At 42.7% G+C, this 230,686-nt stretch carries 214 protein-coding genes, 13 tRNA genes, 1 other RNA gene and 1 pseudogene (1 of these 229 cut by a window edge); 25 read left to right on the top strand and 204 right to left on the bottom strand.

The window, feature by feature from the left end; all coding sequences use genetic code 11:
- The 22 genes from NMM13_RS07855 to NMM13_RS07750 form a co-directional block, all read right to left on the bottom strand.
- A tRNA-Leu gene (locus NMM13_RS07855) sits at positions 1–17 on the bottom strand (it extends 69 nt beyond the left edge of the window).
- Positions 18–141: 124 nt separating this feature from the next.
- The gene (locus tag NMM13_RS07850) at positions 142–1,755 is read right to left on the bottom strand and encodes a CTP synthase (protein ID WP_254728406.1); all 1,614 of its coding nucleotides are present in this window, start codon (positions 1,753–1,755) and stop codon (positions 142–144) included.
- A gap of 173 nt (positions 1,756–1,928) precedes the next feature.
- Positions 1,929–2,624 carry a B3/4 domain-containing protein gene (locus NMM13_RS07845; RefSeq protein WP_254728405.1) on the bottom strand — a complete coding sequence of 232 codons (696 nt, stop codon included), beginning with the start codon at positions 2,622–2,624 and terminating at the stop codon, positions 1,929–1,931.
- A gap of 109 nt (positions 2,625–2,733) precedes the next feature.
- Positions 2,734–3,318, bottom strand: coding sequence for a DNA-directed RNA polymerase subunit delta (rpoE, locus tag NMM13_RS07840; RefSeq protein ID WP_003010182.1), 585 nt, complete (start codon positions 3,316–3,318; stop codon positions 2,734–2,736).
- Between the two features lie 371 nt (positions 3,319–3,689).
- Positions 3,690–4,973, bottom strand: coding sequence for a trigger factor (gene tig / locus NMM13_RS07835; protein WP_021154454.1), 1,284 nt, complete (start codon positions 4,971–4,973; stop codon positions 3,690–3,692).
- Positions 4,974–5,101: 128 nt separating this feature from the next.
- Positions 5,102–5,665: a TIGR01440 family protein gene (locus NMM13_RS07830; protein ID WP_254728404.1), complete on the bottom strand. Its 564-nt coding sequence runs from the start codon at positions 5,663–5,665 to the stop codon at positions 5,102–5,104.
- 3 nt (positions 5,666–5,668) lie between these two features.
- Positions 5,669–6,139: an ECF transporter S component gene (locus NMM13_RS07825; protein WP_070674882.1), complete on the bottom strand. Its 471-nt coding sequence runs from the start codon at positions 6,137–6,139 to the stop codon at positions 5,669–5,671.
- Positions 6,129–6,890 (bottom strand): bifunctional hydroxymethylpyrimidine kinase/phosphomethylpyrimidine kinase, encoded by a 762-nt coding sequence (locus tag NMM13_RS07820; RefSeq protein WP_254728403.1) that lies wholly within the window; start codon positions 6,888–6,890, stop codon positions 6,129–6,131. The genes NMM13_RS07825 and NMM13_RS07820 overlap by 11 nt, the downstream gene beginning before the upstream one ends.
- Positions 6,883–7,629, bottom strand: a complete 747-nt coding sequence (truA, locus tag NMM13_RS07815; RefSeq protein WP_254728402.1) for a tRNA pseudouridine(38-40) synthase TruA — start codon at positions 7,627–7,629, stop codon at positions 6,883–6,885. Before truA ends, NMM13_RS07820 begins: the two co-directional genes overlap by 8 nt.
- Positions 7,630–7,918: 289 nt before the next feature.
- Positions 7,919–11,449: a family 20 glycosylhydrolase gene (locus NMM13_RS07810; RefSeq protein WP_254728401.1), complete on the bottom strand. Its 3,531-nt coding sequence runs from the start codon at positions 11,447–11,449 to the stop codon at positions 7,919–7,921.
- A 161-nt stretch (positions 11,450–11,610) separates the two neighbouring features.
- A complete protein-coding gene (dnaJ, locus tag NMM13_RS07805) occupies positions 11,611–12,744 on the bottom strand; it encodes a molecular chaperone DnaJ (RefSeq protein ID WP_003004734.1) in 1,134 nt (377 codons plus the stop codon).
- 270 nt (positions 12,745–13,014) lie between these two features.
- On the bottom strand, positions 13,015–13,233 hold the full coding sequence (locus NMM13_RS07800; RefSeq protein ID WP_049518522.1) for a hypothetical protein: 219 nt from the start codon (positions 13,231–13,233) through the stop codon (positions 13,015–13,017).
- A 23-nt stretch (positions 13,234–13,256) separates the two neighbouring features.
- Positions 13,257–15,080: a molecular chaperone DnaK gene (dnaK, locus tag NMM13_RS07795; RefSeq protein ID WP_013904674.1), complete on the bottom strand. Its 1,824-nt coding sequence runs from the start codon at positions 15,078–15,080 to the stop codon at positions 13,257–13,259.
- 239 nt (positions 15,081–15,319) lie between these two features.
- On the bottom strand, positions 15,320–15,844 hold the full coding sequence (gene grpE, locus NMM13_RS07790) for a nucleotide exchange factor GrpE (RefSeq protein WP_301355021.1): 525 nt from the start codon (positions 15,842–15,844) through the stop codon (positions 15,320–15,322).
- Between the two features lie 24 nt (positions 15,845–15,868).
- On the bottom strand, positions 15,869–16,903 hold the full coding sequence (gene hrcA / locus NMM13_RS07785) for a heat-inducible transcriptional repressor HrcA (protein WP_003013962.1): 1,035 nt from the start codon (positions 16,901–16,903) through the stop codon (positions 15,869–15,871).
- A 167-nt stretch (positions 16,904–17,070) separates the two neighbouring features.
- Positions 17,071–17,850 carry a M15 family metallopeptidase gene (locus NMM13_RS07780; protein WP_302849559.1) on the bottom strand — a complete coding sequence of 260 codons (780 nt, stop codon included), beginning with the start codon at positions 17,848–17,850 and terminating at the stop codon, positions 17,071–17,073.
- A complete protein-coding gene (locus tag NMM13_RS07775; RefSeq protein WP_254728399.1) occupies positions 17,834–18,535 on the bottom strand; it encodes a histidine phosphatase family protein in 702 nt (233 codons plus the stop codon). Before NMM13_RS07775 ends, NMM13_RS07780 begins: the two co-directional genes overlap by 17 nt.
- Before the next feature lie 123 nt (positions 18,536–18,658).
- Complete coding sequence (locus tag NMM13_RS07770; protein ID WP_254728398.1) at positions 18,659–19,348, bottom strand: histidine phosphatase family protein; 690 nt, start codon at positions 19,346–19,348, stop codon at positions 18,659–18,661.
- An 81-nt stretch (positions 19,349–19,429) separates the two neighbouring features.
- Positions 19,430–20,767, bottom strand: a complete 1,338-nt coding sequence (locus tag NMM13_RS07765) for a PFL family protein (protein WP_254728396.1) — start codon at positions 20,765–20,767, stop codon at positions 19,430–19,432.
- An 18-nt stretch (positions 20,768–20,785) separates the two neighbouring features.
- Entirely contained in the window at positions 20,786–21,052 is a 267-nt protein-coding gene (locus NMM13_RS07760) for an ACT domain-containing protein (protein ID WP_003004214.1), read from the bottom strand.
- A 235-nt stretch (positions 21,053–21,287) separates the two neighbouring features.
- Positions 21,288–22,409, bottom strand: a complete 1,122-nt coding sequence (locus NMM13_RS07755; RefSeq protein WP_254728394.1) for a VanZ family protein — start codon at positions 22,407–22,409, stop codon at positions 21,288–21,290.
- 143 nt (positions 22,410–22,552) lie between these two features.
- Positions 22,553–23,143, bottom strand: a complete 591-nt coding sequence (locus tag NMM13_RS07750) for a rhomboid family intramembrane serine protease (RefSeq protein ID WP_254728391.1) — start codon at positions 23,141–23,143, stop codon at positions 22,553–22,555.
- A gap of 317 nt (positions 23,144–23,460) precedes the next feature.
- Here NMM13_RS07750 and NMM13_RS07745 point away from each other — a divergent pair, with 317 nt between their 5' ends.
- Complete coding sequence (locus NMM13_RS07745) at positions 23,461–23,664, top strand: CsbD family protein (RefSeq protein WP_049471982.1); 204 nt, start codon at positions 23,461–23,463, stop codon at positions 23,662–23,664.
- Between the two features lie 798 nt (positions 23,665–24,462).
- On the opposite strand, the gene NMM13_RS07740 is transcribed toward NMM13_RS07745, so the two are convergent.
- From NMM13_RS07740 to rlmB, 20 genes are all read right to left on the bottom strand, one after another.
- Positions 24,463–25,248 (bottom strand): ABC transporter permease, encoded by a 786-nt coding sequence (locus NMM13_RS07740; protein ID WP_003013947.1) that lies wholly within the window; start codon positions 25,246–25,248, stop codon positions 24,463–24,465.
- 1 nt (position 25,249) lies between these two features.
- Entirely contained in the window at positions 25,250–26,044 is a 795-nt protein-coding gene (locus tag NMM13_RS07735) for an ABC-2 family transporter protein (protein ID WP_003013825.1), read from the bottom strand.
- Positions 26,041–27,027, bottom strand: coding sequence for an ATP-binding cassette domain-containing protein (locus NMM13_RS07730; protein WP_003010129.1), 987 nt, complete (start codon positions 27,025–27,027; stop codon positions 26,041–26,043). The genes NMM13_RS07735 and NMM13_RS07730 overlap by 4 nt, the downstream gene beginning before the upstream one ends.
- On the bottom strand, positions 27,020–27,223 hold the full coding sequence (locus tag NMM13_RS07725; RefSeq protein WP_003010127.1) for a hypothetical protein: 204 nt from the start codon (positions 27,221–27,223) through the stop codon (positions 27,020–27,022). The genes NMM13_RS07730 and NMM13_RS07725 overlap by 8 nt, the downstream gene beginning before the upstream one ends.
- A 670-nt stretch (positions 27,224–27,893) precedes the next feature.
- Positions 27,894–28,214, bottom strand: a complete 321-nt coding sequence (locus NMM13_RS07720; protein WP_050783834.1) for a hypothetical protein — start codon at positions 28,212–28,214, stop codon at positions 27,894–27,896.
- A gap of 33 nt (positions 28,215–28,247) precedes the next feature.
- Positions 28,248–28,382, bottom strand: a complete 135-nt coding sequence (locus NMM13_RS10110; RefSeq protein WP_003004655.1) for a hypothetical protein — start codon at positions 28,380–28,382, stop codon at positions 28,248–28,250.
- A 45-nt stretch (positions 28,383–28,427) separates the two neighbouring features.
- On the bottom strand, positions 28,428–28,766 hold the full coding sequence (gene cadX / locus NMM13_RS07715; protein ID WP_003004755.1) for a Cd(II)/Zn(II)-sensing metalloregulatory transcriptional regulator CadX: 339 nt from the start codon (positions 28,764–28,766) through the stop codon (positions 28,428–28,430).
- Positions 28,767–28,777: 11 nt separating this feature from the next.
- Positions 28,778–29,392 carry a CadD family cadmium resistance transporter gene (locus NMM13_RS07710; protein WP_302849557.1) on the bottom strand — a complete coding sequence of 205 codons (615 nt, stop codon included), beginning with the start codon at positions 29,390–29,392 and terminating at the stop codon, positions 28,778–28,780.
- Between the two features lie 299 nt (positions 29,393–29,691).
- Positions 29,692–31,755 carry a heavy metal translocating P-type ATPase gene (locus NMM13_RS07705; protein ID WP_002893754.1) on the bottom strand — a complete coding sequence of 688 codons (2,064 nt, stop codon included), beginning with the start codon at positions 31,753–31,755 and terminating at the stop codon, positions 29,692–29,694.
- A 1-nt stretch (position 31,756) separates the two neighbouring features.
- Positions 31,757–32,035: a DUF6110 family protein gene (locus NMM13_RS07700; protein ID WP_002893755.1), complete on the bottom strand. Its 279-nt coding sequence runs from the start codon at positions 32,033–32,035 to the stop codon at positions 31,757–31,759.
- Positions 32,036–32,215: 180 nt separating this feature from the next.
- Entirely contained in the window at positions 32,216–32,818 is a 603-nt protein-coding gene (locus NMM13_RS07695) for a transposase (RefSeq protein WP_255260894.1), read from the bottom strand.
- Between the two features lie 477 nt (positions 32,819–33,295).
- Complete coding sequence (locus NMM13_RS07690; protein WP_000126416.1) at positions 33,296–34,345, bottom strand: DUF389 domain-containing protein; 1,050 nt, start codon at positions 34,343–34,345, stop codon at positions 33,296–33,298.
- A complete protein-coding gene (locus tag NMM13_RS07685) occupies positions 34,342–34,665 on the bottom strand; it encodes a potassium channel family protein (protein ID WP_000825751.1) in 324 nt (107 codons plus the stop codon). The genes NMM13_RS07690 and NMM13_RS07685 overlap by 4 nt, the downstream gene beginning before the upstream one ends.
- Positions 34,662–35,021 (bottom strand): hypothetical protein, encoded by a 360-nt coding sequence (locus NMM13_RS07680; protein WP_000397555.1) that lies wholly within the window; start codon positions 35,019–35,021, stop codon positions 34,662–34,664. The genes NMM13_RS07685 and NMM13_RS07680 overlap by 4 nt, the downstream gene beginning before the upstream one ends.
- On the bottom strand, positions 34,946–35,248 hold the full coding sequence (locus tag NMM13_RS07675) for a TMEM175 family protein (protein WP_006151097.1): 303 nt from the start codon (positions 35,246–35,248) through the stop codon (positions 34,946–34,948). The genes NMM13_RS07680 and NMM13_RS07675 overlap by 76 nt, the downstream gene beginning before the upstream one ends.
- Before the next feature lie 353 nt (positions 35,249–35,601).
- Positions 35,602–35,994 carry a 30S ribosomal protein S9 gene (rpsI, locus tag NMM13_RS07670; RefSeq protein WP_002893764.1) on the bottom strand — a complete coding sequence of 131 codons (393 nt, stop codon included), beginning with the start codon at positions 35,992–35,994 and terminating at the stop codon, positions 35,602–35,604.
- A gap of 18 nt (positions 35,995–36,012) precedes the next feature.
- Entirely contained in the window at positions 36,013–36,459 is a 447-nt protein-coding gene (rplM, locus tag NMM13_RS07665; protein WP_002876943.1) for a 50S ribosomal protein L13, read from the bottom strand.
- A 152-nt stretch (positions 36,460–36,611) separates the two neighbouring features.
- The gene (locus NMM13_RS07660; RefSeq protein WP_254728389.1) at positions 36,612–37,475 is read right to left on the bottom strand and encodes a DegV family protein; all 864 of its coding nucleotides are present in this window, start codon (positions 37,473–37,475) and stop codon (positions 36,612–36,614) included.
- Positions 37,475–37,987 carry an NYN domain-containing protein gene (locus NMM13_RS07655; protein WP_003004212.1) on the bottom strand — a complete coding sequence of 171 codons (513 nt, stop codon included), beginning with the start codon at positions 37,985–37,987 and terminating at the stop codon, positions 37,475–37,477. The genes NMM13_RS07660 and NMM13_RS07655 overlap by 1 nt, the downstream gene beginning before the upstream one ends.
- Positions 37,988–38,005: 18 nt before the next feature.
- Positions 38,006–38,734 (bottom strand): 23S rRNA (guanosine(2251)-2'-O)-methyltransferase RlmB, encoded by a 729-nt coding sequence (gene rlmB / locus NMM13_RS07650; protein WP_003010074.1) that lies wholly within the window; start codon positions 38,732–38,734, stop codon positions 38,006–38,008.
- Positions 38,735–38,830: 96 nt separating this feature from the next.
- Here rlmB and NMM13_RS07645 point away from each other — a divergent pair, with 96 nt between their 5' ends.
- Both NMM13_RS07645 and NMM13_RS07640 read left to right on the top strand, forming a co-directional pair.
- Complete coding sequence (locus NMM13_RS07645; protein ID WP_254728387.1) at positions 38,831–39,793, top strand: aromatic acid exporter family protein; 963 nt, start codon at positions 38,831–38,833, stop codon at positions 39,791–39,793.
- A 114-nt stretch (positions 39,794–39,907) separates the two neighbouring features.
- Positions 39,908–43,129: an LPXTG-anchored zinc carboxypeptidase gene (locus NMM13_RS07640; protein ID WP_254728384.1), complete on the top strand. Its 3,222-nt coding sequence runs from the start codon at positions 39,908–39,910 to the stop codon at positions 43,127–43,129.
- A 615-nt stretch (positions 43,130–43,744) separates the two neighbouring features.
- Here NMM13_RS07640 and NMM13_RS07635 read toward each other — a convergent pair.
- The 11 genes from NMM13_RS07635 to NMM13_RS07585 form a co-directional block, all read right to left on the bottom strand.
- Positions 43,745–45,412 (bottom strand): alpha-glucosidase, encoded by a 1,668-nt coding sequence (locus tag NMM13_RS07635; protein WP_254728382.1) that lies wholly within the window; start codon positions 45,410–45,412, stop codon positions 43,745–43,747.
- 66 nt (positions 45,413–45,478) lie between these two features.
- Entirely contained in the window at positions 45,479–46,609 is a 1,131-nt protein-coding gene (locus tag NMM13_RS07630) for an ABC transporter ATP-binding protein (RefSeq protein ID WP_023919456.1), read from the bottom strand.
- A gap of 124 nt (positions 46,610–46,733) precedes the next feature.
- On the bottom strand, positions 46,734–47,594 hold the full coding sequence (locus NMM13_RS07625) for a helix-turn-helix domain-containing protein (protein WP_254728380.1): 861 nt from the start codon (positions 47,592–47,594) through the stop codon (positions 46,734–46,736).
- Positions 47,591–47,989, bottom strand: coding sequence for a Mini-ribonuclease 3 (locus NMM13_RS07620; RefSeq protein WP_049503453.1), 399 nt, complete (start codon positions 47,987–47,989; stop codon positions 47,591–47,593). Before NMM13_RS07620 ends, NMM13_RS07625 begins: the two co-directional genes overlap by 4 nt.
- A complete protein-coding gene (cysS, locus tag NMM13_RS07615; protein WP_070449746.1) occupies positions 47,982–49,325 on the bottom strand; it encodes a cysteine--tRNA ligase in 1,344 nt (447 codons plus the stop codon). The genes NMM13_RS07620 and cysS overlap by 8 nt, the downstream gene beginning before the upstream one ends.
- 41 nt (positions 49,326–49,366) lie before the next feature.
- Complete coding sequence (locus NMM13_RS07610) at positions 49,367–50,131, bottom strand: nucleoside phosphorylase (RefSeq protein WP_070449743.1); 765 nt, start codon at positions 50,129–50,131, stop codon at positions 49,367–49,369.
- Between the two features lie 4 nt (positions 50,132–50,135).
- Positions 50,136–51,002, bottom strand: a complete 867-nt coding sequence (locus NMM13_RS07605; protein ID WP_254728378.1) for a GNAT family N-acetyltransferase — start codon at positions 51,000–51,002, stop codon at positions 50,136–50,138.
- Positions 51,003–51,014: 12 nt separating this feature from the next.
- A complete protein-coding gene (cysE, locus tag NMM13_RS07600) occupies positions 51,015–51,632 on the bottom strand; it encodes a serine O-acetyltransferase (RefSeq protein ID WP_254728376.1) in 618 nt (205 codons plus the stop codon).
- 24 nt (positions 51,633–51,656) lie between these two features.
- Positions 51,657–53,879, bottom strand: coding sequence for a polyribonucleotide nucleotidyltransferase (gene pnp / locus NMM13_RS07595; protein ID WP_254728374.1), 2,223 nt, complete (start codon positions 53,877–53,879; stop codon positions 51,657–51,659).
- 346 nt (positions 53,880–54,225) lie between these two features.
- Positions 54,226–54,963, bottom strand: a complete 738-nt coding sequence (locus NMM13_RS07590) for a hypothetical protein (protein WP_254728372.1) — start codon at positions 54,961–54,963, stop codon at positions 54,226–54,228.
- A gap of 17 nt (positions 54,964–54,980) precedes the next feature.
- Positions 54,981–56,249: a DUF6287 domain-containing protein gene (locus NMM13_RS07585; RefSeq protein WP_254728370.1), complete on the bottom strand. Its 1,269-nt coding sequence runs from the start codon at positions 56,247–56,249 to the stop codon at positions 54,981–54,983.
- Between the two features lie 154 nt (positions 56,250–56,403).
- On the opposite strand from NMM13_RS07585, the gene pepF reads away from it, so the two are divergent.
- Positions 56,404–58,200, top strand: a complete 1,797-nt coding sequence (gene pepF, locus NMM13_RS07580; protein ID WP_214255251.1) for an oligoendopeptidase F — start codon at positions 56,404–56,406, stop codon at positions 58,198–58,200.
- A gap of 51 nt (positions 58,201–58,251) precedes the next feature.
- Here the strand turns inward: pepF and trxA are convergent, their stop codons facing one another.
- The 7 genes from trxA to NMM13_RS07545 all read right to left on the bottom strand — a co-directional run bounded on the left by trxA (position 58,252) and on the right by NMM13_RS07545 (position 66,091).
- The gene (trxA, locus tag NMM13_RS07575) at positions 58,252–58,566 is read right to left on the bottom strand and encodes a thioredoxin (RefSeq protein ID WP_003013593.1); all 315 of its coding nucleotides are present in this window, start codon (positions 58,564–58,566) and stop codon (positions 58,252–58,254) included.
- Positions 58,567–58,578: 12 nt separating this feature from the next.
- Positions 58,579–58,803 carry a DUF4649 family protein gene (locus NMM13_RS07570; protein WP_254728368.1) on the bottom strand — a complete coding sequence of 75 codons (225 nt, stop codon included), beginning with the start codon at positions 58,801–58,803 and terminating at the stop codon, positions 58,579–58,581.
- Positions 58,804–59,211: 408 nt separating this feature from the next.
- Positions 59,212–59,481 (bottom strand): 30S ribosomal protein S15, encoded by a 270-nt coding sequence (rpsO, locus tag NMM13_RS07565; RefSeq protein WP_003004251.1) that lies wholly within the window; start codon positions 59,479–59,481, stop codon positions 59,212–59,214.
- 410 nt (positions 59,482–59,891) lie between these two features.
- The gene (locus tag NMM13_RS07560; protein WP_254728366.1) at positions 59,892–62,567 is read right to left on the bottom strand and encodes a Cna B-type domain-containing protein; all 2,676 of its coding nucleotides are present in this window, start codon (positions 62,565–62,567) and stop codon (positions 59,892–59,894) included.
- A 372-nt stretch (positions 62,568–62,939) separates the two neighbouring features.
- The gene (locus NMM13_RS07555; protein WP_049483512.1) at positions 62,940–63,668 is read right to left on the bottom strand and encodes a pseudouridine synthase; all 729 of its coding nucleotides are present in this window, start codon (positions 63,666–63,668) and stop codon (positions 62,940–62,942) included.
- A 2-nt stretch (positions 63,669–63,670) separates the two neighbouring features.
- Positions 63,671–64,822: an MFS transporter gene (locus tag NMM13_RS07550; RefSeq protein ID WP_254728364.1), complete on the bottom strand. Its 1,152-nt coding sequence runs from the start codon at positions 64,820–64,822 to the stop codon at positions 63,671–63,673.
- A gap of 105 nt (positions 64,823–64,927) precedes the next feature.
- Positions 64,928–66,091 (bottom strand): MFS transporter, encoded by a 1,164-nt coding sequence (locus NMM13_RS07545; protein WP_254728362.1) that lies wholly within the window; start codon positions 66,089–66,091, stop codon positions 64,928–64,930.
- Positions 66,092–66,235: 144 nt separating this feature from the next.
- Here NMM13_RS07545 and NMM13_RS07540 point away from each other — a divergent pair, with 144 nt between their 5' ends.
- Entirely contained in the window at positions 66,236–66,922 is a 687-nt protein-coding gene (locus tag NMM13_RS07540; protein ID WP_254728360.1) for a cyclic nucleotide-binding domain-containing protein, read from the top strand.
- Between the two features lie 60 nt (positions 66,923–66,982).
- Complete coding sequence (gene def, locus NMM13_RS07535) at positions 66,983–67,597, top strand: peptide deformylase (RefSeq protein ID WP_003004253.1); 615 nt, start codon at positions 66,983–66,985, stop codon at positions 67,595–67,597.
- Between the two features lie 53 nt (positions 67,598–67,650).
- On the opposite strand, the gene NMM13_RS07530 is transcribed toward def, so the two are convergent.
- The 27 genes from NMM13_RS07530 to NMM13_RS07400 all read right to left on the bottom strand — a co-directional run bounded on the left by NMM13_RS07530 (position 67,651) and on the right by NMM13_RS07400 (position 99,419).
- A complete protein-coding gene (locus NMM13_RS07530) occupies positions 67,651–68,655 on the bottom strand; it encodes a hypothetical protein (RefSeq protein ID WP_254728358.1) in 1,005 nt (334 codons plus the stop codon).
- Between the two features lie 83 nt (positions 68,656–68,738).
- Positions 68,739–69,401: a DUF443 family protein gene (locus NMM13_RS07525; protein WP_254728356.1), complete on the bottom strand. Its 663-nt coding sequence runs from the start codon at positions 69,399–69,401 to the stop codon at positions 68,739–68,741.
- Between the two features lie 61 nt (positions 69,402–69,462).
- Positions 69,463–70,131 (bottom strand): DUF443 family protein, encoded by a 669-nt coding sequence (locus NMM13_RS07520; protein ID WP_254728354.1) that lies wholly within the window; start codon positions 70,129–70,131, stop codon positions 69,463–69,465.
- 206 nt (positions 70,132–70,337) lie between these two features.
- Positions 70,338–70,568 (bottom strand): GlsB/YeaQ/YmgE family stress response membrane protein, encoded by a 231-nt coding sequence (locus tag NMM13_RS07515; RefSeq protein WP_003010011.1) that lies wholly within the window; start codon positions 70,566–70,568, stop codon positions 70,338–70,340.
- 9 nt (positions 70,569–70,577) lie between these two features.
- Positions 70,578–71,819, bottom strand: coding sequence for an aminopeptidase (locus NMM13_RS07510; protein WP_254728352.1), 1,242 nt, complete (start codon positions 71,817–71,819; stop codon positions 70,578–70,580).
- 254 nt (positions 71,820–72,073) lie between these two features.
- On the bottom strand, positions 72,074–74,926 hold the full coding sequence (locus NMM13_RS07505; RefSeq protein ID WP_254728350.1) for an AAA family ATPase: 2,853 nt from the start codon (positions 74,924–74,926) through the stop codon (positions 72,074–72,076).
- Between the two features lie 172 nt (positions 74,927–75,098).
- Positions 75,099–75,248, bottom strand: a complete 150-nt coding sequence (locus tag NMM13_RS07500; protein ID WP_254728348.1) for a hypothetical protein — start codon at positions 75,246–75,248, stop codon at positions 75,099–75,101.
- A gap of 14 nt (positions 75,249–75,262) precedes the next feature.
- Positions 75,263–75,940, bottom strand: coding sequence for a hypothetical protein (locus NMM13_RS07495; protein WP_254728346.1), 678 nt, complete (start codon positions 75,938–75,940; stop codon positions 75,263–75,265).
- Positions 75,941–75,977: 37 nt separating this feature from the next.
- Positions 75,978–76,256 carry a type II toxin-antitoxin system YafQ family toxin gene (locus NMM13_RS07490; RefSeq protein WP_254728345.1) on the bottom strand — a complete coding sequence of 93 codons (279 nt, stop codon included), beginning with the start codon at positions 76,254–76,256 and terminating at the stop codon, positions 75,978–75,980.
- Positions 76,249–76,512 carry a type II toxin-antitoxin system RelB/DinJ family antitoxin gene (locus tag NMM13_RS07485; protein WP_009732165.1) on the bottom strand — a complete coding sequence of 88 codons (264 nt, stop codon included), beginning with the start codon at positions 76,510–76,512 and terminating at the stop codon, positions 76,249–76,251. The genes NMM13_RS07490 and NMM13_RS07485 overlap by 8 nt, the downstream gene beginning before the upstream one ends.
- Before the next feature lie 101 nt (positions 76,513–76,613).
- Entirely contained in the window at positions 76,614–78,491 is a 1,878-nt protein-coding gene (locus NMM13_RS07480) for a DUF262 domain-containing protein (RefSeq protein ID WP_254728344.1), read from the bottom strand.
- Complete coding sequence (locus NMM13_RS07475) at positions 78,485–79,795, bottom strand: DUF262 domain-containing protein (RefSeq protein ID WP_254728343.1); 1,311 nt, start codon at positions 79,793–79,795, stop codon at positions 78,485–78,487. The genes NMM13_RS07480 and NMM13_RS07475 overlap by 7 nt, the downstream gene beginning before the upstream one ends.
- A gap of 96 nt (positions 79,796–79,891) precedes the next feature.
- Positions 79,892–84,286 carry a PolC-type DNA polymerase III gene (locus NMM13_RS07470; protein WP_254728341.1) on the bottom strand — a complete coding sequence of 1,465 codons (4,395 nt, stop codon included), beginning with the start codon at positions 84,284–84,286 and terminating at the stop codon, positions 79,892–79,894.
- 264 nt (positions 84,287–84,550) lie between these two features.
- Entirely contained in the window at positions 84,551–84,739 is a 189-nt protein-coding gene (locus NMM13_RS07465; protein ID WP_254728339.1) for a hypothetical protein, read from the bottom strand.
- 76 nt (positions 84,740–84,815) lie between these two features.
- Positions 84,816–85,316, bottom strand: coding sequence for a DUF3592 domain-containing protein (locus tag NMM13_RS07460; protein ID WP_254728337.1), 501 nt, complete (start codon positions 85,314–85,316; stop codon positions 84,816–84,818).
- A 23-nt stretch (positions 85,317–85,339) separates the two neighbouring features.
- Positions 85,340–85,747: a DUF5082 family protein gene (locus tag NMM13_RS07455; RefSeq protein WP_118095921.1), complete on the bottom strand. Its 408-nt coding sequence runs from the start codon at positions 85,745–85,747 to the stop codon at positions 85,340–85,342.
- Positions 85,748–85,793: 46 nt separating this feature from the next.
- A complete protein-coding gene (locus NMM13_RS07450; protein ID WP_118095922.1) occupies positions 85,794–86,216 on the bottom strand; it encodes a hypothetical protein in 423 nt (140 codons plus the stop codon).
- Positions 86,217–86,229: 13 nt separating this feature from the next.
- Complete coding sequence (locus tag NMM13_RS07445; RefSeq protein WP_118095923.1) at positions 86,230–86,754, bottom strand: hypothetical protein; 525 nt, start codon at positions 86,752–86,754, stop codon at positions 86,230–86,232.
- A 30-nt stretch (positions 86,755–86,784) separates the two neighbouring features.
- The gene (locus NMM13_RS07440) at positions 86,785–88,164 is read right to left on the bottom strand and encodes a T7SS effector LXG polymorphic toxin (RefSeq protein ID WP_254728335.1); all 1,380 of its coding nucleotides are present in this window, start codon (positions 88,162–88,164) and stop codon (positions 86,785–86,787) included.
- A 22-nt stretch (positions 88,165–88,186) separates the two neighbouring features.
- Entirely contained in the window at positions 88,187–88,483 is a 297-nt protein-coding gene (locus tag NMM13_RS07435) for a DUF5344 family protein (protein WP_254728333.1), read from the bottom strand.
- A gap of 4 nt (positions 88,484–88,487) precedes the next feature.
- On the bottom strand, positions 88,488–89,573 hold the full coding sequence (locus NMM13_RS07430) for a hypothetical protein (protein WP_254728331.1): 1,086 nt from the start codon (positions 89,571–89,573) through the stop codon (positions 88,488–88,490).
- Complete coding sequence (essC, locus tag NMM13_RS07425) at positions 89,566–93,987, bottom strand: type VII secretion protein EssC (RefSeq protein WP_254728329.1); 4,422 nt, start codon at positions 93,985–93,987, stop codon at positions 89,566–89,568. Before essC ends, NMM13_RS07430 begins: the two co-directional genes overlap by 8 nt.
- Before the next feature lie 3 nt (positions 93,988–93,990).
- Positions 93,991–95,280: a type VII secretion protein EssB gene (gene essB / locus NMM13_RS07420; RefSeq protein WP_254728327.1), complete on the bottom strand. Its 1,290-nt coding sequence runs from the start codon at positions 95,278–95,280 to the stop codon at positions 93,991–93,993.
- A gap of 1 nt (position 95,281) precedes the next feature.
- Complete coding sequence (locus tag NMM13_RS07415; RefSeq protein WP_003013697.1) at positions 95,282–95,524, bottom strand: EsaB/YukD family protein; 243 nt, start codon at positions 95,522–95,524, stop codon at positions 95,282–95,284.
- Complete coding sequence (gene essA, locus NMM13_RS07410; RefSeq protein WP_118095929.1) at positions 95,525–95,980, bottom strand: type VII secretion protein EssA; 456 nt, start codon at positions 95,978–95,980, stop codon at positions 95,525–95,527.
- Positions 95,977–99,000, bottom strand: coding sequence for a type VII secretion protein EsaA (esaA, locus tag NMM13_RS07405; protein ID WP_247923564.1), 3,024 nt, complete (start codon positions 98,998–99,000; stop codon positions 95,977–95,979). The genes essA and esaA overlap by 4 nt, the downstream gene beginning before the upstream one ends.
- 131 nt (positions 99,001–99,131) lie before the next feature.
- Complete coding sequence (locus NMM13_RS07400; RefSeq protein ID WP_003009979.1) at positions 99,132–99,419, bottom strand: WXG100 family type VII secretion target; 288 nt, start codon at positions 99,417–99,419, stop codon at positions 99,132–99,134.
- A gap of 476 nt (positions 99,420–99,895) precedes the next feature.
- Here NMM13_RS07400 and NMM13_RS07395 point away from each other — a divergent pair, with 476 nt between their 5' ends.
- Positions 99,896–100,447: a hypothetical protein gene (locus tag NMM13_RS07395; protein WP_118095931.1), complete on the top strand. Its 552-nt coding sequence runs from the start codon at positions 99,896–99,898 to the stop codon at positions 100,445–100,447.
- 54 nt (positions 100,448–100,501) lie between these two features.
- Here the strand turns inward: NMM13_RS07395 and NMM13_RS07390 are convergent, their stop codons facing one another.
- From NMM13_RS07390 to NMM13_RS07300, 19 genes are all read right to left on the bottom strand, one after another.
- The gene (locus NMM13_RS07390; protein ID WP_003009975.1) at positions 100,502–102,352 is read right to left on the bottom strand and encodes a proline--tRNA ligase; all 1,851 of its coding nucleotides are present in this window, start codon (positions 102,350–102,352) and stop codon (positions 100,502–100,504) included.
- A 15-nt stretch (positions 102,353–102,367) separates the two neighbouring features.
- Positions 102,368–103,627 (bottom strand): RIP metalloprotease RseP, encoded by a 1,260-nt coding sequence (gene rseP / locus NMM13_RS07385; protein ID WP_254728325.1) that lies wholly within the window; start codon positions 103,625–103,627, stop codon positions 102,368–102,370.
- Between the two features lie 36 nt (positions 103,628–103,663).
- Positions 103,664–104,467 carry a phosphatidate cytidylyltransferase gene (locus tag NMM13_RS07380; protein ID WP_023919527.1) on the bottom strand — a complete coding sequence of 268 codons (804 nt, stop codon included), beginning with the start codon at positions 104,465–104,467 and terminating at the stop codon, positions 103,664–103,666.
- 9 nt (positions 104,468–104,476) lie between these two features.
- Entirely contained in the window at positions 104,477–105,226 is a 750-nt protein-coding gene (locus NMM13_RS07375) for an isoprenyl transferase (RefSeq protein ID WP_254728323.1), read from the bottom strand.
- A gap of 154 nt (positions 105,227–105,380) precedes the next feature.
- Complete coding sequence (gene yajC / locus NMM13_RS07370; protein ID WP_003004444.1) at positions 105,381–105,707, bottom strand: preprotein translocase subunit YajC; 327 nt, start codon at positions 105,705–105,707, stop codon at positions 105,381–105,383.
- 156 nt (positions 105,708–105,863) lie between these two features.
- Positions 105,864–106,109 carry a hypothetical protein gene (locus NMM13_RS07365; RefSeq protein WP_003009969.1) on the bottom strand — a complete coding sequence of 82 codons (246 nt, stop codon included), beginning with the start codon at positions 106,107–106,109 and terminating at the stop codon, positions 105,864–105,866.
- A gap of 225 nt (positions 106,110–106,334) precedes the next feature.
- On the bottom strand, positions 106,335–108,464 hold the full coding sequence (locus NMM13_RS07360; protein ID WP_254728321.1) for an AAA family ATPase: 2,130 nt from the start codon (positions 108,462–108,464) through the stop codon (positions 106,335–106,337).
- Between the two features lie 355 nt (positions 108,465–108,819).
- On the bottom strand, positions 108,820–109,119 hold the full coding sequence (locus NMM13_RS07355) for a hypothetical protein (RefSeq protein ID WP_049523162.1): 300 nt from the start codon (positions 109,117–109,119) through the stop codon (positions 108,820–108,822).
- 18 nt (positions 109,120–109,137) lie between these two features.
- Positions 109,138–109,518, bottom strand: a complete 381-nt coding sequence (locus NMM13_RS07350; protein ID WP_254728319.1) for a type III secretion protein — start codon at positions 109,516–109,518, stop codon at positions 109,138–109,140.
- Positions 109,497–111,104 carry a lipase family protein gene (locus NMM13_RS07345; protein WP_254728317.1) on the bottom strand — a complete coding sequence of 536 codons (1,608 nt, stop codon included), beginning with the start codon at positions 111,102–111,104 and terminating at the stop codon, positions 109,497–109,499. The genes NMM13_RS07350 and NMM13_RS07345 overlap by 22 nt, the downstream gene beginning before the upstream one ends.
- A complete protein-coding gene (locus tag NMM13_RS07340) occupies positions 111,104–111,487 on the bottom strand; it encodes a DUF1310 family protein (protein WP_254728315.1) in 384 nt (127 codons plus the stop codon). The genes NMM13_RS07345 and NMM13_RS07340 overlap by 1 nt, the downstream gene beginning before the upstream one ends.
- A gap of 185 nt (positions 111,488–111,672) precedes the next feature.
- The gene (locus tag NMM13_RS07335) at positions 111,673–112,071 is read right to left on the bottom strand and encodes a DUF1310 family protein (protein ID WP_254728313.1); all 399 of its coding nucleotides are present in this window, start codon (positions 112,069–112,071) and stop codon (positions 111,673–111,675) included.
- A gap of 108 nt (positions 112,072–112,179) precedes the next feature.
- Positions 112,180–112,944 carry an amino acid ABC transporter ATP-binding protein gene (locus NMM13_RS07330; RefSeq protein WP_003016067.1) on the bottom strand — a complete coding sequence of 255 codons (765 nt, stop codon included), beginning with the start codon at positions 112,942–112,944 and terminating at the stop codon, positions 112,180–112,182.
- Positions 112,945–112,963: 19 nt separating this feature from the next.
- Positions 112,964–113,650 carry an amino acid ABC transporter permease gene (locus NMM13_RS07325; RefSeq protein WP_254728311.1) on the bottom strand — a complete coding sequence of 229 codons (687 nt, stop codon included), beginning with the start codon at positions 113,648–113,650 and terminating at the stop codon, positions 112,964–112,966.
- A 3-nt stretch (positions 113,651–113,653) separates the two neighbouring features.
- Positions 113,654–114,346, bottom strand: a complete 693-nt coding sequence (locus NMM13_RS07320; protein ID WP_254728309.1) for an amino acid ABC transporter permease — start codon at positions 114,344–114,346, stop codon at positions 113,654–113,656.
- A 66-nt stretch (positions 114,347–114,412) separates the two neighbouring features.
- Positions 114,413–115,291 carry a transporter substrate-binding domain-containing protein gene (locus NMM13_RS07315; RefSeq protein WP_254728307.1) on the bottom strand — a complete coding sequence of 293 codons (879 nt, stop codon included), beginning with the start codon at positions 115,289–115,291 and terminating at the stop codon, positions 114,413–114,415.
- 27 nt (positions 115,292–115,318) lie between these two features.
- Positions 115,319–116,320, bottom strand: coding sequence for a uroporphyrinogen decarboxylase family protein (locus NMM13_RS07310; RefSeq protein ID WP_254728305.1), 1,002 nt, complete (start codon positions 116,318–116,320; stop codon positions 115,319–115,321).
- Between the two features lie 99 nt (positions 116,321–116,419).
- Positions 116,420–116,620, bottom strand: a complete 201-nt coding sequence (locus NMM13_RS07305; RefSeq protein WP_254728303.1) for a hypothetical protein — start codon at positions 116,618–116,620, stop codon at positions 116,420–116,422.
- An 18-nt stretch (positions 116,621–116,638) separates the two neighbouring features.
- Positions 116,639–117,709, bottom strand: a complete 1,071-nt coding sequence (locus NMM13_RS07300; protein WP_254728301.1) for a uroporphyrinogen decarboxylase family protein — start codon at positions 117,707–117,709, stop codon at positions 116,639–116,641.
- Positions 117,710–118,076: 367 nt separating this feature from the next.
- Between NMM13_RS07300 and NMM13_RS07295 the strand changes: the two genes are divergently transcribed.
- A complete protein-coding gene (locus tag NMM13_RS07295) occupies positions 118,077–118,934 on the top strand; it encodes a 5'-nucleotidase, lipoprotein e(P4) family (RefSeq protein ID WP_003004374.1) in 858 nt (285 codons plus the stop codon).
- 58 nt (positions 118,935–118,992) lie between these two features.
- Here NMM13_RS07295 and glmS read toward each other — a convergent pair whose 3' ends face one another.
- From glmS to NMM13_RS07235, 12 genes are all read right to left on the bottom strand, one after another.
- Entirely contained in the window at positions 118,993–120,801 is a 1,809-nt protein-coding gene (gene glmS / locus NMM13_RS07290) for a glutamine--fructose-6-phosphate transaminase (isomerizing) (protein ID WP_049482357.1), read from the bottom strand.
- Between the two features lie 373 nt (positions 120,802–121,174).
- Entirely contained in the window at positions 121,175–122,560 is a 1,386-nt protein-coding gene (locus tag NMM13_RS07285) for a glycoside hydrolase family 1 protein (protein ID WP_254728299.1), read from the bottom strand.
- A gap of 134 nt (positions 122,561–122,694) precedes the next feature.
- Positions 122,695–123,390, bottom strand: coding sequence for a gamma-glutamyl-gamma-aminobutyrate hydrolase family protein (locus NMM13_RS07280; protein WP_254728297.1), 696 nt, complete (start codon positions 123,388–123,390; stop codon positions 122,695–122,697).
- Between the two features lie 177 nt (positions 123,391–123,567).
- Positions 123,568–125,088, bottom strand: a complete 1,521-nt coding sequence (locus tag NMM13_RS07275; RefSeq protein ID WP_254728295.1) for an ABC transporter permease/substrate-binding protein — start codon at positions 125,086–125,088, stop codon at positions 123,568–123,570.
- The gene (locus tag NMM13_RS07270) at positions 125,081–125,809 is read right to left on the bottom strand and encodes an ABC transporter ATP-binding protein (protein ID WP_254728293.1); all 729 of its coding nucleotides are present in this window, start codon (positions 125,807–125,809) and stop codon (positions 125,081–125,083) included. Before NMM13_RS07270 ends, NMM13_RS07275 begins: the two co-directional genes overlap by 8 nt.
- Positions 125,802–126,656, bottom strand: coding sequence for an SDR family oxidoreductase (locus NMM13_RS07265; RefSeq protein WP_254728291.1), 855 nt, complete (start codon positions 126,654–126,656; stop codon positions 125,802–125,804). Before NMM13_RS07265 ends, NMM13_RS07270 begins: the two co-directional genes overlap by 8 nt.
- An 18-nt stretch (positions 126,657–126,674) precedes the next feature.
- Positions 126,675–127,124, bottom strand: coding sequence for a MarR family winged helix-turn-helix transcriptional regulator (locus NMM13_RS07260; RefSeq protein ID WP_254728289.1), 450 nt, complete (start codon positions 127,122–127,124; stop codon positions 126,675–126,677).
- Positions 127,125–127,432: 308 nt separating this feature from the next.
- Positions 127,433–127,846 carry a YjdF family protein gene (locus tag NMM13_RS07255; protein WP_073949360.1) on the bottom strand — a complete coding sequence of 138 codons (414 nt, stop codon included), beginning with the start codon at positions 127,844–127,846 and terminating at the stop codon, positions 127,433–127,435.
- A 141-nt stretch (positions 127,847–127,987) separates the two neighbouring features.
- Positions 127,988–129,220, bottom strand: a complete 1,233-nt coding sequence (locus tag NMM13_RS07250) for an acyl-CoA thioesterase/BAAT N-terminal domain-containing protein (RefSeq protein ID WP_254728287.1) — start codon at positions 129,218–129,220, stop codon at positions 127,988–127,990.
- A 56-nt stretch (positions 129,221–129,276) separates the two neighbouring features.
- Entirely contained in the window at positions 129,277–129,732 is a 456-nt protein-coding gene (locus NMM13_RS07245) for a MarR family winged helix-turn-helix transcriptional regulator (RefSeq protein ID WP_060933554.1), read from the bottom strand.
- Between the two features lie 182 nt (positions 129,733–129,914).
- Positions 129,915–132,416 carry a leucine--tRNA ligase gene (gene leuS / locus NMM13_RS07240; RefSeq protein ID WP_254728285.1) on the bottom strand — a complete coding sequence of 834 codons (2,502 nt, stop codon included), beginning with the start codon at positions 132,414–132,416 and terminating at the stop codon, positions 129,915–129,917.
- Positions 132,417–132,539: 123 nt separating this feature from the next.
- Positions 132,540–134,516 (bottom strand): peptide ABC transporter substrate-binding protein, encoded by a 1,977-nt coding sequence (locus NMM13_RS07235; RefSeq protein WP_254728283.1) that lies wholly within the window; start codon positions 134,514–134,516, stop codon positions 132,540–132,542.
- 165 nt (positions 134,517–134,681) lie between these two features.
- Here NMM13_RS07235 and NMM13_RS07230 point away from each other — a divergent pair, with 165 nt between their 5' ends.
- Entirely contained in the window at positions 134,682–136,004 is a 1,323-nt protein-coding gene (locus tag NMM13_RS07230; RefSeq protein ID WP_254728281.1) for a DUF1958 domain-containing protein, read from the top strand.
- 267 nt (positions 136,005–136,271) lie between these two features.
- Here the strand turns inward: NMM13_RS07230 and NMM13_RS07225 are convergent, their stop codons facing one another.
- Positions 136,272–138,167 (bottom strand): M13 family metallopeptidase, encoded by a 1,896-nt coding sequence (locus NMM13_RS07225; protein WP_254728279.1) that lies wholly within the window; start codon positions 138,165–138,167, stop codon positions 136,272–136,274.
- Between the two features lie 148 nt (positions 138,168–138,315).
- Here NMM13_RS07225 and NMM13_RS07220 point away from each other — a divergent pair, with 148 nt between their 5' ends.
- The 4 genes from NMM13_RS07220 to tpx all read left to right on the top strand — a co-directional run bounded on the left by NMM13_RS07220 (position 138,316) and on the right by tpx (position 141,403).
- Positions 138,316–139,038: a metal ABC transporter ATP-binding protein gene (locus NMM13_RS07220; RefSeq protein ID WP_254728277.1), complete on the top strand. Its 723-nt coding sequence runs from the start codon at positions 138,316–138,318 to the stop codon at positions 139,036–139,038.
- Positions 139,035–139,877 (top strand): metal ABC transporter permease, encoded by an 843-nt coding sequence (locus NMM13_RS07215; RefSeq protein WP_254728275.1) that lies wholly within the window; start codon positions 139,035–139,037, stop codon positions 139,875–139,877. Before NMM13_RS07220 ends, NMM13_RS07215 begins: the two co-directional genes overlap by 4 nt.
- 11 nt (positions 139,878–139,888) lie before the next feature.
- A complete protein-coding gene (gene fimA / locus NMM13_RS07210; RefSeq protein WP_254728273.1) occupies positions 139,889–140,821 on the top strand; it encodes a metal ABC transporter substrate-binding lipoprotein/fibrin-binding adhesin FimA in 933 nt (310 codons plus the stop codon).
- An 87-nt stretch (positions 140,822–140,908) separates the two neighbouring features.
- Entirely contained in the window at positions 140,909–141,403 is a 495-nt protein-coding gene (tpx, locus tag NMM13_RS07205) for a thiol peroxidase (protein ID WP_254728271.1), read from the top strand.
- Between the two features lie 33 nt (positions 141,404–141,436).
- Here tpx and NMM13_RS07200 read toward each other — a convergent pair whose 3' ends face one another.
- Complete coding sequence (locus tag NMM13_RS07200) at positions 141,437–142,462, bottom strand: DUF3114 domain-containing protein (protein ID WP_254734706.1); 1,026 nt, start codon at positions 142,460–142,462, stop codon at positions 141,437–141,439.
- A 124-nt stretch (positions 142,463–142,586) separates the two neighbouring features.
- Here NMM13_RS07200 and NMM13_RS07195 point away from each other — a divergent pair, with 124 nt between their 5' ends.
- Positions 142,587–143,240 (top strand): metal-dependent transcriptional regulator, encoded by a 654-nt coding sequence (locus NMM13_RS07195; RefSeq protein WP_254728537.1) that lies wholly within the window; start codon positions 142,587–142,589, stop codon positions 143,238–143,240.
- A gap of 22 nt (positions 143,241–143,262) precedes the next feature.
- Here the strand turns inward: NMM13_RS07195 and dtd are convergent, their stop codons facing one another.
- The 8 genes from dtd to NMM13_RS07155 form a co-directional block, all read right to left on the bottom strand.
- Positions 143,263–143,706: a D-aminoacyl-tRNA deacylase gene (gene dtd, locus NMM13_RS07190; RefSeq protein WP_254728539.1), complete on the bottom strand. Its 444-nt coding sequence runs from the start codon at positions 143,704–143,706 to the stop codon at positions 143,263–143,265.
- A 193-nt stretch (positions 143,707–143,899) separates the two neighbouring features.
- Positions 143,900–146,119 (bottom strand): bifunctional (p)ppGpp synthetase/guanosine-3',5'-bis(diphosphate) 3'-pyrophosphohydrolase, encoded by a 2,220-nt coding sequence (locus NMM13_RS07185; RefSeq protein WP_049486460.1) that lies wholly within the window; start codon positions 146,117–146,119, stop codon positions 143,900–143,902.
- A 162-nt stretch (positions 146,120–146,281) separates the two neighbouring features.
- A complete protein-coding gene (locus NMM13_RS07180; protein WP_195189934.1) occupies positions 146,282–147,025 on the bottom strand; it encodes a 16S rRNA (uracil(1498)-N(3))-methyltransferase in 744 nt (247 codons plus the stop codon).
- Between the two features lies 1 nt (position 147,026).
- A complete protein-coding gene (gene prmA / locus NMM13_RS07175) occupies positions 147,027–147,977 on the bottom strand; it encodes a 50S ribosomal protein L11 methyltransferase (protein ID WP_254728587.1) in 951 nt (316 codons plus the stop codon).
- Between the two features lie 137 nt (positions 147,978–148,114).
- Complete coding sequence (locus NMM13_RS07170) at positions 148,115–148,588, bottom strand: GNAT family N-acetyltransferase (protein WP_254728541.1); 474 nt, start codon at positions 148,586–148,588, stop codon at positions 148,115–148,117.
- Complete coding sequence (locus NMM13_RS07165; protein WP_254728543.1) at positions 148,585–149,019, bottom strand: NUDIX hydrolase; 435 nt, start codon at positions 149,017–149,019, stop codon at positions 148,585–148,587. Before NMM13_RS07165 ends, NMM13_RS07170 begins: the two co-directional genes overlap by 4 nt.
- Positions 149,020–149,068: 49 nt before the next feature.
- Positions 149,069–149,611, bottom strand: coding sequence for a hypothetical protein (locus NMM13_RS07160; RefSeq protein WP_254728545.1), 543 nt, complete (start codon positions 149,609–149,611; stop codon positions 149,069–149,071).
- 53 nt (positions 149,612–149,664) lie between these two features.
- Positions 149,665–150,135, bottom strand: a complete 471-nt coding sequence (locus NMM13_RS07155) for a DUF3013 family protein (RefSeq protein WP_254728547.1) — start codon at positions 150,133–150,135, stop codon at positions 149,665–149,667.
- 114 nt (positions 150,136–150,249) lie between these two features.
- Between NMM13_RS07155 and NMM13_RS07150 the strand changes: the two genes are divergently transcribed.
- The 5 genes from NMM13_RS07150 (at position 150,250) to NMM13_RS07130 (ending at position 153,690) form a co-directional block, all read left to right on the top strand.
- Positions 150,250–151,521: a replication-associated recombination protein A gene (locus NMM13_RS07150; protein WP_061604396.1), complete on the top strand. Its 1,272-nt coding sequence runs from the start codon at positions 150,250–150,252 to the stop codon at positions 151,519–151,521.
- Between the two features lie 66 nt (positions 151,522–151,587).
- Positions 151,588–151,780, top strand: a non-coding RNA gene (gene ssrS, locus NMM13_RS07145) — 6S RNA.
- Positions 151,781–151,783: 3 nt separating this feature from the next.
- Positions 151,784–151,856 (top strand) — tRNA-Lys (locus NMM13_RS07140).
- A gap of 95 nt (positions 151,857–151,951) precedes the next feature.
- Positions 151,952–152,365 carry a helix-turn-helix transcriptional regulator gene (locus tag NMM13_RS07135; RefSeq protein WP_254728589.1) on the top strand — a complete coding sequence of 138 codons (414 nt, stop codon included), beginning with the start codon at positions 151,952–151,954 and terminating at the stop codon, positions 152,363–152,365.
- Positions 152,366–152,679: 314 nt separating this feature from the next.
- The gene (locus NMM13_RS07130; RefSeq protein WP_195324324.1) at positions 152,680–153,690 is read left to right on the top strand and encodes a YeiH family protein; all 1,011 of its coding nucleotides are present in this window, start codon (positions 152,680–152,682) and stop codon (positions 153,688–153,690) included.
- A gap of 618 nt (positions 153,691–154,308) precedes the next feature.
- Here NMM13_RS07130 and NMM13_RS07125 read toward each other — a convergent pair.
- The 3 genes from NMM13_RS07125 to NMM13_RS07115 all read right to left on the bottom strand — a co-directional run bounded on the left by NMM13_RS07125 (position 154,309) and on the right by NMM13_RS07115 (position 156,450).
- Positions 154,309–155,130 (bottom strand): nucleotidyl transferase AbiEii/AbiGii toxin family protein, encoded by an 822-nt coding sequence (locus tag NMM13_RS07125; protein WP_003004480.1) that lies wholly within the window; start codon positions 155,128–155,130, stop codon positions 154,309–154,311.
- Positions 155,123–155,710, bottom strand: coding sequence for a type IV toxin-antitoxin system AbiEi family antitoxin domain-containing protein (locus NMM13_RS07120; RefSeq protein WP_003004721.1), 588 nt, complete (start codon positions 155,708–155,710; stop codon positions 155,123–155,125). Before NMM13_RS07120 ends, NMM13_RS07125 begins: the two co-directional genes overlap by 8 nt.
- Positions 155,711–155,919: 209 nt before the next feature.
- Positions 155,920–156,450: a hypothetical protein gene (locus NMM13_RS07115; protein WP_024056220.1), complete on the bottom strand. Its 531-nt coding sequence runs from the start codon at positions 156,448–156,450 to the stop codon at positions 155,920–155,922.
- A gap of 215 nt (positions 156,451–156,665) precedes the next feature.
- On the opposite strand from NMM13_RS07115, the gene NMM13_RS07110 reads away from it, so the two are divergent.
- Positions 156,666–157,199 carry a hypothetical protein gene (locus tag NMM13_RS07110; protein WP_003004327.1) on the top strand — a complete coding sequence of 178 codons (534 nt, stop codon included), beginning with the start codon at positions 156,666–156,668 and terminating at the stop codon, positions 157,197–157,199.
- A 132-nt stretch (positions 157,200–157,331) separates the two neighbouring features.
- Here the strand turns inward: NMM13_RS07110 and NMM13_RS07105 are convergent, their stop codons facing one another.
- From NMM13_RS07105 to NMM13_RS07015, 19 genes are all read right to left on the bottom strand, one after another.
- Entirely contained in the window at positions 157,332–158,039 is a 708-nt protein-coding gene (locus tag NMM13_RS07105; protein WP_155169378.1) for an ABC transporter, read from the bottom strand.
- Positions 158,036–158,716, bottom strand: a complete 681-nt coding sequence (locus NMM13_RS07100) for an ABC transporter ATP-binding protein (protein WP_254728549.1) — start codon at positions 158,714–158,716, stop codon at positions 158,036–158,038. The genes NMM13_RS07105 and NMM13_RS07100 overlap by 4 nt, the downstream gene beginning before the upstream one ends.
- Before the next feature lie 347 nt (positions 158,717–159,063).
- Positions 159,064–160,350 (bottom strand): sensor histidine kinase, encoded by a 1,287-nt coding sequence (locus tag NMM13_RS07095; protein WP_254728551.1) that lies wholly within the window; start codon positions 160,348–160,350, stop codon positions 159,064–159,066.
- Positions 160,351–160,381: 31 nt separating this feature from the next.
- Positions 160,382–161,116, bottom strand: a complete 735-nt coding sequence (locus tag NMM13_RS07090) for a response regulator transcription factor (RefSeq protein WP_049496893.1) — start codon at positions 161,114–161,116, stop codon at positions 160,382–160,384.
- A gap of 1,097 nt (positions 161,117–162,213) precedes the next feature.
- Entirely contained in the window at positions 162,214–163,839 is a 1,626-nt protein-coding gene (groL, locus tag NMM13_RS07085; RefSeq protein WP_003004647.1) for a chaperonin GroEL, read from the bottom strand.
- 21 nt (positions 163,840–163,860) lie between these two features.
- Positions 163,861–164,142: a co-chaperone GroES gene (gene groES, locus NMM13_RS07080; protein ID WP_024055367.1), complete on the bottom strand. Its 282-nt coding sequence runs from the start codon at positions 164,140–164,142 to the stop codon at positions 163,861–163,863.
- A gap of 129 nt (positions 164,143–164,271) precedes the next feature.
- Complete coding sequence (locus tag NMM13_RS07075; RefSeq protein WP_003004348.1) at positions 164,272–164,565, bottom strand: hypothetical protein; 294 nt, start codon at positions 164,563–164,565, stop codon at positions 164,272–164,274.
- Positions 164,566–164,666: 101 nt separating this feature from the next.
- Entirely contained in the window at positions 164,667–165,521 is an 855-nt protein-coding gene (locus tag NMM13_RS07070) for a PTS system mannose/fructose/sorbose family transporter subunit IID (protein ID WP_049472902.1), read from the bottom strand.
- Positions 165,505–166,347, bottom strand: coding sequence for a PTS sugar transporter subunit IIC (locus NMM13_RS07065; RefSeq protein ID WP_003004789.1), 843 nt, complete (start codon positions 166,345–166,347; stop codon positions 165,505–165,507). The genes NMM13_RS07070 and NMM13_RS07065 overlap by 17 nt, the downstream gene beginning before the upstream one ends.
- A gap of 56 nt (positions 166,348–166,403) precedes the next feature.
- Entirely contained in the window at positions 166,404–166,898 is a 495-nt protein-coding gene (locus NMM13_RS07060) for a PTS sugar transporter subunit IIB (RefSeq protein WP_000261775.1), read from the bottom strand.
- Between the two features lie 14 nt (positions 166,899–166,912).
- Complete coding sequence (locus NMM13_RS07055) at positions 166,913–167,350, bottom strand: PTS sugar transporter subunit IIA (RefSeq protein WP_223345706.1); 438 nt, start codon at positions 167,348–167,350, stop codon at positions 166,913–166,915.
- 140 nt (positions 167,351–167,490) lie between these two features.
- Complete coding sequence (locus tag NMM13_RS07050; protein WP_254728553.1) at positions 167,491–168,789, bottom strand: ABC transporter substrate-binding protein; 1,299 nt, start codon at positions 168,787–168,789, stop codon at positions 167,491–167,493.
- Complete coding sequence (locus NMM13_RS07045) at positions 168,786–169,469, bottom strand: response regulator transcription factor (protein WP_070664840.1); 684 nt, start codon at positions 169,467–169,469, stop codon at positions 168,786–168,788. The genes NMM13_RS07050 and NMM13_RS07045 overlap by 4 nt, the downstream gene beginning before the upstream one ends.
- Positions 169,470–169,474: 5 nt before the next feature.
- The gene (locus tag NMM13_RS07040) at positions 169,475–170,791 is read right to left on the bottom strand and encodes a sensor histidine kinase (RefSeq protein WP_061455739.1); all 1,317 of its coding nucleotides are present in this window, start codon (positions 170,789–170,791) and stop codon (positions 169,475–169,477) included.
- Positions 170,791–171,774, bottom strand: coding sequence for a substrate-binding domain-containing protein (locus NMM13_RS07035; RefSeq protein WP_070664755.1), 984 nt, complete (start codon positions 171,772–171,774; stop codon positions 170,791–170,793). Before NMM13_RS07035 ends, NMM13_RS07040 begins: the two co-directional genes overlap by 1 nt.
- Positions 171,775–171,958: 184 nt before the next feature.
- Positions 171,959–172,354 (bottom strand): single-stranded DNA-binding protein, encoded by a 396-nt coding sequence (locus NMM13_RS07030; RefSeq protein WP_003004675.1) that lies wholly within the window; start codon positions 172,352–172,354, stop codon positions 171,959–171,961.
- 101 nt (positions 172,355–172,455) lie between these two features.
- Positions 172,456–173,082 (bottom strand): YtpR family tRNA-binding protein, encoded by a 627-nt coding sequence (ytpR, locus tag NMM13_RS07025; protein WP_254728555.1) that lies wholly within the window; start codon positions 173,080–173,082, stop codon positions 172,456–172,458.
- 9 nt (positions 173,083–173,091) lie between these two features.
- A complete protein-coding gene (locus NMM13_RS07020) occupies positions 173,092–173,409 on the bottom strand; it encodes a thioredoxin family protein (protein WP_021154296.1) in 318 nt (105 codons plus the stop codon).
- On the bottom strand, positions 173,406–173,696 hold the full coding sequence (locus tag NMM13_RS07015; protein ID WP_049472862.1) for a DUF4651 domain-containing protein: 291 nt from the start codon (positions 173,694–173,696) through the stop codon (positions 173,406–173,408). The genes NMM13_RS07020 and NMM13_RS07015 overlap by 4 nt, the downstream gene beginning before the upstream one ends.
- A gap of 142 nt (positions 173,697–173,838) precedes the next feature.
- Here NMM13_RS07015 and pepA point away from each other — a divergent pair, with 142 nt between their 5' ends.
- Positions 173,839–174,903 (top strand): glutamyl aminopeptidase, encoded by a 1,065-nt coding sequence (pepA, locus tag NMM13_RS07010; protein WP_014712788.1) that lies wholly within the window; start codon positions 173,839–173,841, stop codon positions 174,901–174,903.
- Positions 174,904–175,350: 447 nt separating this feature from the next.
- Complete coding sequence (locus NMM13_RS07005; protein WP_003009791.1) at positions 175,351–176,835, top strand: DUF1846 domain-containing protein; 1,485 nt, start codon at positions 175,351–175,353, stop codon at positions 176,833–176,835.
- A 337-nt stretch (positions 176,836–177,172) separates the two neighbouring features.
- Here NMM13_RS07005 and folK read toward each other — a convergent pair whose 3' ends face one another.
- The 23 genes from folK to pbp1b form a co-directional block, all read right to left on the bottom strand.
- Complete coding sequence (folK, locus tag NMM13_RS07000) at positions 177,173–177,982, bottom strand: 2-amino-4-hydroxy-6-hydroxymethyldihydropteridine diphosphokinase (RefSeq protein WP_070586319.1); 810 nt, start codon at positions 177,980–177,982, stop codon at positions 177,173–177,175.
- Between the two features lie 25 nt (positions 177,983–178,007).
- Positions 178,008–178,562 carry a GTP cyclohydrolase I FolE gene (folE, locus tag NMM13_RS06995; protein ID WP_003019101.1) on the bottom strand — a complete coding sequence of 185 codons (555 nt, stop codon included), beginning with the start codon at positions 178,560–178,562 and terminating at the stop codon, positions 178,008–178,010.
- A gap of 8 nt (positions 178,563–178,570) precedes the next feature.
- On the bottom strand, positions 178,571–179,881 hold the full coding sequence (locus NMM13_RS06990; RefSeq protein WP_195529150.1) for a folylpolyglutamate synthase/dihydrofolate synthase family protein: 1,311 nt from the start codon (positions 179,879–179,881) through the stop codon (positions 178,571–178,573).
- The gene (folP, locus tag NMM13_RS06985) at positions 179,882–180,832 is read right to left on the bottom strand and encodes a dihydropteroate synthase (RefSeq protein WP_070586317.1); all 951 of its coding nucleotides are present in this window, start codon (positions 180,830–180,832) and stop codon (positions 179,882–179,884) included.
- Positions 180,833–180,994: 162 nt separating this feature from the next.
- Positions 180,995–181,726, bottom strand: a complete 732-nt coding sequence (locus tag NMM13_RS06980; protein ID WP_195529149.1) for a CPBP family intramembrane glutamic endopeptidase — start codon at positions 181,724–181,726, stop codon at positions 180,995–180,997.
- Between the two features lie 72 nt (positions 181,727–181,798).
- Positions 181,799–182,992 (bottom strand): acetate kinase, encoded by a 1,194-nt coding sequence (locus NMM13_RS06975; protein ID WP_023919646.1) that lies wholly within the window; start codon positions 182,990–182,992, stop codon positions 181,799–181,801.
- Positions 182,993–183,043: 51 nt separating this feature from the next.
- Positions 183,044–183,997, bottom strand: coding sequence for a class I SAM-dependent methyltransferase (locus tag NMM13_RS06970; RefSeq protein ID WP_155168055.1), 954 nt, complete (start codon positions 183,995–183,997; stop codon positions 183,044–183,046).
- A 30-nt stretch (positions 183,998–184,027) separates the two neighbouring features.
- Positions 184,028–184,495, bottom strand: a complete 468-nt coding sequence (comGG, locus tag NMM13_RS06965) for a competence type IV pilus minor pilin ComGG (protein ID WP_229100841.1) — start codon at positions 184,493–184,495, stop codon at positions 184,028–184,030.
- The gene (comGF, locus tag NMM13_RS06960) at positions 184,452–184,904 is read right to left on the bottom strand and encodes a competence type IV pilus minor pilin ComGF (RefSeq protein ID WP_003004681.1); all 453 of its coding nucleotides are present in this window, start codon (positions 184,902–184,904) and stop codon (positions 184,452–184,454) included. The genes comGG and comGF overlap by 44 nt, the downstream gene beginning before the upstream one ends.
- Positions 184,894–185,181 (bottom strand): competence type IV pilus minor pilin ComGE, encoded by a 288-nt coding sequence (gene comGE / locus NMM13_RS06955; protein ID WP_368077075.1) that lies wholly within the window; start codon positions 185,179–185,181, stop codon positions 184,894–184,896. The genes comGF and comGE overlap by 11 nt, the downstream gene beginning before the upstream one ends.
- Positions 185,147–185,581 (bottom strand): competence type IV pilus minor pilin ComGD, encoded by a 435-nt coding sequence (comGD, locus tag NMM13_RS06950; protein ID WP_173018791.1) that lies wholly within the window; start codon positions 185,579–185,581, stop codon positions 185,147–185,149. The genes comGE and comGD overlap by 35 nt, the downstream gene beginning before the upstream one ends.
- Positions 185,541–185,858, bottom strand: coding sequence for a competence type IV pilus major pilin ComGC (gene comGC, locus NMM13_RS06945; RefSeq protein WP_101770912.1), 318 nt, complete (start codon positions 185,856–185,858; stop codon positions 185,541–185,543). The genes comGD and comGC overlap by 41 nt, the downstream gene beginning before the upstream one ends.
- A complete protein-coding gene (gene comGB / locus NMM13_RS06940) occupies positions 185,855–186,886 on the bottom strand; it encodes a competence type IV pilus assembly protein ComGB (RefSeq protein WP_254728591.1) in 1,032 nt (343 codons plus the stop codon). The genes comGC and comGB overlap by 4 nt, the downstream gene beginning before the upstream one ends.
- The gene (comGA, locus tag NMM13_RS06935; protein ID WP_254728559.1) at positions 186,819–187,760 is read right to left on the bottom strand and encodes a competence type IV pilus ATPase ComGA; all 942 of its coding nucleotides are present in this window, start codon (positions 187,758–187,760) and stop codon (positions 186,819–186,821) included. The genes comGB and comGA overlap by 68 nt, the downstream gene beginning before the upstream one ends.
- 87 nt (positions 187,761–187,847) lie before the next feature.
- Positions 187,848–188,237 (bottom strand): DUF1033 family protein, encoded by a 390-nt coding sequence (locus tag NMM13_RS06930; RefSeq protein WP_254728593.1) that lies wholly within the window; start codon positions 188,235–188,237, stop codon positions 187,848–187,850.
- 222 nt (positions 188,238–188,459) lie between these two features.
- Positions 188,460–189,563 (bottom strand): glycosyl hydrolase family 8, encoded by a 1,104-nt coding sequence (locus NMM13_RS06925; RefSeq protein ID WP_254728561.1) that lies wholly within the window; start codon positions 189,561–189,563, stop codon positions 188,460–188,462.
- An 8-nt stretch (positions 189,564–189,571) separates the two neighbouring features.
- Entirely contained in the window at positions 189,572–190,882 is a 1,311-nt protein-coding gene (locus tag NMM13_RS06920; protein WP_049472878.1) for a glycosyltransferase, read from the bottom strand.
- Entirely contained in the window at positions 190,875–191,015 is a 141-nt protein-coding gene (locus NMM13_RS06915; protein WP_003004308.1) for a hypothetical protein, read from the bottom strand. The genes NMM13_RS06920 and NMM13_RS06915 overlap by 8 nt, the downstream gene beginning before the upstream one ends.
- Before the next feature lie 9 nt (positions 191,016–191,024).
- The gene (locus NMM13_RS06910) at positions 191,025–191,813 is read right to left on the bottom strand and encodes a hypothetical protein (protein WP_023919656.1); all 789 of its coding nucleotides are present in this window, start codon (positions 191,811–191,813) and stop codon (positions 191,025–191,027) included.
- Positions 191,814–192,968: a non-hydrolyzing UDP-N-acetylglucosamine 2-epimerase gene (wecB, locus tag NMM13_RS06905; protein ID WP_195529148.1), complete on the bottom strand. Its 1,155-nt coding sequence runs from the start codon at positions 192,966–192,968 to the stop codon at positions 191,814–191,816.
- Between the two features lie 321 nt (positions 192,969–193,289).
- A complete protein-coding gene (gene rpoC / locus NMM13_RS06900; protein ID WP_254728563.1) occupies positions 193,290–196,943 on the bottom strand; it encodes a DNA-directed RNA polymerase subunit beta' in 3,654 nt (1,217 codons plus the stop codon).
- A gap of 158 nt (positions 196,944–197,101) precedes the next feature.
- Positions 197,102–200,671 (bottom strand): DNA-directed RNA polymerase subunit beta, encoded by a 3,570-nt coding sequence (gene rpoB / locus NMM13_RS06895; protein WP_254728565.1) that lies wholly within the window; start codon positions 200,669–200,671, stop codon positions 197,102–197,104.
- Between the two features lie 351 nt (positions 200,672–201,022).
- Positions 201,023–203,479, bottom strand: coding sequence for a penicillin-binding protein PBP1B (gene pbp1b / locus NMM13_RS06890; RefSeq protein WP_254728567.1), 2,457 nt, complete (start codon positions 203,477–203,479; stop codon positions 201,023–201,025).
- 182 nt (positions 203,480–203,661) lie between these two features.
- On the opposite strand from pbp1b, the gene tyrS reads away from it, so the two are divergent.
- Complete coding sequence (gene tyrS / locus NMM13_RS06885; protein WP_003004779.1) at positions 203,662–204,918, top strand: tyrosine--tRNA ligase; 1,257 nt, start codon at positions 203,662–203,664, stop codon at positions 204,916–204,918.
- 61 nt (positions 204,919–204,979) lie between these two features.
- Here the strand turns inward: tyrS and NMM13_RS06880 are convergent, their stop codons facing one another.
- The 5 genes and pseudogenes from NMM13_RS06880 to NMM13_RS06860 form a co-directional block, all read right to left on the bottom strand.
- Complete coding sequence (locus tag NMM13_RS06880) at positions 204,980–205,393, bottom strand: DUF3021 domain-containing protein (protein WP_003004151.1); 414 nt, start codon at positions 205,391–205,393, stop codon at positions 204,980–204,982.
- A 9-nt stretch (positions 205,394–205,402) separates the two neighbouring features.
- Positions 205,403–205,858: a LytTR family DNA-binding domain-containing protein gene (locus tag NMM13_RS06875; protein WP_214259666.1), complete on the bottom strand. Its 456-nt coding sequence runs from the start codon at positions 205,856–205,858 to the stop codon at positions 205,403–205,405.
- 18 nt (positions 205,859–205,876) lie between these two features.
- Positions 205,877–206,719 carry an ABC transporter permease gene (locus NMM13_RS06870; RefSeq protein ID WP_254728569.1) on the bottom strand — a complete coding sequence of 281 codons (843 nt, stop codon included), beginning with the start codon at positions 206,717–206,719 and terminating at the stop codon, positions 205,877–205,879.
- Positions 206,719–207,585, bottom strand: coding sequence for an ABC transporter ATP-binding protein (locus NMM13_RS06865; protein ID WP_214259668.1), 867 nt, complete (start codon positions 207,583–207,585; stop codon positions 206,719–206,721). Before NMM13_RS06865 ends, NMM13_RS06870 begins: the two co-directional genes overlap by 1 nt.
- Positions 207,586–207,709: 124 nt before the next feature.
- Positions 207,710–207,796: pseudogene (locus NMM13_RS06860) on the bottom strand (winged helix-turn-helix transcriptional regulator); the annotation flags it as partial.
- A 58-nt stretch (positions 207,797–207,854) separates the two neighbouring features.
- Here NMM13_RS06860 and NMM13_RS06855 point away from each other — a divergent pair.
- Positions 207,855–208,709: a putative RNA methyltransferase gene (locus NMM13_RS06855; RefSeq protein ID WP_101770920.1), complete on the top strand. Its 855-nt coding sequence runs from the start codon at positions 207,855–207,857 to the stop codon at positions 208,707–208,709.
- Positions 208,710–208,749: 40 nt separating this feature from the next.
- On the opposite strand, the gene NMM13_RS06850 is transcribed toward NMM13_RS06855, so the two are convergent.
- From NMM13_RS06850 to NMM13_RS06805, 10 genes are all read right to left on the bottom strand, one after another.
- A complete protein-coding gene (locus NMM13_RS06850) occupies positions 208,750–210,054 on the bottom strand; it encodes a response regulator transcription factor (RefSeq protein ID WP_254728571.1) in 1,305 nt (434 codons plus the stop codon).
- Between the two features lie 10 nt (positions 210,055–210,064).
- The gene (locus NMM13_RS06845) at positions 210,065–211,711 is read right to left on the bottom strand and encodes a sensor histidine kinase (protein WP_254728574.1); all 1,647 of its coding nucleotides are present in this window, start codon (positions 211,709–211,711) and stop codon (positions 210,065–210,067) included.
- A 2-nt stretch (positions 211,712–211,713) separates the two neighbouring features.
- Entirely contained in the window at positions 211,714–212,325 is a 612-nt protein-coding gene (locus NMM13_RS06840) for a YesL family protein (RefSeq protein ID WP_254728595.1), read from the bottom strand.
- 170 nt (positions 212,326–212,495) lie between these two features.
- Positions 212,496–213,977 (bottom strand): ABC transporter substrate-binding protein, encoded by a 1,482-nt coding sequence (locus NMM13_RS06835; protein WP_254728576.1) that lies wholly within the window; start codon positions 213,975–213,977, stop codon positions 212,496–212,498.
- A 79-nt stretch (positions 213,978–214,056) separates the two neighbouring features.
- Positions 214,057–214,989 carry a carbohydrate ABC transporter permease gene (locus NMM13_RS06830; RefSeq protein ID WP_003004100.1) on the bottom strand — a complete coding sequence of 311 codons (933 nt, stop codon included), beginning with the start codon at positions 214,987–214,989 and terminating at the stop codon, positions 214,057–214,059.
- Between the two features lie 13 nt (positions 214,990–215,002).
- Entirely contained in the window at positions 215,003–215,932 is a 930-nt protein-coding gene (locus NMM13_RS06825; protein ID WP_118228506.1) for a sugar ABC transporter permease, read from the bottom strand.
- A 229-nt stretch (positions 215,933–216,161) separates the two neighbouring features.
- Positions 216,162–218,042, bottom strand: a complete 1,881-nt coding sequence (locus NMM13_RS06820) for a beta-N-acetylhexosaminidase (protein WP_254728578.1) — start codon at positions 218,040–218,042, stop codon at positions 216,162–216,164.
- Positions 218,036–218,905: an ROK family protein gene (locus NMM13_RS06815; RefSeq protein ID WP_254728580.1), complete on the bottom strand. Its 870-nt coding sequence runs from the start codon at positions 218,903–218,905 to the stop codon at positions 218,036–218,038. The genes NMM13_RS06820 and NMM13_RS06815 overlap by 7 nt, the downstream gene beginning before the upstream one ends.
- An 85-nt stretch (positions 218,906–218,990) precedes the next feature.
- Positions 218,991–221,636, bottom strand: coding sequence for an alpha-mannosidase (locus NMM13_RS06810; RefSeq protein WP_254728582.1), 2,646 nt, complete (start codon positions 221,634–221,636; stop codon positions 218,991–218,993).
- 76 nt (positions 221,637–221,712) lie between these two features.
- Positions 221,713–222,993, bottom strand: a complete 1,281-nt coding sequence (locus NMM13_RS06805; RefSeq protein ID WP_254728584.1) for a glycoside hydrolase family 125 protein — start codon at positions 222,991–222,993, stop codon at positions 221,713–221,715.
- A 215-nt stretch (positions 222,994–223,208) separates the two neighbouring features.
- On the opposite strand from NMM13_RS06805, the gene NMM13_RS06800 reads away from it, so the two are divergent.
- On the top strand, positions 223,209–225,284 hold the full coding sequence (locus NMM13_RS06800) for a GH92 family glycosyl hydrolase (protein WP_254728585.1): 2,076 nt from the start codon (positions 223,209–223,211) through the stop codon (positions 225,282–225,284).
- A gap of 190 nt (positions 225,285–225,474) precedes the next feature.
- Here the strand turns inward: NMM13_RS06800 and NMM13_RS06795 are convergent, their stop codons facing one another.
- From NMM13_RS06795 to NMM13_RS06720, 16 genes are all read right to left on the bottom strand, one after another.
- Entirely contained in the window at positions 225,475–226,032 is a 558-nt protein-coding gene (locus NMM13_RS06795; RefSeq protein WP_049472597.1) for a DUF6287 domain-containing protein, read from the bottom strand.
- 138 nt (positions 226,033–226,170) lie between these two features.
- A complete protein-coding gene (locus tag NMM13_RS06790; protein ID WP_049483548.1) occupies positions 226,171–227,676 on the bottom strand; it encodes a zinc ABC transporter substrate-binding protein AdcA in 1,506 nt (501 codons plus the stop codon).
- Positions 227,677–227,678: 2 nt separating this feature from the next.
- Complete coding sequence (locus NMM13_RS06785) at positions 227,679–228,482, bottom strand: metal ABC transporter permease (RefSeq protein WP_049506201.1); 804 nt, start codon at positions 228,480–228,482, stop codon at positions 227,679–227,681.
- Complete coding sequence (locus tag NMM13_RS06780; protein WP_003013743.1) at positions 228,475–229,179, bottom strand: metal ABC transporter ATP-binding protein; 705 nt, start codon at positions 229,177–229,179, stop codon at positions 228,475–228,477. Before NMM13_RS06780 ends, NMM13_RS06785 begins: the two co-directional genes overlap by 8 nt.
- 1 nt (position 229,180) lies before the next feature.
- Entirely contained in the window at positions 229,181–229,618 is a 438-nt protein-coding gene (locus tag NMM13_RS06775; RefSeq protein WP_003004547.1) for a zinc-dependent MarR family transcriptional regulator, read from the bottom strand.
- Positions 229,619–229,721: 103 nt separating this feature from the next.
- Positions 229,722–229,805: transfer RNA gene (locus NMM13_RS06770), tRNA-Leu, on the bottom strand.
- Positions 229,806–229,815: 10 nt separating this feature from the next.
- Positions 229,816–229,887: transfer RNA gene (locus NMM13_RS06765), tRNA-Gln, on the bottom strand.
- A 19-nt stretch (positions 229,888–229,906) separates the two neighbouring features.
- Positions 229,907–229,979, bottom strand: a tRNA-His gene (locus NMM13_RS06760).
- A gap of 12 nt (positions 229,980–229,991) precedes the next feature.
- Positions 229,992–230,062: transfer RNA gene (locus tag NMM13_RS06755), tRNA-Trp, on the bottom strand.
- A gap of 6 nt (positions 230,063–230,068) precedes the next feature.
- A tRNA-Tyr gene (locus NMM13_RS06750) sits at positions 230,069–230,149 on the bottom strand.
- A gap of 15 nt (positions 230,150–230,164) precedes the next feature.
- Positions 230,165–230,237: transfer RNA gene (locus tag NMM13_RS06745), tRNA-Phe, on the bottom strand.
- A gap of 3 nt (positions 230,238–230,240) precedes the next feature.
- A tRNA-Met gene (locus NMM13_RS06740) sits at positions 230,241–230,314 on the bottom strand.
- A gap of 9 nt (positions 230,315–230,323) precedes the next feature.
- A tRNA-Ser gene (locus NMM13_RS06735) sits at positions 230,324–230,413 on the bottom strand.
- A 7-nt stretch (positions 230,414–230,420) separates the two neighbouring features.
- Positions 230,421–230,492: transfer RNA gene (locus NMM13_RS06730), tRNA-Glu, on the bottom strand.
- A 10-nt stretch (positions 230,493–230,502) separates the two neighbouring features.
- Positions 230,503–230,576, bottom strand: a tRNA-Ile gene (locus NMM13_RS06725).
- Positions 230,577–230,612: 36 nt separating this feature from the next.
- Positions 230,613–230,683: transfer RNA gene (locus NMM13_RS06720), tRNA-Gly, on the bottom strand.
- Positions 230,684–230,686: the final 3 nt, after the last annotated feature.

Genomic DNA, 230,686 nt, shown 5'->3' with positions numbered 1-230,686 from the left:
AATTCCGCCATCCCCGCGATTGAGTACTTTACTAGTATATCAATCAACAACTTTTTTGTCAAGATTTTTTTCAAACTTTTTTCAGGGTTTGTCATTTTTTCACAAAAAGGGATCAGGTTTCTCGACCTGATCCCTTGATTTTTATTTGCTATCGTGGTTTTCAACTGCTGCTGTGATAAAGGCTGTGTAAAGTCCTTCTGGGCGGTTTGGACGGCTTGACAATTCTGGGTGGTATTGGCAAGCGACAAAGAATTTGTTTTCTGGGATTTCAACGATTTCGACCAAACGGTTGTCTGGTGAAACGCCTGAGAAGACAAAACCTGCTTCTTCGAACTGTTCACGGAAAGCATTGTTAAACTCATAACGGTGACGGTGGCGACGTTGTACCACTTCTTGATTGTCATAGGCTGCAGCTGCTTTTGATCCTCGTTTGAGTTTAGAAGGGTAAAGACCGAGACGGAGCGTTCCTCCCATATCTTCCACATCGATCTGGTCTCGCATGATATCGATAATCGGATATTTGGTTTCTGGATCCAATTCGGATGAATTAGCCCCTTCCAAGCCTAAAACGTGACGGGCAAATTCGATACAGGTTAACTGCATCCCCAAGCAGACACCCAACATTGGGACGTCCTGTTCACGCGCATACTTGATGGCTTGAATTTTTCCTTCTGTTCCCCGTTGACCAAAACCACCTGGGACGATGATCCCATCAGCATCTCCAAGGAGTTCTGCCACATTTTCGGATGTCACATCATTGGCATTGACCCAATTAATCTTGACTTCAGCATCATTCGCATAACCTGAGTGCTTCAAGGCTTCAACGACAGAAATATAGGCATCTTGCAATTCCACGTATTTTCCAACTAAGGAAATCTTGACCTGCTTCTTGAGGTTCATGACCTTATCGACCATCGCAGACCATTCTGTCATATCTGCTGCAGGAACATTCAATTTCAAATGGTCACAAACGATTTGGTCCATATTTTGTGCTTGCAAGTTCAATGGGATTTGGTACAAATGTTCCACATCAAGTGATTCAATGACAGCTTCTGGTGCGACATCACAGAATTGAGCCAACTTGTTCTTAATTCCTTGACCAGCTGGTTTTTCTGTACGGATGACCAACATATTTGGTTGAATCCCAAGACCACGCAATTCTTTCACAGAGTGTTGGGTCGGCTTGGTTTTCATTTCTCCTGCAGCCTTCAAGTAAGGAAGAAGGGTGGTGTGGATGTACATAACATTTTCAGCACCGACATCTGCCTTCATTTGACGAAGAGCTTCAAGGAATGGAAGGGACTCAATGTCTCCAACTGTTCCCCCGACTTCTGTGATGATGACATCTGAATCCGTCGTCGTCGCTGCCCGTTTGATTTTCTCTTTCAAGGCATCTGTGATATGAGGAATGACCTGTACAGTTGCTCCCAAGTATTCTCCACGACGTTCCTTACGAAGGACCTCGCTATAAATTTTCCCTGTCGTCACATTTGAGTACTTATTCAGATTGATATCAATAAAGCGTTCATAGTGACCAAGGTCCAAGTCTGTCTCTGCACCATCGTCTGTGACAAATACTTCCCCGTGTTGGTAAGGACTCATCGTCCCTGGGTCGATATTGATATAAGGGTCAAATTTTTGGATCGTCACTTTCAATCCACGATTTTTAAGCAAGCGACCAAGACTTGCTGCGACAATCCCTTTCCCGATGGATGATACAACACCACCCGTTACAAAAATATATTTTGTTGACATGTGCTTTCCTCTTCTTCTAATGTTGTAGAGGCCATTCCTCTTTGCAGAAAAAACAAAAATAGCCCCCTAATCGCTAGGGAGCTCCGACCTCAAAATGAGGTGCCCGAACAATATCTTACCGCAAATGGTCTACTTTGTCAAATTGAAAATTTCATGAAAATGATTTTCGCTGTTTACGAGACTTTTTCCACTCCATTTTGTGTGACGAGAAATTTTTCAAATTGAAGCTGGGGCATGCAAAGTGCAAGGTCCTTATAGATTCGCTCCAATGCTTCTAAACGCATCTCGACTGATGTCTCAGTATTTCCTTGAATGACAAAGAGGGCGTTTTGCGTAGTCTCCTCAAATTTGTAATGGTCACTATCGCGTACATCCAACCAAGCCAGAACTCCTTTTTGATCTCTATAGACGGGATCTGTCGGTGCTACATGCTTTTCGCTAGAAAGGATGGGGAAGAAGAGATCTTCTCTTTGACTCACTGTAAATTCAATCGGACCTTCAATCTTATCCAGATCGTGTCCTCCAATAGCGAGATAAGACTTCAGAGATTCGACATTATAGATATCGATGATGCTATTGATCTGAGGAAGAGCACCTCGATGCTGGATGTTTCGGATAAGAGCTAGGACTGTTGGGGGATTTTTCTTGATGCTACGCCCTACTTTTTGCAAGAGGTCTGTGTAGCCTTTGATGACAGGGGATGCCGCTACTTCTTCTGTCTGACACTGGAGCGCCCATTGTTCAACTGCTTGATTCTTTTCAAGAAAAGAAGGGGGCAGGACTGCTTGGGGATCCACATTTCTAGCAATTCCGACCACAACCGTATCAATACCAAGAGCTACTAAACTTTGATCTAAATGAAAGTCCATCTGAATACCTCCTATTTGGGAATCCTTACACGTTTATCATACTCCATTTCGCCACTTTTTTCAATGCAAACAAAAAGAAACAAGGAACAATTTCCCTGTTTCATATGATTTATTCTTCTTCCTCGTCTTCAGAATCCTCTTCTTCGTCGTCTTCTTCGCTCAATTCAACTTCTTCACCCAAATCATCTGGTACGATTTCATTGATTTCAGCATCGTAAGCTTCGACTTCACTCTTTTCATCATCTGGATTTTCTTCATCATATGAAAGAGCTGGATCTGCTTCGTAAACTTCTTCGTCTTCTGGATCGTCATCGTTGTAATCGATCGCATCTTCGTCTCCATCCATGAAGGCATTGACACGTTTTTTCTTCCGTTTCTTAGGAGTTTCATCTTCGTCTGTTTCTTCAAGAGCGATGATTTCCTCGTCAACTTCATCGATGGCATACCATGAACGAAGACCCCATTTGTTATCTCCAAGTGGGATAAAGCTTCCATCGACATTCAATTCTGTGTAGAACAATGGAAGAGCTTCACGGATCTCGCTGTTTGATTTTTCAAGGTAATTTTGAATTTCATTTACAAGATCACTAAAGTACATTTCATGGTCACGTCCGCGTAATTCCAAAATCGCACGCGCCACTTCAATCATAGAAAGTTCACTTTTTTCTTGTCCAGCAAATACTTCTAATTCCAAGGGTAAATCTCCTTATGTTTCATTTCCTAAATGGAGAAGGATCCGGTCTTAAACCTCATCCTATCCTCGATGATAGATTGAAAACTTCTCGTCACTAAATCTATCACGCATTTTATCGTTACACTCTATTGTACGATAAATTTCCCCTTTCGTCAAAGGAAAATTCCAGGATTCTCCATGAAATCAGAAAAGGGAGTGGGAAAGAACTCCGACTAGTTAAAAAGAGTTCGTTTTCCCACCCCCGCACAGTTGATTAGGTCATCTTTGGAGCTTAAAGGCGAACAAAGATGCCAATCAACCACTGCGTCATACAGTTATTTCTATCCAACATCAAAGGCTGAACAGTTGTTGTCCAGCCTTTTTAATCTCAATTATTTTACTTTTGCTGTGCTTGTGATCACGTTCACGGCTTTCTTCACTGTGATGTCATGTTTCAACATTTCTGGTGAAAGAAGGTTGCGAACTTGTTCAACTGGCATGTTGTAATCTGCTGCCAATTGTTCGATTTCAGCGTTAATTTCTTCTTCAGTTGCTTCGAAACCTTCTGCTTTGGCTACTGCTTCAACCACGAGGTTTGTCTTAGTGCGGCTTTCAGCTTCTGCTTCATATTGTTTGTGAAGATCATCTTGAGTTGTTCCAGTAATTTGGAAATACATTTCAGGTGAGATTCCTTGACGTTGCATGTTTCCAAGGAATTCGTTGATTGAACGGTGTACTTCTTCGTGGATCATTTCTTCTGGAAGTTCAACGATTTCAGCATTTTCAACTGCAAGATCGATCGCTGCTGCTTCTACTGCATCGTTGTATGCTTCTTCTTTTGCTTCTGCCAATTCTTTGCGGTATTTTTCTTTCAATTCAGCAAGAGTTTCAACTTCTTCATCGATGTCTTTTGCCAATTCATCGTCAAGAGCTGGTACTTCTTTTGCTTTCACTTCGTGGATAGTTGTCACGAATTTCGCTTCTTTACCTGCAAGGTCAGCTGCTTGGTAGTCTTCTGGGAATGTTACGATCACGTCAACTGTTTCACCAGCAGAGTGTCCAACCAATTGGTCTTCGAAACCTGGGATGAATTGACCTGAACCAAGTCCAAGTGAGAAGTTGTCACCTTTACCACCGTCGAATTCAACACCGTCGATAGATCCAACGAAGTCGATTACAACTGTGTCGCCTTCTGCTGCAGCACCTTCTTTAACAACCAATTCAGCCAAGTTGTTGCGTTCGCGTTCGATACGAGCATCCACATCAGCATCTGTTACTTCTTTAGAAACTTCTACTGATACTTCAAGGTCTTTGTAAGCACCCAATTTTACTTCAGGTTTTGTGACAACAGCTGCTGTCAATGTCCAGTCTTGACCTTTTTCCATAGATACAACATCAAAAGTAGGTTGTGCTACAACTTCGATTCCAGCTTCTTTAACAGCTGCTTCGTATGCTGCTGGAAGAAGATCGTTCAAAGCATCTTGGTAAAGAGCTTCTTCACCAAAACGTTGGTTGAAGATTGGACGTGGAATATGACCTTTACGGAATCCAGGTACGTTCAAGGTTTTCTTAACAGATTCAAACACACGGTCCAAAGCAGGTTTGATTTGCTCTTGGCTGATGGTGAAAGTCAATACACCGTGGTTAGTTTCTTTGTTTTCAAATGATACAGACATTCTGTCTCTCCTTAAAATAATATAGTCATTCCTTATAATTTTACCACAAAACTTTGAAATTGCAAGTTTTAAAACGTTTTTGCCTCTCTTTTCATCCAAAAAAACTAGCCCCTAAAAGCTAGTTCTATTTATGATTTTCGGATGGGATCATCTAGGTAGAGAGCACGGGCACCACCGATCAATTTTGGCCGACTAGCGAGGGCTGTGACATGGGCTTCCCCTAGTTCACGTAAGACAGGGCGAATCGGAACTTGCACGTGTTTGACGTGCATCCCCACTGAGGTATCTCCGATGTCTAAACCCGCTTGGGCTGTGATAAATTCCACTTCGACCGGATCTTTAAAGTACTTGAAAGCAGCGAGTTGTCCAGCACCTCCTGCATGGAGACTAGGAAGGACATTGACGATTTCTAACTCCTTCTTGTCTGCCAATTCCCGCTCGACCACCAAGGCGCGATTGAGGTGCTCACATCCTTGTACCGCCAGATAAATGCCTCTTGGATTCAACTCATCTAGTAAGGTCTGGACAATAGCTTCTGCAATGTCGATGTTGGAGGCTTTTCCAATTGGCCCTCCTGCAACTTCACTTGAAGACATCCCGAGCACTAAAATCTGTCCTTGGCGGAGACGGCTTTTTTCCAAGACATCTACCAGGATTTCTTTTGTATCCTTCTTCAGTTGCTCCAGATCCATGAATTAGCTTCCTTTCTTTTGAAATGCATAATAGACCACATAGCCTAAAGCCATTCCAACAAAATTCTGAGCGAGGTTATTCGGAATATCCGAGATAGCAGCTCCCCAGCCATTGCCTAAAAAGAGAGCAGAAGCTAGTGCGTAACCGCCTACCATGACGACTGTCGCAAGAAGCAAGCCTAGGTAACGAGCTTTGCCCTTGAAGCCAGCGAAGTAACCTTGTCCCCCGTGAAAGAGGAGGCTAAAGAACATCCACTGAGGATATCCTGAAATCAGATCCAATAAGAAGGCTCCGACACCACCTACAATAGCACCTTCCTTGCGCCCAAAATAGAAGGCTGTGAAATAGGCACCAAGATCTAGCAGGGTGACGATCCCTGTAGGAGTTGGAAGTTTGGTATAGTAGCCAAGTACAACTGTCAAGGATGTCAAAATAGAGAGGCGGGCAATGAGTTGAGTTCGATTAGATGTCATACTGTACTACTCCATACTGGTCTGAATGTTGAATCGCTTGGAAAACAAAGTCTTTAGAGGCTTTAACAGCTTCAAGTGGAGATTTCCCTTGCACCAACTGGCTGGAAATGCTAGACGCAAAGGTACAACCAGCTCCTGTATTGTTCTTTTCTAAGACTGGCTCTTCAATGACGGTGAAGTCTGTCCCATCATAAAAGACATCGATGGCCTTTTCTTTATTGAGACGATTGCCTCCTTTGACCACGACAGTCGTTGCTCCTAATTCGTGGAGCTTGCGCGCTGCCGCCTTCATATCGTCGAGCGATTGAATCTTGCTTTGGGTCAAGATCTCAGCTTCTGGTAAGTTTGGCGTGATGATGGTCACATAAGGGAAGAACTTAATCAATTCGTCTCGAAGAGCTGAAACTTCTACATCATGACTTTCCTTGCAGACCAAGACAGGATCTAGTACCACAGGAATCTCCGCATGGGCTTTGACATAGTCCAAGGCTAAGTCTGCCACTTCAACATTTGGCAAAAGGCCGAGTTTAATAGCAGAAAAAGGAACATCCTTGAGAGAGTTGAGCTGTTGAGCAAAGGTCGTCGGATCCACCGGAATCACTTCAAAACCGTGCTCCGTCATAGCGGTCAAACAAGTCACCGCTACAAAGCCATGCTGTTTGTTAGTCGTATAGGTAGCAAGGTCTGCATGAAGACCTCCCCCACTAAAAATATCATTTCCTGAAATAGCTAGAATCAATTCATTACTCATAACGGATCTCCTTTAAATATAAGCCATTTGGCGCTGCTGTAGGACCTGCTAGATTGCGGTCCTTCTTTTCCAAAATCAGATCGATCTGCTCGATCGGCATCCGATCATTTCCAATCTTCAACAAAGTTCCCACCATATTGCGGATTTGCTTGTAGAGAAAGCCATTGCCCGAAAAGGTAAAGACAAGACGATGATTTGCCGTATCCTCAACCAAGCGAGTCTCTGTAATTGTACGAACCTTGTCTTCCACACTGGTTCCTGAAGCGGTGAAACCGGTGAAATCATGGGTTCCCTCCAACTTTTGGATGGCTACTTGCATCTTTTCCACATCCAAAGGATAGGGGTAGTGGGTCGCATAGTGGCGCATCATGGGGTTCTTGGGACGACCATAATCCACGATGAATTCATAGGTTTTGCTGTGCTTCTTGTAGCGTGAGTGAAAGTCATCTGCTACTTGCTCCACCCGGATGAAATCAATATCCTCTGGGGTCTGGGTATCCAGAGCAAAGCGGAGCTTCTCCTCATCCCGCGCTTGGGGGAGATCAAAATGAATCACCTGCCCAAGGGCATGGACGCCTGCATCCGTCCGACCCGCTCCATGAACGGTGATAGAGCTTCCTTGATTGAGGCGCGTCAAGGTCTTCTCGATTTCTTCTTGCACACTGCGGGCATGCGGTTGACGTTGAAACCCTGCAAACAAGGTCCCGTCATATGAAATGGTTGCTTTGTATCGTGTCATGGTTTTATTTTAACAGGATATAGAAGGGGTTACAAGAGTGAAAAACCCAAACTGTCCGGGTACAGTTTTGCAAGCACAAAAAGAGGCTGGGACAAAAGTCCTAGCCTCTCAATTATTTTTGGATTGTCGAGCAAGACGCAGTGGTTGAGTGGGCTCTACTACGCTGATTTCATCAGCTTTTACAGCCCTACTCAACTGTGCGGAGGTGGGACGACGAAATCGAATTCTAACGAATTACCGATTTCTGTCCCACTCTCCGAACTTCGACCTGTTACAAATCTACTAGGTCTTAGTCTCTTTTTTTATTTTTCAAGTCCATTCCTGCTGCTCCTAAGATCGCTCCTAGTAAAGCGAGTCCCAGAGCAGATTCCACTCCTGTTTCTGGGAGTTGCTTGTTAGAGTTTACTGTTTCTGAACGAACCTCTTTTTCCACAACTGCTGGAATTGGCGTTGGGATATTTACTGGTGCTACTGGTTGATTCTTTGAGATCACTTGAGGTGTTGAAGGATCTGAAACCATTTTGTTTACAAGCACGTCTGGTTTCACTGGCGCTTCTACTGAAGGGCTTGTTGGGATCACAATTTCTTTGGTACCGACTTCAACAATTTCTGCAACTGGCTCTTTAGCAACTTCTGTAGCGATTACTTTTCGACTTTGATCAAGCGCCGAAACCTCTACATACTCAAGACCTTGCCCTTTAACCCCAGCCTGGATCACTTTGCGTTCTCCTTTAGCGAGATCTGGATTGGTGCGTTCCACAAGGTCAAAATCAAGTTCTTTCTCCACGATTTCAAGACTTGGTTTATCTTCCACTAGGGCTTTGACATCATTTTCAGCCAAGCTACCTACTTGCGTAATTGGCTTAAGCCCCGCAAGGGCTTGGGTCAGAGCGGCCACTTCTTGGTTCACCTGATCTTGATGAGCACGGCTCACATTCCAATTCAAGCTATCTAAGACTTTCGCAAGAGCTGCGCGAGATTCTGGTGTGTATATGTCTAGATCTGTTGGCACCGTAGCAACTGCTTTTCTAAGAGCAGTGAAGTCCGCCTTGAAATAGTCCTTGTTGTGGTTGGCAAAAGCTTCCATTAGATCAAAGACATTTTTTTCGATGTATTCTTCACTTGGGGTATCACACCAAACAGCTACCATGCTACCGACCATCGGCAAAGATGTTTCTGGATATGTTGTACTTGGGAGTTGTCTAAATGGAGTAGCAGCTGCATTGGCAATCGCTTTTTCAATATAACCACCACCCGTTTCAGGTGTTCTTCCCAAAACATAGTACCAGTCTCCGTTGGTATTAAGGAATTTATACCCCTTATCTGCCAAATACTGTGGAGATGCGAGGTTATAGCCCCACCATCCTTTAGACCAGTATGAAATCAAGACGTCCTTGTCAAAGGCAACATCATCTTCATCTCCATAATAGAAGCCATCGTTAAAGGCCATTGGCTGCAAGCCTTTTTCACGCGCCATAGCTGCAAGACTATTGGAATACTCCGCAAATTTACCATAGAGGTCATACCACTTGAGGTAGTACCAGCCTTGCGCACTGGTAGCGTCATTGGCATATTCATCTGTTCCGTAGTTAAAGATCTTAGACTTGTCTTTGAAGTAGTCCATGTACTTGCCAATCAAGGCTTTGGTAAAGTTGACTGCTGCTTCATTGGTCAAATCCATGGTTGTTTTTGAAACCGTATCAAAGCTGGCTTGTGGATTTTCAATGCCCAATTTTTCCATGGCAACCAACAAAGCATCCATGTGGCCAGGACTATTGACTGCCGCAATCAAGCCGATTCCTTTAGCAGTAGCATAAGCATGGAGTTCATCCATTTCTGCTTGGGTCAAGGCTTGACCATTTGGATCATCGTAATAGGCCTTGGTGCCTTCTAAAATGGCCTTTTTCACATCATCACTGGCATAGGTTTTGCCATTGGCTTCCACCGTCATATCATCGAGGACAAAGCGCATACCATCGTTTCCGACAAGGAGGTGCAAGTCAGAATAACCCAGCTCACTGGCCTTATCTACGATCCGTTTCAACTGATCCAGCGAGAAGTATTTGCGACCTGCATCGATCGAGATGACCTTCTTCATGGCAAGTTTTTCTTCCGCTTCTTTTGCTGCAACTTCTTTCGCGTAGCTTTCTGTATACACCAAAGCACCTTGAGCTGCTTTGAGATTGTCGATCAAGGTTTTGGCCTCTGCTCGAGTGGTGTTTGCTCCTGCCCCTTCTAAAGCTTTTTTAGCTGCCGTAAAGGCTACTAGAGATTCCGGTGTATAGTGGTCCAAATCAGTTGGAGCTTCCGAAAGAGCTTTTTCGACCACTTCAGGATCTGCTACAAAATAGTCCGCATTCTTGTCCGCGAAGGCATGCATGAGCTTAAAGAGAAGGTCTTTTTTGTAGGTTGCGGATGGCGTATCTGCCCAGGCAGCTACCATACCACCAATGAAAGGTACCTTCGCTCCATCATTTTTTTGAACTACATCAATCGCTGACTTGGAAATTCCTTCGAGACCTTGATCGAGGTTGTACCAACCAGATCCAGCCTTGTCCCGTCCAAGCACATAATACCAAGCATCATTGGTATTAAGAATCTGATGACCTAGTTCGGACAAGAGTTTTGAAGAAGCGACATCATAGCCGTTCCAGCCACCTGTCCAGTAGGAGACAATGATATCCTTGTCAAAAGTGCCATAGGAAGTATCGCCATTGTAGTAGATTCCGTCATTAAAGGCCATTGGTTTCATCTTGTGTTTTTTCACAATAGCTGCTAGATCATTAGCATATTGGATGAATTTTTCATAGCCTTTTTCTGGATAGCCTTCACCTGGCCAATTCTTGCTGGCTTGTAGAACCTGCCAACCATGGGCATCTGTGGCATCGTTGGCATATTCATCCAAACCGATGTTAAAGATTTCGGTCTTGCCGCTGAAATAAGCCGCATACTTGTCTACCAAAGCCTTGGTAAAGTCTAAGGCTTTTTGGTTGTCCAAATCAACGGTCCGAGCTGATTTCTTTGTACCAAAATAATTAAAGTGAGGGTTTTCGATCCCCAATTGTTCCATGGCTGTCAGAATCGCATCCATGTGACCTGGACTATTTATGGTTGGGATGACGCCTACTTTCTTCGATTTGGCGTAGGCCAAAATATCATCCATTTGAGCCTGGGTCAAGGCTGTCCCGTTCGGATCATCGTAATAAGCTTTTGTCCCTTTTTCAACCGCATCTGTCACGGCTTGGCTAGAATAAGAAGTATCTCCCACTTTCAAAGACATATCATCCAGCACAAAGCGCAAGCCGTCATTTCCCACTAAGAGATGCAAGTCTGTATAGCCCGTCTTACTAGCTTCATTAATGATTTCCTTGATTTGGTCTGGTGAGAAGTACTTGCGACCGGCATCGATCGAAACAATCTTTTTCTTGGCTAATTTTTCTTCCTGATCAAGATCTTTAGCAGGCGTTTCCGTCGCTGGTTGAGCTGCCACATCCGACTCTGCGACAGAACTTGCTTCTTCGCGAATCAAACGGTCAAGATCTGATACCCGCAATTCACGATCAGGCAGTGTCGGTTGACTTTGATCGACGATTGGGGCAGGAGCCGTTGGTTTTTCTACTGTTGGCTGAGAAGCTTCCTCATTAAGAGAAATCGTTGACTCACCCTCGCTTGGCTGAGTTGGAACTGTCGTTGAAGGACTGTCTGTAACGCTCGACGTATCTGCAGCTACAACATGCGCGCCAGCAAAAAATCCTATGAGCACCGAAGCAGCTCCTACTGCATACTTGCGAATCGCATAACGTGGTTGATGTGATTTCATCAGGACCTCCTAAATTGTCTTTGTAATCGTTTTCTTAAATTTACCACGATATCTTAATAAATTCAATGAGGGTCCTCATTATTCTTTAATTAGGAGAGGAAGTTCTTGGATTCGATCCAAAATAAAACGAGCCCCTTAGTCAAAAGGAAACTCGTTCATTTTTATAAATCATCTAAAGCATCTTTGACCTTATCAAAGAACCCTTTTTTCTTTGGGTTGACCTTCAAATCACTTGCTTCCGCAAAGGCTTGAAGGGCTTCTTTTTGCTTGTCATTTAAACCAGTTGGGGTGACGACATTGACAGATACATATTGATCCCCCATAGCACCACCACGTAAGCTTGGAGCCCCTTTCCCACGGAGGCGGAATTTCTTACCGGTTTGGGTTCCTTCAGGAATGACCAAATCGACATCTCCGTGAACGGTTGGCACATGAACCGTATCTCCAAGAGCTGCTTGGACAAAGTTCAAGTCTAACTTGTAGTAGATGGTTGAGCCATCTCGTTCGAAGCGATCGCTCGGCTCAACATTGACAACAACATACAAGTCACCATAAGGTCCACCGTTAAAGCCAGCTTCTCCTTGACCAGCTAAGCGGATTTGTTGACCTGTTTCAACTCCTGCAGGAATCTTGACGTTCACGCTATGGGCTTGTTTTTCATGACCTGTTCCACGACAAGTCGTACATGGATCTTTGATTTCTTGACCACGTCCATGACAGACGTCACAGGTCACTTGACGGCGCATCATCCCAAGAGGGGTTTGCGTATCCACATTGATAACCCCAGAACCATGACAGCGTCCACAGGTCACCGGACTAGTCCCTGGCTTAGCCCCAGAACCATGACAGGTATGACAGCTAGCTTCCCGATGGTACTTGACTTCTTTTTCCGCACCAAAAATCGCTTCTTCAAACTTGAGATTGACGCGGTATTGGAGGTCATCCCCTTGACGAGGCGCATTTGGATTGCGACTTGCACCACCACCAAAGAAGCTAGAGAAGATGTCTTCAAAGCCACCAAAACCAGCACCATCAAAGCCACCAAATCCACCTGCTCCGCCACCGAAGCCACCATTAGCCCCCGCAGCACCGTATTGGTCATAAGCAGCCCGCTTTTGTTCGTCGCTCAAAGTCTCATAAGCTTCTTGAACTTCCTTGTACTTTTCCTCAGCACCAGGCTCCTTGTTGATATCAGGGTGATATTTTTTAGATAATTTCCGATAGGCTTTCTTGATTTCATCTTGAGATGCATTCTTTGAAACGCCCAAACGGTCATAAAATTCAGTATTGTTCATTTAAGATACCAAGACCGTAAAATTCGACTGAAAAATAGGAAATCTGACGTAGGAGCGATGCTCCTAGACAGATTTATCTTTTTTCCGAGAATTTAGGTCGGGTTCAGTTCCTTTCTTTCATATTGAGTAAGAAACTTCAGAGCTCGAGTTCAATTCTCCGAACACTCTTTGTTCCTTTCCATTGTTATTGTGAAACAAACCCTACATCAATCAGGTTTATTCTCTTTTTACCGAAAAACAGAGGCTGGGTTACAACCTCTGTTAAAAAATTTATAGATAGTTCCTCAACCAATCTGGCATAGAATCATCATCAAGGCTCCAAGATTCAACCTCATATTCATCCTCACTCCAGACATTTTCATCACCATCAAAAAATTTACTACGAGAACACTTATATTTTACAACTGTATCGCCTTCTAAACGATATTCATTCCAGTAGTAACTCTTCCCGTGTCCCTTCCACTCATTAGTAGTGTAAATAGTTGACATAAACTACCCTCCTATAAATTATTTTACTTCTCAGTAAACTCTCCGTCTACGACATCATCGCCTGCGTTTCCTGTTGCTTGTGCACCTTCTGCTCCTGCTTGGGCTTGTTGCGCTGCTGCGGCTTGTTCGTAGAGTTTAACAGCCAATGCTTGTGCTTTTTCGTTCAAGGCTTCAAGTTTTGCTTTCATTTCTTCAAGGTTACCTGATTCTTGAGCTTTCTTAAGATCATCAAGTCCTGCTTGAGCTGCGTCACGTTCTGCATCAAAGCCTTTGCCTTCAGTTTCTTTGATGGTCTTTTCAGTCGCAAAGATAGCTTGGTCTACTTCGTTACGAAGGTCAACTTCTTCTTTACGTTTCTTATCTGCTTCAGCGTTTGCTTCTGCATCTTTCATCATGCGATCGATTTCTTCGTCTGTCAAACCTGAGTTTGATTGGATAACAATTGTTTGTTCTTTTTGAGTTCCAAGATCTTTCGCCTTAACAGATACGATACCGTTCTTATCGATGTCAAATGTAACTTCGATTTGTGGGATACCACGAGGTGCAGCTGGGATATCTGTCAATTGGAAGCGTCCAAGAGTCTTGTTATCTGCTGCCATTGGGCGTTCTCCTTGAAGAACGTGGATATCAACGGCTGGTTGGTTGTCTGCTGCAGTTGAGAAGACTTGTGATTTAGATGTTGGAATTGTTGTGTTACGGTCGATGAGTTTTGTGAAGACTCCACCCATTGTTTCGATACCAAGTGACAATGGAGTTACGTCAAGAAGGACAACGTCTTTCACGTCACCAGTGATCACACCACCTTGGATGGCAGCACCCATAGCCACAACTTCATCAGGGTTTACTGATTTATTTGGTTCTTTACCAGTTTCAGCCTTAACTGCTTCTACAACGGCAGGGATACGAGTTGAACCACCTACAAGGATGACTTCGTCGATATCTGACAAGCTCAAACCTGCATCTGAAAGGGCTTGGCGAACTGGAGTTTTCGTACGTTCTACAAGGTCACGAGTCAAATCATCGAATTTCGCACGAGTCAAGGTCATTTCCAAGTGAAGAGGACCAGCAGCGCCTGCAGTGATGAACGGCAAGCTGATTTGTGTTGAAGTCACACCAGAAAGGTCTTTCTTCGCTTTTTCAGCTGCGTCTTTCAAACGTTGAAGCGCCATCTTGTCTGTTGACAAGTCGATACCATTTTCTTTCTTGAATTCTTCAACCATGTAGTCGATGATTTTTTGGTCAAAGTCGTCACCACCGAGTTTGTTATCCCCTGCAGTTGCCAATACGTCAAAGACACCATCACCCAATTCAAGGATAGATACGTCGAATGTACCACCACCAAGGTCGAATACCAAGATTTTTTCTTCTTTATCAGTCTTATCCAAACCATAAGCAAGGGCTGCTGCTGTTGGTTCGTTGACAATACGTTCTACTTCAAGACCAGCGATTTTACCAGCGTCTTTAGTTGCTTGACGTTGTGCATCGTTGAAGTAAGCAGGAACTGTGATAACAGCTTTCGTTACTTTTTCACCAAGGTAATCTTCAGCATAACCTTTCAAGTATTGAAGAATCATAGCTGAAATTTCTTGTGGTGTGTATTCTTTACCGTTAGCAGAAACTTTTTCAGAAGTCCCCATCTTAGATTTGATAGAGATGATGGTATCTGGGTTTGTGACTGCTTGACGTTTTGCAGCGTCACCAACGATGATTTCACCGTTTTTGAATGACACAACAGATGGAGTTGTGCGGTTTCCTTCTGGGTTTGCGATAATTTTTGATTCAGTTCCTTCAAGAACCGCTACTGCTGAGTTTGTTGTACCTAAGTCAATACCGATAATTTTAGACATATGTTTTTCTCCTTGTTGATTTTTCTTCTTTTTTTGATATTTCCCTTAAGTGGTGGGGACGTGAGCAACTCCCTTCGGGATTTCATCACTTATTTTTGAGCCTACTGTCTCAAAAATCCCCTGTTTCAGTAGCACAAGCTACTGAAACTTTCACCACGGCGGGAAATATCTTCCTTGCAAGCCTCCGGCTTGCGTCTTATCTTTCTTTCATAGTTTAGTGTCGTTTCGGACAAGGCAGCCTAGTTATAAACCACTACCATGGCTGGGCGAAGGATGCGGTCATGGAGTTTGTAGCCTTTTTGGAAGACTTGTGCGATGGTGTCTGCTGGATGCTCGTCATCTGCAGGTAAGGTTTGGATGGCCATGTGGTAGTTATGGTCAAAGGCTCCATCTGCTGGAATTTCTTCGATTCCTTCTTCTTTCAGAGCATGTACCAAACTTTCTTGGACCATTTCCAAGCCCTTCTTCACATCATCTGTCAATCCTTCGACGGCAAGGGCACGTTCGAGGTTGTCAAGTGATGGTAAGATCGCTTTTGCCAAATCTTGGCTACGGTATTTTTGTAATTGTTGACGTTCTTCATTAGCACGGCGCTGAATGTTTTGCATTTCTGCATGAGCACGAAGGTACTTGTTTTCAAATTCCTCGGCACGCGCTTGTGCTTCTTCTAACTCAGAAGGTTGGTTGCTTTCCTCTACAACTTCTTCAGTTGTTTGGGCAACTTCCTCTTCTTTCACGTCTTCTTTTTTGATATCTTCTGTCAAGGCATACACCCCTTTCATTTGGTCTTAATTTACTTCATAATGGTTGCTGTTGAGGTAACGGTAGTAGTCCGTCAACTTCATGACTAATACCCGTCCGATAACATTGACCAGGCTTATCACACGCCTGTAGTCCATCTCTACGGGACCGATCACATGCATGAGGGCCATCCCACGATAAGGAACCAGGAACTTGTGGCTAATGACCGTCACATTTTTCAAGGCCTTCTCTTGGGATTCTGCAACCAGGATCTGGGTCATTTGGTCTTCTGGCATCCCCCCTCGCAACTCCAGAGCTACGTGTTGGGGGTTATCTAAGAACTGATAGGTCTGAAGATCGGCGTAGGTTAAGGATGAAACCTTTCCTTCTACAAAGACCAGTTCTTGAAACAGTTGCGAGAAGACATAATCAAACAGATCCAAGACATTGTCTGTCGTCTTAAAATAGCGCTGTACTATCTGTGGAATCTCTGTCCGCAAGCGGTAGTGGATATCCAAGACTGTATTTCCAATGAAACGTTCTTGAACCAGCTGATGGAAAATTTCCAAATCACTGGTTAAGAAATTCTTTGGAATGGCAAATTGTACAGTGACAGGCTTTGATTCATCCAAGGTCAGAACCGCTAAAGCATCGTGGTTGGATAAGGGAACAATCTCAAAACCAGTCAAGCGCTGCCGCGTCGGCTCAACATCCTGAATGACTGCGGTGTAGCCCGTCATCTGGGCCAATAACTTAGCCGTAGCATCCAAGATATCGTCTAACTTAAAGGCTTCGAAATCGAAGGCTTTTACCACCTGGTAGACATCTTGCTCATCAATCAACTCTAGATCCAGCGAGTTCTGAACAAAATATTGAAAACCAGCTCGGCTGGGCATTCGACCACTCGAAGTGTGAGCCTTTTCTAGTAAGCCTTGTTTTTCGAGGGCAGCCATGTCGTTTCGGATCGTCGCACTACTGGATTGAATGACATCTTGCAGTGCTTTTGAACCGACTGGTTCGCGGGTCTTGGTAAAGATATCGACGACAAGATTTAGAATCTCATTTTGACGTTCTGTAACCATGACCTCACCTCTCTTTCGTATTTAGCACTCTAAACACTCAAGTGCTAAACCATGATTCTATTATACACCCTCTCAAAAGAAAGTCAAGAAAAAAATCCAAAAAATTAGCACTCTTTTTTCAAGAGTGCTAAAAACCATTCTGAAGACCTAGAGAAGTGAATCTCCTCCTATTTTCCAGCCTTTTTCAATAGTTGAATATATTCTTCCAATACTAGCTGATGTTTGGCCATATACTGGGCGTTTTCTACGCCAACATAACGGAAATGCCAATTCTCAAAATTCACACCCGTGATGTTGCTCTTCCCATCTGGGTAGCGAAGGACAAAGCCATATTGCGGTGCGATGGCAGCCAGCTGCAAGCCCAACTCATCACTTTGACCAGCTTCGACACTCATATCGATCGCAAGCCCCGTCTGGTGTTCACTAGCACCAGGGAACTGTACCTGGGTCTGCACCTGCTTTTCAGCTTCTTCGTGTGAAAGACCACTGGCCTCTAATTGCGCAACACGCTCATTATAGAGCTCTGTTTGTTCCGCTACGCTTCGATAACCCGATATCAAAGTTTCTTCTGGGGCAATTTTTCGAGCCGCCTCTAGAAATTGACGAGTTGGCTCTACAATCCGACTATCCACTTTGATAGCATCCACATCTGTCAATTGTGGGTTCAACTCTGGCTTCACATTGTCACGATTGACCAAGATCAACTGCCAGTCTTTTGCCGAAACAGCTGGTAAATCTGATTTTTCTTTCTTTTTCTTAGAGGAAGAGGGAGTCGTTACAGCTGTTTTTTTTGCCTTCCAAAACTGAAGCCCTGAAAACAAGCTTGGTTTAGCCAAGTAAGCACCAATTCCTGATCCAAGGGCCACAAGAAGAAAGAAACTCAATAGGTAGGGCCACCGTTTCTTACGTTTTTTTCTTGCGCGTCTATACTTATTTGTCATGGCCATCCTCTAAGAGTTTTGCTCCAACCTTACGATAGGACAGATCTCCAATCTTTTCAATATGAAAGGCACCATCCTCATAGGCCAAAACCGTTACACTTCCGTTGTCCAAGACCAATTCTTCGACTGCTTTCGGATCAATGAGATAAATCAAGGTCGTAATGGTCATGCCGTGGCTGACAACAATCGCATTTCCACCGCCAGTTGCTTCCACCTCTTTTGCGATGGCTTCAAACCCTTCTTTGATCCGACCACTCAAGGCACCCCAAGATTCAGCCCAACCAGTGGTGTCGACTTCAACGATCCCTTCTGCCAACTCCATCAAGCTCAACTGATGAAAATCCTCGACCTTAAAAACACGGGGTAAAACCCCCATAAAGAGCTCGCCATCATAGGCACCGTCGAAGCTACCAAAACACCACTCGCGAATGCGTTTATCATAGCGATAAGGAATCTGACCTGTCAAACCAAGCTCTTGAAGAACAATTCCCATGGTTTGAATAGTTCGACCAGAATCACTCGAAACAGCCTCTTTAAAAGAAAGACCTGCTTCCTTAAGGCCAAGCCCTAATTCTCTAATCCCACGCTCTCCTGCTTCTGTCAGCGGAGTGTCTGACCAGCCCTGTGCTCGCCCAATGGTATTAAACATGGTTTTTCCATGACGAGCAATATATAATCTGGTTTTTGTCATTGTATTACCTCCGTATGTATCTCTTTCATTATATCATTTTTTGTAAAAAGAAAGTAGGAAAGCTCTTACAAGTTTTGAGAGAAAGAAAAGGCTATGACCAAAAGGTCAGCCTTTTACGACGGACTAGGATTCTTGCAAGCCTTCACCGACTTCACGGTAACTGCTATCTCCAAACACATTAACCGTCAATGCGCCATCTTCATATTCTACAAGGGTAACACTACCATTTGAAAGAGGCAGATTGAGATTTGGTTTTCCTTCAATTAGGCAGACCAAGGTCTGAATGGTCCAACTATGGCTGACCACCAAGGCATTGCCTCCTCCATTTTCTTCTACTTCTTTGGCAATAGCTTCAAAACCTTCTAAGATTCGGCCTTTCAAAACTTCCCAAGGTTCAGCCCAATTCGCTGTGTCCACTTGGCAGATGCCATTGGCCAAGTCTTCCAAGGTCAAGGTCTTATAATCTTCTACATCTAGCACACGCGGCACGACACCATGAAAGAGCTCACCACCGTAGGCTCCATCAAAGCTTCCGAAACACCACTCGCGAATCCGCTTGTCAAAGCGATAAGGAATTTTTTCTTTTAAACCCAATTGATCAAGTATGATCCCCATGGTCTGAATGGCACGACCTGAATCACTGGAATAGGCTCGGGTAAAGTCCAAACCAGACTCACGCAAGCCGATCCCTAGAGCCTCAATGCCTTTTTCTCCTTCTGCTGTCAAGGGTGTATCAGACCAGCCTTGAGCACGGCCAATGGTATTAAACATGGTTCTCCCATGACGAATCACAAATAATCTTGTTTTAGCCATCTTGTCTCCTTTTGCAAGAAAAAAGTCTGGAGTTTCATCATCACAGACTTTTCTATTTTCTACTATTATACTAGATTTCTCTTAGTTTTTAAAGCTATGAACCGGAGCCGGAATTTGACCACCACGGGCAATGAAATCAGCTGACGAAGCCTTGTTGACCTTCATTACCGGAGCAGACCCAAGAAGTCCTCCAAGCTCTAACATATCGCCTTCCTTGCCATAAGGAATGATGCGAACCGCTGTTGTCTTTTGGTTGATTACCCCGATAGCAGCTTCATCTGCGATCATGGCCGCAATGGTCGTAGCTGGAGTATCAGCTGGGATAGCAATCATATCCAGACCGACGGAACAGATAGCCGTCATGGCTTCCAATTTTTCCAGGTTGATATGACCCGATTGAACCGCTGCAATCATCCCTTCATCTTCTGAGACCGGAATGAAGGCCCCTGACAACCCACCGACTTGGTTACAAGCCATGATACCACCTTTTTTCACTTGGTCATTGAGCAGAGCTAGCGCTGCTGTAGTTCCATGGGTTCCTACTACTTCAAGCCCCATGGCTTCAAGGACACGGGCAACCGAATCCCCAACAGCTGGTGTTGGCGCGAGAGACAAGTCTACAATTCCAAACTCCACACCGAGACGTTCACTAGCCATTTGACCCACTAATTGTCCGACACGGGTAATCTTGAAGGCTGTCTTCTTAACTGTTTCAGCCAAGACATCAAAGCTTGCACCAGGAACTTTTTCAATCGCCCGTTGGACGACACCAGGTCCGGAAACCCCAACGTTGATGACGACATCCGCTTCACCGACACCGTGGAAGGCTCCCGCCATAAAGGGATTATCTTCTACCGCATTGGCAAAGACCACGAGCTTACCAGGCCCCATTGGATCTGCTTCCGATGCTTCTTTAATGATGCGGCCCATATCTCTAACCGCTGTCATATTGATCCCTGTCTTAGTCGATCCAATATTGACTGAAGAGCAGACAAAGTCCGTCTCTGCTAGGGCACGAGGAATAGAATTGATGAGAATTTCATCCCCTTTTTGGTAGCCTTTTTGAACCAGGGCTGAGAAGCCACCGATAAAGTTAATTCCGATCTCTTTAGCCGCACGATCCAATGCCTTGGCAAAGGGCACATAATCTGTCGCATTGGTTGCTGCCCCGATAATAGAAATCGGAGTGACCGAAACCCGCTTGTTGACAATAGGAATACCCAGTTCTGCCGCAATCTCATCTCCAACAGCCACCAAATCTTTGGCCTTTGTCACAATCTTATTGTAGACTTTTTCTGCTGCCTTATCGATATCTGGATCAATACAATCTAGAAGGGAGATCCCCATGGTGATGGTCCGAACATCAAAGTTCTGCTCCTCAATCATGGCAATGGTTTCTGTTACCTGTCTAATGTCCATAAATTCCCAACCCCTATCTTACAAATTGTGCATGGCATCAAAAATTGCTGCGCTTTGGATATTGATTTTGACATGAAGAGACTGACCGAATTCTTCCAACTCTGAACGAAGCTGCGTGAAATCTTTTTTCTCATCCGATGATACGACCGCCATCATGGTAAAGTATTCATCCAATACCGTTTGAGAGATATCGTCGATATTGAGTCCCAATTCTGCCACTTTCGTTGCGACACCGGCTACGATTCCTTTTTGGTCTTTTCCAACGACTGTAATAATTGCTTTCATTTCACTGCTCCATTCTATCTATTTGCTTCCATTGTAGCACATTCCCCTTAAAATCGCCCTTCTCAACTGAGAATGTTCGGATATTTTAATTGTTTTTGGATTGTCGAGCAAGACGCAGTGGTTGAGTGGGCTATACTACGCTGATTTCATCAGCTTTTACAGCCCTACTCAACTGTGCGGAGGTGGGACGACGAAATCGAATTCTAACGAATGACCGATTTCTGTCCCACTCTCTCTATTTTGACGATTCAGTTTCATCCTTTAAGATCTCTTTCTTCACGCGTACCGTACTCTCATACTCAGCTTCAGCTAAACGGTCAAACGGAAAGCGACGATTAAGTAAGACGATGGCAAGAGTCAGAATCAAATACAATAAAAGTGCAAAGAAGAGCAATAAAATTATGGATAGGGTTAAGAGGGAATTATCCGTCAAATCGCTGTTCAAGAACGAAATCAAATAGAACAATCCCTGAGGAATCAGATAGAAATAGCCGACTACTAGGATCCCCCGCCAGATGGTGCGAAGCCATTTTTGCTTTTCAAAATGCAGGCGAAATTTTAACAAAGCCATTCCCAAGGTTTTGCCCCGCCACAAAGGAAGCAAGCTAAAGTAAACCGCTAAAACCGCCACATAAGGAATCGTCCCTAAACGCCCAATCAATGCGTATAGAATAGATACCATCACAAAGTCGATCAAGAAGGCAAGACCCATCCGGAAACCAGATACTCTGGTTCCTACTCGGAAAGAATGCTCGTCAATTTCGTCTCGTGTCGGCAATAACCAAACCAGGAACCAACCGAGCAGATAGCCCACTCCACCACCAGTGGTATTTTGAATAATATCATCGACATCTGCTAGGCGGTAAGGACCTGGATACAGAAAGTAGAGACCTGACAACTGGGTCAGCTCCAAAAAGAGACTAAAGAAGGCTGTCAGAAGGATCGTTTTCTTAAAACCACACTTGAAATAATAGCGAAGATACATCCCAAAAGGAATCAACATCAGGACATTAAAGGCGGGCACATAAAAAGTCGGATGCTTAAGGGCTTGAATCCAAGTACCAGTCTGCGCTAAATCAAAGGGGCTCTCCTTGAAATAATCCACCACAAAAGCAAAGGGATGGAGATTGACCATTTCCGAGTAGCTAGTATGAATCTTACTTGGATCCGGCAGAGGCAAAATCACCAGCAGATAGACCGTCATCAAGTAAAGCATAAAAGAATAGAAAATCAGCACCCGCAATTTATTGACCGAACCATATTTTCGATAATTCAAAATCATGTAGGGCAAGGTCAGCAAAAATGCCAGGAAAGGGAAGAGCTGAACCGCCGTTTTAATAGTAGAGATATACCCCATTGTGTCTCCTTTTTTTCGTTATAAAATCACCCTTTGCACAATGACAAAAGGTGATTTTTCATTGATATAGAATATTATACGGCCTGGTAGAGGAAGAGTCAAGGAAGTACGATGAAAACCTTACTGAGGAGCCGTCTTAATAGTTAGCTTCTCCCCTTCAAGATAGTACTTCCGATAAAGACCAATAGATAACTCACAATCCCTGAAAGATGCAATAGCGTTGAGATCCATCCGGTGATTACTGGTAAGAGCATGAGACCAGATAGAAAAATTAAAAATAGATAAAACCATTTTACGGTGCGTGAGAACTCTTTCCACACGTTTGGCAGGATCATAACCCCTCCGGTCACAAAGGCGTATCCGACAGCAGATATCCCTGTTGCTTGAATGTCCTGCTCCTGGGTTAAGAGGTGAAAAACGATGGAAGAGAGGACTGTCGCCGTCATAAAAACGATCAAGACTTGTCTAGAGCCTCTTTTTCTTTCTAGCAGTCCTCCAAAAGGAAGGATCATGAGTCCATTTAAAATCAAATGGACCCATAAAAACCAGATAGGGGCTCCTTTACTACCGTGCATCAGGGTCCCGCTGACATATTGCCAACCATACACCGGCTTTGAATGAAAGGCCAATAGATCATACATAGCATCCCCATAAAAGGAAGTCAATAGACCGAGCAGCAAACAGATTAGAGCTAAAGTACTGATAACAGGATAGGTTATAAGGATTCTTTTCATATTTATCTTCTCTTTTTCAAAAAACAGCGTTACGATGTCTCCATTCACGACCATTATACCATGTAATTCAATGGAGACAGAAAAGTTTTTTGCTTCTTTCGTTTCAAATCTTTGCTGGAAAAACGAAATATCGTGACCTATTAGTCGATCATTATTCGTGACCGGAAAGCGATCCTGTTTTTTAGCCGTAGCAAAAATTTGACTTTCTATTTTAAAAAGAATATACTCATTCTAATCTGAGACAAATATTTTTTATTTTTTTAAATCAACAGTATTGTATTCAGAGAAAAAACTACTAACTTCATGGAGGTGACGCTATGTCATTAGAAGAAAAATTGAACCAAGCAAAAGGTTCTGTTAAAGAAGGCCTTGGTAAATTAACCGGCGATACAAAAACAGAAGCTGAAGGCACTGCTGAAAAAGTTGCTTCAAAAGCAAAAGAAGTTGCTGAAGATGCAAAAGAAGCTGTTGAAGGAGCTATCAAGGGCGTTAAAAATATCTTTCATAAAGACGACAAATAGTCTTTAACATCCTAGACCTACTCTATTTTCTACAGTCACATTTGACTGTGAAAGATAGGGTGGGTTTTATTTGCTTCAAATTCAGTTATACAAAAAGAACACCCCGAAGGGTGCTCTTTGTAAGTATAGTAATTCTTTCGAATTAACATTTTGAGTGCAGTGGTTGCCATCCAATCAAACATCGCTACGCTTGTTTTCTTGGGGCAACTATGCATAGCATATCTCTACGCGACTAAAGTCGCTAGAGCTATCCTAATTGCGCACCGCCAGTTCTCATACAAAAAAACACCTTGCAAGATGCAAAGTGTTTTCGTTTGTATTCTGCTTTCCAGCAACGAATTAACGTTTAGAGGCAATTGACTTCGTCGAATTGCAGCCGTATTTGTAAGTGGCTAAAGCCACAACAACTACGTCAACTGCCACAATTTAGTATGAAAACATAAAAAGAACACCTCGAAAGGTGTTCTTTGTAAATATTGTAATTCTTTCGAATTAACGTTTACTAAATTGTGAAGCTTTACGAGCTTTCTTAAGACCTGGTTTGACACAGTTGGATTTCAGGTACTTTCAGTTTAGCTTTATATCAACCATCATCAAAATCCAACTATTTTCTTATTTTAAAAAATATGAATAAGTTTGATTGAATGAGGGAATTTCTTTAAATTTTTTCTTAGCACCTATAAGTTAATAATACTATTCTTTAAATTATAGTTTATAATTATCTGATGTTTCAATGACCACAAAACAAAGTACAGCGAATCACTTCCTTTAGTCAAACATATAACTGAACAACATTGTTTATCTTCCTGCACTTTCATATTTTTTCAATCCTTTTCTAAAAATTGTACGACTGATAATAATCAAAAAAACTGTAAAAACTATTTGATAGAAAAATAGGTTCAATGTATCTTTCCCTAAAAATATTAATACTGCAGGATTGGCAATTAATAAATTGGGAACAAATAACATAGTGATCAATCTGTTAATACCTGTAAAAATATTATATGGATACTTAGAAATTCCAATATAATTCAAAAATACATCTACTTTTGAAAATTTAGTTGGGAACCAAAATGAACTAATCGTTATTAGAAACCAAATTGAATAATATATAATACAACCACACATTAAAGAAAGGATATAAAATAATATTTTTAATGAATTTAAATGTACATTTAAATTTCCATAACTTATAAAAATGATCGCAAGACCAAAAAAAGTATTCACGAATTGAACTAAATTAAATGATCTAAAAATATAGAACAACTGAGTATCAAACGGCCTCAATAAAATTTGATCCAAGTTACCACTCAAAATATCTGATTCTAAAATTCCCATACTTCTAATTAACAATCCCATCATAACTCCATCTACAATAGTGTAGGAACCTACCAAAAATAAAATTTGATAATAGTCCCAACCATTAAAAGAGTCTATGTTTAAGAAAATCAATCTAAAAAATACAATAGGTAAACCAATCCACAGTATCGACGAAAATAGACCACAAAAGAAGTCAAAATGAAAATTCATATCAGATTTAAAACCAAAATGAAGTAGCCTAAAAATTACTTTTATTCTAAACATTTTATCCTCCCACATTTGAGAAGTGCTCCACTCCTTTTCTCAATATGAATCTTGATATAATATAAAAAATGATGCACCAAATCAATTGAATACAAATAATTCTCAAATAGTCTATTAATTTATATGTATCATTACTAAACATCTGAAGCGGTTCATATACTAAGTATTTAAAAGGTAATACATCTAAAAACAGACGAAAATTATTTGAAAAAAAACTTAAAGGCAATAATATTCCTGATAAAAACTGAATTACTATTTCTTTAACAGTAAGGACAAAAAATATATTTTCTAACCAAAAAGAAAGCATACCTACACAACATGATATTAAAAACCATAGAACCATAGATAGAATAATTGCAATACTTCCTAAAATAAGAATTTCAATGGTTAATAACTCATTCTTGTAATAAACACTGGAGAATAAAATGACAGGAATGATGATAAATAATAAATGAGCAAGCCTATCTCCAAGCATTTTACAAAAATAATACTTATAAAAAGTAACAGGTTTTATTAATATGCTAAAAAAATTTCCTGAATGAACATCGTCATTGATTTCCCAATCAACTGGATAAAAAACAAAATATGAAAAAATTATAGTCCCCAAATAGTATTGAACCATTGAGGTAAAATCATATCCTGCTATATTTATCTGGTTACTCTGATATATATACGTCCATAAAAATACTGATATCATAATTTGTATACTTGCCTGTAACATTAACAATAGTACACTTGATTTATAGTTCAAAATAGATCGAAATGATATCAGAATAATAGACATTTCTTTTTTCAATTGTGCTCCTTTTTTGTAAAATAGTTTTGTAAAATAATTTCTTCTAAAGAAAGATTTGATATTTCAAAATCTTCTATATCTACAAGCTTATTGATTGATTCTAATGTCTCAAAGACAAAATCTCTAGGTATTTTTAGTATACATTCCGATTTTGTTTGAGAAATGACTACTACTCCTTTAACAGAGCATAACTCTGGTACCAAATCTAATGTCATTTTTATCTTTAAATATTTAAAATCAGAAAATTTAGATAAAATAACATCCATTGACTCCTGCAAAATAATTTTTCCTTTGTCAATGACGATTAATTCGTCACAAACAGACGAAATATCATCCATATCATGACTCGTTAAAATAATAGTAGTATGACATTCTTCATTCATTTTCTTTAAAAATGTTCTGATATCTTTTTTAGACTGTATATCTAACCCTATAGTAGGCTCGTCTAAAAATAATATTTCCGGACTTGTTAAAGATGCCGCGATAAACTCCATTTTCATTTTTTGTCCAAGAGAGAGGGTCCGGACCTGCTGGTAAAGCTGATCTTTTACATTCAACAAATTGCTTAATTCCTGAATTCGTTCTTGTAAAATCGCCGGTTCTACCTCATATAAAGTACCAATCAATTGAAAATAATCCATAGCCGAAACATCTTGAAATAACTGTAATTTATTTCCTACTACTATTGAAATTTTTTTTCTAAAATTTATACTTCTTTTAAATGGAATTTCTCCATTCACTTCTAATTTTCCGGAACTAGGATAAAGAGTCCCAGTCAACATTTTAATCGTTGTGGATTTACCAGCTCCATTACTCCCAATAAAGCCAACTATACTCCCTCTCTTAATCGTAAAACTAATATCTTGAACAGCTCGAATCGTTATTTGATTACGTTTCAAAAATCTCTTGATAAATGGGAGTCTTGAATCAAAATTATAAAAATTTTTAGATAAATTCTGAGCATTAATAACTATTTCACTCATATATCTCTCCTTTCGATAAAATATATTTACTTGTACTTTTTCCATACTTTACCAAAATGCTAAAGATTGAGCTAAAATCTTCGGGATGGGTAAAATAATATTTGTCTTTAAAAAGTTTCTCAAAACCTTCAAGGCGATTATTGAAATCATTAAATTTTGTATTGTCTAGCTGGTTGAATGTCTCTTTAATATCCATAAACTTTCTCCGTGATTCTTTATTTCACTTTATAAATAGAAGAGTGTCTGTATATTTATAGATCCTCAAGAACTTGCATTTTATCAAGTATAAGTAGAATAGTATGTAAGGGTTTACATTTTCATATTATATAATTATTTAAGGAATCCGTCAATTTTCCACATTATTATATGACAAAATGTATTTTTTAAAAATGCAAAAATCTATGAGCAAGATGTTTGACTTCCTTTTTTAAACTATATATACTTATATTAACCTTAGAAAAGAAAAAATGTTTGAACAGATATTCAATAATAATTACTTTTTTTAAAATTAAAATTCGAACTTTAAATTTTTATCTTTTTTATATTATTGAGTAACCTAAATTGCCCAATTTGTAAAATTTAGCTAGACAAAAAAAGACATCCAAGAGAAATTTCTTAAATGTCTGTAAACGTTGATATAAGCGTGTTGATTAACGTTTTGATAATTGTGAAGCTTTACGAGCTTTCTTAAGACCTGGTTTGGAAAGTATGGGTTTCAGTTGGACTAAAAACAGCGTATTATCAAGGCTTTTCAGGACGATATCTACTGATTAATTTCATAAAATATGAATCAATAGATTATAAATAGGGGAATAGTTTGGGTCTGTGAGCATTAAAATAATACACCTAACTTTGATCACCATTTTTTAGTTATTCACTCTTTTTTCAGATAGTGTTTTTAAAGTTATGATGTAAAATGCCGCAATCAAAACACTATACATCATAATCGGAGGATAGAGAATTAAGGATAGAATCAATCCCACTCCTTTAATTATTAGGTCAGGTATCAATAACTTTCTATATTGTGCGGTAGCTTCAAGTAATTCTTTCTGATCTATATTGGGTTTATCAATTACTTTATGTAAAAACCAGTTTGCTACCGTTGAAACAATAACGATCAGTCCATAAAAGAGCTGTGCCGTATGATTCATGAAATGACTACTAACTATTCCAGTAGCATAGGACATAAATGAAACAAAAAATAAAAGATACAAATCCTTTCAAATTCCTCCCTTTTCAACTTGGCTAACTTGACCTGCATTACCTAGGTCGCTTTGCTTTAAATTATACTTTTTTCTTAAACATTTGCTACGAGCAGGTCTTTCTTGTGAGTAATTTTCATCAAAAAATTTCATAGATAAGTCCTATATATAATCATGGAAAAGTAGTAAAAATAGTTGTTATCCTAGTTGATTAAAAAAATCTCTGATTTCCTCATCTTTTATAAAATAATATATAATTTTCCCCTCTCTTCTAGTATCCAAGATGTTTTGATTGGCTAGTTTACGAAGATGGTGAGAGGCAGATGCCATACTGAGATTTAGTAAACAGGCTATATCACAGACACAGAGTTCTTCAACAGCAAGGAGATAAAAGATGATATTTATCTGTTTATTATCGGTAAACTTTGATAAAATACGAAGTGATTTTTGGACTTTTTCCTTTTCAAGGTAGTTCGTTGCGGTTATAACATTTTGTTGATTTATAACATCCACTTGACAGATACTATCTTTTTTCATAATTTTTTCTCCTAGCCGAACACAGCCCTCAGCATGTCAAAGCTGTTGTTTTCAATCAGGATATACATCCCCAATCCTAAATAGACAACGGCAATAAACCATCTGCTATATTTTTCCAAAGTTTCTCCAACAGAAGGGACTTGTGCCAATTTTTGGGCAGAAAAAACCAAAAGATAAATCATGACTAGAAAAGTAAGTAAAGTCACTATCAAATTCGCTAAATTTAAGGTGGTAAAATATGGGACAAAGACACCAATATTGTCAGCGCCACAACTTGCAAAAGTAATCATAGCGACTAGAAAAATCAGGTTTTTATCATCTTTGCGCAAACCATCTTTTGCAATAGCTTCTCCATCAGAATCTCCTAAAAGCAAAACTTTGAGTCCTAGGAAAATTGGAATCAAACCGAGCAAACCTAAAATCTCTTTACTAGGAATATAATTTAAGACAAATGCAAAAAGTAAACTTAGCAATATTAGACTAACAGAGCCTAGAAATTGTCCTAAATAGATGTTAATGATGTCTTTTCTGCTTTTTCTTTTGGCAAAAAATAACATTAGGATAATAAGTAAGTCTACGGCTGTCCCAGAATACAGGATTATTGAAGTAACAATATTTTGAATCATAAAACACCTCATTCAAATATATTTTTGAATGTATTTTAACATTAAACTTTGTAGATGTCAACTTAAAATCCACCAATTAATAATTGCATGTCAATATTTGTATTGTGAAACTAGTTTCAGAAATATATAGTCTTAAAGTATGTCCACTGCCAATGGTTTTTTCAATATTTAAAAGGAGAGAACCAATTTGGTCCTCTCCAGGGTATAATTTTCCATCAACCCACTACAGTTGACAAAGAGCCGTTATTCTCAAATGAGACAACTCCTTTTAGTTTTTATAACCTCAGCTTCTCGGTCTCTTACCTACTTTTAATAGAAAGACTACGAAGGACGATTCTTAAAGTAGTCAGATTGTGCAATATCGAAAGATTAGATGGGCTTAACCAATTTAACAACCCAAATCCAATTAAACTTCCATTTATTACAACTGTTTCTTGAATATTTCTTTGAATTAATTTCTGCAACGATTCAGATAAAGAATTCAATTCCTCGAAGAAATCTAAACGATTATCTAATAATAAAATATCACTCATCTGCTTAGAAATATCAGCACTTTCATTCATCACAACCCCAATATCTGCAAGCGTCAAGGCAGCAGAGTCGTTTAACCCGTCTCCAACCATCAAAATAGTTCGGCCAGCTTTCTGTAATTCCTGAACCAACTGAAACTTACCATCTGGTTTTAAATCAGTATAAACGTTGTCAAATGGCAGATCTTTAACCAACTCTTCTGTTCTAGCCAACGTATCACCAGTTGCCAGAATCAGTTTTTTCCCTTGGCGCTTTAGCTTTTTCAATGCAACTTTCGCCTCGCTTCTCAAGGGAGTGTGGATACAAAACATCCCAATTAATTCTTTCTTATAAGCCAAAAACAATAAATTGTAATGAGTCTTATATTGCTCAATCAAGGCCAGCTGCTCAGAACTAATTCTTACCTGTTCGTCTTGCATTAGTACATAATTTCCAATGACAACCGATTGACCATCAATTTGCGATTTAATCCCTTTGCTTGCAACATACTGAAGCTTGCCATGCATTTCTTCGTGTTCAATGCCTTCAATTTCAGCTTGTTTAACAATTGCATTGGCAATAGGATGATAGATATGTTCCTCCAAACATGCACTTATTCTTAAAATATCTTTCTCAGTATAATCTCCGAAAGGAAGAACCTTTTCAACCAAAGGATAACTCGTCGTGATGGTACCCGTTTTATCAAACAAGAAAGTATCCACTTCCAGATATTTTTCTAATACATCACCATCTTTAATAACCATTTCTCGATTTAGACCTTCCTTTATGGCCGTAAGGTAGGCTACAGGTGTGGATATTTTTAGAGCACATGAAAAATCCACCAATAAAAAGGAAATGGCTTTTGAAAACGAACCTGTTAACAGATAAGTCAAACCAGCACCTAAGAAGTTATATTTTACAACCTTGTCTGCCATCCTAATAAAATGACGTTGTTTTGTCTTCTTACTCTCTTCAGATTTTTTCATCAGATTGATGAGTTGCAAAATACGACTGTTTATCTGATTATCAGTCACACGAATTCTTAACTCTCCTGTTTCCAAAACAGTATTCGCACATACAGAATCTCCCTCTTTCTTTTCAACAGGGAAGCTCTCTCCAGTCAAGGAACTCTCATTGACCATGCCTAATCCTGAAACCACTTGGCCGTCAAACAAGATTTCATTCCCTTGGGAGACAACTAATACATCACCTACTTGAACATCAGAACTCTTGATGCTGATGACCATGTCTCCCCGCACTAAGAAAACATCACTTTCTTTAGCAAGAAGGCTTTGTTCCAAATCTGTTGCTGTTTTTTTTAAAGACCACTGATCCAGATGATTACCCAAATCAAGCATAAACATGATGTTGCTAGCTGTCTTGGATTGGTTCATAAACAAGGACAACAAAATGGCCGAACAGTCCAAGACCTCCATGGTTAGTTCCTTGCGCGCTAAAGTTTGATAGGCTTCTTTGACATAACCCAAAGCCTGATAACAAGTCCAAATATAACGAATAGGGTAGGGTACAAAACTTCGAAACAGCAAACGCTTAATCGCTGCACCCGATACAATTGAATAAGCACTCTCTTCTCTACGAATGGGAAGAGTCATCAAGTCCGAAACTTTCCCCTTGTCAATTTTTTTTAAAAAGGCCTCTGCATTTTCTAATACAGAGAAGCCTTCTTTCATACGTAGAGTAAAGTGCTGCTGATCCATATAAAACTGAATAGAGTCGATCCCTTTTTCATCTTTAGCCAAGGAACGAAGATAATCTTGAATATCCAAGGTCAGTGAAAACGAGGACGATAATCGGATATGTTGATATCCTCTGTGTAGCACTTTAAAAGACATATTATTCACCTGTCAGGCTATCTAATTGTTCTTCTTTCTTTTCCTGTTCGTATAAATATTTAGCGTCTTGTAAAACATCATCACCGTGTTGTTTTACAACAGAAACAGATGCATCCAGTCCATCTTTCAATTTGTAAGCTTTAGCCAAGGCCTTAGAATAGCCTTTCTTAGCTTCTTTACTTGCTAAGACTTTCAAGCCAAGCGTCCCAAATGCTACCCCTCCTAAGAAGAGAGATGATTTTTTCGCAACTTTTGCGACGTTTAATACTTCTTTTAACATGTTTATTTCCTCCTTGTAACTATTGTAGCGAAAAATGACAGCAAAAGCAATTGCTGATATCTGATATATAGATAAAATTCTCTATACTGATATTTAATTATATTATGATGAAAACAATATACTTTATTTTTTGATACTGTCAATAATTATGTGTAAACACTTAAGTAGAGTTACGGAGTGTTAATTAAATAAGCTTTCAAGTGTATCAGAACATTGACCAAACCCTTTATGGATTCGTTGACTTTGCTTGAAATTATAATCTTCAAACAACGTAACTAAGTAACGTTCCAGAGCCTCCTCATTAGGAAAAAGAACCTTCTTTTTCGTTTGATGTTTGATTTCTTTGTTAAGAGACTCAATGAGGTTTGTCGAATACATGCTGTGCCAAATCTGGTAGGGAAACTGATAAAAAGTTAAAAGATTATCCGTCTTCTCCAGACTTTCCATGACTTTCCTATACTTTGGTTTCCATTCGGCGAGAAAGTCCTCTAAAGCTTGTCCTGCCATTTCTAAATTTTCAGCACGATAAATCATTATAAATTGCCCCAGAATAACCGCTCTATCTGCTCGTTTCACTTTACTAGCTAGATTTCGACTAATATGAATTAAGCAACATTGTTGTTTAGCTAATGGGTGAGCCTGACTGATAATCTGCTCAAGCCCCTTAAAGCCATCTGTAACTACAAGAGAAATCTGTTGGATTCCTTGGTTTTGAAGCTTGTCTAACAGGGTGGACCAAGAAGCATTGTTTTCTTGAGGCAACTGTGCATAGCATATCTCTATGCGACTAAAGTCGCTAGAGCTATCCTAATTGCGCACCGCCAGTTCTCATAGAAAAAAACACCTTGCAAGATGCAAAGTGTTTTCGTTTGTATTCTGCTGTCCAGTAACGAATTAACGTTTACTAAATTGTGATGCTTTACGGGCCTTTTTCAAGCCTGGTTTGGAAAGTATGAATTTCAGTTGGACTAAAAACAGCGTAATATCAAGACTTTTCTCCGCTTTTATAAAAGCTTTTTTCCAATCAAATTCAACTAATTTTATCCGAATGGTGTGGATTTTACCCCCAAAATTACAGAGAATGGAGCTGATAAACACTAAACGTTCACACCATTAGTTAAATGATTTTTTGTTCATCATTTTTCTTAGATGATAGAACTTCTAATTTATTTCTTATTCAAGCAAAAACAACCTGCTATAAGTAAGAAAGAGGAAGATACAAGAAAAACACGGCGTAAAAACCGATTCAGTTCATTGTCCTCAATCCTTGTCTGCTTCATTTTCTTTTACGAGATCGTTTTGTGAATCTTTTTCAGAGAGTTTTTGATCAATATACTTGTCAATGTTTTCATAAAATTCCTTGGTCGCTTCACTATCTAATGTTGGCGAGTTCTGAACTTGATTCACTTTCAATTGAACAGATTGAATACCGTAAGAGGCTTGTTTTTGGTGGAGTGTTTCTAATTCTTCTTCTGAAATCGGATCTCCAACAACCGTCAAGACCAATTCATTGTTACTTGACTTGTAGACTTGATTAATAACCGTATAATTGGCGAACTCTTTTCCTACAAACTGTTTGATCCCTTCTTTGCGCGCTTGTTCTATTGTCAGAGTAACTGCCGAATAGCTAGCTGGAAGAATCAACAATACAATCAAAGATATCAAGCCAATTCTCATTTTAATGCTCAGCTCTTTAAATGAAGTTAAAGGAGATTTTCTCATCAAAATTCTTGTTCCAACAATGTTGGCTAGCATGATAAAGACACAGTTGATCAAGAAAAGATAGAGAGCCCCCAATAAAAATCGTACATTCCCATTAGCTAAACCATAGCCAGCAGTACAGATAGGCGGCATCAGAGCTGTAGCAATGGCTACTCCTGGCACGATATTGTTTGCTTCTTTTTTCCTTGAACCGATCACACCAGCAATCCCACCAGCAATAGCAATGAGGACATCCCAAATGGTTGGAGAGGTTCGTGCAATCAACTCGCTACTTGCATAAGACAAGGGAGAAATCCAGAAATACAGAGTCGAGACAAGCAAACTGACCAACACTTGAGTCAATAAAACCTCTAGAGATTGCTTGATTAAACGCGTATCAAAAATAGCTAAACCGAATCCCAGTCCAACAATCGGTGTCATGAGAGGTGAAATCAACATGGCTCCTATAATGACAGCTGTTGAATTCATATTTAGTCCGATAGAGGCAATAAAAATTGCACACATCAAAATCGCTGTATCTCTCAATCGAACATGAAGGTCATCGTATAATTTCTCACGGTATTCCCGTGTTGAATAATTGGCAGTCATTTGTCCTCTCCTCTTTCCTTATTTAAATTGGTATAATAATTAAAAATAACAGCTGATAAACAGCCAAAAAATATGAGCCCATAAATCGTCAAGAAGACACTGGTAATCCTTCCAATCAAGGTCACAGCTAGGAGATCCCCGTAGCCGACAGTCGTCGAAGTCACAAAAGCATACCAAAGACCGTCTCCGTAATTTGTGATAGCAGGTTCAACTAGGAAAAGCACGCCTCCTGACCCAAAAACAAAGGTCACAAAACTCAGAGCAAACCGAGTAAAACCCGTAACCTGCATAATATGCCATAACATTTTTAAACGTTTCATTTGTTCTCCTTATTCATACTAGCTCCTGACCGAGCCGTTTTTTTCCAATAATCAAAGTGAAGATAGGACATGATCTCCATCAGAGAAAGATAGACAAACTGATAGATCTGATTTAAGCTGATTATCAACTGATATTGTTTGAAAAATGACTGGAAGAAAGACCAGATATGACTGTCTTGAATCAGTCCCTTCTTAATATCAGACAGGATATTAGCTAAAGCTCCCAAGGACTGAAACGGTAAATCCTTGACATTTATATAGATCCGGTCCACCACATCATTCAGACTGGTATCTTGGATGGCATGAAATTCTCCAAAGAGAACTCCTGCCGCTCCAAGAGTAGAAACAAATTCCACCAAATAATTTCTGAGGAAATTTTCTCAACCTTTTCCCATAATGTGTTTAGTGCCATCCATAACGATCCCAACCAGAAAAAGGAAAGAAAACAAGCAAAGAAATTTTGCCGTAAATCCCAAAAAGCTTCAAGACTTGGTGTTGTTGGTTTTTCTAACTCTAAAACCAAGATGGTCATAATAATTGCTAGAACAGCATCTGTCAATACAATTAATCTGTCTTTCTTCATCGGATTGCATCCCCTTTCTTTTTTGTAACATTCTATCTTATCGCATAATATTGGATATTCTTTCATAATCCGACTACAAACAAAAATAAACCAAAAAGTATGTCCCTATTATACTATATTTAACTCTAGAAGTATTCATCCATCTAATTAATAAATATATCATATTTCACAATAAGTGAATACTATCAAAGATTCATCCCCTTTCACTTCATCATGTAGTGTTGCTTAGATTTATCAAAAACAACCAAATTTGTATTAATTTCAAGTATCACCTAGTTACAAAAATTTGGGGTGAACAGAAAAAGCATCCCGTATTTTTGATACGAAATGCTTTCAATAAGTTTAAATAAGTTTTAACGTTTACTAAATTGTGATGCTTTACGAGCTTTTTTCAAGCCTGGTTTCTTACGTTCAACTTTACGTGAGTCACGTGTAAGAAGTCCTGCGCGTTTCAATGAATCGCGGAAGTCTGGGTCTACTTGAAGAAGGGCACGAGCGATACCGTGACGGATAGCTCCTGCTTGACCAGCGTATCCACCACCTACAACGTTAACGAAAACGTCGTATGAACCTGCAGTTGAAGTAACTGCGAATGGTTGGTTGATTACAAGACGAAGGTCAGCGTGTGGGATGTACTCTTCAACATCTTTTTTGTTAACAGTGATTTTACCAGTTCCTGGAACAAGGCGAACGCGTGCAACAGCGTTTTTACGACGTCCAGTACCTGCATATTGTGCTTGTGACATACTTTATTGTTCCTTTCCTTAGATAAGTCCTGAAATATCAAGAACTTCTGGTTGTTGTGCAGCGTGAGTGTGCTCAGCTCCAACGAATACTTTCAATTTCATACCTTGAGCGCGGCCAAGAGTATTGTGTGGAAGCATACCTTTAACTGATTTCTCGATCAAACGTACTGCATTTTTAGAACGAAGTTCACCAGCAGAGATTGATTTCAATCCACCTGGGTGGTTTGAGTGAGTGTAGTAGATCTTATCAGTTGCTTTTTTACCAGTCAATTTAACTTTTTCAGCATTGATAACGATTACGAAGTCACCTGTATCAGTGTGAGGTGTGAATGTTGGTTTGTTTTTTCCGCGAAGCACGCTTGCAACAACTGCTGAAAGGCGTCCAAGAGGTACATCAGTTGCGTCAACAACGTACCATTTGCGTTCTACTTGGCCTGGTTTAGCCATGAATGTAGTTTTGTTCATGATTTCTCCTATATGAATGTCGTTTTTGTTTACAGGGCGGATGTTCCGGTCCGCAAGTTATTTGAAAGGTTCCGGGGCCTTACAAATGGGGTAAACAATACCGCCTACTATTGTATCAAAATTCTAAGATAAAAGTCAACCGATTTGGAAAATTATTTGCGATTTTCTTTTCCAATGACAAATCCGATCAAGGAATTCGGGCCGACGTGGGCTGAAATAACCGGTCCAAGAGGCATCACGAGAACTTCATCGACGCCTTCAAGCGCAAGCATTTCTTGCTTCAGTGCTTCGGCTCCTTCTAGATCGTTGGTATAAGATACCAAGGCTGTGCTTTCACCGATATCTGCTTTGATCAGCTCCAGTAATTCCCGGACAGCTTTTTTGCGTCCCCGAACCTTGCTAATAGGGACTAATTTCCCTTCCGCATCTATCCAGAGAATGGGTTTGATGCTGGCCAAACTTCCCATGATCGCGGCACTTTTTGAGAGACGGCCGCCACGCATGAGGTGGTAGAGGTCATCAACTAGGAAATAAGTCCGCAGTTTTGGCGCTAGGTCCATGATTTCTTCTTTGGCTTCTGCTAATGAACGACCTGCATCACGCGCAGCTACTGCTCGCATGACCAGATAACCCTCTCCAATCCCAGCAGCCTTCTGATCGACAATCTCGATCACGGCTTCCGGGTAGTCTTCTAAAACCAGGTCTCGTGCCATGACTGCACTCTGATAGGTCCCAGATAAGACTGATGAAAAGGCCACATAAAGCAGATCTTTTCCTTCTTTGGCAAATTGTTTAAAGGTTTCCTGAAATTGGCCCACATTGACCTGACTGGTTGTCGGTTTGGCCCCATTTTTCATGGCTTCTAAAAGCTCCGGGCTGGTCAATTGAGCTTGGCCTACTGTCTGGTAAACCGTCCCATCTAACTCAATGGTCAAGCCAAGAATGGTCACCTGATGTTCCTTGGCCCAGTTTTGGTCTAAATCTGCGGTCGAATCGGTTAAAATAGCAAATGTCATTACTTGTCTCCCATCATTTCTTGTAATTGTCGCAATACTTCGTGATCGAGCGGTCGCATGGGTGGTTTTTGATCGTTAACCACTCGCTGCGCTTGATTGAGGTTTCCTTTGACGACTGCGACCCGTTTTTCTAACTCTCTGGCAGATACCCGAAGAGCTCCTTGAGCAAAGACGGTCCATTGCTCATTTAAGTCACTGGTCGCTACTGATACTTGGTGGAGGGGCGTGTTAAGCTCTGCCGCCAAGCGCTCGATATAGTCATCTGCCGTCTCATCCTCACCGGTAAAGACCACCTGAACATTGAACTCCTCATAGGTCTGCCGCACTCCTGGCATATACTGGGCATCAAAGACACAGATGACTTCGATTCCTTCAAAGCTAGCATAGTGGCTCAGTTTTTGCAGGAGGATATTGCGGGCTGCATCGAGCTCACTTTTTTGAAAGAGCTGGCGGGTCTCCTGCCAAAAGGCAATCATATTATAGCCGTCAACCAATAAGATTTTTCGTTTCATATCATTGCCTTTCTAGGATTATAGTCGATTGCGAAAGACCTCATACATAAGGATGGCTGCTGCCACACTGGCATTGAGGCTTTGCACATGACCATTCATGGGAATGGTGATCATCTCATCGACTTGTTTTTTGATATTGGCTGAGATCCCTTTTCCTTCATTGCCAATGATCAAGGCTAACTTGCCAGCCGTATTCCACTGATGAGATGGCGTGCCGTTCATGTCGGTTCCAAAGATCCAGAAGCCCTCTTCCTTTAGCTTGTCTAAGGTTTGGCTAAGATTGGTCACACGCGCAATGGGAATGTGTTCCACTGCTCCGGTAGAAGTTTTTGACACCACTGGGGTCACCCCAACCGCTCGGTGCTTAGGAATGATGACTCCTGAGACATTGGTCGCATCAGCTGTCCGCAAGATAGATCCAAGATTGTGCGGATCTGTTAAGCCATCGAGAATCAATAAAAGCGGGTTCTCTTCTTGGGCTGTCTGTTTCAGAATCGCTGCCAAGTCGGTGTAAGCAAAGGCTGCCACTCGAAGAACAAAGCCTTGGTGAACAGCTCCTTCTGTCATTTCCTGCAGGGTTTTCTTTGGCGTCCAAGAAATCGACACTTTTTTCTCAGCTGCTAAGGCCTTGATCTTGTCGACATTTTTCCCTCGGAGGTCTTCTTGAATATATAATTTATTGCCTGTATTGGCTTGTAAAGCCTCGGTGACTGCATGGACACCGTATACGATATCGTTATTTTCCATAGAACTAGTATACCATAAGAAAGGAGGATGAGGCCAATTCATGATATAATGAAATGAAATCTATCTCAGCGAAACTAGTAAAATAGAAAGGAAACCATGCCTCTTTTTCAACGAACCATTAAGCTCACCTTGGCCACCTGTTTAGCAGCTGCCCTTGCTTATGCTCTGGGCTTGACCTATGCCATCTCAGCTGGCGTCATTGCCATCTTGAGCATCTCTGATACGCGTCGCAGTACCATCAAGCAAGCCTACCAGCGCTTTATGTCGACCTTGCTAGCCCTTGCTATCGGAAGTCTCGCTTTTTCCTTTTTTGGATTCAACCTCTGGGCACTGGGAGTTTTTATCGCTCTCTATGTTCCTGGTGCCTTTCTATTGGGTTGGCAGATCGGTATCACCCCTAGTACGGTGTTGGTTACCCACCTCTTGATTGAGCAGTCTACCTCCTGGGGGCTCTTGCTCAATGAACTTGCTCTCTTTTTAATTGGGACCAGCTTTGCCTTGCTGGCCAATCTCTATATGCCTTCTAATCAGGGAGCGATCGATCACTACCATGATATTGTTGAAGACCAACTGAAAAAGATCCTTGGTCGTTTTGCGGAATTACTTAGTAAAGGGGATGGTCGCAATGATGCTCGCTTGATTAAGGAGTTGGATGGTATCCTAAAGGACGCTTTGAAGCTAGTTTATCTGGACCATTCCAACCACCTCTTTCACCAAACCAACTACCATATTCACTACTTCGAAATGCGCAAGCGGCAAAACGATATTCTGCGGGATATGGCAGAAAACGTCAACCGCTGTCAGTTGGCGGCGAGTGAAAGCATAATCCTAGCTCAACTTTTTAAGAAAACGGCCCAACAGTTAAGCCAGAAAAATCCTGCCCAAGATCTTCTAGATGATATTAGTCAGTATTTGGCGATCTTTCGCGAACGTCCTCTTCCTAAGACCCGTGAAGAATTCGAAACACGCGCCACCTTGCTCCAACTCTTAAGAGACTTAGAAACTTTTATCCAGGTCAAGGTTGATTTTTACCAACAATTTCATAAGGAGACAGAATAGACAAAAAGGCCCTTGCAAGATGCAAAGGCTTTTTTATTCGGGGTTTTGTTGTAAACACTTTCCTAAAATGGTATACTAGAAACGGAAAATAACTTTTTAAGGAGGGTCTTCTATATGAAGTCTTCGTATAAGAAACATTTGTACACTACAACACTCAGCCTCTCAGCGGCTGTCTTGCTTTCCGTTATCGGTCATGGCCAAGCTTCAGCCGATAGCTTAGAAGCGCCTCAAACAGAGCCTAGCACGGCCCTTGAAGCGACACCTGCTACTGAGCAACCTGTGACCGCCGAGACGACCAGTCCCGCTGCATCCACAGAAGTAACTCCTGCTAGTCCTACAGAAACCGCAGCGACTTCTGATGCGGCTTCTACAACAGAAGTTGCTCCAACCGCTAGTCCAAGCACTACCCGTGCTACAACGACCGCTGACCAAGCGACTCGATTGACGGATAGCACCATTTATCTCTCTGAAAAGAGTACGATTGATGACAAAGTCCAAGAAAAAGCTCAAGCTGCTGGCAAGATCAGCTGGACCTTAGACAATAAACCTCTCTCTGAGTGGAAAACCTGGGATATGGAGACAGGAACACTGAGCAAGGATCCATTCCTTACTATCACAGAGACCGCAAACGGCAATGATCTGGATCTCCACATTGACGTGCAGGATCTCTTTGGTGAAGATCTCAGTCTTCGTAGCCCAAATAATATTCGCCGGACTTACCGCAACTACATCGGCAACCATGAACTGGTCGGGACCAATGCAGACTTAGGTGTGACCATCAATAAAACCCTTGTTTTTAGACCTTACCAAGACTACCATACACATGAAGAGATGCTGGCTGCCATCGAAAAATCCAAGGAAGAAGCGAAACCCGATCGTTTAGTGCAGCTGGAAACTCTTGGCAAGAGTGCCCAAGGCCGGGATATGAAGATGGGGATCGTGAGCAAGGACCAAGCCAGCATTGATCACTACCTTTCTAGTACCAACCCTACAGCTTTGACTAAGCCAAGTGAAATGCTGGCCGCACTAAAAGACAAGACCTTGGATTACAAATTACCTGTCTTAGTCCACAACACCCACGCGGATGAACAGCCAGGCATTGATATCATCACAGGCCTCTTCCATACCTTCGCTACAGAAAATCAAGTCACTTTTAAAACGACAGACGAAGCTGGTAACGTCAAGAATGTGACCCTGGACATCCCAACTCTCTTAAACAAATTCATTTTCTTATTTGACTTCACGGAAAACCCTGATGGGGACGCTCTCAACCTGCGTGCTTTGGCCAATGGACTGGATCCCAACCGCGATGCCAGCTACCAAACCAACCCTGAAGTGCGTACTGTCATCCAAATGATCAACAAGTGGAATCCAATTGCTCTCTATGATATCCATGGATTTGTCAAAGAATTCTTGATTGAGCCTGCAACACCTCCACATGATCCGAACTTTGAATACGACCTCATGTCCAACCTCATGCTAGAAAATGCCCACCATATGGGCCGCGCAGGGGTTGCCAATTCCAAATACGACAGCTACATCATTCCAAAACTGGATTGGGGAGATGGCTGGGATGATTCCTTCTCAGGTTATACAGGTGTCTATGCTGTCTATCACGGCATCTTGGGCCACACCATTGAAATACCAGAATCCAACCAAGAATCCTATAAGGCTGGACGCAATGCTGTCCTCGGCGGCATTGACTTCCTCAACCAAGATCCAGACCGTCTCCTTGAGATGCGTCTCAACTTCTACCTGCGTGGTCTCAATAAAACGGAAGATCCAAAAGCTGAAAATGAACTGGTTGGCCCAAATGGGGAAATCGTTGGACGTGTGAAAAACGGTCGTCCAAAATTCTTCCCAGACTACTACGTCATCCCAATGAGCCTCGACAAAGACAACGATGCCCAAGAAGCCTTCAATATGATCGACTACTTCAAACGCAATGGTGTCCTCGTCAAAGAACTCAAAGAAGATATTGGCAACTATAAAAAAGGGGACTTAGTCATTGATATGGCCCAAGCCAAACGGGGCTATGCCAACCATATTCTCTATAAGGGCTCCAACGAATCTGCCTGGGCTGCTATGTACGCAGAATTGCTGGTCAACTTCCCAGATATGAGAGGGTTCAAGTCCGAACCTGTCTTTGCGGATGGTCTTTTCAATGGAAAATTAGGCGAAGTCACCACCACCCGTGCGACTCGTACCTCTGAGATCGATTCAAAAGCTCCTTACTATGTGATCGCAAATACCTCAGCCAGTGCCGTTAAAGCTATCAACCAGGCCATTGCGCAAGGCAAATCTGTCTATCTAACAGATGATGGCTACATCGTTGACCGCGATACCTTTGCTTCACTCCTGCCAAACTATGCCATCTATGGTGATGCCCTCTACAAGGTACCAAGCGGGCCAACCTTGAAACCGATGAAGGTCTACTCTCCAAACTACCACTATAATTGGGCTGGAGTCGATGCGCCTGCTCATACCAGTCTAGTCCTTGAAAAATTAGGTTTCCAAATCGTCAATACTCCAGAAGAAGCGGATGTTGTTATTTTGGAAAGCAATCGTTTTGACGCTTCCATCTTTGGTAAGAAACCGACCCTTGTCATTGGTGGGGAAGCCATGCAAAAACTGGAAAAATTGGGAGTTCTTGCAGGATTTGACGCTGAAAAATTAAAAGGCGGTAGCGACTACGAAGGCTTGATGAAAGCGATCATTGATGATCAGGATCCATTGACCAGCGGATACAAGAAGAATACCCTCTTCTACTCCAACTCAGGAAACTGGATTGAAAAGGTTCCAGAGCATTTCAAAACCTTGATGAGTATCGCTCCGAGCGACTACTACATTGCTGGCTGGTGGCCACATAACGATGTTCTAGCCAACAAAGTCATGGCGATCTCTGGAGAACTGATGGGACAACCACTCTTTGTCTATGCCGGAAATCCAACCAACCGTCAACACCCTGTCCACTTCTTCCGCTGGGTAACCAATGCGATCTTTGGCAGCAAGTTGGCTAGCTTGATGGATTACATTCCAGCTAAAGAACCAGATCAAGTGGTGGTTCCAATTCATAACCAAACAACCACTCCACAGCCAATCTTGACCAAGAAGGAGACTCCTAAAGTTCTCCTTCCACAAAAAGAAATGACAACTGAAAATGGAGAAAGTGTGCAATCCTTGACTTACCAAGTAGGACAAAGCTTTCAAGAAAGTCCATCCAAGGCACAATTGCCACAAACTGGAGAAGACACAACGGCGCGCTTCATTCTTTCAGGCTTCTTGTTAGCCATTAGCGGAGGCTTCCTCCTCTTGAAAAAGAAAGAAGTTGAATAAGTTCCAGCTTTAGACTTGGATAACATGAAAAGAACCTTCGCAGACGCGAAGGTTCTTTTTGGAGATAAAATATCTTTCAAAACTTTCCTTAGGTGAGTACGGAGGTTAGGTGAAATTATCCGGTGGATGATTTCAGCAATCCAGGAAGTTCCATGACTGATTAAGATATAAAGGGCGTCTGCGGATACAGTCAAAATAGGGAGCAGGACAGAAGCACTTTTGTATGGTATTGCTTCGTTGTCCTGCCCCCACAAGGCTGATTAGGATTCTTCCAAGCTAAAAGGTGAGAGAAGAATTCAATCAGCTACTGTGTCTTGGATTTAGTACTAATGTATTTTGCGCTTTTGACACAATCCGCAGCCCGTGTTCAATTCGTTTTGGACCCCTTCGCTTTTTAATTTTTAGGCTCAGGCTAAAACAGTTCCCCGAACTGTTTTACTCCCAAAACTCCCGAGTGCTTGAAACAATAATGTTTCAAGCACTTTTCTCACGGCGGAAAGTTTCAGTTTATACTTGACTGATTCTAAAGTATAAAAAACTTATATAAATTTCTCCAGAATATTTAATGAAAATACTATTCTACATTAAAGTCCAACACTGATGCAAAGTTTCTCCTTATTCCACCAATTCCAGCACAATGCTTTGGTAAGGGGCCAATTCTAATACCTGGTCTCCTTCTTGGAACAACCCAGCAGTATTATTTAAAACGAGCGTTTTAATCGGAGCTGGTAACTCCAAAGTGGCCTGGCGATTTTGGAAATTGCTGATTACCATGAGACGCTTGTCCCCACGGCGTTCGAAGGCGATGATATTCTCACGGTCCCGATAAGCTGGGATCATATCTCCAAACCGGATGGTATTCCCATAGAGGGGATGACGATACAAGGCCGTCAGCTGACGGTAATAATTCAAAATAGAATCTGGATCCTTTTCCTGGTCTTCCACATTAATGGAATAATCTGGTTTGGGACTGATCAGCCAGGCTGGTCCATCGCTAAAGCCCAGACCTGGCTCTCTTGTCCACTGCATCGGTGTCCGCGCATTGTCTCGGCTGTAGTTGGCAATCACTGCTAAGGCTTCTTCCTCGCTCAAACCAGCTTCTTTAGCCACATGGTAGCCATTGATGGTCGCGATATCATCAAAGTCCTCTACTGATTCAAAGACTTGGTTTTCCATTCCAATTTCTTGGCCTTGATAGATAAACGGAATTCCCTTGCGCAAAACCTGAATAGTCCCTAAAGCTTTTTTACTGGTGTCGTTTACTGGACCTTCAGCAATATAATGGGACACCCCACGAGGCTCATCGTGGTTTTCAATGATGGTCGAGAGAACTCCAATACTATCTGCGCGCTCATGCGCTTGGAAAATACTTTCCTTGAGTTCATCTGCTGTTGGAAGACTATGGTCAAACCAGCCTTTTCCTTCCTTCCCTAAGCAGGTTTGTTTGAAATCAAAGATCGATGAGAAAACGCCATCTTTTCCGATAAAGAAATGTAACTCTTCGTCGGTTTCATTGAACACTTCCCCTACTGTGAAGGCATTGTACTTGGCGAAGGTTCGCTCCTTTAACTCTTGCAAGAATGGTTCAATCGATTGGGCATTCACTAGAGACTCCGGTACTGGGACCAAGCCATTTTCGCGATCAGACGGAAGCGAACGCCATTCTAGATCTTTTTTGATATTGATAATAGCATCGATCCTAAAGCCCGCAATTCCCTTGTCCAACCACCAGTTGATCATCTTGTAAATTTCTTCGCGCAAGATAGGATTTTGCCAATTGAGGTCTGGCTGGTCCTTATGGAAAGAATGGAGATAGTACTTATTGGTGCCAGGAACCGGCTCCCAAACACTGCCCCCAAAGTAACTTTCCCAGTTGTTGGGTTCTTTGTCACTTTCGATGAAGTAAAAGTAGTCCGCATAAGGGCCATCTGGATCTGCTAAAGCCTTTTGGAACCACTCGTGATGACTGGAGCAATGGTTAACCACCAAGTCCATAATGATAGAAATGCCCCGTTTCTTACCTTCCGCAATCAGCTCCTCCATATCTTCCATAGTTCCAAAAATAGGATCAATGGCATAATAGTCAGAAATATCATAGCCCTGGTCAATAAACGGACTCTTGTAAATAGGCGATAACCAGAGGATATCAATCCCCAAGTCTTGAAGGTAATCGAGTTTCTCCGTGATTCCTTTTAAATCACCGACACCATCGCCATTGCTGTCCTTAAAGCTTTTTGGGTAGATCTGGTAAGCAACCTTCCCCTTCCACCAGTCTTTTTCCATGTCTTGTCTCCTTAAAATGAAAGAGACCGAGACAAATCGTCTCAGTCTCTATAGTGTCAGTAGGTATTAGTATACTGTTTTTTCAGTTTCTTTGTCGAAGAAGTGAGCTTTGTTCAAGTCAAATCCAAGTTCGATGGTTGCACCAGTTCCAAGGTAGTCACGCGCATCCACTTTAGCGATGAATTCGTTGTCACCAACTTGGCAATACAAGTGAGATTCAGAACCGAGCAACTCAGACACAGAGATCGTAGCTTTCACAACTGATTCTGGGAAAGTTTCAAGGAATGCAGCTTCTGTATTCACGTCTTCTGGACGGATACCAAAGATCAATTCTTTACCATCATAGCCTTTTTCACGAAGAACTTTCAAAGCACCTTCTGGAACTTTCAAATTCAATCCATTAGCAACGATGTGTCCACCTTCCAATTTCACGTTAATGAAGTTCATTGCAGGGCTTCCGATGAATCCAGCTACGAATTTGTTCACTGGGTTTTTGTATACTTCTTGAGGAGTTCCGATTTGTTCTACACGTCCAATTGTACCAGTACCAGCTGGGTTTTTAGTAGCAGACATGATAACGATACGGTCAGCCAATGTCATCGCTTCTGTTTGGTCGTGAGTTACGTAGATGGTTGTAGCTCCGATACGGCGGTGGATTTTCGCGATTTCAGCACGCATGGATACACGAAGTTTCGCATCCAAGTTTGACAATGGTTCGTCCATCAAGAACACTTTTGCATCACGGACAATGGCACGTCCCATAGCCACACGTTGACGTTGACCACCAGAAAGGTCAGCTGGTTTACGATCCAAGAATTCTTTCAAGCCAAGGATTTCAGCTGCTTCTTGTACACGTTTGTCGATATCTTCCTTGCTGTATTTACGCAATTTCAAACCAAAGGCCATGTTATCGTACACAGTCATGTGTGGGTAAAGAGCGTAGTTTTGGAATACCATGGCGATGTCACGGTCTTTAGGTGCTACGTTATTTACAACAGTACCATCGATGGAACATTCACCTTCTGTGATATCTTCAAGACCAGCAATCATACGAAGAGTTGTTGATTTACCACATCCTGAAGGACCTACGAAAACGATAAACTCTTTGTCTTTGATGTCCAAGTTGAAATCTTCAACTGAATAGTGTTCGCTGTTTGGATATTTTTTGTAAATATTTTTAAGATTTAATTCTACCATGATGGTACTCCTTTGATTTTTATAATTCTATTGTAAATGAAAACGCTTTACAAAGCTATGGCAAGTCTCACAAAAAAGAAAAAGAGTTTTGTGCAAGTTGCACAAAACTCTCGATTGATTCCGTTTAAATGACATCTTGCAAGACTAAATGGTAGCAAAGAGCCAGATCTGTCAGATTTTTCAACTGGAGACCCGTTAGCTCTTCCCACTTATCAATCTTGTATTGGAGCGAATTGCGATGGAGATAGAGTTGCTGGGCCGCCTTGGTCACGACTGCCCCATTTTCCCAAAGAGCGACAATGATGTCTTGCAATTGATCTTGACTTTCAATCAACTGATACAAGCTTTCTTTGATTGGAGTAAGGTCCAGACCTGCCTGCTCGATCCCCCACAGATAGAGTTGGGAAAAGCGATAGACGCCTTGATGCCCTTCTCGGATCCAAGGTCGAAAGACCGCCTGTTCTGCTCGTATAACCGGAGACACTTTTCCTTCCTTTGAGTCGGCCCATACTTGCCCGACCAGGATAGATAAACGAATATTGAAGTCATATTCCATAGCAGAGACGGTATCTTTTAAGATATCGGCCACAGGCAAAGACTGGTCCTGGTCCAGAATGAGCACATAATCTTGTCCACTCAGTTGCAAGGTTGCTCGGAAGTTGGGCAAGAGTGTCTGCATCATCTCTAACCAAGAAGCCATCCCTTCCGCTGTTGAGTGCGAGAGATGGCAATAGACAAGCTGCATTTTTTTGATGACCTGAGGGGCTTCTCCCTTTCCATCGATCAGGTATTGGTACCAAGGATTGGGGGCAACCTCTTCTTCACCTCCCAACCAGGAAATCAATTGTTTTTCTCGCTCGGTTAGCTCTTCTTCCTTCAGTAGCAGCCATTGATGAGCCTGAAGGGGTATCGCTACATAACCAGCTGGTGGATGGGCTTGATCCGTCACCTCTGCATGAGGAAACCACTCTCTGATATTTTTCACTGCTTTCTTCCTTCTTCTACTTGCTGGATGCACCAGTTGATCAATTCTTCTAAACGAGCAAGCTCACCCGTCATATGAAGATAGCCCATGACGGCTTCAAAGCCTGTCGACATGCGATAAGTCACGACATCCGCATTTTTGGCCTTGGTATGGCTATTGGTATTGCGACCGCGCTTGTAGATCTCCAACTCTTTTTCTGTCAGAATTTCTTGCTCCAGCATGCTTTCAATCAAGCTAGCCTGAGCTCTAGCAGAGACGTAGCGGGTTGCAGCCTGGTGAAGCTTATTGGGCTTGGTCATCCCTTGAAAAATTAGGTGCCTACGAATATACATGGAATAGACCGCATCCCCTTCAAAGGCAAGGGCGATCCCATTGATTAGATTGACATCAATCACGTGTCCACCTTACACCTTCTTTTGTATCCAAGAGCTTGATTCCTTGCGCAGCCAATTCATCGCGAATGGCATCTGCTCGCGCAAAATCTTTCTTAGCCCGCGCTTCCTGACGTTCAGCGATCAAGGCTTCAATATCTGCATCCAAAACTTCTTCAACAAAGACCACTCCAAAGACTTCTAACATCTTTGCCAAGGCATCCTTAACGTCTTGATTGTAGTGACCTGAATTGATCCATTTGGCCAATTCAAAGACAACGGTGATTCCGTTTGCGGCATTGATATCTTCATCCATGGCCGCAATAAACTTGTCCACAAAGTTTTGTAAGTCTGCTGGATCCACTTCTCCGGCGAAAGGTTGCTCATAGGTATTTTTCAAATACTTAAGGTTGGTCTCCGCATCGCGGACAGCTTTTTCTGTGAAGTTAATGGGCTTGCGGTAGTGCTGGGTCGCAAAGAAGAAGCGAAGCACTTGGCCATCGATCGTCTTCAAGGCATCATGCACAGTGATAAAGTTGCCCAAGGACTTGGACATCTTGACATTGTCAATATTGACAAAGCCATTGTGCATCCAGTAATTAGCAAAGGTTTGACCAGTTTTAGCCTCTGACTGGGCAATTTCATTAGTATGGTGCGGAAACTCAAGGTCAGCTCCACCACCGTGAATATCAATGGTATCGCCTAAAATCCCCGTTGACATGACCGAACACTCAATGTGCCAGCCAGGACGACCAGGTCCCCAAGGGCTTTCCCAAGAAACTTCACCCGGCTTCGCAGCTTTCCAGAGGGCAAAATCGACTGGATTTTCCTTGCGAGCTGTTTCCTCATCTGTCCGACCAGAAGCTCCTAGCTCTAGGTCTTCCAAAGTTTTATTGGCTAACTTAGCATAGTTGTGAGATTTTTCCACACGGAAATAGACATCGCCTTGGCTCTCATAGGCATAGCCTTTTTCGATCAAGTCGGTAACAAAGCGAATGATGTCATCCATAAACTCAACCACACGAGGGTGGCGGGTTGCAGGCTTGACCCCAAGAGCCGTCACATCCTCACGAAAGGCCGCGATGTACTTATCCGCCACTTCTTGTGGGGTGATGCCTTCTTCCTTGGCACGGTTGATGATCTTATCATCCACATCGGTAAAGTTGGAAATATAGGCAACTTCGTAGCCACGATACTCAAAGTAGCGACGAATCGTGTCAAAGGCTACCGTTGAACGGGCATTCCCAACGTGGATATAGTTGTAAACTGTTGGCCCACAAACATACATGCGGACCTTCCCTTCCTCGATGGGGACAAATTCTCGCAAATCACGAGACATGGTATCATAAATTTTTAACACGCTTCATTTCCTTTCTGTTTCTAGCTTTTGAATCTATATTCTCATTTTTCCAACTCTAACGCAATATCGACAGCAATCTTAAAGAAAGTCATAGCATCTGCTTTTCTATCTTCACGTCTAGCATCCCATTCATGATTGTGATGATCCACATAGTCAGCCGTGTAGAAAAATTGATAGACCTTGGCTTGTCGATATTGAGCCCAAGCCATGATAGCCGAAGCTTCCATATCTACAACTTTCGCTCCTGCTGCAAGTCTTCGTTTAACCTTAGCAGCTGTTTCACGGTAGAAGGCATCTGTCGTCCAAGCTTTAGTCCGAATGTGATCAATACCAGATTTGTTCAAAGCGTTCTCCAGAGTTGAGAGAAGCACTTCATCATAAGAAATTTCATCACTTGCTGGAGCATAGTGATAACTAGTACCTTCATCACGTAAAGCTGAACTTGGTATAATAATTTTATCTGCTTGAATAGACTGATCTAGAACTCCGCAAGAGCCCAAAACGATAAAGTTCTTAAAGCCTCTCGCTTTGAGTTCTTCTAAGAAACCCACAACCATTGGAGCTCCAATAGTAGCCATAGCAACTGCAAGTTTAAGTCCATCTACTTCATAGATATACCATGAAAATTTGCCATTTAGGTTGGTAAGATAGCCACCTTCATAGACTCCGTCTATCTGCTTTACTCGTTTAAGGATTTCTCCATTAAAAGACAGAATTATAGTATCACAGATTTCTCCACTACTAAGAAGGCTTCGGTCAGTTGGCTCGATAACAGCAGGTACATTTTCAAATTCTTCTAGTAACATTTATTCACTCTTTCCTATCTAGATAAACCACCTGAGTCTGTTTGACAAAGCCAATCTTTTCATACAAACGTTTGGCACCTACATTGCTGTCTTCCACGGCAATCTGAAAGGCCTTGTCATTTTGCTCAATGAGTTGGTTGACAAGGGATTTTGCCAGGTAGCTCCCATAGCCTTTGCCACGTTCAAGTTCGGCTATTGCTAAACCATAGAGGTAATTCGTATTACTCGATAAATCAACCGTGCAAGTCCCAATAACCTGACCATTTTTTAATAAAATATATAGGCGACTTTCTAGATCTTTTAGAGCTTCAGCGACATATCTATCCACAACTTCTCTCGATTCATGTTCCTCTGAAAATGCCTGAAATTTTAACTGACTAATTTGCTCCTGATAGGAACGATCTGCTAACAAAACTTCAAGATTAGAGACAGTTGCTAACAGATAAGGTCTTCTATCCTTACCTAACCAAGTTTCTGTCTCTTCATCCTCAACCAGTCCCCAATTGCTGGCAAACTCCGGATGGCGCTCTAGAAAAACACGCTCTGTCTGAAAAGTCACAGACTCAATGGGATAAGATGCCGTTTCTTTCTCAAAAATCGTAAACAATGCACGCGCAATTCCCTGACGGCGATGATTTGGATGGACCAGTATCGCTACTTCCACATCTTGGTCATCTGCATAGACGGTTAATAGGCCAACAAGTTCACCTTTTTCGTAATAAAGAAAAAAGGCGGGCATGTTGGGGTCAAAATTGAGCATATTGGAGAGATAAGGCTCCCGAAAAGTTCCGTCATCCTTCTGACAGACGGCAATAAGGGCCTTTGCTTCCAGTAGTTGGTGGTCATTTAATGTATTGGTTGATTGAATCACGTAGCTATCTCCTTACAAACTGGATGAACGATGGCTAGCTTCCTTGGCATGCTCCAGCTTATTCATATAATATTCCCGTTTTTCTTCTTCTTGGTGAATGACTGGTTCGTCTTTTCGACCGTGCACCCGCACAATCTTAGCAGGGACTCCGACAACGGTCACATCACTCGGTACATCGGAGACCACGACCGCTCCCGCTCCTACTTTGGCCTTGGCCCCAATCTCAATCGGACCGATGACCTGGGCATGAGCGGAGACCAAGGCTCCTTCACGAACCGTTGGATGGCGTTTCCCGACATCCTTCCCTGTTCCCCCAAGGGTCACCCCGTGGTAGAGCATAACGCCTTTTTCAACAATGGCTGTTTCCCCGATAACGAGGCCCGCTCCATGGTCGATAAAGACACCAGAAGCAATGGTCGCACCTGGATGGATTTCAATCTGGGTCCAAAAACGCCAAAACTGACTATGCATCCGCGCCAAGAGCTTAAAGCCATGGTTCCACAAAAAGTGGGAAACACGGTGAGCTGCCAGTGCTTTGACGCCCGGATAGGTCAAAAGGACCTCCAGCGAGGTACGCGCTGCTGGGTCATTTTCTTTTACAATATCGATGGTTTCACGCCACCATCCCATACCGTGCTCCTCCTTTTCTAATGATTATTCTGAATCTTTTTGTGTAATAGTAAAGTCTTTTTTAGGTTTGTGGTCTTTGTTGTGGTGACGAGGACGATCGCCATGGCGATGAGTTTTTTCACCTTTTTCCTCGCTGTTTTCTGCTTTTGGCGGACGAGGGAGAAGAGCTTTCATAGAAGCATCGACACGACCTTTTTCGTCAATCTTGATAATCTTCACATCGACTTCATCACCGATGGCTACCAAGTCTTCGACACGGTTGGTGCGCGTCCAAGCCATTTCAGATATATGAACGAGGGCATCCGTCTTGTCAAAGAGGTTGACAAAAGCACCAAATTTCTCGATCCGAACCACTTTAGCATGGTAGACTTCGTCCACTTTCGCTTCACGAACCAAGCCTGCAATGATTTCTTTAGCGCGGTTAATGGCAGCTTGGTCACTCGAGTAGATAGATACGTTACCTTCTTCGTCGATGTCAATCTTAACGCCTGTTTCAGCGATGATCTTATCGATGGTTTCTCCACCCTTACCGATGACAATCTTAATCTTGTCCACATCAATCTTGATGGTATCAATTTTCGGAGCAGTTGGCGCCAATTCTGGACGCACTTCTGGAATGGTTGCTTCGATCACATCAAGGATTTCAAAACGAGCTTTCTTGGCTTGAGCAAGAGCCTCCGTCAAGATTTCGGCAGTGATCCCTTGGATCTTGATATCCATCTGAAGGGCTGTAATCCCGTCGCGAGTACCTGCAACCTTAAAGTCCATATCGCCAAAGTGGTCTTCCAAACCTTGGATATCTGTCAATACGGTGTAGTTGTTTCCATCTGAGATCAGACCCATTGCAATACCAGCTACTGGTGCCTTGATTGGCACACCACCAGCCATAAGGGCAAGCGTTCCCGCACAGATAGAGGCTTGAGATGAAGAACCATTTGATTCTAAGACTTCTGCTACCAAACGGATGGCATATGGGAATTCTTCCAAGCTTGGCAATACTTGAGCAAGGGCACGCTCACCGAGAGCACCGTGACCAATTTCACGACGACCAGGCGCACCGTAACGACCAGTTTCCCCTACAGAGTATTGTGGGAAGTTGTAGTGGTGCATAAAGCGTTTCTTGTACTCAGGATCCAAACCATCGATGATTTGGGTTTCACCCATTGGTGCCAAGGTCAAGACAGAAAGGGCTTGCGTTTGTCCACGTGTAAAGAGTCCTGAACCGTGCACGCGAGGAAGGTAGTCGACTTGTGCATCCAAAGGACGGATTTCATCGACCTTACGACCATCCGGACGAACCTTGTCTTCAGTAATCAAACGGCGCACTTCTGCGTGTTCCATTTGTTCCAAGATTTCAGCCACGTCCCGCATGATGCGATCGAACTCTTCGTGGTCGGCATATTTTTCTTCGTAAACAGCCGTTACTTGGTCTTTCACTGCTTGAGTCGCAGCTTCACGCGCCAATTTTTCTTCAACTTGAACTGCTTTTTGAAGGTCGCTGTTGTAGGCTGCGATGATTTCAGCCTGCAAGTCAGCATCCACATGAAGCAATTCAACTTCTGCTTTTTCTTTCCCAACTGCCGCAACGATTTCTTCTTGGAAGGCAATCAATTCTTTAACGGCTTCGTGTCCTTTGAGAAGAGCTTCCAACATGATTTCTTCTGACAATTCTTTGGCACCAGACTCTACCATGTTGATAGCGTGCTTGGTACCAGCTACTGTCAATTCAAGAAGCGATTGCTCTGCTTGTTCTTGAGTAGGGTTGATGATGATTTCCCCGTCCACATAGCCTACTTGTACCCCAGCGATTGGTCCGTCAAATGGAATATCTGAGATAGACAAGGCTAATGATGAACCAAACATAGCTGCCATTGGGGCAGATGCATTTTCATCGTAAGAAAGCACTGTGTTGATGACTTGCACTTCATTACGGAAACCTTCCGCAAACATTGGACGGATCGGACGGTCAATCAAACGCGCTGTCAAAGTCGCATCTGTTGAAGGACGTCCTTCACGTTTCATAAAGCCACCAGGAAACTTCCCAGCTGCATACATTTTTTCTTCGTAGTTGACTTGAAGTGGGAAGAAATCCCCAGTTGCCATCTTCTTAGACATGACAGCTGCCGTCAAGACAGTTGATTCACCGTAACGCACGACAACAGAGCCATTTGCTTGCTTTGCAACCTGACCAGTCTCTACAATCAATTCACGACCCGCAAAAGTCGTTTGAAACACTTGTTTTGTCATTGTAATCCCCTTTGGATTGATAAAATTATACGACTTGCCTACAAAGATCAAGATACTAAGCCGTTAAGCAACTCAAAGGAAAATAGGAAATCGAACGACGGAGCGAACGCTCCTAGGTAGATTTATCTTTTTCCACAGAGTTGTAGGCGGGTTCAATTACGCATGATAGCATTCGATTGACGCAGCCTATCTATATGTTATATCCTCATCTTTGTATCCAAGCACGTATACCTTTTATTTTAACATATTCAAGCCCAAAAGAAAAAGGCTTTGAGGGCCTTTTTCTGTGAATCTTCAGCAAGTTCTATATAAAAATTTTAGAGCTGGATATAGCTTTTGATTATTTTTACGATTTCACGAATTCTGTACTGTCGACATAAAAGCGTGTTTTGTGGGTTCCACCCTTGTAGTTCTTGTTGTTACGTTTCAAGACAAAACGTCTGTATGGATCGGAAGTTCCTTGGATAGTCGTTGTCACTTCAACCGAATCTTCATTGACCACCCATTCATCCGGTGAAGGAATTTCCATCGGTGGCATCGCTCCGCCACGACCACCAGCTACAATTTCGTAGAAGGCCTTGTCTTTTGTCGAATAGATCCAGCCGTCCTTCTTTTCATTTGTTAGTTGAATCAGCTGGTCTTGTGACAGACTACGGATAGAGTCCGAGGTCTCTTCAGCATTCAATTTATCAATGATATCTTGTAAATTATAGGTTTCTGGCGTGTAGGTATTGTAGTAATCAATGAACATGTCTTGCGAGTAGCCTTCAACTGCACTGTGATCATTGTTCAACTCCAGCAAACGAGTCGGTTGCACCTGAAGTGAATAGGTCAAAGACGCACTGTTTTCAATGATCGAATAGATATCCGCTTGGTCTGCTTTTGACAAGGTCCCAATGGCTTCTTTATCATGTTCATCTGACTTATCTTCTTCTGTTTGCTCTTTTTCTTGGGCTTTGTCAGATGATTTTTTGACCGATGAAGCTCCTACCGGACTGTGCTTACGCTCATAGCGTTTTGGAGCGCAAGCTGCTAGGGAAAGCAAGAGGGCTGCAGCTAGTAAATATGTTCCAATTTTTTTCATGTTTGTCTCCTTATTTTTTAGTTCACACGGTAGTACAAATCGTTCCCATTCGTAGCATCACTCTTACTCCAGTAAATGGATTCACTGCCACCTTCTCTTGAAGGAATGAAAAGAATAGGCGTGTCATTCGTTGCCCCAGGCATCCGACTAACTCCGTGTAAATTGCCCTCCTTGAAGTAAAAACCAGAAAATTGAACACCATTAACAGCACTACCATTGACCTTCACAATTCCTTGCGCATCAAACTCAATACTCGTACCGTACTTATTTTTCCAAACTCCCGCTACACTTGAGAAATTTCCAGCTTTTATTTCATCCAGATTCATCCCAGTGCTTGTTTTGGCAGGGGCAGGAGCTGATTCGGCATTTCCATCTACTCGCGTTGTATAGTCAAGGGCAATCCAGCCTTGTCCAGATTCCAATTTGCCCCAAGTATGACCATCTGCCTCTATGGTTTCCGTGATGGTGTAAGTTCCCTTTGCGATCATTCCTGCAGATGGAGCTGAGGTTGAGGGCTCTTTTCGAATACGGAGATCCGACACACTGACTTGCACTTGGAAGCTTTCCGATTTTTTCTCTTCGGCTTTAGCTGTTGATTTGGAATCCCCTGAACCATCAAATTTTTTCCAGTCTAGCTTACTGAGGTTCAACTTCTTAGCTGAAATCCCAAGAGCTTGTTCTGCTATTTCCTTTCCACCAATTTGAATGGTTGCTTTCTTTTCTTCCTTGGCTCCCCCTTTTCCTAGTGAATAGAGGGTCAATTCCATTTCTGGATTAAGGGATTGCCAAGTGGCGTAGACGATTTGCCCATTGTCAAAAACATCTAAGCGGGAGCGATAGCCACCTGCAGAAGCCACATAGGCTACATGGAGCAAGGTTGGCTGGTTATCTTTCAAATAATACACAGCAGCAATCGTTTTGCCATCCCCAATCAGCAGTTCATCATTACCATCACGATTAAGATCCTCAAAAGCATATTGCCACTCATTGGTACTTCCAAGTGTTTGAAGGTTAAAGACATAGGCATATTCTTCTGAAGTCGCATCAATCTTCTTCAGTTCATTTTGTAAAGCCGTTTGGTCTTTAGCATGAATGGCAACTGCATAAGCCTTATAGCGATCTAATACCTCTTGATAGTACTTTTGACCTGTATCCTTTTTCTCTTTTTTGACCGACGAAGAGCTTGTCGCTTTCGGTTTGCTTTGGCGTTCATAGCGTTTGGGCGTACAAGCCACCAGAGCTAGAATGGACGCACCCGCCAGTAGTGAAATCATAACCTTTTTCATAAAAACCTCCTCATTTCTATCCTAGTATATCAAAAATGGTCAATTTTTCCAGCTCTTTCAAGATTTTCAAACAAGCATTTTCCCCTCTCCCTCTATGTTTCTGTCCTATTTTCTGCTATACTTAAGGAAGAATACCGATCAAAAGGAGAACATTATGGAATTAAAAAAACGTTCTGAATTTCCTGAGAACGAACTCTGGGACCTCACAGCCCTCTACCAAGACCAGGAAGACTTCTTGCGTGCCATTGAAAAAACACGTGAAGAAATCAATGAATTTGTCCGTAACTACAAGGGCAACCTCCACACCTTTGAAGACTTCGAAGCTGCCTTTGCCATCTTTGAACAGATTCAGATTCAACTCAGCCACATTGGCAACTACAGCTTTATGCCCCAAACGACTGACTTTGGCGACGAAGCTTTCGCAGAGATTGCCCAAGCAGGGATGGATTTCGAAACTTGGGCCAGCGTCGAACTTTCCTTCTTTGATGATGCTTTGGTCGAAGCAGATGAAGATGTCCTCGAACGCCTGGGACAACTTCCTCACCTAACTTTTGCCATTCGCCAAGCCAAAATCAAGAAAGCTCACTACTTGGGAGCTGATGTGGAAAAGACCTTGACCAACCTGGGTGAAGTCTTCTACGGACCACAAGACATCTATACCAAGATGCGGGCAGGCGACTTTGAAATGGCTGATTTCGAAGTGGATGGAAAAGTCTACAAGAATAGCTTTGTTACCTATGAAAACTTCTACCAAAATCATGAGAATGCGGAAATCCGTGAAAAAGCCTTTCGTTCTTTCTCAGAAGGTCTCCGCAAGCACCAAAACACGGCTGCTGCTACCTATCTAGCCCAAGTCAAATCAGAAAAACTGATTGCAGATATGCGGGGCTACGACTCTGTCTTTGACTATCTTTTAGCTGAGCAGGAAGTGGATCGTGCCATGTTTGACCGTCAGATTGACCTGATCATGAAGGACTTTGCTCCGGTCGCTCAAAAATTCCTCAAACACGTGGCCAAGGTCAACGGCCTTGAGAAAATGACCTTTGCTGATTGGAAGTTGGATTTGGACAGCGCACTCAACCCAGATGTCACCATTGATGACGCTTATGATTTGGTCATGAAATCTGTAGCACCTCTTGGGGAAGAATACTCCCGCGAAATTGCCCGCTACCAAACTGAACGCTGGGTTGACTTTGCGGCCAATGAAGGCAAGGATTCCGGTGGTTATGCAGCCGACCCATACCGCGTCCATCCTTATGTCCTCATGAGCTGGACAGGACGGATGAGCGATGTCTACACCCTGATCCACGAAATCGGACACTCTGGTCAATTTATCTTCTCAGACAACAACCAAAGCTACTTCAACGCCCACATGTCGACCTACTATGTGGAAGCTCCTTCTACCTTTAACGAGCTCCTCCTCAGCGACTATTTGGAACACCAGTTTGACGATCCTCGTCAAAAACGCTTTGCCTTGGCTCACCGTTTGACAGATACCTACTTCCACAACTTCATCACCCACTTGTTGGAAGCAGCCTTCCAACGCAAGGTCTACACCCTGATTGAAGAAGGTGGAACCTTCGGCGCTAGCAAACTCAATAGCATCATGAAGGAAGTCTTGACAGAGTTCTGGGGAGATGCCGTTGAAATCGATGACGATGCAGCCTTGACCTGGATGCGCCAAAGCCACTACTACATGGGGCTTTACAGCTATACCTACTCAGCTGGCTTGGTTATCTCAACAGCGGGATACTTGCATTTGAAAAACTCCGAAAATGGAGCGAAAGATTGGCTAGACCTCCTCAAATCAGGTGGTAGCAAGACCCCACTTGAGTCAGCCATGATCATCGGAGCAGATATCTCGACTGACAAACCACTCCGCGACACCATCCAATTCCTTTCAGACACTGTCGATCAAATTATTGCCTACAGTGCAGAATTGGGAGAATAAAATTCAAAAAAAAGCTAAAGAAGGTTCATTCTTCTTTAGCTTTTTTGCTTTTTAACTCAACTCCGCCACAATGGCCTTAATTTGTGCTGCGGTATGCACTCCTGCTACTTGTTTAACAACCTGCCCATCTTTTTTAAAGAGCAAGGTTGGGATGGACATAATGCCGAAAGCACGCGCTGTTTCTGGATTTTCATCCACATCCATTTTTAGGATTTTTAACTCATCTTCCGAAAGTTCTTCCGATAATTTTTCTAAAATAGGAGCTTGCATGCGACATGGACCACACCAGGTTGCCCAAAAGTCTACCAAGACCAAGCCTTCTTTTGTTTCTGCTTCAAATGTTGCATCTGTAATTGCTTTTGCCATTTTCTTTCTCCTTTAGTTTTGGTACTGCGTCAAATCTTGCTTCATCAAATAGAAGAAGACATCTCCGTAAGTCCCTTGGTAATCCAATTCATGCCCATTATAGGTCAGTTTCACAATAGGATAAAAATCTGCTACTCTAATCAAGCAAGCTTGTTGGGAGCGTTCAAACTCATCGTAGGAATCAAAATGCATGACTCTTTCTTGTTTTGCACCGTCTAGATATGTAATATCAATCATATCGATAACCTCTATTTCTTAAGATGCATCAATTGTAACTCTATACATTACATCTGTCAAACAAAACGACTTCCTCAGAATGATGGATCTCGTTCGATAAGGAAAAGACAAGAAAAAAGCCCTCTGAATCCAGAGAGCCGTTTTGAGCTCGGGCTAAAATCCTAGTGAAAACAAAAAATCTCCCCGAAGGGAGATAGATCTGGTCTATTTTACCTTACGATGCTAGAAACCGAAGCCGAAGATTATACTTGAGTATATTCTATCAAAATTAACAAAAAAGCCCTCTGAATTCAGAGGGCTCCATTCTTGCTGTATAAAACGTTTCTAGACAAGGCGACGAACCGAAGATTGTACTAATGGTACATCGAGGCGAAGTCAACGAAGTATAGAAACGTTTTAGACGCAAGATTAACGACGAAGTCCAAGAGAGTTGATTAACTCACGGTAACGGTTAACGTCGTTTGTACGAAGGTAAGCCAACAAGTTACGACGGCGACCGATTTTCTTCATCAAACCACGGTAAGTAGCGTGGTCTTTTTTGTGTTGTTTGATGTGTTCGTTCAAGTGGTTGATTTCCCAAGTAAGGACAGCAACTTGTACTTCTACTGAACCAGTGTCACCTTCGTGACGTGCGTATTGTGCAATGATTTCATTTTTTTTCTCTTTTGAGATTGCCATGATAAGCTCCTTTTCTTTATGCTCTATCCGAGTGGCAGGTTTGGCATATCCTGCTACCAAGAAAGAGTTAGTTGTCTATTCGACCTTCTTATTCTACCAAGATTTCATCTTTCTGTCAAACACTTATGTTTCCTTTGAGAGGAGCTTTTCTCTTTTCTAAAAAGAACCTTGGGAATTTGGACGGTTTGATGGAACATTCTTCAAGCAACTTATTCAAAAGAGAGTGGGACAGAAATCGGTAATTCGTTAGAATTTGATTTCGTCGTCCCACCTCCGCACAGTTGAGTAGGGCTGTAAAAGCTGATGAAATCAGCGTAGTAGAGCCCACTCAACCACTGCGTCTTGCTCGACAATCCAAAAATAATTGAGAGGCTAGGACTTTTGTCCCAGCCTCTTTATCGGTATGAAGCTTATTTCTCTTTCCGTTTACCACGCAAGAGCAAAGCCAAAGCAAAAACTGCTAAAAGTGCACCGAGTATGGTCAACCCGTATGCAACAACTTCACCAGTTGATGGGAGAATTTTTTTCTTTCCTTCTCTTGGTGTGGTTGGAGTTTCTGGTTTTTCCGGTGTGCTTGGAGGCGTTGTAGGAGGTGTTGTTGGTGGAGTGGTCGGTGGTGTCGTTGGCGGTGTACTTGGCGGTGTACTTGGTGGTGTACTTGGTGGAGTGGTCGGAGGTGTTGTTGGTGGCGTATGACGGTTGGTTACCGTGAAACCATCAATAGTTGTTGTATAGTCAACTACTGGATCCTCTGTAATGGTGTAAGTAATCTTCTTACCTTCCTTGTATACGGGTAGATCCGTAAAGCTTGCCTGCCAATTATCAGTAGCTGTGATTTCTTTTACAGCCACTTCTTGACCATCCGCAAGGAGACGAACTGTGATTTTTTCAGGACGAAGACCCTCTTTGTTGTCTGCGTCATCCCAGATCTTCTTAACCGCTACTTCCGTTACTTCTGGCGTGCGGCTATTAGTGATCACTACATTTCCCTTGTTACTGTCATCAACCGTACTAGTATAGCCTTTGACTGTTCCAACTTCTTTCACTTGGTACTGAATCTCTTTGCCTTTCGCTTTTAGAGGCAAATTGCTAAAGGTATGGGTCCAGTTATTTTTAGCAGAAAGTTCCACTTCTTTTCCTTGAGCTTTGCCATCTGCATAGAGCTGTACCTTAATGGCGCTTGGACGTTTGCCATCTTGGTCATTGTTGTCTTCCCAACGTTTTGTAACAGTGACGCTAGTTTTACCAGGCTTGTAGCTATTGGTAATGGTTGTTCCATCAATCGCAGCAGAGTAATTGGCTACTGTGTCTTCTGTGACTGTGTAGACAATTTGTTTGCCGTGATTGTATTTTGGAAGATTGGTAAAGACTGTCTTCCAATCAGTCGCTGCACTTAGCTCTTGGCTAGCTACTTCTGTACCATCTGCAAGGAGACGAACAGTGACCTTGTCAGGACGAACGCCATCTTGGTTTTCATTGTCTTTCCAAACTTTCGTTACTGGAATCTCAACAACTTCTGGTGTCCGACTGTTGGTAATATTGGTTCCCTCAATAGTTGTTTCATAGCCTTCAACAGGTTCTTCTGAAACAGTGTAGGCAATGACATTGCCAGCATCATCGACCACATCGAGATTATCAAAATGATAGGCCCAAGTTCCTGTAGCATCTGGTTTCACTTCTTTAGAAGCGACTTTGACACCATTTGCTAGGAGATTGACTGTGATTTTTGATGGACGCTTGCCATCTTGGTTATCATTATCATTCCATGTCTTTTGACCAGAGACACTTGTTTTTTCTTTTTGGTTCACAACATCACGAGAAAGTGCAAGGTCATTCCCAAAATCGTCCTTGCTGATCTTGATAGGTTCTTCAGAGAGAACATAGCCTGTTGGGGCTTGAATTTCTTGAACCGTATAAGCTTGTTTGATCAAGCCCGTAATGGTACCAACACCATTCTCATCTGTCGTGATGGTTCCCACTTGCTCACCAGTATCATCTGCTGTCACAGCAAAGACAGCACCTGCAAGCGCTTGACCATTTTCACCTTTTTTGTGAATCGTGAAGGAATATTTCTCACCATTGAATTTTCCATCAAGGAACTGATACAGAACGTCTGCTACCTTATTTTGCTCCTTGATTTCTGTAGCTATCATTGTCGCATTGTTTTTGTAGGATGTATTGATGGCTGGGACCTTGTCCAAATAGACATCATAGCGAATCGTCATTCCTTGTTCTGGAGCTAGATCTCCAATATGAACCGTTAGAGATTGACCATCAGCACTGACAACAGGGGAATAATTTTTCGTGACATTTGTGGTGTCTCGTAAATGATAAGCCCCATCTTCATCACTAACCTGCCAAGTTCCTGTATGGATGTTAACAGAATCTGCCTTGATCTTCCCATCTGTAAAGGCCAATTGGTCTTTAATGTCAATATTATGAAGGGCTGTATGGCCTTGATTGATATTCAAGGTATAGGTCAATTTTAATTTATCATCTGAGTTGGTCCACCCCCACTTGCTAAAAACTTCTGGAGTAGGAGGATTCTCACCTGGATTGACCCCTTTGTAATCGATATTCCCACCCGAAATCACTTTCTTATCGATCGTAAGAGTAAAATCAAGTGTCTTTTGTCCTTTGACGACTTGGTGGTCTACACGCGCAAAGAAACGCAGTTTCCCTGTCACATTGGCCATTCTTTCAGGATAGTCTGTATAGGTTACGGTGATGACCTTTCTTTGATCATCTACCGTTGCTGTCGCAACTTTTTGACCACTTGGATCCAGCAGGTCAATGGTGTCCGTTTCAAAGACCTTAAAGTCATCTCCAAGTTGGATAACGGTCTGATCTCCCTTTTTTACACGTCCATTCGGCAACACAAAGTTTGCTTCAACTTGAAAACTCTCCCAAACACCGAGTGGATCTGTAATCGCTCCACCAGTTGATTTCGAGATGTTTACAGATGTCACAACATCATTGATCGTATCTGCATGGACTTTAGCTGGACTATTGGGTTTGGCAAATCCTAAAGCCGCTAGTAAAAATAGGGCAACTGTTGTCACAACAGAATAAAGCCACTTTTTCATAAACGATTTTTCTCCTTTTTCTACGTTTACTAGATAAGGTATGTGAGTCGAAAAATTATCACTACATATTGTGAATTTATACACAACCCATCTTTTTTCATTATAATCGATTTACTTTGAGAAGACAAGCTAATATATATGCTTTTTGTATTTTAAGTACATTTTTTTGAAACAAATAAAAAATAGAGAGTGGGACAGAAATCGGTAATTCGTTAGAATTCGATTTCGTCGTCCCACCTCCGCACAGTTGAGTAGGGCTGTAAAAGATGATGAAATCAGCGTAGTAGAGCCCACTCAACCACTGCGTCTTGCTCGACAATCTAAAAATAATTGAGAGGCTAGAACTTTTGTCCCAGCCTCTTGGTTTTTTGCTTATAAGGGAACTCCGAAGACCTCTAGGGACTTGAGTTCAGAAGGCTGGAGTCTCCGCCATTCTCCCAATTTCAGGCTTGGGTCTAGCGTTAGAGGACCCATAGAAATCCGCTCTAAATCCACCACTTCCTTGCCACAGGCAGCAACCATGCGCTTGACCTGATGAAATTTTCCTTCAGCGATTTCGATTTCGACGTAGGAACTGGCATTTGCCTCATTCACCTCTACGATCTGCAATCTCGCGGGCAAGGTCGTGAAGTCTTTGAGGGCAATGCCTGCTTCAAAACAGGCCACATCTGCCTCATCCATGATCCCAGCCACCTGGGAACGGTAGATCTTCGACACATGCTTCTTCGGCGAAAGCATGGCATGAGCGAGCTTCCCGTTATTGGTCAAAAGCAGCAAGCCATGGGTATCGATATCCAGGCGCCCGACAGGAAAGACTTCCTTGTGACGCGCTGTCTCATCCAATAAATCCAGCACAGTTTGGTGATGATCATCTTCAGTCGCTGAGATGACCCCAGCCGGTTTATTGAGCAGGTAGTAAACAAAGGTCTCATGGACCAGATCTTCCCCCATAAAGGTCACCTGATCCTTGTCTGGATCAATCTGCAGCTTTCCTGCTGTCTCTTTTTTTCCATTCACTGCGATTTTCTTTTGCTTGAGGAGTTGCTTGACCTCGGTCCTGCTCCCCACGCCGCAATCCACTAAAAATTTATCTAGCCGCATAATTACTTCCCGCTCTTTCGCACAATCCAAAGGCCAAAAAAGGAAACCAGGATCATGAGGATACCAGAAAATCCAAAAATAAAGGCAGGAGTTGAGGAAACAGTTCCTAAGAGGCTGAGAACAAAGGTCGTCGCGATCGAACCTGCACTACACCCCAAAATCGCAATGGAAGTTGCCTGACTTAGTACTCCAGCAGGCATCTGATCAGATATGACATTAAAAACAGTTGTGAGAGCTACACTATAGGCAAAGCCTGCAAGGACGGTCACAATGGCAAGCATCCAGAGATTGGTAGAAACCCCTATCAACATTTGGGCCACACCATAAGCTACTCCCGAAACCAATAATAAACGATCACGGAATAGATGGGTCAAGGGCGAGAAAGCCAAACCTGCCAAGATCCCAACAAATTGCATGGCTGCTAAAATAACCCCCGCAGTTTGGGCAGTGCCATGTCTCACTTGCTCTACCACGCTTGGAATCCGAACGGTGATCATGACATTGGACAAGACGATAGCTGCCGCAACGACCGCTAGGCCGAGCGCAGTCCGCCATTGACCCCCTGTCATCTTGACATCCTTGTGTTTTTCCTCCACTGCTTCCGTCGTAGATCCATAAGGCACAAATAAGAGATACAAAAGTAAGATAGGAATACTGATGCCGTAAACGAGAAAGGCAGCCTGCCAGCCAAAGCGAATCAAGAGGCTGACTCCAAAGGTTAAAACGGCCGTCCCAACAACCTCTGCAGAACCACGAATGCCAAGGGTTTGGACGCGTTCTTTTCCTTTATAGCGCTCACTGATAATGGCAATGGCAGAAACATTGAGCAAGCCAACCGCCATCCCGAAAATAATCCGAGACAAAAAGACAACCGGATAGGCTGGACTGATTAAGGGAATAAAGCCACATAGGGCGTAAGCAACTAGGCCCGTCACAATCATCTGGCGCTCTGAAAATAGGCGTCCAATCCATTTATTGAAGATGAGTGAAACCATGATCCCTGCAGAAGGAAGCGAGACCAAGAGCTCAATCATGCTGTGAGGAATTCCCTTATAATAGGCAAACATGGCCGACTGCGCACTCGAAATCGAAAACGAGGTCGTCAAAATAAATGAAAGCGCGAGAATACTCACTTTCTCCATGATTTTTTTCATTATTCTATCCTTTAAACTAATCTTTTTTTCACACTCCTCCTATAATAACACGAGCTAGTGACAGGACGCAATAGATTGAATTAAAAAAACGAAATGATTTCTCCATCATTTCGTTCGTGCTAGCAATTGTGAGGCGAAGACTCCCGTTCCAACCATCAAAGCGCCAATCCAGACAAAGAGCAGATGATTGGAGGGAGCTAGTGGCGTCACCAACTGGATGAAGAAAGAAGAGAGGGCTGATCCGAGATTGCAGCCGATCAAGACCAGCGAGGTCGCAAGGTTCAGGAGATTGGTCGGTATTTTTTCAGATAGGTGATAGAAGATACTGGTGACCCCCGTACTGTAAGTAAATCCGGCTAAGAGGGTTCCTAAAACCAAGCTCCATAGCTGGCTAGACAAGCCAATCAAGGCCAGAGCTAGACCGAAGCCAAAGCACATGATCATGAGCAAGTTCTTTTTGAAAACATGTGTCAAACTGGCAAAGCCCACTCCTGCTACAATCCCTGTCAATTGCATCAGACTCAAGACGGTTCCAGCTGTTGTCGCCGTTCCCATACGAGCATCAACGATGATATCCGGCACGCGCAGACTAATAATAGAATTGAAGCAAATGATGATACCAGCAATCACAGCTAGCATTAGACTAAAACGCCATTGAGGGGAGCGAAGGCGGACGGATCCTGACTTTTTCACCTTCAAGCTAGCCTGTTTTTTCTCCTTAGGATAAGGGACAAAAAGGATATAGAGGAGTAAAATCAAGTAACCACCACCATATACGGCAAAGATCGCTGGCCAGCCTAGGGGTAAGAGTTGTCCAACCATAAAAGTCAAGATGGCGGAGCCCACCACTTCAGCAGACCCCCGATAACCCAGCATCCGAGTCTTATCATTGCCTGAGTAGCGCTCACTGATAATTGAAATAGCCTTGGCATTGATCATTCCTGTCCCCAAGCCAAAGATCAGACGACTTAGAAAGATGAGAGAATAGTCCTGCACGACCAAAGGCAAGAGGCCACTAGTTGAAAAGAGCAAAAGCCCTGCGACAATCATCTGGCGCTCACTCATCCACCGCTCGATCAGGCTATTTAAAAAGAGCATGGCCACGACCGCAAAGGCTGGCAGGGAAACCAAGAGTTCTACCTGACTTGCTGAATATCCGAAGTGGCTAAAATAAGCCTTCATTGCCGGCAAACCGGCTGTAATTGAAAAGGATGAGATCAGCATGAGCGACAAGCTCAAGAGACTGATTCTTTCCATTGTTTTTTTCATTTTTTATTTCCTACACTTTACTGGTAACATTTGATTTTACTAGTTTTTTCAGAAAAGATTCAAACTAGTATTTTCAATAGAATCCTAGTATAATCAATTTAGAAATAGAAAAACAGGACATTTGTCCTATTTTAGGAGATTGAGATGAAAAAAATTTCCCCATCTACAAGACTCAAGGAAATCATCACAGACTACCAATTGGACCAGATTTTCCCGGGCGACTGCCTCAGCCAGCTGGACCTCGTTCTCTACCAGACTGGAGATTATATCTGCCGCCAAGGCTCTGAGCAAGATGTCATTCCTTATTTTCTCAAAGGTCGGCTCAAGATCGTCCACAGTCTTGAAAACGGCAGCGACACCATCCTTGAAATCCAAGAAAAACCTGGACTCTTAGGAGAGATTGAGCTCCTGCTCGATCGGGTCTGTATTACATCGGTCATTGCAGACCAGGACTCGCTAGTTGTCCAGCTCCCAGCCCAGCACTTTAAGAAACGCCTCCTGCTTGATCCAACCTTTCTGCGCTCTACGGCCAAGACCTTGGCTGAGAAATTGCACCAGATCAACTATTTGGCTCCTGCTAACTTTCATTATTCGGTCAAGGAACGCCTCGCCACGCATTTTCTGGAACATTGCGATGAAAATGGGACCCTCAAGCCCAAGATGAACCAGCTGGCTCTGCGTTTTGGGATCAGCTACCGCCACCTTAGCCGTGTCATCAAGCAGATGATCGAAGAGGGCTTAGTCCAAAGAGAAGGGCGAGTCTATACGATTTTAGATGCAAAAAGGATGAATGACTTGTCCATCAAACATGCGGAAACCATCGACAGATAACTTTAATTTTAGGTTCTTTTGTGTTATCATGGAGGGTAGAAAGAAAGTGAGAGTAAAACGATGAAAGCAATTGAAAAAGTTACAAGAGCGTCCCATTTGATCGATATGGATGACATTATCCGCGAAGGAAATCCCACACTTCGAGCTGTTGCAGAAGATGTGACCTTCCCTTTGTCTGATCAGGAAATTATCCTGGGTGAAAAAATGATGCAATTCTTGCACCATTCTCAAGACCCTGTCATGGCTGAAAAACTTGGCCTCCGTGGAGGAGTGGGACTCGCAGCACCTCAGCTAGATATCTCAAAACGGATTATCGCTGTTTTGGTTCCCAATCCAGAAGATGCCGATGGCAACCCACCAAAAGAAGCCTATAGCCTTCAAGAAGTCATGTACAATCCAAAGGTTGTCGCCCATTCTGTGCAAGATGCGGCTCTTGGCGACGGGGAAGGCTGTCTCTCTGTAGACCGCAACGTCCCAGGCTATGTGGTTCGCCACGCCCGCGTGACGGTTGAGTATTTCACAAAAGATGGGGAAAAGAAACGCATCAAACTCAAAGGCTACAACTCCATCGTCGTTCAACATGAAATCGACCACACCAACGGCATCATGTTCTATGACCGCATCAACCCAAACAACCCATTTGAAATCAAAGAAGGACTCTTGATTTTAGAATAGCGTAACCGACAAAAATACCTAACTGAGGAAACTCTCAGTTAGGTATTTTTTTGTTATTTTTTGCCTTGCTTTTTATTCGAAAACTTACGCATGATAGAGCGCACCATGCTAATAAAGAAGTCCAAGGCAATTCCTAGGGTAATCATTCTGACAAGCCACACCAACCAGATTGGTCGTCTTACCTTTGCATCAGCATATCCTAAATGATCAAGTGCTACAAACATCAATAGATAGCATACTATTTCTAACGGAATGCGAAGTTTAGCTTTTTTCAGACTGAAGCCTTTCAACCATTTCCACAGCAAATCCCACAGCGTCGGATTCTCCTCAGGTTCATCCTCCCAGTAATCCTTGCTTTTCGTTTTCAAATACAAGAGGTAACCAACTTCTGTCAGCAACTGAGTAAAGGCGTAACTGAATAGTATGCTTACGGATACTCCTAGCACCACTCCATAATAGCCCGTAAGGGCCGCTCCTATCATGGAGCAGACGAAGATGATCGTTAGGGCATTGCTACTGTAACTACTTGATTTTGCGAAATAATTTCCCAGGGTTCTAGTTGGTGAAAAGCCAATCTTTAACTGCTTCTTAAGCCAAAAATGATGATAAATAAAGCCCAATAAGGTACAAATCACAAGAAAAGGAATAACGATGAAGCCATATTTTGGGAAACCTACTTCAAATTCTTTATTTGCCAGAGCAGAAACAATGATGAGCAAGCCCATGACTTGGAGCGATAAAAACATTCCTGCATAGGTGAATAAGAGTAGAGTCGTTGACAACACTTGTCTTCTATATATAAATACCCCCATTAACGGCAAGAAAAATGCAATGATTTGGTAAAGACAATAGATGACAAGGATATCAAAAAACCAATGACTAAATGGTTTTATACCTTTCGATACATCATACGAATAAAAACAAAGGATTTCAAATGCGAACAGAAATACGCCTGTCCACGAATTGATCATCATAGCCGCTGAAGCGCGTGTATTGGCTAAACTTTTAAAGTAGACTTTGTTCGCCTGCTCAATATCGACTTTCTTTTCGTTTTTCATGACATGCTCCTTTCTAAGAAATTCTTTTAAGATCCAAAAGCAGATGGATGTTGCACTTGCTTCTGAATTTCACTTAACTTGATCTACTTGACTTTGGCTTTGAAAGAGATGATTGGGGAATAAAAAATTAAATTCCCAGAGATAAAAAACATTAACGATGAAATTAATAAGCCTATATGCCAAATAAAATTAGGTTTAAAATTTATGATGACTGCATAACATAATGCGATTAATATTATCAAAAAAGATGTTGCAATTGTTAGAGGTAATATTATATTTTTTACATATTCAGGAAAACAATATACTTTTCGAGGTGTTTTATCTGCCACAATTTCCTGCATCCCTTCCCCTCTACCCATCCAAATCCGAAGTCCCACTACAAAAATTAAAATCAACATCATCAAGGATAGATTAAGCAAGTGAGAGGTAAAATTGAGATATTTTTCTATTGGAAACGCCCTTGCTAATAGCATGGAGGTTACACCTAGACCAAGCGAGGTCTTCCCAATTTTGTTATTCACTAAACTCTGATGCTTCTTGTCTCTCTCAAACACTTTCGGAGCTAGGACTCCTACTTCATCCTCTGTTAGCTGATAAGCTTTATGAGGGATAAAATAAACAAACCACGGAAGAAAATAGGTGATGATAATCGGCCGATCGACCTCCATCAAATACCACTCTCCGTCAACTTTTAATAAATGATAACGAAAGTTCATTTTCGGCAACCGTTCGATTTTTGATGGCATAAACATAAATGATCCTTTCTTGATCGTTTTATACTTTAGAAGAAAAACTAATCTGCTCTTTTCATTTTTTTACTTTTGCCTTATAATCATCGCCTGAAGCATATAATACTAAGTTTCCTGATGCTAAATAAATAAATGAAGTAACAAATAGGACCATATGAACAATTAGATTTGGTTCAATTTTACTCAAAACTGAGTAAATCATTGCACTTGACAAAAACAAAGGAACTATCAACAATAAAAGATTTCTTAGTACTATCCTAAATTTTGCTGGGCGACAATACATTCTTGTAGATTTCTTAGAAGGCTTTATTACTGTCACTTTTTTCCCAATACTGATCCAAATGCGAATCCCAAAAACAATGAATAGAACAACTATCATTAACACTAGATTAAGTAGATGGGAAGTAAAATATAAATAATCCTCTATCGGAAAAGCTCTACCTAGTAAAACTGCTAAGGAACCAGCACCAAGTGTTGAGATCCCCACTTTAGTCTGAGTTGAAAGCATGTTCTTATCTCCTTCAAGCACTTTCGGAGCTATTGCTTCTACTTCATCCTCTGTTAGCTGATAACCTTTATGAGGGACAAAATAGGTAAACCATGGAAGAAAATAACTTGTTATAATTGGCCGATCGACTTCCATTAAATACCATTCATTCTCTACTTTTAACAAACGATATCGAAAATTCATTTTCGGTAAATACTCGATTTTTGCGGGTTTAAACATAGATGTCTCTTACTTTCTATACTGTTTCATTCTTAGACGGAGAAACTAAACTAACTTTTCACCAGTCTACCACAGCCATAATTATCTTATTTAATCATAACAGAACATACCTTCCATCATACCTGATTTTACTTTGATGATCAAGTTTTGACTAAAAAAGAGGTTGGAAGATTTCCAACCACTCTATCTGTTTTAGCAAGTTAAACCTAGCTTCCTCTTTCCCAGAAGATGGCTAATAAAATCATGGCACCAAGAATCGATGGGATAATCGCTGTACCGTTTAGGCTTGGTCCCCAAGCACCAAAGAGTAATTGTCCTAAAAAGGCACCAATCCAGCCCAGGAACATTTTCCCAAAACATCCCATGCGTTCGCCACGATTGGTGATAGCTCCAGCTAGAAGTCCGATCAAAAGACCGACAAACATACTTCCAATCATAGTTTCTCCTTAAATTGCCCAATCTCCATTACGGAAGAGTGGTACGCGTGTTCCATCCTCACGGATACCGTCGATATCCATTTGGCTTGAGCCGATCATGAAGTCAACGTGGACGTCTGAGCGGTTGAGCCCGGCTGCTTCGAGTTCTTCTTCTGTGAACTCTGCGCCCCCTTCTACGCTGGTTGCATAGGCTGCCCCGATGGCCAAGTGGTTAGAGGCATTTTCATCGAAGAGGGTATTAAAGAAGGTAATGCCTGATTGGGAAATTGGACTTGGATCTGGGACGAGGGCACATTCACCCAAGGCACGCGCTCCCTTGTTTTTGAAGACCAAATCTTTCATGACTTGATCGCCTTTTTCTGCTGTGATATCCACAATTTCTCCATTTTCAAAGGTCACTTTGATGCCTTCGATGATGTTCCCATTGTAGCTAAGCGGTTTTGTGGAAGTGACATAACCTTCTGCACGACGGAAGTCAGGAGCTGTGAAGACCTCTTCTGTCGGCATATTTGGCAAGAAGCCTTCGCCTTGGGCATTGATAGCTCCAGCAGATTCCCAAACATGGTTTTTCGGCAAACCAAGAGTCAAATCGGTGCCTGGTGCTGTGTAATGAAGGGCTGAGAATTGTTCTTTATTAAGCATCTCCGCCTTGCTCTTGAGAATAGCTGCATGCTCTTCCCAAGCCTTGACTGGATCTTCTTCGTACACCCGGCAGGTCTTGAAGATTTGATCCCAAAGGAGATCCACTGCTTCTTCGTCGCTCGCCGCATTTGGGAAGACTTTTTTCGCCCATTCTAAACCAGCTGCTGCAGCAACGGTCCAGCTGACCTTGTTGGATTGAGTGGCGATGCGCATTGGTTTCATAGCCATGCCCAAAGCCTTGGCAGAAGCAGAAAGCTTCTCTGCATCAACGCCGTTCAAGGCACCTGGATCAGAAGAACGGACACCCAAACGACTGGCCTTGTGTTCCAAGAGGTAGTTCATTTCCGCAATCTTGTAATCTGGCACATTGTCCAAGCGATCCATCGGTGCATGGAGGAATTTCTCCCGGGTCGTAAAATCATCTGCCCATTGGACAATGACTTCGTGGGCCCCCAAGGCATAGGCTTCCTTCACAATCAAGTGAGCCAATTCTCTTTGTTCCACATCAATGTTCAAGACCAAGGTATGACCAGGTTGAACGTTGATGCCGTTCGCAACCAATAATTTAGCATATTTTTCGAGGTTTTCTTTAAAATTTGGTAAAACCATTGTTTTCTCCTTCATAAGTGAATGATCTTCTCCTAGTATACCATAAGTCCATGCAAAAAGAGAGTGGGACAGAAATAGGTAATTCGTTAGAATTCGATTTCGTCGTCCCACCTCCGCACAGTTGAGTAGGGCTGTAAAAGCTGATGAAATCAGCGTAGTAGAGCCCACTCAACCACTGCGTCTTGCTCGACAATCCAAAAATAATTGAGAGGCTAGGACTTTTGTCCCAGCCTCTTTTTCTTGTTCCTTCTAGCTTAAGGAAGAACATAGCCTTGATCATCTACCGTATGGGGATGTTCAGAATTGCCATTCTCCCTCAAGGCTTCCAAATCTTGATCCAAAATCGAATTGTAATCCGTACTACCTTCACGGGTTACCCGAGTCGATACTTGGCGCAAGAGTTTTTCATTAAGATTGCGGACCCAGCGACCATTACTATGATCATTGGCACGCATATAATTCTCTCTGACGATCTCTCCATAAAGAGCTTCATTGACTTGGTAGCCTTGCTTGCGCAATCCCAACAGACCGATCTCGACGATCTCATCTGGACTATAGTCTTCAAAATCAAATGTAGTCGGGATCCGACTTTGCAAACCAGAATTGACCTGCAAGAAGTCATGCATCTCTTTCGTGTAACCGGCAAAGATTATAACGATATCGCGACGGTGGTCCTCCATAAATTTGAGGACTTCATCCAAAGCTTCCTTCCCAAAATCATCATTTGAACCGGTAAAGAGGGTATAGGCCTCATCGATAAAGAGGACCCCACCCAGTGCACTCTCCAAAACTTCACGCGTCTTCAAAGCTGTTTGACCTTGGTAGCCTCCAACCAGATTGCTCCGCGAAACTTCGATGAATTTCTTCTGCTTGATAACCCCTTTTTGGAAGAGGATATTGCCTAAAATGCGGGCAACGGTGGTCTTCCCTGTACCGGGATTTCCAAGAAAGAGAGAGTGCAAGGTCGTGTCTTCGACGATGCCACCTTGTTCAGCCCGTTTTTGGTTGAACTCAGCCATGGCTACGAACTGTTCCACTTGCTCTTTCACCTTGGCAATGCCAACCAAACGATTGAGGGCGGCCATCCCATCTTCTTCCTTGTCGGCTCCTGCCTGGTACTTGCCTTGGTTAAGGACAGCATCGATATCGCTATTGAGGATGGTCTCAATATCATCGGAACCTTGGGCCACCACCCGATCTGCCATGGTCTTGGTCAATTGCTCATCCAGGTTACGGATCCAGCGACCATTGCTCTTATCTAGAGAGCCATCATAAGCCCGCTTAACATGTCGTGCATAGTAATCCCGGTCTTCGAGCTTGTAGTCCCCTTTGCTTAGGATCATTTCGCCCAGCTGGACAATCTCATCTCCTGTAAAATCTTCAAAGATGAAATTATTTGGCACCCGAGAACGGAGTCCTGGATTGGTCTTTAAGAACTCCTCCATTTCCTTGGTATAACCGGCAAAGATAATCATGATGTCATCGCGATTGTCCTCCATAAATTTGAGGATGGTATTGATCGCCTCGATCCCAAAGTCCGCACCGCTGTCCTTTTTATCCAAGCTATAGGCTTCATCAATAAAGAGGATGCCCCCACGCGCTTTTTCGAGCAGGGCCTGGGTCTGTTCAGCTGTTCCTCCAATATTCGAAGAGATTAGATCGGACTCCGTTGCTTCCACGAAACGGAATTCTTCCCCTGAGAGAACACCTGCATCAAAGAGCACTTGTCCCAACAGACGGGCCACAGTGGTTTTCCCTGTACCAGGATTTCCCATAAAGGCAGCATGCAAGGTTTGCTTTTCAGGTGCCTTGCCACTGGCGATTCGTTTCTTGTTAAATTCCACCATGTTGATCATTTTCTTGATCTCATGTTTAACTTTTTCAAGACCAATCAGGCTATTGAGTTCTTGAAGAGCATCTTGTTTCTTCTCTGGTCCAGAGTCTCTTGCGGTAGTTGGAGCCACCGTTGCATCCGTCGCCTGTCCCGTAGAAACGACTTGCGCGTTGCCCTTGGCCACTTCTCTGCCAACAAGATAGTCACAGTCATCCTCGATTTCCTTGGTCAGATCACGCGCATCGCCCTGCCTATAGGTCACGGTGCCCACCTTCGCAAAAGCTCCACCTTGAAGCCGTATATTGGGATCCGCAATCTTATGACAAATCATACGCTCAGCCATCAGCACACTCTCATCAAAAACGCCAAATGAAATGGTTTCGGCATTCTCATTTAAGAAGGTTGTTTCTCCAGTCAGGGAAGCAAAGGATTCTTCATAGACGCATAAAAATTCTGAAAATGTAGCTTGATGAGCTCGGATCATACTATTGTATGAATTGATGGAGGTCATATGATCCGAATCCGAATTGAATTGAACATTATTATCAAGACAGACCCCAGTACCAGTAGGCAACTCAATTTTACAGTTTTCAGACTCCCAGATGACATTCCTCAACCAAACTGGTGGAAAGTCCTTTTCCAGATCCCCGCCTGTAATCGTTGAATTTTTTGCGATCACTTCTGAGTCCTTGGCATGGATCGTATTATTCCCAAATATTTCAATATGGACATTTTCTAAGGTCAATTTAGATCCTTCTGACAGATCAATCTTAGAAAAAATCGTTGAATTGCGAATAGACAATTCCGAAGCGGACATACCGATGGCACTTTGGTGTTTTTCCGGAACCTTCATCCCGACTCCTTCCAGTGTCAACTTCGAATGCGTATCCATATAGATAAAAAATTCATTATTTGTTGGAGTGGTTGCTTCAAAATAGATCTGTTTACAGGTGATATCTGAGCTATTCCATAAGAGCAAGGTAGTATAATTCCCACCAACTTTAAACCACAGATCTTCAAATGTCACCTGAGCTCCCTCTACAAATCGGAAGGAAGCCTCAATGATGTTGTTAAACATGCGCCCATTGCCATTTGGATTTGGGACCACATGCCCCACGAAATGAAGGTTCTTGTCGATCTCGATCACTTTATTTGTCGGCCATTGAAAGACATACCCATTTTCAAACTCGATGGTATCCCCATCCTGCGCTTTTTCAATCGCATCCATAAAGTTCCAACTATTGTTGTAAGGCCCTACTAAATATCTTGCCACGCTCTTCTCCTTTTTTTCATCTTTTTGAAAGAAAATCCATTGTTCTTCTATTTCCTTGTCACAAACAATCGTTACTAAAAATTGTAACACAATCCAGTGCCAAAGAAAACACTTATCAGATCTGAAAGGACTGAAAAACCTCTATTTTCAAAAGGAAAATAGAGGCTGTCCCTTAATCTTTCAAGGCTGAAAATAAGCCGGCTAGAGCAATCGCTCCTGAGATCATCGCGGTGGAAAGGAGCAGCACATTGTCTGCCACCTCTAGCTTGTACTCAAAGACTTTTTCAGCAGGTTTGTCTTCTGCAAAAATGTCAACCTTCATGTTCTATTCCTTTCTTAGTCATCCTCCTCACCCAGATAGAGACGTCGTGCTTCTGGGCTGTTGCTAAGAATATCGAGATAGGTTTCATAAGCATCGGGCAAGGGCTTTCCCAAAGAGATATCTAGCTCTGGATTCACATTTTTCCCATAGAGAGAGCAGAGATAAAGACGTTCATTGAGCGTTGGAAAAACTTCGAGAGACATGAGCTCAGCCTGACCGACCCGCTCCCAATCTTGCTCTTGGATATCTGGTAGGATATAGGCTTGGAAGAGTCCCATTAGAGGATTATCCTCTGCTTGGCCACTTTCCTTGTCCGCCTGAACCAAGGAAAGCCGTTGGCCAAAACCAGTTACTTGGCGCTCCCGTCCCTTCACCGAAACCGTAATCGGATGCCCTCCCATATGGCTATAAATCCATTCTTTGGGTAACCGATAATCTATGAGAGGGTCAAGATCTTTGACAATCCTTACAGGACTAGAGCGTAGAAACTGACGAGTGACTGCTTTACAAAAGAGAATATTCTCCTCTTTCAAGGTCACTCCCTTCCAGCTATTTTCCTCCTTGAAATGGTTAAAAAATACCAGATAGGGCTCTCTCACCATTTGTGCTAAGACATAGACGCCATTCCGTAGGCGAATGGAAATGACTTTCCCCGACTTCCAGGGTATTGCTCTTTTTTTCTTTTCTATCATTAGCCAACCTCAAACTGAGCGAGGATCGTTGAATCCATCAAAATAAATCACTGTGACTTCCTGTCCTCAGCAAGTTTAAAATCAATTCGTCCTTATCTACTTTGTAAACCAAAAGCCAATCCGGCTGGATATGACACTCCCGAACACCTTGGAAATGCTTGGAATCAGTCAATTGATGGTCACGATATCTGACAGGAAGTTCTTTTTCTTGAACCAGAAAATTCAAAACTTCTTCTAACAAGTCTGCCTTCAAACCACACTTCATTGCCAACTTAAAATCTTTTTTAAACTGTTTATGATAACGAATCTTAAGCACGCAGGTCCTCCATCAAGTCTGAGACTGATTCAAAGGGTTGACTCATATTCCGATTTTGCTCTACATCCGTTACGACTTGGAGCAACTTCCCATGATCGTCTAATCGAACATCAAAAGGTAAGCCCTGATATTGAATAGCCTGACGGAGGAAAATGTTGATAGCTGTGGTCATATCCATCCCTAAATGATTAAACACTAGTTGGGCCTGCTCCTTAACCTCACTATCCAAACGGATACTCATGCTCGTCTTTGACATATTCTCACCTTCTTTCTATTGATTATTGTAACAAAAAAGAAGGCTATTGTAAATCTATTAGATATACAATAGCCTTTTGAAATTAATGATCAAGGCAATTCTTATGACTTACTTTCTATGAATCTTTTGACCATAGGTAAAATTTCTTTTTCAAGTCCTTTTATTTGATACGATTCCCATTTAGTTTTTTCTGTTATATTAGCCATTATTTGTAACTTTAGACTCTGACGATCAAAAATTCCTTCCCACTGTTTATATTTTGCACTCGGGACTAAATTTCCAAATTTTGAATTTTGACTATCTGTAATGATACAAAGGTTCCCAAAAGAGTGTAAGAATTGATCATCCATTTTCTCAATTTTTTCATCACTATTTGGATGTTGTGGGAACCAATGCTCTATGGAACGACGATAAGCAAATTTGAAATGATCAAATTTAACACCTTTATACTTCCTTCCTAATTCTTCACGGTTTTTCCATAAGATGTAATCAACAAAATTGAATGCATAAACAGGAATATCACCATATTTTTTGAGCATATCTTCCTCGGTGAACAATCTTCCCTCAGCATATCTTACAGCCATTATTTCAAGAAAATCCTTAAAATAAGAACCAAATTCCGGTTGATCTAACTCTTCAATATGGTTGAAGAGGAATCGCAAACTTTCATATAACCAACGACTATCACGATTGGCAGTGAAAGTCACAGCAAACATAGATTGAAGAAGAATGATGTTTTTGTTCATTTCTGAATCTGAAAATGTATTCTTAGTAAAGCGTTCTTCAACTATGTAATGCTCTTTTGCTTTTCCATTTGGCTGGTATTCATAGTAAGTACCCTTCTGCAAAAACCATTCATCCTTATTTCTGCTTGAAGAATCCATATTTGAATTTCTAACAATGAAATTATCAAAAATATGTTTCATTCTAAGAAGGAATTCACTGAACTCAATAACCCAAGTCTCATTTTTATTTTTTATATCAAATAGAGTTAAGAGTTTCTTATCATCTAACTGAACCTCACTGGTATCCTTACCTTCCCAAATTGCCAATACATGGAGTAAAAACGTCGGAAAATCAATAACTTGGGTATAGTCACCAAAATCTTTTTCTGATTCTGTAATTTTTTCATTGACCTTTATTCCTAATATATCTGATAACTTTCTTCTTTCATTTTGATAAAAATCAATGTCATCATAAATATTATGAAAGGAGTAATTTGAAAAGTGCCATCCGAAAATACGTTCACGCTCCTGAAAATTATCTGCCCTCTTCCGCCTCATCTTAAATTGACTTGCTACTGGCTTATCAAACTCTGCGCAAGCATCCCAGATTCTTGCAAACTTTTGAGCCATTTCTTGATCTATACCGAACTTAGCCATCATTTGCGCCTTAAGAATCTCATGAGCCTCTAGTTGTTCTCCTCGAGAATTGAAACGTTCGAAATAAAGATTCAAATCTAAATCTTTAGGAAGAATACTACGAAAAATGATGACTTTATTAAAAAGATAATCAACGAAGGGCTGAGGTTCAAGTTGGCGCTCTCCTAGCACTTTTTTCAAGGCATCTTTAGCATGTCTGTAACCTCTAGTTAATTCATTTTCATCGTCCTCAGAAATTTTTTCATTGATAAATAGTTTTTGAATATTATCGTTTGATTTCTTCCGAGCTGGGAAGGTAAGATTGACAGCTTTCAATCTATCAAAACCAAACTCATGCTTCAAAGCTAAGGCAATCAAATTAAGTGCTGTTGTCCGTTGTTGCCCATCTATTATTTTGAAAAGATCATTCTCTTCATTAACAACTAATGTTCCAATATAATAATTGTCTCTCTTTTCTTGAAAAGCATCTGCCACATCGTTCAATAATTGTTCAATTTCATCATAAGTCCAAGCAAAATTTCTCTGATAAAGAGGAATAGCATAGGTATCTTCATTTAACAAACGGTTAACGGATAAGCTTATATGTGTTTCTACCATTTATCTTTTTCCTCTTCTATAATTTGTTCCATCGTATAATTTTCAAATAATTCTCTATCTATCTTAACCATGAAATCATTCGGAGTCACAGCATGGGCTAAAACTTGAAATAGTTTTTGAACTTCTCTTTGTCTGAACTTCCCGCCTGCAGCGTAGTTTCCTACAGTAGCGTCATATATGGCTCGAGACTTCACACGGGGGTAGTAAGCCCAAATAAACAAGGTTTCTACTATTTCCTTTGATAGCTTATCTTTTCCAAATCTCTCCGCAAAGAGAGAACAAATGTTTAGAAACAGATTGTGGCACTTGCGATAGCGCCCCTTTGAACTATTGTAAATTTTTAACATACCTTCAGGGTAATCTGAACCATTTTCTTCACTCTTAGGATCATTAAAAATTCCTAACTGTTTATTTAAAACATCTATATGATCTTTAATCATTTGATGAACAGATTCAATATATTCAAAAAATTTGCTTCCATCTATGATTGGCATAGTAATTGACATAGGGAAGTTTTCAATATGACGATATAATTCTAGGTATGGAAAATTCTGATTTAAATCAACACCTTTAAAATCGTCAATAAAATCTTCTGTAAAACGCAGATAAGAACCATAACGCTTGTTAGTTAGTCCTGTTTCTCCCCTAGACCAACGTCTCATACGGAAAAGATGCTTATCAAATAAATCTTTCAGACTTAAATCGTCATCTTCCACAAACTGCTCCCATTTCTCAACAATTTTTTCATCATCTGAGTCTTGTTGACGCAGATGATAGGCTTTGAGTAAATCATGAGGTTCTAAAGATTTTCCACGATTATTCTGAGAATCAAATAATTGAAAGGCTTCTGCCAAACGTTCCTCTGGCATGATGATACAAGAAATAGAACAATTTTCCAATAAAAATTCGCAAATATCTTTTGCCTGGCTTGTACCAACCAATTGAGTTAAATTTTCCCACTCGTTATAATTTTCGCTTGCATGATAGCAGGATATCTCTCCAAATTCAGCACCTAAAAGTTGATTAGCGCCTTCATAATCCTTTAACTTTTCTAATGAATGAAGAAACAAGGAAATAGAAATTAGTCGTTGTTGCCCATCTACAATATCTAAGTATCCACCATTATCATGAAAGATAACAGAGCCAACTTGATATTCCTTTTTTTCCATAGCATCTCGTAAATCATAAAAAAGATTACGAATATGCTTTCTGTTCCACTTATAAGGTCTTTGATAAGAAGGAATCCGCAAATTCCCTTCTTTCAATAGCTCTCCAACCTTTTTTGAAGTAAATTGAATACTCATTTTATCTGCCTTTATCGTATTTTTTAAAAAACTACAAATTCATATGAATCTGTAGTTAAGGGTAGCTAATTCTTTTGAATAAAAATCATTTATCCATCAAAACAAATCATCAAACAAACTCAACTGATTATCCTCTGGCATATTGCCCAGAATGCCCATTTCATCCATCTTTTCAACCAGGGTTGAGGAGACACCGCCACGCTTACGGAGCTCCGTCTTAGAAAGGAATTCTCCTTCTTCACGCGCCCGCACGATTTGCTTGGCAACGTTCTCTCCTAGACCATCCATCGCGACAAATGGTGGAATGAGGGTGTCCCCATCGATCAAGAATTCTGTTGCCTGACTGCGATAGAGGTCGAGCTTGCCAAACTTGAAGCCACGCTCCCACATCTCATTGACAATCTCAAGGGTGGTGTAGAGGTCGATCTCTACGTTGGAAGCTTCATTATTCTTGCGTTTCTCAGCTATTTCTTTCATTCGAGCTTTCACGGCCTCCAGGCCAGCTCCCATGGTTTTGATATCAAAGGCCTTGGCCCGAATCGAGAAGTAGGCACAGTAATAATAGAGAGGATGATGCACCTTAAAGTAGGCCACCCGAAGGGCCATCATAACGTAGGCCGCCGCATGGGCTTTGGGGAACATGTACTTGATCTTTCCACAGGACTCGATGTACCACTCAGGAACATTGTTTTCCTTCATGGCTTGGATATAGCCATTGCGCTCTTCTTCTGAGATCTTGAGCCACATGCCTTTCCGCACACGCTCCATGATGGTAAAGGCCATCTTAGGCTTGAGCCCTGCGTGCATGAGGTAGACCATGATGTCATCCCGACACCCGATAACGGTCGATAGATCGGCAATGCCCGCCTTGATCAAGTCTTGAGCATTTCCCAACCACACGTCGGTACCGTGAGACAGACCAGAGAGCTGAAGCAACTCGGCAAAGGTCGTCGGATGGGTTTCATCGACCATGCCCCGAACGAAGTTGGTCCCAAACTCAGGGATCCCCAGCATACCAGTTGAAGTCCCGATTTGCTCCGGTGTCACTCCTAGGATATCGGTCCCTGAGAAGAGGGCCATGACACCTGGGTCATCCATAGGAATATCATTCGGATCAATTCCTGACAAGTCTTGGAGTTTGCGAATCATAGTCGGATCATCGTGTCCTAGGACATCGAGCTTGAGGACGTTCTCATCGATATCGTGGAAGTTAAAGTGAGTGGTCTGCCATTCAGCTGTCACATCATCTGCTGGATACTGGACCGGAGTAAAGTCATAGACATCCATATAGTTTGGAATAACAACGATTCCCCCCGGGTGCTGACCGGTCGTCCGCTTGACCCCAGCGGCACCTTGGGCCAGACGTTCGACCTCAGCATCTCGATAGTACTTGCCAAAATCCCGCTCATAGCCCTTGACAAACCCATAGGCAGTCTTGGCCGCGACGGTACCTACTGTTCCTGCCCGGAAGGCATATTCTTCCCCAAAGATATCGCGAACATCCAAGTGGGCACTCGGCTGGTCTTCCCCTGAGAAGTTCAAATCGATATCGGGTACCTTGTCCCCATCAAAACCAAGGAAGGTCTCAAACGGAATGTCTTGGCCGTTTTTGCTGAGCTTGTGGCCACAGTTTGGACAATCCTTATCCGGCATATCAAAACCAGATCCATAAGAGCCATCAGTGATGAACTCACTGTACTGGCACTGGCTGCAGACATAGTGAGGCGAGAGCGGATTAACCTCCGTAATCCCAATCATGGTCGCGACAAAGCTGGATCCAACGGATCCACGCGATCCAACCAGGTAGCCCCGCTCATTGGAACGATGCACCAGCATTTGCGAGGCCAGATAAATCACGGCAAAGCCATTCCCCAAGATAGAGGTCAATTCCTTTTCAATCCGCAGATCGACAATATCAGGGAGCGGATTACCATAGATCTCAAAGGCTCGCTTATAGGTCAATTCCGCAACTGTTTCTTCGGCCTTGTCGATAAATGGCGTATAGAGGTCACCCTTGACCACTTCGACAGGTTCGAAGATTTCTGCCAGGGCATTGGTATTTTCAATGACAATCTTGCGCGCCAAGTCTTCCCCTAAAAAGGCAAATTCATCCAGCATTTCATTGGTTGTACGGAAATGGGCTTTTGGTAGGGGTGCTGGTTGGGCGTTTTCTCCATGGCCGATAGTCCGGTTAATCATGGCCCCTTGCCCGAGACTGCGGACAATGATCTCCCGATAGATCTCATCTTCCGGTTCCAGATAGTGGACATTCCCTGTGGCAAGAACGGGCTTACCTAGGCGATCTCCCACCTCAATCAAGCTCTTTATAATGGTCTGGAGCTCGTCCATGTCCTTGACCTGCTCCTTGGCAATGAGAGGCGCATAGATAGCCGGTGGCATAACCTCGATAAAGTCGTAGTACTTAGCCACTTCGACTGCCGCGTCAACTCCTTGAGAGACGACCGCATCGAAGACTTCTCCTTCAGAACAAGCTGATCCAAGGATCAAGCCCTCTCGGTGGGCATCCAGCACGGTCTTGGGAATCCGTGGGACCCCTTCGAAATACTTGGTCCCAGAAAGAGAGACCAGTTTAAACATATTCTTAAGGCCGGTCTGATTCTTGACATAGATCGTGGCATGCTTGACCCGCGCCTTCTTATAGGAATTTTCATTGATCAGATCGATATTCAAATCCTTGAGATTGGTCACCCCATGCTTTTCTGCTACATCCTTGATAAAGATGAAAAGCAAGCGCCCCGTCGCTTCCGCATCATAGTTGGCCATATGGTGATGTTCCAAGGCGACCCCAAAGCGCTTGGTCAAGTGCCCCAAGCTATGCCATCTAAAATATGGGTAGAGGTTGCGGGCAAATTCCAACGTATCGATGACTGGTTGGGTGATTTTTGGAAGGCCATGACGCTCGTAGTTGACATTCATGAAGCTCATGTCAAAAGTGGCATTGTGGGCGACAAGAACGGTTCCCTCACAGAAGGCCTGAAATTCCTTCAAGACCTGCACCAAAGGCTTGGCCCCACGGACATGTTCATTGGTGATCCCTGTCAATTGGGTCGTAGAGGCCGACAGAGGATGGCCCGGATCGATAAACTCGTCAAACTCCTCAATGACATTGCCCTTGTACATCTTAGAACCGGCGACCTGGATCAAGTCATTGTAAATGGCTGAAAGTCCCGTCGTTTCCACGTCAAAGACCACATAAGTCGCTTCATTAAGGTCCAGATCCACCTCGTGATAGGTGATGGGCACATTGTCCTCTACGATATTGGCTTCCATCCCATAGATCAGCTGGATCCCAGCCTTCTTGGCTGCTTTAAAGCCATGTGGGAAGCTCTGTACATTGCCATGGTCGGTGATCGCCACCGCCTTGTGGCCCCACTCAGCTGCCTTGGCAACTAGCTCTTCGACTTCCGGCAGGGCATCCATGGTCGACATGTTGGTATGGGCGTGGAATTCCACCCGGCGCTCACCTTCTGGCATCAGGTCCTTGCGGGTATAATGCACGACTTCCTGGATGTCTTGGACATTCATAGTTAAGTCACGCGTGAAATTGTTCATTTCGATATTTCCCCGCACCCGGAGCCAGCTGTTCTTCTTGATCATGTCAAACTTCTGGGCTTCTTCCTCATTTTTGACCCATTTCTGAAGGGAAAAACTCGAGGTATAGTCGGTCATCTTAAAGCTGATCAAGACCCGACCGGTCCGCGTCACCTTGTGCTCCACGTCAAAGACCACACCCTCAAAGACAATCCGGTTCTCTTCCGTTATGATCTCGATCATCGGAGTGATCTCAGCCTTGTCTAGCTTAGGTTTAGCCGCAGCCTTCTTAGCCTTGAAATCAAAGGCTGGTTTTTCTTCAACTGCAGGTGGCGGAGCCATCTGGGCCAAGGATTCCATAGCCCGCAAGGTCTCTTCATTGGCCGCTTGGAAGATCTTTTCATTTTCCTGCTCAAAGCGCGCCACTTCTTGCTCTGTCAGCGCATCATCAGACTCCACTCGACAGGTGAAATGTGGAAAACCAAAGGCTTCCAACTGCTTGGCAAGGTTGGGCAAATGGTTCTTACGAAAATGCTCCGTATCGACCGAAGAAGGCCCTGAGATGATCAATTCCTGCCCTTCCGCGCGCACCTGCAAGTCTTGGTAAAGCCCCTTAAAGCCTTGACTCGCACAAGGACCTTCCTCAAAGACCTCCCGGTAGTAGGCCTGCAATAAATCAGCAGAAAAGTCCGGATTGGCCACTTGGATGGTAAAGGTCGCCTGGTTTCCTGTCTTTGAAAATTCATCCTTCAAGCGCTTGCGCAATTCCTTAAACAAAGCAATCGGCAAGACTTCCGCAAAGGCAAAGCGGAACTCCCAAACCCGGCTGACCTTGTGCACCACGACTTCTTGAATCTCCGCATGCAAAAAGGCACTGGAAGATCGCATCTCCAGCGGCATATCCAGCTGATCCATTAAAATTTCAAAGGTGTTGGACATTGTTTCTCCCTTGATCTTGATTCTTTTGCTCACTGTTGAGTGGCCCACTTTCTAAGCAAAAACAGACCATTCAAAAACATTCGTAACCCTTATTTTATCACAATTTAAGGATTAATTCGAGGGAGAAGTGAAGACGAAAAAATCACCGATAGGACGGTGATTTCTCGATGATTGGTCAACAGCAGGCAATCCTGATCATTCCCCACTTGTTGCCTCTGTTTCTGAGCTGGAGCTCGGTGTCCGTAGCAGGTCCTTCATCTGCGCCTAAATATCTTCTCTTGAGAGTTGTTCTTGATTTTGAACCTTCATAGATGCTTGCAACTTCTGCCGAATCTCCACTTTCTCCTCTTGCTCCTTTTGCGCTTGAAGAGTCAGACGGTACATGGCAAAGAAAACACCGATGACCACTAAAAAAGAGAACCAAGTGGTTCTCTCTATATTGTAATTTTTCATCAACCTACTACAGTTGACAAAGAACCGAATAAGTGTAGTTCACATATGACGTATCTTAAATGGAAATCAAATATAACTATTTAAAAATCAAAAGATACAATAATAAAGATGCAATTAACAAATATACTGCTATTGTTACTTTCATAGCAATATTATAGTATCGGTCCAATCCAGCGAATCTCTCAACAAAGCCTATTTCAGGATTTTTAGGATTATAATATACTATCATACTGGAACCGATTGGAAAAATGGTTTTTAAATCCAAATTTTGTCCCGTTCCATGAACGTATTTTATATCAAAAACATTTGATTGCTTAGATTCAGTTGATATGTCTATAAAATAAGAGTAATCATATTTTTTTTTATATTTAATTCCATTCACTGAATATTCAACAATCGGTAAAGATACAGGAACTTCATTTCTAGAATCATATGACACTACAATTCCCTCAACTTTCGAAGTTGATTGAATTTTTATATTTATATCACGACGATATAAGTAATAAAAAATCAAAAATAATATCAAAAATATCAGAGTTATTATTCCTATAATTATAAATAATATTTTTTTAGGCATAATTACCTCCTTATTCGCTCAATTTAATTGAACCATTTCTCAATTGTTCCAGCTAAATTATTAATCCATATTTCTATTTGTCCAAGCAAACCATCACATTCAAAAATCTTATTCTCATATTCATTCATTTTATCAATTAGACGATCCATATCTCTATCAATAGCTTTAATTGTGGTATTAAGTTCATTACTTATAACGCTACTTACAGGTTGATTAAATTGAGTCTTATATAGATTTCCCGTCCACTCATCACTATTTTCATTCTTTAATTTATTTAGAGATTTTTTTTCAGTTCTATAACGACCCTTAATTTTCTGTAAATGGTTATAAATTTCTTTTATTTCCCTAATCTTTGCTTGATAATCTGCTTTCTGATGGCATATCGCAGCTGCTTGAGATCTTAGCGACGCTAACTGGCTTTGTTTTGTCATAAATTACCCATCCTTTTAATAATCATATTCATTTTAGAGTTTTTCACTATTTATAAACTCTTAATTCAATGTCCATTTTCTGAGGATCTTCCATCCGATCAACTATTTTCTTTTGTTCGGAAGAAATCTCTAACATCATTAGCACTGCGTGATTACTTTCTAAATCACCTCTACTTTCATGATTATAAAAAATAGGTTGATTATCATACACGCTGAAGCCATCGTATTGCCAATTAAGATACAATCCGAAACTATTATTAATAGTTACAGAAGTTCGATTAATTAGTAAAAATACCGCATACTCTTTCCCATCAAAAGTATATGTTGCCCCTGTATAATTCAGACTAACTTTTCCTTCAACACCAATCAATGGATGCTTTGTAATAAGTCTATCAACATAATTTATTAACTCAGGAGAATAGCCATCTTCAATATTTGGTTTATTAAAATTAATAATATTTTTTTCCATTATCCTCTCCTTTTTAACCTTTTGAAACTAAAATTTCTAATTTCATTTTATTTGGATCTTTCATACTATCAATTATTTGTTTTTGTGCAGGTGTTATCTCTATCATCATTAATGCTGCACAATTCATATCTAAATCACCTCTTTTAGTGTGATTATATAATATTTCCTGGTTTTCAAAGAGTACCTGTCCATCATATGACCAGTTCAATTTGAAATTTATACTCTGGTCAATTACATGTTGACTTCGATTCAATAATACAAATACTGCATATTCTCGTTCATTAATTGTATAAGTAGCATCTGTGTAATTCATACTTAATTTTCCATCCTCACCAATTGATGGATTTTTTCTTATAATTTCACGAACATAATCAATTAACTCCTTTGAATATCCTTCATTTGTTGGAGGGACAATAAGTGATATGTCTTTTTTTTGACTACTAATATCTTGATTTTTTGTATTATTTTCATTCTTACTAGAAACACTACACGCAGTCAGAGTCAGTATCAAGCATACTATAATAATTAGTTTTTTCATTTTCTTTTCTTTCATTTTAAAATAGATTTATTACCACAATTTAATTTTAACACTTGGAACTGAAACATTCAAAGAGAAACCTAAACCAAGTGTAGCTCCTATTTCAAGCTTATTAGAATATATACTTATTCTATCATTAATATCCTTTACCTTTTCACTCGTGTACATTAATGTTGCATCAACACCACCTTTAGCACTGACTCCCCCACCAATACCAATTAAGTTTTCTGATTTTTCAGCACCATCTGCTTTATATTTGACCGCTAAGCCACCGATATTTGCACTATAATTAACTCCCCCAACAGATGCTTTACCAGAAAATCCAATTTGTGTTTTTTCCTCACTACTGTATCGTGCTATTGTACCACTTGCTTGAGGCCCATATGCAGTTGCATTAGCATTCAGTAAACCTACATTAGTATCTACCTTTGCTCTAGCAGTCGTTGCATCAGCTGATAAAATTATTCCGTTCTTACCAAGTCTATTATCTGTAGAAGCTGCAAGAACATCTACTGTTCCTGAAACGTTAACGAGATCACCGGCTTTGGCATGAAGTTCTCCACCAGCAACTCTAGCTTTGCCTTGTGCATGCAATTCTCCGTCTTGCACACTCATTGTACCATTTGCAGAAAGGAAATCACCACCAGCATAAGCATAAAGATCATTAGCATAACCTATTGCATATTGTGTTTCAGCTACAGCCACATTACCTGCCTTATAGATAAAAGGATCTTCTATAAATTTTTTCTTAAAGACCGACTCTGTTCCCTGAATATACCATTCTTCTCCTGTTAAGCTACCAAATTTGGAGTCATCATACCTACCTGAAGGTAGAACATAATGGTCCATCACCTGAGACATTGAATTATTAAGCCCACCAAAGGTTTCTGTTAAAGCACCTACTATATTACACAACTCTTGATCTTTTTCAACAAAAGCTTTATTTACATTTTCTAGCATTTGTTTTATACTATCGAATGCTAAAGCAAGCTCGTCCGTCCTAGAATTTTCTACGGTAATAAATTCATTTGCCCTATTCTCCCATTTTTTTAAACCTGACACTAATTCTGCTGTATTGTTTGCTATTTTATTGATTTCTGTTATATCCTGATCTACTTTTTTGTCATAAATCTTACCAGTTTCCTCCGATTCTAAATCCAGAAAACCTGATTTTACTTGTTTAACGCAGTCATCCAATTTTTTAACAGCTTCAACTATTAGATAAGTCATATTTAAACTGTTTGATTTCATAAATGATTTTACAGCTTCTGCACCTTGTCCTTTGAAGCTATTTGTTTGCGTTAAAATCTGTAGAGCCTTATAAACTTGATATAATTGATTCTCCACTTCTGAATAAGTACTTGATATTTTTGATTCAATTAACGATACTTTAGAGTTACTTAGTTTCATACTTTAATTCCTTTATCCTATATCACTTCCAAAAATCCTGTTTAAACCTATCCCAAGCATTTTGACCTGCGTATTTTGCATCAACTTTCATCCATTCAGCAATGATAACCTCTAAATTTTGAATATCTTGTTCTAATAGTTTTTTATAGTTATCAATAACTTTATTAAATTCAGTTTCAACTTCCTTAAGTTTATCAATCGTTTGCAATTCTAAACCAACAGTGTCCAATTCTAATTTAGTAGATATGGCATCTTTTGCTTTTTCCAAAGATTTGATTTCTTTTTTTAATGTTTCTGGATTAATTAAAAATTGTACCATTATTTTACTCTCCTATTTCTACACTACAGAATGTGCTGTTCCCTAATACGCTTTCAATTACTTTCTGATATTTTTCAACTGATTTACTCTCCAACATCTCATAGTAATAGATATAATTGATACCAGATAACCACAATATTACAAACATCTCTGAAAATAATTTTGGCTTTTGCGTCAACAAATAAATAAATTGTTCTTTTACTTGGCCAATATAATTTGAAATATCTTCATTGTTTAGATAATCCTTAATCATTATTAAGGAAATATTTGGAAGTATCATTCCCATATCTGCACTGTCAATAATGATTTGAGGCGAATTTTTGCTAAATATTTCATTAAGTAATTGATATGTAAAAAAGATATCTTCTAAATGATTTTTATGATCTGGATTTGTATGAATCAAAAGAAGTCTAGATAGAGTTTTTGACTTATATAAGAGTTTCTGTGGAATTATATCACGAGATGATAAAGGAATAAAAACAGATTTTGTATAAGATTCATTATCAAAATCTACTATTTTTTTCCTTATTTCGCTTTCTACGCTCTCATTAATTTCCCCTAATGCATGAACACAAAATTCCATCCCTTTAAATAAATACTTTTGAGCCAATTCTACATCTTCTTTAGACAACTCTTCAATAAATTTATTAAACTCATCTTTATTAAATCTCTTATTCTGAGCTATAAACTCAAGTAATGTTAAATTTAATGAAGTTTGATTTTTGACATATGAACTCTTGTATTGTTGAATAAATTCAGTTTTAATCTGCTGAAAATTTTCTTTTGGAACAAAATCTATTACTTTAAATAATATATCCAAACTACTGAGAAGTGTTGATGAAGTGGAAACAAAAGAAAATAGAGTATTACCTGGATTAACAGTCACTTCTATATTTTTCTGTAACTGAGTTCTTGCATATTCTTGTTTGTAGTAAGCTAGCAACACAATTGCAGCAGGATTAATGTTTATAAGTTTTTTTTCTACTTCATAAAGAAATAGTGAGAAACCAAAATTATACCCTAAGGTAATATATATTCTATCTGTTTTACACTTTTGAGTTTGCACAACTAATTTATCCAATTTACTCATTGTTAACTCCTTTAATTACTTTCATAGCCTGATAATGATTTCCATCAACCATATAAGCAACTGACTTTTTCAAAGTAGGTTCCGAATATTTTACATTCGGAACACTTATGATTTTCTGATCATTCAATCGCATTTCAACAACAGCATATTTTAGTTGCTTAACGAATTTTGAAACAACATTTAGACTATTAGATAACATTGGGAGAGTTGTAATGAAGCTATATACTTTAACTTTAGGTCCATTCGTCATAATATATAGTATTTTATCAGATAATATTTCATTTTCCTGAATCAACTCTCCAATTTCATCCCAAATTATTACCATCGGTTTAGGAAGTATTTCATCTAGATCGACATGTTCACTAACTAAATCATATAGCTCTTCTATAGTATTTTTCCTTCCCAAAGGCGAATCTATTTCTTTTGAGAAACGAGATTGTTTTTGAGATTTCGAAGTTGTCAAAAGAATAGAATCGAAATTGAGTTTTTCAAAACTTAATATCATAGTGTTGATAATATTAAGTTTTTGCCATTCTTGTTCAAAAATATATAAAAGATTTCCTTTAATTAAATCCCAACTTAACGGTTGAACATTTTCCAGATCCAATCCGAGTGGTACTTTACCTTCATCCAGCAAGGCTGCTACATCCTCACGTCCATAGAACGCTGCTTCTGTCAACTCATCTGGCACCATTGGGATGCCTGCTGGGGTTTGGCCTGTCCACATCTCTTTGAGGCTTTGGACTTGGTCGCGGAGGTTGTTCATGATTTGGATATCATTGTCCCCTGCGACTGGTAGGGCGAACTGGACGACATCGACTTCGTCACGTTTCATGAGGGCCCGTCCCTTGATATCTTCCATCGTAGACGCTAGTGGGGTTGCTCCTACGATACCGCGGATCTCAGAGATATCATTTTGTGGCAAGGTCAGCTGGTGCTTGAAGTTGGAATAGAGCTGAGCCCGTAGGTTGTTTTGTCGGCTAGCTGTGATGATCAAGTGCACACCGATGCTAAGACCTTCACGGGAGATCCGCATGAAGAGTTTGAAGAGGTCTGTCTCATAAGGCTCGTCCTTCATGGACTCATAGCTATCCATGAGGATAACCATAGTAGGCTCTTGCTTCCCGGTCACTTCACGGTAGAGGGCGATGGTACCTACCCCATGTTCTGAGAGAAGTTTCTTGCGGCGATCCAACTCGCGGTTGATGATCCGGATAAATTTCTGGATTTTCTCCGTCTGATCGAGCAAGAGGCTATCGGCCACATGTGGCAGTTGCGTCAAGGGTGCTAAACCATTGGTTCCGAAATCCAGCAGGTACATGGTCAGATTTTCTGGGCTCTGCTTGCGAGCCAGATCCATGGCGACTGTCTGAAGGAAAGTCGTCTTTCCTGTACCTGGACTTCCGTAAAGGAGGATATTCCCATCTTTTGACAGATCGATGGCGACCGCTTCTTGCTTTTGCGCTTGCGGGATATCGGCTACCCCGATTAGGACGCTTGGAGCTGTCCGTTTTTGCCAAGCCTCGATCGGCACGACCTTGTCCAACTCATCCAGCGTGATCCGCTCTTTGAGCGGTGGCAACCATGGTTGGGCTACAGCTGCGATGCCTTCTTGTTGGTGCAAGTGGTTGATTTCCTGCACGATGACATCCAGCTCTGTCGGCACTTCCTTGATTTCTTCTGCCATATCCAGACCAGATAGGTCCTGGTTGAGGACTTCGTATTGGCCCAGTTCATTGATCAAGTAGATGGTATGGTCTTCGATCCCTAGCTGGTCTTTCTCAGGCTGGTAGTCTGCTCCAGACCAGGCGGTTTGGAAGAGTTCATAGACTTCGTTGTTCCCCACTTGGAGATAAGCACGACCGGTCTGGGTGATCTGAGCCGCATCTGCCGTCCGCAGCATCTCCATGGAGTCCCCACGGTCTGCTACCTTGAGGGCTAGTTTGAAGCGGGAGTTGGACCAGATCTGGTCATCCACGACCCCAGAAGGTTTTTGCGTCGCAAGGATCAAGTGCACCCCAAGGGAACGCCCGACACGCGCGATAGAAACCAGCTCCTTGATGAAGTCTGGTTGGTTGACTTTGAGTTCGGCGAACTCATCACTGATCAAGAAGAGGTGAGGAAGCGGTTCGGTCGCTTCACCGAGTTTAAATTTCTTTTGGTATTGGTTGATATGGTTGACCCCATATTGGCCAAAGAGGCGCTCCCGACGATGGATCTCCGCATTGATAGAGGCTAGAGCCCGCATGGACTGGGCACCATCCAAGTTGGTGATGGTCCCCAACAAGTGAGGCAGATCCTTGAAGAGGTTGGCCATTCCCCCACCCTTGTAGTCGATGAGAAGGAAAGCCACATCGTGGGGGTGGAAGTTGACAGCAAGGCTCAGGATATAAGACTGAATGGTTTCAGACTTACCAGAACCAGTTGTCCCTGCGATCAAGCCGTGTGGTCCATGAGCTTTTTCATGAAGATTGAGGTAGACCAAATCGTCCTTACCGCGCAGACCGATCGGCACGGCCAAACTTTGATAAGGGGCATGGCTCTCCCAACGACTCAAAACCTTGAGGTCATTGAACGTTTCCGCCTGATACATTTCAAGGAAAGTTACCGAGTCTGGAATCGAGCTCTTAAGCTGTTGGATATGCTTAAGAGGGGCAAGGCCACGCGAGATGGCTTCCTTGTCATAGCCTTCAGGGAAGTGATCCAATTGGAAGTCGAGCTCCCGAAGAACCCCTTCTTGCAAGAGCAATTGCCCTTGGTTACGGTCCTTGATGGAGATAACCGTTTGGATATTTTCAGAAAGAGATGAGAGCACGTCTGCCACATAGATGATAGAGCAGCCTAGCTCTGTCGGATCCTCACGGAAGAACTCCATGATGACATGGTCCAAAATCAAGGTCTCATCCGTGATGAGGACCACATAGTGAGGGTGGAAGATCTTGGTGTCATTGGCTTTTTCTTCCTCTTTTTGCGCCTTGCGGAGCTTGAGGATTTGGTTGAGACTGTTCAAGACCTGATCTCGTGTCCGCTGATTGTAAACAAAGCTACGGACATTCATGTCTTGCAAGGTCGCATGAGGCAACCAGCGCATCCAATCCCAGCTTTCTTTTTCCTCTTCTGGAATGATCGGAATAATGGTCAGATCATGATAAGAGTGAAAGACAGCCAATTGGGCAACCAGAAGTTGCAACTGTTCTAGCACGATGGGACGAGGGCCGACATAGCCGACCGGTCCCCGATTGAGGCTGGCTACAATCGGAAGATTGTCGATCTTTTGATGTGCTTGGAAAAGAGCATAGCCTTCTTCTTCCAAGGCATCTTTCTTTCCACTGCGTTCTTCCTGACCATATTTGAGCTCATAGCTGGTTGGGACCTTGCCCAAGCCCAAACGATAGGCCAAAAAGTCAAAATGAAGCGGTGTTTTTTCGTAGATCCGCGAGTCATAACGTTTGACCATCTTGGTCAAGTCTGCAATCGCTGGGAAATGGTAAAACATGCCTTCTCGTTGCTTCCGAGAGAGCTGTTCCAAGTCCTTTGCCTTGTCCTTGAGATAGAGATGGTAGAGCTCCACGCGCTCTTTCTTGTCTTCTTTGTATTTCTTACGATTCTTGAAGAATCCTTGGACAGAAAAGATCACACTGACCACAGACATGGATACCGTCGCGATGATATAGAGCCCCCGAGGTTGGAAAATGGTGATCAAGAGGGTCACCCCAACCATGATGAGGGGTGGCATGATCAACTTCAAGAGTTCATCTGATGGCTTTTGAGGCTCCGCTCCCGGAGGATTGATCAGGATCTTGTCTTCCGAGCTCCGGTAGATGATCCGCGGAGACCGGTGGTACTCTGGATAGTCCTTGTAAAAGTCGTAGCGCGAATGCAAGCGAGGTACCAGATAAGGACTCACTTCGACAGTCCCTTCCACACCAAATTCTTCTGGATAGAGCTTAATGGTCACATCTCCAATGGCCAGCTCATCCCCAAAGGCCAGTGGAACAGTCGCTTCAGTAACGAGTTTGTGGTTATGGTAGAGTTTTCCAGATAAGAGCTGGCAAGTCCAAGTCTGATCTTTTTTCACAAGGAGAAAGCGCACTGGATAATGCACGCGCACATCCGCACCTTGTTCATCTGCTACCAGGATTTCTTCCTTGTCGAGCAGCTCATATGTATGGACTTCCCCTGTCGCCAAGTAGCAGACCACATCTCCAAGGATCTTGCTATTTTCTAGCACGCCCTTGTCTTCCCCATATTGGTAGAAGACTTCTCCTTGACTCCATTGGAAATGAAGGGGATGTTCTTGCGAAGAAATGGTCAACTGAGCTGTTTCTTGATTCGATACGGTCGCTGTTTTCCCCTCTTCTAGTGCTAGCTCATAGCGAAAACCTTTTTTATAGAGTATGATACGTTTTTTCATAGACTACTCCTTGTGTTCGCTAGACTCAGTTGAGCTTGCTGTTGTAGAAGACGAGCTTTCTGTTGAGGAGGCTTCTGTAGACGAAGCTGTTGTCGAACTGCTGGTTGAAGCTTTGGTTTCATCTTTCTCTGCTTCCAAGAGTTCAGAGCGAGCATCCCAGTATTTCTTATATTCGCCTTCTAACTCAGAGAGTTTCTTCTCGCGTTGTTCACCAGAGAGTTTTTCGCTATCACGTGTCGCCTTGATTTCTTTGCGAAGAGCATAGATGATCAAGTCTGAATCGTCGATCCGCTTGGCTGTATCCAATGCTTGGGTAAAGTCATGACGGCCGATATAGATCCAGTAGTGGAGATAGAGACTGTCTGACTTGAGCGTGACGTTGTTGAGGATGACCTTCTTTTGGTCCTCTGAGAAATTCAAGCCTTGCAAGTAAGACGTCGCCAACTCGTATTTCTGTGTCGTTGGAAGACTGCTTGGAGCCACTCCCTCCAACTCATCGATCACACCGGTGTAGTCTACTTTAAGAAAAGCAGTATCCGCTTGAAGCAACTTTTCTTTAAAGGGGGCTTGGAAAAAGACCAAATAAATCAAGGGCAAGAGTAAGAGGGCCACTACAGCTGAAAGCCATACTGTTGCCAACTTAAAGATTCGGTGTTGACGACTTGAAACCAAGGTCAAGGTCTTTTCTTCCTCTTCCTTGCGTTCTTGGTAGGCTTTCTCTAAGAGAGCTTTCATCTCTTCTAAGCTAGCAGCATCACGGATTTCTACCAAGAAATCAGGCAGATCTTCTAATTCAAGTGTGCCTTGATAGAGCTCCATGAAATCCCAGTCCCCAAAAAGAGTGACCGCATAGCACTTGGCCTGCCGCAAGAATTCAACCTGATCCCACTTGCGTGGCACCATCATTCCCGGCACCCCGCGATAAGCGATCTTGACTTGCGCATCCTTGGTCACAAACAAATTGATAGGATGCAACATAAAGGTCACCGGAAGCTCCAAGGCTGGCGCCAAATCCAAGACATTGATAGCTAGACGCAGACGGTCTGAAACCGGTAATGCCTGGATTTCTTCTGCACTCAAGCCTAGCGCGTCTGTCTGATAGGTCAGATGAATCTGGTCTTGATCCGCTGTCATGCTTTGCTCTAAAAACAAGGGATGATGGAGATCCAAAATCCATAAATTGCGTAAATCCTGGCTATCCACTTCTGAACGCTTAAGGTCCAGCCGCCAGCTCGTTTCTTCTTTTTCAAAACGGAAGACTTGTTCTTCCAGTGTAAATTGTTCTTCTTTCACCTTACCACTCCTCAATCTCGATCAGATCACCACTCGTGATCGGATACTCCTGTACCACCTTGCCTTCATCCAGCAAGATGCCTTTATTTACCACGCGCAACTGATACTTGCTTCTAGGCTCCATGGCAGACCCAAAGATCTGATCCAATTCCCGAATCAAGCGTCGCACCTCCATCCGCGTTGGGATTCGGAGGTCATGGCTTGCACCATTCATACGGAAGGTGACATTGATATGTTGGTCCATTTAGGCCTCTTTTCTATAGATTCGATAGGAAATATAGCCAGCAATCCCAAAGAGAAGAGCACTCCAAGCCAGCATTTGCAAGGCTGGAATAAAATCCGACAAGCTGGCCGAATTGTCCTCCACATTGGACTCGAATTTAGATAATTTTTGATTTTCAGGCTGGAACAGGTCCGCTTCAGGCCCCGTTTTTTTCTTTCCCCTTATAGCAGAAAACAACTGGCCGTCTGAATCGGTCAATTGTTTCTCTTGCTTGCGTTTTTCATCTGCTAATTTTTTCTGATCCTTCTCATTGAAAAGAGACTCAGTCGCATCCAATTGGCCCCCAAGTGTCTTTTCCTGCTCTGTCTCAAGACGTGAGTTGTTGACCTGCAGACGATTATCAATAAAATCATCTGCAGAAACAACAACCGCTGGCAAGAGACTTAAGACAAAGAGAAGATACATCATTTTTTTCATAAGCTTGATTCAATTTCCTTTGTTTGAGTAAACTTCTTAGGAATGAAGATATTGGCAACCGCCAAAAGTCCGAAGAAGACCAACAATCCGAAGAAGACGCCGATACCGGCTGTTTGTCCATCAAAGTAACCCGCAAACTGTCCTTCTAAAATAGAAAGGAGGTTGACATTTTTCACCAGTGCTGGAAGGCCTGACAAGGTCGCGGTCGTTCCGATCGCGCTTGATAGGTAGACATAGCTGATCAACATGAAGAAGGCCAGTCCCATTCCAATCACACGGAAGTGTTTCAAAAGAAGGTATTGTAGTTGTACCAAGACAAAGCTTGCTAGAACCGCTAAGAACACCCATGAAGGTACATATTCACGACCAACAGAGAGTTGAATACTTGAAATCATTCCGATCACCAGTCCAAGGATGAGAGAAAGTCCCACAAGGACACCGACAGACAAGAGATCTGATTCTTGCAAACGATCCAATTTGAAACGATCCTTAACCTTGCGAATGATTGGTTGAGTCGCAAAGAGATAAGCTGTAAAGAGACTCAAGACTTCCAACATAAAGATCCAGATAAATGGACGGTAGACGTTGATAGTCGCTTTCACAGAAGAAGATTTCTCTGCAACTGGATTTGACAAGAAGTCGAGCAAGACTTCATTCGGCACTCCGTTTTCATAGGCATTGTTGAAGACCTTACGGAAGGCTTCGACGAAGTTCCCATTTTCAGACAATTCCTTGTCGAATTCACCCATCAAGCTCTCTGCATTGCTAGACAATTTCTCTGTATTGCCTTGGGCTTTTTCCAATTCTTTGTTCAATTGGCTAAAGATTTCATTGGTAGAGTTAGCAGCTTCTACATTGCTACGAGATGAGCTCTTAACGCCTTCTGTCGAGCTCAATAATGACGTGTATTCAGAACCAAGAGCTGACAAATCTGCATCGGTCTTGGTTTGAGCCTGTGTCACTGTTTCCTGCGCTTTTGAGATCTCTTCTAGGCGTCTTTGAAGGTCTGCATACTGCTTCAATTGATCGTTGATATTTTGGGTTAGATCCTTGTTGGTGTTTTCGATTGCTTGAAGATTTGCCTGCAATTGTGGTCCCAAGTCTTGCAACTGTTTAAGGGTACCATCTAACTGGGCTTTCACACTCTTCGTTGCATCCCCAGATTCATCCGTTTCAATACTCTTACGGTAGTCCTTCATGTTACTTGAAACGGCAGCCTTCACGACATCGACCAAAGCATTTGTCAAATCCATATCTTCGATCGGATCATAGAGCGAATGACGATCTCCCTTGTCATCTTTTGGATAGTAAGCATCGATCAATGCTCCCGCGCGTTGATAATCCAGGGCGATTTCACTAGCTTTCGATGCATAGTTAGCGACAGCTGTTTTCAAGTCTTCTGCAGATACAGTCACACTGGTTGAAGAAACTCCATTCACAAGGACTTCAACATCAATCGCGCTTGGCATAGCTCCTCCATCTTCAACAAGGTGAATTTGAATTTGTTTGCCATCTTTCAGTTCGACTTCCTGCTCACCACTGCCTGCATAAGTCTGTCCATCATAGGTCCAGGTATCAACCTTAACTCCTGCAGGTACTTGAATGCTAACTTTTTGTTTTCCAGATTTAGCATTGAGAACATTCGCAACTGCCGTTAATTTAGCATCCACTTCAGCAGCCAATCGTTTCAAGTCATCTGCGTTCCCTTTTGCTTGCCCCTTCGTTCCAGCAAAAGCACTATCAAAATCAATCGCTGCGTTGAGATTCCCATACTTATTCAGATTAAGACTAGCAGGATCTAAAGACGGAAGTTTTTCAATTGCTTGACGAATGTCATCATCCGCTTTATCTCGAGCCTTGCTGATAGTTTCGATTTTTGGCTTTCCAAGCAAGGTACGAAGAGTGACTTTGTCTCCTTCATTTAGACCATAGTAGTCAAGGATCTTCGCTTTTACAGAAGACTCGATGTTCTTTTCGTGCTCATCTAATTTGTCGCGTTCTGCCTTGATCCCTTTTTCGAGGTCTGCCACACGATCATTCACATCTTTTGTCAAGCCTGCATAAGTCTTGGTACCTGAAGCATCTCCTTCTGTTTCAGTTGGTTGACTCAATTGTTTGGTAATTGCTTCTTGGTTTTGTTGTAGATTCTTATACAACTCTTGGGTCTTTTCACTGACAACAGACTGGTTCATAGACATCAGCTGGTTCATGAACTCTTCATGGCTGATCTTGTCCTCAGAGCGTTGTTTGATCAATGTGTCGAAGTTTTGACCGTACTGATCCTGAGATTGGGTCAATTGATCAAAAGCCTGTGTATAAGACTCAAGGACTGTCTTCAAAGCATTGTTCGACTCGACAGAAGACGTAGACAAGCTATAGAGACTTGGAAAGATATTCTTCGAATCTAAAGCCGAATCCAGCAAGTTGCTTCGGTATGAACCAATGTTGGTAGATTGAATTTTGTTACTTGTTTCCACGTTCTTCTGAGCTGTATAAAGGTTGCTCAAAATGCTGACCATATACATATCAACCAACTGGCTATTCAAGTCTGAAACGATATCTTTAGCGACTTTATTGGCCTCGTTTTCAACCTGAGAATTTCCAGCCGCATTGACCTTATACGTCACCGTGGTCTTCTCTGCATTAACCGCATTCACTTCCAAGACCTTCTCTGAGAAGTCACTTGGAATGACAATCATCAACTGGTACTTGCCATCTGCAAGCCCTGACTCAGCGGCTCCACGAGGGAGTACAGACCAGTTTTGCGAATTATCCCGTTCGATATTCTTTACATAGCTAGCCCCAAGGTTGTATTCTTTATCATTCAGTTTGACCGCTTTGTCTTCATTGACAACCGCAATATTAAGCTTGGTGTTTTCTGTCGTTTGTACGGTCTTGGCTTCGTTTTGCTTTTGGTCCTTTTGAACCGTCGTATAAAGACCCACTACAGATCCCATCAAAAGGAGCACAACTGCACTCTGACCGATGTATTTTAACCATTTTTTCTTTTTCACTTCTATACCTTTTCCTTTTTCTAATTCATAGATACAAAATAGGGGTTAGGAATTAAGAATCTAACCCCTATTTTCTATATATCAAAAGACAAAAGGGTGATCTACCTACAAGAAGTAAGATCACCTCCAAGACTATCTTAGTGGATTTGTGCAGCGATATCTTGGTCAGTTTGTTCAACGATATCAGCAACTTTGATCAATTGAGCGTTGATGTCTTCCAACAATTGAGCGAATTGTTTGATTTTTGGAGACAATTCGTTGAATTGTGCTTCAAAGCTATCAAATGCAGATCCATCCCAGTTTGCGTCGATGACTTGTTGTTCATGAGTCAAAGTGTTAAGGATTTGATCGATTTCTTGAGAACCTTGTGAATAGCGTTGTGCTGATTGACGTAGTTCTTCCGGAGTTAATTTAATTTGAGCCATATGTTTCTCCTTTTGGGCTGATACCCTAATATTTTTTTCATAAACAATACATTTAGTACGAATTAGTAAAAATCCAAAAAACTGTATATTTACCTTTTCACTCCCTATTTGTATTATTTACTTAAAGATATCTTAATGAAATATTGCGAGAAAGTCAAGTTTTGAGCCCCAACTGATAAAATATTGTAACTTTGTTACATTTTTGAAATAATTTGTTATACAAACGTAACATATATCTGAAATTCCTTGCCCCAGTAGTCTCCAACTAGTATTATTTCTGATAAGAAAAGAAGACACTCTGTCCTGTTATATTAACTCGACACATAGATAAAAAATGTTGATTTTAGGTTATTTTAGATACAATCTTTGATGATTTTTGTATATTTTTTCATTTTTAAAACTTTTATGGTATAATGAAACCTGTTCAAAACTTGTTTCATACAAGATCGAACACCATTAACCTATAAGGAGTATATATGAAAAAATTTCTACTTGTCTCTGTCTGTCTACTAGCTCTTACCGCTTGTAGCCAAGGCCAACAAGGCAAAGGGACTACTAACGCTTCTTCCAAGCAAGAGGCCACTCAAACCAAAAAGGAGCAAGTCCAAAACAAGACCTTTGTTAGTGACCTCGGCGATCACCACCAAAACAAAATTCAAATCGGCTACAAAAAAGATGAAATTGTCTCTTTTACTTTTCTTAGTTTTGAACCCATTTCCTCAGATTTGCAAGACATGGATCTTTCCGAGTTAAAGGAAATCTACCAAGAAGAATTAGAACATAGCGATATCTATAAAAGCTTAAATGGCAAGCCTGGTCTTAGCTTCCGCATTCAAATTTCGAAAGATAAACAATCCTATGCCAAGGTCTTACAAGCTGACTTCTCAAAAATCAAGAAAGATGAGTTTGCTTCCATCTACGGGGATCAAGGGGAGGAAGAAACAGCTGAGTTCAAGAAATACCTCAATGGCAAACCTCAAGATCTCTTTACCTATTTCAAAGATCAAGGCCTCAAAGAAGAAAAATAAATAGAGCTTCCTGAGTTTCATCACCACACTGGTGAGAGCTCAGAAAGCTTTTTCTTATTTGTTCAAGATTGAAAGGGTTTCAAGGAGATTGTCCGCATGAACTTCGATGGTATCTCCTGTTGCTTTTATTTTCACTTCTACGATACCTTCTGCTGCTTTTTTACCAACTGTTACACGGATTGGAAGCCCAATCAAATCACTATCACTGAATTTGACACCAGCGCGTTCATTTCGGTCATCCACCAAGACTTCGTAGCCTTTATTCACCAAGGCTTCTTCGATCCGATCGGTCAAAGCAAGGCTCGCTTCATCCTTGACATTGACTGGAATCAAATGCACATCAAATGGCGCCAATTCTTTAGGGAAGTTAATTCCCCAAGCGTAACGGTATTCCCCTTTTGGAGTCTTATTGACAAAGAGGCGAGCATGTTGCTCCATAACGGCTGAAAGAAGACGGCTGACACCGATTCCGTAGCAGCCCATGATGATTGGAACCGCACGACCGTTTTCGTCCAAGACATCTGCTCCCATGCTAGCGGAGTAGCGTGTGCCGAGTTTGAAAATGTGACCGATTTCGATCCCACGTGCAAAGTTCAAGACCCCTTTCCCATCTGGTGAGATTTCGCCTTCACGAACTTCACGGATATCGACGTATTCTGCAGTAAAGTCACGTCCTGGGTTTACACCAGTCAAGTGGTAGCCTGTTTCATTGGCACCGACTACTGCATTGCGGCTGTCTTGGACCTTGCGGTCTGCGATAATCTTAACATTTTCAGGAAGATCTACTGGACCGAGAGAGCCAAAATCAGCTCCCAATAATTCTTTCACTTCCACTTCGGTTGCAGGTTCAAAGAAATCTGCGCCGAGATGGTTTTTCAACTTCACTTCATTGAGCTGATCATTACCTACGAGAAGGGCAACAACAGGCTCACCATCTGCGATGTAAACCAAAGTCTTGATAGTAGCTTCTTCTGGAACATTCAAGAATGCAGCTACTTCATCAATCGATTTGACACCTGGTGTTTCCACGCGTTTCACTTCTTCTTCTGCTACGACACGGTTACTTGGCTTGTATTCGTTAGTAGCCATTTCCAAGTTCGCAGCATAGGTTGATTCACTTGAATAGGCAATGGTATCTTCACCAGAGACCATCCATTTGAGCAATTCTGCTTTGATTTCTTCTTGGACTTCTGCTGGGATCTCATCAAATGATGCGACAGACTTGTCTAAAACAACCCAACGGTCCAAGTCTGTACGAGCAGGTGTAACAGCCATAAACTCTTGGCTATCTTTTCCGCCCATGGCACCACCATCACCGATGATGGCTTTGTAGTCGATGCCACTGCGTGTGAAGATCCGCTCATAAGCTGCCTTGTATTCATCATAAGTGACATCCAAGCTATCGTAGTTAGCATGGAAGCTATAGCCGTCTTTCATGATGAACTCACGGGTCCGAAGAAGACCGTTCCGTGGACGTTTTTCATCGCGGTATTTTGGTTGAATTTGGTAGAGATTCAACGGCAATTGTTTGTAAGATTTTACTGAGTCGCGCACAATAGCGGTAAAGGTTTCTTCGTGAGTTGGACCTAAGATAAAGTCAGAGCCTTCACGGTTTTTCAACTTATAGAGGTCTTCCCCGTAAGTTTCGTAACGACCAGATTCACGCCAGAGATCCGCACTCAAAAGGGCTGGAGCAAGCATTTCTACTGCTCCAATTTTTTCGAATTCTTGGCGCATGATGCCTTTTGCTTTTTCAATCACTCGATTTGCTAGTGGCAGATAAGAATAGACACCAGCTGATACTTGGCGAACATAACCTGCACGCAACATCAAAGCATGGCTAATGACTTGGGCATCGCTTGGCATTTCGCGAAGCGTTGGAATCAACATTTTACTTTGTTTCATGGACAATATCCTTTTCTATTTCAAAAATAATTTCATAATATCATTCCAGGTGACAGCAATCATCAAAATAACCATTACAGCTACACCTGCAAGCGTCATATAGGTTTCTACTTCTTGTTTCAGTGGCTTTCTCCGGACAACCTCGATCAAATTGATCAAGATTTTCCCTCCATCCAAAGCCGGAATCGGGATTAGATTGAAGATCCCAATATTAATAGAGAGCATGGCCATAAGAGACAAGACTGCTGGAATCCCTAATTGAGCAGCTTGTGAGCTGGCATTGTAGATGGCAACCGGACCACCCAGTTTATTGAGACTAAAGTGGAAAATGATATCTTTCAAAGCTCCCAAAATCCGTGTCGCTGTATTCCAGGTATCTGTAAAACCAGACAAGAGTTTATCTACAAATCCTGTCTTGAGGCCATTTGTCACACCCAAATAGTAACGATTCCCTGACTTGGTTGGCTTCACTTTGACTTCTTTTTCTTGGCCGTCTGTTTTGACTTTCAGGGTCAATTCAGGAGCCGTCTTGCTGTCCTTGGTTGCTTTTTCGACAGCATCTGTCAGCTCATCCCAGTTGCTAACGGTATCGTTGTTGACTTGAAGGATCTGAACATTGCTTTTGACACCGACCTTAGCCAGCGCCCCATCGGGTGCCACCTGAACATTGTTGCTGTAGTAGTCAATCGCACCACCGCGCATAAAGGCTAAAAGTGAGTAGACGACAATACTGAGGATAAAGTTGTTCATAGGACCCGCAAAGTTGGTGATCAACCGTCCCCAAATGCTGGCATTCTGATACTGAACATCTCTCGGTGCAATCCGCACCTCTGTCCCATCTTCCTCAACGATGGTCGCATCATGATCGACATCATAAGTCTTGGTCTCATCGAGAACCAAGCCAGTAATTTCTAGTTTTTCTTCAAAGTCAAACTGGGTAACATTCATGGGAAGGGCTGTCTGATCCAGATTCTTTCCCGAAAGATTGATCCGGACGACCTTGCCAGCCTCATTTAGCGTCAAGCTGACAGGCGTTCCGGTTTTAATCTCAGTTGTATCTTCACCCCAGCCAGCCATCCGAACATAGCCACCTAAAGGTAGAATGCGAATCGTATAGGCTGTTCCATCTTGACCAATATGGGCAAAGATCTTTGGACCCATCCCGATCGAGAATTCTCGCACCAGGATGCCCGATTTTTTTGCAAAATAGAAATGACCAAACTCGTGAACGAGAACGATCACTCCAAAAATAACAATAAAGGCAATAAACTGCATCGTTCTATACGTGGTTTCCTTTCTATCTCTTCTGTCTTAGAACAAGCCCAAGAAATGCATCAAGGGAAAGACAAAAATCAAACTATCAAAGCGGTCTAGAACACCACCATGTCCTGGAATAAATTTCCCAGAATCTTTCACACCGAAGTGGCGTTTAATCGCACTCTCTACCAGATCTCCAAACTGACCTGCGATACTAAAGAGGATGGTAAAGAAGATCATAGCAAGAAAACCATGTCCACCCGCCACAGAACGATCCACGATCATATAGATCACAGTTACCGCAACTGCAGACAAGATTCCCCCAAGACTGCCTTCAATCGTTTTATTAGGAGAAACCGCAGGCATGAGCTTGCGTTTCCCAAACCGACTTCCTACTAGATAAGCACCTGAATCTGTAGCCCAAACAATAAAGAGGGCTAAAAGAACCTTATCAATACCAGCAATTCGCGCATCTACTAAGGAATGGAAACCAAGTCCAACATAAAAGCTAGACGCAATGGGATAGACCACATCTTCATAATTGTAATTCTGAGCAAGAACAGTTGTTCCCATGAGAATCAAGACAACCAAACCATAAGCAATCATATTGCCATCTGCTGGAAGGTAAGGGAGGTAGTCCTCGATCGGCAACGTCAGGACGAAGGCCGCTAACATGGCCAGCGCTCCTTCAAAGGTCGCTGTCTCAAGCCCCTTCATCTTGAGCAATTCATGAACCCCTAGCATGGCGATCAAGCCAATCACAATCTGGAAGAACACCCCTCCAACCATTACTGTTGGAATGAAAAAGAGCAGGGCAATTCCTCCAAAAATCACACGTTTTTGTAAATCTTTCGTCATCATCTTCTCCTAAACACCACCAAATCTCCGATGGCGATGGCTATATTCTACTATGGCACTTCGTAGTGCTTCCTCTCCAAAATCTGGCCACATCACATCTGTGAAATACAACTCACTGTAAGCAGCCTGCCAAGGAAGGAAATTACTCAAACGGATCTCTCCGCTGGTACGAATAATCAAATCCGGATCCCTTAGGACACGTGGCAAACTCTCGGTATAGAGAGAATCAGCGATCATCTCTTCTGTGATATCTTCTGGGCTAAACTTCGCATCCAAGACTTCTTGGGCGATCTGCTTCACGGCCTGGGTGATCTCAGCACGTCCACCATAATTGAGCGCGAAATTCAGGATCAAGCCTGTATTGAGATGGGTCATCGCTTCTGCTTTTTCCAAAGCCTCCAGCGTTTCTTTTGGTAATTTCTTGGTATCACCGATCATTTGAATCTTGACATTATTGCGATGCAATTCGGGGACGAAACGACCATAAAACTCAACCGGCAAGTGCATGATGAACTTGACTTCATCTTCAGGGCGTGTCCAGTTTTCGGTCGAAAAGGCATAGACAGTCAGGACCTGAACCCCCATATTTTTTGCTGCAATCGTCACTTCTTGGAGAGCTTCCATCCCTGCCTTATGACCGAAGACGCGCGGTTGCATCCGCTTTTTCGCCCATCGACCATTGCCATCCATAATGATCCCAATGTGTTTCGGGACTTCTAAAGGTATCTCGATTTTTTCTTTTTTCTTAAAACGAAACATGTTTTTCTACCTATTTCAATATTTATCGCTTCATTATACCATAAATCCCCATAAAATAGGGACTCTGGCCTCTTTTTTGAACCAGCAGGACTTTCCTTCATCACGTCGTCCTATTTGCCCACCAAAAAAGAGGCCTTTGCCTCTTCTTTGATGATTATTCTTCGATGGCTGAATCGGCATCTGAGCTAGCGCCTTCTGTAGCAGTAGCTGAGATTCCTTCTGATACAGGAAGAACTGTTTTGATCGCTCCCAATTCAAAGGTCAGGTAGACACCATCAACATCCAAGACAACGGTCTTGCGATCTGTATCGACTTCATCGATGGTTCCGTACAAGCCACCAATCGTGATGACTTCATTTCCTTTTTGAAGTTTATTCAAACTTTCCATCCGTTTTTGATACTGTTTCTTTTGGCTACGGCTCATGAAGTACATCAAACCGACCATAAGAACGAGCATAATTAGCAAACTTCCGCCTTGCATATGTTTCTCCTTTAATTTTCATATATGCTATACTATATCAAATTTCGCCCGTCTTTTCAAGTTTTCCCATCCTCTTCAAGTAAAATCAGACTCCAGTCTCAGAGAAGAGGCAAGTTTTGATGAAAAAGAAAAAAACCACGAAAAGTGGGCTACTGACTAGTCAATCGTAATGCCATACTTTTCATGATTCTCATCATACCAATCAATCAAGGCCAATGCCGTTTGATAGGTAATATTTTTGATTTTACTCGTTCCCTTCGTCAAAGTCGCCAAGCTCATTTTGCTGATGTTTGTTTCAGTTGCGACACGATAGCTCGTCAAGCGACCGTCAACCATCAGTTGAACAACGGCTTCCACTTTTCTGTATTCGGGAGTTGAGTAGATATCAATTGTATTGCTCATCTTACTTCCATTCCTCAAATTTTATTCTTGTATAGATTATATACTTATTTTCTTTATTTATTAATAATTTTGCTCAAATTGGATTAATTTCACTAATTATTGATGTTTTTTTAGCTCAAATAGGAGGATTTTGGCCTTATACGGCGAATAATTTCCCCCAGGTGGGAAGAAAAAATAAAGACTGCTATATGATAGCAGTCTCTATTTTTCACAAACTAATTCGCCTTAATCTGCTTGTTTATCAGCGTTTTCTTCCTTCTTTGTGTCTTTTTCTCTGATCACAAGGACACCATCTTCCATGTCTGCTTCGAGATGTTTGGCATCCAAGTTATCCAAGTGGAAGTCTGTGACTTTGTCACGGATTTGTTGTTCAACTACCCGACGGAGTGGACGAACACCCATCACTTCATCATAACCTTCTTCAGTCATGTATTCTTTAGCTGCATCGCTCACTGCCAAGTCGATTTCTTTCTTAGAAAGGGTCTTATTGACATCTACCAACATCAAATCAACAATCTTAGAAAGATCTTCCTTGCTCAAGTGTGAGAATTCAATGACAGCGTTGAAACGGTTCAAGAATTCTGGACGGAAGTAAGGTTTCAATCGATCCATGAGTTCTGGTTTGTCCGCATCTTCTGTTAAGTTAGCTTCGTAACCAAAACCTGCGTTTGAAGTAGCGATAATCACAGTGTTCTTGAAGTTGACCGTGTTCCCTTGACCATCTGTCAAACGACCATCATCCAAGACTTGAAGGAGAAGGGTGATGACTTGAGGATCTGCCTTTTCAATTTCATCAAGAAGGATGATTGAGTAAGGGTTACGGCGAACACGTTCTGTCAAGGTATTGCTGTTATCATCGTAACCAACATAACCAGCTGTTGTACCAATCAATTTAGAAACGGCTGTGCGGTCGCTGTATTCTGACATATCCAAACGGATGATAGCATCTTTGGTTCCGAACATATCAAGAGCCAATTGTTTAGCCAACTCAGTCTTACCGACACCAGTAGGACCTACAAAGAGGAAGCTACCGATTGGACGGTTCCCTTCGTCAAATCCTGCACGGTTCCGACGGATAGCACGCGCTACTGCTTCAACGGCTTTATCTTGACCGATAACCTTAGTTTGCAAACGGTGACCCATATCTTTCAAACGTTCGATATCAGTTGCACCCATTTGAGACACTGGAATACCCGTCATCCGTTCTACAGATTCAGCCACATCGTTGATTGTTGCCGTTACTTTATGGTCTTCCGTATGGTTTTCAATTTTCTTTTCAAGTTCTTCGATACGAACTTTTGCATTAAGAGCTGCTTCGTAATCTTCTTTAGCAGCTGCAGCTTCTTGTTTAGCTTTTTCTTCTTCAATTTCATGTTCCACAGCATGGACATCTGTTACTGGATGTTGGGCTGCCAAGTGAGCAGCTGTTACATCGACCAAGTCAATAGCCTTATCAGGCAAGCTACGTTGTGGAATGTATTGGATCGAATAATCAACCGCTGCTTTCAAAACTTCATCTGGCAAGATGACATTGTGGTGTTTTTCATAAAGATCACGGATCCCTTGGAGAATCTTGAAAGTATCTTCAGCTGATGGAGCATTGACTTTCACTTCGTTGAAACGACGAGCAAGAGCTGCATTCTTCAAGATGGTGTTACGGTATTCATCTTGAGTAGTTGCCCCAATGACTGTCAATTCCCCACGTGAAAGAGCAGGTTTGATGATATCCGCAAGACCTTTAGAGCCTTGACCATCACCTGTGCTACCTGCACCAAGGATTTGATGGATTTCATCAAAGAAGAGAATAACATTTCCCATAGCTTTGACTTCTTGGATCAGATTTTGAATATTTTCTTCAAAGCTACCACGGTATTGCGTACCAGCTTCTAGACCAGAAATATCAATCGAGATGATTTCTTTATTCTTGATAGCAGCTGGAACATCCCCGTTCACAATAGCTTGTGCCAAACCTTCTACAACTGCTGTTTTACCAACACCGGCATCCCCTACAAGGACAGGGTTGTTCTTGGTACGACGAGACAAAATTTCAGCAGTTTCTTGAATTTCTTTATTACGTCCGATGACCGGATCCAATTTTCCTTCACGAGCTTCTTCGGTTAAGTTACGACCAAGTTTTGCAAGGATCCCATCTTGTTTCATTCCTTTACCTTGATGGTGTTGCACTTGCTCGCTTCCGTCATTTGGAAGTTGACCAGTTTGGCGGTAAATAGCGAATTCTTCTGGTGTCACTTCACGACCGTTGATCATGTAGCGACGGCTTTCAGAACGAAAACCACCCATGTTGCCCATTAGTTGATTGAAAAGATCATCCATATTGTTAAAGTTGTTATTCATATTGTATACCTCTAATTTACATAATTTTAATTCATTCTTGAAAATTAGCAGACCAATTGGCTGCTGTTTGATTGTTTACATAATTTTAATTCATTTATTTAATAATAGCCCTACAGGCTAACAGTTTCTATTTTCCCTTTTATCAATTAGTTGTCTTAATTCTGGAAATAGCATATCACCATCTCCCTTCCACTATTGATCTTGTAAACCAGTGGTATTTTCAACCTCTTTTTGTTTACATAAATTATTATAACGCAGACTGAATTCTTTGTCAACACTTTTTTACATAATTTTTAAAATTTATTAAAAAAATCTGGAGTCACTCCAGATTCCATATTTAAATAGAAGTTCTTGGCTAGATAGATTTAAATTTACCAGCTTTTTCTTGAATAACCGTCTGTACATTTTTAGCAAATTGACCCACCATGGACTGATCCAGTTGCTTTCCAACGACCTGGACGTCTTCTTCGGCTACTGTTGTAATCGCAGTCAAGCCATCATTGTAACGTTTCTCAACTCCTGCCTTGCAGGTCAATAAAACGGGCGCATAGACAACACGGATTAAATCTTTTTCAAGTTTCTTTCGGCTTTCGATGATCCTCATCTTATCTTTCATATCTAAATCAAAGAAATCTTTGACTGGACTATCACCCATACTTCCTCCTCTTCTATACTATGAAACTTTATCTTGTGCAAACTCCTCTTCCAGTTGGCGTCTATCTTTCCGGTAGGATTGCCATAAATTCTCTTCCTCGATTTCGATCTGTTTTAAGGCTACTTGTGCAGCTTCTCTAGCTTCGAGATCATACTCTTCGATACAGCGATGGAGTGACTCCCATCCACAATTGACATCAACCTCCTGCTCTTGTAAGAAGGAAGCTGCCATCGCAAACTCTTCTTCCAACATCTGGGTGAAGAGCTGCTGTTTTCTTTCCACTAGGCAACGCTTTTCATCTAACTCCAAGCGCGCTTTTTGGAACTCTCTTTCCAAGTGGTCTAGTTTCTTTTCCTTTTTTGAAAGAGTAGATGAAATTAATAAGCTAGTTGTTCCCACTGGTTCATTTCTCCTGCTATTTCTTGATCTTTTGTTTTTAAGAGTTCAATTCCTGCATTCACTTGCTCATTTAAAGCATGGAATTCATTCGATAAGGACTGATATGCAGCCAAACGGTTGTCGAACCTTTCTCTTACTTCAGTGACAACTGTTTGCCTTGTTGCACCAGCCTGTGCATAGGCCTCTTCTACTTCGGAAAGATTGAGAATGAAGCCTTTCGGAACGGTCTGTAATACTTTCTCCAAAGCTTCTAAATCTGTATCCAGTTGTGCCTTAGATTTCTGAGCTTGCTCCAGCCCTTCATCCACTACTCGAATCAGCTCATCAGAAGCCAATCGCGCCTGCAAAGCATCAAGATAAATCCGTTCACTTGAGCTCAGTCCACCACCTGTTTTTTGCAATTTATCCTTTAGGCGATAGTAAACCTTCATCCGCTCTTCAATGATTTCCTTCCGAGTGATGGCTTCCGTTCCCTTTTCAAGAACCAAATTCCCATCCTTATCATAGATATAACCATGCATCATGTGTTGCAGGCCAATATTTTTCAAATTCTTCGTTTTGAGGTGCTTAACAATCCCACTGGCACCCTTGCTTCCAGAATCTGGATAGCCCAAACTAACCAAATCTTTATGGTCAATGTGGTTGTAGATCTTATACTTCAGCGCATCTATACGCGCTTTTTGCTCTGGTGTTAAGATGGAGTAGGCATTAGGACCATTGTATAGATGGACGGTCCCAATATGAGAAGCTTCCTCTTCCGTCAAACAGGCAAGAGCATACTGAATATTCATAGATCCCAGAGAGTGACCATATAGATCAATCTTGGCATTGGGGTATTTTCGGATCACCTCTTTCAAATGAGCTGCAGCATCTTTAAATTGCGGAGGCGGGAAAGTCCCTCTATCTTTGTTGTATTCTTTTAAAATGGTAGCTCCAATAAATACTGGAAACTTTGCTTGACTATCAATTAGAATGTCCGTTCCCATACCATATAGATTTGCTTTCGCCTCACGATAAGCATTTGTTATTGGATTACTTCTAATACTCTTGACAAAGCTTTTTACATTATTTCCAACATTTTTATCAAGTAAACTAAACGGATAACTAATCAGCTCCGAAATATTATAATCGGCAGTTTCGTCCCTTTTTTTCAAATTATCCTTAATCTTATCTCTGGTGAATCTTTTCGCATAATCTGCCGCATAGTTCGCCGCTCCATTGGGACCAAGAATGTTAGAAGCCGCTGGTAAATCAGTCCTTACCCAATCCGTAAATGTATCATGAAGTAATTTTTGTGTACTTGTTTCAGTTTCAGATCCCTTCATCAAAACTGTCACGTCATGGATTTGAGCACGCGCTTCATCAGAGGTAGTATAGGGGACTGCTTTTTGTTGAGCACCTTGACCATTATTAGTAAGAACGAAGACCTGCTCCTCATTGTCATTTACATTATCATAGATATGAGCGACATTGCCAATGTATTCTCCAGTTTTCAATCGTACATCCTGATTATAGCTTTCTATCTCATACTCTTTATACGCAATTTCTTTCTTTATTTCATCTGAAAATGATTTATCAAAAGCCATTATTTACCTCTTAATTCATCTGATAATTCTCCTGAGATGACATAACCATTTTGTTCAAATTTGCCATCTGATTCCTCTGTTAAAGTTGTTGTAATTGTTAGGTTATTATCATCATTGATTATAACTTTTATTATTAATCCTCCCATTGGATTATACTTCAATGAATTTTCATTTATCTTGTAACTTTTTATAACTCCTTTATCTGTAAATGCATTTGGATCTTCTTGCCTTAATAAATTTTCAATCACATCTTTTGCTTTCTTGCTCTCTGCGATTTGAATCATTTCTTGTTTCTTGGCAGATTGTCCATTTAAAAAGCTACATCCCCCTAAGCTCAGGCTAAATACTACCATTATCAACACAATAAATTTACTTTTTTTCATCTTCTTCCCATTCTTTCTTCAGGTTTCTTAGAATTTATTATACAAAATTCTATTCATACCTGAAATGTTACTTTTGTTAAAAAATATTGCCAAATCGTTACAAGCACTAGCTATTAATGTAACATATTGGTTTTGATCCAGAAATGTTTCTATTTACCTATATTAGGGTATTTACCTAAATGAGTCTATTTTCCAGTCTCTTCTACTTTACTTAACAGATCATCTAATCTTGCTGAAATACCGTAACTACCTGCTTCGAACTGTCCTGAATCCTCCATTTGAACAGTCGTATCGATCGTTAACTTTTTATCGCCATTGATAACGAGAGATACATTCATGCCTCCCATTGGATTGTATTCCAATTCACCTTTTATCAAGGTATAGGAGTGAATGACTCCTTCTGAAGTGAAAGCTTTAGGATCGATACTGATTAACAAGTGTTTTATCGCTCGCTCCATTTTCGTGCTTTCTGCTATCTGAATCATTTCCCTTCTCTCAGCAGCTTTATCTGTAAAAAGACTGCAGCCTCCTAGAAACAAAGTCAGTAAGAATAGTAGCATTAATCGTTGTTTTTTATCAGTCATATGTTCCCTCTCACTTATATTATTCGTAATGATTTTTAAAAAATGACCCAATTTTTAAGAATTTTTTCCAGATTCTAAAAAACACACCCTTACTGGGTGTGTCTCCTGTTAAATCATATATTCGACGCTATAAGTGGCATCGGATAAAATCCGTGAAAGGAATTGTTTGGTTCTCTCTTCCTTTGGACTGTTGAAGAATTCATGCGGTTCATTTTCTTCGATGATGTGTCCGCCATCCATAAAGATAACGTGGTTGGCTACATCACGCGCAAAGCCCATCTCATGGGTTACGACAACCATGGTCACTCCTTCTTGGGCCAATTGCTTCATGACATCTAAGACGTCACCGACCAACTCTGGGTCTAACGCTGAAGTCGGCTCATCCAGCAAGATCACGTCTGGTTTCACTGCGATGGCACGCGCGATTCCGATTCGTTGCTGCTGGCCCCCTGACAATTGAGAAGGATAGTAATCCTTGTAAGCGAGGAGACCAACTTTTTCAAGGGCTGATTCTGCCCGTTGGATGGCTTCTTCTTTTGGAATCTTCCGAGCTACAACCAGTCCTTCTAGGATATTTTCAAGCGCTGTTTTATTGGCAAAGAGATTGTAATGCTGGAAGACAAAGGCTGTCTTTTGCCGGATTTCTAGAATCTCTTTTTTGCTGAGTTTTGAGAGGTCATATTCTTTTCCACCTAAGGTTAGGTGGCCTGTATCTGCCTTTTCCAAGTGGTTGAGGCAGCGAAGGAAGGTTGTTTTTCCTGATCCAGATGGCCCCAAAATAACGACGACATCCCCTTGGTTGACCTTGAGATTAACATCTACCAGGACCTGGTGGTCCTTAAATTTTTTCGATACGTGTTCTACTTCTAACATCTTCTTATTTCTCCTTCTTCTATGCGAGTGTCAGGCGTTTTTCTAAGCGATTGAATCCCCACTGAATCACCCCACAAATGACAATATAAAGAATAAAAATCACTAGATAGGATTCAAAATATTGATAGCCATAAGAAGCTTCTACCTTGGCAATGGCGGTGATATCCTTGATGGTCATGACAAAGACAAGGGAGGTTCCTTTGACCAAGTTGATAACCAAGTTACACAAATTGGGAAGGGCTGAACGCAAGGCTTGTGGAAAAACAATGCGGATATAGGCTTGGCGATTGGTCAAACCAATGGCTTGCGCTGCTTCTAGCTGGCCCTTATCCACCGTCAGAATGGCTGACCGGAGAATTTCAGCAAGACTCCCTGTTGTCATCAAGCTAAAGATGATAAAGGCATAGTAAATGGGATTGATCTCAAAGACATTAAAGTGACTACCAATACTCTTAAAAAAGCTATTTAAGAGGCTGGGAAAGAGACTATAAAAGAAGAGAATCAAGAGAATCGGAGGTGTCGCGCGGATAAAGGCTAAGTAAATCACTGAGAAACTGCGAACACCTTTGACCTTATAAATCTGACCGAGTGCCAAAAAGAGGGCTGGAAGAAAACTCAAGAGAATCGATACGACCATGATCAGAAGGGTCACTGGAACACCACCCAAGGTGGCTAGAAATGTTTTACTAATAAAATTGAAATCCATAAGCTACCTTTCTGTTACACTGAGTCGTTTCTCAAGGAGTTGAGCGGAGAAGGAGATCACAAGGGCAATTGCCCAGTAGATCACTGCTACGGCTGTATAAGTCTCGAGGGAATAATTCCCAAGATTGCGGCTGATCAAGTTATTTCCTGCTCCCATGATATCGATAAAGCCAATGGTATAAGCCAAAGCGGCATCGCGCATGAGGTTCAAGATAGCCGTCGTCATATTTGGAAGAGCCACACAAAAGGCTTGGGGAAGGACGATCCGCCAAATGGTCTGAGCTGGTGTCAATCCGATACTCAAGCCTGCCTCCATCTGGCCTTTGGGAATGGCCAAATAGGCTGCCTTGAAGACCTCAGAGATCATCGCGGCAAAGAGAAGAAACATGGCCACAAGGACAAAGACAAACTTGGACCAGTGATCAATGTCAATGCCCAACCACCAGTTCAAAAATTGGGGGAGCCCGTAAAAGACCAAGAAGAGCAAGACAATCGGAGGGGTACAACGCAAAGTAAAGACATAGCCTTTTGCCAGACCTGCTCCTACCTTATCTTCAGATACTTGTGCCCAAGTCAAAACCAAGCCAAATGCAGAACCGAGAAGCGTCGTTAACACCATCAAAGCTAGGGTCGCTGGTAGAGCTTGGACCAAGGTTGGAAGAAATGACCAGACCTTGGAAATGTCGTATGAGACCATGTTTCTTTTCCTTTCTGTATCCGGATAGAAATAAGGAAGCTGGGGCAATACGCACCCAGTTTCATTTTATTTTTCTTTATCTACATAACTGAAGACATCTTCACCGAAATATTTTTTCGACAATTTCGCAAGCGTTCCATCTTTTTCCAATTCTTTGATGGCCTTGCTGTAGGCTTCCGCAAATTTTTCGTTTTTCTCATCCTTATGGATCAATGGATAAGTTGGAATTCCTTTGTAGGCAAACCAGCTAAGTTTGTCTGCATATTGGTGGTAAGAACCATCTTTATCTGTGACAGCTTTTTCAAAGGAAAGTTTGATGTCAAAGAAGGCATCGTAACGACCTTCAAGTACCCAAGCATAAGCATCTGCGACTTTGAATGATTCAGCAGCTGTTAATTCGATTTGTTGGTCCTTATGCTTTTCATTGTATTCTTTAATAACATTCCATTGCGCATTTTGTGGTGAAATTGGAACCAATTTCCCTTTTTCTTTCGCGAAGTCATCGATGTTCTTGTATTTATCCGCATCTTCTTTCCGTACGGTAAATCCAATGATACTTGCTCCGATTGGTTCTTTTGGAATGATAAATTTCTTGGCGCGTTCTGCGGTATACCAAGCTCCTTTGGTTCCGATATCGTATTTACCAGATTCTAGACCAATCAAGAGGTCGTCGTCACTTGTTCCAGTGTACTCAAACTTGTAGTCTGGTAATTTTTCGTCAATGGCTTTGAGAACGGCTACTTCATAGCCATCTGATTCTCCTTTTTCATCAACGAAATCATAAGGCACATAGTTTTGCGTGTGGGCTACTTTCAAGGTTGTTACTTTATTAGATCCTGTTGATCCTTTGCTGTCGTTTGCGTGGTTCAAGCTTCGACCAATAATCGTTGCACCTGCAAGGGCAAGAACGGCTACCCCACCGATAATCCATGTTTTTTTACTCATACTCTCTTTTCTCTCTTTCTCTTTTCCTTATTCTGCTGCAGCTTCACGAACCCATTCAATTCGCTCTTCATCAATGTCACTTGGAATCGTACAATCGGCACCGATGACCAAGCCTGTGGTTCCAGTTTCTGCGATGATGCGTTTGGTTTCTGCTTGAATCGCAGCCTTGTCTCCTGTATAGAGAAGACCAGTTTTGCCATTTTCAAAGCCACCCAGAACCGTACGTCCACCGAAGATTTCGCGTCCTTCTGCTAGGCTGATGCCTTCTGGTCCAACTGCCCAGTTAATGACTTGAGCTGGGTAGTCTGTGAAGAGATGGATATCATTGCGAGCTCCTTCGTAGCCACAGATATGAAGGATATTTACCCCACCTGCTTCATTGGCTACTTCTAAGACATGGAGTTCACTCGGTGCAATAATATTTTTATAAACTTCTTGGCTCACGCGCGCATCTTGGATACTTTGAACACTGAGGTAGATCCCGTCTGCTCCTGCTTCTTTAATGATGCGTTGGCTCAAACTTGCAATATCTTGACCAATGGTATCCAATACTTTTTTAAGAGTTGCTGCATCTTGATCGATAAAGTTTGCGATCAAGTCATCTCCACCTGACACTTCTCCGACCAACCATTTGAAGTAGGTCACCGGAGCAAAGATGTTGTAGATGGCTACAATGTCCTCTTCAAAACCGGCACGGATTTTTTTCACAAGCTCTACCTGCTCTGTGATCCATGGATGATCGGCTCCGAGCGGTTCAATCCCTGCCAAGTCAGAGATGTTTTCAAGGCCTTTGTGAATGGATGGGTTTGGATAAGCAAAGTAACCATCGCTCATAAGTTTAACAAAGTCTGGTTGAACCTTGTGAAGGAAGTTTTGATGACCCTTCAGGTTTTTTTCAATAATTTCCGGATTGGAAAATCCTTTCAACCATTCTTCTTCTGTTGTAAAATGGTGCCAAAATCCAACTGGCACACGGTCAACTTTTTCTCCTTTGAATACTTTTAAGACTAATTCTCTTTTTGCTGACATGTTCTTACCTCGTTCTATTCTTTTCTTGTTTGTTATCTTAACACTTCAATCATTCTTTGACTAATATATATTTTTTATCAAGTTCTTCATCTTTTTTTATCACTGTCCGTCTAGAAGTAGAAGTCCAGCTAGATCAGATGGGCGCATGAGGGAGAGACTATGGGCTGGAATTTTCTCCAATTTTTCGATGTCCGGATCTTTCCGTGCAATCCCATGACTGCTTGCTAAAGCGACTTTACTTAGCCCTAGAAGCAAAAACAAAACGGTTACTACGATACACCATACATTGATCTTTTTCATCTCCCTCTCCTTTCTTTTTTACAAGACGGCTGCTTGACGCACCCAGTCTAAGCGTTCCAATTGGAAATCGTCTGGTACGGTACAGTCTGCCCCAAGGATCAAACCGCGGCTTCCGGCTTCAGCCACCAAGCGACGCGTTTCTTGCTCAATAGCTGCTCGTTCCCCTTGGTAGAGCAAACCTTTCTTGCCGTTGACAAAGCCACCCAAAACGGCACGATCGCCGAAAAGTTTACGACCTGCGGCTAGGCTAAGGCCTTCATGATGGGTCGCCCAGTTAATGACTTGAGCTGGATAATCCTTGAAGAGCTCCACTTCATTGCTAGCCCCTTCAAAACCACAGATATGAAGGATATTGATACCTCCAGCTTCATTGGCCGCTTCTAGGACAGCGATATTGCTCGGTTCAATGATCTTGCGGTATTCTTCATCTGTCACTCGCTCATCTTGGACCTGCTGGGTTGAGAAGTAAATCCCTTCAACACCTGCTTCTTGGATCAAGCGGCGACTTAAAGTAGTGATGTCTCCTGCAATCACGTCAAGGACATGAGCTAAAGTTTCTGAATCCTCCTTGATAAAGTCTGCAATCACTTGGTCTCCACGGGATTGATCCGTACGGAACCAGCGTTTCAAATAAGAAATAGGCGAGAAGATATTGTAGAAAGAAGCAATCTCTTCATGGAAATGGGAACGAATCTCCTTGACCACTTCAATCTGTTTTTCAATCCAAGGATGATGCTCTCCAATCGGTTGAATATCTTTCAATTCTTGGATCGATTGGATCTCTTTCGAATAAAGAGCACTCGGATAGCGGAAGAAGCCATCGCTCATGATCTTGACAAAATCAGGTGAAATTTCTTCTACATAGTGTTGGTGGCCCTTAATACTTTTTGCTACTACAGCCGGATTGTCTAGACCCAATTCTTTTTCTTCTTGGGTCACATAATGGAGCCAAAATCCTACAGGGATTCGTTCTACTGTTTCACCTCGAATGGCACGAAGAACCAATTCTTTTTTACTCATACTGTGAATCCTCCTCAATATTTCTCCAACAGAAAGACTAACTGCTTTCCTTCTGGAATTTGTAACCATGATATCACCTCGAAAAGTAGCTGACTAATATATTTTCCCTATCAAGTCCTTAAAATTTCTTTATTAAGGAAGGCATCAAAAAAACGCAAGCCCTTGAAAATAGGGACCTGCGAGTATCTTTCTTTATTGCTTCATTTTAGAAGAAAAGGACCGCTTTGATCTTTTCTTGATCCGGTTATAGCAGAAAACTATACCCCTTCTTTTAAAGGAAAAAGTGGCATCTATTGAGGTGAAAAAGCCCTTCATATCAACATTTCTTTCTTACTATTCATTTTACCATTCCCTGGATCGCCTTCTCCTCTTTCTTGTCAGGCAAGATTGAAAGGAGTATAATTTTTATAGAATAATTTTAAGGAGTGTACGGTTTATGAAAACAACAAAAACCACCTTTACCATCGTTTCTGCTCTTGCTTCTGTCATTTTACTGACGAGTTGTGGAAGCAACACCACTAAAACGCAAGAGACAAAAGCAAGTAGCACTAAAAATCAGGTGACGATGACCTATGATCAGCAGCGCTCACAAGAAAATACCATGTCTGTTCTCTGGTACCAAAAGGCAGCAGAAACCAAGGCTTTGTATTTACAAGGCTACAATGTCGCTACTGACCGTTTGAAAGAGATCCTCCAAACTCCTTCTGATAAGCCTTATTCCATCGTCTTGGATTTGGACGAAACTGTTTTAGACAACAGCCCTTACCAAGTTCAAAACGTCAAAGATGGTACGGCCTTCAATCCTAAAGATTGGGATGTTTGGGTGAAAAAAGCAGCCGCAAAAGCGGTGCCAGGTGCCAAAGATTTTCTTCAATATGCGGATCAAAACGGGGTTCAAATCTACTACATTTCTGACCGTACAACCTCTCAAGTAGATGATACCATCAAGAACCTTGAAAAAGAAGGCATTCCTGTTCAAGGACGTGACCACCTCATGTTCTTAGAAGATGGCGTCAAATCAAAAGAAGGCCGTCGCCAAGCTGTACAAGAAAAGACCAATCTTGTCTTGCTCTTCGGGGACAACCTGGTTGACTTTGCAGATTTTTCCAAGACCTCTGAAGCTGATCGCGACAAGAAATTGGACGAATTGCAAAAAGAATTTGGTGAAAAATTCATCATCTTCCCAAATCCAATGTATGGATCATGGGAATCTGCTGTTTACCAAGGTAAAAAACTAGATGCCAAGGGACAAACAGAAGAACGCCTCAAAGCCTTGCAAGGTTTTGACAAATAAAGCAAACATCCTCGCTAGGAAAAACCTAACGAGGATGTTTTTTTCTATATAGATAATTTTATTCAACGGTTACAGACTTAGCAAGGTTCCGTGGTTTATCAACATCGAGCCCACGATGAAGGGTTGCAAAGTAGGCAATCAATTGGGTTGGCACCACCATTGAGATTGGAGAGAGGTAAGGGTGAACCGCTGTCAAGACCAAATCATCTGTCTCTTTAGCGACATTTTCTTCTGCAATGGTTAAAACATGGGCCCCACGTGCTGCCACTTCTTGGATGTTCCCACGTGTGTGGCTGGCTAGGACTGGATCTGACAAGAGGGCGATGACCGGTGTACCCTCTTCGATCAGAGCGATGGTACCGTGTTTCAACTCACCCGCAGCGAAGCCTTCACATTGGATGTAAGAAATTTCTTTTAGTTTCAGACTGGCTTCCATGGCAACGTAGTAATCTTGACCACGTCCGATATAGAAAGCATTGCGGGTTGTTTCCAACAAGCCACGAACTTTTTCATCGATGACTTCTTTTTCTGAAAGGGTTGATTCGATCGATTGGGCAACGATAGACAATTCGTGCACCAAATCAAAGGCTTTGGCCTTCTCATTGCCATTGGCTTCCCCAACAGCTTTAGCAAGAAAGGCAAGGGCTGCGATTTGAGCCGTATAAGCCTTAGTAGAAGCTACCGCAATTTCAGGACCAGCATGGAGCAACATGGTCATGTCTGCTTCACGTGAAAGAGTTGAACCTGGAACATTGGTCACTGTCAAGCTTGGAATTCCCATTTCATTTGCTTTGACCAATACTTGGCGGCTATCGGCCGTTTCACCAGATTGGCTGATAAAGATGAAGAGTGGTTTCTTGCTGAGAAGTGGCATACCATACCCCCACTCAGATGAAATACCGAGTTCTACTGGAGTATCTGTCAACTCTTCCAACATTTTTTTAGACGCAAATCCAGCATGGTAAGAGGTACCAGCCGCAAGGATATAGATGCGGTCTGCTTCTTGAACAGCCTTGATAATAGCTGGATCTACCACTACTTGACCAGATTCATCTGTATAGGCTTGGATCAGCTTACGCATGACAGTTGGTTGCTCATCGATTTCTTTGAGCATGTAGTATGGGTAAGTCCCTTTTCCAATATCAGAAAGGTCGAGTTCAGCCGTGTAGCTAGCCCGTTCTTTGACGTTGCCATCATAGTCTTGCACTTCAACGCTGTCAGCCTTGACAATGACCAACTCTTGGTCATGGATTTCCATGTATTGGTTGGTTTCACGAATCATGGCCATGGCATCAGAGCAGACCATATTGTAACCATCGCCAAGACCGATCAAGAGTGGTGATTTATTTTTTGCCACATAGATGGTGCTTGGATCTTCCGCATCCATCAAAGCAAAAGCATAGGCCCCACGGATGATGTGGAGGGCTTTTTTGAAGGCTTCGAGCGTAGACAAGCCATCTTCTTCAGCAAATTTTCCGATCAAGTGGGCGGCGATTTCTGTATCTGTTTGCCCCTTGAAATGGTGACCTGCTAGGTATTCTTCCTTGATTTCAAGGTAGTTTTCAATGACCCCATTGTGGACCAAAACAAAGCGACCTGTTTCAGAGCGGTGTGGGTGGGCATTGTCCTCAGTTGGTTTTCCGTGAGTGGCCCAGCGGGTATGTCCGATCCCAGCTGTCCCTTCAACACCTTCTGCCTTAGTTGACAATTCTGCAATGCGGCCAACTGCCTTTACCAATTGGCTCTTGCCTTCACTAGCCAGGAAAACACCCGCAGAGTCATAGCCTCGGTATTCGAGTTTTTCAAGTCCTTGAATCAAAATATCAGTAGCATTTGTATTTCCTACAACACCAACGATTCCGCACATAGTTTTTACGATATAGCCTTGCTATACTTTCCCCTTTACTTAGTCAAACGACCCATGGTCGATTTCTCAGTTACTTTAAAATTGGTCTAGTCTAATTTGACCAAAAAGCAACCAGCGGAGTCAGTATACAATGCTTCTTCGAGTTTGTCAACTAGGAAATTCAAGAAAATTGGTCTAGTTAAGTTAGGGTTAAGATTAGAGACAAAGTCATCTAAGAAAATTTCCACTGTAAGAAAAATGCCTGAAACAGAATGGTTTCAGACATTCGGAATAATTGAGAGTCAAACCGTTTGGGGAACTGTTTGACTCCAAACTTTAAAACGACAATGCGAGGAGGCTCAAATTGAACGAAACACAGGCTGCGGATTTTGATTTAGTCTTCAAATCCATTGGCTTGGCTTAGCTCTTTAAACCAATGGCCAGATTTTTTGAGGGTTCGTTTTTGACTTTCGAGGTCCAACTCAACTAAGCCATAGCGGTTCTTGTAGCCATTGAGCCATGACCAGCAGTCAATAAAGGTCCAGATCAAATAGCCTTTACAGTTGGCACCATCTTGAATAGCCCGGTGGAGCTCACGAAGATGGTCTTTGACAAAGTCAATCCGGTAGTCGTCTTGGATCACACCATCCTTGCGGAATTTTTCCTCTCCTTCAACCCCCATTCCATTTTCTGTCAGGATCCACTCGATATTGCCATAGTTTTCCTTGATATTTTGGGCAATGTCATACAAGCCTTGCTCATAGATTTCCCAACCTCGGTGGGGATTGATCTTGCGGCCTGGCATGACATAGGGTTCATAAAATTGTTCAAAGAGTAGGGGAGATGCTGGATTTGGAGCATAACGAGGAGCCGCCACACGGAGTGGTTGGTAATAGTTAACCCCTAGGTAATCCACCGTATTTTCCTCGATCAAGCGCAATTCAAAGGGATCATAATCCGGCAAGAGATCACGCTCCCGCAGAATCTCCACTAATTCTTCAGGATAATGACCAAGAACAGATGGATCTAGGAAGGATTTTGCTTGAAAGAGCTCGGCAATGCGCGCGGCTTTCACATCTTCTGGATGCTGGCTCCGAGGATAGGCTGGTGTCAAATTAAGCACAATCCCGATACGGTAATTAGGATCCACCTCGTGACAGGCCTTGACTGCTAGAGAGCTTGCTAACTGGGTGTGGTAGGCTACTTTTACTGCTGCTGCCGCGTCTACCTTATGAGGAAAATGAGCATCATAAAAATAGCCAAACTCCACAGGGACAATGGGTTCATTAAAGGTGATCCACTGATCGACCAGATCTCCATAGGTCTTGAAACAAAAACGCGCATATTCCTGGTAAGCATAGGCGGTTTCTTTATTTTCCCAACCATCCCCTTGCTCTTGAAGAGCCATCGGTAAATCAAAATGATAGAGGTTGACCAAGAGATGAATCCCTTTTTCTTTGATCTTTTCAAAGACACGACGGTAGAAATCAACACCTGCTTGGTTGATCTCCCCTCGACCTTCTGGGAAAATACGTGACCACTGAATAGAGGTCCGAAAGGCCGTGTGGCCAGTTTCTAACAAGAGGTCCAAATCTTCTTCCCAGTGTTCATAAAAAGTCGATGTTTTCTCTGGTCCTTGCCCTTGATAAAAGCGGTCGGGCTCGATTCTATACCAGTAATCCCAGAGATTGTCTCCCTTTCCATCCTGGGCTAGACGCCCTTCTGTTTGAGGGCCCGAGGTCGAACTCCCCCATAAAAAATCCTTTGGAAATTGATACATGTCCTAATCCTCCTCATTCTACTAGCTCTATTGTAGCGAATCCTCCCCCAAAACCTAGGCACAATTTACAGTCTTTCTTACGCAGATTAAAGAAAAAGTCCCTTAGGAAAAATTCCTAAGGGAGCTGGTCCACTTTACAATTGAGTCACGACATATTCAAAGAGCTTGCGATCTGCTGGGCTCTTGTCAAAACGTAGTTCCGGGTGCCACTGAACGCCGAGGAAACGACTCTTATCTGTGGATTGAACGGCTTCAATGATGTCATCTTTAGGATCCCGCGCGATCACTTCTAAGCCATCTGCCAAGTCTTTAATACTTTGATGATGGAAAGAATTGATGCGACTGGTCTTACCATAGATCTCTTGCAGGATCGTCTGATCCTTGGTCACCAGCTCTTGGCTGGTGTACTGACCTGGATTGTCCTGCCAATGATCCTCAATATCTTGATGCAAAGTTCCACCCAATGCAACATTGTAGAGTTGGGTCCCACGACAGACGGTAAAGATAGCTTTTTTAGCCGCACGCGCTTCTTCAATTAAGGCCAACTCAAAGAGATCGCGTTTCAAGAGATAGTCATCACTATCGATGGTGATTTCTTCTCCGTAAAACTTGGGCAAGACATTTTGTCCGCCGGTGATGATGAGCTTATCGATCATCGATAGGTAGTCTTTGGCCAAGGCCGCATCTCCAATTGGCAAAATCAAAGGAATCCCTCCTGCCTCTTTGACCGCTTCGACAAAACCAGTCGCCGCATAACTCATATTCGCGTCTGGATCATCTGGGAAGGGTCTTTCATTTCCTGTAATTCCAATTACTGGTCGTTTTTTCATACTTTTTCCATATACTTTCATTCATTTTCAAGGCTTATTGTAACACAATTTTAAGCCAGACTCAATGGAGTTTTTTTGAAGAGAAGGTCTCCCCTTCTAACCCAAAAGCTTGCTGAAAAGATATGAAATTGCTTTCTATTAAAAAATTCTCAAGTGCAAAGACTTGAGAATGGTTTGTTAATTTTTCATCAACCCTTCTTTTACCAAAAAGTCATGCGCTACTTTAGCAGCAGGCTTGCCTTCTACTCCGACTTGGTAGTTCATCTGGCTCATCTGGCTTTCAGTGATTTTACCAGCTAGCTTATTAAGCACACCTTCCAATTCGGGATGTTTCTTAAGAAGAGCTTCTTTCATGAGGGGCGCCCCTTGATATGGCGGAAAGAGTTGCTTGTCATCTTCAAGGACCACCAGGTCATAGCGAGCCAGCTCGGCATCCGTTGAGTAAGCATCTGTGATCTGGATATCCCCGGACTGGATCGCCTGGTAGCGAAGGGCTGGCTCCATGGTGGAGACTTGTAGGTGGAGTCCGTAAACCTTCTGCAAGCCCTTGTTCCCATCCTCTCGGTCATTAAACTCCAAGGTAAATCCTGCCTTGAGTTGTCCTTCCACCTTTTTCAAATCTGAAATGGTCTTGAGGCCATACTCTTGGGCAATTTTCTTGGGCACCGCGACAGCATAGGTATTCTGATAAGCCATAGGTTTGAGCAAGGCCAGGTCGTCTTGTCGCTTGATCCCATCTCGAGCCGCTTGATAAACTGCTTCTGGATCATGGTCGACTTGCGGCGCCGGCTTGAGGAGACTTTCAGTCACGGTCCCTGTAAACTCTGGATAGATAGCAATATCCCCTTTTTTCAGAGCTTCATAGAGAAAAGTGGTCTTACCAAAATTTGGTTTAACAGTCACTGTCATATCCGTATTTTTCTCGATCAAGATCTTATACATATTGGCTAGGATTTCCGGTTCAGGACCCAACTTCCCAGCGATGACCAGATTTTCTTTTTCCGGTTTGGGAAGAAGACTTGGTGTATAGCTAGCTCCCAATCCGATAACCATTACCGCAAAAGCCGCAAAGATGGTCCGCAATTTGGCCTTTTCCATCCATTTGAGAAGAAGGTTAAAGGCGATGGCCAAGAAGGCAGAAGACAGGGCACCGATCAAAATCAGACTGGCATTATTGCGGTCAATCCCTAGAAGGATAAAGGAACCGAGTCCCCCTGCTCCAATCAAGGCGGCTAGGGTAGCCGTCCCGATAATCATCACAGCTGCTGTCCGAATCCCAGACATGATGACGGGCATGGCCAAGGGAATCTCAAACTTCTTGAGTCGCTCCCACTTGGTCATCCCAAAGGCCACCCCTGCTTCTTCTAGACTTGGGTCAATCCCCTGCAAGCCGGTGATGGTATTTTGAAGGATGGGGAAAATGGCATAGATGACGAGAGCTGTCAAGGCCGGAAGTGTTCCGATTCCCATAATGGGAATGAAGAGCCCCAAAAGGGCCATGGAAGGAATGGTCTGGAAGATCCCAGCGACCTGTAAAACCCAGTTGCTGGCTCTCTTGCGTGTACTTAAATAAATAGCTAATGGAACAGCTAGAAAAATAGCAAGGAGTAAGGTCAGTAATGACAGTTGCAAATGTTGCCCCAGTGCAGTGAGCCAGTCTCCAAAGCGTTCTTGAAAGGTTGCAAGTAGTTTAGACATGGTGAGCACCTCCAAATAAATCCGCCACAAAGTCGTTGGCTGGTTGGGCTAGAATGGTCTCGGAATCCGCTACCTGCACAATCTCTCCTTCTTGTAGCACCGCAATCCGATCGCCTAATTTCAAGGCTTCATCGGTATCGTGTGTAACAAAGATAGTAGTCATGCCGAACTCCTTGTGCAAGTCTTTGGTAAGAGCCTGTAGCTGTTTGCGGGAAATGGCATCCAAGGCTGAAAAGGGCTCGTCCATCAATAGAATCTTTGGCTCTGCAATGATGGCCCGCACAATGCCAATCCGTTGTTGCTCCCCACCAGACAGCTCACTAGGCATGCGCTTTGCATACTCTGCAGCAGGCAGACCCACCTTGTCCAAGAATTCTTCTGTTTTAGAGGCGATTTGTTCCTTGCTCCAGCCCTTCATTTCAGGAATCAATGCTATATTTTCAGCAACTGTTAAATTTGGAAAAAGGGCAATGGCTTGAAGCACATAGCCGGTAGACAGACGTAACTCCCGTTCATCATAGTCCTTGATGCGTTTCCCATCCATATAAATATTGCCATCTGTCGGCTCCAAAAGACGGTTAATCATCTTGATCATAGTGGTCTTTCCAGATCCTGAAGGACCCACTAGCACCATAAATTCTCCATTTTCAATACGGAGATTGACATCTTTTAAAATGTCCTTATCCGTGTAGCGCAAGACTACATGTTTATATTCAATCATATTCTTCCTCAATAAGTTTTCTGTCTCTAAGAGTATCCAATAGGCTACTTGCTGGATGCCCTAGAACTTTTTCGACATCTGTAGAAACCCCAGCTTGTTCCCCAGCTTTAATCGCTGTATAGGTGCTGACCCAGGCATCGTACTCCCAAGTTTGTGCTGGCCATTTTTTCCGTGACTCATAAGCTTCTTCTACTGTTTCATCCACATACACGATGGCGTCACCAGTCTCTTTTGAGAGAAGGGCTACGATTTCTTCCATAGAAAGATCCTCTGGCCCCGTCAAATTCAAGGTTTGATTTTCCCACTCCTTAGGATTTAAAAGAATTTCTTCTGCAACCCTAGATGTGTCCTTACGGGCAACAGCTGACACAAGACCACTGCCTGCCGGACCACGAATCTCTCCATTTTCAAGCGCCATATCAATCAGGAAGTCCAAGTAAAAATTATCTCTCAAAAAAGTGTAGGTGAACCCTAACTCCTTGATATAGGCTTCCGTCTGGGCATGATCTCGAGACAAGGTGAAAGTTGCCTTCTCATCTGCCCCATAAAAGGAGGTGTAGACGATATGCTCTACTCCTGCTAGCTTTGCAGCATCTAAAAAGTCCTTGTGTTCCTTGACACGCTCTAGATTTTCCCGAGCAGAAACCATCAACAAGATATCGATCCCCTTTAAGGCCTCAACCACCTCTGGCGTATTGGCATACACTATTTTACGAATTTCCGCAGACGCGTAGAGTTTTGCACGTTCTGGACTTCGTGCTAGATGGACGGAAGCGATTCCTTTCCCATCGACAAGATTCGCCACATAAGAACCTAATTTCCCTGTTACCCCTGTAATACCAATCATAACTGTTAATTCCTTTCCTTAGATGTCATTCTCTTTAGCTTTTAGATTTGCGATAATGCGCTCTTGATACTCCTCAAATTCTCGGATTTCTTGATCCGAAAATCCTTGATAGAAAATCTCACCCAGTTCCTTACTAACACGATCCCCAATTTCCTTTTGTGCCCAACCGAGGTCTGTCAAAGAAATATATTTTTTCCTTTTATCCTGTGTGCAAGGTTGAATCGTAACCAAGCCTTGTTCTTCCATTTTCTTAACCATACTGGTCAATGTATTATTGGCTAGACCCGTCGCAATTGCAATATCGGTCGCAGTAGCGCACCCCAACTCTTGCTTCCACAAAATCGTTAAAATTTTTCCCTGTTCACTTCGGTATTGAGCATCTGGTTCCTTGCTAAGCAACTTTTGAAAGATACGCCCATTTAACAATCGAATCTGTAGAGCTTGATAGCCTCCTAACATCTTGTCCATTTTGTCTCCTTTTTATTTCTATATCGAAATATCAAAATCATTGTACCACTGCCTGTTACATCTGTCAACTGTTTCGATATAGAAATAACATTTTTTCTAAGATACTCTTCAAAGGATGCTTGACGACCTCAAAATTGCCAGACTTTTTCTCTTTTTTCACAATTTTTCTTAGAAGAAGAGCAACATTTAAACTCCTTGTAGAACGACACTGAGTTTTACATCTGTTCACTGTAATGCAGAATGAAATTTGTTAAAAAGCCTCGGTAGGGTTCTTCCTACCGAAGCTTTTTTGATGAAAGAGATAAGGGTTAATGTCCTTTATGCTTGTCTCTTCGTTTTTGCTGTTTGCGTTCGAATTTCTCTTGTTTGAGCAATTGCTTTTGGACACTAGATTGATGTTTTGAAATCTTTTTCCTTTCCTCATACTGCAACTGCAATAGTTCTTTCGACTTGGAAGAAATTTTCTTCTTTACTTGTTTCTTCACAGCTCGCTGTAATCGTTTAGGATTCTTGATTTTTACATGTTGCTTAACTGTAGCTTCTGGACTAAAAGATAAATGAGTAAACTGAGTCTGTAACATCTCTAGAATTTCATCATCTTTTGGCTCCTGACCAAATGTCACACGACAAACTTGATAAGTTTCTCGATACACTTGTTCGAACAAACCATGCCAAAATCCATCTTCAAAATAAACTGTCAATCCAATTGAAATTGTTTCCACGACAGCACCTCCTTAAATCTATCCCTAAGAATGGACAACCAAGGAGGAAGGTTACTGATAGGCTTGCCTACGTCTGGACTACCAACCAGAACTGTGTTTTTATCTTAGTTGGGACTATTATAGCATATTTATAATCTTATGTTATTGCTTCTTCAAATGCCTATCAAAAAAATGAATCGTAGCCAACCAAGAATCCTTACTCTCTTTCATCAATAAACGCCAATCTTTTCGATAGCGATGATTGGGTTGATAAGCCACTGTCAACATGTGACCTATTTCATGATATTTTTTAAATGTAATGTGGTGGCCTTTATAATGTGAGACAATATTGGCTATTGCTGACGAGGCATCCCATATTTCATCAACAGTACTTCCGAGCAATAAGATTGGCGAAGAGAATCTACTAATGTCTATCCTAGCAGAGCGATCTTTAGGGATAGGTTTTCTAAAAAGTTTGCTAAACAGATAATCTCTCAGTCGAAACTTTTGATAGGGAAGTTCTATTTGCAAATACGTCCAAGAAGAAGAATGGGAATTCCATTTCCTTTCTATCCCTTCATACACCACATCAGAGGGTGAATTTAGTACCAAACATTGAACGTCATTAAAAATGCTCTCCTCAGCTAAAACTAACTCTGCTCCCTTAGAACGTCCATAGATTCCAATTCTTTCACTATCTACTTGATGATGCTGACGTAGATAATCCTTTGCTTCCACAAGGCACTCTAAAGGAATACGTTCCAAATGTTTTGGCAATCCCTCTAAACCAAAGTAGGCAACTGCTAGGCAAATATAACCTCTAGAAGAGAGAAGCTGAGCTATATTCTGTGCCTTTTCAATCCTTCCTTCACTACCGCTCACAATAATCAATGCTGGTGCTTTTATTCCCTTTTTATCATAAAAGAGTCTCCCTTGAAAATGTTTCCCGTAAATATCTTGATGACTAATTTGCGAACTCATGTAATGTCTTGTGAAAGTTCTCTCTGCGACGACAGTATTACCTTGTATAATTTTGATTTCCACAAAAAAGTGATCTAATAAGGGAATTTTAGAAAGAGAGTTTGGAAGTTTCTTTTTCCTATTGGTCAAGGGCTTGGCATTAAAGAATAACCCCATTGTTGCAATATCTTCATAAGAGCCAGAACAAGATGGAGTTTGTGAAATATCAATAATACCATTCTTATCTGATACAAAAGTCGCTGTTGATTTCCATAAAACATCATGAGCTAAAAGCATAGGAGCATTGATACAATAATAATCAGATAAATACATTTCGACTCGATAGGTTTCACTTGGTTTTAAGCCATCGATGACAATATTAAAAGATTCGTCTGCTAAATCAGACTCTGAGATTAGTTCAATTTGTATATTCATATCTTCCTCTTTTTGTTAATATAATTAACAATATAGTTTTAAAATTACCGTGATTTTTACCACGGCAATTCTTGCCATACCTGTTCAACATCATCCATCAGTTTCATAACCATTTGAAGATCCTCCTCACTATAGTTTCTTAAAACTGAAAAAATGGCCTTTTCAATATGTTCTTGCTGCTCTTTATGGATATTAAAAACTTCAACACCTTTTTTGGATAATATCAGATATTTATTTTTTTCATTATCCGGTGCAAATTCAAAAGTAACGAGGTCTTTCTTGGTTAAACGTCTAACACTCTGAGTAATGGCACTCCTAGATACTTCAAGTAACTCAGATAATTTCACTAGATTCACAGGCTGATTGCGACCTATCAGGTCGATCAAATGGACTTCATTAATAGTGATTGATTTATCAATACTGTTCCTATGCTGAGCTTTTTTCAACTGTTCAAAAGCTAAAGCAAAGCTGTTAAAACGATTATTAAACTTATACAGTTCTTTCTTATTCATAGCGCCTCTCTTTTGTTAATGATATTAACAAAAATACTATTTATTGTCAAGCTGAGCCTAAAAAATCCTCCAGAGCTGAACTCTGAAGGATTCATTTTTATTTTACAACAATATTAACCAATTTAGTTGGCTTCAATAGTCCAGTGGACTATTGAAGGTGGCAGATAGGGCTAATAAACTCGTTATTTAACAACGATATTAACAAGTTTATTAGGGACACTAATCACTTTCACGATGTCCTTGCCATCGATCTCTGCTTTGACTTTTTCGTCAGCTAGAGCGACTTCTTGCAATTCTTCGCGTGAAAGATCTTTAGCGACCATGAGTTTGGCACGGACTTTTCCTTTGATTTGAACGACGATTTCGATTTCGTCTTCAACCAATTTGCTTTCGTCCCATGTTGGCCAAGCTACGTAAGAGATAGACTCACCGGTTGCTGCGACTGTTTGCCAGAGTTCTTCTGCCAAGTGAGGGGCAAATGGGGCAATCAATTGGATAAAGCCTTTGGCGTAATCCACATAGAGTTTATCTTCCTTGTTAGCAGCGTTGACAAAGACCATGAGCTGGGCAATGGCTGTGTTGAATTTCATAGACTCGATTTGCTCAGTAACAGCTTTAACGGTTTCGTTATAAACCTTATCAAGAGTGCCATTGTTTTCCGCAACGATTTCTTTACTTGTAATCAAACGATACACACGGTCAAGGAATTTACGGCTTCCTTCCAATCCTTCTTCAGACCAAGCGATAGAAGCATCGAGTGGTCCCATGAACATTTCATAGACACGAAGGGTATCCGCACCGTATTGTTCCACCACATCATCTGGGTTGACCACGTTCTTGAGGGATTTAGACATCTTGGCTGGCGCCTGCTCCAACTCTTCTCCTGTTTCCACATGGCAGAAGCAACCGTCACGTTTTTCAACCTTGTCAGTCGCCACAAGAGCTCCACGGTGGTCACGGTAGCTAGTTCCCAAGATCATTCCTTGGTTAAAGAGTTTTTGGAAGGGCTCTTTAGTCGGTACAACACCAAGGTCATAGAGGAATTTGTGCCAGAAACGAGCGTAAAGCAAGTGAAGCACAGCGTGTTCTGCACCACCCACGTAGATATCGACTGGCAACCATTGTTTGAGGAGATCCTCGTCAGCCAATTTCTCAGTGTTGTGTGGATCGATATAGCGGAGGTAGTACCAGCTTGAACCGGCCCATTGTGGCATCGTATTCGTCTCACGACGACCTTTGACACCATCCTCACGAGTCACTTCCAGCCAGTCTGTCAAGTTAGCCAATGGGCTTTCACCAGTACCTGAAGGGCGGATATCCTTGGTTACTGGCAAGACCAGTGGGAGTTCACTTTCTGGAACAGCTGTCGAAGTTCCATCTTCCCAATGAATGATTGGGATTGGTTCACCCCAGTAACGTTGACGGCTAAAGAGCCAGTCGCGGAGACGGTAGGTAACCTTTTCTTGACCAAAGCCTTTTTCTTCTAGCCAAGACACGATTTTAGCAATCGCTTCTTCTTTGTTGAGACCGTTCAAGAAGTCAGAGTTGACGTGAAGGCCATCTTCTGTGTAAGCAGCCTCTTCAACGTTTCCACCTTCCAAGACTTCTACGATTGGAAGACCAAACTGTTTAGCAAATTCCCAGTCACGCTCATCGTGGGCAGGTACGGCCATAACAGCACCTGTACCGTAGCTAGCAAGAACATAGTCGGCAATCCAGATTGGAATTTCTTTGCCATTGACAGGGTTGATCGCATAAGCACCAGTCCAAACCCCTGTTTTTTCCTTAGCAAGGTCTGTACGAGCTAAGTCTGATTTGAGGCTGGCTTGGTGTTTGTAGTCCGCTACAGCCTCAGCTTGTTCAGGTGTCGTGATGGCATCTACTAGTTCATGTTCAGGCGCCAAAACAGTGAAGGTCGCACCGAAAAGAGTGTCTGGACGAGTCGTAAAGACGGTGAATTCCTTGTCTGTCCCTTTTACTTTGAAAGTGACATTGGCACCAGTTGATTTACCAATCCAGTTGCGTTGCATGTCCTTGATAGACTCTGGCCAATCCAATTCATCCAAATCGTTGAGCAAGCGCTCTGCATAGGCCGTGATTTTAAGCATCCATTGGCGCATTGGTTTACGAACAACTGGATAGCCCCCACGCTCAGAGGTTCCATCTGGAAGAACTTCTTCGTTGGCGATAGCTGTTCCTAGTTCCTCAACCCAGTTTACTGGCACTTCAGCTTCATAAGCCAAGCCTTTTTCGTAAAGCTTAGTGAAGATCCATTGCGTCCACTTGTAGTAGTTCGGATCTGTCGTATTGACTTCACGATCCCAGTCGTAAGAGAAGCCAAGCGCATTGATTTGGCGTTTGAAGTTGGCAATGTTTTCTGCTGTGAATTCCGCTGGGTCATTCCCTGTATCCATAGCGTATTGCTCAGCAGGCAAACCAAAAGCATCCCATCCCATTGGGTGAAGGACGTTGTAACCTTGCGCACGTTTGAAACGGCTAAGGATATCTGTTGCTGTGTAGCCTTCTGGATGTCCTACGTGTAGACCCGCTCCAGATGGGTAAGGGAACATGTCCAATGCATAAAACTTAGGTTTTGAAGCATCTGTTCCTGTCTTAAAAGTGTGATGGTCAGCCCAGTATTTTTGCCACTTAGGCTCGATTTCTTTATGATCGTAAAAACTCATAGCGTCTCTCCAATTTTCGTGATGCTCCTATTATACCATTTTTAGGCGATTTTTAAAGGTTCAGACAAAGAAAAAGACAGGTCCCATACGGGACCTGTTCATCCTGTTTTCTCTAAGAAAAGTCTATTTCACATGCTTTTCAAGTTCTTCTTGCGCTTTTTTATTGGATTTTTCTTTTTCTTTCTTCCATTGTTCACGCGCTTTGTCGTAGTCTTTCGCCGCTACGACCTTGTCTTGAACTTCTAAATACTTATAGTTGAAGGATTGACCCTTGTGGCCTGTCCAAGCAAAGGCTGCAGAGTATGGTACAGTCTTACGAACGACTGGAGAAGCTCCATCTGAATGGATCGGAATCAAGAGGGCACTATCGGTCAACCAAGCTTGAGCCGCAGCATATTTTTCGTAACGCTTGTTCACATCTGTGGTTTCTTTTTGAGCATCCTCAATTAATTGATCGTATTCATCAAAACCAGCTGCTTTTGCGGCCGCATTGTTGGTACCAGCATCGAATCCAAAGTAAGCATTGGCATTTTCGCCAGATTTACCACTAGTGATATCAATGTAAGAAGATGGATCCGTATAGTCTGGTCCCCAACCCAAGTTATTGTTCAAATCCCAGTCTTGTTGCGAAGCATTTTCAGCAAAGTAAGTCACCCGTTGCAGATCATCCTCAGAAATCATATTCAAATCGATGACAATATTTTCTGCTCCTAGTGTAGATTCAACTGACTGTTTGAAGGATTGAGCTTGTTTGATTCCTTCCGTAAAAGTCGATGAAGTTGGAAGATCCAAATGAATTGGGAATTCAACTCCTTGAGACTGCAATTCTGCCTTGGCTTTAGCAAACTCTTCTTTGGCCTTGGTTGGATTGTAGAGGGTATCTTTTCCATCTGCGACAGAAATCCCTTTCCATTCATCCCCATAAGCTTCTAGGTCTTTTTCTACTGCATCCCCAAATTGTTGGCCATTGATTTGAACAAAGTTTGGTGGCGTAAAGGTATTACGGATGACCTTATTGGCAGCAGCTTCCCCGTTCGCCTGAGCTACGTATGCCTTACGGTTGAAGGCAAACATAATGGCTTGACGGAAGTCCTTATTTAAGATTGCTTTCTTAGTTGAAGTCTTTTGAGCATCAGTAGTCTTCTTTGTGATTTCATAAGCCTGACGGTCAATGTTGAAGGAAAGGTTGTAGGTAGATGAACCTTGGTCAGTAAAGACGATATCGTCTTTGTGCTTCTTCTCTACACTCTTATAGTTAGAGCCATTTGGGAAGACACGGGCAACTGTATAGTCGCCGTTGTCAAACCCACGAATCAAGGATTCTGAGTCTTGTCCATCATAATAAGTCAACTTCACTTTACTGATCTTAACATTATCCGCATCCCAATATGTTGGGTTCTTTTCCAAGGTCGCAGAAGATTTAGAAGTGATGGACTTGATCAAATAAGGACCGCAGTAGAGGATACTAGATGGAGAAGTTCCTTGACCATAGTCATCTCCTTTAGATTTCAGGAATTCTTCGTTAACCGGCATCAAGATCCCCATCGTAGTCTTAGAATTCCAGAAACTTTCCGGTTGGCTCAAGGTATATTGAACGGTATAATCATCAATAGCCTTTACTCCAACAGTTGAGAAATCAGATGTCTTCCCTGAAACATAATCATCCAAGCCTTTGACAGATTTTTGGACCAAGTAAATCGCTTGTGATTTCTTGTCTGCCGCGTGTTTGAGGCCTGTGACAAAGTCTTGGGCTTTGACTTCTCCATATTCTTCCCCTTCAGAAGTCATCCATTTGACCCCTTTACGGAGTTTATAAGTATAGGTCAAGCCATCCTTGGAAACAGTCCAGTCTTTAGCAAGCGATGGGATCAAGTTCCCGTACTTGTCCACTTCCAACAAGCCATCTATCGCATTTCCTGTAAACTCGGAAGTCGATTTTTTATTGGAAATCGAGTAGTCTAAGGTATCCGGATCCTGGGTATAGACATAGCTAAATGTCTGACCACCAGAGCTACTAGATTTCCCTCCTGAGCAGGCTGCCAGTACACCAGCTGATAAAAGCAGAGCGCTGGTAGCTAAGAGTACCTTCCCTTTGTTCATATAAATCACCTCATTGTAAAAAATGTTATACTCAATTTAAATTATAGCACTTTCTAGGGAAATGTAAACGCTTTTACTGCGAAATTATTCTATTTTTCCTTTATTTTTTCAATTTCTACTTTTTCTAAAATTTTTTCAAGTTGAATCCCTGGCCTGTATGATATAATGGAATCTATGAATTATGTGAGACATTTACACAAACGACTAAAACGCAGCCTCTTGTCCCTCCTTGTAGGAGTCTTGACATTAGGCCCTATTTCCACTGCTTTTGCGGATGACATCTACCAGCAAGAAGATGTCATGAAAATCGCAGCTGATGCTGGACTGGTATTGGACGATTTTTACAAGCCTAAGGCTGACATCGTCATCGACGCCAATACTGGAGCCATTTTGTACGGAGACAATATCGACACGGTCCGGGACTCCGGAAGCATGGCCAAACTCATGAGTGCCTATGTGGTCTTTCGGGCCCTTAAGGAAGGCAAGATCAAATATGATACCGTGGTCACAGCAACAGAGGCAGACCAAGCCATCTCGGAAAACAATCTGTTAAGTAACTCACCTATTGTAGCTGGTGTTGACTACAAGGTATCTGAATTGATCAAGATGCTCTTTGTTCCATCTTCTAGTGCGGCCGTGATTATGCTCGCCAACGCCGTCACTGACAATGATCCCGATAAGTTTTTGGACTTAATGAATCAGTACGCACAAGAAATGGGGATGAGCCATACCAAATGGCACAATCCAAATGGGGCGATGATTTCGGTCCTTCAGGGCTACTACAATCCTCAGCGCTACGATGTCAATGCGAATAACGAAATCACAGCGCGGGACATGTCTATTCTGGCTTATCACATCGTAAACGACCTGCCAGAAATGTTGGAATACACCAAGCAAGCTCATACTACCATCATGGAAGGTACCCCCTACGAGCAAAGCTATGATAACTACAATACTTCCCTCGAAGGTGGAAAGTTCGCCCTTAAAGGAACAGATGGACTCAAAACTGGATCCAGCCCGACTGCTGACTACAACTACACCGCGACAACCAAGCGGGGTAAACAGCGGATTATCGAAGTCATTTTGGGGGTTGGAAACTACGATGTCGAGATCGCCGAAAGTTACCGCAATCAAATCGGGAATACCTTGGCTGAGAAAATGTTCGCAGACTACCAGTATAAAAAAATCCTTTCTGCAGGCGATCATACCATCGACGGGAAGACCATTCACTTGAAGCAAGACTTCTATGCGACCGTTAAGAAGGGGACGAAGCCAGCCCTTAAACTGGAAGACAACCGCCTAGTCGTTCAGAACGGCTTGCAACAGGTATCTCCAAGTATTAAAGCGGGAGTGGCCGTAAGTGAGTCTAAAACAACGACCTCTAGCAGTAAAAGCAAAGGACTCGATATCATGTGGCTCTTCTGCTTCCTGCCTGCCGGAATTTTATACCTGATCTTTAAACAAACCGATCCAAAAAGAAGAAAATAGAAAAAGAACTCCCATTACCATAAGGTATGGGAGTTCTTGGTTTGTCGACACAATGATTGAGAACGCTTCATTATTATTTGATATTTCTTATGATTTCTAATCCAATCAAAAATCCCAAAAGCTAGTTTCAGTAGGTTGAAACTTGGCTTTGGGGATTTTTATTTTTTTTACGACCGTCGAGAAAAAGAGAGATTGACTGGTAGGTATGGCCCACATGGTCAATCTCCTATTTTCTTCTCGCTTTTTTTACGGGCTTAGTATCTTAGACTACCAAATGATCACACGGTCTTCTGGTGCGCGCCACATGCCGTCGCCTTCTTTGACATCAAAGGTTTCAAAGAATTCGTCAAAGTTTGGTAATTGGACATTGGTGCGGAGTTTTCCTGGTGCGTGGACATCGACACTTGCGAGGAGTTGCATATACTCTGTCCGAGCTTTCATGCGCCAGATGCGAGCAAAGTTGGTGAAGAATTCTTCTGCTGAGAAATCTTCCTCTTTCTTAGCGGCTTCAAGGGCTGCAGCGATACCACCGAGGTCTGCTACGTTTTCAGAAACGGTCAATTTCCCGTTGATCTTGGCACCGTAGGAGTCTTGTCCTTCAAACTGATCGATGACTTTTTGTGTGCGAGCGGTAAAGGCTTCGTAATCTTCTGGTTTCCACCAGTCTTTCAAGCTACCATGCTCGTCAAAGGATGCTCCATTGGTGTCAAAGGCGTGGGAGATTTCATGGGCAATGACCGCACCGATTCCACCGTAGTTGGCTGATGATGATTGGTGAAGGTCATAGAAAGGTGCTTGTAAAATCGCTGCTGGGAAGACGATTTGGTTTTGTTGCGGATCATAGTAGGCATTGACCAGGTGGGCTGGCATGTGCCATTCGCTTCGATCAACCGGTTGGTTCCACTTGCTCCAAGTATGGGCAATGGAAATTTCGTAAAGGGCTTGAGCATTTTCCACCAAGGTCTTGCTTTCGTCGATGATTTTTTTGGCGTATGTTTCTGGTAATTTTTCAGGGTAGCCGATATGTGGTGTGATGACATTGAGTTTGACAATGGCTTTTTCACGAGTTTCAGGAGCGAGCCAGTCTGCTTTTTCTAAGCGCTCCTTATAGACGTCAATCATGGTCGCTACTTTATGCTCTACGTCTGCTTTTGCTTCTGGTGAGAATTTTTCTCCCGCATACCAGAGTCCAAGCGCTTGGCTATATGGTACTTCTGCTAATGACAAGGCCGCCTTTTCTTTTGGACGAGGTTCTGGAACACCTGCAATCGTACGACTATATTCACCAGCCAAGACACGGATTTCTTCGGTCAAGAATAAAGTCCAATCTACGGCTGCACCGAGTTTCAATCTTGCATGAATAGTTTCCCAGTTGGCTGCTGAATAGAATGTTGGTGCGAATTCCTTCCAGAAACGCTCTTCTGGAACGATGATTTTATCCGGAGTTTGTCCGATCACTTCTGTAAAGAAAGTATCGAGTGGCAATTCTGGAACCAAGGCCTTGAAATCTGCCCACTCATAAGGATGGTAGAGTTTGTTGTACTCGGATCTTTCTTCATTTGACAAGATATATTTGGCCAATTCTGCATCCGACGTAATGACCTTATCCAGGATATCTTTGATTTCTGCCTCTGAGAATTCAAATTTAGGTAAAAGTTTTTCCATCATTTGGCGCCAGATAGCCAGTAGTTCTGGGCCTTTTTCGTTGCCTTCTTCATAGTAGGTCGTATCTGGCAAGATATGAGCCGGCGCTTCTCCCCACAAGACATTCATTTGGGCATTCATATAGTCTGGTGACACGCTAAATGGCATGATATTTGGTTTGCCAGCTAGTTCATAGGCTCCCAGCTTGCTGGTATAGTCTTCAAAAGAAGACAAGGCCTTGATTTCATTGATCAAGGGCATGGCTGGTGCTACACCAGCTGCTTCCCGTGCATCAAAATCTGCCACCATTTTATGGTATTTGACAAAGTTTTGCAGAATGCTGTCTTCAGGCAGCTCTTCTCCCCGTTGCCATTTCCCAGTGATATCCAACATCAAGTTTTCGATGTCTCGATCTAAGTCCATAAAACCACCAGTTGACGGTTTGTCATCAGGAATCACAGCTGTCTCAGCCCATTCCCCATTGACGTAATCATAAAAATCATCTTGTAAACGTACCATGATCTTCTCGCTTTCATTCTTTTCTATTAACCTTATCAAAAATAGGTCAATTTTTCAATGATTACAAGTAAGTTAATCTAAATTATTTTAAAAATTAACTTGACTTAATTTTTTCATTCATGTATATTAATGGTAAAGGAGAAAAATCATGATTCAAATTGAACATCTAAGTGTTGCTTACCAGCAAACACTGGCCTTGGAGGATCTTTCCCTCACCATCCAGGGTCCAACCATCCTAGGAATTCTTGGACCCAACGGAGCAGGAAAGTCAACTCTAATCAAGGCCATGCTAGGACTTCTCCCTCATTCGGGAAGGGTCCTGCTCGATCAAAAAGATCTCGGCCAAGTTCTTCAACGAGTGGCCTACGTCGAACAGAAATCCGCTATTGATTTCCACTTCCCCATCACGGTGCGGGAGTGTGTCTCACTGGGTCTCTATCCCCATCTTTCTATCTTCAAGCGAAAAAGCAAAGAGGATCTTCAAAAGGTGGAAAATGCCTTGAAACTTGTCAATCTTCTTGATCTAGCGGATCGCCAGATCGGCCAGCTTTCGGGAGGGCAATTCCAACGGGTCCTGATCGCCCGCTGCTTGGTCCAAGAAGCAGATGTCATCTTTTTGGATGAGCCCTTCGCAGGGATTGACTCTGTCAGCGAAGACATCATCATGCAGACCCTACAGACCTTGAAAAAAGAAGGCAAGACCATTCTGATCGTCCATCACGACCTCAGCAAGGTCCCAGCTTACTTTGACCAGGTCCTGCTCCTTCACCGCAAGCTGATCGCTTTTGGGAAAACAGAGGAAACCTTTACCAAGGAGAATCTGCATGCAGCCTATGGGCATGAACTCTTTATAGGAGGTGGCGTCGGATGATTACAGAATTTATCGATGGATTACAGCAATTCCACTTCTTACAAAATGCCCTGATTACAGCTATTGCCATCGGGATTGTCGCTGGAGCTGTCGGATGCTTCATTATTTTGCGGGGTATGTCTCTCATGGGAGATGCCATCTCGCACGCGGTCCTTCCTGGGGTAGCTCTGTCCTTTATCCTGGGCATCAATTTCTTTATCGGTGCCATTGTCTTTGGCCTCCTGGCGTCCGTCCTTATCACCTATATCAAGAGCAACTCCATCATCAAGAGCGACACGGCGATTGGGATTACCTTTTCTTCTTTCCTCGCCCTAGGAGTCATTCTGATCGGGGTCGCTAAAAGTTCTACCGACCTCTTCCACATCCTCTTTGGAAATATCCTGGCCGTGCAAGACCAGGATATGTGGGTGACCATCGGTGTTGGAGTGGCAGTCTTACTGGTGATTGTCCTGCTCTTTCGTCCCCTACTGCTCACTTCTTTTGATCCTGTTCTGGCTCAATCCATGGGCGTCCGGGTCAAACTCTATCACTACCTGCTCATGGTTCTCTTGACCTTGGTTTCTGTCACTGCTATGCAGAGTGTCGGGACCATTCTCATCGTCGCCATGCTCATCACACCCGCTGCGACAGCCTATCTCTATGCCAATAGCCTCTGGTCCATGATGCTCCTTTCATCCGGATTAGGTGCCCTAGCCTCTATCCTAGGACTCTTTATCGGCTACAGTTTCAACATCGCCGTCGGGTCTTGTATCGTCCTCACTTCTGCCATCTTCTTTCTCATCAGCTTCTTTATCGCTCCTAAGCAGAGAAAGAATAAGCACGCTCTTTCACCTCATTAAAGGAGAAACACATGAAAAAAATCGCTTCTGTCCTCGCCCTCTTTGTGGCGCTCTTGTTCGGCCTGTTGGCCTGCAGCAAAGGCTCTTCTTCCAAGTCCTCATCTGATAAATTGAAAGTGGTCACCACCAACTCCATCCTCGCAGATATCACCAAAAATATCGCTGGGGACAAAATCGAGCTCCACAGTATTGTCCCTGTCGGTCAAGATCCTCACGAATACGAACCGCTCCCAGAAGATGTCAAAAAAACTTCACAAGCAGACCTCATCTTTTACAACGGCATCAACCTCGAAACCGGTGGCAATGCTTGGTTTACCAAGTTGGTCAAAAATGCCAATAAAGTAGAAAACAAGGATTATTTCGCAGTGAGCGAGGGAGTCGACGTCATCTACCTAGAAGGTCAAAACCAAGCTGGAAAAGAAGACCCTCACGCTTGGCTCAATCTCGAAAACGGGATTATCTACGCTAAAAACATTGCCAAACAATTGATCGCCAAAGATCCAAAAAATAAGGACTTCTACGAAAAAAATCTAGCAGCCTACACTGAAAAACTCAGCAAGCTAGACCAAGAAGCCAAGCAAGCATTCAATAACATCCCAGCAGACAAGAAGATGATCGTAACCAGCGAAGGTTGCTTCAAGTACTTCTCCAAAGCCTATGGCGTCCCATCTGCCTATATCTGGGAAATCAATACCGAACAAGAAGGGACACCTGAACAAATCAAAACGCTGGTAGAGAAATTGCGTCAAACCAAAGTACCGTCCCTCTTTGTCGAATCCAGTGTCGATGAGCGTCCTATGAAAACTGTGTCTAAAGATACCAATATCCCAATCTTTTCAAAAATCTTTACTGACTCAATTGCCAAAGAAGGCGAAGAAGGCGACAGCTACTACAGCATGATGAAATGGAATTTGGAGAAAATCGCAGAAGGTTTGAACAAATAAGATTCCAAACTGATTAGATTCTCAAACAAATTAGTGGCTCTTCCCCCTTCATTGATGTACAATGAAAAGAAAAAAGGAGTCTTTGCTATGACAACATTTTTAGGAAACCCTGTTACCTTTACTGGATCTCAACTTCAAGTTGGTGATACTGCTCATGACTTTTCACTGACTACACCAAACTTGGAGAAAAAATCTTTGGCTGATTTTGCTGGGAAGAAAAAAGTTCTCAGCATCATCCCATCCATCGACACAGGGATCTGTTCGATGCAAACACGTCACTTCAACAAGACCTTATCGGACTTGGAAGACACTGTCGTCTTGACGGTCTCTGTCGACCTTCCTTTTGCTCAAGGTAAATGGTGCGCTGCTGAAGGACTCGACAATGCTATCATGCTCTCAGACTACTACGACCATTCCTTCGGGAAGGCTTATGGCCTCTTGATCAATGAATGGCACTTGCTCGCACGCGCTGTCTTGGTCCTAGATGCGGACAACAAGGTCACATACGTTGAATACCTCGACAACATCAATAGTGAACCCAATTACGAGGCTGCAATCGAAGCCGTCAAAGCACTTGGATAAACGAAAAAGAGGTCTACAACCTCTTTTTCATTGCTATAAAATCCGATGGAGTCCATTCTGTAAGAGAACCCGCCAGCGTAAGCGTGGGATGCCTCTGAGGAAACTCCGCACGCGTTTTGCTACCTGTTGCTTGTAGCTCTTGCCTCCTTGTGCAAAGGTTCCCTTCCTGCTCCAGTATCCTTCAATACTGCGATCATTCTTCGGAGCTAGATAGCGAACACCTTGCTGATAGAGGACCTTCTTGCGAAAAGGTGGATCCCACGGTTTTACGGGATCGATATCCAAGTCCTTATGGGTATAGCCTCTAGCTAAGCCATAGTTGAAACTGGCACCATTGACAATGCCATTTTCAGAAATCTGATACGGATCCACTTCGTTAAGAAACTGACCGTCCTGATCCAGGATATACTCAGTATGAAAGTTGAGCAAGACCTTGAAATTCAACTGGGCCTGGGCACGAGATGGAAAGGCGAGCTGGCCGTCTTGATCCACGTAGACCTTATTGTGGAGACGAGCCGCTGCATAGGCATCGATCTTAATTCCTTTTGTCTCCTGCAAGTAAGCTTGTAGCGCCTCTTCATCCGTCTGTCCAGTTTTGGCATAATGCTCCCGAATCCACTGGGCCTGGTAGGCAGAGAGCAGATAGCGGAACTGGTGGATCTGGCGTTTTAAGAGCTGGTCTCCCTCTTTGCTCGCTAATGAATCCTGAGCAAAAGCTACTTGAACCACTCTTGAGAAAGAAGACCAAAAAGGTGAATGAGGTGGGCAAGCTGGAGCCATTCTACTTAGAAGAAAAGCTGTCTCTTCACAAGTTCCAGACAAGTCACTTGGCATGAGAAGAATTTTCATGACTCCCCTCAGCAAGTCTTGAGCAACAGCTTCATCCAGATTCTGGAGTTCTTGAAACCACATTTTTTGAAATAGAGGACTGGCAAAGAAAAAGACAGACTGGTATTGTTCTTGGTAGGCTTGTACATCTTTGTATTCCTGCAAATATTTCTCTAAATAGGCTAAACTATTCTCCCTCCACCCTAGTCTCGCCAAGTCCTGTCTGTTCATAATGCCGTCCTTTCTATGCTACTATACTACCATCTTTTGGAGCTTGAGACAATTCTCATTACTCCACTAGCGTTTTTGAGGATTTTTTTGATATACTAGAAGTGAGCGAAGAAAAGAGGAAAGCATGACACCAAACAAAGAAGATTACCTCAAGTGCATTTACGAAATTGGCACAGAAGTAGAAAAAATCAGTAATAAAGAAATTGCCAGTCGCATGCAGGTCTCTCCACCCGCTGTGACCGAGATGATCAAGCGCATGATCTCAGAGGGGCTCTTGGTGAAGGACAAGTCTCGTGGGTATTTGCTAACAGATCTAGGCTCGCAATTGGTCTCTGATCTCTACCGCAAGCACCGCTTAATCGAAGTATTCCTTCTGAAGAACCTTGACTATACCACCGAGGAAGTCCACGAAGAGGCAGAAGTCCTCGAACATACCGTTTCTGAACATTTCATTGACAAGCTTGATTACATGCTTGGAAATCCAAAAACCTGTCCTCACGGTGGGACAATTCCACCCAAAGGACAACTTCTCATCGAGGCTTACCAGGATCGTTTGAGCGATGTCAGCGAACCGGGAACCTATCGTTTGCGAAGAGTCCAAGATAACTTTGAATTGCTTAATTTTTTAGATCAAATCCAGCTGACCATTGGAGATGACATTCTCTTCAAAGGCTATGACGATTACACTGGCCTCTATCATTTAGCTATCCACGGGCAAGAGATTTCTATGAATCAAGTGATCGCCCAACAACTTTACATAGAAAAACATGCCCTTTAATCAAGGGCATGTTTTTTACTTTCTATGGATTTTTCGTATCTAGGATAATGGTCACCGGGCCATCATTGATGAGTTCGATTGCCATATCTGCAGCGAAGACACCTCGTTTAACAGGAACTTCCTTTTCCAACAAATCATTAAAATCATCATAGAGCTGGCTGGCCATCTCTGGATTGGCTGCCCCAATAAAGGCCGGACGATTGCCTTTTTTTGTCTGGGCAAAGAGGGTAAACTGGGAAACAGAAAGGATTTCTCCTTGAATATCCTTAACAGATAAATTCATCTTCCCTTCTTCATCCGAGAAAATCCGCATTTGCGTGACCTTTCGTACCGCGTATTCCAAATCCTTCTGGTCATCCTCAGGCCCCACTCCCACTAAGAGCAGAAGCCCATCCTGAATCTGACTATAGACTTGACCATCAATAGAAACCGAGGCACTTTTGACCCGTTGAATCACTAATTTCATCTTATTATCCTATTTATACAATCTATTGGGCAGTCACCGCTAAGCTTCAAAGAACATCGACTTTAGACGCAGGCAGACTATCCGAAAACCAAAGGCTGTTCAGTTGCTTTTAGAGCAAGGCAGCAAGACGAAGACAGTACTGAAGTACGGCGAAGCGAGCTAACGAAGCAATAAAAGATAACTGAGCAGCCGACTAGCCGTTAGTACGCTTAACAGAGTACACCTCCGGCACACTCTTAATCTTATCCACAACCGTTGTCAACATCGATAGGTTCGGAATCCCAAAGGAAATATGGATATTGGCAAATTTCATGTCTTTGGTTGGTTGAGCATTGACAGTTGAGATCATCTTAGCTGTATTGGAGAGGACTTGGAGTACATCGTTAAGAAGTCCGGCACGGTTGAGTCCGTAAATATCGATGTGGGCGATATAGTCTTTGGTCGTGTTGTTATCTTCCCATTCTACATCAATCAAGCGTTGCTCGTAGTTGTCTTGAGCACGAAGATTCATACAGTCTCGACGGTGAATCGCAACACCGCGTCCTTTGGTGATGTAGCCAACGATTTCATCGCCTGGAACTGGGTTACAGCACTTAGCAATCCGAATCAAGAGCCCAGAAGCGCCTTGGATGACCACGCCACCTTCGTGACGGACCTTCAAGGTGTCTTTTTTATTTTCAACCTTGACCTCGCCACCTTTGACTAGCTCTTCTGCTTCTGCGCGTGCCTTAGCCCGTTCTTCTTCCCGGCGTTCATCCTCCGTCAAGCGGTTAAAGATGGTAATAGCCCCAATCTCTCCAAAACCAATCGCCGCAAACAAGGCTTCTTCTGTCTTGTAACTTGATTTTTGTAGCACTTTGTCCATGTGCTTTTTGTCCATGAACTTATTGGCTACCAAGTCATGCTCGTGGAATTGGGCCATCAAGAGGTCCCGACCCCGGTTAATCGATAATTCCTTATCTTGATTTTTAAAGAACTGACGGATCTTGTTACGCGCCTTGCTAGTTTTAACAAGGGTCAGCCAGTCACGGCTCGGACCAAAGGAGTTGGCATTGGTGATAATCTCCACCTGGTCTCCCGTCCGAAGTTTGGTATTAAGGGGCACCATCCGGCCGTTGACCTTGGCACCAATCGCTTTTTCCCCAACCTTGGTGTGGATTTCATAGGCAAAATCGATCGGCCCAGAATCTTTCGGAAGCGAGCGCACGGTTCCATCTGGTGTGAAGACGTAAATCTCTTCTGCCAGGATGTCTTCTTTTACATTTTCAACAAATTCTTTGGCATCGCCTGACTGGTCTTGGAGTTCCATCATCTCCTTGATCCAGTTCATCCCAATAGCCGATTCCTTGCTGTTAACTTGACCCTTGATCCCTTTTTTATAGGCCCAGTGAGCCGCAACCCCGTACTCAGCAACCTCATGCATTTCCTTGGTTCGGATCTGGAACTCAATCGGTCCTTTAGGGCCGTATACAGTCGTATGGATGGACTGATAGCCATTGGCCTTCCGGTTGGCAATATAGTCCTTAAATCGACCCGGCATTGGCTTCCAGAGCTCATGGATATAGCCCAGCATGGCATAAACATCACTTGGAGTGTCCAGGATGCAGCGGATGGCAATCAAGTCATAGATTTCATCGAAGCGTTTCTTCTTATCCTGCATTTTGCGATAGATCGAATAGATATGCTTTGGTCGACCATAAATTTTCCCATGCAGATGGCGTTCCCCAGCATAGGTCTCGATCTTGTGGACAACCTCTTCGACCAACTCTTCTCGCTCGCGACGTTTTTCCTTCATCATATGAGAAATCTTGTAGAATTCTGTCTCATTCAAATAACGGAAAGACAAATCCTCCAGTTCCCATTTGACGCTGGAAATCCCGAGACGGTGGGCGAGTGGCGCATAGATCTCCATGGTCTCACGCGAAATGCGCTCTTGCTTATCCTTGCGCAAATGCTTGAGGGTACGCATATTATGCAAGCGGTCTGCCAATTTGACCAAAATGACACGAATATCTTGAGACATGGCCATGAGCATCTTGCGATGGTTTTCCGCCAACTGCTCTTCATGGGACTTGTACTTGACCTTCCCGAGCTTGGTCACCCCATCGACAATCACGCGCACATCATGACCAAATTCACGCTCAAGATCATCTAAAGTCGCATCCGTATCTTCCACGACATCATGCAAAAAGCCGCAGGCGACCGTCACAGCATCCAGTTTCAGCTTGGCAAGGATCCCTGCTACTTGAATTGGGTGGATGATATAAGGCTCGCCAGACTGACGGAATTGCCCATTATGGCAATCAACCGCATAGACCAAAGCCTTTTGTACAAAAGCAACATCTTCAGGTGATAAATATTTTTTTGTAAGGGCAACGACTTGGTCCCCTGTTAAATTCTCTTCTTTCGGCATGTATTTTCTCCAGTTTCTTGGATACTATTTTAACACTTTTAGAAGCAGATGGGAACCAATGAAGCTACTTTAATATACGGATACTTCTCGAAGATCATTCTGGGATCCACCTTGCTTTCATCATTCTTGTAAAAAAACTAACGAAGCGATTCCTTCACTTCGTTAGTTCATTAATTCTGTGACAACACTCACGGCGCTGAGGGCGTAGAGTGGCGCTGTTTCTGCTCGCAGGATGCGAGGACCAAGTCCTGCAAGAATGGCTCCTTTAACTGTAAAACTTTCAATTTCTGCAGGGGAGAGGCCTCCCTCTGGCCCAAAGATAAAGAGCAATTTGCTTCCAGCTTCCAATCCGGTCAGAGACTGAAGTAAAGCTGCTGCCTCTCCTTCTTTAGCCGACTCTTCATAAGCCACCACGATCCGATCAAACTGTTCTAACTGAGCCAGAAAGTCTGCCTTTTTCTCAAAAAGGGTAATGCTTGGGACCAAATTCCGCTTGCTTTGCTCGGCTGCTCCAAGGGCGATTTTTTCTAGTTTCTCGACCTTTTTACCCAATTTCTTGCCGTCCCACTTGGCAACGGACCAGTCTGCAGGGAAGGCCCAGATCTGGCTAGCACCGAGTTCGGTTACTTTCTGAGTGATGAACTCGAGCTTGTCTCCCTTGGGAAAGCCTGATGCGATGGTCACTTGGACTGGCAGTTCCACATTGTCAACTAATTCTTCGATTAGCTCCAACTGACGGGCTTCTACATTGACCACGCGCGCCAAGCGCTTGATCCCATCATCAAAGACCAAAGTCACCTCATCATCTTCTTTTAAGCGCATGACCTGAAACATGTGCTTGCTGGTCTCCTTGTCCTCAATGGTAACAGGTGAGCTAGCCAAACCTTTTACAAAATACTGCTGCATGCTAGCCTCCAATCACACCGGAGACATCCTTGGTCTTCTTGAAGACGCAGGCATTCCATTCCCCTTGGATCATGTGGGTTTCAAGGAAAAATCCAGCTGACTCAGCCGACTCACGCACCATGTCCCACTTGTCCTTGATAATGCCACTCATGATCAGATAACCTTCGTCCTTGACCAAGCGATAAGCATCCTCTGTCAGATGGATAAGAATATCCGCCAAGATATTGGCCACGATGACATCTGCCTCAATCTCCACGCCTTTCAGCAAATCGCCTGGAGCTACATGGATGTTTTCCATTCCCGGGTTGAGTTCAATATTTTCCTGAGCGACGCGAACCGCTACATCATCCAAGTCATAGGCAAAGATTTCCTTGGCACCAAGAAGGGAGCTAGCAATAGAAAGGACGCCTGATCCTGTCCCCACATCTAGCACTGTCTCCCCGCCACGAAGGACTTGCTCCAAGGCAAAGAGGCTCATCTTAGTGGTCGGGTGAGTTCCTGTTCCAAAGGCCATACCAGGATCCAGCTTGATAATCTTTTCTCCAGCAGTCGCCTCATAGTCCGTCCATGACGGCACGATGGTCAAGTCATGAGTGATGCGAGCTGGTTCATAGTATTTCTTCCAGTTGTCGGCCCAGTCTTCCTCAGCCAAGGCAGTCGTGCCCATCTTGACCTCTCCTAGATCCATAAAATCCGTCAATTCTGCTAAGCGATCCTGCAAATCCGCTTCAACTGTTGCTACATCAACCGTTTCCGGGTAGTAGGCGGTCACCACGATTTCTTCTTGCTGCTCAATTTCAGGGAAAATCTCACCGAAGCGGTCCACATTTCCTACATAGTCCATACTGTCTTCAATCGCAACACCTTGGGCGCCTAACTCGATCAAGAGATTAGAGACTAGTTCCTCTCCCTCACGCTTGACTGTAACTTTTAACTCTTGCCATGTTTCCATCATTAAGATACCAAGCCCGTAAAACACAAAGCCAAAATAGGAAACTCTCTGAAGACGTTTGTGTCTAAGAGAAGTTTATCTTTTTGGCACAGTGTTTAGGGCGGGTTCAGTTTAGAAATTTAACCGAACCATCCTTTCTATTTCTCTATCAATTTTTTCATGTAGACCATATCCATGCCTTCTTTTTCAGGCTCGATATGGGTTTGACGATAGCCGTTTTTCTCGTAAAAAGTAACCATGCCTGCATCCTGTAACACCGTACACAAATCCCATTGTGAAACGGTTGAAAATTCCTCTTCTAGCAAGCGCAATCCTTCAGAACCATACCCTTTTCCTTGATACTGGGGCAAAATTGCTGCGGTCCCCAACCAAGCTTTCGTTAACTCTTCATTGGTCTGAACTCGTAAAAATCCGATGTTTTCTTCATCTTTTTTTACAAAATAGTAATAGCTATTGGGACGCTCTACTAGTTTCCACTTAATGCGTTCACGGTCCTCTAAATAAGGATCATATTCATCCTGGTATTTTTCATAAACTGCTTTAAAACTAGCTCTTTGAATGGCAATAATCGTTTCTAAATCTTCTGCTCCTGCTCTCTCAAGTCTTATCATAAACTTTCCTCCACATAATCCCTCAATCTTTCCTGTAGTTGAGGTACAACCCGATCTGACGTCAAAAACTCTTCAATGCTGACTAATTTGTAGCTCTGGCCCTCGTCTCCAAAGATGATACTTTCGAACTGTTCCTGCGTCAACTTCCCAACTAAAAAGACAGATTTCTTGTTCTCATCTAGCATACTGGGGTAGAGTCGAGACCAGATTATGTCATCTTTGGACAGTTGGATATTTAATTCTTCATAAACTTCACGCGCTGCACACTCGAAAGGACTCTCGTCCCCTTCACGACCACCACCTGGCAACTCCCACATGTTGGGACAAGGGATATCGTCCTTGTCATCACGTAAGATAGTCAAGACCTTATCCCCACAAATCAAGGCAATCTTGCAACCTTGGAAATCCATTCTGCTATCCAATAATTCCATGATATTTACTCTTTTCTATGATAACAATTACTCTCTAGGAAAATACGAGCTAGCTTTCTTCGATTACTTTTTGGCACTCTGCATCCCAGTATGCTTGCCATCTGCCATGTTTTTTATCAAAATAAACCGTAAACTCATCATTTACATAATCTGCAACATAGCGAAGATTAGGCGGGTTTTCCTCAAAACTTAATATCCAAGGATGGAAGTAAAAGGTTTTCTCCCACCTCTTCTGAGTATAGCCTAGATCCTTAGCATACTGAGGGATGGGTTGTTGCAACTCGCTTTCCAAATGGGACTGAATGGCATTGTCAAAACTATTCAAACGAGCTAATAGTTGCTTAAACTGATCTTCCTCCTCAATTTTGAAATCACCTATGAACTCAAATTCTGCAAAGTCTATAGAAAATTCAAATAATGTGATTTTACAATCCTCAACATAGTGCCCATCTTCATCAACACAACAACGAGTTCCTGACTTCAATACTCGCTCAAAATCTAAATTCGCAAAGCGATTGCGGGGCAGAATGCAAACTGATTGCTCAGATTTATCTGACCTTCTCCTGAAAAACTGTTTGACTTTTTCTAGCATAGTTTTCCCCTTCTCCTTGAATCCAGTATTCAAAAAAACACTTAGAATCTTTTCTAATATCTCGGATAAGGATAAAAGGTGCTTTCTTCTAGGCCAACTTTGCCTTCTTCAAAAACTTCTTGGTTCCAGACGATCTCAAAGCTCTCTGCTTCTTCGTCTGCCAAGAAATCCATGAGCTCATCCAAGGCCAACTCAGCAGTATCTCGTAGGAAAGTCGCAAAATAAGCTAGAAATTCACGTGACAAGCCTTTTTTAGGCTCATAAGGAATCGCTGTTAAATAGGCATCTTCTTCCACATGAGACTTGGCTGGATTGTAGAAGATAACAGCTTCTTCAAAGAATATATCCTCATCAGATTCTTCGCCAGCTTCATCAACCAGGGCAACCCCTCCCGTATTCTGTGCTTCCAAGAGAAAAGCCACTTCTACCGCATGGTTTTTCTTATCCCAATTGATCTCAAAATCAAAGGGAAAAATCTTGTCCATCTCCTCTTCTAAAACATCCAAAAATCCGTATTTAGACATAGCGTCCTCTTTCTAATTTCCCACTCTTAGAGCGGAATATGATACAATAGTTACTACAATCTTACCATAAAAAACGCCTCTTTGAAAGGAGACAAAGCTAGAAAGGAGAAGGAAATGCCCGACAATCTCGCACTCCGTATGCGACCACGGACGATCGATCAAGTCATCGGTCAACAGCACCTGGTCGGAGAAGGCAAAATCATTCGTCGCATGGTCGAGGCCAATCGTCTGTCCTCTATGATTCTCTATGGACCTCCGGGGATCGGAAAGACCAGTATTGCTTCTGCGATCGCAGGAACGACTAAGTATGCCTTTCGGACCTTTAATGCAACGGTTGACAGTAAAAAACGCCTCCAAGAAATCGCAGAGGAAGCCAAATTTTCTGGTGGTTTGGTCCTGCTTTTGGACGAAATCCATCGCCTTGATAAAACCAAGCAAGATTTTCTCCTGCCTTTGCTCGAAAGCGGTCTGGTCATCATGATCGGTGCAACAACTGAAAATCCCTTTTTCTCTGTCACACCCGCTATTCGTAGCCGCGTACAGATCTTTGAGCTGGAACCGTTGACGACGGAGGAGGTCAAGCAAGCTCTGAAAACGGCCTTAGATGATCCCGAGCGTGGCTTTGACTTTCCTGTCGTTCTCGATGAGGACGCTTTGGATTTCATCGCTACCTCGACCAATGGAGATCTTCGCTCTGCTTTTAATTCTCTCGATCTGGCGGTGCTGTCGACCTCTGAAAATGCAGAAGGGATTCGCCATATTACGCTAGAGATCATGGAAAACAGCCTCCAGCGCAGCTATATCACCATGGACAAAGATGGAGATGGCCACTACGATGTACTCTCTGCTCTGCAAAAATCTATCCGTGGTTCGGATGTCGATGCTAGTCTCCACTACGCCGCTCGTTTGATCGAAGCCGGAGATCTACCCAGCCTCGCTCGTCGCTTGACCGTCATCGCTTATGAGGATATCGGTCTGGCCAATCCAGATGCGCAGATTCATACCGTAACAGCCCTTCAAGCAGCTGAGCGCATCGGCTTTCCTGAGGCCCGCATTCTCATCGCCAACATCGTCATCGATCTAGCCCTTTCGCCTAAATCCAACTCAGCCTACGTTGCCATGGACAAGGCGCTAGCTGATCTTAGAAGTTCTGGCAACCTTCCTATTCCTCGCCACCTCCGAGATGGTCATTATGCCGGAAGCAAGGAACTGGGAAATGCGCAAAACTATAAATACCCCCACAACTACCCTGGCAACTGGGTCAATCAGGACTACCTGCCAGACAAGCTCAAACACGCCTCCTACTTTATTCCCAATGAAAATGGCAAGTACGAGCGTGCTCTCGGAACCACCAAGGAGAAGATTGATCAATTTAAGAAAAAGTGACATCGGTTTCAAAAAATTGAGATTTTCCCTTGAAATATTTTCAAAATGTGGTATCATATACATATAGAAACGCTGTGGTGTACGACTTCACACTTAAGTGTTGACCGACTATTTTTTGTATTATTAGGGAAACAAAAGACTTCTGGCAGTATGCAGGCCGTTTCACGCGGAAGCAGCTAAGTCAGAGCGAGTTGCCCACCTGCTTAATTGCGCGGGTTCAATACAAACCGTGAAGTTTCGGCACCAATACAGCTTTTTATTTGCCTCCTTAGCTCAGTTGGTAGAGCAGTAGACTCTTAATCTATGGGTCACAGGTTCGAGCCCTGTAGGGGGCATCTAAATCAACAGGAAAAAGCCTTGATTTATAAGGCTTTTTTGCTTGTCTATAACTGATTTGCCCCATCATTTGCCCCACATTTTTTTATGAGCAATCTTTCCAAACATCTCTGACTACGAAAAACAAAAAAGCTACCCCACCTTTGCAAATTTAGATAAGATAGCAGAATATTTTAATGCAACTCCAACTCAACTTTTTGGAACAAGTAAGGAGATTGAATTAGAAAAGAGTGTTCTTGAATCGAATGAATACTCTGATAAAGTAAGTGAGATCTTAAAGGCTGTCAAATACATCGAACATTTTCTACAAACTGATGGACAGTACTTAGAGGATTTACTTTACCTAACAAGAGGCAACCAGCTATACACAGAAGATGGAGATGAGTTGTATATTGATCCAACTTCTCAGAAAAGAACATTTCATAACCAATATGAACCTGGTTTTATTGTAGCAAGAGATAAATCCCCACTAGAACTCTTAATTGAAAATAAGGACCTATTAGATTAAAAAAAGCGAGGATATGTACTGATCCCAAAAGTTAGATTTTTTCTGTCTAACTTTTGGGATCAGTACATTTTCAACTCTCTTATTTATTTTCTTATCTCACATAATTACTTCACATATCCAGGCTCATCAAATTCATTTTTTTCAATAACATATGCTACATTTGCATCCTTATTGATCAAAGAACATATATCTATTAAACTACAAAAGCTCTCTGACCGCAAAATTCCGTTAATTTACAACCTTATTCCTACTTTCTATTTTACTTTTCTGACAGATAAGATTATAATAAGGAGTATTTATTTTCGGAGGTTTTTATGTCATTTCTATCAAAAAATTGGGCAGGACTGTTAGTCTGTCTGATCATTTCTATCATCTCTTGGGTTTTAGGAGGCTTTCTGCCTGTTGTGGGAGCACCTGTTTTCGCCATTTTTATCGGAATGATTCTCTACCCCTTTCTCACTTCCTATAAACAACTGGATGCTGGATTGACTTACAGCTCTAAAAAATTACTTCAATACGCTGTTATCTTGCTCGGTTTCGGTCTCAATATTTCACAAGTTTTTGCAGTTGGGAAATCTTCTCTTCCCGTTATTCTTTCAACCATTTCTATCGCTTTAATTATTGCTTTCTTTTTCCAACGATTTTTTAACATGGATACAAAGCTAGCTACCTTGATTGGGGTAGGCTCTTCTATCTGTGGCGGTTCTGCCATTGCAGCGACTGCTCCTGTTATTCACGCCAAGGAAAAAGAAGTAGCCCAAGCCATTTCTGTTATCTTTTTCTTCAATGTCTTGGCAGCTCTTATCTTTCCAACTCTAGGTTCTTGGCTCCATCTCTCCAACGAAGGTTTTGCTCTCTTTGCGGGTACTGCGGTCAACGATACTTCCTCTGTAACAGCCACAGCTAGCGCCTGGGATAGTCTGTATCATACCAATACTCTAGAATCTGCAACCATTGTCAAACTGACTCGTACCTTAGCTATTATCCCTATTACTCTCTTCCTCTCCTATTGGCAAAGCCGTCAACAAGACAACAACCAAGGAGTAAAGCTTAAAAAAATCTTCCCCGTTTTCATTCTCTACTTCATCCTAGCTTCTCTGCTAACTACCGTCCTTACTTCTTTTGGTGTTAGCAATAGCTTCTTTTCACCTCTCAAACAGCTCTCCAAATTCCTCATCATCATGGCTATGAGTGCTATTGGTCTCAAAACTAACCTCGTTGCTATGATCAAATCCAGTGGAAAATCCATTCTTCTTGGAGCCCTTTGCTGGATCGCTATCATCCTGACTAGTCTTGGCATGCAATTACTCATCGGTATTTTCTAAGAAAAAAGGGAGCCTAAAGGCTACCTCAGAACGTAGACAAACGTCATTTTTGGCGTTTGTCTTTTTGTATCTTCAAAGATATTTTGTCTTATCATCTACTATTCCATCCAAAAATCTGATTTAAAGCAAAATAAAAAGGGATATTCCCTATCCATTTCGATAATTTTTTCATTAATTTGTTTTTCCATTTTATCCTCCGATTAGTCTCGCATTGATATTTATTGATAACAACACTATATTTCTAGTATAGCATAATCATTAGATATTATAGGTTTTCAAACCAAATGAGAGTCATTCGTTTTTGCCCCACTTTTGCCCCATTTTTAAATCATGACATTGGAAATACCTAAAAGTACTTCCCTAAAATCACTTATATTTCAATATTTTTAATTACTCTCAATATGAAAATCCTTTCCAAATCCATGTAGGGGGCATCAAACTTCAACAGTAAAAGCCTTGAAAACCAAGGCTTTTTTGCTTGTCTTAAGAGTACTTAGCTCACTTTTTTATGAATACAAATAAGCGAGCTTCATGACAAAGCTCGCTTTTATCTAACACATCGTTATAATCTCAAAACCACCTCGGAGGTAGTTTGTTAATGAAAGTCTATATTAGGTATCATAATTCTAACAATAGCTGTTGAACAACTTCCAAAACATCCCTGAAAGAAATAGAAGTTGCATAAGGGTAATGAGACTGATAATTTTCCCAATGACGCGCCAATGTTATATCATCCTTCATCTCATCAATCATATTTTGAAAATCTACTACATCTAACGTTGTCTGACGATAGGAAAATGTTGCCTCGCAAGCTGATCGAAGCTTTTTACTATCCAATCGGCTTTTTTCCATACTATAAATTACATACACATCATAAAAATCCTTGCTTCGAGTGTTAAAGAAAGATCTTCGATAAATCGTTTCTAATTTTTCAGCCAATATTGTCTCCAAATTATAGGCCACGATCTCATAGTCAATCTCTTGAAAGAGACTATGATAACGATAGGAAACGGATTTGGGAGTAATAGGATCACCAGTCGCAATATCTAAAGGAATTGTCTGACGTATATTATCAAGCCGACATAAAATATGGATTCGATAACCACCATAAGGATCTTCATCTTTAATTTCACTTATCTTAGTAATTTCATAATGAACCAAATCATCAGTTAGGATTTCCTTTAAAGTACTTTCTAGTAGAGATTTGTCCATCTTAAATTGTTCTAAAATAAAATCCATATCAGAAGTTGTTCGACTTTCAACACCAATAATATTGGATAAAAGAAATCCTCCCTTGAATACAAAGTTATGACTATACGGACTAGATGCTATCTTTGCAAGTATCGTTTCTAGAAAATAATAAGTTAGCACAACATTGAAATCTACCTGTTTTTCGTTTGAAATTTTATGGCACAGAGCAATCAATCTATCTTTATTCATATAAGACCTCCATCAATGATTGGACGTTTTCGAGCACATGAAACTCTCGCGCATATTTGTAGAGTTTTCGTAGATCTTTTTTTGAAGATTGAATATATCTCTTTAAAGAAGTCGAAAATATTTCCACATCTATCTTTTGTCGCTCGCGAATGAGATCGCATATCGATCTCTCCAAATCATATACCCTTACTTCATTTCCGAAGGACGTTTGTAGCTTTGTCACACCGACTTCATACAATTCTTTCTGGATGAAATGCCTTTTTACCTCCTTAGGAAATCGATGAGGATTATAACCTGTATAGACCGTCACTTCTTTGTATTTAGGGATAACATCTATCAGCCCATGGAGATACAATGCTGATAGATAAGAATAAATCACTTTTTGATGTTGGAGTTGGAAAATGGCATACTCATCATACTGAGACCAATCGGTGATATAAATCCCTCTGGCAACCTTTATGAGTTGACCATTTTCCACCATTCGATTTAGGTAAGGCTTTGGGATCCCTTTTTTAACTACATCAGATGTTCTAATAATAGACTGATGATCTAGCATTTCCTGTATTTGTTTTTGAATCATTTCAGCATTCCTATTGTTGTTACTTCTGTGCTTTTATTATATCATATCAAACGCACAAAAGTAAAAATAACGATTATTCATAAAAAGATGCCGGACAAATAGCTCCGACATCACTTTCCAAAATCCTCTCTCCAAATATCCTTGACGGTCACATCGTCCCAATTCTTTGGACTGAAGCGGCTGGAGTAGATGGAGGTCCAGTTCACAGTTCACCGGTCCACCACTCGCGCTTCAAAGTGGGCTGGTTTATCGTCTACATTGGTGATGGTGATGTTGTAGGGCTTTCGTTCCGTCACCCCAAATACTTCCTCTACTTCCCCTTGAATCACTATTCCATCGTTTTCTAAATAGAAACTCTTACTTTTATCATTTGGTAAGTCTTTACGCTCTGTTTTGTCTTTTAAAAAAATGAGCTCCGTTATTGTTTGCTTTTCAACATTATAGACTATGTGACTATCTTTCATCCCCCAACCTTTTCGACCGGACAATTTTAACTTAGCATCATCAAATTTTTTAAACTGGAGTTCCGACCTATATTCTAGCTGATCCGTATTGGGATAAACTCTCAATTGAACACTTTGACCAGGCTGGAGGGTGTAGCTTCCATAAGTAAGGATCGAATAAACAAACCAGACTGCAAATGAAGCATATAAGAATCCAATGATCTTTCGTGAACGTTTGCTTGTAAAACGACGCAAAAGCAAGACGAGAGAAATAATAAATATCAGGGGTGTTACCATTTGTCTTCCTTTCTTACCAGCATTGACCCGGTTATGATTTCTACAGCAGCTTTTCATTTCACTCCTAGCCACACTTTCCATCTAGTATACCATAACCTGAAATGATCTAATCACAAGAACCCTACCAAACATTTGACAGCTCTTCACCGAATCCGCTATGATAAGGGTACTTGAAATTCCAAGTTTTCATGCATTTGAAATGTAAGGAGTCCAAAATGAAAATCTATTATTCAAAATTTGTTGGTGTCGGTTATCTAATCTTTGCGGCGGGTGTATCCTTTCAATTTTTCTTTTCTCCCGCTCATGGATTGATCGACTTTTCTCAACTAAATCTTCCCACTGTGATTTCAACCATTCTCTTTTTCGCTGCTATCTACGCAACAATTGCAGGCATCAAAAGACTAACTAGCCACAGAGTCTCCTTTGAATTCACCTTTGAAGGTATTTATGTCTACCCTGGGCTTTTCTTCTCAAAAGAAATCTTCATTCCAAAAGAAGAATTGTTGCGAGCATCTTATGTCGAAGTGGATGTTAGCGACCCTGATCATGTCAACAGCAAGGCTTGCTATTTAGATTTTAACCTCAGAGAAGTCACCCAGTTAGAAAATATTTCTAAATCAAACATCATCATCAATACAAGCACCTTGAAATTGCGTCTCGCCCTTAGCCTCTGTCGATTTAGAGAGGAAGAAAAAGCCGAGTTAGCGACCTATCTAAAAGAAAACTACGGCATTGATTTTTTCTATTAGCATGTAATAAAAAAGCCCTCCATTAGAATTTTAGAATAGCAAGATCTTTCCAAGTATTTGACGAACGAATACCGAATAACCGTTTTATAGCAAAGAAAAAGCCTTGAAAATTCAAGGCTTTTTTAACTGCTCTTAGTTCCTCATTTTCCCTTTGGGTACGAGCAGATAGAAAAATAGCAAATTCAATCCAAATACAGCAACAAAGAGTCCTAATTGGGTGGCATCGATCGTTTGTTTCTCGGTCAAATCTTGGATCAGCTTTGTATAATAATAGCCTGGGAAAGCCCGTTGTAGCTTGACAACCAAGTCCATAAATCCTCCACTCGCGCCAAGCGTATCAAAGGGAATAATGGTCATAGCGGCCAAAATAATAACAGGAAAGCCAATGGTATCAATCGTCTTAGCATCTACCCTGACCCCAAGAACAAAGCCAATCACGCTAAAGTAGATCCCCATCAAGGATAAGAGGAAAAATTGTACCAACAGGCTAGTCGTCACTGGAAAGTGAAAACATAGAACAGCAACTACTAGCACTGCTAAAAAGATCAAGCTGTTCAAAATCAGTTGTACGATGCTTTGATCCCATAAATAGTTTTTGACACTATAGCTTGTAAAGTGGGATTCAAAAGAATAAAAACCGATATCTGAGGCGATTCGCTTACTAAAGGTTGCAAGGCTATTGCCAATGACCCCGATAAATACGGCAATACCTAATAAAATACTTGGCGAAACCCCTTTTTGAAGCTGATAAAAGAAGATATACCAGCCTATGGGTAAAATAATGGTGAATAATACAAAGCGCTTATTTCGTAAAACTTGTTTTAATTGAATCTTTTTCATGCTTGTTCCCCTCCTTTATTCATCTCTTCTCGGAAATACTGCTCAATGGTTTGACCAGCCTGGTGAATGTCCTCGACAGACTTTGTGGCAGCAATTCGACCATCTTTTAAAATCAAGACTTTTGTAAAAAAGGCATCGATTTGGTTAAAATCATGGGTCACCACAACAGATGTAAACTCTTGCTGCTCCAGTAATTTCCAAAAATTATCCACTGCTTCCAAGTCCATGCCAGTCGTTGGCTCATCTAAAAAAATCAACTTTGGATGATTCAAAATGGTTAACAATAAGGACAAGCGCCTCTTTTGACCACCAGAAAGACTTCCCACCATCTGCTCTCTTGATTCTCTCAATTCGACCATTTCTAAGAGTCCATTGATATCAGCCTGCTTCTGCTGATTCATCCGGCTTTTTAATTCGACGAATTCAGCAACGGTTAGATCCTCGATGAGCAGATCTCCCTGAGGCATCATCCCAATTTCTCTTTGAAAATCAAGCGAAGTCTTTATCGTTCCCAAATCGGCCTGGAGCTGCCCAGCGATAATGTTGAACAGGGTACTTTTTCCTGCTCCATTATTTCCCAGCAAGGCAATTTTGTCTCCTTCTTCTATCGAAAAAGACACTCCCTTTAATACAGCTTTCTCCTTAAATGATTTTGTAATAGATGCGACCTGAAACATACGATCCCTCTTTTCTTATTGATCTTGTATACAGTATACTTCAAAGGGACAGTCTTTGTAGCTCTCTGTCAGAATCGGTCAGAAAATCGTCGTGAATGGTCAAAAAAGAGGCTGGGACAAAAGTCCTAGCCTCTCAATTATTTTTGGATTGTCGAGCAAGACGCAGTGGTTGAGTGCTCAAAGCACTGCTTTGAGGTGGCGGATAGATCTTGCGAAGCAAGTATCCTAAGTCTTTGTTCGCTTTTTAAGCTTCAAAGATGCCCTATGTTGACGGAAACTATGTTTCCTTTATCTGCAAACCTTCAACAGTCTCCCAGACTGTTGAAGCTGTCCCACTCTCTCTTCTATTATTCCTTCCAAAAGGTCAGACTCTGGGTAAATCGGTAGTTTGAACTCTTGGTAGACACTGTCGTTTTGGGATATTTTTCCAGTAATTGTTGGATCTTGTACAAGCCAAGACCGCGGCCCTCTCCTTTACTCGAGTAGTCTTTTTCAAAAATTCTCGCTAACTCTATTTTTTCAGCTTTTGTACTATTTTCAACTATTAAGATGAGGGAGTTTTCCTCCTGGAGCATGGCAAGAGTCAGCTGTGGGTCGTCTGATTCGAGACTCGCTTCGATAGCATTGTCACAAAGGATGGATAAGAAGGTGATGAAATCTAAAACCTCGATGAATAAATCACGAACAGGTTCATCGATCTCGACAGAGATCCCAATCCCTTTATTTTGAGCTTCCATTAATTTTGCGGACAGAACACTTTTTACAGCTGGATTTTCGATGTGACCGAGTTTGGCAATATCAAACTTGCTATCGTAAAATTGTTGGCCACTCTCTCGAAGAACATTCTCATAAACTTCCCTGATCGCATTGAGATCTTCATGCTCAATACTTAACTTGAGACTGGTTAAAATATTCAGGTAATCATGACGAAAGGCACGAATCTCCCCATAGAGCATTTCGACGTGTTGACTATAGGTGGCTAACTCCTGCAGTTGCCTATCTTTTTGCTCTAGAATCTCTTGTTTCAATCGTTCTTTGGACACTGCATTGAAATACAAGAGCATCATAAAAAACAAAATCAAATAAATACTATTTAACTGTCTCCGCAAAGCATCTGCATGCGGAATAATATCCTCAAAAACCACCAGACCTACAACACTGAGCAAATACACAAACATGGAAAGATCCATTGGGAGTAAGAATCGATTAAAATACTGCCGTTGAAACCCTACTTTTAAATCTGTAAAATCTAGTTTTAACAATTTAGTGATTCCTATATAAACAGGAAAGACCAACAATTCAAGTAGAGCATCATACCAGCTGACAGATGCCTCATGAACAAGTACAATCCCGAGCATAGGAAAGACATAAAAGGCTAGGAGGCGCCCAATGAGACTCTCCATGACAACCGGGTAGAGCCCGTAAAAAATATTCAAAAGGTGTCGTATGTTACGATTTCGATAGAAACTATAGGCAATAAATACTAAGAAATAGCCAAAAAAGCCTACCGGTGGCACAAGGGTAAAGATAATTGCAAAGAAGAAGGGGCACAAAAAGAGCCAGCGCCAAGCGAACTCTTGTCTACTGATATGACGATAGATCAGCATGCTGACGAAGAACTTTAGGTAAGACATTAGAATATCTAACAGCAATTCTTTCTCCCTTCTATTTTTTCAAAGCTTCCAGTAAGCCTCTGTACTTGGTCCGTGAGATCAAGCAATTGTCCCCATTTTCAAAAAAAGCTTTCTTGGCTTCTTTATCAATCTTCGTAATATTTTGTGGATTCACCACAAAGGAGCGGTGACACCGATACAAGCGGGGATCTGCTTTTTCGATATCGGTAATACTGGCGTAAAATTCTAATCGCTCATCCTGGGTGTGTAAAATAACCTTGTGAATGGTTGGAGACGTTTCAACATACAAAATCTTATTAAAGGGAACTTGTACACGCGCCATCGCACTCTCAAATGTAAAAGCATCTTGCGCAATCGTGGTCCCAGCTTGCTCCAAGGTATAGTCGATGGCTGAGCTGATTCTCTCTCTGAACTCTTCCTCACCCAGCGTTTTATCGATAAAATCCAAGGCGGCTACTTTGTACTGAAAGGTAATGGGCATGAATTCAGAGTGAGTGGTGACAAAGACAATGGTCGCATGGGGATCTTTCTTACGAATCTCTTTTGCGATCTCTAGACCCTTTTTCTCCTCACCTTTAATCTCGATATCTAAAAAGAATAGGTGATGAGCGCCTCTCTCTGTGATAGCATCCAGCAACTGGCTTGATTTCCCAAACACTTCTGGCGCTTTGCATTGCAAGGATTTCTGAGCGATAAGTTTCTGCAAGACCGATTCGATTCGTGATTGCTGGATCCACTCATCTTCTAACACAAAAATCTTCAACAAAGTCTTCACTCCTTCCCCTCGACGAATATGTTCTATTTTACCATAAATAATAGCTGCTGAGCCACTCTTTCAAAGTAGAATCAAAAGGCATTCTATCTTTTTCTCCCTAACAAGAAAAAACTCTCCCGGAGGAATCCGGAAGAGCTTGCGCAAGGGGAATTTGAAAAATATTTTTTAATATGAAAAAGGTCGATAAAATCTACACTATGTTCAAACTCTCATTTTACTAACAGCGATATTACGATCAAGTTTTATTGTCAATAGACATGTATGTGGGAAGTTCTCCCCTTGCAACAATGTAGACCTGTGATCTACTCTTAATAGTATACACTAGAATTATTACAAAATCAGTTAATTTGTATTGCAATTTGTTGGCAAATACTTCTCCACCAAAAAATACCGAAAACGCTTAATTACCAAGTGTTTACACAAATCCTCTTTAACTAGTATTTATCATTTCTGTTACAAAATTTAAAATAAAAATATTATTCCATGGCAAAAGGAGCCAGTAAGCATCACAACTTATAACAAGAAAAAGGGGCTGGGAAAAAAGTCCTAGCCTCTCAATTGTCTTTGGATTGTCGGGCAAGACGCAGTGGTTGAGTGGGCTCTACTACGCTGATTTCATCAGCTTTTACAGCCCTACTCAACTGTGCGGAGGTGGGACGACGAAATCGAATTCTAACGAATTACCGATTTCTGTCCCACTCTCTTTGAGCTAGTAAGATGATTAGCCATGCCGCACAATAGCGGCTGGCGTCAAATGATGAGAGGCAAAGCCTCAATCATGTACCGATTACGACAGAAAATAAAGAAGGCCGATCTTGCCTTCTTTGTTTTACATAGGTTACGACGTGAAAAGGGAGGAACGTTACTTTCCTCCCTTTGAGCTAGTAAGATGATTAGGTAGACCGCAATATAGCGGCTACCGTCCAATGATTCGGTGCTTTAGCACCAATCATTGGTATCAGGTTACGACAGAAAATAAAGAAGGCCGATAACGCCTTCTTTGTTTTCTTAGTAAGACACTACGGCAAGGCACCATAGTGCTTGCCGTAGTCTAATGAGGTGCTTCAGCACCCATTAGACTAAGTGTCTTACATCATCCCGCCCATCATGCTTGGATCCATTCCTGGTCCTGCTGGGGCTGCTGGTTCTGGTTTGTTGGCTACGACTGCTTCAGTTGTTAAAATGAGGCTAGCAACAGAAGCTGCGTTTTGAAGGGCTGAACGACTGACTTTAACAGGGTCGATGATCCCTGCATCAATCATATTCACCCATTCACCTGTTGCAGCATTGAAGCCTGTTCCGACTTCGGCATTTTTCAAGCGATCAATCACAATAGATCCTTCGTAACCGGCATTGTGGGCAATTTGGCGCACCGGTTCTTCCAAAGCACGAAGAACGATATTGCGCCCGGTCGCTTCATCTCCTTCTAATTCAAGGGCTGCGACCGCAGAGATGACATTGACAAGGGCTGTACCACCTCCGGCAACGATCCCTTCTTCAACGGCTGCGCGAGTCGCATTAAGGGCATCTTCGATACGAAGTTTCATTTCTTTCAATTCTGTTTCTGTTGCAGCACCGACCTTGATTACGGCAACACCACCAGACAATTTAGCCAAACGTTCTTGTAATTTTTCACGGTCAAACTCAGAGGTTGTGGTTTCGATTTGTGACTTGATAACAGCGACACGGTTAGCGATCGCTTCTGGGTTACCAGAACCTTCGACAATGACAGTACTGTCTTTATCGACTGAAACTTTAGCTGCTTGACCAAGTGCTTCAATGGTTGCATCTTTCAATTCCAAACCAAGATCGTCTGTAATGACTGTACCACCTGTCAAGATGGCAATGTCTTCTAACATGGCTTTGCGGCGATCTCCAAATCCTGGTGCCTTGACAGCTACGACATTAAAGGTACCGCGGATCTTGTTCAAGACAAGTGTTGGAAGAGCTTCGCCATCGACATCATCAGCGATGATCAAGAGTGGACGGTTGCTTTGAAGAATGCTTTCCAACAATGGCAAGATTTCTTGGATATTTGAAATCTTCTTGTCAGTGATCAAAATGTATGGATTTTCAAGGTCTGCTACCATTTTTTCATTATCAGTGACCATGTATTGTGAAAGGTAACCACGGTCAAACTGCATTCCTTCAACGACTTCCAGTTCTGTCTCCATTCCACGAGATTCTTCAATGGTGATAACCCCATCTTTGCCAACTTTTTCCATGGCTTCAGAGATGTACTCACCAACTTTTTCAGAACGAGAAGACACAGCAGCTACTTGAGCAATCGCTTCCTTGCTCGATACTGGGATCGCATTGTTTTTCAAAGCTTCTACTGCTGTTGCAACAGCGGTCTCAATCCCACGACGTATGCCAATTGGGTTAGCACCTGCAGTGACGTTTTTGATCCCTTCACGGACGATGGCTTGAGTCAAAACCGTTGCGGTCGTTGTACCGTCACCTGCGATATCATTGGTCTTAGAAGCCACTTCTGACACCAATTTAGCACCCATATTTTCAAAATGGTCTTCCAATTCGATTTCTTTTGCGATGGTCACCCCGTCATTTGTGATCAAGGGTGAACCAAATGATTTTTCAAGAACCACATTGCGACCTTTAGGGCCCAACGTAACTTTCACTGTATCTGCTAAGACATCGACACCACGGACCATTGCAGAACGTGCATCAGATGAAAATTTAATATCTTTTGCCATTTCTCTTACCTCTTTCTTCTCTTACTCTACAATTGCAAGAATGTTCGCTGTTCCAACGATGGTGTAGGTTTCTTCCCCATCTTTCACTTCAATTCCTGCATGGCTTTCAACCAAAACGTGATCTCCTGCTTTTACAGCTGGGGCGATGAGTTCGCCACTTAGGGTACGCACACCTTCGCCAACGGCCACTACTTCAGCTGTTTTTGTATCGGCCTTGCTCGCACCTGCGAGGACAAAACCTCCAACAGTCTGTTCTTTTTCTTCTACTTTTAAGACCACACGGTCTCCTAATGGTTTTAACATGTTCATTCCTCCATACGTGTTTTTAGCACTCTCTATACGTAAGTGCTAACTTATGTTTCTATTGTATCACTTGGTCAGAAATAGTCAAGAAAAAAACACCTCAAAAATAGATGAGATGTTTCTAAAATATCAATTTAAAATTGTCAATTTTTGATTGAAATCGTCGATCACTTTTTGAAGATTGATCCGCCCGCGGTAGATGCCATATCCAAAAACAATCATGCCTAAAATTCCAACCAAGGCTAGTAAAATCCCGAGGATCAAGAGTGGGAGGAAACTTTTGTGAAAGAGATAGATCAATACCACACCAATACTGGCAATGATAAAGAGTAAGCTGAACCAACGACCAAGGTTTTCAAGCATGTGACGTTGGTACTTGATTTCTGTTTCATATCCATTGACAAGTTCTTGTTTTGTAACCATGGGATTCCTCCTGATAAAAATTGAGAATGAAGTGCAAATAAAGGAGGTCCATTCACTTCATTCTCAAAAACTCCTACTAGCAAATTCGTTTTTTCTTTTCCTTAGTATTTAAGATGTGGGTCGAAGATACCAAGGGCAACACCGATCAAAGCCACTACAACGAGAAGTAACATGACTTTGTTTGGTGAAATTTTTTTCTTAGACATCAACCACCAGCAAAGAGTGATGAAGGCTGCTGTCAAGAGACCTGGATAAACACCATCGATCTTTTCTTGGATGTTCAAGAAGACTTTTCCTTCAGCGTTCTTGAATTGAAGGGCTGTTGTAACAGATACCCAAGTAGCTGCTACGGCACCGATAACCATACCACCGACAACGCTGATCGCTTTACGAAGAGCTTGTCCTTTTGGTCCTACAAGGAATTCAACGGCTTTATCCCCTAATTGGTAACCTTTGAAGAAGGCAAAGCGCATACCAAAGTAGACTAAGAGGTTCCATACGACGATGTAGAAGAGAGCACCAGCGACGTTACCACCTTTAGAAAGGCCAAGGGCAATCCCTAAGAGAACTGGAATCAAGGTACCAACGACCAATGAGTCACCAATACCAGCGATTGGTCCCATCAAACCGGCACGCATACCGTTGATGGTTTCGCCATCTACTGCATCTCCGTTTGCACGCGCTTCTTCCAAACCAGCTGTGATCCCTACAACAAGAGATCCAAGTTGTGGTTCAGTGTTGAAGAAGGCCGTATAGGTTTGCATAGCATCCTTTTGTTCTTCTTTTGTGTCATATATTTCTTCTACGATTGGAAGCATAGAAGTCAAGTACCCGAAGGTTTGCATATGTTCTTGAGAGAAACAAGTCAAATGACCATAATACCAATGATGGAATGCTTTTGCTAATGTTTTCTTTGAAATTTTCTTTCTATCAGCCATTTTAAATATCCTCCTCATCATCGTCTTGGTCCACCACTCCGGCTGGAGCAGCTTTCATCGATTTGATCACTTCAAGTTCATAGTAGATTACTGCAAAGATTAATGAAACAACGGCACTGGATACCAAGTTCAATCCGAGAGATTTCGCCAAGGTAAATCCAACAAAGAATGGAATGAAGTCAGTTGCTTCTGTAACAATTTGTTTCAACAAGATGGCAATACCGACACATGGGAGAAGAGCACCGACTGTAAAGAGGGCTTTCATCCAGTAACCATCCATAGGAAGGTATTGTTTCATCAAATCAACCATGTTTTCACCGTATTTGGTGATAATCATTGTTGGAAGGAAAGAGAAGAGGAAGTGAGAGATCCAAGGGTAAACCCAGTCAACTGCGTAGAGTTTTTTGAAGTTCCCTTCTTCAACGGCTTTCCAACCAATGTGTTGCCAAACCAAGTTCATAGTAGCGGTACCGTAGAAAAGAACTGTACCGATTGTCCCAACGGCTGCACCGATTGGAGCTGCAGCTGCGGCGATTCCTGCTTCATCTGTGATGTTGTTGGCATGCACAAACAAGATAGCAAGAGGAACACCGATGTAAGAGATGGCACGCACATCGGCAGATACGGTACCACCAGGTGTTACTAAGGCGATATAAACGACTTGAAGGGCAACCCCGACCATAATACCAGTTGTCACATCTCCAAGAATTAAACCTGAAATCAACCCACCGATCAAAGGACGACCGAGTGTATAGTTCCCGATACTGGAACCTCCCATACCAGGCATTGAAGACAAGCTGGCGAAAATACCAAGCAAGATTGCTTGAATCCATGAAATTGTCATAACAAACGCTCCTTTTGTTTGTAAATTTATTTACCTAACAGATAGGACTGTTAGTTTTAAAAACCAAATTTTGATTTGAAATCATCCCAATACCCAATGGAAACATCTGGCAACAATTGGAATTTCACCTTGTAGCCTGCTGCTTGAATGGCTTGGAAGGCTTCTGCTTCTTCCTGAGTGATGGATTGGTTATTTCCCAATTTTACAGCTCCAGGACGATCATTTGCAGGGCCAACAATGATTTCTTTGACATCACCTGGGACAAACCCTTGGTCGACCAAAATTTCCTTCATATCGATTGGATTTTTGGTGATCAAGAAGTAACGACTATCTGATTCTGTTACTTTTGCTGATTTTTCTTTAAAGGCTTCCTTTGTCCATACAAAGGTTTTCTTGTCTGATGCGCCTTTGTAAGCTTGAATCAAAACCTTGTTTGATGCTGCTGCATCGTTTACGGCAATCAAACCATCACATGGTTTTTCCTTTGCCCAGCGTGTGACTGTCTGACCGTGAATCATGCGGTCATCAATCCGTACAAATGTTACTACCATAAGGTACCTCCCTATTAAATATCGTCATCATCTTCTTCAGCACCAGTGGCTGAAACTTCAAAAGGCTGTAGTGCAGATCGTGCTTCTGATAAGATGGTGGCTGACAAATCGTCTCCATCCAACACATCCTTCATCACAACTGCCGTCAAGGCCATGGTAAGGTTCATCCCACCAAGGATCAAGGCTCCATCGAGCTTTCCAGCTTCTTCTAGAACCGTGGCTGCAGTGGTTAATGGACTACCACCTACGATATCTGCCAAGACCAAAACAGAATCATCAGCTGTCAATCCCGAAATGCTCTCTCTGAAATCAACTGCGAAGTCATCGACCGATTTTCCTTCTTTGAGTCCAACTGCGATGACCTGATCCAGCTTGTCACCAGCAAACATGGCTAGTGATGTTTTTAGACCTTCTGCCAGTCCACCATGACTGACCAAAATGAGGTATTTCATTTTGCTACGCCTCCTTTATTTGACTCTATTGTAGACTATTTGAAAGCGTTTTTACATTGTCAAATGTCACATTCCTAATATGACATTTAGCAATAAAAAAATGACATCTGTCACTTGACAAAATGCCATCTTATTTTACTCTAAACTCCTACCTGTAGACTACTTTCAATCTCCCTCTGAATTTGAGGCAAGCGGTTCTCGACATCCTGATCGCGCAAGGCATTGCCAATCAAGTAGTCCAGCTTTTCTAACACCTCTTTTGAGACATTTTTCGGACTACTTTCAACAGCTTGTTCCATGATGCGGTTCAAGGTCTGATTGGTCAAGGAATCTGTTCCAAAATCATCCACCTGCAGAAGGTTTTTACTAGAGCGACTCTTGACTACCTGTGGCATGACAGAGATCCCTTGGGATTGAGCAAAGAGGGTTTGTTGAATGTCTGGATCCTCTGTCAAAACTTGCATCAGCTCCCAAGCCAACTTGGAATGAGAACTTCGAGCCGACATAGCAAAAGAAGTCGTCGTGACTAAGGTTGCCTTGGTCGTTTTTGACTTAGCAGGCATCGGGATACAGGTCCAGGTGAAGTTTGAATATTTTGAAACGTGGTAGGGATAAGGTTTATAGGTCCGATATTGGGCCAAGGTCATGGGATAGAAGGCGACTTTTCCCTGGTCAAAATCTTTAGAACTCACCTTGTAATTTTTATTTAAATCTTCCAATTTTTGAAGAAAAGTCAAAGACTCTTTGACTTTTGGAGCTGTCAGCTTGAGCATGCCTCCTTGGAAGAGATGACCTCCATTTGCCGCCAAGGCTTCTTTCCAGGTGTATTCTGTGCTCCCAAATTGGTCCAATTGCCCATCTCCATTGGTATCTTTGGTTAGTTTCTTGCAAATCGTATAGAACTCTTCAAGGGTCCAACCTTCTTTAGGAACCGCGATGCCTTCTTTATCCAAGAGATCTTTATTGACACACATCAAAATCGGATTACTTTCATAAGGTAAGGCATAGGTTTGCCCCTGATAGACACCTGATTCAAAGGCAACGGGGTAAAAGGCAGCTTGATCTTTTCGATCCATATAGCCGTTTAACTTTTCTAATACGCCACGCGCCGCTAATAAGGAAAGATCTTGCTCAGAGACCATAAACACATCTGGTGTCTTTCCTGAGACAATCTTTTCAGAGAGCCAGTCTGAATAATCTGACTGCGGGATCCCATTTTCATACTCCACACGAACGTGGGGATGAGACTTTTCAAATTTTTCAATCGCACGATCCAAGGCATGGGAACGTTGACTGGTCGGCACATCCCAACTAGAACCTGCATACACGCCAATATGAAGCACGGTCGGTTGCTGTTTCCACCAATAGAAACCCGCACTCGCACAGAGCGCAACAAGGAGACCGATCCCCCAACAAAGATGCTTTCGCTTCAATTTCATTCTGTATTTCCTTTAGAAAAATCACGTCTCGTCACTCCTGTTTGGACTGACCAGATCGCTAATTGCGTTCGATCTCGTAGGTTTAATTTCGCCAAAATCGTTGATAAGTAATTGCGCACGGTTCCTTCTGACAAGAAGAGTTTGGCCGCAATTTCTTTATTGGACTCCCCATAGCCGACTTCTTGGATAATGCGCCATTCCGTCGTGCTCAAATCCTTGACATTGTCCTCATCTACAGCAATAGAGAAGTTGGTTTTGGCCATTTGTGAGAAAATTTGAAAGACTTTACTAGCGATATTCGGGTTGATCATGGCTCCGCCTTGATGCACCACCTTAATCGCTTCATAGAGTTCCTCTGTCGAGGCTCCCTTTAAAAGATAACCTGAAGCACCATACTTGAGCGCACTATAGATAAATTCATCATCGTCAAAAGTTGTCAAAATAATAATTTTGATATCCGGATAGTGCTCTTTGACTTCTTTTGTCGCCAAAACCCCATCCATGCCTGGCATCCGAATATCCATTAAGATCAGGTCAGGATGTGTCTGTGGAATGCTAGACAAGACGTGATTCCCATCTTCCACTGTGGCCACCACTTCGATATCGGGGTGGGCTGACAAAATAATTTTCAGAGATTCTCGAATCAAGGCCTGGTCATCTGCCACCATTACTTTTATCACCATCTCTATCTCCCTTCTTTATATTTCGGTAAACTGACGCGCGTGAAAAATCCATCGCGGCTTTCAAATTGAAGCTGTCCTCCCAGGATGGAAATACGCTCCATCATCTGTTTGAGTCCATAGCCATAGGTCAAGGTTTCAAACCCAACCCCATTGTCCTGCAACTCGATCAGGTAATCTTCTTCATCCTCAAAAAAATGAAGGCTCATCTGACTGGCATGACCGTGGCGAACCGCATTGGTCATAGACTCTTGGATCACACGAAAGATCGTATCTTCAATCATGACGTCCATATCGACATCGACCCATTCATAATGTAAATCAACCTGCAAGTTGGAAAGTGTCTGGTACTCGCGGATCATCTTTTCCAAAGCATCTTTGAGGGTTCGTCCCTCAAGGGCACCTGGACGGAGGCGGTTGAGAGAGCCCCTCACATCCTGGATCCCTTCCCGGACAACTTCTGATACGCTTTTTACCTGCTCTTTTGCCCGATTGGGATCGATATCAATCAAGACTCCGACAGCATCTAAACCTGCCGAGATCCCTGTTAGCGCGTGTCCCAAGGTATCGTGAATCTCCCGAGCAATCCGCTTGCGCTCCCGATCTTCTGCAATCTTCTCAGACAAGGCCATATAGTTGTTCAACTCTGTATTCACCTTCGAAACCATGGCCAACTCTTCTTCCACTTCGTGGTTTTCCGCAAGAACATTCATAATATAGAACAAAAGCGAAATAATGAAGAGCACCATATTCAAAGCATAGAGGGAATTCTTTAAGAAAAAGGCCAGAATCCGGATGGAGGCAGGGTAAAAATGAATATAGACATCCAGAGAAGGAATCGGAAAGAAAAGCGAAAAGACGTCTGAATTGGTCACAAGAAGCATCAAGAAACTCACTAGGATAAACGCAAACCAATACTTGCGGTCTCGCTTGGTATTCAACTCTTTGGAACCATAGAAGATATCCGCAAAAACCAAGAGAATCAGCCCGTTATAAGCTACATTTTGGACCCACATCAAGAGCAACATCAGGAGGATCTCCAGAATGTTCCACTTATCAAAAATGGACCATCGACTCGTTTGAGACCGGTAACGACTCATGGAGATCAAGGCAATTCCAGCAAATAAGAGCGCAGACAACCAAAAAGTTGTAGAGGGCGCAAAAGGAATACGCTCTAAGCGTTCTACTAATAGAGAAGCTTGCCGTTGGGCAATGATATAATTGGTTGCTTGAAGATAGATGATACTGTTGAGCATCACAGCGATAAAATTCACGACCATCAGAATGGCCAAACTGTATCTCACACCTCTAAATTTTCTCATTACTGCCACCCATTCACATCAAAGTGATCGATGTTTTCCTTTGTCATCATCTGAACCGGAATGGTTATTTCTTTTTTGTAGCTCTTCCCATCAGCCATATCTTGGATGACCTCCATCACGCGGTCTCCCATCTTCAAAGGAGACTGGGCAACGGTTCCTACGACATCATCTGTCGAGTGTAGCAAGGCTTTCATATCTGGTGAGCCATCAATCCCATAGATCGCAATGGGATGGGTGATCCCTTGCTCCTTGATCGCTGCTAAAGCTCCTATAGCTGAACGGTCATTCAAGGAGACTAGAGTATCGACATTCCCCCCTGACTGCAAGAACTTACGGACAGCTGGCATAGCGATCTCCGTCTGACCCTTGGTTTCTAGTTCCGAGATAATCTCATATGACCCATGTCCTTTGATAGTATCCTTAAATCCCTGAATCCGCGTATCTGCCGAAACAGTCCCCTTGTGCTCCAAGAGAAGGATCCGAGCATTTGAAGAGCGTTTCATCAGCTCTTTCGCAATCAAGACTCCTGCTTGGTAGTTGTCGGAGACAATGCTGGCATCCGGCTTAAAATGCTTGAGCTGGGTATCAACTGCAATGATCTTAATTCCTTGTTTTCTAGCTTTTTTAAGAGCCCTTAAAATGGGCTGACTATCCCCTTTGACCGGATTAATCACAATCACATTTACTTTTTGGGCGCAAAAATCATCGATCTGCTGGCTCTGCCTTTTTTCATCCAATTCCGGATCTCGAACAGATACAAGAGCCCCTCTCTCATCAGCAATTCGACTAATTTCCGAATGAATACTTTTATAGAACTCATTGTTCATGGTCATATAGGTGACACCGATCTTGGTCTGATCCTTGATGCTACTGGTTTGACAAACGGCATAGATCCACAAGAGGATGCAGGCCACCGGAATCACCAGTAAAACCCGTTTTATCAACCATTTCAACCGTTCATTTCTATCTTCTTTTCCTTTCAAACTCCGTTCCTTTTCTGAAAATTTTGAATATATATTACTTTATTTTACTACTTTTTCAAGAAAAGTGCTGGCTTTTATTGTACAGATGCATATTTTGGATTTATTTTTAAATGAGTCGTTCCCGAATGAAATCCCTAGCAAATATCAAAAAAGCTGGTCTATAAACGAACCAGCTTTTTTGATCCTAAAAGGGAAGATCTTCCTCTTCTAAGATGATATCGGCTAAATCTCCCGTTCCACCATTTTCACGCATCGCTCGCTGAGCGCGGCTCTCTAGCAACTGAAAACTTTGGCAGAGGACCTCTGTCACATACTGCATGACCCCATTTTTCTCGTAGCGGCGCGTCCGAATCTCTCCATCCAAAGAGATCAGGCTCCCTTTACTGGCATAACTAGCCATGGTTTCAGCCAATTTCCCCCAGACAACGACATTGACAAAATCAGTCTCGCGCTCCCCGTTTTGGTCCTTGTAGCGACGATTGACCGCAACGGTCACTCGGGCAACGGATTTGTCTGTGCTGGTTTTATGCAATTCTGGGGCCGCTACTAGGCGACCGATTAAAATAACTTTATTATACATCATTTACCTCCTATCTATTTATTCGAAAAAATTTCAAAAAATGGAGGTGACAAACCAAAATCAAAAAAATCTAGGATCCAAAACATCCTAGATTCTTCTCTTTATTCGTGCCAGTGACGAGCAGGATCAAAAGGTGTCCCTGCTACTTCTGCGTCATCCAATTCAATAATGCCTCGTTTTTGAGGAGCATTTGGCAAGTGCAATTCGCGAGGACTGCACATCATGCCATAGCTTTTTTCTCCACGAAGAGCTCCTGGGAAAATCAAGCTGCCATCCGGCATCATGGCACCTGGAAGAGCAACAATGGTCTTGAGACCCACCCGCGCATTTGGAGCCCCTGCTACGATCTGAACTGTCTTATCTGCTCCAACTGCTACTTGGCAGATATTCAAGTGGTCACTATCTGGATGGGCCACCATTTCAAGGATTTCACCTACCACAAATTTTGGTTCCCGATCATTGACCAAGCGTTCTGAAAAACCTTCTCTTTCCAATTCTTGATTCAAACGAGCCACTTGCTCATCTGTCAAAAAGACTTGGCCCTTGCCTTCGATGGCGAAGAAAGATGAGGCATCAAAAATATTCCAGGCAACCGTTTCTTGGTTGTCCTCACGGTAAACGCGAGCCACTTTTCCTTTTCTCTCCACCGCGAGCTTTGCTTCTCCACTATTTTTCAAGGTCAGCATCAAGACATCGCCGACTTGTTCTTTGTTGTATGTTACAATCATGTTTTTCTCCTATTTTAATCCTGCTAAGAACGCTGTAATCTGCGCTTTGGTTTTCCGATCCCGATTGACAAACCGACCGATTTCCTTATCCTTTTCCAGAACCACCAAACTTGGGATCCCATAAACATCCCAGACTTTCGCCAGATCCATATAGGCATCGCGGTCAATCAAGATAAAGGTAAATTCGGGATTTTCAGCCTCAATCTCCGGCAAAAAAGGTTTGAGGTAACGGCAATCCCCACACCAATCTGCTGAAAAGACAAACACTTTCTTGCCATCTTGCTCTACGTATGAAGCAATTTCTTCTAGAGAATTTGGTGTAATCATAATTTTTCCTCTTCGTAATGCAAGAGACCATCCTCATAGACAAAGCGGTAATGGCGCTCATCTTCAAAAATGACACCACCTACTAAGCGCTCTTCACTAGACTCGTAGAGTTCCACATACAGGGTCGCAATCCTTCCCATGGCTTCCATTTGCTCCCGTACTTCTGCTACCAATTCTTCTTGGGTACGAAGACGCTTTTGATCTTTGGCAATTTTATAAACACCGGCCGCAAGGGCTCCTGCACTTGCTACAGCCAGACTAGACAAAATAATTTTTTTAGCTTTCATAGTGCCTATTGTAACACAAAATAAGCAGAGGGACAACGGTCTAGGCTAGATCTCTCCCTCCGCTTTTAGAGACTGATTTCCATAATAACGCTACCATCCTTGTAGAAAAAGTGATAAAATAACATCAGAAAGAAGGTAACCTATGACTGATTTATTTTCTAAAATCAAAGAAGTAACTGAAATCCCTGCTATCTCAGGTCATGAAGCCCCTGTACGGGATTATTTGCGCCAACAATTGACCCCTCATGTGGACGAAATCGTGACAGATGGTCTCGGTGGGATCTTTGGGGTCAAACACTCAACAGCAGCCGATGCTCCTCGTATCTTAGTAGCTGCCCACATGGATGAAGTTGGGTTCATGATCAGCGAAATCAAAGCTGATGGGACTTTCCGTGTTGTCCCAATCGGAGGTTGGAATCCGATGGTCGTCAGCAGCCAACGCTTCAAACTCTTTACACGTGACGGACGTGAATACCCTGCTATTTCAGGATCTGTTCCTCCTCATTTGACACGTGGAACAGGTGGACCAACCGTACCTGCCATTAGCGACATCGTCTTTGATGCAGGCTTTAGCTCTAAAGCCGAAGCTGAAAGCTATGGGGTCCGTCCTGGAGATACCTTGGTCCCAGATAGCTCTGCGATTCTTACTGCTAATGGTAAAAACGTCATCTCAAAAGCATGGGATAACCGCTACGGTGTCTTGATGGTCAGCGAATTGGCCAAGAGCCTTTCTGGACAAGCCTTAAACAACGAACTCTATGTAGGGGCCAACGTTCAAGAAGAAGTGGGACTTCGTGGAGCCCACACCTCAACCACTAAATTTGATCCTGAAATCTTCCTTGCTGTAGACTGTTCGCCAGCAGCTGATGTCTTTGGAGACCAAGGTGCGATTGGGGAAGGAACACTGCTTCGTTTCTATGATCCAGGTCACATCATGCTGCCAAATATGAAGGATTTCTTGCTCACTACGGCTGAAGAAGCGGGCATCAAATTCCAATACTATTGTGCCAAAGGTGGTACCGATGCAGGTGCAGCACACTTGAAGAATGGTGGAGTCCCATCAACAACCATTGGGGTCTGTGCACGTTACATCCACTCTCACCAAACCCTCTATGCCATGGATGATTTCTTGCAAGCGCAAGCCTTCTTACAAGCATTGGTTAAGAAATTGGATCGCTCTACAGTTGATTTGATCAAACACTATTAAACAACATCGATCTGAAAGCCCCGTAAGGGTCTTTCAGATCGAGGATAAAATCCACTTAAAAACTTTCCTTAGGTGAGTACGGACGTCTGCGAACTTCTCCGAAGTTCCAAGACTAATTATTGAGCCTGAGGTCTCAATAATTCCGAGTGCCTGAAACTGAGTCGTTTCAGGCACTTTTCTCACAGCGGAAAGTTTAAGTGCACCCTGCTATGACCTTAATAGACTACCTCATTTTATTTGTTTAGCATCACTTAGGTCATTTTATGTAAAAAATATGCCTGAACAATCAAATTCTATGATGTCTAATCTCCCCTTAGGAAAGTATCTTAGAATATTTTATCTTCCATCTGTTTTCTGATATAATATGAAAGAATGAAATGGTAGGGAACGGAACACTCATCCTTGGATTTGTGTGACAGACCCTTCCCTTATATACAGGAGTTTTACATGAAAAAACAAGCTTTTAGTTCTGAAAAGTATTTGAACTTGCAACGTGACCACATTATTGAGCGGATCAATCAATTCGATGGCAAGCTCTACCTTGAATTTGGTGGTAAGATGTTAGAAGACTTCCACGCTGCTCGTGTCCTCCCTGGATACGAACCAGACAATAAGATCAAGCTGCTCCAAGAATTGCGCGACCAGGTGGAAATTGTCATTGCCATCAATGCCAACAACATTGAGCACTCAAAAGCCCGTGGGGATCTAGGAATTTCTTATGACCAAGAAGTGCTACGCTTGATCGACAAATTCAATGAATTGGGGATCTTTGTAGGCTCTGTCGTCATCACCCAATATGCTGGACAAGCTGCAGCAGATGCCTTTCGCAAACAACTAGACAAGAGCGGGATCGCCTCTTATCTCCACTATCCGATCAAGGGCTATCCGACCGATATGGACCACATCATCTCTCCTGAAGGGATGGGGAAAAATGACTACATCAAAACTAGCCGCAATTTGGTCGTTGTGACAGCTCCTGGACCTGGTTCTGGTAAGCTGGCAACGTGTATGTCCAATATGTACCATGACCAATTAAATGGGATCAAATCAGGTTATGCCAAGTTTGAAACCTTCCCAGTATGGAATCTTCCTTTGCACCACCCAGTTAACTTGGCTTATGAAGCAGCGACTGCAGATCTAGACGATGTCAATATGATCGATCCCTTCCACCTCCAAACCTATGGAGAAACAACGGTCAACTACAACCGCGATATCGAAATCTTCCCTGTCTTGAAGCGCATGTTGGAACGCATCTTAGGAACCTCCCCTTACGCTTCTCCAACAGACATGGGCGTCAACATGGTTGGCTTTGCCATTGTGGACAATGACGCTGCGATTGAAGCTTCCCAACAAGAAATCATCCGTCGCTATTACCAAACCATCTTGGATGTCAAAGCTGAACGTGTCGGTGAAGGAGCCGTCAAGAAGATTGAGCTCTTGATGAATGATTTGGGCATTACTCCAAATGATCGGAAAGTGACCGTGCTTGCCCGCCAAAAAGAAGAAGAAACAGGTGAGCCAGCCTTGGCCCTTGAATTGCCAAACGGCGAGATGGTAACCGGAAAAACCTCTGATCTCTTTGGTCCAACGGCAGCCCTCTTGATCAATGCGATCAAGAAATTGGCGCATATTGATAAAGAAACCAAATTAATCGAGCCAGAATACGTCCAACCTATCCAAGGCTTGAAGATCAATCATTTGGGTAGCCGTAACCCTCGTCTTCACTCGAACGAGATCCTCATTGCCCTTGCCATTACAGCCATGAGCAACGAAGATGCTAAGCTTGCTATGCAAGAATTAGGCAAGTTGAAAGGCAGCGAAGCCCATTCAACCGTGATGCTGACAGACGAAGACAAGAACGTCCTTCGCAAGCTCGGTATCAACGTCACCATGGATCCTGTCTACCAATACGATCGCTTATATCGTAAATAAACTCAGACAAACAAAAACAATCCCTGCTCTAGGAATTGTTCAGATTGAAGACAAAGTCTTCTTAAAAAACTTTCCTTAGGTGAGTACGGACGTCAGCGAACTTCTATGAAGTTCCATGACTAATTATTGAGCCTAAGGTCTCAATAATTCCGAGTGCCTGAAACTGAGTCGTTTCAGGCACTTTTCTCACGGCGGAAAGTTTCAGAATATGATTGAATAACTATAACGAGTATAATTTTTAAAGAATTGATTAAATTTTATTAAAGATTCGTTTCTCTACGCTCTCAACAATCCCTCGAACAGGGATTGTTTTTTATTATGATGCAAAGAAGAGAGACTATTTGACAGCCTCCCATAATTGGCGAATGGGCTTTCTTTGAACAGGGTCCACAAAATGAGGAGCAATTTCATTCAAAGACTCTAGGACAAAGGCACGTTCTGCCACATAAGGATGTGGCAAGATCAAGCTCTGACTGTAACAAATGGTGTCCTCCATATAGAGCAGATCTAGATCGATCACACGTGGCCCCCACTTAACCTCACGAACACGTCCCATTTCCTGCTCAATGGTCAGTAAGGTCTCTAGTAAATCCTCTGGGGTCATCCAGGTTTCAACTTCTGCCACTTGATTCAAAAAGGTGTCCTGCTCCACTCCTCCCCAAGGTTCTGTTTCAATCCTTGTGGATGTCTGAAGAAGGCGAATGCCTCGATCCTTGATTTTTTCTAGCGCCGTCTCTAGTTGCAGTTGTTTATCTCCCATATTGGTGCCAAGCCCAATAAAGGCCCGTTTTTTCTCTCGTTCGATTGTCACCGAACAAGTCTCTAATGGCAAGGGAACAGGAGCCCAAGGTTTTTTCAACTCCAGACGAACTTTTTCTACAAAGGAATAGCTTTCGAAAATCTTTTGTACCAACTGAAATGCCACTGTTTCAATCAGATCGATCTTTTCTGCCTGCATCCACTCGGTCAACTGTTCCGCCAAGATCCCGTAATGGATCGAAGCTTCCAAATCACCTGTGCGGGCAGCACGGGTCATCTCATAATCTACCCATAGGTCTAGGACAAAACGTTGTCCTAATTCTTTTTCTGCTGGAAAAACACCGTGATAGGCGTATACCTCTAAGTCCTTGATCCGTAATTGATCCACTCTGTTCACCTCTTATAGCCAGCCATTAGTGGCCCATGAGTTTATAGGCTTCATTTTTTAAGTCTTTATCTGTCGCAAGCAGTCCACGCGCAGCAGTTGTTACTGTAGCGGTCCCAGGTTTACGGACACCACGCATGTTCATACACATATGCTCTGCTTCTACCCAGACAAGTGCTCCTTGTGCTCCAAGATATTCCATCAAGGCATCTGCGATTTCTACCGTCAAACGTTCCTGAATCTGTGGTTTTTTAGCGTATACTTCGACCGTACGAGCCAGTTTTGAAAGCCCAGCCACACGGCCATTTGGAATGTAGGCAATGTGCACTTTTCCATAAAATGGTAAAAAGTGATGCTCACACATGGAATGGAAGAAGATATCCTTCTCGACCACCATATTGTTATCAATGATTTCAAATGATTTAGACAGGTGCTCTTCTGCTGTCTGCCCCAGTCCTGCAAAGATTTCTTGGTACATCTTGGCAATGCGGGTAGGTGTTTCCTGAAGTCCCTCACGGTTCTCATCTTCACCGACTGCCTCGATGATCATTTTCACTGCTTCTTCAATTTTCTTTGTATCCATATCATCTCCTAGTTGGATTTTTCTGTTTTTAATAAATAAGGTCGTACTTGGCTAAGGAAGTAGAGCGACCCCGTTACAATGAGGAGCTCATCGCCTTCAGCTTGCCAGTTTTGTAGAAACTCTTGCCAGTTGACTTCCTCAAGCTGATGCTTTGTCGCAGCAGCTCTTATCTCTTCTTGAGAATAAGCTCTTGGATCTTCAAAGGTCGTAAGGATCAAGCGACTATTTTCTAGTTCCTGCCACTGAATGAGCATCTCTTCTAAGGCTTTGGTCCGGATGCAGGTAAAAAGAATGGTCTTTTTTTGACTTGAGAAAAGTTCCCGAAGACTTGCGATTAAAGGCACAACGGCGTGGGGGTTATGGGCCCCATCTAGCAAGATCATGGGATTTTTCGAGACCACTTCCATCCGGCCAGGCCAGACGACTTGATGCAAGGTCTCATCCACTAGCTCTCTTGACAAGAGTTCACGCCCTTCTCTTTCAAAAAGTACATCACAGATACTAATCGCAAGAGCTGCATTTCTGGCCTGGTGATGACCTAAGAGCGCTACTTGATAAGAGGCTGTTTCTCTTTTGGAACTGTGATAAGAAAAGGATTGACCCGATATACAAGAGGCTTCTAGCTCGACTTGGTAATCTCTGTCATAGGCTGTTATCGGTGCCTGCTTCTGAATCGCAATGCCTTCAATGACTTGGCTGGCTTCTGCTTCTAATTTCCCTAGAACCAGAGGAATTCCTGGCTTAATGATACCAGCCTTTTCACGGGCGATGGAAGCCAGATCTGGCCCAAGAAGGGCGACATGATCCAAGCCAATCGAAGTGATCGCCGTCAAAACGGGCTGGCAGACATTGGTACTGTCTAGTCGTCCCCCCATACCGACTTCCATGATCACATAATCCAGCTCCTCGTGAGCAAAATAATCATAGGCGATGGCCGTCATCACTTCAAATTCCGTCAAACCTTGAAAGATAGCCCTTGATTGTTCAGCTTGCAGGAGCTGCTGGTAACTATCCAGGTAGGTTTGCAGGTCTTGATCTGAAATGGCTTCGCCATTAATGGTGATTTGGTCATTGTAATGGATCAGATAAGGAGAAGTAAAGACTCCAACGCGTAAACCTGCCTGCCTCAAGAGTTGGGACAAGGTAGCAATGGTAGAGCCTTTGCCATTGGTCCCCGCAACATGAATGACCCGACAGTCTAGGTGAGGATTTCCTCTCAAAGCCAAGAGAGCTTCCATGCGCTCTAAGCCGAAATGTGGATCTTGGGAACGATAGGCTTCTAGCCAACGAAGATCCAACTGATGTTCTTTTGTCTTCATTTACTTGTATTGTTTTAAATTGGTATCTGCTGCCTCTTGGGCTTGGAAAATGGCTTGCCCCAGACTGGCTGCCATCTTGTGAAGGGGAATATCATGCACCCGCACCACTTCGACTCCTTGACTGGCTGCAATACTCGTCAAATGGCTCGAAGCCAGGTCCCGATTCCAAAAACCAGTCTCCGTAGCAGGATCTGTCTCAAATCCAGCTTCCTCAATAATGTTGACCACAAAGCGTTTGCGGGAGACCCCTAGAAAGATCGGATACCCCTTTTGGTGAATCGTCCCAAGTTCTTGTAATAAGAGTAAGTTCTCTCGCTTGGTCAACCCAAATCCGATCCCAGGATCCAGCATGATACGATCCGTCTGGACACCAGCTGCTCTCGCTATCGCAAGCGAGCGGTCAAAGAAGGTCCACATCAAATCTTGAATCGGTTCTTGAGCCATCTGTTGAAGCTCTTGCTCTGAAAAGACTGGTTCGAAACCAAAACGTGGAAAGATAGTGGAACTTGGATGATGCGGTCTTGCCATCACTGGATTAAACATGAGAACTGCGCTCGCTTCATGCTCCGCGACGACAGCAGCCATCTTAGGATCTCCAAGAAAACCCGTAATATCGTTGACAATATCAGCCCCAGCTTCGAGCGCCGCTGCCGCCACCTGGGACTTCCAGGTATCCACTGAAATCAAGACATCACTTTCTTTCCGAATGGCTTTAATCACTGGAACCACGCGGTCAATCTCTTCTTGGATCTCCACATAATGACTTCCTGGTCTGGTTGATTCTCCTCCGATATCGAGGATCTGAGCTCCTTCTTGGATCAGTTTTCTCACCTGCTGCAAGGCTGCATCCACACTCGTATACTTACCGCCATCAGAAAATGAATCCGGAGTGACATTTAAGATCCCACAAAGAAGGGTCCCTTGGCCACTCAGCCATTTATTATCAATCATTTTCGTTCTCCTTTGATTCCCTTCCTACAGCATGATTGCGAACAAAAGAGGCTAGAACAAGTGTTCTAAACCTCTGAGTCTACTCTCCATACGGATTTCTGATTTTTTCTGACCTTCTGTAGGATGGTTCTGCATCAAAACTCATTGGTACCTACCATTTTATCATAATTTATCATGGAAGAAAACTCTCGATACCGGCAATAAACAAAGGAGGAATACAGCTGGATAATAATAAGCCAGCGCATTCAAGGTCATGTGAAGGCAAATGCTATATTCGATCCGCTTGTAGCGATAAGCCACCCAAGTTAAGATCAAGGACATGCCTCCGTAAGCTACCCATTCCCCTAGGGTACTCGGTCCATGCAAGTACGTAAAAAAGAGAGCACCAGCTAGGTAACCGATTGGTTCTGCCCCTCGAAAAATCAAACGAGGGATAATGGCCCGACAGAGTAGCTCTTCTAGAATCGGAGCGACAAGGATCACGATCATACCCATAGCAAGAAAAGGAGCATGAGATTGTAGTTCATTCAGAGCCGCTTGGTTTGCTGTTGTACCACCTGCCTCTTGTTTCAACAAGGGATAGGCGAGCAGGTTATTAGCCATCAATAAGAGAAGAAAAAGAAAATTTCTCCCCAAAGCCGGCCAGGTAATGACCCGAACATCTAAGTTCTCCAGAGGGCTCATCTTGATGACCTTATAAAAAACAAAGAGCACCACCACTGTCACCAAGAGAGTGAGGATAGTGACCCACCTTGCATCCACTCCTTCTTGAAGGGAATAAACCATGGCGATGAGGGGGAATTGTGAGAGAAAGAATAAGGGCACAAAGAGAAGGAGCCAGAGGGCATTCTTACATAATGGGTGCTCTCGAATAAAAGACTGTATGTTTTTCAATGGACAACCTCTTTCTTGTATAAAATAAGAAGACTGGGGCTTTCGCCTCCAGCCTTCTCACTTTATTTCAGTTTACTGATTTTTGAAACGTTCAACGTCACGCGCAATCACCAACTCTTCATCCGTTGGAATCACCAATACCTTCACACGGGAATCATCTGTAGAAATATCTCCGACAACTCCAAAGACGTTCTTTTCAGGGTCGACCTTGCAGCCAAACCAGCTGATTCCATTGATAATAGAAGAACGAACATTTACTGCATTTTCACCGATTCCTGCTGTAAAGATGATGGCATCTGCACCATTCAAGACTGCTAAGTATTGACCGATGTATTTTTGCAAACGATCGATAAAGATATCGTAAGCCAATTTGGCTTTTTCATCTCCATTGTGCATCGCTGTATGGATATCCCGCATGTCACTAGAAGATCCAGAAACACCCAGAAGACCTGATTCACGATTGAGGATACGGCTAATATCTTCAGGCTTATTGAAATCCTCTGTATGCTCCATCAAGTAAGGAATAATCGCTGGATCGAGATCCCCTGTACGGGTTCCCATCATGACTCCACCTAGAGGGGTGAAGCCCATTGAGGTATCCACAGAGATTCCCTTGTCAACCGCTGTAACAGATACACCATTTCCAACGTGGCAGGTGATCAATTTCAATTCTTCTAATGGTTTTCCAAGAAGTTTAGCAGCTTCACCAGCTACATACTGATGACTGGTTCCATGAGCGCCGTACTTACGGACCTTATTTTCTGTGTAATATTTAGTTGGAAGAGGGTAACGATAAGCTTTTTCCGGCATGGTTGTATGGAAAGAAGTATCAAATACCACAACACTGGTAATATTTGGACAAATCTCTCTAAAGGCACGAATTCCGGCTGCATTTGCAGGATTATGAAGAGGTGCTAACAAAGACAATTCTTCTACTTTTCGAAGGACTTCGTCATCTACCAAGGCAGAATCCTTGAAGTATTCTCCACCAGCAACGACACGGTGACCCACACCTGTAATCTCATCGTAGGATTTGATAATATCAAAGCGAATCAAATCATCCAACAAAATTTTTACAGCTTGTGTATGGTCCTGGATATCTAATACTTGTTTTTCAGAGCGTCCATCAAATTTAACGGTTGAAATAGAATCCTTCAAACCGATCCGTTCAATCAACCCTTTTGCAAGAACAGTTTCCTCTGGCATTTGGTACAATTGCCATTTCAAACTAGAGCTTCCTGCATTAATAGAAATTGTTTTCGACATATATTCACCTCATTAAGCGTTTTCACTTCCTCTATTATATCAGATCTTTGATCAAATTTCACTATCCTTTAACCAGTTTTGGAAACTTTCCATAAAGTGAACCACCTGGTCTTGATCCTGGAGATCGGTAAACGGATAGACAAAGGGCTGAACAGACTCTTCTTCTTGTTTTCGTAGGACGAAAATCGTCTTAGCATAGGCGGGATTTGAAAAAAGAGATTCTGGCAAGGTCAGCATGGCAAGGATTTGAGCCTTGTCTGTTAGCCAAGCTTTCAACAGATCACTCTGAGGGCTCGTCAAGAGGTTATTTGGAGCCAAAAAGATGGCTACTCCTTGAGGTTTCAGGTATTTCAGAGCCTGTTCCATCATGAGGTGATGAGCATAGGTATGGCCTTCGGAGCTCGCCACCTGATAGCGCTGTGCAATCGCATCATCTGGATAATAGCCAATCGGTAAGTCGCTAACGATCAAGTCACTTTCTTTCAACACTTGTGGACGCACCGCGTCGCCTTGTGCAAAGACAACGCTAGACTCCATCACATCTGCGATACTAGCAGATAGATCAATCAAGAGATCATCCACTTCCAATCCTAAGTAATCAATCGTGAGGCGGCTATTGTTGACAATGGTCTCAGCGAGATTTCCGGTTCCACTTCCCACTTCTAAGACATCCAATTGGTCGCCTTTGGCCAACTGATCGATCAAAAATGTAATGATAAAACCAATCGCATCTGGTGTGAACTGGTGATTCGCTTGTAAAGGTTCTGTCTGAGCAGCTTTCATAAAAAGGAATTGGTAGGCTCTGCGCCATTCTTCCTTACTTAAACCTAGTTCTTTTAATTTTTTGCTATTGTTTTTAACGATGTCTAGATCCGTCTTGCCATCCAAATACATGGCATTCTGTTCAATTAAGGCGTCATAAAAGTTAGTCGACAATTCATTTTGAATACTTTGAGTGTTTTCTAATAGATAGGTATAGGCTTGTTCAATTTTTTCGAAATTCATGATTTCCTCCGCACCCTATCATACCAAAAATTAGTCTTTTTCGCTATTTTCTGATGGTTCCTTGGTCTCGTTTAGCGTCTCTTCAGAAGGCGTTTCGCTCCCTGCCTTCTCCTTATCTTTCTGTGTCTTCTTCTTTTCTTTTTGGCTCTTCTTACTTTCTTTTTCTTCCCTTACTGGAAGGACAAACTCATAGCTTTCGCCATCCATCTCAGCCTGGGCATGAAGAAAACCAGTATCCTTCTTTAGCTGAACGGTTCCAGATTTTAAATGAATCTCTGATGTCTTCTCATCACTCTTTCTCTTTTCAAGAGCCATTTGCACCAAAGCATAGGCCCGAAGGCGATCTTGACTCGTCTTTAAGATCCGTCTTTCCGCAACCTGACGGTGCAGGTAAAACTGAAGCAAGAGACTAAAAATCGCTGCCATCAAGAGAGCGTAAAGCAAGACACCAGCCTTAACTTTTTTCATTTTGTATCGCTGGTACCACATGGTAGACATACTCCCTTTCTAGACCATCTTCAAAATTCAACCGCAGATGAAGCGACTCTCCCTCCTGCCAAATCTGACTAGAGTGAACCCCTGAAATCATAGGCTGATAGCCCCTGCCCTTATCATCTGTTTTTCGGATATCATCCCCTTTCGATTGACCAATGGCAATTGGTTTTTGATCCTGAACCAAGTAGATATGATTGTCCGCTACTTTTTCAAAATGACTCCGATCCAATTCCACCTGCAATTGTTGCTGAAAAAGTATCCATTCTTCCTGCTTTTGATGTGCCTGGTAGTCCAATTCAGCATGCAGGAGCTTGGTCAAGCCTTGAAAGACCAACACTCCCCCACTGAGCACCAAGAGAGCGACCAAGGCTTCGAGCAGGGTAAAGGCCTTGACCTTTCCGTTATTCCACATGCAGTACCACCTTCCCTTGATGATAGACCGTGAGTTGATCGGCATCTTTTTCGACTTGAACCTGAATACCATTGGCCTCCAGATGATTTTGCCCTGTCTGAAGCGCCATTTGAGCGACAGATATGACCTCTACCTCTTTGAAATCCGCTAGTCGCTCCTTGCGCGAACGCCGGATCTCCCCTAACAATAAGGTCGTAATCATGGCAAATAAACCCAAGGCAACTAAGGATTCTATAAGAATACTAGCGGGAACGGATGCTTTTTTTAATTTTCCCATTTCCAAGCGACAGTTGATAGGTCACCACTCCTCTCTGTGTCTGAAAGTGAACATTGGCCAGGGATGAATTGCCACCTGCACGGTCTAAACGAATAGTTTTAGGATCTTGCAAAATGACAGAATCAGGAATCTCCACCGTCTGGTAGGGCGTTTGAATCTTCCTTGCAGTCACTTCAACATCCAATTCCGTTTGCCTTGCCAAGGCTATCTTTTGGCTTTCTTGATAGAGGTGTTCAAACTCTGCAAAAAATACTTTTTCTTCCACCTGCTGAAAGCTCGTCCTGATCGATCCCGATAAGCCCAGATAGATAAAACTGACGATCATCAAGGTCAGAAGGGTCTCCACCAAGGTGAAGGCCTTAATCTGCAACCGCACGAGTTTCTCCACTATTTTTCGCATAATAGGCACGATAAGATTCTGCTTGTTTGTTGGTAATATTTCCATCCGCAATCAGCTTTGCTAGAGTGGCTTGGTCATTGGTATGATTGAGCTCGTACAATTCAGCCTGGCTTTCGACCACCTTCACAACCGCTGCATTTCCTGTCTCTTTCACGGAGTCTTTTTGCTTGGTCAAATTCGGCACAAAGAGCAATAAGAGCACACTGATGATCAATAAGACCACCAACATTTCAATAAGTGTAAAGGCTTTAACCTTATAGGTTTTTAATTTTTTCATAAATGAACCTCCATATTTTGATAAATCGGCAGCAACATGGCTGCATAGAGTAAGACAATCACAAGAGCTACAAAGACAAACACCAAGGGTTGTATCACATTCATGGCCTTGTGAACCCGACGAAAGAAATCTTCCCATGTTTTTTCAGCATAGATCTCTAGTTCACTTCCGAGCTTTGATTTGACTTCACCATATTCAATCATAAGGGGCAATTCTTTTTTGAAAAAAGGATACCCCCTGACCGTCTCTGAAAAGGACTGGCCACGGTCTAAAGAAAGAGCTAAGTCCCTTCCAATTTCTTGAAAAAGCTGGGATTTTTGGTCCTGCATCATGGAAAAAATCTGAGACAACTCCAATCCTTGCCCAATCAGATTGCCCCATTCTCTGGCATAATAGGCTGTCAAATAAGCTTGAATCATGCCTTTTCCGAAAGGCAGATGAGACAAGGTTCTAAAAACGTTGATCTTGCCTGACTTTCGATAATAGAGAAAGCCGAGTAAGAAGAAGGTCACCAGTCCCGCTCCTAAGACCAAAAAGAGTTGGGGGAAGGAACTGATCAATTGCGTCCCAATATTTTGAGCATCCATTTGAGGAAGCAAGTAATTGCGCAAGCCTAGCATAATCAGAACTAAAAATCCAAGCAAGATAAGAGGATAAGTGCTCACCTCAATCAGCTTTTTCTTGACCTTGCGCATGTTTTCTAGGTAAGCACTGATTTTCTCCAAGCTCAATGCAAGATTGCCATGGAGTTCAGCGAGAGACAGCTGTGTCGTCACTGCATCTGAAAAACCGATCCCCGCCATCATCTCTGAAAAACTCCGCCCCCGCGAGAGATCCTCTCGCATCTGGGAAACCAAACGACTCTCCACTAGGTGAGAGCGATCCAGAAAATCGACAATCTCAGATAGGTGAAAACCACTCGAATAAAGATTCAAAAACAATTCGATGATTTGCTTTTGTTTAGCGGTAGATAATTTTTTCGGCTTGGGCCTGAGCCAGCTGGATATATCCCGATTGAGCCAAGAGATCCATTTGTTGGTTCCAGCGGCTGGCTGAGTGCTCTTGGTAGTTTTCCGTCGCAAAATCGACCACACCTCCTCCTGCAATTAATCGTTGGTAGCAAATACCTTGTAAAACAATCTTGAGTTCTTCCTCACTCACTCCAAGTTCTAAGAGCCTCTCATAAACACCTCGAACGCTCTTGGCATGAATAGTAGAGAAGACGGTGACTCCTGTCAAACTAGCTCGTACGACTGCACGAGCTGTTTCCTTATCTCGGATCTCTCCAATAATGAGAAGGTCCGGCCGATGGCGTAAGGAGAGTTTGATCAGGTTGTCATAGGTCATGCCGATCTGGTCATTCAGCTGAAGCTGAAGCATATTATCCTGCTTGATCTCGACAGGATCTTCAATAGACATGACTTGCTGGTCCGCAAAGCGCTCTTGCGCTAAAGCATGCATGAGAGTGGTCTTTCCCGAGCCAACGGGGCCCGCAAAAAGATAAAGCCCACGACCAGCCAATTTCTTCTGCAAGTCCGGCAACTGGTCAAACCAAAACCGCAATTCACGTTCCTCATCATGCAAGAGCCGAATGACCAAGCTTTCATAGCCACGATAATCCCCCACCGTCGACAAGCGAATCGAGACCACTCCATTCTCCAAAGGGTAATCACACGATCCTAGCTGGCTGCGCCTTTTTTCTCCCACATTCATCCCTGCTACAAATTTGAAGTGGCTGATAATAGCCGTCATGTCCTCAAAAGGGAAGGACTGCACAAAGCGCCTCTCGTCTCCCACCCTCATAAAAACTTGGTACTCCTCCTTCCGAGGAATGAAGTAAAGATCCTGAGCTTCTTCCTTTTTCCCCATGCGGATCAATTTTTTTGCAATTTCTTGAACCATAGTTCCTCCTCTCACTTATACTATTCGAAAAAGAAGACAAAAAAAGAAGACTTTCTAGATCGCTCTAAAAAATCTTCCGAATGTCTCTTATGACAGGGTTGTCCCCTTTTTTGAATCGAGTGTATATTGACAAGAACGGTGCTTGCGACTGCCTTTTTCCTTTTCGTAGCCTGGGCGGAGCTTACTTTTAGGGATCTTGTGCTCGTCTTCTAGGAGGACAATCGAATGGAAAAACTGCACATCTTCACTGCAGTCCTCACACCACTCTTGCTCCTTGGTATCCCAAAAGATCGTCATGAGGTCACTCCGACTCTTATAACTTGGAAAGTGCTCATTTAACTCCAACCATTTCTGCTTGTAGTATTTCAAAGCCTGGTAATAGTCTTCGAACTTCCGACTACTCACGATATCATCTTCCCAACCTTCTAAAAACCACCAGGGTTCACAGTCCCCGTACATTTCAATCACTCGATACATAAACTCTTCCATCCTTTGTATCCTCTATTATATAGAAAATCCTTTGAGAATAAAAGTTTTCTGCTCAGAGCATGATTTTTCAGGTAGTTTCCAGGCAATTTTCACCATTATTTTTCGAAAATAGACTGCCTAATTGCTATTGGGTCCTTTTTTCGAGAATCAAAAGAAGAGAATCCCAACAAAATGGCGAGCCATCTTGGGGAACTCTCTCTTCTCAAGTATTTAGAACAATTCAAGTGCAATCATGGTTGTCATGGTTGCATCGTAATAGTTGTTCAGAGGTAGATCTTGTGTAAAGATATACTTGTTCTGTTGCACCAACTTCAAATAGCCTTTTTCATGTTCAGAGGCATAGACAATCGGTGCCAAAAAACTTGCTGCCTGATGATTGTTCAAGGCCTTCCCTTTCAAGTCATAACCTGCATACAGGTTTCTTTGACTCTTGAAAAAGTTAAGCATCTTTTTCACCAATTTTTGACTGGCTGCGTCCTTACTTTGAACAAGGTTGTATGGAAGGCGACAAGCGTTATACGAGTAGGCACCATCATACTTGGATTCAATCGTCTTTGGATCCGCTACGCGCGTTCCTTGCTCATCTACCCAGATGAAATCAGGTAGTAAACCAGTTTTTGTTTGGGAGCTGATTGTTTGGAGTTGCTGCAACATCTTTTCTTTGATATCCAACCACTTCGAATCTTTTGTCACTTCATAAAAGATCTGGAATTGCGCTGGCAGTGTATCAGACGTCCGCATCAAATGATAAAATTCCGAGTCCTGATTGGCCCAATTCCCCACCGTTAACACACCAGTTTCTTCATTGTAGTTGTGTGCGAGAATATCTTCTAAAATCGCTTTGGCTTGAGCCTGGTAGTCTTTAGCTTGCTTTGGCCATTGCTGAGCGGCTTTTAGAAGAGCATAGGCGATGTAGAGGTCTCCATCTGTGGCGTTATGATCCTCATCTTTTGCTTTCCCATTGCTGATGGTTTGTTTCCAAGACATCAATTGGGTACCTTCTAAGCGATGATTTAGATAATAGTGATAGAGTCGGTCAAAGTCTGCTTGTTGGGCTTGTCCTTTTTCGGCAGCTGCAACAGTAATGAGCATTCCATAACTTTGCGCCTCGGATAACACTACCGTTTGATTGCTATCATTGGTGGTTCGAACATAGGATTCTTTCCCTTTTGAAACAACAAAATGCTCATTCCACTGACGATAAATTCGATTTCGCATCTCCACTTTACTTCTCGTTCTCGCTAAAAACAAGGTCAAACAGAAAATGCAAAGGATGACTAGAAACCATACATATCTCATCTTTTTCGTATTCATAATCTCTCCTATCCTGCGAATCGTTTTGTTTTAACCCATTTGGTTTCTTTCCGGTGCAATAGTTTATCCATCACAATCGAAGAGATGGCATCAATCGACACAATGATAAACAGTTGAGAATAGGTGAAATAGGCAGCCAAAGCCAACCAAATTTGCTTGGTAGTGGCTTGACCAAATTGTGAGGCAAGAGCCACATTAATCTGAAGCAGATAAAGTCCAATCATCAAGACCCAATTGAACAACATCAATTGCGCAATATAGATATTTTCTGAATCAAAGGCAAATGGAATTTGCACACCTGGCACCACTGTATGGATACACATGGCCAGAATATTGGCAAAAAAGATCAAGTCCGATAAGACGATGGCTGCGTTAAACCAGAAGAAGACACAGGAATAGTTGGTCACTTCTAACTTCACGCGCCAATTTCCCTTACCAAATAAATGCTTGAAGTTGGAAAGAACCACTTCATAATTCCCTTTGGCCCAACGTTTCCGTTGCATATAGTAACTCTTCAGAGTTTCTGGCTCTTGTTGAAAGGCTTCTGAATTATAGGCTAGCGCAATCAACTTCCCACTTTGCATAATCTTGAAGGAAATATCCGTATCCTCAGTCAAGGCACCGTTTTTCCATCCTCCAATACTCTTGACGAATTCGGTTTGAATAATGAAGTTAGTTCCTGGAATCCGTCCAATCTTAAAGAGATGCCACATGCCCACATGATGAACCCGTTGGGTAACGACAATTTCTTGGTTGATACAGCGGGTCAAGAAGTTTTGATTGGCATTCCGTGTTTTATTGCGACCGAAAGAAGCTACATGACGTTCTGGATCTTTGAGCACTTCTTTCACAAGGAAATAAAGAGCATTCTTTTCAGGCATGGCATCTGCATCATAGACGCAGATATAGTCTCCAGTCGCCATCGCCAAAGCGTCATTTAGCACACCGGCTTTCCCACCTGTCCCACTTCGATTGATAATGGTCAAATCACGTCCTGCATACTCTGGCAATGCTTTAACCGCCAAACACTCTTCATAGGTGCGATCGGAACAATTATCCGCAAAGAGCAGTAATTCTACACGATCATGTGGGTAGTTCATATCAAGGATCGCTTTGGCTGTTTGTGCAATAACCACATCCTCATTATGGGCGGGTACGACAATGGTCACTTTTGGATAATAAGGAAGCGGATCCGTATTAACACGAAAATCACTGTGTTTAAACCAAAAATGAACGGCTGAAAAGAGGATTACTAAGCCCCAGGCTAAGGATAACCAGATCGAAATCAAGGCAATAATCATCACAATTTGACTAATCATGGTCCACCGCCTTAAAGTTTTTATTGACACGGCGGTAAATCACCGTATAAGCTACAAATAATACAATAAAGCACAAGGCAAAAAATACACTGATGCCTACAGCTATATTAAAAAATATATTTGTAAGAGACATGTTTTCCTCCTAATATTCCACAATAATATCTGTTTCAAGTTGACGTTTTAAGTAACGAATCATTTCTTTATAGCGATGGTATTTGGTTCGATTGGATTGATCCACTACAAGAAATCCTGACTGAAATTGGATGCCCTGAACCCCATCTTCTCCTTGGAAAACCAGTCCTTCCAACTGTGGTTTTAAGACCGTCATATAATCGCTCTTCAGATCCCGCTCGCTATCAGAAGATAAGATCAAGAAATTACCGTCTGATACATAATACAAGCTTTCATTTGGCTTTAGATGATGCGTTAACAAATAGTTGATTTGGTTCAAGGTCCGATTGTACTCTCTCGGTTGCAATTGGAAGAACAATTCCTCATGCGACCAGTGAATGAGTAAGGCCTGAATCGTATCATTGGTTTGTCCGCCATAAGAAGCGATGCGGTTGCGGTAATCTGCGTAAGCTTCTGGCTCTTGATCCTTCACTTTTGCAATCTCTTTAAAGAGGTGATAGCGAATTCGGGTCAAGATTCCAATCAAGATCGGAAAACTAAAGAGCAAGAGCAAGGCTTGATGAAATGGGATATAGACAACACCCGCCACCAAAAAGACAATCCCAAGGGCAAATGACAACAGGATGGTCCATGTCAACAATAAATCCGATAAGACAATAGCAGAAAATAATCCTAAAACAAAGAACAATCCTTCTTCAATCAGAATCTCTCTTGCAAAAAACAAGCAGTAAAGTAAAAGAAGTACTTCGAAAACAATCAAAATCAGCAACCATCTACTTAACTTTTCCGTTTTTTTCATTTATTCTTTCTCTCCCTCATGAAATTCTTCAGCAACCTCTCCCTGGCCAAAGTAATGTTTAATGGCTTGTACGATTCGCTCAGAAGCTTTTCCATCCCCATAAGGATTTCGGGCATTTGCCATTTGAAGATACAGGCTTTCGTTGGTTAAGAGCTCTGTCATCGTCGTTTTGACGACGGCAGGATCCGTTCCAACTAATTTCAAAGTTCCCGCTTTGACCCCTTCTGGGCGTTCCGTTGTATCGCGTAATACCAATACCGGTTTCCCTAATGATGGCGCCTCCTCTTGCACCCCACCTGAATCCGACATGATAAAGTAACTTCTCGAAGCTAAGTTGTGGAAATCTAGCACATCTAGAGGCTCAATGAGGTGGATCCGATCATGATCTCCTAATAGATCGTTTGCCGCCTCTTGGACCGCTGGACTAAGATGCACTGGGTAAACCACTTCAATAGTCGGTTCTTGATCCACCATTTCTCTCAGAGCTCCAAAGACCGCTCGCATGGGTTGGCCTTGATTTTCTCTTCGATGCATGGTGACCAGGATGACTTTTTTATCTGGATCCAATTGATCTAACACTTCGTGGTGATAGTCCTCTTGAACCGTGAGTTTCAACGCGTCAATGGCAGTATTTCCCGTCACTACAATAGAGGATTCCGGATGATTTTCTTTTAAGAGATTGGCCTTACTTTCGCCTGTCGGCGCAAAATACAGATCCGCTAAATCATCCGTCATTTGACGGTTCATCTCTTCAGGATACGGTGAATATTTATCAAAGGTTCTCAAACCAGCTTCGACGTGACCAATGCGGACTTGATTGTAAAAGGCAACCAGACTCGCCGCAAAGGTGGTTGTCGTATCTCCATGGACGAGCACCATATCCGGCTTTTCTTTTTTGATAACTGGATCTAATTGATTCAGAATTTTAGAGGTAATGTCCAATAAGGTCTGGCTTTTTCCCATAATATCCAAATCGTAATCAGGTACGATGTTAAAGGTTTCTAAGACCTGGTCCAGCATTTGACGGTGCTGGGCAGTGACCACTGTGATGGTCTCAATAACCTCCTTTTGTTTTTGCAACTCCAATACCAAAGGGGCCATTTTGATGGCCTCCGGTCGGGTTCCAAACACAACCATAATTTTCAATTTTCCCATAAACTTCTCCCGTTGACATGCATGTAATTCAACATTTTTTTAATTTGTGTACATCTTTTTTCATTCTACCGCCAATGACTTTAATTGTCAAACCGATTTTTGGTTTTATAAAGAAATTACTAATAGTTAGTCATTTTATTATTTTGACGTTTAGAATACATATCCATATAATCACTAATTGTAAGTATTTACAGCACGACTTTTACCGGGCTAATATTTTTGGTAAAAAAATAATTCAATAATTATACAATTATTTTTCAAATAATAAATTTTTATAATTTTTTCAAAAAAAGCCGGAACTTGTAGTTCCGACTTATTTTCTTATTCTTCTACGACTTCAGCTGTTTGAACTTCATCGACTGTTCCATCTGTTAATGGCACTTCTTCGATAATTTCAACTTCATTAATCGCTTGTGGTTCCAAATTGCGGTAACGAGCCATACCTGTACCAGCAGGAATAATCTTACCAATGATAACATTTTCCTTAAGTCCAAGGAGATGGTCTTTCTTACCACGGATCGCTGCGTCAGTAAGAACACGAGTGGTTTCTTGGAAGGAAGCAGCTGACAAGAAACTGTTGGTTTCAAGAGAGGCTTTGGTGATTCCCATAAGGACTGGACGAGCAGTCGCAGGAACTCCACCAGAGATAAGGACATCCTTATTAGCATCTGTAAAGTCTGTAATGTCCATAAGCGTACCCATGAGAAGATCTGTATCTCCTGGATCCATGACACGTACTTTACGGATCATTTGACGAACCATTACCTCAATGTGTTTGTCGCCGATTTCTACCCCTTGGCTACGGTATACTTTTTGTACTTCCGCAAGAAGGTAAGTTTCAACCGACAAGACATCACGAACGGCAAGGAGACGTTTCGGTTGGATAGACCCTTCTGTCAGAGCCGCACCACGAGAGACTTGATCTCCTACTTCGACTTTCATGCGGGCAGTGTAAGGGACAACGTATTCACCCTCACCAGTTGCTCCGCTAACAAAGACTTTCTTGGTCCGTGTAGAAGCATCTTCTTCAATGGCTGTGACTTCCCCTTTGACCTCAGTGATGACCGCTTCCCCTTTTGGATTGCGGGCTTCAAAGATTTCTTGGACACGAGGAAGACCTTGAGTGATATCGGTATTTGAGGCAACCCCACCCGTGTGGAAGGTACGCATGGTCAACTGTGTACCAGGTTCCCCGATAGATTGGGCAGCGATGGTTCCGACTGCTTCACCCACTTCAACCGCATCACCAGTCGCCAAGTTGATACCATAACAGTGACGGCAGACACCATGGCGGGTGTTACATGTAAAGACAGAGCGGATAGTGACTTCTTCCACACCAGCATTAACAATTTCACGTGCTAGGTCTTCTGAGATCAAGGTATCTGGACCAACGATGACTTCACCTGTTTCAGGATGTTTAACAGATTTCTTGGTATAACGACCAGTCAAGCGTTCTTCAAGTGGCTCGATCATTTCCTTGCCATCAGTAATGGCACGGATCACAAGTCCACGGTCTGTTCCACAGTCATCTTCACGGATAATGACGTCTTGGGCCACGTCAACCAAACGACGAGTCAAGTAACCTGAGTCGGCGGTCTTCAAGGCCGTATCGGTCATCCCTTTACGGGCACCGTGAGTTGAGAAGAACATTTCGAGTACTGACAAACCTTCGCGGAAGTTTGACAGGATTGGCAATTCCATGATCCGTCCGTTTGGAGCGGCCATCAAACCACGCATACCAGCAAGTTGCGAGAAGTTTGAGATGTTACCACGGGCTCCAGAGTCCATCATCATAACGATTGGGTTCTTCGGATCTTGGTTATCCACCAAGCGTTTTTCCAATTTCTCACGGGCTGCACGCCATTCAGCTGTAACAGCATTGTAGCGTTCGTCATCCGTGATCAAACCACGACGGAATTGTTTCGTGATCTGTTCCACACGTTTGTGAGATTCTTCAATAATTTCTGCCTTATCTTCAACGACCGGAATATCGGCAATCCCCACTGTCAAACCAGCAAGGGTTGAATGATGGTAACCTAAGTCTTTCAAGCGGTCCAAGAAAGCAGACGTTTCAGTTGTACGGAAACGTTTGAAGATTTCGGCGATGATATTTCCAAGATTCTTCTTCTTGAAAGGAACGTTTAATTCCAATTTCTCAATCGCTGATTTGGCATCTTGACCAGGCTCCAAGAAGTACTTAGCTGGAACACCTTCTGTCAAGTTGGCATTATTAGGCTCTTGAAGGTATGGAAGCTCTGCAGGCATGATATCGTTAAAGAGAATCTTACCAACAGTTGTCAAGAGAATCTTGTGTTGTTGTGCTTCTGTCCATGGTTTGTTCAAGCTATCCGTCGCAATTCCGACACGTGTATGCAAGTGAACATAGCCATTGCGAAGAGCCATCACGGCTTCATCACGGTCTTTAAAGACCATGCCTTCGCCTTCACGACCAGCTTCTTCCATAGTGAGGTAGTAGTTCCCCAATACCATATCCTGAGATGGCGTAACGACTGGTTTACCATCTTTAGGGTTCAAGATATGCTCAGCAGCCAACATCAAGATACGAGCTTCTGCTTGAGCTTCTTCTGAAAGCGGTACGTGGATGGCCATTTGGTCTCCATCGAAGTCGGCATTGTAGGCTTCACAGACAAGGGGGTGCAGGCGAAGGGCTTTCCCGTCAATCAAGACAGGTTCAAAGGCTTGGATCCCCAAACGGTGAAGGGTCGGTGCGCGGTTCAAGAGAACTGGGTGTTCTTTGATGACTTCTTCTAGGATATCCCAGATACGCTCATCTCCACGTTCTACCAAGCGTTTAGCCGCTTTAACGTTTTGTACGATATCACGCGCAACGATTTCACGCATGACAAATGGTTTGAAGAGCTCGATGGCCATTTCACGTGGCACACCACATTGGTACATCTTAAGAGTTGGACCAACGGCGATAACGGAACGTCCTGAGAAGTCCACCCGTTTACCGAGCAAGTTTTGACGGAAGCGTCCTTGTTTCCCTTTGAGCATGTGGCTCAATGATTTGAGTGGGCGACTACCTGGTCCTGTGATTGGACGACCACGACGACCATTGTCAATCAAAGCGTCAACCGCTTCTTGGAGCATCCGTTTTTCGTTTTGCACGATAATCCCAGGAGCATTCAACTCAAGCAAACGAGCCAAACGGTTGTTCCGGTTGATCACACGACGGTAAAGGTCGTTCAAGTCAGAGGCAGCAAAACGCCCACCATCCAATTGGACCATCGGACGAAGATCTGGTGGAATAACGGGAAGGATGTTGAGGACCATCCATTCTGGCTTGTTGCCAGATTTGTAGAAGGCGTCCAAGACATCCAAACGACGCACAGCCTTCACACGTTTTTGACCAGTTGCAGTCTTCAATTCTTCTTTCAAGAGAGCAATTTCAGCTTCCAGATCCACTTGTTTCAAGAGGTCTTGGATGGCTTCTGCACCCATCTTAGCTACAAAGGAACCTGGTCCGTATTCACGCAAGCGTTCACGGTATTCACGTTCTGTCATGATGGATTTGTGCTCAAGTGGAGTATCTTTTGGATCGATCACCACATAAGCTGCGAAGTAGATGACTTCTTCAAGGGCACGAGGACTCATATCCAAGGTCAATCCCATACGAGAAGGGATTCCTTTGAAGTACCAAATGTGTGATACAGGTGCTTTCAACTCGATATGCCCCATGCGTTCACGACGAACTTTCGCACGTGTTACTTCAACCCCACAGCGGTCACAAACGATCCCTTTGTAACGGATTCGTTTGTATTTCCCACACGCACATTCCCAGTCTTTTGTAGGTCCAAAGATGACTTCATCAAAGAGACCTTCGCGTTCTGGTTTCAATGTACGGTAGTTGATTGTTTCAGGTTTCTTGACCTCTCCATAAGACCATGAACGGACCTTGCTTGGAGAAGCTAGGGTGATTTGCATACTTTTAAAACGATTTACATCAACCACTATTTCTTACCTTTCCTTGTTTTCATACTTGTTTTATTTGGATACAGCTTAGGTGGAGGAAGAAAGGAAACTTTCTGCCACCTCCTTGTGTCTGTATCTTGTTATCGAATCATCCTGCTAGAAGCATTGGTTGCTCACAGGACAATCATTTTTACTGATTATTTTTCTGATTCTTCGGCATCAAAGGCTGCTTTTGCTTCCTTTGCTGCTTTTTCACGTGCTTTTTCAAGGTCATCCACATGAATCACATCATCGTCTTCCCCTTCATCAAGGTCACGAAGTTCCACTTCTTGATCATCTTCGTCCAAGACACGCATGTCAAGACCAAGTGATTGCAATTCTTTGACAAGAACGCGGAAGGATTCTGGTACACCTGGTTTTGGAATTGGTTTACCTTTGGTAATCGCTTCATAGGCTTTCAAACGTCCGTTGACATCATCTGACTTGTAAGTCAAGATTTCTTGAAGGACATTTGATGCACCATAAGCCTCAAGGGCCCACACTTCCATTTCCCCGAAACGTTGTCCACCAAACTGAGCTTTCCCTCCGAGTGGTTGTTGGGTAACCATTGAGTATGGTCCGACTGAACGGGCATGGAGTTTATCATCAACCATGTGGTGAAGTTTGATCATGTACATGACACCGACAGAGACACGGTTGTCAAACGGCTCACCTGTACGTCCATCGTAAAGAATCGTCTTAGCATCGCTATCCATACCAGCTTCTTTCACAGTATCCCAGAGATCTTCTGAGCTTGCTCCATCAAAGACTGGTGTTGCGATGTGAATACCCAAGTTACGAGCTGCCATACCAAGGTGAAGTTCCATAACCTGACCGATATTCATACGTGATGGCACCCCAAGAGGGTTCAACATGATATCAACCGGTGTACCGTCTGGAAGGTAAGGCATATCTTCAACTGGAACAATACGAGACACAACCCCTTTGTTTCCGTGACGACCGGCCATCTTATCTCCGACGCGGATCTTACGTTTTTGTGCAATGTAAACACGAACCAACATGTTGACACCAGATTGTAATTCATCACCGTTTGCACGTGTAAAGATCTTAACATCGCGAACGACTCCATCTCCACCGTGAGGTACACGAAGAGAAGTATCACGCACTTCACGAGATTTATCTCCAAAGATCGCGTGAAGGAGACGTTCTTCAGCAGAAAGGTCTTTTTCACCCTTCGGTGTTACCTTACCGACAAGGATATCGCCTTCTTTTACTTCCGCACCAATACGGATAATACCTGTTTCATCCAAGTCACGAAGAGCATCTTCACCGACGTTTGGAATTTCACGGGTAATTTCTTCAGGGCCTAACTTGGTATCGCGTGTTTCTGATTCGAATTCTTCCAAGTGAACAGATGTGTAGACATCTTCTTTCACCAAGCGTTCGCTCATGATAACGGCATCCTCGAAGTTATACCCTTCCCAAGTCATGTAAGCGACGATTGGGTTTTGACCAAGGGCCATTTCCCCTTTTTCCATCGATGGACCGTCAGCGATAAAGTCACCTTTTTCAACGGTTTCACCAACTTTAACCAGAGTACGTTGGTTGTAGGCTGTACCGGAGTTTGAACGACGGAATTTTTGGATGTGATATACATCAAGAGATCCATCTTCCCGACGAACTTCTACCTTGTCCGCATCTGCATAGGTAACTTTACCATCATGTTGAGCAATGACTGCAGCTCCTGAGTCATGGGCTGCTTGGTATTCCATACCAGTACCCACATAAGGGGCTTTTGGATCAATCAATGGAACAGCTTGACGTTGCATGTTGGCACCCATGAGGGCACGGTTGGAGTCATCGTTTTCCAAGAAAGGAATACATGCTGTCGCAACGGCAACTACTTGTTTTGGAGACACGTCCATGTAGTCGACTTGATCAGATGGGAACTCTTGGTTGTTACCACGGTGACGTCCCATAACGATTGGCTCAGCAAAGCCACCCTTTTCGTTCAACTTAGAGTTGGCCTGAGCGACGATGTACTCATCTTCTTCATCGGCTGTCAACCAAACGATTTCGTTGGTCACTACACCTTTTTCACGGTCCACTTTCCGGTATGGCGTTTGGATGAAACCATATTTGTTCAAGTGTCCGTATGAAGACAAGTTGTTGATCAAACCGATGTTTGGTCCTTCAGGTGTTTCGATTGGACACATACGACCATAGTGGGTATAGTGCACGTCACGCACTTCATATCCGGCACGGTCACGTGTCAAACCACCAGGCCCTAAGGCAGACAAACGACGTTTGTGAGACAACTCAGAAAGTGGGTTATGTTGGTCCATGAACTGTGACAACTGTGAAGAACCAAAGAATTCTTTGATCGCTGCAGTTACTGGACGAATGTTAATAATTTGTTGTGGTGTCAAGATATCGTTATCTTGCACAGACATCCGTTCGCGAACGTTTCGTTCCATCCGTGAAAGTCCAAGACGCACTTGGTTGGCAAGCAATTCACCAACGGCACGAATCCGACGGTTTCCAAGGTGGTCGATATCATCTACACGGCCAATTCCTTCTGCAAGGTTCAAGAAATAGCTCATCTCTGCCAAGATATCTGCTGGAGTTACGATGCGTACTTTGTCAGATGGATTAGCATTTCCGATGATGGTGACAACACGGTCTGGATCTGTTGGAGCGACAACTTTGAATTTTTGCAATTCAACTGGTTCTGTCAAAACAGCAGCATCATTTGGAATGTAAGTGATTTTGTTCAAACCGTTATCCAATTGTCCTGAGATGCTGTCGATGACATCGCGCGTCATCACGGTACCAGCTTCTACAAGGATTTCTCCTGTTTCAGCATCCACCAACGGTTCTGCAATCGTTTGGTTCAACAAGCGGTTCTTGATATTGAGTTTCTTGTTGATCTTATAGCGACCAACTGGTGCCAAGTCATAACGACGTGGATCAAAGAAACGGGCCACCAACAAGCTACGTGAGCTTTCCGCTGTCTTTGGTTCACCTGGACGAAGACGCTCATAGATTTCTTTGAGGGCTTCATCTGTCCGTGAATCCATTGGATTTTTGTGGATATCTTTTTCGATGGTATTGCGAACCAATTCGCTATCCCCAAAGATATCGATGATTTCATCATCTCCTGAGAATCCAAGAGCACGCACAAGCGTTGTAAATGGAATTTTACGTGTGCGGTCGATGCGTGTGTAGGCGATGTCTTTTGAGTCAGTTTCAAGCTCTAACCAAGCTCCACGGTTAGGGATAACAGTAGATCCATAACCAATCTTACCATTCTTGTCCACCTTATCATTGAAGTAGACACCTGGTGAGCGGACCAACTGAGATACGATAATCCGTTCTCCACCATTGATGATGAAGGTTCCCATTTCAGTCATGATTGGGAAATCACCAAAGAAAACTTCTTGGGTCTTGATTTCACCTGTTTCTTTGTTGACCAAACGGAAGGTCACAAAGATTGGTGCTGAGTAGCTGGCATCGTGAATGCGCGCTTCTTCAAGCGAATACTTGGGTTCGCGGATTTCATAACCCACAAATTCCAATTCCATTGTATCCGTGAAGTTTGAGATTGGAAGCACATCTTCAAATACTTCCTTCAAGCCATGATCCAAGAAATCTTTGAATGAGTCTGTCTGGATTTCAATCAAGTTTGGTAAATCAAGAACCTCTTTGATTCTTGAAAAACTACGACGGGTCCGATGTTTCCCGTATTGAACGTCATGTCCTGCCAAAGTTTTTAGCTCCTTTTTCTATACTAGGATAGCTTGGTAACATCACTCCTACCACCTATCCGGTTTTAACTACAATTTTGTGATTTGCATCACGTGAAGAGCTGTCTCTTCACCTTATTCGTCGCTTTTTGTAATTTTTAGAAAAATTAAATTTGTGTAACAAACTAGGGTTTTCCTGAAAAATAGGCACAAAAAGAGCAGCTAAATCGACTTATTCAAGTAAGATTTAACTGCTGTAAGCTCTTATTTGGACAATATTTCAAATAAAGCACACGACAAATTAGTTATCACTATTATATCGTTTTTTGCTCCAAAAATCAAGGCTTTCTCTAGGTTTTCTACTGGATCAGACTAGCGTCGATTGCCGCGATTGGAACTATTTCGATTTGAACTATTGCTTGATGAACTATTGGTTGTCGAATTGTTCTTATTATTCGACTGATTGCCACTGGTATTGCCGAGAATTGCTGCCCAAGCACTTTGATAATCGCTATCCGATCCCCCGATGGCAAAGCGGTATTGAGTGGTTGGCGCTCCGTTTTTAGCCCAAAGACTGGTTACCGTTTGACCGCTCACATCGATATCCCGGCCATTGACATTGACGCGGCCCGGTCTTTCACCAGTCGATTTGAGCACTTCAGAACGGATCACACTCTTATCGAGAGTGAATTTATCCTGAATCCCAAAGAGACTTGGATCTGCTTGGTAGATCGCATTCGCCAACTGCGCCATGTATTGAGCATTGTTGTTGTATCCGGTCAAGGTTTGCATGGAAGCATTGTTGTCATGACCGATCCAACCTCCTAAAGAAACATTTGGGGTGGACAACATCAACCACATATCCCCGTTTGAGTTGGTGGTACCAGTTTTTCCAATCCAGTCAGCACCTGCCAGCGTTGGGTTGACTTGGCTAATCCGTGACTTAAAGGTCGTTGTGGCACCAGATGTGATGACCCCACGCAAGAGATCCTGCATAATCGTTGCTGTTGCTGGAGAGTAGACACGAACCGGATCTGCTTCGTGCTTGTAGACTACATCCCCATCTCGGTCGATGATTTGCTCCACCATGTAGCGTTTGAGGTAGTTCCCATTGTTAGCAATGGTTTGGAAACCGTTGGTATGTTGGGCAACAGTGACCTCAATTCCTCCCCCCATTGGTAGACTCTCAATGCCATATTCAGGGATATCATAGCCCATTTTCTTCATGTAGGATGGGACATCCACACCCTTTTCACGAAGGGTTCGGTAAGTCCAGTAAGCCGGAATATTCCACGAGGTATTGAGGGCCTCACGGAGATCCATCATGGCTGTTCCTCGGCTATCCACGTGCATGATCGGCTCCCCACTTGAGAAATTAGTTGGGTAGTTAGAAAGGATGCTATTACTTCCCATCAAGCCTTGGTCGATGGCAATCCCGTAGGCCAACAGTGGCTTGATAGTAGATCCTGGGGAACGTTCTGTATCAAAGGCATGGTTGTTTTGGTTACCATCAAAATTTCGACCACCGATAAATCCTAAAACAGCACCCGTTCGGTTGTCCATCAGGACATTCCCAACTTCTACCAGTCCCGTTCCATCATCCAAGACGCTTCCAAAATTCGCGACTGCAGCCTGCATCGCATTGTGAACCGGTTTGTTAATAGTGGTTTGGATAGTGTAACCACCTTCGCGCAACTCACTCTCAGCTAATTCTTGATAAGCCTTGACAGTTTCATTATTTTTCAGGTCTTGCTTGGTTACATTGTCTCGCTTGATCAAGTAATCATACATGGCCTCTTTTGCTTCTTCCATTGCTTGGAAGTAGAGGTAGTCATGCGGTGTTTTCTCGATGCCATCTGGAGCAATGAAGTCTTTGGTCAAGTCGTACTGAGCATAGGTTTCATAGTCTTTTTTCGATAAGGCTCCCGTCCGGTACATATTGAACAAGACATCTTTGGCACGCGCCAAACCTAACTCGAGGTTCTCCTTGCTCTTTAGGCTACCGTCTGCAGCATAAGGGGAGTAGACAATCGGACTCTGTGGCAAGCCCGCGATAAAGGCTGCTTGTGGAACAGACAAGTCTTTCGCAGAGACGCCAAAGATCCCTTGAGCCGCGGCTTCCACACCTGCAATATTTTGCCCCCGATTGTTTCGTCCAAAAGGCGAGACGTTTAAGTAGGTGGTTAGGATTTCGTTTTTATCCATTCCCCTCTCTAAAGCTAGGGCATCGACAATCTCTGTCGCCTTACGAGTAAAGGTGGGAGCATCTCCTACGACTTGCTGTTTGATCAACTGCTGGGTTAAGGTCGATCCCCCACTAGAGGAACCGACACCGGCTACAGATCCAAGCGTCGCCCGAAGAACAGCTTTGGGCACAACCCCCTTGTGGCTTTCAAAGTTCTCATCCTCAGTAGCGATCACAGCCTTTTTGACATTGTCGGAAATGGCATCTCCAGCTACCGGCGTGCGGATCAAATCACTGTCCACTTCTGCAATCAGGCTCTTATCGGAATAGGTCAGTTTTGAAACACTGCTGACATTGCGAACCTGCTGGACCAGTTCTTCTGTCTTTGGAACCTTGACATTGCTAAAGAGGCTTGCTGCATAACCAATCCCGATCCCTGCGCCAAATAAAAAGAGGCACACAAATAAGGCGATCATCACATCCCACAAGAGTTTGAGCGTCCTCAAAAAGGTCGCAAAAATATCGCCGACAGACCAGCTACTTTCTTCATTTTTTTCCTTATTCGGAGTTTCTGTATACATCTTTGCAAAGAATTTTTGGACTTTCTTCCAAAACTCTTGCAGCTTCTCTTTTAATTGATTCACTGATTCTTTCTCCTTGTTCCCTATATTATAGCAGATTAGCCCCTTTGTTTTCAATCACAAGAGCGTAGAAATCGTCACTCATTCTTCCTAGAGAAGCGCAAGAAAATGATGGAAAGCATTGCCATTTCCGTGGTTTATGGTAGAATAGAGAAATGAATAAACTTATAAAGGAGAAAAGACACATGCACATTTTTGATGAGCTAAAAGAGCGTGGTTTGGTATTTCAAACGACGGATGAAGAAGCCTTGCGCAAAGCACTGGAAGAAGGTCAGGTTTCTTATTATACTGGTTATGATCCAACTGCTGACAGCCTTCACCTTGGTCACTTGGTTGCCATCTTAACGAGCCGTCGCCTTCAACTAGCAGGCCACAAACCTTACGCGCTCGTTGGCGGTGCGACTGGTCTCATTGGAGATCCGTCCTTCAAAGATGCTGAGCGTAGTCTCCAAACAAAAGAAACTGTTCAAGAATGGGTTCGCTCCATTCAAGGGCAATTGTCTCGTTTCCTCGATTTTGAAAATGGTGACAACAAAGCCGAAATGGTCAACAACTACGATTGGTTCGGAAGCATTAGCTTTATTGACTTCCTTCGTGATGTCGGAAAATACTTTACGGTCAATGCTATGATGAGTAAAGAATCTGTTAAAAAACGGATTGAGACAGGAATTTCTTACACGGAGTTTGCCTACCAAATCATGCAAGGCTATGACTTCTACGTCCTCAACCAAGAACACAATGTCACCCTTCAAATCGGTGGATCTGACCAATGGGGAAACATGACAGCTGGTACTGAGTTGATGCGTCGTAAGGCAGATAAAACTGGTCATGTTATGACTGTGCCTTTGATCACAGATGCAACTGGTAAGAAATTCGGTAAATCAGAAGGCAATGCCGTCTGGCTCAATGCAGACAAAACATCTCCTTACGAAATGTACCAATTCTGGATGAATGTGATGGACGCCGACGCTGTGCGCTTCTTGAAGATCTTCACTTTCTTGTCACTCGATGAAATCGAAGAGATCCGCAAACAGTTTGAGGCTGCTCCTCATGAACGCTTGGCTCAAAAGATCTTGGCGCGTGAAGTGGTCACCCTCGTTCACGGTGAAGAAGCTTACAAGGAAGCTCTCAACATCACGGAACAACTCTTTGCAGGAAATATCAAAAACCTTTCTGTCAAAGAACTCAAACAAGGCCTTCGTGGTGTGCCAAACTACCAGGTCCAAGCAGAAGACAACCTCAACATTGTTGAGCTCTTGGTCACAGCTGGTGTAGTGAATTCTAAACGCCAAGCCCGCGAAGATGTTCAAAATGGAGCGATCTACGTCAATGGCGAACGCATCCAAGACCTTGACTATGTCTTGAGCGATAGCGATAAATTAGAAAATGAATTGACCGTTATCCGTCGCGGTAAGAAAAAATACTTTGTTTTGACTTATTAAGAAAGTAAAACCACGAAGTTTCGTATGAACTTCGTGGTTTTCTTATACACTTTTTCTGAGACTATTTCCCTTTTCTGCGATGCAACAAAGCTTGGTTGATTCGTTGAGTTTTTTTATGGAGTTGCCAAATCTGGTACAGCCAGATCAGGCCGTAAATGGCTAGAAAGATCAACCAAGGAATCGGGCTCCGCAAGGCTGTCCCCCAGCCAAAAAATAAGTAGGTCAATGCTAAGATGGCAGCTGTCACAACTAAATGCAAGGCCACACGCAAACTATAGGTCAAAAACTCTTCTTCCTCAAGAATGAACGTCAAGACCCCCATTGTCCCACTCATCAAAAAGATCGCCAAGATGTTGCGGACATTTACAGCGGGATAGACGATGTTGGGATAGACATGGGATAATAACACCAAACACAAATAAAAGAAGGATCCTGTCCTCATACCAGATACAAAATAAGCTATAACTCGTTTCATCACTTTCTCCTATACCCCTAAATAATCCATTAAGGATTTGACATATTTCCGACTGACACTTGATTTCACTCCGCGTGTCAGTTTAGCCATCATATTGCCTGAAAAACTATCCGATAGCGATTCTAAATGGTCGATATTCATCACCGCGTGGCGGGATATCTGTAAAAAATTACGACGATTAATCCGATGTTGAAAATTTGTCAAAGTATCTCTGACGGTGAACGTTTTGTCTGTCGTATAAATGGTTAGCTGACTCTTATCAATCTCGGCTAGAATAATGTCATCAATTTTCACCATGATCAAATGATCATCTGTTTTGATAGGGATCACTACTTGATTCACTGTCGAAAATTGTTCGAGATAGTCCATCACCTCTCGTGCTTGATCAGATAATTGCTTGGCTTGAACGACCACACAGGGGTCGTTTTCTGGGATATCCTGTTTTTCCTCAAAACGAATCTTCATTCCTACTCCAATTCTCACTTACTTTCTTTTATTCGATCTTTTTGCTAAGGGAACCCAAATCCCCAAAGCTAGAAGAATACCACCTAACACTATAAGGTATGTTTGTTCCTTTGTCAATAAAGCTTGCCATTTGAGCTGAACACCCATTTTTTCTTGAAACTCTCGAAGAAGATTATCTTGACCTTTAAAGGTCTCATTTAATGCTTCTTTCATGAGTACTTGTCGATAAAGTGCAGCAATATAAGTTGCTGGAGTACATTTCATTAGTAGTTGTGCAAAATCAGGTAGAACACCTAAAGGTACATAAGTCCCTACCAAAAAACCAGAAGCTGTACCCACTATGGTCGAAAACTTCCCAAGACTGTCTACGGAATGGAAAAAATAAACAAAAATGGCATTCACTAAACTAGAAAGCAGGCTACTAAGTAGCATGATGAGGAGTACCTCAGGTAATAGAGAAAGGGTTGGAACTTCTCTAAAATAGCCACACATCAGCACATACATAAGGGCCTGCATGAAAAAAGAGATGATGATTGCGCTCGTTAGATACGAAAATGGTAACCGCCACTTTCCTTGGTCCGATAAATAAAGATCCTGATCTACTTGACGTTCACGATCCTTTACTAGCTGAGTCAGGGCAGCCAGACTTGTCGTGATGCCTGTCACTGCCAGCGTCCCGCTCATTAACCAATTATTTAACACAGGACCTCTATTGGGGAGCTGAGCCCAAGCATCTGTTAGATTTTTTTGAAGAAAAATAATATAGAGAACAAAGGAAATCAAGGCTCCCAACAGGGAGAAGAAAACTCCTGAACGATTCCTGAAGTACAATAAAAAATTTCGCTTTAGTAAGGCTAGCATTAGCGAACCTCCCTTCCTGTAAGTGCAATAAAGGCATCATCCATGGTCCCTGGACGAAACTCAAAATGGGCTATTTTATCTCTAACTTGTGTCAGGTAATCAATGGCTTCCCTTTCACTCTCAGGTTGAAAAACATACTCCAATTGACTTTGTTGCTCTACTGACATTCCCGAAGATTTGAGACTTTCTATCTGCTGTCTCTCCTTGAAACGAATCTTCAAGATATTAGTAGCATACTGACTCTTAATATCTAGTGCCGATCCTTGAGCAATCACTTCCCCATGGTCTACAATATAAATCTGATCAGCTTCATCTGCCTCGTCAAGATAATGCGTGGTCAAAACAACAGTCATCCCCTCTTCTTTCTGCAATTGATAAAGCAAATCCCAAATAGACTTCCGGGTTTGGATATCCAAACCTGTCGTTGGTTCGTCTAAGAAAAGAATATCTGGTTGTGAGAGCAGGGCACGCGCAATGTCAACCCGACGCTTTTGGCCACCTGAAAGCGTCCCGTATTTCTGCTTTTGGAAAGCTGATAGACCTAGCCGATCAATGAGACTAGATACACGATTAGGTTTCAAACCTTTATACTGTCTGGCACGAATGGTCAGATTTTCTCTAACCGTCAGCATCTCATCTAAAACACTAGTCTGGAAGACCACACCAATTTTAGTACCGGGTTCATAGATGATTTCACCTTGCGTTGGTTGTTTCAAACCAATCAACATGGAAATTGTCGTTGATTTTCCCGCCCCATTTGGTCCTAGAATCGCATTAAACGTTCCCTTTTCAAACTGTAAGTGAATATTGTTTACGGCTAAATGATTTCCATATCGTTTACTGATGTTTTTAGCTTGTAATATCATGTTCTCTCTCCTTTTGATAGAACCAGTCTAGCAAAAAAGCCGTTTAAAAAACGGCTTTTGAGGATAAGTGGTCAAAATGAAGAGATGAGTGGCGAGATCGAAGAGATTAAAATGAGGAAAAAATTTATTGCAGCCATTCTTTTCCCCATTGATTCAAGTCCTTTAAAATCGGCATCAGTGAATTTCCTTTTTCTATCAGCTCATATTCTGTTTGGTACTCTATTAGAGCATCGGTTGCTATCTAGTGGCTCTTTTGTTACACTACTAATATGAATACACCGATTAAACCAAAATTACAACGATTTCAAACAGCCACTGCATTTGCCTGTCCCATCTGTCAATTGGACCTAGAACTTGTGGGGACCAGTTTTAAATGTCCCAAGGGCCATTCTTTTGATTTAGCGAAATTTGGCTATGTCAACCTGGCTCCCCAGATCAAACAATCGAAGGACTATGACAAAGAAAATTTCCAGAATCGCCAGCTAATCTTGGAAGCAGGTTTTTATGAGCCGATTCTAACAGCGATCGGACAAAAAATTCCGACCAGTGATGCCAGAATTCTAGATATCGGTTGTGGAGAAGGCTATTACTCCCGAAAGCTACAAGAAGCCTATCCCAAGGCTACTTTCTATGCCTTTGATCTTTCCAAGGAATCTGTGCAACTAGCTGCCAAGAGTGACGCTAGCTGGAAGGTCAATTGGTTTGTAGGAGACTTGGCTCATCTACCCATTCAATCCAAGAGTATGGAGGTCATTTTGGACATCTTCTCCCCGGCTAATTACGCTGAATTTGAGCGTGTCTTAAAGGCTGAAGGGGTCATCATTAAGGTCGTTCCAACCTCTTCTCATCTAAAAGAAATTCGTCAGTTGGCCCAAGATCAATTGACCAAGCAGTCCTACTCCAACCAGGAAATTTTGGAGCACTTTGAAGACCACTGCCAGATCCTCTCATCCGAAACGGTCAGCCTCACCAAGAGTTTAACTCCTGAAGAACGCCAGGCGCTCCTCGCCATGACCCCCCTTCTATTTCACGTTGACCAAGAAAAAATCGACTGGACCCAACTCACAGAAATCACCATTGAAGCTGAGCTGCTGGTTGGGAAAATCAAGATACAAAGGATGTAAAATGAAAAGTGAAAAGGCTGAGACAAATCGTCTCAGCCTTTTACTCATCTTCTTCATGATCTGTCATGACTTGTAAGCGATAGGTTTTAGGCGATTTTCCACAGAGTTTACGGAAAACCTTGTAGAAATAGCCCACATTACTGTAACCGACTTTATAGCAGATATCTTCAATGCTGTCATTGGTCGATAAGAGGAGCTGCTGGGCAGCCTTAATCCGCTGTTTGTTGAGGAGTTCCGCGAACGTTGCATTGGTTTCTCGTTTAATCAATTGGCCTAAATAGACTGGATTGATAAAGAGAGCCTGACTGATGTCCTTGAGTGACAGCTCTTTTTGGTAATCACGGCTAATCACTTGGAGGACACTCGCTACATTTTCGTTCATCCGATAGTGGGATAAGAAACGGGACAACTCTTCCTGGATGAAGCTAATCATCTCGCTAAAGGTAGCAGCTTCTTGGACTTTCTTGACCACATCGGCCAAATCATCTCCTTGCAGGTATTCAAACAAATGAAAGACATCCATCAAAAATTGGATAAAGAGCTGCTTGGTCAGCGAAACCTTAGGTGTCTTCTCAAGGATCATTTTTTCCAACCAGTCCAGTTCTTCTAAGATCTGTTGGATATTTCCTTGCATGATCACCCGGTAGGCCGGCTCGTAGTAGTTAAAGACTTCCTCATCTTGATTGAGAGGGGTCGCTCCATAAAAGAGACTCCGCTCCACTAGGTCCTTAAATTGATGGAAGTGCTCCTTATAAGGTGGCTCAAAGGCCTTCTCAATCATGGCTTCTTCTTCTTGCTCTGAGATAAAGAGTTGAAGATTTTGCCCGAGAACTTGGTAAGACGAGCTGATAAAGCCTTTTTTCTCCTTAGCAACCCCAATCCACAGTGAGTTTCGTCCTGCGATATACCGACAAAACTCTTCCTCAGAGATATCATCGTGAATCAAGCGGTTGGCCAACTCTTGGCTTGGTTGCTGGATTTGGTGCTGAATTTTTTCTAAGATATTGCCCATCTCCACCTTATTGACAGGTTTGAGCAGGTAGTCTGCCACGCGCAAATTGAGGGCTGTTTTGACATATTCAAAATCCTGATAGCCTGACATAATGATAAAAGCAGCATCTGGCATCAAATCCTTCATCTCAGCAATCATCTGAAGTCCGGTCTTTCCAGGCATATTGACATCCGTGATCACCACATCCACCGGATGTTCTCGCACATAATCAAGGGCCTGGTCTGCATCTTCAGCAGTTGCGACCACTTCCATATTCCAGTGGTCAAAGGGGATTAATTTTTTTAACCCTTCTGTAATCATATACTCATCGTCTACTAATAAGACTTTGTACATTCTGTCTCCTTTATTCATCTTGAATGGTTATCGTATAGGTCACTCCATGGTGAGGTTGGGAGAAGACTTGGATATGGTAGCGATCTCCAAAATAGAGTAGCATGCGTTCATGAACATTGATAATTCCGATGGACTGCCGCCCACTCTTTTCTTCGATTTCTGAGCGTGGATTGCGATTGGCTAGTATCTCTTGAATGCTTTCTAGCTGTTCTTCTTCCATCCCGCGCCCATTATCAGTAACTAGAATCATGACTTGCCCTTCTCCTTGCAAGACTTTGACACTAATCACATTGTCCTTGCGTTTGTGATCCACTCCATGTGCAAAATAGTTCTCGACCAAAGGCTGGATGGTGAATTTTGGAATCTTCATTTTTTCCAAACCTGGATCGATCTTAAAGCCATAGGCGATCGATTTGGGATAACGTACCATGCAGAGGTAGCTGTATTTGCGACAAAATTCGAGCTCATTTTCAACCGTCGTCACTCGCTCATCTGAGATATTATTGCGCAAGAGACTACTAAACTCATAGATAATATCACCCAATTCATCCTGCTCTTGCATGACGGCATACATCCGGATAAATTCCAGTGTATTGTACATGAAATGGGGATTGATCTGGGCTTGTAGTGCCCGCATATTGGCATCCTTTTGGCTGAGCTGTAGCTGATAGATATCCCGAATATTCTTATCCATATTGTCCAACATGGTATTGATCATATTACCAATAACCAGCAGTTCTTGGTCCTTGGTCGAGGTATCAATCCGTCGTTCACTATCGCCTTGACTGATTAGATTCATGGTATCGACCAGATCAAGGACTTGGCGACGGTAATTTTTGAAAATTTGTCGCATTAATAAGTAAAGGATCAAGAAAATCAAGAAAGCAATGGAGAGAAAAGTGGTCAGGTTGGCTAGACCTTTCTTGACCAAATAACTTTCTGAAACAGCTACATCCACCTTGTAGCCATAGATCGTGCTACGAGTTTGCCATTTAATATCCTTTGATTGTCCTTTATCTCCTTCATGGTACATCTCTTTCCCAAAGGGAGTGAAGACTCGCACAGCGACCGGAAGATCGCCTCTGGCATTGTCAATCGCTGCCGTCAAAATGTCCTGGTCCAAAGTCATATAAGCAATCCCAACTCCAGCACCCGTAGTCGGGTCTGTCAAAGGAACTGGAATAGCTGTCGCAGGAGCCTTGTAATGGTCCGCCGATACTTGCTTGCCTCCCTTTGATTGCCGGGTAGAGACAAATACTGTCTTGTAATCCGACAAGGTGACATCGATGCTCTCGATGTTTTTATTGCTCAAATAGAGACTGTCAATATTCTTATGTAGAGACAATTGGATATAAGAAGGGAACTGGGCATTCAATCGCCAAGTCTCATACTCCGATGGTGACAAGGTAAAATAGCGATAAACCCCTTCTAACTTAGCAGGGTTTTCAACGAGACTACGCCCTTCTTGTGTGACCCGCTGATAAGAGGTCTCGAGATCCGTCACGACTTCTGTCAAGACCCGTTGGGCGATCCGATCGGCTTCAGCTTGCTGGTTTTTCCAAGAGATCCCCGCTACGACGAGACCCATAATGGTCAAAATGACCACCATGACATAGGCGTAGAATTTTAAAAGCGTACTTAACCAGATTTTTTTCATCGTTAGGATACCAATTTTTCGTGGATATTTTGATAAACAGGGTCAAAGATATCATTGACAAAGAAATGCCAGACACCGATCAAGACGAAAAAGAGAAGGGCTGGCATATAGTAGCTAATGACGCCAAGTAGCGCTGTTCCAAGGATGAGCTTGAGAACCGGACGAATGTCCAGCAACATTCCGATCAAACTGAGCTTGATACTGTTGGCATAAGAGAGAGCAAAATGCACTTGCAATTTCAAATAAACGGCGTAAGCTAGAGGCGCAACCAAGAGGAAAACTAGATTAAACAGGAGAACCAAAATTTGGAAGAAATTTAAGTGAGGAATCTGGATCATGAGGTACATGCCATAGAGGAGGATTCCTTCAATGGCAAAGAAGGTGTAAAAGACTTGATTAGCCGGAACCAGATTTTCTTTGAAGAGTTCCCAAGCGCGTGACCAATGATAGTCCTTGTAGGTCATGCCATTTTCCGCATAGAGGCTCATGATAGTGGCACTAGCCGGTCCTACTCCTAGCAGAACACCCCCACAGATCGTCAAGACCCAAAAAATCCCTGTTACCAGCATGGCAACATAGACTCTCGTAAAAATGAACTCGATGATTTTTCCCATCATTCAGCCTCTTTCCCAATTAGTTATTCTATTATATCATAAAAATAAAACGCTTTCCTCATATTTGCATTAGTGAATTGAAATATTGATTTTCATTTCCAAGATTCATTTTCATAAAGGATTAAAAAGGCTCTGGAGATTCCTCCAAAGCCTTTTCACACTACCTGTTCTTATTTTTTAGAAGCAAGGTATTCATCGTATTGTTTTTGCATTTCATCAAGCACTTTTTGGTAAGCACCTTCTGATTTCAATTTTTCAAGCATCTTAGGAACTTCTACTTCAGGATCCACAGTACCAGTATTGATCGCACCTGCGAATTGGTTCAAAGTATTTGTAAGAGCTGTGATTTCTGATTTCACTTTATCTGTGTTAAAGATGAAACCAAGTGCTGGAGATTCTTTTGCAGTTTCCAAGTCTTTCTTAGATTGTGCAATTTGTTCATCTGTTACGTTTTCGTTGATGTAAAGAATCCAGTTGTTACCAGTGTTCCATCCAGACATGTGAGTGTTTCCGTTGTAGCCATCCAAGACTTTCACACGGTTTTCTTTACCTTCAACTTTTTCCCAGTTCTTGCCTTCTGGTCCATAAACAAGTCCGTTCAAGAGTTCTGGATTAGTGTTCAAAAGGTTCAACACTTCCATTGCTTTTTCTTTGTTCTTAGAGTTATTTGAGATAACAAAGTTAGCTACTTGAGTGGTGTTGTTCTTCTTGTAAAGTTCAGTAAATGGTTTGATGTCGATCTTACGGTTTGCTACACGAGTAAGCAAGCTGTTACCGTAGTCAGCAGGTCCTACTGTTTCTTCACGTACCAACCAAGTATCTTGAGAAAGGTCATATCCAGTATCGCTTGTAGCTACGTCTTTTGGAATGTATCCTGCTTCGTAGTATTTGTGAAGAGTCTTCAAGTTTTCTACATAACGAGGGATTGTGTAACGGTCAACGATCTTCGTAGTGTCACCTTTCAAGTCAACAACGAATGGAAGTCCATCAACAGCTACATAGTCGAAGTCATCTGAAGGTCCACCGTAGCTCTTGTTCATGGCAAATGGAACAACGTTTGGATCTTTTTCTTTAATGGCTTTCAAGACTGGTTCAAGAGAAGCATAGTCTTTGACGTTTGAGATGTCGATACCATATTTTTCAACAAGTGGTCCGTTGAAGGCAAAGTTTTGAGAAGATGCAACGTTAGCTGCTACTGGAACAGCATAGATCTTGCCATTTACAGTGTTCCCTTTGATGTATGCTGGGTCAAGTGCTTTGTAAAGTTCTTTCCCTTCTTTCTTGTACAATTCTGTCAAGTCAGCATAGGCACCTTTTTGAGCATTGATAACGTAGTTGTTGGCAAAGGCAATATCATAGTTTTCACCAGATGAGATGATGACGTTCATTTTTTGTGCGTAGTCACCCCAACCAAGATATTGGATATCCAATTTTGCGCCAACTTTCTTTTCAATGATCTTGTTGGCATTTTTAAGAAGAACATCCAAGTTATCTGGTTTGTCACCGATTTGGTACATCTTGATGATTGGTTTACCATCTTCAGTTGTTGCTGATTTCTTGTTGTTCCCTGTAAGGCTTCCACAAGCAGCAAGAGTAGCTCCAAGAGCAATGACACTAGCAGATGCTAACGCGTATTTTTTCCAATTTTTCATAAGAAAAATCTCCTTTATGTTATTTTCTTTTTAGACTAAGTTATGAGTTGAAAATCCTGTTGATTTTCAATGAACGATGTTATTCTTTCACACCACCGATGGTCAAGCCTTTTACAAAGTAGCGTTGGAAGAATGGATAGAGAATGGCGATTGGCACTGTTGCCACAACCACCATGGCCATACGTCCTGTTTCCCGTGGGATGGATTGTACAGCTCCTGCCAATTGGCCGGATACCCCGACGTTTTTAGCGATGTAATCCATATTGTTTTGGATTTGCATCAAGAGGTATTGCAAGGGGTAAAGGTTGTCACTCTTAATATAGAGGAGGGCGTTAAACCAGTCGTTCCAGAACCCTAAAGCAGTGAACAAACTGATGGTCGCAATCCCTGGTAGAGACAATGGCAAGCAGATTTGGAAGAAGATCCGTGTTTCACTTGCCCCATCGATCCGAGCGGATTCAAGGATAGCTTCTGGAATGGTCCGTTTAAAGAAGGTCCGCATCAAGATGATGTTAAATGGACTGAGCAACATTGGGATAATCAAAGCCCCGATGGTATCACCTAACTGCAAGAGTTGAGTGGTCACAATGTAGCTTGGAACCAACCCTGCACTAAAGAGCATACTAAGGAGTGAAAATACGGTAAAGAACTTGCGGTATTTAAAGGTACTCCGTGAGATTGCGTAAGCATAAGTTGTGGTGATAAAGACATTACATGCTGTTCCCACAATGGTCACAAACAAGGTAATGAAGAGGGCTTGCAAGATTTTGTCTTTGAATTGTACCAAGAAGAGATAACCATCAAATCCAAATTTTGCTGGCCAGAATTGGAAGCCATGGACTGCCAAACTTTGTTCGTCTGTCAAAGAGATCATGACAACGAAGATGAAGGGAAGCACACAGGTCAAGCCGACCAAGGTCAACAACAAGGTAAAGAAGAAGTTGCTCTTCTTACTGAAAGAATGGATCCCGACATTATCAATTTTTTCTTTTTGAATGGTTGATTTTTTCATACGATCCTCCTTTCTAGAAGAGAGCGGCATTCTTATCAATGCGACGGGCAATGATATTTGAGATCAAAACAAGAACCAAACCGACTACCGATTGGTAAAGACCGGCTGCTGCTGTCATCCCGATATCCCCTGACTTGGTCAAACCGTTGTAGACATAAACATCAATAACGTTGGTTACGCTATAGAGCGCTCCAGCATTATGCGGGATTTGGTAGAAAAGACCGAAGTCTGCGCGGAAGATATTTCCGACTGCAAGAATGGTCAAGACTGTAATCAAGGAAGACAACTGAGGAATGGTGATGTTGCGAATGCGTTGCCACTTAGACGCACCATCCACGGTCGCTGCTTCATAGAAGGTTGGATCGATTCCCATGATGGTTGCATAGTACATGACACTGCTATAACCAAAGCCTTTCCAGATTCCTAAGAAGAGGAGAAGCGCTGGCCAGATCCACAATTCCGAATAGAAATTGATGGCCTTCATGCCAAATGAAGTTAAGATGTGGTTGACCAATCCTTTGTCCACGTTAAGGAAGGCATCGGTGAAGAAGCTGATGATAACCCATGATAGGAAGTATGGGAAGAGCATGGAGGTTTGAAGCACCTTGACCACTCTTTTTGATCTCAACTCACTAAAGATGATGGCGATCCCAACGGAAACAATCAATCCTAAGAAGATGAATCCTAAGTTGTACAATACCGTGTTTCTTGTAATAATGTAGGCATCTTTGGAACTAAAGAGGAATTTGAAGTTGTCAAAGCCAACCCACTTACTCTTCATGACACTGTCAATGAAGCCCTCTCCCGTAATATGATAGTCCTTAAATGCTACGATATTCCCAAAAACCGGAATATAGAAGAATAAGATTAACCACGCTGCACCAGGTAAGACCATTAAAAGAAAAATGAAATTTTCTCTCAGAGTCCTTACAAACTTTTTCATTTCACTCCCCCCTTTGAGCCTTGAGCGTGTTTATTTACTTTAGTAGCGTTTACATCACCTATTATAAGATAGCCCATTTATATTTTCAAACTCCTAATTATAGAAAAAATTCTACAAATTTATGACATAGCTTTAAAAAAAGGAGTAGAAAAGGGTGATCGTAAAGACAGCTCCTCTTCTACTCCTATCCCACCGTGGATGAGATACCTGTCATCCAACTTGGCATTTTTTACGTTGTATAAATGGTTGAGGCCGTCGCAATGGTGTGCCATTGATTAGCTGTTGTGGCTGCGAAGTCCTGATCCCCGTAGAAATCATTGAATGGTAAGATCTCTACTTCTAGTTCATCGATACGAGAGATTTCGCCTGCTAGGTAGTTTTCAATACGGCTTTCTGCGCGCTTGATGCGTTGCAAGAGTCCACCCATACGGATATCTACGGTATCCAAGCCAAAGACCTTGTTTTCTTTCAACCATTGGTGGCTAAAGAGAGCATGGAAGTGTTCAATCTGGCTTCTTAATTTTGGCAATTCTTCTCTAGCAATTTGTCGCAAACTCTCTTTATCACCTGTGTGATAGGCCTCACGGATGCGTCGACCTACATCCACTTTACTACTTAAAATAGCATTCAACTGAGCCTGGGTTGCAAAGAGATAGACGTAGACGCCAGCTTTTTCTTTGATAGCAGTAAGAGTCTCAGCTGCCTGGGCAAAGTGTGGTTTGTCCTGTTCAGGAGTCATGTGCTTGTCAAGGATTGGACAGAGGACATCCTGATAAAAGACATAGCGGTTGGGGTTGATACCATGTATATTACCTGGTAGGTCTGGCAAGAGGTTGGCTAGATCCAGCTGCATGAAGTCCTCAACTGATAGACCTGTATTGGTCTTGAAGTGGGCAGATAGACGCTCTAAATCATTGCGGTAGCTGAGTTCCGCCCAGATTTGTAAGCTAGGCAGGATCGAGAACTGGGCCGTTTCACCACCGTTGTCCCCCCAACCTGTCACGATGACTTCCTTGATCTGGTTGGCACGGCAGGCTTTATTGGCTTCTACTGAAATGAGACGACTGAAATGGTTGTGGGGCGTAAAACCAATCCATTTCCAGGCACCACCTGCAAAGGCGATATCCTGGCTAATCTTGTGGTGATTACGGAAGTTTCGGTTGTATTTTTCCTCGCTATCTTGATAATAATCCCAGTAAACCAAGGTGACACGGTCTTTGAGACGGTCTAGGTAAACACGCGTTTCCTCTGGAATTTCTACCTCACGGTCGTACTGGCCATCTGCTGACATGAGCTTAAAGAACATATCGCTCCACATCTGGCAGTGGAAACCATACTTGTCCGCAATATCCAAGACGCGCTCCAAGTGTTGGCACATGAGAAGACTCCGATCCACCACACCGTTCAAGATGAGGTAGCGTCCCAAACCAACTAGGTGAGCTTCATCCATCCCGATGTTGACCTTGCGAGTTTGTAATTTAGATAACGTCGCAAACATGCCGTCAATCAGGTCATAAACTTTTTCTTCACCGATGAGGAGAATGTCTTCTACATCGCGGAGTTGCTGGACTTCCTTAACCCCCCATTTGACAAAGGCTGACAAGTGGGCCAAGGTCTGAATGCATGGGACAAAGGTCATGTCAAACTGCTGGGCGTAGGCTTCAATTTCTTGTAACTCTTCAGCAGAGTATGCTCCACGGAAATAACCAAAGTAAGGTTGTCCCTCGATTTGATAAGTGTCTTCCATGTAGAGCTCAAAAGTTGAATAACCCATAAGAGCTAAGACCTCAATCATCTGCTTGGCAGATGCGACATTGAGCACGGCATTGCGCGAACAGTCCGCCATATAGGCTAAATCTTCATAGGCCGCCTGCTCTTCAATCTCTACCTTGTCCCCTTCTGCTAAAGCTGTTGCTAGCACAGATAAAGCACGGTAGAGTTGATGAGGTTTACGGTAGGTCAGTTGATACTGCCCCTTCTCCCCCTTGATAGAGATAGAAGCTTGGTCAGACTGAGCGACTGCCACTTCTACATCTGGTAGAGAAATGTGATTTTTTAATACTTCGATAGATTGGGCTTGTTTGGGACTAAGTCCTGTAAAAGTTACCATTGGTTTTCCTCCTGTAACCAGTTGACAAGGGCACCGTAGAGATTGGCATCTGCCTGATAGGTGCAGGCTTGAATGACTGGAGCGATGGTATATTCTTCATATCTGTCCACAAAGGCGTCCACTGCTTTTTGAACCCCTTTGATAAAATCTGGGTTTTGACTGATAGAGCCACCTAGGCTAATCACATCTGGGTCAATGAGATACTGGATATTGAGCAGTCCTTGAGCAAGATTACGATTCATGCGCTCAATGGCTTCCTGGCAAAGGGCATTGCCGGCTGCAGCCTCTTGGTAGACCTTACGTCCATCCCAGTCAGACTGACCTGATTTTTCAATCACATAGCGAACCATGTTTCCTGTAGAAGCGAGTTGTGACCAGTTGTTGAGCTTTTCTGCGGGTTCAATGGTGGTCATATAGCCAAACTCTCCTCCCAATCCATGACGACCTCGGTGAAGCTTGCCATTGATAATCATAGCTCCACCGATCCCTGTACCAATCACGACACAGGCTGCATTTTCAATCTCAGGATGTGCCAGCAGTTCACTCAGTCCAACACAGTTGGCATCATTTTCTAGATGGACAGGTAGTTGGTGATGGGCAAGCGCCTCATACCAAGAAAAACCATGAATATAAGGAATGGCACTGATCCCTTCAATCACACCTGTTTCTTGGTTAACAGCTCCTGGTACACTCATGGCAATCCCACGGTAGTCACGTTCTGACAATAGCTGGTCCAACCAAACCAACAAATCTTCTAGAGTTTTTGGCGTTGGGGTGCTGGCCTTATCTAAAATCTTTCCATCCGGAGTGAGACTAGCAAACTTAATCCCAGTCCCTCCGATATCAATCGTTGCAAGGGTCATGGCTTTTACCTGTAAAAAGGAGCGAGTCAGCAGTCGGTTCTTACTCTTTTCGCTCCTCCTTTCTTTTTATGTTATCTTTTTGAAATTAGATTTCTTCTTTTTTAATCCATTCTGTCTGGATTTCTTGCGGTGCCAATAAACCTGTATGGACCGGATACGGTTGTTCCAGAAGATCGACAACCGTTTGTTGTCCTTCTGACACGCGCACATTTTCTTGGCTCATGTTGTAATAGCGAAGGATGTAACCTTCTTCATTTTCCGCTACCTTAAAGGCTGTTGGACAAACCTGAGGATGTGTCAAAGCTGTATGCTTGAGTAAGCTACCAGACGCTGCTACACTTCCTTCTTGTTTTTCAACTTGAAGGCTGGTCATCGGTGTCTGCAAAGCTTTCGCTCGGCAATAAGCTGAGAAGCGCCCCTGAGCTTGATGGCATTCTACTGCATATTCAACCTCAAAGTCCCGTAAGCATTGTGCTTCTGGTGTTGGGAAATAGCCCCAGTCACCAAGTTCACCGGAAGCCCGGAGAAGGGTTACAGCTATCGTATCGTCTCCAAGGATTTCATATTCATGCAATCCTTTGTTGGCTACGGTCACTCCTTTAACGTCGTCATACAAGCTGACGAAGGCTTGCTGGTGTTGGGGATTTTCAGGATTTTCCCAAGAAGCAGCTGGTTTATTTGGCCGTGTGACCACCTCATAGATACTTTCAGAATCGTTGCTTGGACGTGTATTGTGAGTCTTGACCAAGAGACGGATTCGATGATCCTTGGCTGTGTTGATGAAGCGCGTCTTGAAGCGAATTTGCGGATCATCTACAAAGATGGTCATCTCCGTTTCAAGAGGGATGGTTGTCAGCTCTTCTGAGCGACTTGCCTTGCGGTTCATAAACTCGATAATGCCTCTTTGCTCCGCATCCAATTGTTCATCCGCGCTGACCGGGATCGTCAAGTCATGCTTGAGCAAGATTTTGGCATAGCGAGCATTGTTTTCCAAGACCTCATAAGCTGTTAACTCCGCATAGATCGGCTCGGTTCCTTTTGGTTGGAAGTAGATATATTCATTACCGATATCCCCACGATCTTCAAAGCGAAGGAAATCCTCATAAGCCTCATTGGTCGTTTTATCATAGAGGGTCAAGCCATCATCGATACTAAGGGTTACAAATGGCGTATCGATCACCCCATTTTGGAACAGACCATCATGATGAGGTGCTTTGCCTTCCAAGAGCTGGAAGGTCGTCCAAGACAAGGCTGCCAAATGAACAGGAACCGTCACGCGCACTTGACGTGCAATATAGGGTTGGCGGAATTTATCCTTAGGCAGGGTATAGCCAAAGCTTGCTCCCAAGTCTTCAATCTCTGCTTCTACAAGATGTCCATCTAAATCCTCTACATGGTAGTCTGGCAAGCTCAAAGCAGCCATTTTCTTGAAGCCCTCTGTCGGGTGCAATTCCTTAAATGGACAAACTGCCACATCGACAATCGTGCTGACAGTATCCACCTTATTGTGCAAGCCAGTGTTGATGACCGTAAAGAGGTGCTCACTCTGCGCTTTTTGAGTTGCTAGTTTGCCCTTCCATTCGTTGAGAAGGTTGGTCTTGACAAAGTTTCCAACTTGGTTGACCTTGGCAAAACGAACTTCCATTTCACGGTGAACATCATCCACGCTACATCCACAAATACTATCGTGTGGCGCATTTTGTAAGAGTGTCTTCCAGGCATAGGTCAATTGATCCTTATGGTTATGCCCACCAGTAATGATGGTCAAAGGTTCGACCACTTGCTCGAGCAAGTTGCTATTCTCTTGGAAGGCTTGCTTGAGATAAATCCGAGAGGAAGACGTATTTGCCAGTGTGTACCAACCATCGGTTTCCTGACTGGTCAATTCTCCCGAAACCGTAGATAATTGTTCAGGAAGCGCACTTTCCACTGCTTGAACATATTCATCAAAGGAGCTATGAATAAAGGTCACGTCAGGGAACAGTTCGTTAGCCACACGAATAGCTTCACTCAAGTTTCGTTGAACCGGTTGGTGGTCGCAACCGTTCATCATCAACCATTGGTTGGTTGAGGCATAGTCGCGAACATCTGCCAATTTTTGTTTCCAGAAAGCCAAAGCTTCATCTTTTTCCACTGGAATTTCGTTCCCGTTACTGTACCAGTTGGCAAAGAGAATACCCAGCACACGGCTACCATCCGCCCCTTGCCAGTACATTTCAGAAAATTGAGAGGTAAATTGCTCATCTTCGAGGACTTGGTTGTCAAAGCCGATTGGCTTCACACCACGCCCAAAAGCTGCTACGTGAATGCCTGATTTTTGAAGGATTTGAGGAGCTTGTCCCATATTTCCAAAGGTATCCGGGAAATAACCAATCTGAGTAGATTTGCCCCATTTAGCGCATTCAGCCTGTCCGATCAAGGTATTGCGGACATTGGCTTCGCTGGAGATCAGGTAATCATCCTGCAAGATGTAGAAGGGACCAATCTTGAGCTTGCCCTCGTCGATATAACGCTGCACCTTTTCACGGTTTTCAGGGCGAATTTCTAAATAGTCGTCAAGGACAATGGTTTGGCCATCCAAGTGGAAACTTTTGAACTCAGGATCATTTTCAAAAAGATCAAACAGATTGTCAAACAGTTCCACCAATTGCATCCGGTGGCTTTCAAAAGGTAGATACCACTCACGATCCCAGTGGCTATGAGAGATGATATGTACAACAACATTTTCCATGAGTAAAACCTCATTCTAACTTAAATTTAAAGATCTATTTGTGATTCTTTACAAGAATCTGTTAAGCGACAGCTCATTAGCGAATATCCAAGTAATCCAAGACTAATTCACAGAACATCATGTTGGCCCAAGAGAACCATTCACGCGAGTATTTAGTTGGATCATCTACATGGAAACTTTCGTGCATGACGCCCGTGCCTCCATCGCAGGCAACCAACTGGTCCAGCAAATGTTTTTTCTCAGCTTTATCTGTCGTTGTCAATCCTTGAATGGATAAAGCAATCGGCCAGATATAGCGATAAAACGTATGAGAACTTCCTAGTCCACTTGCGTACTTCCCTTCATAGAAGTAGGGATTTTCAGGGCTCAAAATCGTCCGACGAGTAGCTTGGTAGACCTCATCGTCAATGGCGCAATATCCCAGATAAGGAGCTGCCAACAAGCTTGGCACGTTCGGATCATCCATGATGCTAGCATTTCCCAAACCATCTACCTCAAAGGCATAAATCTTCTCACCCTTGCTATTAGTGGTGTAGGCATAATTTTCGATCCCTTCTTGAATCTCAGCTTGCAGACGTTTAGAGTCAGCAATGATGCTTTCACTATCAGCTAGATTCAACTCTGCAAAGATTTTTTGCACATAACCCAAGACAACCACTGCAAACATATTGGATGGAATCAGATAGCTATACTGACAGCAGTCATCACTTGGACGAAAGGCTGACCAGGTCATCCCTGTCACGGCAAAATCAGGACCAAAACCATCATTTACCAAAGTGTCTTCCTTACGATCCGTATCCCGAACAAAGCGATAAGGAGAGTTCTTGTGGTCTTGCTCCACCGTCCAGAGATGAAGGATTTCCTTGGTCGCCGTAACAAAAGTTTCATCAAACTGGCTAGTCTCACCAGTTTCTTTCCAAAGGAGAAAAGCTAATTGCAAGGGATAGCACAGCGAATCCACTTCATACTTGCGTTCCCAAATCCAGCCATTGAGATCTGTATGGTCGGTCTCGTGGTGACCCTTCCAGTTCTCTTCAATGTTGAAGGAGTTGGCATAGGGATCCTTGAGAATCAAAGTCATCTGACGTTTAACCAAGCCAGCAATGGTCTGGCGCAAGAGAGGGTCTCTTTTAGCCACATGAAGATAAGGTCTCAATTGAGCCGTCGAGTCACGCAACCACATAGCTGGGATGTCCCCTGTTAACACAAAGGTTGAACCATCTTCTAAAATTTCAACTGTATTGTCCAAAGTGTCTGTATAACAACGTTCAAAGACATCCACCCACTCAGGGTACTCCTTAGCTCGCTCAGCCACTTGGTCCAGCCATTCTCGCACGATTTCTTTTGAATAGGTCATTTATTTTCCTCACACGTATCGATTCTTTCCTATTCAGTATAAAAGATTTCAGATGGGAAATACATACGCAAACTATAGCCCTTTTTCTACAAAATTTTCCATTTGATAAAAACGCTATCATATTTGACAACACTTTGATACAATGAAGAAAATATCACTGCGTGTTCCAAGAAAAACACAGACCATTTAAGGTTGATGAAGAAAAAGGAGACCAGATGCACACTACTTGCCAGACCATCGATACCCGCTGGGGAAGCGATAATCATCCCCACTATTCGCACGGAAACACCCTCCCTTATACCGGAGTTCCTTTTGGAATGAACTACTTCCTTCCCCAGACGACACACGAACAAGGAGCTTGGTTTTTCAACCCCAATCTCCCTATTTTTCAGGGGTTTCGCCTCACCCACCAGCCTAGTCCTTGGATCGGAGACTACGCTTGGTGTCTCATCACGCCCATCACAGGAGAAGTTACAAGTTCCGACCTCTTCCGTCGCCAGAGCAGTTATTCGCTGAAAGAAGCTCTTTTTCAGCCCCACTACCTCCGTATTTTTTCGGAACGTTATCAGATTCAAAGCGAGCTGGTTCCAAGCCGCTACGGGGCTGTCATGCGCTTTCAAGCACCAGAAAAATTGACTCTCTGCTTTCATGCAGCAAAGGAACTAGAGGACTTGACCCTTACAGACCACACCTGTCACTTCCACATTCTGGATCAGGCCCATACTGCTGATACTTCCTACTCTTTCTATCTCCAGTGGCAATTTAGCCAGCCGATCGAGACTGTCACTCACATCGATCAGGATCTTTTTCTTACCTTTGCTAGCAATGAGGTGACCGTCCAATTAGGAAGCTCTTATCTGTCCCAAGACATGACTCACAGCCATCTTCCCAACCTTCCCTTAGAGGAAGCTAAAAAAAAAGCAGCCGATCAATGGAATCAGCTACTAAAACGAATTGAAGTGAAAGATAACGGAGGATGTGATCAAGCCTTTTTCGACCACTGCCTGTACCGACTCCTCCTTTTTCCTCAAACCTTTTATGAAATAGATACCGAGGGAAATGACTGGCACCTGGATGTCACCCATAATGAAATCAAACCAGGAAAAGCTTATACGAATGTCGGTTTTTGGGATCTCTTCCGAACATCTTTTCCGCTCTTTAGCCTTGTCTACCCCGATTACTACCGTCACTTCCTCGAAGGATTTTTAAATACATACCAGGATACTGGTTTTCTACCAAAATGGTTGGCCCCAGATGAACGAGGGATGATGCCAGGCACTCTCATTGATGGAGTCTTCGCAGATGCTGTCACAAAAGGGATCGCACCAGACCTACATGAAAACATGCTGACAGCCATGCTCCAGACAGCCCAAAAAACAGATCCTATGCAACATTTTGGTCGCCATGGCAATGAAAGCTACAAAGTGCTTGGCTACTTACCTGAAGATTTTCACGAAAGTGTTAGCCACAGCCTCGATTATGCTTACAGTGATTTTTGCATTGCCACCGTCGCTAAGCAATTGGGTCAGGTAGAAACGGCTACTCAGTATGCTGCTTCCAGCCTCTCCTACCGAACATTGTACGATGCCCAAACGGGCTTCATGAGAGCGCGATCCACCAATGGGAAGTTTAAAGCCCCCTTTTCTCCTACTAGTTGGGGAGGAGATTATGCAGAATGTTCTGCAACCCAGGCTACTTTTGGAGCCTTACACGACCTCTCCGGCATGATAGAGCTAATGGGCGGTAAAAAAGCCTTCACCCAACGACTGCTGGATCTGGCCAATCAAAAACCTCAATTTGACGTAAGAGGATATGGCTATGAAATCCACGAAATGAGTGAAATGGCCCAAGCTCCATTTGGGCAGATCGCCATCTCCAATCAACCGAGCTTTCACATTCCCTACCTCTTCCGCCACAGCCTTCACCCCGAATATACCAATCTCCTTATCCACCAGATCCGTTTCCAAGCTTTCCATCAAGATTTCCAAGCCTACCCAGGTGATGAAGACAATGGTAGCCTATCTGCTTGGTACATCTGGTCGGTCCTTGGACTCTACCCAACCTGCCCAGGAAAACCAATCTATGATCTGGGCCTCCCTCTCTTTAAAGAAGTTCTTCTCCATCTTCCAAACCATGAGCTCAAAATTTGTGCTAACTCCCATACTACAGGTGCCTATTTCATCCAAAAAGCCCGATTAGATGGCAAAGACCAGCAAGAGATTTCCCATCAGGATCTCCTTGAAGCCCAATTGCTCCAGTTTGACCTTTCATGGCTCCCCCCACATGCATAAGAAAAAGAAAGTGGGACAGAAATCGGTCATTCGTTAGAATTCGATTTCGTCGTCCCACCTCCGCACAGTTGAGTAGGGCTGTAAAAGCTGATGAAATCAGCGTAGTAGAGCCCACTCAACCACTGCGTCTTGCTCGACAATCTAAAAATAATTGAGAGGCTAGGACTTTTGTCCCAGCCTCTTTTTTCTGTTATTCATCTCCTACATGATAGTAGATCGAGCCTTGTTCCCCAAAACTAGCGATACCAACACCAGACCATAAGCGGTTTTTAGAGGCATCTGATGTATCTTTAAAGACGACCTGTCCTTGATCATCGACCTGATCACCAATGGTCACTCCTGCAGGAATATACTCCAACAAGAAGCCTCCATCACGACCACCATAAATGCCTTCTGATGCTGTTCCATAATCCGTCAAAGAAGCTCCATAGCCCTCTAACTCTTGTGAGACCAACCCTTTGTCGTTAAAGACCAGCTTGTTTCCCTTATCATCTTGCCAGATACCAGCAATACTGCTGTAGTCTCCATTGGCAATCGCTTCAAGATCCATTTTCTTCACTTCTTTTTTCTCTTCTTTTTTTTCTTTCTCCTTCACTTCCGAACTAGAAGCAGCCGTCTTTTTGACCTCAGAAGAGGTCGTCGTTTGACTAGAAGAAGCCGGTGATTTTTTACTCACCCTCTGCTGCGAACAAGCTACCAACAGGACCACACTGAGAAGACTCACAAGAATTGCACCAACTTTTTTCATTTAAAATTCCCCATACATTTTTTAATTTAAAGCCCTTTCATTGTAACGTATTTTCAAGCATTTGACAAGCTTCACTCCCCATTTTTAATCAAAAAGAGACCGGGATAATCAGTCCTAGTCTCTCTTTTGATACAACTTTTAATGAGCCAGCATTTCCTGTGCCACTTCTAAACCAGATAAGTTCGAAGGATAATAAGTTGGCCAATTTTCCAACTCATCATAAAGCGCTTCTTGACTCTTTCCTCCATGGAAAATGTGGAAGTGAGCTGCCTTTACCGGAGTAATTTCATGGTCACTAAATTGAACATATTTGAAGTCTCCCGCATCGCTCTCCTTGGCTTCAAATAGATAACGAACACCACGATTTCCCTTCTTATAAGTCAAAATGTGCTTACCTACGTATTTATAGGTATATTTCTTAGAAGATCCTTTTTGATAAAACTCCATTGAATCCTTATCAATCTTAATCCGATCAATATCTGTTTGGTAACCCTTGGTATAATATTCCTTATACTCAGCAGCCGTCATAGTTGGATTTAATTTTGCCTTATAATCAAAGACCTGATCCAAAGTTCCATCTTGCAAGTATGGATAAACCGATTTCCAATCACCTGCATAATTTGCTAAGCTACGATCCTTCACTTGACTATCCTCGAAATATCCCTTTTGAACTGTCTTAGCATCTTCCTCATGTTCCGGTTGAATATCCTTACCAGCTTGTGACGTTGTTTTCTCTAGCGCCTTCAGATTCTCCTTCATAACAGACACGTAGTCTTCGCCATCTTTCATTTCTTGATCCGTCAAGCTTTCCAAAGGATTTAAGACAGCTAACTCAACACCAGCTTCAGAAGACAAGGTTTTCGCCAAGGACTTAGAAGCATTTTCCTCAAAGTAAATGACCTTGATCTCATTTTTCTTGATATACTCTGTCAATTCACGCAATCGTGCAGCAGAAGGCTCACTATCAGGTGAAATCCCTGAAATGGCCACCTGGTTTAATCCATAATCTAAGGCCAAGTAACGGAAAGCCGCGTGTTGGGTTACGAAATTCTTTTGCTTCGCATCTTTCAATCCATCCTGATAAGCTTGATCCAAAGCCTGTAATTTCTTCAGATAGGCTTGGGCATTTTTCTCAAACGTCTTTTTCTTATCTGGATAAGCTGCCACCAACTGATCACGAATCGACTCTACCATCTTCATGGCACGATGTGGAGAGAGCCAAAGGTGAGGATCATATTCATGATGGTGTTCTTCGCCCCCTTCGTGTTCATGTTCCTCTTCCAATCCAGGAAGCAAGACCATGCCCTTGGTGGCATCGATCACTTTAGTTTTCTTATCCTTCATTGATTTCAAAAGATTTGGAACCCACGTTTCCATGTTTTCATTCTCATAAACGAAAACATCCGAATCTTGAATCATAGCCCGCCCCTTAGCAGACAATTCATATTCATGAGGCTCTGATCCTGCTCCAATGAGCAGGTCTACCGTTCCTTCATCTCCGACAATATTTTTTGTAAAATCATAAACAGGATAGAAAGTGGTCATCACTTTTAATTTCCCATTTTGACTCTGACTTTTGCCACAAGCTGTCAAAACAAGTGTTAAAGCCACTAACAATAACCAACCAAATTTTTTAAAGTTCATATCTACTTCCTCAAACGTGATCCAAGATTCACAAGCAAGAACAGTGCCACAAATAAAAGCGTAATACTGGCACTCGCTGGTGTATCTGCAATATAAGACAAAATCAACCCACTAAACATCCCGATAAAACCAATGATGACCGCAAGCAACATGACCCCACGGAAGTTCTTCCCTAATTTCAGGGCAATACTAGCCGGTAAGACCATGATGGTTGAAACCAATAACGATCCTGCTGCAGGAATCATTAAGGCGATAGCAACCCCCGTTACCACATTAAATAAAATGGACATAGTCCGGACAGGAAGGCCATCTACGAAGGCCGTATCTTCATCAAAGGTCAAAATATACATAGGCCGCAAGAATAAGGCCGTCAGCACTAATACAACGAAAGCAATCACAAACAAGGCGATCACCTGTTCATCTGTAATGGTTAAGGTAGAACCAAACAAATATTGATCCAAGCTCATCGAGCTTTTCCCACCACCACGCATCAGTACCAAAGCTAGGGCAAGACCAGTGGACATTAGAATTGCCGTCCCAATCTCCATAAAGTCCTTAAATAAGGTCCGCAAATACTCAAGAAAGACCGCAGCAATAATGACAATGATCATAGTCGAGAGCGTCGGAGAGATCCCAAGAAAAAGTCCAAAAGCGACACCCGCAAGAGAGACGTGACTCAGCGTATCACTCATCAGACTCTGCCGTCTTAAAATCAAGAAAATCCCTAATACAGGAGAAAAAAGACTCATGGCAACCATAGCCAACAAGGCCCGCTGCATAAAATCATACTGGAATAAATCAAGCATGGTCACCCTCCCCTTCAGTATCATGGACATTAAAACATCTCCAAGGAGAGCTTTGGTCACGAACCAAATGAATATTCCGATCCGCAAACTGGTTAACCTCTTCAGGATCATGTGTAATCATCAAGACAGATTTTTGATGGTGATGCGCACTATGATGCATTAACTCATAAAAATCACTCTTTGTCGTCGCATCCATCCCTGTTGTCGGTTCATCTAAAACAAAGATATCCGGATCTGAAGCAAACATCCGAGCAATGACGGCCCGCTGTTTCTGACCACCAGACAAAGAACCAATCGCCCGATCCTTGAACTCCAGCATCCCAACAGATTCTAAACTCTTTAGAATATGCTTTTCATCGTGCTCATTCAACTTTCGAAACCAGCCTTTACGAGGATACCGACCTGACTTCACAAATTCATAAACCGTACTTGGAAACCCTGCATTAAAACTAGCAATTTGTTGCGGCAAATAAGCAATCCTTAACTTCTTTCCCTTAACATTCGTCTTTGAAATCTCAACAGTCCCAACCTTGGGCTGTAAGATGCCAAGGCTAGCCTTAATCAAGGTTGACTTAGCAGCGCCATTCTCGCCAGTCAGCGTAACAAACTCTCCACTATCTAAATAGTAATTGATCCCTTCCAGAACCGGTTCTCGATCATAATAGAACGATAAATTTGAAACCGTAATATACCTCAAACTATAACTCCTCTTCCAATAAATCTAAAAACCGCGAAATGACCCCTTGCTCATTCTTAGTAAACTTCGACAAGACATCCTCATAAGTGTGAAGGGTATGCTGATGGTGGTGCTGATGCTCTAAGGCAATCGGCTTACCAATCTCAGTTAAGCGGTAATAGAGAACCCGTGCATCATTTTCATCGCGATAAGTCTCCAGCATCCCCTGACTTAATAAGGGCTTCACAGCCTTCGTGATCGCTGCCTGACTAACATTCAATTTCTTTGCTAAGACAGAATTGGTTAGAGCTTCATCAGCAACCAGCATCAAAATATGTTCCTGAGTGTTGGTTAATGAAACACCACTTGTACAAGAACCAACTAAAATCTCATGTTGATTCTCAGATAATAATAAAATAGAATTTAAAAAACGATCGATTTTATTTGCAACTTCAGACAAAATTAACTCCTTCTAATTCACTAAAAGAAACTTTACCGGTTAATTATATCACAAAAAAGAAAAAAATAAAACAAAAAAAGGAGTAAAACTCCTTTATAATCTATACCGGCGGCCGGGGTCGAACCGGCACGTCCTTGCGGACACTGGATTTTGAGTCCAGCGCGTCTGCCAATTCCGCCACGCCGGCATAAATTTAACTGGGGTAGCTGGATTCGAACCAACGCATGAGGGAGTCAAAGTCCCTTGCCTTACCGCTTGGCTATACCCCAATAATAATATTAATAAATAGGCGAGTGATGGGGATCGAACCCACGCATGCCAGAGCCACAATCTGGTGTGTTAACCACTTCACCACACCCGCCATAATTATTAACACGGGCAGTAGGAATTGAACCCACACTGAAGGTTTTGGAGACCTTAGTTCTACCTTTAAACTATGCCCGTAAAGGATGGAAGGGGAGGGATTCGAACCCCCGAACCCGAAGGAGCGGATTTACAGTCCGCCGCGTTTAGCCTCTTCGCTACCCTTCCTGATTATTGAATTGATGGCGCGAGACGGAATCGAACCGCCGACACATGGAGCTTCAATCCATTGCTCTACCAACTGAGCTACCGAGCCAAATTGCGGGAGCAGGATTTGAACCTACGACCTTCGGGTTATGAGCCCGACGAGCTACCGAGCTGCTCCATCCCGCGTTAATATTAAGGAGGATGTGGGATTCGAACCCACGCACGCTTTTACACGCCTGACGGTTTTCAAGACCGTTCCCTTCAGCCGGACTTGGGTAATCCTCCAAATATATAGTCCGTACGGGATTCGAACCCGTGTTACCGCCGTGAAAAGGCGGTGTCTTAACCCCTTGACCAACGGACCATACTATTAATGGGCACGAGTGGACTCGAACCACCGACCTCACGCTTATCAGGCGTGCGCTCTAACCACCTGAGCTACGCGCCCAAGTTAAAAACTTGGTAAAAATGAACAAAAGTTCAAAGCGGGTGACGAGAATCGAACTCGCGACAACAGCTTGGAAGGCTGTAGTTTTACCACTAAACTACACCCGCTTA

Source organism: Streptococcus sp. CF8_St5-11, assembly GCF_024295625.1.
Classification (GTDB): Bacteria; Bacillota; Bacilli; order Lactobacillales; family Streptococcaceae; genus Streptococcus.
This window is presented reverse-complemented; position numbering and strand designations above follow the sequence as displayed.

What these genes read in the sequence shown, in the direction of transcription:
- rpsI (WP_002893764.1), bottom strand. Translation starts at nt 35,994, where the DNA reads ATGTCACAAGCACAATATGCAGGTACTGGACGTCGTAAAAACGCTGTT.
- NMM13_RS07740 (WP_003013947.1), bottom strand. Translation starts at nt 25,248, where the DNA reads ATGTTTAGAATAAAAGTAATTTTTAGGCTACTTCATTTTGGTTTTAAA.
- NMM13_RS07475 (WP_254728343.1), bottom strand. Translation starts at nt 79,795, where the DNA reads ATGAGTATTCAATTTACTTCAAAAAAGGTTGGAGAGCTATTGAAAGAA.
- ytpR (WP_254728555.1), bottom strand. Translation starts at nt 173,082, where the DNA reads ATGATTGTAACATACAACAAAGAACAAGTCGGCGATGTCTTGATGCTG.
- NMM13_RS07550 (WP_254728364.1), bottom strand. Translation starts at nt 64,822, where the DNA reads ATGAAAAAAATCATGGAGAAAGTGAGTATTCTCGCGCTTTCATTTATT.
- NMM13_RS07120 (WP_003004721.1), bottom strand. Translation starts at nt 155,710, where the DNA reads ATGATTCAAAAACAAATACAGGAAATGCTAGATCATCAGTCTATTATT.
- prmA (WP_254728587.1), bottom strand. Translation starts at nt 147,977, where the DNA reads ATGGAAACATGGCAAGAGTTAAAAGTTACAGTCAAGCGTGAGGGAGAG.
- trxA (WP_003013593.1), bottom strand. Translation starts at nt 58,566, where the DNA reads ATGGCAAAAGCAATTACAGATGCAACATTTGAAGCAGAAACAAAAGAA.
- NMM13_RS07525 (WP_254728356.1), bottom strand. Translation starts at nt 69,401, where the DNA reads ATGCCATCAAAAATCGAACGGTTGCCGAAAATGAACTTTCGTTATCAT.
- NMM13_RS07360 (WP_254728321.1), bottom strand. Translation starts at nt 108,464, where the DNA reads ATGAATAACAACTTTAACAATATGGATGATCTTTTCAATCAACTAATG.
- NMM13_RS07180 (WP_195189934.1), bottom strand. Translation starts at nt 147,025, where the DNA reads ATGCAGCAGTATTTTGTAAAAGGTTTGGCTAGCTCACCTGTTACCATT.
- NMM13_RS10110 (WP_003004655.1), bottom strand. Translation starts at nt 28,382, where the DNA reads ATGAAATTTTTTGATGAAAATTACTCACAAGAAAGACCTGCTCGTAGC.
- NMM13_RS07460 (WP_254728337.1), bottom strand. Translation starts at nt 85,316, where the DNA reads ATGCCTAAAAAAATATTATTTATAATTATAGGAATAATAACTCTGATA.
- NMM13_RS07215 (WP_254728275.1), top strand. Translation starts at nt 139,035, where the DNA reads ATGATTACAGAATTTATCGATGGATTACAGCAATTCCACTTCTTACAA.
- NMM13_RS07720 (WP_050783834.1), bottom strand. Translation starts at nt 28,214, where the DNA reads ATGTCCTATGCTACTGGAATAGTTAGTAGTCATTTCATGAATCATACG.
- NMM13_RS07430 (WP_254728331.1), bottom strand. Translation starts at nt 89,573, where the DNA reads ATGAGTAAATTGGATAAATTAGTTGTGCAAACTCAAAAGTGTAAAACA.
- NMM13_RS06855 (WP_101770920.1), top strand. Translation starts at nt 207,855, where the DNA reads ATGAATACACCGATTAAACCAAAATTACAACGATTTCAAACAGCCACT.
- NMM13_RS07755 (WP_254728394.1), bottom strand. Translation starts at nt 22,409, where the DNA reads ATGGGGTATATCTCTACTATTAAAACGGCGGTTCAGCTCTTCCCTTTC.
- NMM13_RS06820 (WP_254728578.1), bottom strand. Translation starts at nt 218,042, where the DNA reads ATGGTAACTTTTACAGGACTTAGTCCCAAACAAGCCCAATCTATCGAA.
- NMM13_RS07340 (WP_254728315.1), bottom strand. Translation starts at nt 111,487, where the DNA reads ATGAAAAAAAGTAAATTTATTGTGTTGATAATGGTAGTATTTAGCCTG.
- NMM13_RS06830 (WP_003004100.1), bottom strand. Translation starts at nt 214,989, where the DNA reads ATGAAAAAATCAACCATTCAAAAAGAAAAAATTGATAATGTCGGGATC.
- NMM13_RS07415 (WP_003013697.1), bottom strand. Translation starts at nt 95,524, where the DNA reads ATGGACCAACATATCAATGTCACCTTCCGTATGAATGGTGCAAGCCAT.
- NMM13_RS07610 (WP_070449743.1), bottom strand. Translation starts at nt 50,131, where the DNA reads ATGTTACTAGAAGAATTTGAAAATGTACCTGCTGTTATCGAGCCAACT.
- NMM13_RS07020 (WP_021154296.1), bottom strand. Translation starts at nt 173,409, where the DNA reads ATGATTACACCAAATTCTCTAGAAGAAATTGCTTCATACGTAGAGCAA.
- yajC (WP_003004444.1), bottom strand. Translation starts at nt 105,707, where the DNA reads ATGCAAGGCGGAAGTTTGCTAATTATGCTCGTTCTTATGGTCGGTTTG.
- NMM13_RS07520 (WP_254728354.1), bottom strand. Translation starts at nt 70,131, where the DNA reads ATGTTTAAACCCGCAAAAATCGAGTATTTACCGAAAATGAATTTTCGA.
- NMM13_RS07125 (WP_003004480.1), bottom strand. Translation starts at nt 155,130, where the DNA reads ATGAATAAAGATAGATTGATTGCTCTGTGCCATAAAATTTCAAACGAA.
- NMM13_RS07540 (WP_254728360.1), top strand. Translation starts at nt 66,236, where the DNA reads ATGAAAAAAATTTCCCCATCTACAAGACTCAAGGAAATCATCACAGAC.
- NMM13_RS07325 (WP_254728311.1), bottom strand. Translation starts at nt 113,650, where the DNA reads ATGGATTTCAATTTTATTAGTAAAACATTTCTAGCCACCTTGGGTGGT.
- NMM13_RS06845 (WP_254728574.1), bottom strand. Translation starts at nt 211,711, where the DNA reads ATGAAAAAAATCTGGTTAAGTACGCTTTTAAAATTCTACGCCTATGTC.
- NMM13_RS07485 (WP_009732165.1), bottom strand. Translation starts at nt 76,512, where the DNA reads ATGTCAAAGACGAGCATGAGTATCCGTTTGGATAGTGAGGTTAAGGAG.
- NMM13_RS06880 (WP_003004151.1), bottom strand. Translation starts at nt 205,393, where the DNA reads ATGAAACGAGTTATAGCTTATTTTGTATCTGGTATGAGGACAGGATCC.
- NMM13_RS07375 (WP_254728323.1), bottom strand. Translation starts at nt 105,226, where the DNA reads ATGTTTCGTTTTAAGAAAAAAGAAAAAATCGAGATACCTTTAGAAGTC.
- NMM13_RS07765 (WP_254728396.1), bottom strand. Translation starts at nt 20,767, where the DNA reads ATGGACATTAGACAGGTAACAGAAACCATTGCCATGATTGAGGAGCAG.
- NMM13_RS06875 (WP_214259666.1), bottom strand. Translation starts at nt 205,858, where the DNA reads ATGAAGATTCGTTTTGAGGAAAAACAGGATATCCCAGAAAACGACCCC.
- NMM13_RS07570 (WP_254728368.1), bottom strand. Translation starts at nt 58,803, where the DNA reads ATGATTGATATTACATATCTAGACGGTGCAAAACAAGAAAGAGTCATG.
- NMM13_RS07470 (WP_254728341.1), bottom strand. Translation starts at nt 84,286, where the DNA reads ATGTCCAACACCTTTGAAATTTTAATGGATCAGCTGGATATGCCGCTG.
- essA (WP_118095929.1), bottom strand. Translation starts at nt 95,980, where the DNA reads ATGAAAAAAATGATGTATCTTCTCTTTGTCTTAAGTCTCTTGCCAGCG.
- NMM13_RS07105 (WP_155169378.1), bottom strand. Translation starts at nt 158,039, where the DNA reads ATGAAAAAGATTCAATTAAAACAAGTTTTACGAAATAAGCGCTTTGTA.
- NMM13_RS07825 (WP_070674882.1), bottom strand. Translation starts at nt 6,139, where the DNA reads ATGACATCTAATCGAACTCAACTCATTGCCCGCCTCTCTATTTTGACA.
- def (WP_003004253.1), top strand. Translation starts at nt 66,983, where the DNA reads ATGAAAGCAATTGAAAAAGTTACAAGAGCGTCCCATTTGATCGATATG.
- NMM13_RS06865 (WP_214259668.1), bottom strand. Translation starts at nt 207,585, where the DNA reads ATGATATTACAAGCTAAAAACATCAGTAAACGATATGGAAATCATTTA.
- NMM13_RS07285 (WP_254728299.1), bottom strand. Translation starts at nt 122,560, where the DNA reads ATGTATCAATTTCCAAAGGATTTTTTATGGGGGAGTTCGACCTCGGGC.
- NMM13_RS07820 (WP_254728403.1), bottom strand. Translation starts at nt 6,890, where the DNA reads ATGAGTAATGAATTGATTCTAGCTATTTCAGGAAATGATATTTTTAGT.
- NMM13_RS07390 (WP_003009975.1), bottom strand. Translation starts at nt 102,352, where the DNA reads ATGAAACAAAGTAAAATGTTGATTCCAACGCTTCGCGAAATGCCAAGC.
- NMM13_RS07760 (WP_003004214.1), bottom strand. Translation starts at nt 21,052, where the DNA reads ATGAAAGCAATTATTACAGTCGTTGGAAAAGACCAAAAAGGAATCGTA.
- NMM13_RS06870 (WP_254728569.1), bottom strand. Translation starts at nt 206,719, where the DNA reads ATGCTAGCCTTACTAAAGCGAAATTTTTTATTGTACTTCAGGAATCGT.
- NMM13_RS07590 (WP_254728372.1), bottom strand. Translation starts at nt 54,963, where the DNA reads ATGAAAAAAATTGGAACATATTTACTAGCTGCAGCCCTCTTGCTTTCC.
- NMM13_RS07400 (WP_003009979.1), bottom strand. Translation starts at nt 99,419, where the DNA reads ATGGCTCAAATTAAATTAACTCCGGAAGAACTACGTCAATCAGCACAA.
- NMM13_RS07510 (WP_254728352.1), bottom strand. Translation starts at nt 71,819, where the DNA reads ATGGTTTTACCAAATTTTAAAGAAAACCTCGAAAAATATGCTAAATTA.
- NMM13_RS07030 (WP_003004675.1), bottom strand. Translation starts at nt 172,354, where the DNA reads ATGTATAATAAAGTTATTTTAATCGGTCGCCTAGTAGCGGCCCCAGAA.
- NMM13_RS06975 (WP_023919646.1), bottom strand. Translation starts at nt 182,992, where the DNA reads ATGTCGAAAACAATTTCTATTAATGCAGGAAGCTCTAGTTTGAAATGG.
- NMM13_RS07060 (WP_000261775.1), bottom strand. Translation starts at nt 166,898, where the DNA reads ATGGTAGTAACATTTGTACGGATTGATGACCGCATGATTCACGGTCAG.
- NMM13_RS07070 (WP_049472902.1), bottom strand. Translation starts at nt 165,521, where the DNA reads ATGAGGAGGATATTTAAAATGGCTGATAGAAAGAAAATTTCAAAGAAA.
- NMM13_RS07655 (WP_003004212.1), bottom strand. Translation starts at nt 37,987, where the DNA reads ATGAAACGAAAAATCTTATTGGTTGACGGCTATAATATGATTGCCTTT.
- NMM13_RS07330 (WP_003016067.1), bottom strand. Translation starts at nt 112,944, where the DNA reads ATGTTAGAAGTAGAACACGTATCGAAAAAATTTAAGGACCACCAGGTC.
- NMM13_RS07280 (WP_254728297.1), bottom strand. Translation starts at nt 123,390, where the DNA reads ATGAAAAAACGACCAGTAATTGGAATTACAGGAAATGAAAGACCCTTC.
- dtd (WP_254728539.1), bottom strand. Translation starts at nt 143,706, where the DNA reads ATGAAATTAGTGATTCAACGGGTCAAAAGTGCCTCGGTTTCTATTGAT.
- NMM13_RS07750 (WP_254728391.1), bottom strand. Translation starts at nt 23,143, where the DNA reads ATGAAAAGAATCCTTATAACCTATCCTGTTATCAGTACTTTAGCTCTA.
- NMM13_RS07095 (WP_254728551.1), bottom strand. Translation starts at nt 160,350, where the DNA reads ATGTCTTACCTAAAGTTCTTCGTCAGCATGCTGATCTATCGTCATATC.
- NMM13_RS06990 (WP_195529150.1), bottom strand. Translation starts at nt 179,881, where the DNA reads ATGAAGACAAAAGAACATCAGTTGGATCTTCGTTGGCTAGAAGCCTAT.
- NMM13_RS07220 (WP_254728277.1), top strand. Translation starts at nt 138,316, where the DNA reads ATGATTCAAATTGAACATCTAAGTGTTGCTTACCAGCAAACACTGGCC.
- rpsO (WP_003004251.1), bottom strand. Translation starts at nt 59,481, where the DNA reads ATGGCAATCTCAAAAGAGAAAAAAAATGAAATCATTGCACAATACGCA.
- NMM13_RS07810 (WP_254728401.1), bottom strand. Translation starts at nt 11,449, where the DNA reads ATGAAATCACATCAACCACGTTATGCGATTCGCAAGTATGCAGTAGGA.
- NMM13_RS06835 (WP_254728576.1), bottom strand. Translation starts at nt 213,977, where the DNA reads ATGAAAAATTGGAAAAAATACGCGTTAGCATCTGCTAGTGTCATTGCT.
- NMM13_RS07075 (WP_003004348.1), bottom strand. Translation starts at nt 164,565, where the DNA reads ATGGTTACAAAACAAGAACTTGTCAATGGATATGAAACAGAAATCAAG.
- NMM13_RS06815 (WP_254728580.1), bottom strand. Translation starts at nt 218,905, where the DNA reads ATGACCCTTGCAACGATTGATATCGGAGGGACTGGGATTAAGTTTGCT.
- NMM13_RS07355 (WP_049523162.1), bottom strand. Translation starts at nt 109,119, where the DNA reads ATGGGTGATAGTCCAGTCAAAGATTTCTTTGATTTAGATATGAAAGAT.
- cysE (WP_254728376.1), bottom strand. Translation starts at nt 51,632, where the DNA reads ATGGGATGGTGGCGTGAAACCATCGATATTGTAAAAGAAAATGACCCA.
- NMM13_RS06930 (WP_254728593.1), bottom strand. Translation starts at nt 188,237, where the DNA reads ATGTATCGAGTGATTGAAATGTACGGGGACTGTGAACCCTGGTGGTTT.
- NMM13_RS07645 (WP_254728387.1), top strand. Translation starts at nt 38,831, where the DNA reads ATGCCTCTTTTTCAACGAACCATTAAGCTCACCTTGGCCACCTGTTTA.
- comGA (WP_254728559.1), bottom strand. Translation starts at nt 187,760, where the DNA reads ATGGTTCAAGAAATTGCAAAAAAATTGATCCGCATGGGGAAAAAGGAA.
- NMM13_RS07315 (WP_254728307.1), bottom strand. Translation starts at nt 115,291, where the DNA reads ATGAGTAAAAAAACATGGATTATCGGTGGGGTAGCCGTTCTTGCCCTT.
- NMM13_RS07800 (WP_049518522.1), bottom strand. Translation starts at nt 13,233, where the DNA reads ATGTCAACTATTTACACTACTAATGAGTGGAAGGGACACGGGAAGAGT.
- NMM13_RS07320 (WP_254728309.1), bottom strand. Translation starts at nt 114,346, where the DNA reads ATGGTCTCATACGACATTTCCAAGGTCTGGTCATTTCTTCCAACCTTG.
- NMM13_RS07730 (WP_003010129.1), bottom strand. Translation starts at nt 27,027, where the DNA reads ATGAGTGAAATAGTTATTAATGCTCAGAATTTATCTAAAAATTTTTAT.
- NMM13_RS07260 (WP_254728289.1), bottom strand. Translation starts at nt 127,124, where the DNA reads ATGGACAAGATGTTAGGAGGCTATCAAGCTCTACAGATTCGATTGTTA.
- NMM13_RS07305 (WP_254728303.1), bottom strand. Translation starts at nt 116,620, where the DNA reads ATGAAAAAGATCAATGTATGGTGTATCGTAGTAACCGTTTTGTTTTTG.
- folP (WP_070586317.1), bottom strand. Translation starts at nt 180,832, where the DNA reads ATGATTGATAATAAATGGCTGAGTGGCCAAGGGACCCTTCTTTGTGGG.
- NMM13_RS06850 (WP_254728571.1), bottom strand. Translation starts at nt 210,054, where the DNA reads ATGTACAAAGTCTTATTAGTAGACGATGAGTATATGATTACAGAAGGG.
- NMM13_RS07780 (WP_302849559.1), bottom strand. Translation starts at nt 17,850, where the DNA reads ATGGCCATGACAAATAAGTATAGACGCGCAAGAAAAAAACGTAAGAAA.
- NMM13_RS07435 (WP_254728333.1), bottom strand. Translation starts at nt 88,483, where the DNA reads ATGGTACAATTTTTAATTAATCCAGAAACATTAAAAAAAGAAATCAAA.
- comGC (WP_101770912.1), bottom strand. Translation starts at nt 185,858, where the DNA reads ATGAAAAAATTAAAAACCTATAAGGTTAAAGCCTTTACACTTATTGAA.
- NMM13_RS07515 (WP_003010011.1), bottom strand. Translation starts at nt 70,568, where the DNA reads ATGATTGGAAGTATGTTTGTCGGTCTTTTGATCGGACTTCTAGCTGGA.
- rseP (WP_254728325.1), bottom strand. Translation starts at nt 103,627, where the DNA reads ATGCAGTTTATTGCCTTTATTGTTATTTTTGGAGTGATCGTTCTCGTT.
- NMM13_RS07165 (WP_254728543.1), bottom strand. Translation starts at nt 149,019, where the DNA reads ATGGAATTATTGGATAGCAGAATGGATTTCCAAGGTTGCAAGATTGCC.
- rplM (WP_002876943.1), bottom strand. Translation starts at nt 36,459, where the DNA reads ATGAACAAAACTACATTCATGGCTAAACCAGGCCAAGTAGAACGCAAA.
- NMM13_RS07275 (WP_254728295.1), bottom strand. Translation starts at nt 125,088, where the DNA reads ATGTCTAAACTACTTGCAACCTTTCAAGAACGCTTTGGAGACTGGCTC.
- pnp (WP_254728374.1), bottom strand. Translation starts at nt 53,879, where the DNA reads ATGACAAAACAAGTGTTTCAAACGACTTTTGCGGGTCGTGAATTGATT.
- NMM13_RS07130 (WP_195324324.1), top strand. Translation starts at nt 152,680, where the DNA reads ATGTCATTTCTATCAAAAAATTGGGCAGGACTGTTAGTCTGTCTGATC.
- NMM13_RS07545 (WP_254728362.1), bottom strand. Translation starts at nt 66,091, where the DNA reads ATGAAAAAAACAATGGAAAGAATCAGTCTCTTGAGCTTGTCGCTCATG.
- NMM13_RS07845 (WP_254728405.1), bottom strand. Translation starts at nt 2,624, where the DNA reads ATGGACTTTCATTTAGATCAAAGTTTAGTAGCTCTTGGTATTGATACG.
- groL (WP_003004647.1), bottom strand. Translation starts at nt 163,839, where the DNA reads ATGGCAAAAGATATTAAATTTTCATCTGATGCACGTTCTGCAATGGTC.
- NMM13_RS07395 (WP_118095931.1), top strand. Translation starts at nt 99,896, where the DNA reads ATGAAAAAATTTCTACTTGTCTCTGTCTGTCTACTAGCTCTTACCGCT.
- truA (WP_254728402.1), bottom strand. Translation starts at nt 7,629, where the DNA reads ATGACACGATACAAAGCAACCATTTCATATGACGGGACCTTGTTTGCA.
- tyrS (WP_003004779.1), top strand. Translation starts at nt 203,662, where the DNA reads ATGCACATTTTTGATGAGCTAAAAGAGCGTGGTTTGGTATTTCAAACG.
- NMM13_RS07445 (WP_118095923.1), bottom strand. Translation starts at nt 86,754, where the DNA reads ATGAAAAAACTAATTATTATAGTATGCTTGATACTGACTCTGACTGCG.
- NMM13_RS07150 (WP_061604396.1), top strand. Translation starts at nt 150,250, where the DNA reads ATGCCCGACAATCTCGCACTCCGTATGCGACCACGGACGATCGATCAA.
- tpx (WP_254728271.1), top strand. Translation starts at nt 140,909, where the DNA reads ATGACAACATTTTTAGGAAACCCTGTTACCTTTACTGGATCTCAACTT.
- tig (WP_021154454.1), bottom strand. Translation starts at nt 4,973, where the DNA reads ATGTCTGTATCATTTGAAAACAAAGAAACTAACCACGGTGTATTGACT.
- NMM13_RS07250 (WP_254728287.1), bottom strand. Translation starts at nt 129,220, where the DNA reads ATGAATATACAAATTGAACTAATCTCAGAGTCTGATTTAGCAGACGAA.
- NMM13_RS07040 (WP_061455739.1), bottom strand. Translation starts at nt 170,791, where the DNA reads ATGAGAAAATTTAGAGGTGTGAGATACAGTTTGGCCATTCTGATGGTC.
- NMM13_RS07015 (WP_049472862.1), bottom strand. Translation starts at nt 173,696, where the DNA reads ATGAAAGCTAAAAAAATTATTTTGTCTAGTCTGGCTGTAGCAAGTGCA.
- comGD (WP_173018791.1), bottom strand. Translation starts at nt 185,581, where the DNA reads ATGCGAAAAATAGTGGAGAAACTCGTGCGGTTGCAGATTAAGGCCTTC.
- NMM13_RS07170 (WP_254728541.1), bottom strand. Translation starts at nt 148,588, where the DNA reads ATGATAAGACTTGAGAGAGCAGGAGCAGAAGATTTAGAAACGATTATT.
- NMM13_RS07200 (WP_254734706.1), bottom strand. Translation starts at nt 142,462, where the DNA reads ATGAACAGACAGGACTTGGCGAGACTAGGGTGGAGGGAGAATAGTTTA.
- comGF (WP_003004681.1), bottom strand. Translation starts at nt 184,904, where the DNA reads ATGTGGAATAACGGAAAGGTCAAGGCCTTTACCCTGCTCGAAGCCTTG.
- NMM13_RS06970 (WP_155168055.1), bottom strand. Translation starts at nt 183,997, where the DNA reads ATGAATTTCGAAAAAATTGAACAAGCCTATACCTATCTATTAGAAAAC.
- NMM13_RS07690 (WP_000126416.1), bottom strand. Translation starts at nt 34,345, where the DNA reads ATGACTGCCAATTATTCAACACGGGAATACCGTGAGAAATTATACGAT.
- NMM13_RS07560 (WP_254728366.1), bottom strand. Translation starts at nt 62,567, where the DNA reads ATGAAAAAGTGGCTTTATTCTGTTGTGACAACAGTTGCCCTATTTTTA.
- dnaK (WP_013904674.1), bottom strand. Translation starts at nt 15,080, where the DNA reads ATGTCTAAAATTATCGGTATTGACTTAGGTACAACAAACTCAGCAGTA.
- NMM13_RS07295 (WP_003004374.1), top strand. Translation starts at nt 118,077, where the DNA reads ATGAAAACAACAAAAACCACCTTTACCATCGTTTCTGCTCTTGCTTCT.
- NMM13_RS07745 (WP_049471982.1), top strand. Translation starts at nt 23,461, where the DNA reads ATGTCATTAGAAGAAAAATTGAACCAAGCAAAAGGTTCTGTTAAAGAA.
- NMM13_RS07530 (WP_254728358.1), bottom strand. Translation starts at nt 68,655, where the DNA reads ATGAAAAACGAAAAGAAAGTCGATATTGAGCAGGCGAACAAAGTCTAC.
- wecB (WP_195529148.1), bottom strand. Translation starts at nt 192,968, where the DNA reads ATGGGAAAATTGAAAATTATGGTTGTGTTTGGAACCCGACCGGAGGCC.
- folE (WP_003019101.1), bottom strand. Translation starts at nt 178,562, where the DNA reads ATGGATACAAAGAAAATTGAAGAAGCAGTGAAAATGATCATCGAGGCA.
- NMM13_RS07310 (WP_254728305.1), bottom strand. Translation starts at nt 116,320, where the DNA reads ATGTCAGCAAAAAGAGAATTAGTCTTAAAAGTATTCAAAGGAGAAAAA.
- NMM13_RS07830 (WP_254728404.1), bottom strand. Translation starts at nt 5,665, where the DNA reads ATGGATCTGGAGCAACTGAAGAAGGATACAAAAGAAATCCTGGTAGAT.
- NMM13_RS07270 (WP_254728293.1), bottom strand. Translation starts at nt 125,809, where the DNA reads ATGATTGAATATAAACATGTAGTCTTGCGCTACACGGATAAGGACATT.
- NMM13_RS07230 (WP_254728281.1), top strand. Translation starts at nt 134,682, where the DNA reads ATGGAATCTATGAATTATGTGAGACATTTACACAAACGACTAAAACGC.
- NMM13_RS07850 (WP_254728406.1), bottom strand. Translation starts at nt 1,755, where the DNA reads ATGTCAACAAAATATATTTTTGTAACGGGTGGTGTTGTATCATCCATC.
- NMM13_RS07225 (WP_254728279.1), bottom strand. Translation starts at nt 138,167, where the DNA reads ATGGTACGTTTACAAGATGATTTTTATGATTACGTCAATGGGGAATGG.
- NMM13_RS06805 (WP_254728584.1), bottom strand. Translation starts at nt 222,993, where the DNA reads ATGACCTATTCAAAAGAAATCGTGCGAGAATGGCTGGACCAAGTGGCT.
- NMM13_RS07065 (WP_003004789.1), bottom strand. Translation starts at nt 166,347, where the DNA reads ATGACAATTTCATGGATTCAAGCAATCTTGCTTGGTATTTTCGCCAGC.
- NMM13_RS07705 (WP_002893754.1), bottom strand. Translation starts at nt 31,755, where the DNA reads ATGTCTTTTAAAGTGCTACACAGAGGATATCAACATATCCGATTATCG.
- rlmB (WP_003010074.1), bottom strand. Translation starts at nt 38,734, where the DNA reads ATGGAAAATAACGATATCGTATACGGTGTCCATGCAGTCACCGAGGCT.
- groES (WP_024055367.1), bottom strand. Translation starts at nt 164,142, where the DNA reads ATGTTAAAACCATTAGGAGACCGTGTGGTCTTAAAAGTAGAAGAAAAA.
- NMM13_RS07160 (WP_254728545.1), bottom strand. Translation starts at nt 149,611, where the DNA reads ATGCTAGAAAAAGTCAAACAGTTTTTCAGGAGAAGGTCAGATAAATCT.
- NMM13_RS06920 (WP_049472878.1), bottom strand. Translation starts at nt 190,882, where the DNA reads ATGATTAGTCAAATTGTGATGATTATTGCCTTGATTTCGATCTGGTTA.
- NMM13_RS07185 (WP_049486460.1), bottom strand. Translation starts at nt 146,119, where the DNA reads ATGCCGAAAGAAGAGAATTTAACAGGGGACCAAGTCGTTGCCCTTACA.
- NMM13_RS07640 (WP_254728384.1), top strand. Translation starts at nt 39,908, where the DNA reads ATGAAGTCTTCGTATAAGAAACATTTGTACACTACAACACTCAGCCTC.
- NMM13_RS07455 (WP_118095921.1), bottom strand. Translation starts at nt 85,747, where the DNA reads ATGACAAAACAAAGCCAGTTAGCGTCGCTAAGATCTCAAGCAGCTGCG.
- NMM13_RS06840 (WP_254728595.1), bottom strand. Translation starts at nt 212,325, where the DNA reads ATGGGAAAAATCATCGAGTTCATTTTTACGAGAGTCTATGTTGCCATG.
- NMM13_RS07480 (WP_254728344.1), bottom strand. Translation starts at nt 78,491, where the DNA reads ATGGTAGAAACACATATAAGCTTATCCGTTAACCGTTTGTTAAATGAA.
- dnaJ (WP_003004734.1), bottom strand. Translation starts at nt 12,744, where the DNA reads ATGAACAATACTGAATTTTATGACCGTTTGGGCGTTTCAAAGAATGCA.
- NMM13_RS07495 (WP_254728346.1), bottom strand. Translation starts at nt 75,940, where the DNA reads ATGATAGAAAAGAAAAAAAGAGCAATACCCTGGAAGTCGGGGAAAGTC.
- comGG (WP_229100841.1), bottom strand. Translation starts at nt 184,495, where the DNA reads ATGTCTACCATGTGGTACCAGCGATACAAAATGAAAAAAGTTAAGGCT.
- NMM13_RS07050 (WP_254728553.1), bottom strand. Translation starts at nt 168,789, where the DNA reads ATGAAATTGAAGCGAAAGCATCTTTGTTGGGGGATCGGTCTCCTTGTT.
- NMM13_RS06790 (WP_049483548.1), bottom strand. Translation starts at nt 227,676, where the DNA reads ATGAACTTTAAAAAATTTGGTTGGTTATTGTTAGTGGCTTTAACACTT.
- NMM13_RS07440 (WP_254728335.1), bottom strand. Translation starts at nt 88,164, where the DNA reads ATGAAACTAAGTAACTCTAAAGTATCGTTAATTGAATCAAAAATATCA.
- NMM13_RS07100 (WP_254728549.1), bottom strand. Translation starts at nt 158,716, where the DNA reads ATGTTTCAGGTCGCATCTATTACAAAATCATTTAAGGAGAAAGCTGTA.
- NMM13_RS07300 (WP_254728301.1), bottom strand. Translation starts at nt 117,709, where the DNA reads ATGGTTACAAATTCCAGAAGGAAAGCAGTTAGTCTTTCTGTTGGAGAA.
- NMM13_RS07055 (WP_223345706.1), bottom strand. Translation starts at nt 167,350, where the DNA reads ATGAAATACCTCATTTTGGTCAGTCATGGTGGACTGGCAGAAGGTCTA.
- NMM13_RS07450 (WP_118095922.1), bottom strand. Translation starts at nt 86,216, where the DNA reads ATGGAAAAAAATATTATTAATTTTAATAAACCAAATATTGAAGATGGC.
- NMM13_RS07245 (WP_060933554.1), bottom strand. Translation starts at nt 129,732, where the DNA reads ATGAATAAGAAAGAACTGTATAAGTTTAATAATCGTTTTAACAGCTTT.
- NMM13_RS06825 (WP_118228506.1), bottom strand. Translation starts at nt 215,932, where the DNA reads ATGAAAAAGTTTGTAAGGACTCTGAGAGAAAATTTCATTTTTCTTTTA.
- NMM13_RS06795 (WP_049472597.1), bottom strand. Translation starts at nt 226,032, where the DNA reads ATGAAAAAAGTTGGTGCAATTCTTGTGAGTCTTCTCAGTGTGGTCCTG.
- NMM13_RS07700 (WP_002893755.1), bottom strand. Translation starts at nt 32,035, where the DNA reads ATGTTAAAAGAAGTATTAAACGTCGCAAAAGTTGCGAAAAAATCATCT.
- NMM13_RS07630 (WP_023919456.1), bottom strand. Translation starts at nt 46,609, where the DNA reads ATGGTAGAATTAAATCTTAAAAATATTTACAAAAAATATCCAAACAGC.
- NMM13_RS07675 (WP_006151097.1), bottom strand. Translation starts at nt 35,248, where the DNA reads ATGAAGAAAGACAGATTAATTGTATTGACAGATGCTGTTCTAGCAATT.
- NMM13_RS07110 (WP_003004327.1), top strand. Translation starts at nt 156,666, where the DNA reads ATGAAAATCTATTATTCAAAATTTGTTGGTGTCGGTTATCTAATCTTT.
- NMM13_RS06925 (WP_254728561.1), bottom strand. Translation starts at nt 189,563, where the DNA reads ATGAATACGAAAAAGATGAGATATGTATGGTTTCTAGTCATCCTTTGC.
- leuS (WP_254728285.1), bottom strand. Translation starts at nt 132,416, where the DNA reads ATGAGTTTTTACGATCATAAAGAAATCGAGCCTAAGTGGCAAAAATAC.
- NMM13_RS07335 (WP_254728313.1), bottom strand. Translation starts at nt 112,071, where the DNA reads ATGACTGATAAAAAACAACGATTAATGCTACTATTCTTACTGACTTTG.
- fimA (WP_254728273.1), top strand. Translation starts at nt 139,889, where the DNA reads ATGAAAAAAATCGCTTCTGTCCTCGCCCTCTTTGTGGCGCTCTTGTTC.
- NMM13_RS07155 (WP_254728547.1), bottom strand. Translation starts at nt 150,135, where the DNA reads ATGTCTAAATACGGATTTTTGGATGTTTTAGAAGAGGAGATGGACAAG.
- NMM13_RS06810 (WP_254728582.1), bottom strand. Translation starts at nt 221,636, where the DNA reads ATGGAAAATGTTGTTGTACATATCATCTCTCATAGCCACTGGGATCGT.
- NMM13_RS06800 (WP_254728585.1), top strand. Translation starts at nt 223,209, where the DNA reads ATGCACACTACTTGCCAGACCATCGATACCCGCTGGGGAAGCGATAAT.
- NMM13_RS07555 (WP_049483512.1), bottom strand. Translation starts at nt 63,668, where the DNA reads ATGCGGCTAGATAAATTTTTAGTGGATTGCGGCGTGGGGAGCAGGACC.
- NMM13_RS07365 (WP_003009969.1), bottom strand. Translation starts at nt 106,109, where the DNA reads ATGAGCAATACAATTGATATCTACTCAACTCCCGAATACAGAAAAGTG.
- NMM13_RS07380 (WP_023919527.1), bottom strand. Translation starts at nt 104,467, where the DNA reads ATGACGAAAGATTTACAAAAACGTGTGATTTTTGGAGGAATTGCCCTG.
- NMM13_RS07635 (WP_254728382.1), bottom strand. Translation starts at nt 45,412, where the DNA reads ATGGAAAAAGACTGGTGGAAGGGGAAGGTTGCTTACCAGATCTACCCA.
- NMM13_RS07345 (WP_254728317.1), bottom strand. Translation starts at nt 111,104, where the DNA reads ATGGCTTTTGATAAATCATTTTCAGATGAAATAAAGAAAGAAATTGCG.
- NMM13_RS06785 (WP_049506201.1), bottom strand. Translation starts at nt 228,482, where the DNA reads ATGCTTGATTTATTCCAGTATGATTTTATGCAGCGGGCCTTGTTGGCT.
- NMM13_RS06915 (WP_003004308.1), bottom strand. Translation starts at nt 191,015, where the DNA reads ATGTCTCTTACAAATATATTTTTTAATATAGCTGTAGGCATCAGTGTA.
- pepA (WP_014712788.1), top strand. Translation starts at nt 173,839, where the DNA reads ATGACTGATTTATTTTCTAAAATCAAAGAAGTAACTGAAATCCCTGCT.
- NMM13_RS07770 (WP_254728398.1), bottom strand. Translation starts at nt 19,348, where the DNA reads ATGGCTAAAACAAGATTATTTGTGATTCGTCATGGGAGAACCATGTTT.
- cadX (WP_003004755.1), bottom strand. Translation starts at nt 28,766, where the DNA reads ATGAAAAAAGATAGTATCTGTCAAGTGGATGTTATAAATCAACAAAAT.
- NMM13_RS06910 (WP_023919656.1), bottom strand. Translation starts at nt 191,813, where the DNA reads ATGAAAAAAACGGAAAAGTTAAGTAGATGGTTGCTGATTTTGATTGTT.
- NMM13_RS07195 (WP_254728537.1), top strand. Translation starts at nt 142,587, where the DNA reads ATGACACCAAACAAAGAAGATTACCTCAAGTGCATTTACGAAATTGGC.
- NMM13_RS07775 (WP_254728399.1), bottom strand. Translation starts at nt 18,535, where the DNA reads ATGACAAAAACCAGATTATATATTGCTCGTCATGGAAAAACCATGTTT.
- NMM13_RS07465 (WP_254728339.1), bottom strand. Translation starts at nt 84,739, where the DNA reads ATGAAAAATTACAATATAGAGAGAACCACTTGGTTCTCTTTTTTAGTG.
- NMM13_RS07710 (WP_302849557.1), bottom strand. Translation starts at nt 29,392, where the DNA reads ATGATTCAAAATATTGTTACTTCAATAATCCTGTATTCTGGGACAGCC.
- NMM13_RS07005 (WP_003009791.1), top strand. Translation starts at nt 175,351, where the DNA reads ATGAAAAAACAAGCTTTTAGTTCTGAAAAGTATTTGAACTTGCAACGT.
- NMM13_RS07585 (WP_254728370.1), bottom strand. Translation starts at nt 56,249, where the DNA reads ATGAAAAAGGTTATGATTTCACTACTGGCGGGTGCGTCCATTCTAGCT.
- NMM13_RS07685 (WP_000825751.1), bottom strand. Translation starts at nt 34,665, where the DNA reads ATGAAACGTTTAAAAATGTTATGGCATATTATGCAGGTTACGGGTTTT.
- NMM13_RS07235 (WP_254728283.1), bottom strand. Translation starts at nt 134,516, where the DNA reads ATGAACAAAGGGAAGGTACTCTTAGCTACCAGCGCTCTGCTTTTATCA.
- NMM13_RS07115 (WP_024056220.1), bottom strand. Translation starts at nt 156,450, where the DNA reads ATGGTAACACCCCTGATATTTATTATTTCTCTCGTCTTGCTTTTGCGT.
- NMM13_RS07725 (WP_003010127.1), bottom strand. Translation starts at nt 27,223, where the DNA reads ATGGATATTAAAGAGACATTCAACCAGCTAGACAATACAAAATTTAAT.
- pepF (WP_214255251.1), top strand. Translation starts at nt 56,404, where the DNA reads ATGGAATTAAAAAAACGTTCTGAATTTCCTGAGAACGAACTCTGGGAC.
- comGE (WP_368077075.1), bottom strand. Translation starts at nt 185,181, where the DNA reads ATGGGAAAATTAAAAAAAGCATCCGTTCCCGCTAGTATTCTTATAGAA.
- essC (WP_254728329.1), bottom strand. Translation starts at nt 93,987, where the DNA reads ATGAAAAAACGTATCATACTCTATAAAAAAGGTTTTCGCTATGAGCTA.
- NMM13_RS07265 (WP_254728291.1), bottom strand. Translation starts at nt 126,656, where the DNA reads ATGATTGGTATTACAGGGGTAACAGGGAAATTAGGTTCTTATGTGGCG.
- glmS (WP_049482357.1), bottom strand. Translation starts at nt 120,801, where the DNA reads ATGTGCGGAATCGTTGGTGTTGTAGGAAATACAAATGCTACTGATATT.
- NMM13_RS07500 (WP_254728348.1), bottom strand. Translation starts at nt 75,248, where the DNA reads ATGAAGGTTGACATTTTTGCAGAAGACAAACCTGCTGAAAAAGTCTTT.
- hrcA (WP_003013962.1), bottom strand. Translation starts at nt 16,903, where the DNA reads ATGGTTACAGAACGTCAAAATGAGATTCTAAATCTTGTCGTCGATATC.
- NMM13_RS07660 (WP_254728389.1), bottom strand. Translation starts at nt 37,475, where the DNA reads ATGACATTTGCTATTTTAACCGATTCGACCGCAGATTTAGACCAAAAC.